The sequence below is a fragment of the Variovorax boronicumulans genome, assembly GCF_029892485.1.
In the GTDB taxonomy this organism is placed as follows: Bacteria; Pseudomonadota; Gammaproteobacteria; order Burkholderiales; family Burkholderiaceae_C; genus Variovorax; species Variovorax boronicumulans_B.
Genome location: NZ_JARXVG010000001.1, coordinates 335782 through 561180, shown reverse-complemented (window position 1 = coordinate 561180; position 225399 = coordinate 335782). Strand labels below are relative to the sequence as shown.

The window sequence follows — 225399 nt, the reverse complement described above, 5'->3', positions numbered from 1 at the left end:
GTCGGCACGCTGGACCTCGGGCAGGCGCTCGCGGGCCATGAGCTCAAATTCGCGCCCGGCCTGCTGGCGCGCGCGAACGGCGGCGTGCTGTACGTGGACGAGATCAACCTGCTGCCCGATGCGCTGATCGATTCGCTGCTCGATGCGGCGGCCAGCGGCGTCAACGTGGTCGAGCGCGACGGCATTTCGCACCGGCATGCGGCGCGCTTCGTGCTGGTCGGCACCATGAACCCGGAAGAGGGCACGCTGCGCCCGCAGCTGCTCGACCGCTTCGGCCTGTGCGTGCAGCTGCGCAACATCGAGGATGCGGCCGAGCGGCAGGCCATCGTGCGGGCGCGGCTCGCATTCGACGTCGATCCGCAGGGCTTTCGCGCGAAGCATGCGCAGGCCGAAGCCGAACTCGCATCGGCGCTCGTCGCAGCCCGCGCCCTCGTGGCGGACGCATCGGCGCTGCCATACGGCGACGACGTGCATGAAACCGTCAGCGCGCTGTGCATCGCATCGCAGGTCGACGGGCTGCGCGCCGACCTCGTGATGCTGCGCTCGGCACGCGCGCTCGCGGCCTGGGACGGTGCGGCGGCGATCACCGCCGACCATGTGCAGCGCGTGGCCGAGGCCGTGCTGCTGCACCGTCGCAAGCCGCATGCCGAAGGTGCGGCCCCTGCGCAGGCGCCCGCGCAGCAGAACGCCGGCGGTCGGTCTGGCGCGAACGACGCAGGCCAGGGCAACGCAGCCGATGGGGACTGGGGCGCCATGCCACCCGAGCCCGTCGGCATCGAGCGCGTGAAGCCGCTGCGCCCGCTGATCCCTGCCCAGACCGCACCGCAGGCCACCCCAAAAAAAGCCTGAGCCTCCGGGACGCCGAACCCACTGGCGCACGCCAGGGCGACTGGAGGCAGGGCCGACAAAGGGACGCATGGCACGGCGCCGCATCGCCGGGCGCCGCACTCGACTGGCCGCGCACCTTCGCGGCCCGCGGTGCCGACACGCTGCGCACCGAACACCTGCGCCGCCGTCCGTTGCAGGCACGCAGCGGCGCGCTGCATTGCTTTCTGCTCGATTGCTCCGCCTCGATGCGCAACGACGGCAACCTCGCGCTCGCCAAGGGCCTGCTGCTGTCGCTGATGGAAGAGGCCTACCAGCGGCGCGACCATGTGGCGCTGCTGTGCTTTGCCGGCGAGGTGGTCGAGCTGCGCCTGCCGCCGCGCCGTGCCAGCGCGTGGAACGACGACTGGATCGCACCCATCGCGGCCGGTGGCGGCACGCCGCTCTCGCTCGGGGTGCAGCGCGCCGACCAGCTGCTGGCCCGCAGCGCGGCGCATCGGCGCTGGCTGTGGCTGCTCACCGATGGCCGCAGCAGCGAAAGCCCCGCACGGCCAGAGGCCGCCGACATCGCCTGCGTGGTCGATTTCGAGGCGGCGCGTGTGCCGCTGCATCGCGCGCAGCAACTGGCCCAACGCTGGCAGGCGCGCTACCTTGCCGCCGAGCGAACTGCGTGAATCACAGGGATCGACGGTCGGGACCCGGCCCATCATCAGGACGGCATAGGGCCAAGCGCATTCCCTGGGGCAAGTTCGGGTAACTTCGCGGCATGCGCCTCAACCCCTCTTTCCTCGCTCTTGCATGGGCCCTGGCCATGCCCGCCTTCGCACAGACGGCGGAACCGCAGCCGACGGGTGCCGCCGATTGCAAGGCGCAGGAGGCGGTGCTCGAACGCGACATGGCGCTCGCCCGTTCCCGCGGCCAGATGCTGCGCCGCCGGCAGCTCGGCGAGGAACTGGATGCGCTCCTGGCACGCTGCAAGTCGCTCACCCCCGCGCAGGGCCGCGAAGCGCGCATCGAGAAGCTGCAGCAGGAAATCCGCACGCTCCGCGCCGAACTCGAACGGGCCGAGGAGCAGTTGCGCAGCCTGAAGAGCGGGTCGCCCTGAGAGGGCTCCAGGAAGCTTCAGCTCACCACGGTAGGTCGCCGAACGGCGACGCAGGGGCGGGCGAAACGTCTTTTTCCGCCGTGCTGTCCACCGGCGCGAGCATGGTCCCCCGGCAGTTCGGCGAGCCGCAATGGCAGGGGTACTTCGACGGCGGCGAGCCGTCGTCGGCGGTCAGCGAATAGTCGATGAACAGCTCGTCGCCCGCGTCCACGGCCACGAGCGTCTGGAATTTCAGCACCAGCTCGCCGGCCTCGTCGTATTCCTCGACCGCCTCGCAATTCGGCTCGCAGGCGTGGTTCAGGTGCCGGGTGCCGTTGCCGCCCTTGGCGCCGTCGATGGTCTCGTGGTTCGACAGCGTGAACAGGTAGGTGAGCTGGTCGTCCCAGACCTTGGTGGCGATCTCCTGCTTCGTGTAGCGGCGGCCTTCGTAGAGGCCGAGAAAAGCCTGCGCGGGCAGGTCGCGGGTCGCGAAGGCGCCGAGCCCGTGCACGCCGCTCGGGCCGACGCGGATGAACGGGGTGGAGGAGGTGAACTGCTTGGGGCGGGATTTCATGGAGCGACGGTAGAGGCGGGTGGCATCGGGGGCGGGAACGGGGCGAAGGCAGGCCGCCTCAGCGCGGCGGATTCCCCAGCGAGACGAGGCAACTCACGATGGCATCGGCCGCCTCGTCCAGCCGCGGGCCCGGACGCATCATCAGGTCGAAGCGCGCCGAGGCGAAGCTGCAGACGCGGCCGCGCTGGATGGCGCTCATGGCCGACCAGCCGGGCCGCGCGGCCATGGCGGAGATTTCGCCGAGCGCCGAGACCATCAGCACGTCCGGATCGGCGCGCACCACGAACTCGGGGCTCATCTTGGGAAAGGGACCGAGCGTGCCCGGCACCGCATTGGCCAGCCCTAGGCGCGCGAGCGTCTCGCCGATGAAGGAGCTTTCGGTGGCCGCGGCCATGCCGCCATGCACCTCGAAATAGACGCGCCGCCCCTGCCAGCCCAGCGGCACGCGGGCGCGGGCCGCATTGAGCCGGGCGTCCAGCGTGCGCCAGACCGCCTCGCCCGCGCCGGGTTTGCCGGTGGCGCGCGCCACGGTTTCCATCACCCGCCGCATGTCGCCATGGGTCTTGGCATCGAGCGCCAGCACCTTGATGCCCAGGCGCTCCAGCGGTTCGGCCGCTCGGCTGCGCGGGCGCAGCAGCACCAGGTCGGGCCTGAGCGCGACGATGCGCTCGATGTTCGCGTCGTCGATGCCGCCGACCTGCGGCAGGCCCTTTACCCGCGCGGGCCAGTTGGCATGGCGGTCGATGCCCACCAGCCGGTCGCAGGCGTCGAGCGCGCAGACGGTTTCGGTGAGCGAGGGCATCAGCGAGACGATGCGCCTGGCCGGCGCCTGCAGTTCGAGCGTGGTGCCGCGGTCGTCTTCGAGGCGGATGCTGGCGGCATGCGCCGCAGAGCCGACACCCAGAGCCACGAAGGCCGCAGCCCTGGCGATCTGGCGGACGGTGGCGGCGGCGTTGAAAAGCGGCTGGCGCCGGGGCAGGGTGGTGGACGTCATCGGGCGGGGCGTTGCAGGCCCCGCTATTGTCGCGGCGTCTGCATGCGCACCAGCCGCGCCGCTTCTTCGGCGCGTGCGTCGTCCACCTCGCGCAGCACATTGCTCAGGTCGACCGGGCCGGTCTCGCGCACGAAGGTGCCGCTGAGTTCCGTCTCTGGCCGCAGCAGGCCGCGCTCGTAGAGCTGCCAGATCTCATCGCCGTAGTGCGTCTTGAGCAGTGCGGGTGCGAACTGGCCGAAGAAGTTGCGCAGGTTCTCCACGTCGCGCAGCAGCATGCGCTTGGCGTGGTTGTTGCCCGCGGCATCCACGGCCTGCGGCAGGTCGATGATGACCGGGCCGTCTTCGGCCAGCAGCACGTTGAACTCCGAGAGGTCGCCGTGCACCACGCCCGCGCACAGCATGCGCATCACTTCGCGCAGCAGGCTCGCGTGGTGGCGCAGCGCGTCCTCGGGCGAGAAGGCCACATCGTTCAGGCGCGGGGCGGCATCGCCGTTGGCGTCGGTCACCAGGTCCATCAGCAGCACGCCTTCGAGGAAGTTGTGCGGCGTGGGCACCCGCACGCCGGCCGCGGCCAGGCGGTAGAGCGCATCGACCTCGGCGCTCTGCCAGATGGCCTCGGTCACCTGGCGGCCGAACTTCGTGCCCTTGGCCATGGCACGGGCCTCGCGGGTGTTCTTGACGCGGCGATTCTCGGTGTAGTCGACGGCCTGGCGGAAGCTGCGCTTGTCGGCCTCCTTGTAGACCTTGGCGCAGCGCGTTTCCTCGCCGCAGCGCACGACGTAGACCATGGCTTCCTTGCCGCTCATCAGCTGGCGCACGACGGTGTCGATCAGGCCTTCGTCCACGAGGGTTTGCAGTCTCTGGGGTGTCTTCATGTGTGCGCCTCCCGCGAAGCCAGCCGGCGGGTCGAGAGGAAGGCCCTCAGGCTTTCCGTGCCGATCTGGTAGGCCCCATCATGCCTGTGCGGGGCAAAGCCCAGCCGGCGGTTGATGGCGAGCATGGGCGCATTGACCTCGGCGTTCTGCGTGACGGCCATCACCACCTCGGGGTGGCGCTCGCGCACCAGCTGCAGCATCACCGCCTTCACGCCCTTGGCCAGGCCCCTGCCACGCCAGCGGCGGGCCACGCCCGTGAGCCGCTGGAACATGCGGTCGGGGTAGAGCTGGTTCCAGCTCGCATCGCACACCGCGGCCACCTCGTCGCCGTCGAGCAGCAGCACCAGGAAGTGCTCGCCGCCGCGGCGGTCGATCTCGGCGTACCAGGCGCGGAAGTCCTCGAGCTCGAAGCGCATCGGCGCGCGTGCGAGGCCGGAGGTGGGCGCGTCTTCGAGCAGTTCCGAGAGCGGTGACATCAGCGTGGCGAGGCGCTCGAAGGGCACGCGGCCCGCGTGGATTTCCAGGCGCAGCCCGTGGCCGGGCGCGAGGGCTTCGGCGCGCCAGCGGGCGAGCGCGTCGTCGTCGAGGCCGGCGAAGGGCATGCGGTTCTCGATGCTGCGGTGCTTTTCGGTCGCACCGATGGCGGCAAGGAATGCGTGGCTCTCGGGGAGGTGAACGTTGAAGGTGGCGGTGGTCTTGCCTTGCGCGTCCATCCACGCCAGCAGTTCGCGCAACAGAAGGCTGCCGACGCCCTGCCGCCTGTGGGACTGCCGTACACCGCCCCAGACATTGGCGAATGGCGCGAAGGCGTCGTAGTCGGGCGTTCCTTCGCGGCGAACGCTCATGTTGAGCGAACCCGCGAGCGTGCCCTGCGTGTCCCGGACGAAGACGCGGTGCACGACATGCAGCGGTGTGTGCTGGCGCACGTTGTGCTCGGTGTGGGCGTCGTCCGGAAGCGGTTCGCCCGGAAGATCCTCCTCGTTGCGCAGGCGCCAATAGGCGAGGGCCTGCGCCCATTCTTCAGCGGACGCCCGCTCGGGATCGAAATAGGAAATCACGAACTGCCGCGCATCGGCGGCACGGGTTTCAAGCATGGTTGGCCTTGATTCGAAAAATGAACGGATCGCGCCCGGCACATGCGTGCCGGCGGTGGCGTTTGAATCGGGCGATTTGTCGCGGCGGAAGGCCGCGATGATCGAACTGGCGATGCCCTCAGGGGCAGGTGCTGCGCAAGGGATGCGTCAGCAGCAGTTCTTGGGCGACCCGACAACAAACCGTACGGGGGAGGGGGAATGAATAGCAGGCTCTTTCATCGCGCACCTCCGGTCTGTGTTGTGGATCGAGGCGTCGAATGTAGCGATGTTCGCGCGGCCTGGGAAGTGCAATGTCGCGCCATGTGCCTGCGGCAGAATCCAAAAACCAACAGACAGGGAGTGCCATGGATCCGAAGAAGATTTTCGAGGCGGCGCGCGAAGCCGATGTCCAGACGGTACGCGCGTGCATCGCGGCCGGGGCCGACATGGCTGCTGTGAACAAGCAGGGCTTCACCGCGCTGCAGTGCGCCGCGATGGGATCGAACCAGACCGAGGTTGCGCCGAACCTCGCCGTGCTGCGCCTGTTGCTCGAAGCCGGCAGCCCGCTCGAATACACCCGCACCGATGGCCGCACCGCGCTCTACCTCGCCGCCGAATTCGCGCCCACGACGGATGCGGTGCAACTGCTCCTGGATGCCGGCGCCAACGCCGACATCAGCGACGGGCATGGCAACCACATCACGGTGAACGCGATGATGGAAGAGGTGATCGCGCTGCTCGCGGGCGTCACCGGCAAGCCGATACCCGCGCCGCCTCCACCCGAACCCGATCCCGTGAAGATGACGACCGCGCAATGGCGCACCGTCAAGGCCAGGATCGACGAGGTCTTCGATGCGTTGACGAAGGCCGGGCTCGTCACGCTGCAGGATGCGGGGCAGACGCAGTCCGACGGTTTCTCCGACTGCTCCGAGGCCTTCCACGAGCGCGGCGGCGAAGCAGCCGGCGTGCACGGCTTCTGCTTCTACACGCGGCAGGACCTGAACCGCGCGAAGCGCAGCAGCCAGCTGTCGCTCGCGTTCTGGGGCGCGCCGGCAGGTGCGGATGCCGACATGCTGCGTGTCGGCGAACTCGTCGTCGATCACTTCCGCAAGGCGGGCTTCGAGGTGCGATGGAACGGCGCGGCATCGATGCGGCCGGAGGTCAATCTGCGGCAGCCGAGTTCGCAGGCGGCGCCACCCGGCCAGCCGGCGCCTTCCGCCGCCCCCGTTGAACAAGCCGCTGGCGGACAGGCATCGCAATCGAGCTTTCTCTATTTCACGGGCCAGGGCTCCGACAAGGTCTACCAGGTCCACCTGCGCCCGAAGGACGACGGCTGGGTGGTCGACTACGGCAATGGACGTCGCGGCGGCACGCTCGCCACCGGCACCAAGACCAGCAGCCCTGTCGCGTTCGAAGCGGCGCTGAAGATCTACGAAAAGGTCGTGAAGGAGAAGACCTCCAAGGGCTACACGCCGGACCAGTCGGGCGCGCTCTACACCTCGAGCGATCTCGCGGGCCGCATCAGCGGCGAGTTGCCGCAGCTACCCACGCTGATCCTCGAAGAGCAGGTGGCGCGCTACTTCGACGACGCGGGCTGGGGCCTGCAGGAAAAAGCCGATGGCGAGAACCGCATCCTGCTGATCGAGGGCGAGACCGTGCGCGGTACCAATCGCCGCGGACTTTTTGTCGACATTCCGCAAGCCTGGGTCGGCGAGGCGGGAGCGACCGCGGGGCGCACCGTCATCGCGGGCGAGCATGTCGGCGATGTCTTCAAGGCCTTCGACCTGCTGGCGCTCGATGGCCAGGATCTGCGCAGTGCCGCCTTCATCGATCGCTTCGGCCACCTGCAGAAGATGGCCGGGCGCCTTCCCTGGATGGTGGTGCTCGATCTCGAAACCACCGCCGAGGGCAAGCGCCGCCGCGCCGCGCAACTGCTGGCCGCGCACGGCGAAGGCTATGTGCTCAAGGCGCTCGCCGCACCGTTCGCGGCGGGGCGCAGCACCACGAGCCTGAAGTTCAAGTTCAACCAGAGCGCGACCTGCGAGGTGATCCGCGTCAACGCGCAGCGCTCGGTGGCCGTGGGCCTGCGCGACGAGACGGGCGCGATGGTCGACATGGGCAACGTGACGGTGCCGCCCAACGAGGCGCTGCCGCCAGTGGGCGCGCTGGTCGAGGTGCGCTATCTCTACCGCTATGCGGGCGGCAAGTTCGAGCAGCCGGTCTACAAGGGCCAGCGGATGGACATGACATCCGACGATGCCGTGCTTTCGCAGGTCACGCGGATCAAGGAGCGTGGTGCGCCGATGGATGGCGAAGCTCCCTGAAGCCTTCGCTATGCGGCGATGGCCGCGGAAGAGACTATTTCGCAGGCGAGAAAGAGGTGGGCGCCAGGAACGAGTTGTCCATCTTCGCAACGATCGGTCCGGCTGCCTCGCTCGCCTTTCTGACCTCGACCCATTCGGGATCGACGACAAACTTGCCCCACTTGGCCTCACGGTCGGCCAGGCTCTCCCAGACCAGCATGTAGGTAAGCGCGTTGCTGTCAGGTCCGATTGCGGTCGTCCAATATCCGAGCTGACGAATTTCCAGCCGGTTCCAGATGCCCACCGTGTGATCCCGAAATCTGGCAAGAACGTCGGGCAGCCGGCCAGGCATTGCGGTATAGACGCGTAGTTCGTAGATCATTGACATCAGTCCTGAAAAAGTTGTTGCGAGTTGACGGGGTGGTGGGCATGAAAGCCTGGCTCACATTGTGCTGCCGGAGGTCCGCCCGGAAGGCGCCGGCCCGCATTGGCTGTACGTTTTTCTCCAAAGCCGTCATTCCGAAACGTATGGATGCGGCTTGAGCCAGAGCCAGACCGCCACGCCCGCGGCCAGCCACAGCACCACGATCAGGAATGCCCCGGCGCGACTGCTTGGCTTCGAGCCGTTGGTCTGCATCCACTCTTCTGCCTGGCTGCGGCATTCCGCGAGGACGTCGGGCGGCAGCAGCCTGAGGGTCAACCAGATCAGGGCGGGAAGCAGCAGAACATCATCGACGTAGCCCAGCACCGGAATGAAGTCGGGGATCAGGTCAATGGGGCTGAGCGCATAGGCCACCACGAAAATACCCAACGCCTTCGCGTACCAGGGCGTCCGAGGATTTTTTCCTGCAAACCAGAGCGTCACGCCGTCGCGTTTGACCCGCTTTGCCCAGGTCTTCAAGTTGTCGCTGATTCTCATGGGTGCAGCATGCCGCATGCCGCAAGCTGCAAGCTGCAAGCTGCAAGCTGCAAGCTGCAAGCTGCAAGCTGCAAGCTGCGGATACCTTGGACGCAACTCGGGATTGTGGAGATCAGGCTTTCCGCCTTGGCCTCAGCCCGGCCGCGTTGCCGAGGCGAGCAGGAGTTCGTTGGGCCCCAGCCAGCCCTGGTCGCCGCGAAATGGCTCCAACGCCTCCTCCATTTCTCGCCAGGCCGACTCCCTGGCCTTTGCATCCAAGGGCGCGAGGACTTCCATGATCGGTGAACCCGAACTTCGAACGAAGGCGACGTAGGCCGCGGCATCGGGGAGTTCGAAAGGCGCCGCAAGCGTTTCCGCTGTGACCTCGACATAGCCGGCCGCCATCAAAAGACTCGCAAGCCTGCCCGGTGCCGCAAGGCTGAACAGACCGCCCTCGGCATAGGGCGAGACGCTACCAGTCAACCCCCGGTGCTTGCGTGCCACCTTCATCATGGTCGTGATGCAAGGGTTGTTCGCGGGGTCGCCGAACACCAGCGCCACGAAGCGGCCGCCCGGCCGCAGGACCTTGAATGCCGCGGCCAGCGCATTGGCCGGGTTCATGCAGAACATGAGGCCGAGCCTGCACGTCACCGCATCGAAAGGCGCCTCGGCATGAACCGGCTGCTCCGCGTCTGCGACGGCGAAGCGCACATTGGCGAGGCCAGCCGCTTCGATGCGCCCACGCGCGAAGTCCAGGATCTTCGGTGAGATGTCGGTTGCCAACACCTCGCCCGTCGGCCCGACGGCCAGCGCGATGTCCTTCGTCTGGTCGCCCGCACCCGCAGCCAGATCGAGTACGCGTGCACCCGGCTTCAGCCGCGCCTCGGACAGCATCGCTGCGGTTGCGCGCCGCAACCACGCACGGACGATCGGCGTGCTCGTGGCCCAGCCCTCGGCGGCCCGGTCCCAGGCCCTCGCAACCGCGTCCGTCATGCGTCCCCCCGGATGCCCGCGTCGACCAGCAGGGGCGCCCAGACCCGGCGGTCGTCCTCTATCTTCGCGGCCAGTTGTGCGGGCGAGCTTTGCGCCGCCATCATGGCCGCATCCTCGAACCGGCGTGCCAGTCCGGCGCGCGCCACGGCGTTGCCCAGCGCCTCCGACGCCTGCTCCGCGATACGTGCCGGCGTGCCAGCCGGTGCGAAAAAGGCGAACCACTCGCGCATCACCGATCGCGCGTGGCCCTGTTCGGCGAGCGTGGGCACTGCCGGTGAGAACCGGCTGCGCTCACGTCCCGAGGTGCCGAGCAACCGCAGGCGACCGCTGGCGACTTGCGGCAGCAGCAGGCCTTCCGGGAGCACGAGCACGGCAACCTGCCCGCCAAGGAGCGCCGCCATGGCGGGCGGGCCGCCCGGATAGGGAACATGGCGCCAGTCCAGCCCGGCCTGGCCGAACAGCATGACCTCGAGAATGTGCGGCAGGGTGCCCGTGCCCGGCGAGGCTGCGTTGGCTTCGGCGGGATGGCGCCGCATCCACTCGACCAGCATCCGGGTGTCGGCGACCTCCGCGGGCACAGCCTTGCCCACGGCCACGCCCAGATTCATCTCCGCCGCGAGCGACACGGGCACGAGGTCCCGCGCAGGGTCGTAGCCCAGCTTTCCGTACAACGCAGGGTAGAGGCTGGCGATCGCGCCCTGGCCCAGCAGCCAGGTCGAGCCATCGGCCGGCGCCGACTTCAGCGCCTGGACCGCGATCTGGCCTGCCGCACCGGGCCGGTTGTCGACGACGACCTCCTGTGCGAAGACACCGGCAAGTGCCTCGCCGAAGGTGCGCGCAACGATGTCCGGCACGCTGCCTGCCGGACCGGTACACAGGATGCGAAGGCGTTCCTGCTTCGCCGAGGACGCCGTTTGCCCGAAGGAGCCGGAGTTGCAGACGGCCGCAGCCGCTGCGGCGGCACCGGCAATCAGCACGCGGCGCCGCGGCATGCGGCCATTCGTGAATGAGCTTGTCGTCATGGGCGGCCTCGGAATGATGTGGCAACGCCAGCGTAGGCCGGCGTTCCATGGGCCACAAGGCGCGGACTTGCAGAACGGGGCCGCAATAGTGCATAACGGGCGATGCTCGACTGGAACGACCTGAAGTACTTCGTGGCTGTGGCGCGGCACGGCAGCACCCTGGCCGCGGGCCGGGCCCTGGAGGTCGATCAGTCGACGGTGCAGCGACGGCTGACCGCGCTGGAGCGGCACATCGGCCGCGCGCTGGTCCAGCGCCATACCACCGGATACAGGCTCACCGACTTCGGCACCGAGGTACTGGAAGCCGCGCGTGAGGTCGAGCGGGCCGTGGGCGAATTCGAACAGGTGCTGGCCGCCTCGAAGCGCAATGCGGCCGGTGTGATCCGGCTCACCTGCCCGGAGCCGCTCGTGAGTCGGTTGACGCGTTCCGGGCTGCTGGATCGCTTCCATGCGCTGCACCCCGCGCTGCATGTGGAATTCGTGATGAGCGACAAGTACGTCGACCTGCGCACTGGCGAGGCCGACGTCGCGCTGCGTTCAGGCGACACCGACGATGCCGTGCTGGTCGGTCGCAAGGTCGGCGACTCGCTGTGGGCCGTCTATGCGAGCCGCGACTATGTGGCGCGCCACGGCAAGCCTTCATCCATCGAGGAGATCCAGGCACACCCGCTGGCGGGGTTTGAGGAGAGCATGGCGGGCCATCGCGCAAGCCAGTGGCTGCGCGAGGTGGCGCCGGACGCGAACATCGTGGCCCGCAGCGGCAGCGTGCTCGGTCTCCTGCTGTCGGTGAAGGCCGGTGTGGGCATCGGGCCGCTGCCGACAGCGCTTGGGGATTCGGAGGCGGAGCTGGTCCGGGTTCTCGGTCCGATCCCGGCGCTGTCGCGGGACTGGCGGCTCCTCGCGATGCCCGAGATTCGGAAGACGGCCCGCGTCAGCGCATTCTTCGACTTCATTGCAACGGAGATCGAGGCGCTCAAACCGATCATCACTGGCTAAGCACTCCGAGCGCGTCGCTCTTCAACAGGGCGCATCACGGATGGGGCGCTGTCTCGACCGTTTGCTTCTCGCCGGCTTCATTCGCAGGGTTGAAAGCGCTTGCACTCCGCGACGGTGTGGATCGACGTCAAGGTGTTCTCGCCATCGATGTGTTTGGAGGTGAACTTCACCAACGAACCATCAGGGATATCGGCCAGCAGCGAGCGGTCGGGCAGCCTGAATGTCTGCGTTGCGAAGGGAATCTTGGACCTGGGGAGCAGCTTCAAGCGCACATAGAGCTTGCCGCCGGGTTCTTCGTACGAGGACGTCAGACGAGCGCGAGTGAATACCGGGGTCGGCTCGCTGGCTTGCGCAGCGGCGCCGCTCATGACGACGGTGCTCATCATTGCCACGATGGTTCTGCTCAAGGCGCTCGACATCTTTTCTCCTCCAGATATTGGCGGCCCGACCGGTCGTGTTCGGCATTGCCTCTGACCGTCCGGAGTTGGTCGCATTCTGTCTGTCAAATGATAGGCTGCATACGTTCGCCCAGTTCGCGTTTACTGGCAGCGCGGGGCGTACGCATCAAGGACAGGTCAATGAGTAAGGACAGCCGCATCATCGTTTCGCTCGACTTCCCTAACGCCGCATTGGCGGCGGACCTCGTGAAGCAGCTGGGCGCAGCTACTACGTTCTACAAGGTAGGCCTGCAGCTGCTGACGGCGGCAGGACCTTCGGTCGTCCGCGAGCTCGTGGATGCAGGGAAAAGTGTTTTCCTGGACCTCAAGCTGCTGGAAATCCCAAGCTCGGTGGCGGGCGCGGTCACCGCAGCCGGACATCTGGGTGCTTCGATGGTGACTGTGCACGCCTCGGGCGGTTCCGCCGTGCTTTGCTCGGCAGTTCAGGCCGCGAGCCGGTTCCCTCAACTGAAGGTTCTTACGCTCACCGTGATCACCAGCATGAGTGACCAGGATCTGGAAGAAGTAGGCGTCGCCTCGACGGTTCCAGAGCAGGTCGCGCGACTGGGCCGCCTTGCGACCGCGGCCGGTTGCCATGGCGTTGTAGCGTCGCCATTGGAAGCGAGGCTGCTTCGCGAGGTCCTGCCGCCCGGTGCCCTTGTCGTGACGCCAGGCATACAGTTCTCAGGCGATGAACAGAATGACCACGCGCGAGTTGCGACTCCCACGCAGGCAATCGGGGCCGGCGCAACGCACGTGGTCATCGGCCGCCCTGTATCGCGTGCCTTGGATCCCGCAGCCGTGTTCGCGGCCGTGCGCGCTGAACTGGTTGCCGCCCTCCAGCAACGCTGAAGTGGACAGGCTGTTGAGACCGGCACTTCGCCGGAATCGAGGCCGGCCGACAGCCAACTTTTGGCGAGCTGTCGCAAGGCGAAAAGGGTCATGGTGCTTGCCTGGTTCGGCATCCCCGCACTTCAGCGCACGCCCATCGCCCCACGCAGCTTCACCGCAAGCTGCTGCGCCTGCGCAGCCGACCCGATGTTGGTGAACCCCATCAGCAGCCCTTCGTCGCCGAAGCCCGCCGTGCCGCGCGCCGAAAGCGGCTGGCAGTTCAGGCCGGCGAGTTGCGCGCGGCGGGCCAGTTCGGTGTCGCTCTCGCGGCATTTGTCGAAGCGCGCGATCAGGTGCATGCCGCCGCTCTTGAGGTCGATGCGCACTTCGTCGCCAAAGGCCTTCAGCAGCGCGGCCGCGAGCATGCCGCGCCGCCGCGCATAGAGCAGCCGCATCTTCTTCAAGTGGCGCGAGAAGTGGCCGCCCCGCATGAAGTCGGCGACCACCGCCTGCGTGATCTGCGGGCTGCCGTTGGAGCGCGTCAGCGCCGCCTCGCCGAAGGCGGCGCACACCGACTCGGGCGCCACCACGTAGCCCAGCGCCAGCCCCGGATACAGCACCTTCGAGAAGCTGCCCGCGTACAGCACGCGGTCGTGTCCGTCCAGGCTCTTGAGCGCGGGCAGCGGCGGGCCGGCATAACGGTATTCGCCGTCGTAGTCGTCCTCGACGATCCACGCCTTGGACTGCGAGGCCCATTCGAGCAATTGAAGCCTGCGCGCGAGCGACATCGAGACGCCGAGCGGCGCCTGGTGCGACGGCGTGACGACGGCCATGCGCGCATGCGCCGCCTTGCGCATGCCGCGGGCCACGACCATGCCTTCCTCGTCCACCGGCACGGGCACCGTGCGCTGGCCTGTGCTGCGCAGCACGTCCTGCGTGGGCTGATAGCCGGGGTCTTCCACCCACACGGCGTCGCCCTTGTCGAGCAGCGTGTGCGCGATGAGCGCGAGCGATGCGCGATACCCGCCCGTCACGAAGACCTGCGACGGGTGGCACGACACCCCGCGCGACACCAGCAGGTACGCCGCGATGGCCGCGCGCAACGGTGCGTAGCCCGAGGGGTTGCCGTAGAACATGTCCGCCGCGGTGGTCGCCCGGGCGCGGCGTGCGGTCAGGCGCGCCCAGAGCTTGCGCGGAAAGGCGTCGAGCGCGGGAATGCCCAGTTGCAGCGGTGGCGGGGGCTCGGCATCGGCGAGGGCTTCGCGGTCGGCGTGCGGTTCGGCCCGACGGCGCTCGCGCCGCGCCGACCGGTGTGCCGGCAGGGAAGGCGAGACCACGGTGCCCGCCTGTCCCTGCGACGAAAAATAGCCTTCGCCGACGAGCAGGTTGTAGGCCGTCTCGATGGTGCCGCGCGAGACGCCCAGTTCGCTCGCGAGGTCGCGCGCCGACGCGACGCGGTCGCCCGGGTGGAGCACGCCTTGCTCGATGGCCGTCCTGAAGCGCGCGTAGATCTGCCGGTACAGCGGCATCGGCGTGGCGCGGTCGATCTGCAGCAGGGCCGCGGAGGAATTCTTCTCTTTTGTCATGGTCTTGTCGTTTTGGCGAATCTTGCCTCTTTTCGATGGGACATCGGAAACCTAGCATGGCCCCATCGAACAGCCAGCAAGAAGGACATGCGATGAGCGAGAAGATATTCGTGGCGGGTGCGGCCGGTGCCATCGGCACCGCGCTGGTTCCGCTGTTGACCGAGGCAGGCTACGAGGTGTACGGCAGCACCCGCCGCACCGACCGTGCGCGAGCGCTCGAGGCCCAGGGCGTGACGCCGGTCGTCGTCGATGTGTTCGACGCGGCGGCGCTTCGCGCGGCGCTGGTCCGCATAGCGCCCGGCATCGTGGTTCACCAGCTCACCGACTTGCCGCTCGACCTCGATCCGAAGCGGATGCCCGAGGCCTCGCATCGCAACGCCCGCGTGCGCACCGAAGGCACGCGCAACCTCGTGGCCGCGGCGCTGGCCGCCGGCAGCCGCCGGTTGGTGGCACAGAGCATTGCCTGGGCCTATGCGCCGAGGCCCACGCCCCATGTGGAAGACCATCCGCTCGACCTGGAAGCCGAAGGCATTCGCCGCGTCAGCGTCGATGGCGTGGCGGCGCTGGAGCGCAGTGTGCTCGGCGCTGCGGGCATCCAGGGCACGGTGCTGCGCTACGGGCAGATCTACGGGCCGGGCACGTCGACGGCCGTACCCAAGGGGGCGAGTCCGGTCCACGTGGAGGCCGCGGCCTGGGCGGCGGTGATGGCGCTGCGGCATGCGCAGGGCGGCGTCTTCAACATCGCCGAAGACAACCCCGAAGTCAGCAGCGAGAAGGCCAAGCGCGAGCTGGGCTGGCATGCATCGCTGCGGCTGCCCAAGGGCCTGGTGTCATGAGGGCGGCGCGACCTCATCGCCATCAGGTGGGCGCCGGTGTTGCAGCGCTGTCCCTGGTGCTGGCGGCCGGCTGGGCGCTGATACCGCACGGCAGCAAGCGGGAGGCCGTGCAGTGGCTCGACGACGTGTGCAGCAGTGTGAGCCGGCCGATGTTCTCGTCCGCGCCGACGCCCGCAGCATCGAACGAGGCGGCACGGCCCGCAACTTCGTCCAAGGTGATCTCGTGCGAAGCGCTGCCGCATGTGCCCGGCAACTCGGTGACCACGGTCATCGTCGACTTCCCGCCGCTCGCCTATTCGCCGGCGCACCGGCACCCGGGCTCGGTGACCGCGATCATTCTCGAAGGCACGATCCGCTCGCAGTTGGGCGGCGGGCCGGTCGGCACCTACAAGACCGGCGAGACCTTCTTCGAGCCGCCGGGCACGCTGCATGTCTTTGCGGAGAACCCCGACCCGGTGCGGCCGGCGAAGCTGGTGGCGGTGTTCGTGGCGGACGAGAACTGCGGGCCGCTGCTGCTGCCGCCGTGAGCTTTGGCTCAAGGCCCATGCCGCGATCGCATCGCTGGCACTCTGACCTGGGGGCTGAGCGCCCCCCAGAGGGCATGGATTGTTTCCCAATGGTGAACACCGTGGTTCCTTTTGCCAAGGGTTTTTACCTAGATGGCGGCGCACAATTCATCCCATGGACCGGCCGGACAACACGAACAGCTGATCCAGGTGAACAGGCCCCGAGCGAGGTGGCCGCCCCCCGGAGGGACGGTGACCCACCCAAGACCGGTTCGAAATCAACCAAGCAAGAACTTGAACTGAACTGAAGGAAATCCAAATGAACGCCTCGAAGATCCTCTCCGCCGTTGCTGTTGCCCTGATGGCCGTTGCCGGCGCCGCCCACGCCGAAACCTATGAAGGCGTGCATCAACTGACCTCAGCCGCCAGCCGCGCCGACGTCGCCAGCCAGGCCGTGGTTGCCGCGCACAGCGCCAACCCGTACGCCACCGGTGCCAATGCAGGCCCCGCACAAGTGTTCGTTTCGTCGACGAGCCGCGCTGCCGTCCGTGCCGAAGCCGCTGTCGCTGCACGCAGCGAGAACCCGTATGCCGAAGGCGCCTCGTCGCGTGTCGCCCCGGTCCTGGCCAGCGGTGTGGACCGCGCCACGGTGCGTGCCGCAGCCCGCGCTGCCGCTCGCGGCGACGCACTGCCGCTGTAAGCAAGGCTTGCGCCTCGCCCTGACCGGCGGGCAGACGTCAAAAAGCCGGGCCCTGCGAAAGCGGGGCCCGGCTTTTTGCTGGGTGCGGGCTATGGCGAGCTTCGCGACCCCTTGCATAGTGTGAACAGGCCCTAGACGGCGCGCTCTTCGATCGGTCCCACGCGGTCCGGATAGAAGGCCACGTGGTCCTTGATCTGCGAGACCGAATCGTAGGGCGCCTCGTAGGTCCACACCGCATTCACCGAGCGCTCGCCGCCCGCGGGAATGCTGTAGTAGTTGGCTTCACCCTTGTAGGGGCAGTAGGTCGCATGCTGCGTGCGCTCCAGCAGCGACATCTTCACATCCTTGCGCGGGATGTAGTGCACCGTTCCGAAGTGCGACTCGCGCAGCGTCAGTGCTTCGCGCGTGTCGGCGATCACGCAGCCATCGACCGACACCACCACGCGGAGCGGGTTGCGTGCGATGTTGATTGCATGGTCAGGGCCCGGGATCTTGATGGTGCGTTCTTGCGTGGCGAACATGGGCATGCTCCTTCGGTCAGGTCGGGGTGACTGCAAGAAATCGGCGGACGGGCATCTTGCTCTCATGTCGTGACGGTTTGAAGCCCCCTGAAAATCTGCCCATTCCCGGAGTGGTTAAAGGCCCCTGCCTTGCCGTCGGAACGAATACCGAAGTTCCAAATTCGCGGCCTTGGCTGGTCTTTCAGCATCAGGCTTCGGTGAGCCGGAGGCCCAACGAACCCGCAATGACCAGCACGATGCAACCCAGCCGCGCCGCCGAGAGCGCCTCGCCGAAGCACAGCACGCCCATCAGCACCACGCCGACCGAGCCGATGCCGGTCCAGATCGCGTAGGCCGGGCCCAGCGGCAGGAAGCGAAGCGCCTTGGCCAGCAGGAAGATGCTGACGAGCGCCGTCAGCACGCCGAGCATCGAGGGCACGAGCCGCGTCCAGTCGTTCGATTGCTTGAGCGCCGCGGCCATCGCGATCTCGACGAGGCCCGCGGCCAGAAGAAAAATCCATCCCATGAAAGACTCCTTGTTGTGTGGAGGGAAAGGGCGAGACCCGATACTTCCCGCCTGCCCGCCGATCAACAAGTACGCACCTTCCGGTAACCATGGGAATCGAAAAGCCGCCGTCGACAACCCCCGTGCCTGTGGCACGCGAGGCCGAGGCACCGGCCGACGTGTGGAACGCCGGCTGCCCTTCGCGCCGCGTGCTCGAACTCGTCGCCAACAAGTGGGCGCTGCTGGTCATTCCATTGCTGCGCGGCAGGCCGCGGCGCAACAACGAACTGCTGCGCCAGGTCGGCGGCATCTCGCAGAAGATGCTCACGCAGACCCTGCGCGACCTGGAGCTCAACGGGCTCGTGCTGCGCGACGACCGCCAGACGGTGCCGCCGCACGTGGAGTACCGGCTCAGCGCGCTCGGCCTGTCGCTGAGCAAGACGCTGCTCGCGGTGGACCGCTGGGCCGAGTCGAACCATGCGGAGATCGACAGGGCGCAGCGGGAGGCGAGGGCGCGCCTCTAGCTGATGCTGTCCGGCCTCAGAACGGCGAATCGGGGAAGTAGTACTTCGCCGCGTTCTCCTTGGTCACCAGCACCGAAGGAATGATCGTCGTCGCCGGCATCGCGCCGCCTTCCACGCGCGCCTTCGCCGTGAGGTTCATTGCGTCGGCGATCATGCTCGGCGCGTAGGTCACGTCGGCCGAGACGATCTTGTCGCCGTCCATCACCTTCTTGATGTAGCCCTTGGCGCCGGCGCCGCCCACCACCAGCTTCACATCGTCGCGCTTGGCCTGCTCGATGGCCTTCTGCACGCCCACGGCCATGTCGTCGTCCGAGGCCCACACCGCATCGATCTGCTTGAAGCGCGTGAGGTAGTCCTGCATGACCTTGAACGCGTCGTCGCGGTTCCAGTTGCCGTGCTTGGCATCGAGCACCTTGATGCCGGGGTTGGCCTTCATCACTTCGTTGAAGGCATCGACGCGCTGGTTGTCGATGACGGTCGGAATGCCGCGCAGGATGACGACGTTGCCCTTGCCGCCCATCGTCTTGGCCATGTACTCGCCCGCCACCTTGCCGAAGCCCGGGTTGTCGCCGGCCACGTAGGCGCTCTGTGCGCTCGGGTCGGTGAGGCCCCGGTCGACCACGGTGACGAACACGCCCTTGGCCTTGACCTGCGCCACCGGCTTGGTCAGCGGCGCCGACTCGAAGGGCAGGATGACCAGCGTGTCGATCTTGTTGACCGTCTGCAGGTCCTGCACCTGGTTGGCCTGCTCGGTGGCCGAGCCCGCGGTCTTCACGAAGACCTTGATGCCGGGGTACTGCTTCTCCAGTTCGGCCTTGGTGCGGTTGGCCCAGTAGACGACGCCGCCGGTCCAGCCGTGCGTGGCGGCGGGTACCGAGACGCCCATCACCGTGGCCTTGTTCTGGGCCAGTGCGGGCATGCTCGCAAGCGCACATGCGGCCAGTGCGATGCCGGTAAAGATTCTTCTGCTTGTCATGGTCTCTGTCTCCTTCGTTGTAAAGCTCGTTGGGTTATTTCGCCGTGGTCGTCTCAAGGCCCAGCATCCGGCGAAGCTGCTGGGTATCGGTCTCGGCGCCCGCGAAGTCGTCGAAGGCTTTCTCGGTCGTGCGGATGATGTGGCGGCGGATGAATTCCGCGCCCTCGGCCGCGCCGTCCTCGGGATGCTTCAGGCAGCACTCCCACTCGAGCACGGCCCAACTGTCGTAGTTGTATTGCGCCATCTTCGAGAAGATGGCGCCGAAGTCGATCTGCCCGTCGCCCAGCGACCGGAAGCGCCCCGCGCGATTCACCCACGGCTGGAAGCCCGAGTACACGCCCTGGCGGCCCGTGGGGCGGAACTCCGCATCCTTGATGTGCAGCGCCTTGATGCGCGAGTGGTAGATGTCGATGAACTCGAGGTAGTCGAGCTGCTGCAGCAGGAAGTGCGACGGGTCGTAGTTGATGCAGCAGCGCGGATGGTTGTTCACGCGCTCGAGCAGCATCTCGAAGGTCACGCCGTCGAACAGGTCCTCGCCCGGATGCAGCTCGAAGCAGACGTTGCAGTCGGCGTCTTCGAAGGCATCGAAGATCGGGCGCCAGCGCTTGGCGAGTTCGTCGAACGCGGCTTCGATCAATCCAGCGGGACGTGGCGGCCACGGATAGAGGTACGGCCACGCCAGCGCCCCCGGAAAACTCACGTTGCTCTTGAGGCCCAGGTGGCGCGAGGCCTTGGCCGAGAACAGCATCTGCTCCACCGCCCACGCCTGCCGCGCCACCGGGTTGCGCCGCAAGGCCTCGGGCGCGAAGCCGTCGAAGGCCTCGTCGTAGGCCGGATGCACCGCCACGAGCTGGCCCTGCAGGTGCGTGCCGAGCTCGGTGATCTCCACGCCGTTCTCCCGCGCCACGCCGGCCACTTCGTCGCAGTAGGTCTTGGATTCGGCGGCCTTCTTCAGGTCGAAGATGCGCGCGTCCCACGAGGGGATCTGCACTCCCTTGAAGCCGAGCCCGCCGGCCCAGCGGGTGATCGCGTCCCATGAGTCGAAGGGCGCGGTGTCGCTGGCGAACTGCGCGAGATAGATGCCCGGGCCCTTGATGTTGCTTGCCATGTGCCGACGCTCCTGCAAAAAGTTCAGGGAAAGAAGGGCAGCACCGCCGCATTCACGGCAGGTTGTCCTTCAGGTAGATGTCGATGCGGATGCGCTCCTGGTCCGGGTGCACCGGCTCGCGCGTGAGCCGGGAAAGGGCCAGGCGCAGCGCGGAGCGAACCTCGTGGCCCGCGTCCTGGTTGATGACCGCGGCCATCGTGCCGTCGAGCAGGTCGGCGCGGGAGGCCGGCGTGAGCTCATGGCCCACGAAGACGGTCTTTCCCGCGCGGCCGCGCGCCTTGAGCGTGGCCGAGATGCCCGGGTTTCCCGCGCCCACGCTGTAGATCGCCACCAGCTTCGGGTGCGCGGCCAGGAGGCGCGCCGAGAGCTGCCGTGTCAGCTTGGGGTCGTCCTTGCCCTCCATCGGCGGCAGTACCTTCAGGCCCGGGTATTCCGCCGCCATCACCTGGCTGAAGCCCAGGCTGCGCTCGGCATGGTCGCGCAGCGAGAGGCTGCCCACGATCACGCCGACCTCGCCCTTCGCCCCGCCGCAGAAGCGGCCCACCAGCGTGCCCGCGGTGCGGCCGGCCGCCATGTTGTCGATGCCCACGAAATGCTGGCGTCGCGACTTGGGCACATCCGACACCAGCGTGATGACCCCGATGCCATCGCCCACCAGCTTGTCGATGGCCGACTGCACCAGCGGATGGTCGAGCGCCATCACCACTGCCGTATCGCATTTGCCGCGCAGCGAGAGGATGCGGCGCGCCAGGCGCTGCGGCTCGAAGACGTCGACCTGGTGCGTCTGCGCAGTCACGCGGTGGTCTTCCATCCAGCCGTCGCTGCCGGCGATCTGCTCGCGCAGCATCTCCACGAAGATGTTGGTGCCCGAGGGCAGCAGGAAGCTCACGCGGTGCGGATGCGGCCGCGCGAGCCGGGCAGCCGCGGGGTCAGGCCGGTAGTTCAGCCGCGCGACGGCTTCGTTCACCTGCGCGATGGAGCGCGCATGCACGCCGGCGCGCTTGTTGAGCACCCGGTCCACGGTGGCCAGGCTGACGTCGGCTTCCCGTGCCACGTCGCTGAGGGTGGCCCGTCCGTTTTGCAGGGGATTTCGCTGGCGGCTGGAGGGCATGGTGCGGATTTTGAGGTACGTACCTCATTTTGACGTGGGGGGAAACCCGGCAGGGGATTTCGGCGTGTGCCTGGCTCCTTTTCCCGGCAGGGGAGGTGCAGGGCGGGAAGCCTTTTTTGACGATACTTCGGTCGTCACACCCAGATCCAGGAAAAAAACCATGGCCGATTATCCCCACGACATCTACACGGAACCCGAACCCGATCCGTACACGCTGGCCAACCTCGGCCCGCTCACCGGCCTCGCCGGCATCTGGGCCAGTTCGTCAGGCCACGACGTGGCGCCGGGGGCGGAGGGCGACGAGTTGGAGGCTTATGTCGAGCACGCGGAGTTCCAGCCCATCGACGCGCAGACCAACGGGCCGCAGATCCTGTACGGGCTGCGTTACCACGTGCGCATCGTCAAGCCCGACGACGTCGAGAGCTTTCACGACCAGGTCGGCTACTGGCTCTGGGAGCCCGCCACCGGCACGGTGATCCAGACGCTGACGATTCCCCGCGGGCAGGCCGTGATGGCCATGGGGCACGCGGCACCCGATGCGAAATCGTTCAAGCTCGAGGCGGTGCGCGGCGCGGCGACCAACGGCATCCTGTCGAACCCGTTCCTGGAGCATGCGTTCAAGACGCTGCGCTACGACATCTCCGTGACGATTCACGACAACGCCAGCTGGTCGTACGAGCAGGTCACGCTGCTCGATGTGCTCGGCAAGCCCGAGCCGTTCCGACACACCGACCGCAACACGCTGCACAAGATCGGCGAGCCCACTCCCAACCCGACCGCGCGCGCCGCGCTGGCCCAGGCACTGGCCGCATCCACGGCCGCATGAAACTTCGCCGGGCGCCGCCCGGTGGCGCCGAATTCCAATAACCTCCGGGCATGGACCTGAAGCAACTGGAGTACTTCATTCGCGTGGCCGAGCTCGGCAGCTTCACCCGTGCATCGATCGTGATCGACATTGCCCAGCCGGCACTGAGCCGCCAGGTGCGCCGGCTGGAGGTCGAATTGCGGCAGAACCTGCTGGTGCGCAACGGGCGCGGCGTGGTGGTCACCGATGCGGGCAAGCGCCTGCTGGAGCACGGCCGCGGCATCCTGCACCAGGTCGAACGCGCAACGGAAGACATGAACCGTTCGCGCGAGGCGCTGGCCGGCCGTGTCGCCGTGGGCCTGCCGCCCAGTGTGGCCGGCGTGCTCACCGTGCCGCTGGTGCGTGCCGCGCGCGAGCGCCTGCCGGAGGCGGCGCTCTCCATTACCGAGAACCTTTCAACCGCGATGCAGGAGTCGATCGTCACCGGCCGGCTCGATGTGGCGCTGCTCTACAACCCGCAGCCGTCGTCCGACGTGGACAGCGAAACGGTGCTGGAGGAAGACCTGTTCCTGGTCAGCGCCGCCAAGGGCACCGGCCCCACGCGCCGCGGTGCGCCGTTGCCGCTGCGCCAGCTGGCAGACCAGCCGCTGGTGATTCCCACCCGGCCCAACGCGATCCGCATGCTGGTGGAGGCCGAACTGGCCGCCATCGGCCGGCGCCCGCAGATCGCGCTGGAGATCGACGGCGTGCCCGCCATCCTGGCGCTGGTGGCCGACGGCGCGGGCCATGCCGTGCTGTCGCGCAACGCGGTCGCCAACGCGGGCCGGCTGCAGCGCTATGCCATCCGCCCCATCGTGGAGCCCAGCCTGCGTACGCGGCTGGCGCTGGCCGCGAGTTCGCAGCGCCCGGTCACGCGCACGCAGCGCGCCATGGGCGAGTTGCTGCGGGAGCTCGTGCAGCAGCACCTGGCCGGGCGCGCCGAAGCTCAGAAGCGGTGACGCATGCCGACGCCCAGACTGCCCCGGCCGTCGAAGCCCGTCAGCTTGTCGCGCATGTAGACGGCGTAGAGGTCGGTGCGCTTCGAGAGAAAGTGGTCATAGCCCACCGACCACGTCGTGCGATGCGTTTCGGTGGCGGGCTGCACCTTGCGGTCTGTGCGCGCGACCGATGCGAGAAAGCGGCCCGCACCCACCGGAACGGCCGCGCCCAGTTGCGCCGTGTCGGCCGTGGTGCGGATGTCGGGCGTGCGGGTGCGCTGCAACTGGCCGTAGAGCTGCACCACCTTGAAGTCGTAGGAGGCGCCGACGAGCGCAGCCTCCTGCCGCTGGATGGTCGTGGTGAAGCCCGGCCCCGTCTGCGCCTGCTGCACTGAAACGACCGCGGCAAACGGGCCCGCCGCGTAGTTGAGCGTGAGGTTCAGGTTGTGCACGCCGCTGCGGTTCGTCACCTCGCCCATGCTGTAGAGCACGCTGGCGCGCAGGCCGGCGAAGGTCGGCGAGGTGTACTGCAGCGCGTTGCTCCATACGCTGTCGCCGAGCACCGCGCGGTTGTACGTCGGCTGCCATGTGTGCAGCATGACGGGCGAGAACTGCAGCGAGGTGCCGAACGGGTTGAACGCGCCGCTGGCCACGAACATCGGATTGGTCTGCCGCCCCAGCGCCACCTGGCCGAAGCCGCCCGCGAGCCCGACCCATGCATTGCGCGAGAAGTACGGATCGGTGCTGTTGCGCCCGAAGGTGCCGCTGTCGACCTGGAAGAAGCTCTCCAGCGCGAACTGCGCCTGCAGCCCGTCGCCCAGGCTCTCGGCGCCACGGATGCCCCAGAACGACGTGGTCATGCCGCCGCTGTTGAGCACCTTGGTGCGGCCGGGGTCGTCGCTGCGTTTCATCGAGCCGGCGAAGGCGTCGATCAGGCCGTAGACCTGCGCGCTCGCTGCGGGCGCATCGGCTTGCGCCCACGCGGCGTGTGCCGCGCTGCAGAGGGCGAGGGTGGGTAGCAGTCGTTTCATGGGTTGTCTCCTCGTCGGTTGTTCTTTGAAAGCAAAGGGCGCGGGCGCACCGCGCCGCACGCCATGGCGCTGCCACGGCGGGGGGCTGTATCGGTGGAGGAGCGCGGCGGCGCTCAGTCGTACCAGTAGAGGCGCGTCGGGTTGTCGACCAGCAGCTTCTGCAACTGCACTGCGTCGTCGGCGAACAGCGGCAGCAGGTCGACCAGTTTTCCGTCGTCGGGCATCTCGCGCACGTTGGGATGCGGCCAGTCGGTGCCCCACAGCACGCGGTCGGGGGCGGCGGCGATCAGCTGGCGCGCGAAGGGCACGGCATCCGCATATGGCTGGCCTTGCGTGGAGAGCGTGTGCGAAATGCGCTCCGCACCGCTCACCTTGACCCATGCGCGCTCGTCGCGCATCAGGTCCAGCATCATGGCGCAGGCCTGCTGGCCGAGACCGTGCTCGACCATCGTGCGGCCCATGTGGTCGATGACGAAGGGCACGGGCAGCGTGTCCAGGAACGCGCGGTAGGTGACGAGGTCTTCCGCATCCAGGTGCAGCACCAGGTGCCAGCCCAGCGGCTCGATGCGTTCGGCCATGCGCAGCACCGTCGGCAGGTCGGGCGCGCCGCCCAGGTGCTGCACGAAGTTGAAGCGCACCGAGCGCACGCCGGCCTTGTGCAGCGCGGCCAGTTCGGCATCGCTCACGCCCGCGCCCACCATCGCGACGCCGCGGTAAGCGTCGGGCGATTGCGCGATGGCGTCGAGCATCGCGCGGTTGTCGTGGCCGTGCACGCTGGCCTGCACCAGCACGACGCGCTCGATGCCCAGCAGTTCATGCAGCGCGCGCAGCCTGGCGGCGGGCGCATCGGGCGGCGTGTAGCGGCGGTTGTCCGAATACGGAAACACGTCGCCGGGGCCGAACACATGGCAATGCGCGTCGCATGCGCCGGCGGGCAGGCGGAACACAGGCGCGCTCGGGCGGGGGTGGGGAGGGGCGATGGTTTTCATGGCGAGGTTCACTGCTTGGGGATGCCTGCGCGCTGGATCACGGCCGACCAGCGCTTGATTTCGCTCTCGAGCAGCCGCCCCTGTTCCTGCGGCGTGCTGCCGCGTGGCTCCACGCCCAGGTTCTGCAGCCGCTTCTTCACTTCGGGCGAGGCCAGTGCGGCCAGCGCTTCGGTGTTCAGCCGCGCAATCACCTCGGCGGGCGTGCCCGCAGGCGCGGCCAGCGCGTTCCACGAGGCGACCTGGAAACCGGGCGTGCCGCTCTCCGCGACGGTCGGCACATCGGGCAGCCCGATCGCGCGCTTTTCGCCCATCACGGCCAGCGCGCGCAGCGCCTTGCCTTCGATCTGCGAGAGCACGGGCGGAAGAATTTCCACCGCCACATCGACCTGGTTGCCGCGCAGCGCGGTCACCACTGCCGGTGTGCCGTTGAAGGGCACGACCTGTGCATCGATGCCGAGCGATGTCTTGAGGAGTTCACCCGCCAGGTGCTGCGTGCTGCCGACGTTGATGGTGCCGATGTTCAGCTTGCCCGGGTTCGCCTTGGCGTGGGCCACCAGCTCCGCCAGCGTCTTGAAGTTGCCGTTGCCCGGCGCGAGGATCGCCATGTCGAAGTAGCCGAGCATCGAGATCGGCGCAAAGTCCTTCACCGTGTCGTAGGGCAGCGACTTGAACAGGCCCACGCTCACCGCGTTGGCGTTGGACATCAGGAGCAGCGTGTGCCCATCGGCCGGCGCCTTGGCCACGGTGTCCGATGCCACCACGCCGCCCGCGCCGGGCTTGTTGTCGACCACGATGCTCTGGCCCATCGACTCCGACATCTTCTGCGCCACGCTGCGCGCGACCAGGTCGGCCACGCCGCCCGCGCCGAAAGGCACGACCAGGCGGATGGGGCGGGAAGACAGCGGGCGGGGCGGTGCGGCAAAGGCGCTGCGGCTGGCAGCAAGGGTCAGCATCAGGCCGACGAAGCTGCGGCGGGAATGTCTCATGTGTCTCCTGGGAGGTGGTGTGCGGTCTGGTGCCGCGATGCCCGCACTATTCCCGCTGCGCCGCCGCGCAGCAATATCGTGTTCGCACTGGGAGATATAGCGCGCCGGCATGGCACGCCGCGCCCGCCGCAGATTCAGTCCAGCTGCAGCGACCCCAGCCGCGCGACCACCAGGTCGTGCAGCGTCTGCGCCGCCACCGACAGGCTGCCCTCGCGCCGCTGCACCAGGTACAGCGTGCGCGTGAGCGCCGGCAGGGGCAGCGGCCGCGTCACCAGCGTCTCGCGACGGAAGTGAAAGAGCGTGAGCGCCGGCACCACGCTGATGCCGAGCCCCGCCTCCACGAGGCCCATCACCGTGGCCAGGTGCTCCACCTCGAACACCGCATTCAGCCGCAGCGGATGCAGCGCCACGTCGAGCGCCTGCCGCACGCTGCTGTTGCGCGCCATCTGGATGAAGGGCCAGGGCGCGATCTTCTTGACGGTGAGCCGCGCCTCGTGCGCGAGCGGATGGTCGGCGCGGCACACCAGGTGAAAGCGGTCGGTGCAGAGCTCGCGCGCGCGCAGGTCGCTGTCGGCCGCCGCGCCCGAAGCCGCGAGCGCGAAGTCGGCCTGGCCGCTGCGCACCAGCGCCACGCAGGCGTCCGACAGCGCATCGTCCAGGTCGATGCGGATGCCGGGCCATGCCTGCATGAACTCCGCGAACACCGCGGGCAGCCAGCCCGCGGCGAGTGAGGGCAGGGCGGCGATGCGCACCCGGCCCTTGCGGCGCTCCACATGGTCGGCCAGGTCGCCCATCGCGCTGCCCATGTCGTCGAGCAGGCGCCGCGCCGAGCCTTCGAAGAGCCGGCCCTCGGGCGTGAGCTGCACGCTGCGCGTGTCGCGGTCGAACAGGCGCGTGCCGATGGCGTCTTCGAGCGTGCGGATCAGCGCGCTGAACGCGGGCTGCGAGAGATGGCTGGTCTGCGCCGCCCGCGTGAAGTTGCGGTGCTCGGCCAGTGCGAGAAAGGCGCGCAGCTGCCGCGTGGAGAGGTCGGGCGTCTTCTTCATGTCTCCGCGCATCCTTGTTATTTGAAATGCAGATCAATTGATCCGGATTTTCGATTTTACGGATCGCAGCCATTTGCCTACATTGGCCTTCGATGAATGCCCAATCACTGCCCCCTTTGCTGATCGGCTGCGCGGCTGGTTTCTCCGGCGACCGCACCGATGCGGCGGGGCCGGTGATCGAGACGCTGATCGCGCGGCTTGCCGATGGGCCCGCCGGGCAGCGCGCCTTTCTGATCTTCGAGACGCTGGCCGAGCGCACGCTGGCACTCGCCCAGCTTCGTCGCCGTGACAACCCCGAGGCTGGCTACGAGCCGCTGCTCGATGCCATGCTGCGACCGGTGCTCGCGCGTTGCCTTGCACATGGCATACGCATCGTGAGCAACTTCGGCGCAGCCAACCCGCGTGCCGCGGCGCGCCATATCGCCCGCATGGCGCGCGAGCTGGGTGCGGATGCGCCACGCATCGCGGTGGTGGAGGGCGATGACCTCTCGGGCGAAGAGCACCGCGCGCTGTTGAAAGACGCCCTCGGCGCGCAGGTCGAAGGCTTGCGCGTTGTCAGCGCCAATGCGTACATCGGCGCGGAGCCCATCGCCGCCGCGCTTGATGCGGGCGCGCAGATCGTCGTGTGCGGCCGCGTGGCCGACCCGTCGCTCACGGTCGGTCCGGCCATGTCGGATTTCGGCTGGCGCGCCGACGATTGGCACCGCCTCGGCCGTGCCACCATGGCGGGCCACCTGCTCGAATGCGGCGCGCAGGTCTGCGGCGGCTACTTCGCCGACCCCGGCTACAAGGACGTGCCCGGCCTCGAAGCAGTCGGCTTTCCGATTGCCGAGATCGACGCCGATGGCCACTGCACCATCGGCAAGGCCGACAACACCGGCGGCCTCGTGAGCGAAGCCACGGTGAAGGAACAACTGCTGTACGAAGTGCACGACCCGAGCGCCTACCTCACGCCCGACGTGGTCGCCGACATCGCGGATGCCGAGGTGCACGCGCTGCCCGGCAAGGACCGCGTCGAACTCTCCGGTGTGCGCGGCCACGCACGGCCGAGCCACTACAAGGTCAACGTCTGCCACGAAGGCGGCTGGCTGGCCGAGGGCGAAATCTCCTACGCAGGGCCACGCGCCGAAGCCCGCGCCCGGCTTGCGGCGGACGTGCTGCGCAAGCGGCTCGACGGCCTCGCATTGCGCGTCGACCTGATCGGCGCGCTGAGCATCCTCGGCGACGACGCCGGCCGCGCATTGGCAGACACGCCCGATACGGGCCTGCGCGACGTGCGCCTGCGCGTCGCGGCCACGCACGAAGACCGCGCACAGGCCGAACGCCTGGCACGCGAAGTGATGGCGCTCTACACCTGCGGCCCCGCGGGCGGCGGCGGGGTGCGCACGGCGCTCACGCCTCGCCTCAACACGCTCTCATGCCTGCTGCCGCGCGAATCGGTGCCTGTGCGCTTCGAATTGATGAATGCGGAGGACCTGGTATGAGCGGCGTGTTGGTATTGGCTCCTTCTCCCGCTTGCGGGAGAAGGCGGGGGATGAGAGAGCATGCACAGGCCCCGGCAGTCACCCTCACCCCAACCCTCTCCCGCAAGCGGGAGAGGGAGCAAGGCCGCGTATGAACGACCTGACGCCAGGGCTCGATCCGCTCATCGAAGTCCCTCTTTACCGCGCCGCCCACGGCCGCACCGGCGACAAGGGCGACCGTTCCAACATCAGCGTCATCGCCTGGCGCGCCGAGTTCTATCCGCTGCTGCTCGAGCAGCTCACGCCCGAGCGCGTGGCCGCGCAGTTCCGCCACCGCGCGCCATCGAACGTGCAGCGCTTCGTGCTGCCCAAACTGCATGCGATGAATTTCGTGCTCGATGCGGTGCTCGACGGTGGCGTGAACGATGCGCTGAACCTCGATGCGCATGGCAAGGCGCTCTCGTTCCTGCTGCTCGACATGCCGATCCAGATACCGCGCGCGCTTGAACCGTTGCTTGCAGGGCCATAGCGGCGCCGCTCCACTTTTCCTACTCATCCATCCGGAGACAAAACAATGAAACGATTTCCTCTAGTCGCAGCGACCGCGGCACTCGCGCTGGCCCCGCTGCTGGGCCACGCGCAGGCCTTCCCCGAAAAGTCGATCACCTTCGTCGTGCCCTTCGCGGCCGGCACCGCCACCGACCAGATCGCGCGCGCGCTCGGCAACAGCATCACGGCGGAAACAAAGCAGGCCGTCATCATCGACAACAAGGCCGGCGCGAGCGGCTTCATCGCCTCGCAGAACGTGGCCAAGGCACCGGCCGATGGCTACACCGTGCTCATCACCACCAACACCACGCACGCGGCCAACGAGCACCTGTTCAAGAAGCTGCCCTACGACCCGGTGAAAGACTTCGCGCCCATCGCCGCGCTCGGCAAGGGCGGGCAGATCATGGTGGTGAACCCGTCGTTCCCTGCGAAGACCGTGGCCGAGTTCGTTGCGCTTGCGAAGAAGGAGCCGGGCAAGTACAGCTTCGGAAGCGGCAGCTCGTCGAGCCGCATGGCGGGTGAGCTGCTGCAGCAGATGGCCGACATCAAGCTGCTGCATGTGCCCTACAAGAGCAACACGCTGGCCGTGACCGACCTGCTCGGCGGGCAGATCCACATGATGATCACCGACACCGCCACGGGCTTGCCGCAAGTGAAGGGCGGCAAGCTGCGCGCGCTGGGCATGTCCAGCGCCAGCCGCTCGCCGCTCGCACCCGACGTGCCCACCATTTCCGAGGCCGGCGTGAAGGGCTACGAGATGGGCTACTGGTTCGCCGCTTATGCCCCCGCGAAGACGCCGCCCGCCGTCGTCAAGCGCCTGAACGAGCTGCTCGTGAAGGCCGCGAAGAGCGAGTCGGCGAAGACCGGCTTCTACGAACCCACCGGCACCGAGGTGTTCACCACCTCGCCCGAGGAACTGGCCAGGTTCCAAGCCGGCGAATCGCAGAAGTGGGGCCGCATCGTGAAGGCGGCCGGCATCGAAGCCGAGTGACCTGCGCGCCGTAGCGGAGATCGGCGCCGCGCGAATACAGGACACCACAAAGGAGACAAACCATGAAACGCTGGAGCCTTGCGGCTGCCACGGTGGCTTCGGCCGCCCTTTTTCTGAGTGCCTGCAGCGGTAGCGGCGGTGGAGGTGGGGGCTTCGTGCTGCCGCCCGTCGCCGGCACGCCGCCACCAACCACGCAACCCCCGGCCGCCACCGCGCCGAAATTCAAGCTCGCCATCGCCAAGACCGAGGACGTGCCCGGCACCTTCGGCACCGCGGGCACCTACGAGAAGATCAGCGGCACCTTCACCGGCGAGGTCGACCCGAAGGACGCGCGCAACGCGATCATTCAAGACCTGCAGCTCGCACCGCTCAACGCCAACGGCAAGGTCGAGTACAGCTCGGACTTCGTGCTCTTCAAGCCCAAGGACATGAGCAAGGCCAGCGGCGTGCTGCGCTACGACGCGCCGAACCGCGGCAACATCGTGAACCTCGATCCGTACTTCGCCTCGCGCGGCTACGTGTTCCTCACGGCCGCATGGCAGGGCGACGTGCCCGCGGCCGCCGGCAAGCTCACGCTGAATGTGCCGGTCGCGAAGAATGCCGATGGCAGCAGCATCACCGGCACCTACCGCGCCGAACTGCTGCCCACCACCGCGACGAACGATTCGCTGCCGCTGCCCGGCGGCCCGTTCAACGCCGCGATGCAGGCCTACGCGACCGCGAGCCTGGACAACACAAGGCCCGGCTACGTGCTCACGCGCCGCATCAACGAAGGCGATGCGCGCCAGCTCATTCCCGCGAGCGAGTGGAAGTTCGCAAAATGCGGCGCAGGTACGCCGTTCCCCGGCACACCCGACGAGACCAACGTGTGCCTCAAGGACAAATGGGACCCGGCCTACATGTACGAGCTGGTCTACATCGCGAAGGACCCGAAGGTCATGGGCCTCGGCCTTGCCGCGCTGCGCGACATGATCACTTTCTTCCATCGTGACGCGAGCGATGCGGCAGGCACGGCCAACCCCGTAGCCGCGGCCATCAGGAACACCATCGCATCGGGCGTCTCGCAATGCGGCAACTTCATGAAGACCTTCGTGCACCTGGGCTTCAACGAGGACCGGGCGGGCCAGAAGGTGTTCGACGGCGTGTTCGCGCAGATCGCCGCGCGGCAGACCAACATCAACATGCGCTTCTCCATTCCCGGTGGCGGCGGCGGCGTGCGCACTGACCACACGGCCTTCGGCCAGGCCGGCACGCGCGGCCTCTCGAAGGACTATGTGGACGACGTGGCCCAGCGCCGCGGCGGCATCCTCTCGCGCTGCGAGGCGAGCGGCACCTGCCCCAAGCTCTTCATCGGCTTCAGCGGCACGGAGTTCTATGTGCTGCAGGGCTCGCCGCTGCTCACCGATGCATGGGGCACCACCGACCTCGTGCAGCCGGCCAATGCGCGCATCTACTACTACGCGAGCACGCACCACTTGTTGGGCCTTGCATCGTTGCCGGGCGCGAGCGCCGGCGCGCTCTACACGACCAATGCGAACACCAGCGTCATACCCGTCGTGCGCGCCCTGTACCAGAACCTCGAGGACTGGGTCGTGAAGGGAACGACGCCACCCGACAGCCAGGTGCCCAGGCTCGCCGACGCCACGCTGGTGCGCCCGCCGCAGGTCAAGTTCCCGGCCATTCCGGGTGCGAACTACACGGGCCTGGTCAACACCTACTCGCTGCTCGACTGGGGCCCCGGCTACCGCCCGCAGGACGAGACCGGCATCGCCACCCAGGTGCCGCCTGCGTACCTGGGCCGCGACTACGCGATCCTCGTGCCGCAGGTGGATGCGGACGGCAACGACATCGCCGGCATCCGCAGCCTCGACGTGGCCGTGCCCGTGGGCACCAACACCGGCTGGAACTACACGAACAAGCCGGCCACCATCGACCAGGCGGGGCTCTTCGGTTCGTATTTCCCGTTCGTGAAGACGGTCGCGCTGCGCGCCGGCACGACCGACCCAAGGCTCTCTCTGCAGGAGCGCTACACCGACCAGGCCGGCTACGTCGCAGCCGTGACCAGCGCGGCCAACGACCTGGTGGCCAAGCGCTTCATGCTGCGCGTCGATGCCGATGCGGCCATTGCGAACGCATCGGCCAACCCCGTGCTGCCCTGATCGTCAATCGGCCACGTGCGCCGCGAACCCGGTGCGGCCCGGCGCCACGTCGGGCCGCAGGGTGAGGGCGGGGATCTCGTAGTCGCCCGCGTTCTGCGGCCGGAACGCGATCGGCGCTGTCGTCCACAGCGCATCGAGCCGGTCGCCGAGTTCCACGGTGATGCGCGCGTAGGCGGCATCGTCGACCTTGCCCGTGCGGTAGACCACGAAGGGCGGCAGCACATCGAAGCCCGGGTAGTAGAGGATGCCGTGGTGAATGGGGAACAGCAGCTCGTCCATCGGCCCGTTGATGCCGCGCGGGCTGTAGTGCGGCGCCCAGCCGCCGGTGGTGAGCACCAGCATTGCGCGCTTGCCTGCCATCACGCCCTGGCCGAAGCGGTCGCCCCAGTGCGTGTCGGAGTGCTCGCCCACGCCGTAGGCAAATCCGTAGGCATACACCCGCTCGACCCAGCCCTTGAGGATGGCGGGCATCGAATACCACCAGAGCGGAAACTGGAAGATCACCGCATCGGCCCACAACAGCTTGGCCTGCTCGCCCGCGATGTCGTCGGGCTGCGTGCCGGCCTCGAAGGCGCGCTGCGAATCGAGCACCGGATCGAAGTGCGCGCCGGGCTCGAGGTGGCTGAAGTCGGCCGCATCGAGCGGCGCCTTCCATTGCATCGCGTAGAGATCGGACACGCGCACTTCGTGCCCCGATTGCGTGAGGCGCTCCACCATGAAGTTTTTCAGCGAGCCGTTGAGCGAGCGGGCTTCGGGATGGGCGTGGACGAGGAGGACTTTCACTTGGAATCAACCTGTGGAATGAAGAACATGCACGCAGGTTAGGAGCGGTGGCGATATATTGGAAATGAATAGTTCGAATTCCAGCCATTGCCATGAACAATTTCAGCCGTCTCGATCTCAACCTGCTCGTCACGCTCGACGTGCTGCTCACGGAGCGCAACGTCACCCGGGCCGCCGAGCGGCTGAACCTTTCGCAGCCCTCGGTGAGCGTGCAGCTCGCCAAGCTGCGCGAGGCCTTCGCCGACCCGCTGCTGGTGCCCGCGCAACGCGGCATGCGGCCGACCGCGCGCGCCGAGGAACTGCGTGAGCCGCTGCGCGAAGCGCTGGAGTCATTGGGCCGCGCGGTGGCGCCGACCAAGCCCTTCGATCCCGCAGAGGCCACCACCACCTGGCGCGTGGCCGCAGCCGACTATGCCGAGTCGGCCATCCTGCTGCCTGGGCTGGCCGGCTTGCGCATGGCGGCGCCGAACACGCGGCTGGCCGTGGTGGAGGCGGTGCCGTCGCGCATGGCGCGGCAGCTGGAGCATGGCGAGATCGATCTGTTCTTTCACACGAGCGTGGGGGCTCCGCCTGGATTGCATCGGCGGGTGCTGTTCAACGAGCGCTATGTGCTGGCGGGGAGGGCGGGGCATCCGCGGCTGAAGCGGCGGCCGACGCTCGCGCAGTTCTGTGCGCTGGAGCATGTGGTGGTGTCGCCAGCCGGTGGCGGGTTCACCGGGCCGACGGACGAGGCGCTGGCGCAGATGGGCTTGTCGCGGCGCGTGGCGCTGTCGGTGCCGCACTTTCTTTTCATGATGTCGGTGCTGGCCGAGACCGACATGGTGGCGATGCTGCCCGAGCGGCTCGCGCGTGGCGCACCGGGGCTACGCGTGGTGGAGGCGCCGCTGGAAGTGCCGGGGTATGAGATGGCGATGCTGTGGCATGAGCGGCGGCATCGGGATGCGGGGCATCGGTGGGTGAGGGAGTGGATTGCGGGGAGTGTGGAGGGTTGAGGTGATTTCGATCCGCTGTGGAGACAGCTCTTGAGCGAATACCGCAACGAACAGGAGGCTGAGCTTTTTCACTGGTGTGCCCCTATGGGATCCAGTGCGGACTTCCACGCATAAGATGCGAGGATCGGGGGCCAAGCCTCGGAGTGTCATTCATGCCAAGCGAACTCACGCCAGTAAAGCCGGTTGCTCTCCCCACGCAGTCTGCCGTCGCTACCATTTATGAATCAATGAACCTCGCAGACGCATTTGCGGTTCAGCTTCCCTTTGGCACCTCAAGCGATCCGGATGTCCTGTGGCGGTTTCTCATTGCGCAGCAGCCATCCTGGATCGGATGGCTCACCAACATCCGGGATGCAATCGTTGCATCCTTTGGTCTGAAGACCGCCAAGCACCTCGCGACGCTCTCCAGCGAAGCCGACGCCGACCGCATTGGTATCTTCAAGGTCTACGCCAGAAGCGCAACCGAGATCGTCCTGGGCGAGGACGACAAGCATCTTGATTTCAGACTGTCGGTACTCCACACGCCCGACTTGTCTCCAACACTCGGTGGACAACTGACTGTCTCAACCGTCGTCCACTGCCACAACCTCCTGGGCCGAGCCTACATATCGGTCATCGCTCCTTTTCATCGCCAGGTTGTGAAAGCCAGTCTTCGTCGCGCCGCACACATCGGTTGGCCCAAGGCAGCCGCAAGATAGAGGCGTGGACGAACCCGGCGGGCCGCTCAGGCGGCCACAGTGACCCCATGGCGCTCAAGAACAGCCAGCAGTGCCGGCACATCAGGCGGCCCCGCTGGAACCTCATGATCGACAGCCGTGAACATCTGGGCAGCCAACGCGCCTTCCCCGGTGATCTCCAGCATCCGCCCACCACCTTTGCCGTATTGAAATCCGTGCACCGTTCCGCGCGGCACGTGCACAAGCGTTCCAGGATGACAAGCGTGGACGCGCCCGTCGCAGTGAAAGTCGATCTCGCCGTCGAGGACGTAGAAGGATTCGTCCCAATCGTGGCTGTGCGGCGGCGGACCGGTTCCCTCGTCACCTTGTTGAAAGGTGATCCCATAGCTCTGGGTTGCCGCATTCGACGCCAGGACGGTGACTTGCGTGCCAAGCACATTCAGAGGAACTTCGCGCTGATCGCGCGTGAGGACAAAGTACGGAATCGTCATGTTCCATCCTCCAGGTCGGGAGTGCGATTTTGCGCGCCGCACGAAGGGCGCACAAGCCATCGCCGAAGCGCTTTCACCATCTCCGCCGCAATCCAGATCATGTTCTCCGGACACGTCGATACGGAGTCTTCGGAATGATCCGATGCCTTCTGCTTCCTCGCGAATTTGAGATCACGAGACGCACAACCCTCACTCCCAACGCTTCTGCGTCGCGATGATGCCCAGCGGATATCCGCGGCGCCCCGGCGATTGGCGCAAGACGATCCGGCTGGCGAAGCGCTCGATGCCAATCTCGTTTTCGAGCATCTTTTCCATCAGCGCCTGAAAGTAGCCAACGCCCGGCGCCACGATCTTCAGCAAGTAGTCGTAGCCGCCGCTGACGTTGTAGCACTCGACGATCTCCTCGTACTTCGCGGCGGCTTCCTCGAACCTGCGGAAATCATGTGGGCGGTGGCTGCTGATGGTGACCTCCGAGAAAACGATGACGTGGTCCCCCAGCTTTTCCAGCGCGACGTCGGCGCCGTAGCCGCGGATCAGCCCGGTCTCCTGCAGGCGCTTGGTGCGCAGCAGGCACGGGCTGGGGCTCAGGCCCACCGATTCGGCCAGGTCGACGTTCGAGCAACGTCCCTCGCGCTGGAGATGCACAAGGATCTTGAGGTCGAACCGGTCGAACGAAACTGCTGATCTCATCGCGCCATCGTCCGTTCAAGTGGATTCCTGCGGGGTGTGCTGCGCCTCGGAGAGCGATGCGTCTAACGCCTCGATCACCATGCCGGCCTGCTCCGCCGACAGCACCAGCGGCGGACGGATCTTGAGCACGTTGTGCCCCTGGGCGCAGGCGCTGAGGAGCACGCCCTTGTCGCGCATCAGGTTGACCACCCGGCTGGTCAGGCCGCGGTCCGGCGCGCGTGTCGCGCGGTTCGATACGAGCTCGACCCCGACGAAGAGACCCGCCCCCCGCACGTCGCCGATGGCCTCATGCCTTGCAGCGAGCCCGGCGATGCCGTCGCGCAGCAACTTGCCGACCTGGGCGGCGTGCGGCAGAAGCCGCTCCCGCTCGACGGTCTCCAACACTGCCAGTGCGGCTGCGCACGAGACCGTGTTGCCGGCGAAGGTGTTGAAGTAGCGCGAGTGCTTGCCGAATTCCGCCAGCGCGTCGGCGGTCGCAAGAAGGCCCGCGATCGGCTGGCCGTTGCCCATCGGCTTGCCGAGGGTGACGATGTCGGGGACCAGGCCATGGCGCTGAAAGCCCCACATGTGCTCACCCGTGCGGCCGAATCCGGGCTGCACCTCGTCGGCGATGAAGAGGCCGCCAGCGCGCTTGATCGCCTCGACCGCTCCCTTCAGGAAACCTGCTGGCTCGGGCAGGATGCCGTCGCTGGTGAAAAGCGAATCGACGATCAGGGCTGCCGGCTTGATGCCGTGCCGCTGCAGGTCGGCGATCGCCGCCTCCACGTCGCGCGTGAAGCGATCTCCAAGGTCGGCGCCTTCCGCGTGGTACTGGCGCGGCGCCGGCACCAGGCGAACGTGCGGACCGAGGGCGACCGTCACTCCGAGCGATGGCGAGAACTGCGACACCGCATCGGTGATGCCGTGGTAGGCCGTGTCGGTGACGATCACCCCCGTGCCGCCCGTGCGCACCTTGGCGATGCGGTAGGCCAGGTCGTTGGCCTCGCTGCCGGTGCAGGTGAGCATCAGGTGGGCGAGGTCCGTTCCGGGCACGCTCGCGATCAGGCGCTCGGCCAGTTCGAGGATGGTGTCGTGCAGGTAGCGCGTGTTGGTCGCGAGCGTCTGCACCTGGCGGCAGATCGCCTCGGTCACCGCGGGATGGCAGTGGCCGAGCGAGGTGACGTTGTTGTAGACATCGAGATAGCGGCGGCCTTCCGGGTCCATCAGCCAGACGCCGTCGCCGCGCACGATGTGCAGCGGGTGTTCGTACATCAGCCGGTAGGCCGGGCCGAGCAGCGCATTGCGCCGCTCGATCATCGCCTCGGTGGCGGGCCCGACGTTGGCGCGGCCGGGAATGTAGGCGTTGACCATGTTGAAGTCGGCGGTGGTTTTCATGAAGAGGCTCCGGTTCGTGTGGGGGTCAGCAGGCGGTCGCGCGCTTCGTGGCGGGAGAGGTCTGCCATCTGCGACAGCCCCTCCCAGGCCGCGGGGTTGTGCCGCAGGATGTAGGCGCGGTTGTCGGGATAGCGCAGGGCGCGCCACTCCGAAATCAACGCGGTGATGAGATGGCGCGTCGCCATGAGGTCGGCCACGACGTCCTGCTCCGGCGCGGTCAGCGGCAGAGCGGACTGGTAGGCGCCGACGAACTGCGCCGGCCCTTCGAACGGGTCCGCGCTGCCGGTCATGTGGAAGGCTGCGGCCGTCGCCACCTCGCCGACCAGTGGCGCATGGAGCATGTCGCCGAAATCGATGATGCCGGTGATGCGCACCGGGTCATTGGGCGCGACCAGCACGTTGTAGAGGTGGTAGTCGTTGTGGATCACCTGCGCCCTCACCGACGCGAGGCGAGGCAGCACATGCTCGGTGAAGCGCGCCATGAACGACCGGGCCAGCGCACGCCGCGGTCCTTCGGCCAGGCTGTCGAGTTGCGTGGTCAGCCGGTGCGCTGCCGACACGTTCCACAGCAGGTCGTGCGTGGCCGCGGGATGCGTGAAGTCCCGCAGGGCAAGGTTCAGTTCGGCCAGGCTTCTGCCCATCGAGATGCGCTGGGCGGCGGTGCGTGGTGTCTCCCGGATCTGGATGCCCTCCAGGTAGGTGAGCATGCGCACGGTGGTGGGGGTGCCGTCGGCGAGCGCCACGGTGCCGCGCGCACGCCCGTCGAGCATTCGCACGACGCGGGGGACCGGCTGGCCGGGCGAGGTGCGGGCAATGTGCTCGATGGCGGCGATCTGGAAATCGACCAGGGACACCGGCTCCGACGGGTTGCTGATCTTGAACACGTAGCGCGTGCCGTCGGCGGATTCCAGCGCGCAGTTCTGGTCGCGCTCGCCGGCCAGCGCCTTCACGCCGACCTCCATGCCGTAGAGGCGCGCCACCAGCGCCTGCACCTCGGCCGGCGCCAGGTCGGGCACGGCGGTGCCCAGTTCGGCGGCCTCGTCCGGGCGTCCTTCGGGCATCGCTCCCTGGCGGCCAGGGGAGGAGTCGAGGCTGGCCATCAGAGTCCGAGCAGGGCGGGGAGCTGGCGAACGTCTGTCAGGCGGTTCACGCCGTATTCGGTCGACGTGGGTTCGTGGCCCCGGTCGATGAAGGCCTTGGCCATGAAGCCGAGATCGGACGCCGTCATCAGGTCGTACCGGAAGCTCGAGGAGACGTGCATCATCCGGTCGGGCCCGCACCCCAGCCGGTCGAACATGTGCTCGAAGGCCTGCATGCGCGGCTTGTAGGCGCGCGCTTCCTCGGCGGTGTAGACCGCGTGGAAAGGCGCCTTGAGGTGCGCGACGCTGTGGGGAATGAGGTCGACCATCGAGTTAGACAGGATCACCAGCGGCACGTGCGGCGCAATCGCTTCGAGCACTTCGACCACATTCGGATGCGGCTGCCAGTTCGGCACGGCGTCGTACAGGGAGACTGCATCCGATGCCAGGCATTCGATGCCGTGGGCCTTGCAGGTGCGCTGGATGGCGTTTTCCACCACGTCGAAAAAAGGCTTCCAGTCGCCCAGCACCTCATCGAGGCGGTAGGCCTTGAAACTGTCCAGGAACGCCGGCATCCGGTCGGCTGGAACGCGGTCCTTGAACAAGACCTTTGCCGTCGGGCCCATCTCGAAGTTGATGAGCGTGCCATAGCAATCGAAGCTGATGAATTTGGGTTTGAAGATCATCGGTAGACCTGCTGCGTTGAGAGGAAACAAGTCTAGGTTTGCCCCCTCTGCAGGAGATGCCATATCGCTGTGGATACCGAGCAGTTTCTTGGTCAATCCGAAGGGCGCGCGACATTTTTGGCGGCGCAGTTCGGGGAGTGGATCGCGCCTGGCGCGCAGTCGCGTCGTCCACCCACCGGTTTCAGGCCAGCTTGTCCTTGAGCCGGTAATAGGCTCCTACCAGGGGCAGGAACCACGGCGGTCCCACATGCCCCGGGATCGCGGGCCAATCGAAGTCTTTCCATGGATTGAGTTCGGCGCGCCCGTCCATGACTTCCGCCATGATCGTCCCCATCAGGGTCGACATCTGGGTGCCGTGGCCGCTGTAGCCCATCGAGTAGTAGATGCCATTGCGCTCGCCGGCGCGCGGCAGGCGGTCGCGGGTCATGTCGACCATGCCGCCCCAGCAATAGTCGATGCGCGCTTGGCGAAGCTCGGGAAAGACGTCGTGCAATGCCGCGCGCAAGATCGCGCCGCTCTTCTCGTCGGAGTTCGGGTTGGAAACGGCGAAGCGGGCGCGTCCGCCGAAGAGCAGCCGGTTGTCCGGCGTCGTGCGGAAGTAGTTGACCAGGTTCTTCGTATCGACGGCCATCCGGCGCCGCGGCAACAGCCGGTCGAGCGTCTCTGTCGGCAGTGGCTCGGTAACGATCAGGAAAGCGCCGACCGGCACGATGCGGCGTCGAATCCAGCCCAGCGGCCCCGTCTGCGAGGTTCCACTCGCCAGCAGAACCTGCGAGGCGTTGAGCCGACCCTTCGGCGTTTCGATCTGGTGCCCTCCGCCGGGGACGGGTCGCAGGGCTGTCATCGGCGCATGTTCGTGAATCTCCACGCCACGCCGCGCCGCCGCTTCCGCCAGGCCGCGCACGAAGCGCCCGACATGCATGCCGGCGCCCTTGCGGTAGATCAGCCCGCCGTAGAAGCGGTCCGATCCGACCTCGCGGGCGAGGTCTGCACGGCTCACCATCTCGGTGTCGGGGTCGACATTGGCTGCCAGCAGTTCCTGGCTGCGCGCGAGCTTGTCGTAGTGCTCGGGCTTGGCCGCGAGCTTGATCTTGCCAACGCGCGCGAAGCTGCAGTCGATCTTCTCTTCCGCGACCAGGCGCTCGACCGTATCGACGCCGGTATCGAAGGCTCGATAGAGCCGGTCGGCGGCTTCCTTGCCGAGCTTGGCCGACATCGTGCCGTAGTCCTGGGCAAAGCCGTTGTTGCACATGCCGCCGTTGCGACCGGAGGCGGCGTGCCCGACGGTCTCGGCTTCCAGGAGCAGCACGCGTGCTCCCTTCTTGGCAAGCGCCAGCGCAGCCGAACAGCCGGTCAGGCCGCCGCCGATCACCGCCACGTCGCAGTTGCCCTGCACGGGTCCTGCAGCGGCACTGCGGAAGGGTTCGGAGGTGTCTAGCCAGTACGAAGTCAGCTTCATGGCGGGGTATCCCACGTCTTCGAGCGCAGCATCGCGATGTCTCCTAGTTGAACGATTGGTTGGCCAGCGCGAACATGCGTGCCGGCCCCGCCGGAGGAATGTGCGGCCCCTTGACCATGGTGGTGGCGTCACCAGCCTGGCGCAGGCCGATGCTTTCCAGCCAGTCCCCGAGCTGCGAGGTGGCGGCGGTGTCGACGCGGACGAAAACCTGGCCGAGCCGTGCGAGCGCGGCTTCGATCAAGGCGCGCGCATCGGCCGCACTTTCGGCGACCACGGGACCGATGACGTGCCCGCGGCCGAAGGGGCGTGAAATGGCATAGCCGCGCGTCTCGCCGTCGCGCACGAGCACGTGACCGTCACCTGCCTGGATGAGGCGATCCAGCATCTGTCGCCTGGCCCAGCCAGTGGCCTGCCGGTCGAGACGCGAGACCTCCTCGATATCCAATGGCGCCATCGCCCTGACAAGGCTGGCCGGCGGCGCCTGGTGGTGCCCGCAGGGAACGCCTTGATGCTGATGGACGGCACCGATGCGGACAAAGCCGCGCCTCTCATAGAGCGCCAGGCCTTCGGCCGTCGAGTTCAGCGTGATGGTCCGCGGGTGCGCCGCTGCCAACAGCGCATCCATCAGCCGGGCCCCGTGACCACGGCCTTGGGCAGCCTTGGCCACGATGATCATCCCGGCTGAAGCATGGGCCTCGCCATATGCCCACCAGGCTGCGGTCGCGATCACTGTGCCGGCGCCGTTGCGGAGCACGAAACCCTGGCCGAGCTCGAGCGCGAAGGCCCAGTCCCCGAGCCGGTAGGGCCAGGACATCTCCTGCGAAAGCTGGAGGGCGCCTTCCAGGTGTTCCACGGCAAACGGGACCAGCGCCACCTCATCGTCGTTGTCGCCGGGCCGGGTTGTCATGGCGGTCATGATTCGCGCGCCATGATGGCGTTCAAGGGCGTGATGTTCCGCTCCATTCGCTCGGTGTCGATTCGGTCCTAGAAATCCGCGACCTTGCCCCAGGCTGTACCGCTGAACCGCTCCGGCCGATAAGGTGCCGGGTCCACGATCGGTTCGGCACCGCTGGCAATGTCCGCGATCAGGTGGCCGGCGCCAGGGCCGATGCCGAAGCCGTGCCCCGAAAACCCCGCGGCCAGAATGAAGCCAGGCACACCCGGCACCTCGCCGATGCCGGGAACCCCGTCCGGCGTGCTGTCGATGTAGCCAGCCCAGGCGTGCGTGATCCTTGCATCGCGAAGTTGGGGCAGCAGTTCGATGGCGCGGCGTTGGGTGTCCCTGATCGCGGTCATGTCGGGCTTGGGATCGAGGATGCGCACCCGCTCCATCGGCGTGGGCGCATCGAGCCGCCATCTCGACAGCGTTTCATGGCCGCCCCGGATGCCTTCCAGGCCACCCGGGCGAAGGTTGCGCCAGCGCTTGGCGAACATCGGCACGAACTGCGGAGCGAAGCGCATGAACTGGCCTGTCAGGTCCACGCGTGCGCGGCCGCTGATGGCCAGCGCGTAGCGTCCGTCGCTGCGGCGCGTTACGGAGACGCCCGCGCTGACCACAGCGTCCGGCAAGCGCTGTTCCACAGCGGACACGCTCAGGATGGATTGCCGCACCGAAGCCTGCGGAAAACGGATGCCCAGCTGGCGGCAGAACGAGGAGGCCCAGGCGCCGCCGGCCATCACGGCCGTCCGGGTCTTGATGACCCCGGCTTCCGTGATCACGCCGCTGACCCGTCCGCCTTCCGTCTCGATGCCGCGCGCCGCGCAATTCTGGTGGACGCTGCCACCCAGCTTGATGAGCGCCGCCGCCACGGCCGGTGCCGCCTTGCCGGGATCGGCGGTGCCGTCGCTGGGCGAGAAGACCCCGCCTTTCCAGGCGCGGCCGGTGGCCTGCCCGCGCTCGGCGGCCTCGCGGCCACTCAGCATGTGGGTCGTCACGCCTGCGCTTTTCGCAAACTCGCGCCAGCTCGCCCAGCGGGAGATTTCGGCCTCGTCGTTGCTGAGGTACAGCAGCCCGCAGCGATGGAATCCGGTGTCTTCGCCGCTCTCGGCGGCAAAGCGTTCCCAGAGATCGAGGCTCTTGCTCGCCAGCGGCAGTTCGCGCGCATCGCGGTTCTGCTGCCGGCACCAGCCCCAGTTGCGGCTCGATTGCTCGGCGCCGATCCTTCCCTTCTCGACCAAGGCGACCGAGACGCCGCGCCTGGCCAGGTAGTAGGCGGTAAAGACACCGATGATGCCGCCGCCGATCACGACGACATCGGCGGAGGCCGGCAGCTCGGAGGAAGTGTGGATGTGGTTCAGCGGTGGGGACATGACGCAGCTCGCTCGACAGCTCAGGCCTGGACGCTCTGGACCACGTAGAACTTCGCCACGCGATCGTTGCTTTCCCAACCGATCGGTGCACCCTGCGGCACGAAGAGCGCATCGCCCGTGCCCGCCGACAGCACGCTGCCGTCCGGGGCGGCGAACCGCACGCTGCCGGCCAGCAGATGCATGAACTCGTTCACGCGATGCGGGCGAACGATGCGGTGGTAGGGCGTCGAGTCCCACGCGCCGGCACTGTACTGCGCGCCGTCGTCGACGAAGACGTTGTCGCTGCGGCATTCCGGCGAGGGGCCCAGCAGCACGTCCGCGGGCAACGTGGCGGAGGGCTTGAAGTTGGCGTCGGCGTGCAGGGGAAAGAGGCCGAGCCGCGTCGGTTTTTCGCAGGCGGCCGCGCAGAACACGAAACGCACGCGGGATGCGGCCTCGATATGAAGCGAGGTACCGCATCCGATGACGACGCCCGCCTGGGGGCCGACCACCAGCGGGGCCGCCCCGGCCGCCGTCAGCGTCAGCTCTCCTTCGACCACGACGATGGTTTCGATGTGGGGATAGCTCGCGACGTCGAGCTCGCCGATGAAGCTGGTCCGGCCCGCGCTCATCGCGCCCGGTCCTTCCCACGCGATCTCGCGATGCCGTGCAAAAGGATCGTCCTTGCCGAACGGCGCCCTGCGGAAGGCGGTTGAAACGGATGCGCCGTCGGCGCGATGCAGTACCAGGGCCATGGTCATTGATTGCTCCTGCGCGATGCGCAATGTCTTCACTGAAAGCTGTCGGTCAGTCACTCGGTACCGGGGGACGGGGCGTCCTGGAAGCCAAGAATGGCCTTGGTTTCCAGGTACTCCTCCAGACCTTCCGTTCCGTATTCGCGGCCGTTTCCCGAACGCTTGTAGCCGCCGAAGGGGGCGTGCGGATTCCAGGCCGGATAGTTGATGTGCACCTGCCCGGAGCGGATGCGCGCAGCGACCGCACGCGCCGCGCCAAGGTCGGTCCCCTGCACATGGGCGCCCAGGCCGTAGACGGTGTCATTGGCGATCTCCACGGCCTCGTCCACGCTGTCGTACGGAATGATCGCGAGCACCGGGCCGAAGATCTCTTCCTGCGCGATCTGCATTCGGGAGTGCACCTCGGTGAAGATGGTCGGACGGCAATAGAAACCGCGGTCCAAGGCTTCCGGCCGCCCGGGCCCGCCGCAAATGAGCCGTGCGCCTTCGGCGATGCCGATGCCGATCATTTCCTGCACCCGGTTGAACTGCGCACGGTTCGCCACCGGGCCGTGCGTCGTCTGCTGCGAACGCGGATCGCCCACGGCGATGCCGGATGCCGCTTCGAGCGCAATCCGTTCGACCTCTTGGAGGCGCGCGCGCGGCACGATCATGCGCGTCGGCGCGCTGCAGGATTGGCCGACGTTGCGGAAGCCGGCCGCCACGCCGGGCGGCACGGCGCGCAGCAGGTCCGCGTCCGGCAGGATCACGTTCGGCGACTTCCCTCCAAGCTCCTGGGCCACGCGCTTGACCGTCGGGGCCGCCGCCTGGGCAACCAGCACGCCGGCCCGGGTCGATCCGGTGATCGAGATCATGTCCACGTCGGGATGCTCCGCCAACGCGGCGCCGACCTCCGGCCCACTGCCGTTCACCAGGTTGAACACACCCGGCGGCGTGCCGGCGTCGTGCATCACCTCGGCAAAGAGCAGGGCGCTCAGGGGCGACAGCTCGCTGGGCTTCAGGACGACCGTGCATCCCGCGGCGAGGGCGGGACCGACCTTGGCGGTGATCTGGTAGAGCGGCCAGTTCCACGGCGTGATGAGGCCGCACACGCCGATGGCCTCGCGCATCAGGGCCATGTCGCCCCGGTGGGTGACGAACGCATAACCGCGCGCGTTGTCCCGGGCCACGCGGATGTGCGCCGCCGCGGACGGCACCTGCGTGCTGCGCGCAAAGCCGATGGCAGCGCCCATCTCCAGCGAGATCGCCTGCGCGAACAGTTCGGCACGCTCCAGGATCAGGGCGTGGATGCGATCCAGAAGCAGGGCCCTGTTCTCGGCGGAACTCGCGGACCAGGCTGCGAAGGCTCGCCGCGCGGCAGCCACGGCTTTGTCGACGTCTCCTGCACTGCCCAGCGCGATCTCGGCGACGGGCTCTTCGGTCGATGGGTCGACGACGGCGCTGCGGGCTTGCGTGTCGGACACGACCCACTCGCCGTCGACAAACATGCGGTCCAGGCGGCCAGCGCGCCTGAGGTGCTCGACGATCGAGGTGTTCATGGCGCCGGCCTTTCGGGGGCGGCGGCCGGGTTGTACTTTGCCGTTCTTGAAGGCGTGGCCACGGATGCTGGTAATGCGGAAGGGTGCGTCATGACGGATGGAGGTCGGGCCTTTCGATGTCCAAAAGTCTAGGCCGCGTGCCTCTCTCGCCGGTGCTGCAATGAGGGTCTTGTACGAAGCAGGCTGCGGTTATGCGGGTTGCTACAGCAGATCGTGCCGATGCGCATCGGCGGGTGCTGTGAGGGCTTTGTGCCTGCTGGACGGGGCAGGGCGTCCACGGCTCAAGCGCTGGCCGATGCTTTGCGCGGTTCTGCGCACTGGAGCATGTGGTGTTGTCGACGAGCAGTGGCAGCTTCACGGGGCCGGCATATGAGGCGCTGGCGCAGCGTTCAACGTCGATTTCGGACTGGCTGCGGTCCTTCGGTCACGAAGCTTGGCCGTTCTACCCGGGCCCATACCGGCTGTACGCCCGCGCTTCAATTCGGTTGGCAACGCCAACCTTCCGGATCAAGTCCCCACGTCAACACACGGCCATCTATCGCCTACTTCTTGCGCCCCTGCTTGACGAACCCCTCGTGATCGACATCCGTGACCCTTTCGCCGGCCGAGCACTCGCTGCTGAACGTGACCTTCTGCGAATCGCCGTAGTAGGTGGCGTACAGGTGCCACAGCTGGCCGTCCAGGCCGAAGGTCACGTGCAGCTGGTAGTTGGAGACCGAACGCCTGGTGGCTGTGCCCGTTTTCTCGATCCACTGATGCAGGCCCTTGACGATGATCACGTCGCGCACGCTCGAACTCACATAGTCGCCCAGCCTGCTGGTCCCGGGGTAGCAGTTCTGCGCGCCGGGGCGCGCGAGCAGCTCCTTCATCTTGGCTTCGTTGTTGTAGACGTCGATCAACAACCTGTCGTAGCTGTCACCGGGGTTCAGCCCCAGCAGGGCCGTGTCGTTCCAGGCCTTGTGATTGGTGTACTTGCGGTACAGCGGGTTCGTCCCGTTGTGAAAAGACACGGTCATCGCGGCGCTCCAATGAAGCCGAAAGTGGGGATTCTTATCGCGTTCCTTTCGCGGTTGAAGTCGTCCGAACGGCCTATATCCGCAGCAGGACGACGCCCGGTCCGGACCCGGCATTGACCCTCGTGGCAGGATTCGGCCCCGAAGCAATCGCGGCGCGGGCCGGTTGCAGCCAACACCAACGAGAAACCAGTCATGCACGAAATCATCTGCCCGCACTGCGGCAAGGCATTCAAGATCGACGAGGCCGGGTACGCGGACATCCTCAAGCAGGTCCGCGACAGCGATTTCGACAAGCAGCTGCATGAGCGGCTCGAGCTGGCCGAGCGGGACAAGCGCAATGCCGTCGAACTCGCCCAGGCCAGGGCGGCCGCCGAGTTGCAGACGGCCGCCGCAGCAAAGGACGCCGAGATCCAGCAGCTGAAGGCCAGCCTCGATGCCGGCGAAGTTGCGCGAAGGCTCGCGGTGAGCGAGGCCCTGAGCGCGGTCGAAAAGGAACGTGACGCGCTCGCCAGCGAACTCGAGCAGGCCAGGCACGACAAGTGGGCCGCCGCCGAGCTGGCCCAAGCGAAGCACGCCAGCGAACTGGAGCGGGGCGCCGCCGCCAAGGACGCGGAGATCCAGGCCCTGAAAGCCAAGCTCGACGCCATCGAGGTGGCGCAGCGCCTCGCGGTCACCGAGGCGGTGAGTGCGGTCGAGAAGGAGCGCGACGAACTCAGGAGCGGCCTCGGCCGGGCCGAGCTCGAAAAGCAACTCGCCGAGAAGTCGCTCAAGGACAAGTACGAGACGCAGATCAAGGACCGCGACGACGCCATCGAGCGCCTTCGCGACATGAAGGCTCGCCTGTCCACCAAGATGGTGGGCGAGACGCTCGAGCAGCACTGCGAGACCGAGTTCAACCGCATCCGCGCGATGGCGTTTCCGAGGGCGTATTTCGAGAAGGACAACGACGCGCGCAGCGGCAGCAAGGGCGACTACGTCTTTCGCGACGCGGACGAGGCGGGCACCGAGATCGTCTCGATCATGTTCGAGATGAAGAACGAGAGCGATCGCACCGCCACGAAGAACAGGAACGAAGACTTCCTGAGAGAGCTCGACAAGGACCGCATCGAGAAGGGCTGCGAATACGCGGTGCTGGTCTCCCTGCTGGAGCCCGACAGCGAGCTCTACAACACCGGCATCGTCGATGTGTTCCATCGCTATCCAAAGATGTACGTCGTGCGGCCGCAGTTCTTTCTTCCGATCATCACGCTGCTGCGCAATGCGGCAATGAACTCGCTCAAGTACAAGTCGGAGCTTGCACTCTTCAAGGCGCAGAACATCGACGTCACGAACTTCGAGAACGAGCTCGAGACGTTCAAGAACGCCTTCGCGAAGAACTACGACCTGGCCTCCAGGCGCTTCCAGACGGCCATCGATGAAATCGACAAGTCGATCGACCATCTGCAGAAGACCAAGGAGGCGCTGCTCGGCACGGACCGGAACCTGCGCCTTGCGAACGACAAGGCGCAGGACGTGACGATCAAGAAGTTGACGCGGGGCAACCCGACGATGGCGGCCAAGTTCGCGGAACTCAAGAAAGATGGCCCGCCCGAGGCGGAATAAGAGGCGCGGCTTGGTGAGGCCGGGGGCGCCTACGCCTCTGCAATGTCCTCGTGGATGCAGAGGTAGTTGCCTTCGGTGTCCTTGAACCAGGCCGCCTTCTCCGAGCCGAGCACGCAGACGTGGTCGACGGTTTTCAGCTCGGGGTAGTCGTAGTTCTCGAACACCACGCCGGCGCGCTTCAGGTCCTGGACGCTGGCAGCGATGTCATCGACCTGGAAGCTGATCGCCGTGTGGTCGGCCTTGGTGCCCTCGGGTTTGGGAAACAGCGACAGCGTGCTGCCCCCCACCGAATAGACGAACTTTCCGTCGGGCCGCAGGCCGCCGGGTTTCAAGCCCAGGCAGCCCTCGTAGAAAGCCCGCGCACGGTCCATGCCCTTGACCGGAAGCATGGTGGTGACTGACGAGTCGGACAGCATGGGAAGTCCTTTCGCAGAAGTCTGCACAGCGGTTCGGCCCAGCGGTTGCCGCCTGGCCAGCATCACCTTGGCTGGCCGACCGACAACCAGCTTACGCCGACGACTGCCGCGATGCCAGAGGACAATCGACGAAGTTCCATCCCGAAACACCGCCACCACCATGCCCCGCCTCGACGACCCCCTCCACGACGCCGAAATCGGCTCCCGCGACAGCACGCTCGACACCACCCGCATCGACGACGTGCGCATCGGCGCCGTTCGCCCGCTCATCACCCCCGCGCTGCTGCAGGAGCGCGTGCCCGTGCGCGACAACACGCTGGCGCTGGTCGAAGGCAGCCGCGCGGCCATTGCCAACGTGCTGCATGGCCGCGACGACCGGCTGGTGGTCGTGGTCGGCCCATGCTCCATCCATGACCACGACCAGGCCATCGAATACGCACAGCGCCTGAAGAAGGTCGCCGATTCGCTGCAGGACGACCTGGTGATCGTGATGCGCGCGTACTTCGAGAAGCCGCGCACGACAGTGGGCTGGAAGGGCTACATCAACGACCCGCACCTGGACGGCAGCTTCGCGATCAACGAAGGGCTGGAGCGCGCGCGGCGCCTGCTTCTGGAGCTGACCACGCTGGGCCTGCCGACCGGCACCGAGTTTCTCGACCTGCTGAGCCCGCAGTTCATCGCCGACCTGATCGCCTGGGGCGCCATTGGCGCGCGCACCACCGAGAGCCAGAGCCATCGGCAGCTGGCATCGGGCCTGAGCTGCCCGGTCGGCTTCAAGAACGGCACGGACGGCAGCGTGAAGGTGGCGGCCGACGCCATCCTCGCGGCCCGCGCGCCGCATGCCTTCATGGGCATGACCAAGATGGGCATGGCGGCGATCTTCGAGACCCGCGGCAACGACGACTGCCACGTGATCCTGCGCGGCGGCAAGGCGCCCAACTATTCGGCCGCGGATGTGGAGTCCAGCTGCCAGGCGCTGCTGGCGAACGGCCTGCGGCCGCAGGTGATGATCGATGTCTCGCACGGCAACAGCAGCAAGCAGCACCAGCGGCAGATCGTGGTCGCCGAAGACGTGGCGGCGCAGATCGCGGCCGGCGAGCGGCGCATCACGGGCCTGATGATCGAGAGCCATCTCGAGGAAGGCCGGCAGGACCTCAAGCCTGGCATCGCGCTGAAGCACGGCGTGTCGATCACCGACGCCTGCATCGGCTTTGCGCAGACGGTGCCGGTGCTGGAGGGGCTGGCCTCGGCGGTGAAGGTGCGGCGGCGACTGGCGAAGGCGTGAGTCTTTGGCGCCCGGGTGAGGCGCAACGGCTCAGGCCGCCGAATCCTTCTCGGGCAGCAACGCCTCCAGCACGAAGCGCGCGGGGCCGCTGGCGCTCCGGTCGCTGACCGCGAGACCCAGCTGCCGCCACAGCGCCGGGCTGAGCGGGCGCACGGCGATGCGGGGATCGCGCGCGTGCTGCTCGTGCGATTCCTCCGGCAGCAAGGCCGCGCCGTAGCCGGCTGCCACCAGCGTCCTGATCGCATCGTTGTAGTTGAGTTCGATGCGCGGCCGGCAATGCACGCCAGCGGCAGAGAACCATTCCGCGGTCAGCCGGTAAAGGCCTGTGGAGGCGTCGTTCATGATCAGCGGCCGCTCGGCCAGCCACTGCGGAGTCAGCCGCCTGGGAGCTTTCCAGGTGGCCGGCAAGAAGGCGACGACAGCCTCGCGCCTGAGGGGCGTGACATGAACGCCGCGCGCAGGCGCCTGCGGCAGCGCCACGACCGCCAGGTCGAGGCTGCCTGCGGCGAGCCGGGCCATGCTGTCGTTGGAGGTCAGCACCTGCACGTTCACGTCGATGCCGGGATGGTCGCGGGCAAGGCGTTCGAGCGCGGGCGGCAGCAGGTGCGCGATGGCGCCCGTCGAGGCACCCACCCGCACGCGGCCGGTCTGGCCGGCGAGCTGGCGCCGTACGTCTTCCACCGCGTCGTCCGCGTCTGCGAGCAGCCTGCGGGCACGCGCGATGAAGCGCTCGCCCAGGGCGGTCGCTTGCGCGGGCCCGCGCCCGCGAACGAGCAACTGGCCACCCAGGCGCGACTCCAGTTCCGCGATCTGCACGGTGACGGTGGGGGCCGCCAGGTGAAGGGCGCGCGCGGCATTGGCCAGCGACCCGAGGTCGGCGATGGCGACGAGGGTGCGCAGATGGTCGAGGCTCAGTTCACGCATTCCGCTAATTTAACTTTTCTTAATCTGGGGTTCCATATATTTAGCTGGAGCCATCGAGGCTGCGTCCCTACGATCGCGCTCCATGGACCTCAACATCTTCATCGACGGCGACCAGGGCACCACCGGCCTTGACCTGCAGAACCGCCTCCGGGGCGGTGAATTTCGCATCCGCACCTTGCCGGCAAACCTTCGCAAGGATGCGGCTGCCCGCAGGGCGGCTCTCAACGAAAGCGACATCGCCATCCTTTGCCTGCCCGATGCCGCGGCGCGCGATGCGGTGGCGATGATCGAGAACCCTGCCGTGCGTGTCATCGATGCCAGCTCGGCGCACCGCACCAGCCCGGGCTGGGTCTACGGCCTGCCGGAGCTCGACGCGGGGCAGGGCGAACGCATCGCCTCGGCGCAGCGGGTCACGAACCCGGGTTGCTATCCCACGGGTGCGGTGGCCCTGCTGCGGCCGTTGACGGATGCGGGCCTGTTGCCTGCCGACTGTCCGCTGGTCATCCATGCCGTCTCGGGTTATTCGGGCCAGGGGAGGGCGGGGGCGGAAGCGCACGAGGCCGGGGCAGGGGCTGGCGCGCATTCGCTGAAGGTCTATGGCCTTGCACTCGAGCACAAGCACGTGCCGGAAATCGAGGCCTATGCCGGCCTGACGCAGCGGCCGATCTTCGTGCCGGCCTATGGCAGCTACCGGCAGGGCATCGTGCTCACCATCGGACTGCATGCGCGGATGCTTGCCGCCGATGCCTCCGGCGTGCGCATCCACGAATGCCTCAGCGAGCGATACCGCGATGCGGCGCATGTGCGGGTGATGCCCATGTCCTCCGATGCGCCGGTGACCGAACTGGACCCGCAGATCCACAACGGCTCCAACGACATGAGCCTGGCCGTCGCATGGAATGAACGCACGGGCCAGATCGTCTTGAGCGCGGTGCTCGACAACCTGGGCAAGGGCGCCGCGGGCGCAGCGGTGCAGAACCTGCGCCTGATGACGGGGGCTTGACCGCCTCAAAGCTCCCTGCAATAGCAACTGACCGGCGCGCAAGCCAGTTGCGCCGCCAGCGCATCCCAGGCCCCCGAGGCCACCGCACCCGCGATATGGGCCTGATGGTGGCTCTTCGATTCCCACGACTCGACCAGCGTGAACACGCAAGCGTTGTCGCTGCGCCCGAACAGCTGCACGCCCCGGCAGCCGTCCGCCGACGGCAGCGACTGCCTGACCTGGTTCATGAGTTCGGCGAACGCCGCGGCGCCCTCGGGCTTGGCTTCGAAAGTGATGATGACGTTGATGGGGTCCATGGAAATTCGCAGTTGCTTGAAAGGAAAAAGGAAGCAGGCAGCTTAGCCAGCGGCCTTTCCCGCGCCAAGGCGCGAAGCTGCGAAGAAATTGACCATGGCTGCGAAAGAACAAAGAAGCAGCCGCGCCGCAATCAACTCGACTGCACGCGCCGCACGTACTCAGCGGGCGTTGTCTCGAAGCGCCTGCGGAACGCGCGGTTGAAATGCGCCGCGCTCTCGAACCCCACCCGTGCCGCCGCATCGCCGGGGCGCAGCCCCGCTCCCAGCATCAGCACGCGCGCCTCTTCCAGGCGCAGGTCGCGAATGCAGCGCATCGGCGTGACCCCGGCCACTTCGCGAAAACTGTGCGCGAAGTGCGATGGGCTCATGTGGACGTGGCCGGCAATCTCGGCCACCGACAGCGGCCGGCCCAGATGGCGGCGCATGAAGGCGATGGCCGCCTGTATGCGCGCGCCGGACTTGGTGACGGCGCCCGCGCTGCGGATGGCGGCCGCGGCCTCCGAGCGCAGCAGCCGCAGCACGATCTCTTCGACCGCGAGCGGCGCCAGCGTGCGGCGGTCCACCGGGTCATCGGCCGCCAGCAGCAGGCGGGCGAAGGCTTCGACCACTTCCGGCCCCACCGCGGCCGTGAAGTTCTCGGTCACGCGGGTGGGCTCGGCCAGCGTGCCGCTTTCCGCCAGCGCGACGAAAGACTTGACCAGCACCTCGGGCGGCAGGTCGAGATGAATGGCGAGGTAGGGCGCTTCGGCGCTCGCCCCGACCACCGTGCCAAGGCACGCGACCTCGGCCCCGAGCACCAGGCATTGGGTGGCGCCGTAGTCGAGCGATCGACGCTCGCCCGCGAGCAGCGCCGTCTTGCGGCCCTGCAACACCACCACCACGCCCGGCGTGAGGCGCTGTGTTTTTTCATAGCGCACGGGGCACGAGAACCGGTAGCAGCGCAAGCCCGGATACAGCGAATCGGTACGGCCGTCCACAGGGGTGCGCGCCGCGACCAGGTCGCGCAGGCGAGCCCAGGGGGCGGGGATGACTTCGGGGTGGGTGTCGGCAACGGGTGACGCTGGCATCGGCTTTGCTTCGGAAGAAAGCGAAACGGGCAGGGTATCAGCCTCGATCCGGGCCACTGGCGGCGCCGGGTCCCAAGGCAGCATGGGCGTTCCGCTGACTGTGTTCAATTGTGAACTGGGACACATTCGCGAATCGAAAGTGAATGCAGGGACCTACCGTTATCCGTAGTATCAATTTGTTCACAAGCCGAGTCGCCAACTGCTCCCGAGAAGCAGCGGCGAGGGGCGGCGCTGAACACCCATGAATTTCAAAGACCCGTCAAACCCGCGTTTCAGCGCGGGATGGAGATCTGTTGCCGCGACGAACCGGCGCTGTCTCCGAGTCGGCAAAAATTCTTTCACCGAGGATGCGATGTCCGCTGTCTTGCAAATTACTGGCATGCCCTTCCTGTCGAGCGGGTCGGCTGCGCCGGTGTTCAAAGCGCCGAAGGCGCGGCCTGCGGTGCCTGCGCGCAGGGCCTGTGCGTTCGTCTTCATCGCCAATCTGCCGCACTTGGTCGAAGCCTATGGGCTGGACTTCGCGATAAGCGTGAGTTGCGAGGTCAAGCGCCGGCTTTGCGCGAGCTTCCTGACCTCGGTCCAGGCCGATCTCGCGTGCCTGCGCGACGACTGCTTTCTGCTGTGGAGCAACGATGCCTTTGCGAACAGCGAGCCGCGTCCACAGCAGCCGGCCAGCGCAGAACTGGAGATGCTGCTCGCCATCGTCGGCGGCGAGCCGATCCATGCGCTGGGAATGACGGCCATGGCGCAACTGCATGCAGACTGGATCGAGATGCGCCCACCGGAGCAGTTGGGCGCCTCGGAGATCGAGCTCACGCTGTGGACCGCCCAGCCTTTTCCCGATTCGCAAGAGAACTACACCGACGGATGGCGACAGTTCTACCGCGCCGACATGGACGTGGCGGTGCGCGTCAGCGAAGCCTTGCAAGCCGAGCGCCTCGATCTCGCATGGCGACCCGTGGTCGATGCCTACGCCCTGGAGACGACCTTCTATCGCCAGGCTCATCCGCGCTTCGCGCCGCGCCCCGGACAACCAGCGTCGCTCGCGCCGGAGGTGTTCATGCCCTGCCTGCAGCGCCTCGGCCTCGTCCGCGTGTTCGACCGGCTTGCGGTGCGCTTGGTGCTCGACGCGTTGCGGCGCCAGCCTTCGGCGCGCATGGCGGTGAGCGTCTTTGCGCAGAGCGCGCGAATCGACCACTGGTGGGCGTCCCTGCTGTCGGCCCTGCAGTCCGAGCCGTCGCTTGCAGCCCGCCTGATCGTCGAAATCTCCGATGGCATGGAATTCTCGAACCTGGAGTCGGTTCGCGACTTCTGCATCCGGCTCCGGTCGCTGGGCTGCCGCATCGCCATCAAGGGCTTCGGCGCCGGAACCGGCAACCTGACCGCCATGCAAGCCTGCCGCCCCGACATCGTCAAGCTCGAAGCAGCGTTTCTGCGCCGGGCGCGTGAGAGCGATTTCGGCCGCGAATGCCTGCGCGGCATGCTCGCGCTCTGTGCGCACCTGGCATCGCACGTCGTGGTCGACGGTGTCGAGAGGGAAGAAGACATGCATGTCGCATCGGAGGCCGGCGCCCAATGGCTGCAGGGCTACTACCTGCGCGATGCCGAAGAAGCCTTTCTGCCGGCTTCGCGGACCCAACCCCTGCAGAGGAGCCTCGCATGAACATGCCGCTGGAATTGCACCTGAGCCTGGTCCGGCTGAGTGCCGAGCTCGACAGTCTGCAGCGGGCCGTTCAGGAGGTGCTGAGCTGCGGCGAATCGTTCGCGGTTCATGTCGACCCCAACGACCGCGTGACCAAGGCGCAGTACCTCATGCTCGAGGCTGCGATCCGTCCCGTTGCAGCGGCGGGCGTACCGAGGTCCAGGCAGCACGCCGAGGCAGGATGACAGGTCGATGAAGTTCGACCGTCGGCGCGGGATTCGGGCATGCCGCGAATCCGGCAAATGACTCGGATCCATCTTCAGCCATGTATCTGCATCCCCTTTTTCAGAAGGTCAGCACGGCGGAGCGAAAGACCCTGATTCAGTGCAGCGAGCTTCGCTCCTATCGGCGCAACGAGCTGGTGCTCCAGGCGGACGAGTGGACCGACCGCATCTACTGCGTGACCAGCGGCTTGCTGCGGGTCGTGGTGCGCGGCAGCACCCAGAGCGACCACGTCACGACAGACTTCATCCGGCGAGGCGATTTCTTTCACGGCCCTTCGCTCAACCAGGACCGCTACCAGGCCGTGCCCACGCTCATTGCGGCACTGCCCTCGTCGGTGTACCTGGTGCCGGTGTCGGCCGTGCGCGAGCTCTTCGCAAAGAACCCGGAGGTGGCGCTGGGGTTGCTCGAACTCGCGATGAAGCGCATGGAAATGTTGCGCGTCCAGCTGCGGCGCATTTCTTCGCTGTCGGCGGAAGGGCTGGTCAGCCGCGTGCTCTATGAACTGACCCAGCTGGCGCCCGCGGGATCGGGTGGCTACGACAAGCGCATCACCCAGGCGGTGATCGCTTCGTATTCGGGGCTCTCGCGGGAGGTGGTCAACAAGACGATGCGCGACATGGAAAACCGCGGCCTCGTCTGGCGGGACGACCATGGGATTCATGTGCATCCCAATTTCGCGTCGACGGACTTTGGGGGACTGCTGTCGGTGGAGGAAAGCTGAATTTTCAGATGAACCCTCGGGCGGACGCTTTCAACGTCGCGGCCGCGCGGGTCGAGCAATCGAGCTTGAGGAACACGCGCTCCACATGCGTTCGCCCGGGACAATGTCCTTTGCCGCGTTTTTTGCGGTGGTCTGGAGAGACGGAGTCGCATCGTGAACGAAGAAGAAATCAAGATTAAGTACATCCTGCCGTGGCTCGAGGATGCGGGCGTTGGTGTAGACGAACTTCAGTTCGAACGAACGTTCTCCGTTCGGGTTGGGAAGCAGGTGTTCCAAACACCGAGGTCAAAAGAGACGGTCACTGGGCGACTCGACATCCTCGTACGTCGCAACGAGAAAAACCTGTTCATTGTCGAAACGAAGGCCGGCCACCTTGCTTTAACGGATGACGATAGGGATCAGGCCATCTCGTATGCGCGGCTGGTCCAGCCTCTTGCTCCATACGCGCTCGTAACAAATGGGAGTGATTTCAAACTCTATGACTCTTTGACAAAGAAGGAAATAGAGCCGTCGACTATTAAGATTCGAGGGTTTGAGGCCGTTTTACCTAATGAAGATATCGAGGAAGCACAGAGGGTTTTTTTAAAACTAAATTCGGCCAACCTTACCATGTTTTGTCAGGGTCAAGTGGCCAGTGAAACTCTGTTGATTAAGGGTAATGTTGCCAGCGGGAAAAAATATGTCCCGGAATTGCATGTATCCAGGGCAAATATTTTAGAGGAGGTCGAAAATTTCTACAAAAGCACGCTTCCCGGATTGATGCTGCTTGGTGAGTCTGGCCTTGGGAAGACGTGCGAACTCTGTTCAATTGTTGATTCCTTGCTTGCAAATGAGAGGCCTGTTTTATTTTTTAATGGATTTTCGCTGGATGGCGATGTTCTAGGGGCGGTTGCACGAGAGTTTTCATGGACTTTCAATGGAGGCGATTCTCCTATTCAAGTGATAAAGCGAATTGAGGCATGTCTCGCAGAGGTTCCGCTAACCATAGTTATCGATGCAATCGATGAATGGCGGCTTGAATCCAAGGTAAATCATCTTGCTGCAGTATTAAAGGCTATCCAGCATCGAAAAATAAAGTTGATCGTTAGCTGCAAAACTTCCGCAGCGAATGCTTTTCTTTTTCAACGGGGGAACCGAACGGCAATTAGTTTTCTCACAAAGCCTCTGAATATCATTGCATTTTCTCCGCCCGAATTTTTTAATGCTCTTGAAAATTATAGAGAGACTTACAAATTTTTTGGCGGCTTTGAAGATGCGGTGCTCGATCAGGCTAGAAACAATCCGTTTTTGCTCAGAGTGCTGTTCGATGTTGCGCAAGACTCCGGAGTCGAATATCTGTCATTCGATTCCGCAGAGTTTTTTTCGGCATATTACAAACGCTCTATCGAAAAAACAGTTGACGCACAGCAGGCAGAAAATACGTTAAAAAATTTGGCTCGTCTTTTGTATGAAGGCGATAAAGAATGGATTTTTGAAGATGAAGTTCGTTCTGCTTTAAATTTGCGGGTGAATGAGAGATTAATGGATGAACTGTTTGAGTATGGCGTACTTTTGAGAAGCTTCGAGGATTCAGGGGAATCGGCAATAAGTTTCTATTTTCAACAATTCAGAGATTACATTGTTGGCTTCAAAGCGATTCAGTTTGACAAGATGGATGAAACATCTTTGATGGCTGAATTGAGGGCGACCTCTTTTCCCGGCACCAGGGGGGCGTCCCTCACTCTTTATTACCGCTTGGCCACAACGGATCGCAAGCGGATATTTGACTCAAAACTGCGAGCTAAAGCCTTGAAGTATCTTGAGCACTATGTCTCTTTAAAAGATGAGAATTTTCCTGCTCTTGAGGAGAAATTGCCGCCTTATGAAAACGGGCGCATCGGGTTTATTGGTGAATTGATGCTTGCTAATTTGCAAAGTGGGTTGTATGGGTTTCGCCTTTTAGGAAGGGGCGATGAGGAAATTTATTTCATGCCAGTAGAAGAGGTTGCAGAGAAATCAAATATTAAATCGCTGGCCGGTGCAGGGATTATGCATTCCGTTGGTTATGGTTTGAATGTTTTGGATAATTTTGATATGGAGGGTGCGATTAAAAAGGACGAGCTAATAAGTCCGATTCGTGAACTCATAAAAGATGGGCGACTCAATGAAACTGAGAATTTTGAGTTGAATTGTGAAAAGATTGTCCAGGCGATTTATGAAAATAAAAAACTATTTAAACCATTGTTCGGCACGGATGGAAGATCGATAAACTACCCGCTTCAATTTGATTCTGTGCTGGCGTGTATCGCGAGAGAAGAGCTTACTCGGTCATTTAAAGATGATCTTGTGAAGCAGAAGCGTAAAGTGGGTGAAATTCGGGAATTTATAGATGCAGATGTGGTAACTTTTTCCTACATATTAAGCGCGTCGGATATTGAAGCCATTGCTAGAAGAGTCGATGAGGCGCTGCAAAAAAATGAAATGCCGCCGATACGATCTCGCTACATTGAGTTGGAGCAACTAAAAGCTATCATTTTAGAATCTACAGTTGCGCTCCGCAAAACGTGCTCTCGTATTGAAGCCGATCCACCTACAATAGCGGCCAATCAACTTGTTGAAAAGCGGGCCCCGATTGTTTTAAGTGAGTGGAAAGAGGTTTTAGTGGGTATGTATACTTCCTTTCTTTACAACTACCGGGCGCTCGTAGAGAAAAATTTCCCCACGTTGAGGTCGAATTTCAAACTTTATTCTGAAGGTCCTGTAGCTTTATTTTTGGTAGTTGAAGGGAGGTTTGGTTTTGAGCAGGACTATGGCTCAATGGGGCTCAATGTTTATTTTTCGCGCTCAAAAACTGGATCTGATTCGGTCAGGATCGTAGAGAAAGTCGTGCAGAGCAACGCTAAAAATGGGGTGAACTTTGTAGTTGATGGCGTAGAGCATGAAGGTTTTCATTGGAATAGGACAAGTGTGTGGCATGTTTTTCATTCCGCGCCTCGAGCGTCCAGCTCTAGTTTTCGAGGAATGAGCTTGAGGGGGCTTGTGTATTCGAAGATTTGGGATGAATTGCCGGCGGTTGAAGCGGCGTTTTGCGCATAGCTATCTGTTATGGCGTTGCGCTGTTGGTTGGGCCACTGGCTATGCGAGCACATCGTCTTGTTCGCAGCGGCCCGTTCGTTGGTGCTCCGGCAGGCAAAGCATGCCCACATCAATCAGGTCTGCCGAGCCCGCTCTTTCAAACACCGCTGATGCAACTCCCCCACCTCATCCACCAGATCCGCAATCAGCCAGATGACGTTATCCAAATGCTTCGGCCCCGCGCCATCGAACCAGTCGATGCCATCGCCATAGCAGCACCACAGCAGCGACTTCAACTGCGCCAGCTTGTTCTCAAGAAGGTCCGCCGCGCTGGGCTCGTCCGTGTTCGTGGTCGAGTTGCCGCGGGATGCGGGCGTGGGACGCCCGGCCATAATTCGTTCAGCCATTTGTTGTGCTTTCCTTCAAAGTAGTGCACGTCATGTGGTCAGACGGTCGGGGTGTGTCAGCACCCCGGCCGTCGCCTTTTGTGCCTCGCGTTTTCCACCGAATGCACATGGCACCGATAGCCGCCGCGAGGCGAAGCGGTTCATCCATTCATCAAAGCGTGTTGGTTGTGTGTGATGCCTTCCTTGCCCACTACAGTGGGTCGTCGAGCGACAGGGGCATCCACTTTAGAGAGAGGCAGCGCGGGCAGGGAAGCTGAATGCGCTAGTAAGTCTCGGATCGCTCGTGTTTCGCTCCACCGCTGCAAATTGCCGATGCTTGTGAGGTGAGGGCGCACAGATTTCTGCATCACGTGCCGCAGGCAGAATCACCCGGTTTTTTCGTCGCTCAGCTTCAAGCTTGAGCGGCCGAATCGAATGCAGACACAACCCGGGAGCCAGCAACATGCGACACCACTTCGGCGACTTTCTCGATCGCGATGGAAGCTACTGGACCATCGTTCCCAACAGGGAGCGCTACGCCCATCGCATCGACGACGTGCCCGAGGCAAGCGCGGACATCATCATCACGACGATAGGAAAGGAAGACGAGAACTGGGCCCGCGTTCTTGCGTTCCCGAACCTGGTCGAGCTGACGCTGCACGAGCCCACGACGGAGCAGCTGACCGCCATCGGCGCGATGCAATCGATCAAGCGCTTGCGCATCACCCATGCGAGGCCGCAGACGCTCGACTTCATCCGCCCGATGCGTGGGGTGGAAGAGCTCGTGCTGGAGTACGTCTCCGGATTCAGCGACTTGTCGCCGTTGGGCGCGCTGCCAAACCTTCGGGCCCTGCACATGGAAAACCTGCGCCGGGTGTCGAGCTTCAGCGGCCTCGCAGGCGCGGCAAGCCTCAAGTACCTGGCGATCTATGGCACGACGGATTGGGAGCAGCCGATCGACGACTTCGAGTTTCTTTGCGGGCTGCCGCAGCTGGAGGTGTTTGCGCTGTGGCAGGCCAAATGCCGGGCGCCGTATCCGGCCATGCTCCCTGCGATTCACCTGCGTCGGCTCAAGAAGCTGCGCATCCACCGGAGCTATCTCGCCACGGACGAGTTCGCGTTGCTGGAGGAGGCGCTGAGCGGCGTCGAAGGCGCGGCTTGGGGGCCATTCGAAACGGTGGCGCGTTCGCAGATTCCGCTCCCGGCCGACGATGCGCGCGCCGGTCTTTCAGATGACGTGATCCGCGCGAATCATCCGGAGGTTTCCTTGCACTACAACGGGCAGCGCTTCATTGGCGACCCCGCTTCGCAATGGTTCGAGTTCACGGGGCGGGCCGCCGGAAGAGTGAAGTGCAGCAGCCCCGCTGCGGAAGCCAAGTGCCTGCAGAAGTCGCAGCTGTACGACGGCATGAAGCAGCGGGCGAGGGCGCTTGTCGAGCGGGAGCGCGCTGCGTAGCTGCTGCGTTGCTTGAAAGATGGCGTCGGCAATGTGCCTTGCAATGACGTGAAATGGGATGGCGTATCCATCCATCCCTCCCTTCACTCAAGCAAGGAGCAGTGCCATGTCTTTCAAGATTCTCTGCTGCGACGGCGGCGGCATTCGCGGCGTCATCACTGCGCTGCTGATCCAGGACCTGGACCGAAGCTTCGGCATCGTCAAGAACGCAGACGGTTTCGCCGGCACGTCCACCGGTGGCCTGATCTCGCTGGGCCTGGTGAGCAACGTGGGCATCGACGCCATCGTCGATCTCTACGAGAACGAGGGGGACAAGATCTTCGAGCCCAACGGCTGGCTGCTCGACGCACAGGCCAGGCAACAAGACCGGGCACCGGCGCAGTCGGCGGCAGAGCTGGTGGGCAGCGGTCCTGGCATGTTCAGCTGCCAGTACGTCAACACGGGCTTGAAGGCCGTCGCGCAGCAGCTGGTGGGAAACGGTGCGATGTCCTCGGCGAGCCGCTTCGTGGCCGTCAACTCCGCGCGGCTCTGGGATGCGGGCGACAACAGCTGGGCGCCGTGCACCATCTCCAACGGCCCGACCAACACCTATCGCGACATCGGCATGGTGGACGCGGCGCTCGCCACCTCGGCCGCGCCGACTTACTTTCCGCCGTACCAGGTGGGCGACTTCGGCTACTTCGCCGACGGCGGCACCTTCGCCAACAACCCTTCGATGACGGCGATCGTCGAAGCGATCTACCAGGGCTATGCCCCCGCCACATCGGACATCGTGATGCTGTCGCTGGGCACCGGCGCCAATCCGGTGGGCGTGCCGCCGAGCGCCGTGCCCAATCCGCTGTCTTGGGGCGTCACGCATTGGCTGTGGCCGTTCAGCAATGGCGCGGTGCCGGCGACGGCGCTGCTCAACCTCACCATGGACGCCACCGCGGAGCTGGCGGCGATCCAGGCCCGGCAGCTGCTCGGCAACAACTACATGCGCGGCAACGTGCCGCTGAGCCAGCCGTTCGCCTTGGACGACTACGGGAACGTGGGTGAGTTGGTGACCGCAACGCAGGGCTACATCGCGAACTCGCCCGAGTGGGCGGCGGTGCGCAGCTGGGTGGCGCAGAACTGGGCGTAGGCATTGCGGTCGCTGCATGGTGGCCGGTCCGGATTGCCGCTTGCACCACGGTGCGGTAGCCTCCCCGCTCCAATACTGCCAGGAGTGTCCCGATGTCCAGTCGCTTGCTTCTTTCCACTGGCGCCGCCGTCGCAGCCGCCGCACTGATCATCGGTTGCGGTGCGATGGGTTCATCGGGCGGCAACCCGATGAGCTTCTTCATCACCAGCGCCAACCCCGGCAAGGGCGGTGACCTCGGCAGCCTGGCCGGCGCCGACCGCTTCTGCCAGTCGCTGGCCACGAGCGCGGGGGCGGGCAACAAGACATGGCGCGCTTACCTGAGCACCACGGCCGCGAACGGACAGCCGGCCGTCAACGCGCGTGACCGCATCGGCAGCGGCCCGTGGACCAACGCCAAGGGCGTGGTCGTCGCCACCAGCGTGGCCGACCTGCACAGCGCCAACGCCAAGGTCGGCAAGGACACCTCGCTGACCGAGAAGGGCGAGGTCGTCTCCGGCTTCGGCGATCCGGTCAATCGCCACGACATCCTCACCGGCTCGCGCCCCGACGGCACCCTGGCCGTGCCCGACGCCGGCAAGGACACGACGTGCGGCAACTGGACCAAGGGCGACGGCGGCTCCGCCATCGTGGGCCACCACGACCACAAGGGCACCAATCCCGATCCGGTCGCCAATGCTTCTTGGAACTCCTCGCATGGGACGCGGGGTTGCAGCGTCGATCAGCTGAAGATGAGCGGGAGCGCGGGGTTGATGTACTGTTTTGCGGCGAACTGACGTTGGCGAAGCCCCGTGGCCAGGGGCGGCCACGGCCGGCCGTTCATGCTGCGAGGAAGACTTCCAATCAAATGCCCAACGTTCAGATGCGCCAATTGGCATCGAAGGCTTGACCGTTTGACAGTCGCTTGCTGAGCCTCAGCTGCCATGAAATATTTACGCCACTTTTTTGTTCTTTTCGCCGCGGTCGCGTGCACCCACATTGGCGCTCAAACAACGGGTGTCGCATCGCATGGATCCATTTCTGAATCCAATGCCGCCGTGTTCAAAGCTTGCGCCGTCGCTGCTACAGCGAATGGCGCGTGCCCGCTCGATGCGGTCTTTGGGCTCTTCAAGCTCGCGCCCAACAACGACGTGCTGGGCTTCAAGGTTTCGAAGACCGTGCCACGGGCGATCAACCAAAACTACGGTTGGATCCTGAAGCTCAACCAGAAGTCTGGCAAGGTCCGCGTTCTCGAACGTGTGACATTGCCGGAAACACCGAAGACGTGGGGCAGCGGTGGCCAGCCTTACGGTACGTCAGCGGATCGCAAGACTATTTCGCTGGACGTGACCCTGACCATCCATGACGGCACCATATCGAAGTCTTGGGACGTGGCCGATGGCGATCCTGCCGGCCACTACCTCATCAGCGCCTACGTCGCGGACTCCGATCCGGTGCAGTTCGAGTTTGATGTCATCGATCCAAAATGACCAACTTTTCTCCCCCAGATAAATGGCGGCCCGGCCGGTCGCGTCTGCATGCCTCTCTCAGCGTCCCGGAGCGGCACCGCCTTGCAGAGGCCCCTCGATCACGAAGGCGTGCAGCCCGGCCATCCTGCCCTCGCGGAAGCGCCAGACATCGCAGTACGCATGACGCGTGTCCTTGCCCGCTTCGTCTTTCAGCGTGATCTCGCCTAGTGCCGTGACGATGTCTCCCTCGGCGATCAGGTGATGGACTTCGAACCTGGGCGGCTCGGTGTAGGCAGTCGCCATCCACTCGCGAACGGCTTGCTTGCCGCTGAGCGTTCGGTCGCCGACGAAGGTCCATTCCGTGTCCTCGGTGCAGAGCGCGAGGAACCCTTCGTAGTCACCTTTCTCGATGGCCGCGTTGGCTTTCTCCAGAATCGCTTTGTTTGTTGTTGCTGACATGCGGAAATCTCCTGTATGGACTGGCTCGTGCAGGTGATCGCGTGATTCAGCACGCGATGCACCGGCGCCTCGCAAACGAGTAAACGTCCTCCGGCCTCACGCCTTTGTCAGCCGCCGCCGCGTCCTGCCCGCAGCGTCGGTGCCTCGACCAACCAACTGCCCACGGCATAGACCGTCCGTCGAATGCACAACGGTCCGTGCTCGTCCTAGCATCCCGGGCGTCGCCGCTCCTTTCGACACCTCCGATGAAACAGCTCGCCTTCCTCGCTGCAACGGCCGCACTTTGCGTTGCCGCTTTTGCCGCCGCCGCACCCGAGAAAGACCACCCCCTCGTCGGCCGCTACGAAGGCGCGGTGCTCGACGGCACCAAGGTCACGGCCTACGACGAGGTCGGCCTCATCAAGGAGCCGTTCCAGAACTGGGGTGGCGGCAAACCCGACCTGCTGAAGCTCGAGGGCAAGGTCTCGATCTATCACTACAAGCTGCCCGCCGGCCGTTCGCTGCTCGAAGTGCAGCGCAACTACGAAGCCAGCCTCAAGGCCAAGGGCTTCGACGTGCTTTTCACCTGCGGCACCGCCAATGCCTCTTGCTACCAGAAGCGCCCCAACAGCGTGGACACCAACACGCCCTACGACTTCGCGCTAGCGCTCGACGACCCGGAATGGCCGAGGCTAGGCAGCCGCGCCGATTACGTGCGCAACTACTTTTCGGTGAGCGGCCGTTATCTGCTCGCGAAGAAGACCGGCCCCACCGGCACCGTGTACGCCAGCATCGCGCTGGCCGAGCACAACGCCGACGTCGGCAACCATGCCTTCGTGCGCGTGGTGGAAGCCAAGGCGATGGAGGGCGACAAGATCGTGTTCGTCGATGCCTCGGCCATGCAGAAGAGCCTGGCCGAGACGGGGCGCATCAACCTCTACGGCATCCTGTTCGACCTGGACAAGGACGTGATCCGCCCCGAGTCGCAGCCCACGCTGGATGAGATGACCAAGCTCATGCGCAACAACCCGCCGCTCAAGCTCTCGGTGGTGGGCCACACCGATGCGCAAGGGGAGGCGAAGCACAACGACGACTTGTCCAAGCGCCGCGCGGTCGCGGTGATCGGCGTGCTGGTGAAGGCGGGTGTGGACCCGCGCCGCTTCACCACGCGCGGCGCGGGTGCGGCCGAGCCGGTGGCGCCGAACGACAACGAGGCGGGGCGTGCGAGAAACCGGCGGGTGGAATTGATTCGGCTCTGAGCCCGAGGGGAGGGCGGCGCCGTCAGATGATCGGCACGCTCGTCTCCTTCAGCACCCGCAGCACAAAGTGCGATTTGCTGTGGCGGATGCCGGGGATCTTGTAGAGCTTTTCGCGCAGCAGCCGCTCGTAGTCGCGCGTGTCGCGCACGGCAATGCGGATGTAGTAGTCGTAGTCGCCCGACACCAGGTACGCCTCCTGGATCTCCGGAATGGTCGCGAGCACGCGGCCGAAGTCGTAGAGCGTCTCGTCGGTGTGGCTCTCGAGCGTGACCTGCACGATCACCGAGTCGTGATAGCCGAGCTTGGCCGGATCGACGTCGACCGTGTAGCGCTTGATGACGCCTTGCGCCTCCAGCTTCTTGATGCGCGTCCAGCAACTGGTGGGCGACAGGCCGACCTCGTTGCCGATTTCCTGCAGGGTCTTGCGCGAGTCGAGCAGCAGCACGCGGAGAATGGCCATATCGATCTTGTCGAAAGATCCTTCTTCAGAAGATGCTGTTTTCCGATTGGTTTTCATAAATGGAAGCCAAAGAGCCAAAAGAAAGAAGCAAATTCTGCCTCAGGAGCGGAAGAATTGACGGCATGCGATTGCTCGACCTTCCCCTCACGTCTTCCTTGTCCCTTCACCCCGAGGCCGCACCCCGTGTGCGCAACGGTGCGGAGGCCCTGCTCGATACGCTGGTCGAGTGCGGTGTCGACACCATCTTCGGCTACCCCGGCGGCGCGGCGCTGCCGCTGTACGACGCGCTGCACGGCGAGCCGCGGCTGCGCCATGTGCTGGTGCGCCACGAGCAGGCCGCGGTGCATGCGGCCGAGGGCTATGCGCGCAGCACGGGGCGCGTGGGCGTGGTGCTGGTCACCTCGGGGCCGGGGGTGGGCAACACCATCACGGGCCTCCTCGATGCGATGAGCGATTCGGTGCCGGTGCTGTGCATCAGCGGGCAGGTGGCCACGGCGGTCATCGGCACGCAGGCCTTCCAGGAGAGCGATGCGCTGGGCATGTCGCGCTCGGTGACCAAGTGGAACCAGCAGGTGCGCGCGGCGGACGATGTGCCGTCGCTGGTGCGGCGCGCGCTGGAGATCGCATCGTCGGGCCGGCCGGGGCCGGTGCTGCTCGATGTGCCGAAGGACATCCAGCTGATGCGCCTGGGTCATGGCGCAGCCCCCGCGCCGCTGCGCCCGTTGCGCGCAAGCAGGGCGGCGCTGCCGCCGAAGGCGATGCTGCAGCGCGCGGCCGACTTGCTCTCGACCGCGCGGCGCCCGGTGCTCTATGGCGGCGGCGGGCTCATCAACTCCGGCCCTGCGGCCTGCGAGGCTTTCACCCAATTGGTGAACCGCCTGCATGCGCCCTGCACGTTGACGCTGATGGGGCTGGGCGCCTTTCCCGCGTCCGACCCGAAGTTCATCGGCATGCTCGGCATGCACGGCAACCTGGAAGCGAACCTCGCGATGCACGAGGCCGACCTGGTGGTGTGCGTCGGCGCGCGCTTCGACGACCGCGTGACCGGCAAGCTCGACGAGTTCTGCCCGCATGCGCGGAAGATCCACATCGACATCGACCCGACGAGCATCAACAAGGTCGTGCAGGTCGATGTGCCGATGGTGGGCGACTGCGCGGCGATCCTTGCCGCGGTGCTGGCGCTGCTGCCCGCCGAGGGCTTTGCGCCGGAGCGGCTTGCGCCGTGGTGGGAGCGCATCGAGCGCTGGCGCGCCGAGGAGTGCCTGCGCTTCGAGCCGCGTGCGGAAGCGATCCTTCCGCAGCAGTTGATGACGACGCTGCAGCAGGCCATCGGCCGCAGCGGGCGCGATGCGATCGTCTCGACCGACGTGGGCCAGCACCAGATGTGGGCCGCCCAGTACCTGCGCTTCGACAGCCCGCGCCATTGGCTCACCTCGGGCGGGGCCGGGACGATGGGTTACGGTTTGCCGGCCGCCATCGGCGCGCAGATCGGCCATCCCGATGCGCTGTGCGTGTGCGTGAGCGGCGATGCGTCGGTGCTCATGAACATCCAGGAGCTGTCGACCGCGGTGCAGCACCGCACGGCGGTGAAGCTGGTGCTGTGCAACAACGGCTACATGGGCATGGTGCGGCAGTGGCAGGAGCTGAACCACGGCAACCGCCTGAGCCACAGCTGGAACGAGGCGCTGCCGGATTTCGTGGCGCTGGCGAAGGCCTTCGGTTGGGGGGCGCGCCGCGTGTCGGACCCGGCGGAGCTCGAAGCCGCGCTGGCCGAGTGCCTCGCGAGCGAGGGGCCGTTCTTTCTCGACGTGCAGGTCGCGGCGCAGGAGAACTGCTTTCCGATGATGCCGTCGGGGCACGGGCATCACCGGGTGATGCTGGCGAAGGACAGGTGGTACGAGGAGGCGTGATGCCCGGCTTTTCTCCCTCCCCTTCCGGGGGAGGGCAGGGGTGGGGGCAAGCGGCGTTCGATAAAGCGCTGCGATGAAGCGAGCGCTGTCGTGCCCCCATCCCAGCCTTCCCCCGGGAGGGGAAGGAGCAAGAGAAGGAGCCAACGCTACACACTCTGCAGCCGCACATCGTTCGCAGGAATGGCATTGAGCTCCGCCCAATCGGCTCGATCAGGTTCTGACGAACACCAGCAGGTCTGCGTTGAACTCGTCCTTGCACCGCCGCAGCGGGTATCAGGAGTGCCCGTCCACCCGCATCTGAAAGAGGAAGTACGGCGGAATGCAGGCGCCGCGCCCTTCGGGCTGGCCCTCGGCCTGCGCGCAGATGTAGTCGTCGCGGCAGGGCTGTTGCGCCGAGCAGCTGCGCAGGTTGCCGGGGCGCGTGTGCTTGGCGAGGCATTCGCCGAAGGGCTTGTTCGCGGCCAGGCACTGGTTGAAGTCGCTGAGGATCGCGATGCCGCCGCAGGTGCCGTTCCTGTCGAGCGGATCGCAAGGGCCCGAGCACATGCCGCCCGGGAAGCCGACCGAGGTTTTCTCGCACACGGAGAACACGCCTTCGCAGGCGACGCGCGGCAGCTTTTCGGCGCGGTCCAGCCACGGGTTGGCGGCCTGCGTGATGCGGGTGGGCTCGCAGCTTGCGCCGACCGCAGCCTTCTCGGGTGCGGTGTTTGCGCTGTCCGGTTCGGCGAGCGGCCGGAACGGGTCGGGCCGTGCGGTGGTCAGCGCCGTCTGCACGTAGTTGCTGCGGCGTGCCAGCTCGTCCTGCAGATGCGGTGAGTGAGGCAGTGCGAGCGCATTGCCCGTCGTGAAGGTGCGCGATGCGCCGCGCCGGTCGACGCCGAGCAGATGAAAGCCCGCGACCGCGCGGCTCTGGTGGCAGCCGGTGCAGCTGAGGTCATCGAGGCGGCGCAGCACGGCCTGCGGCGACTGCAGCGTGCGGCTGCCGGGCACGGGCTGCCAGTCGCCGGGCGAGAAGACTTGCGCGAAGGGCCGGTTCGCGAGGCGCGCAAGGCCGCGCGGTGCGACCGAGATCGATTCGGTCGCGAGAAATTTCTCGGGGATCTGCACGGTCGCTTCGTCCAGCGCGCGCAGGTTGGCGGGCTGCTGCAGCCATTGCTGCAGCTCCTTGCGCAGCGGCGGGTTGGCCTTGAGGCGCGCGACATCGGGCGTGTTCTCGAGCGGTGCCACGTCGAACCGCTTCGTGCCGGCGTTCCAGCGGAAGGCGCGCAGCATGTATTCGGCATGGCCGCCGAGATCGGGCCGCACCGCGGAGGGCCAGCGCACGCTCTGCAGGTTGGTGGTGACCTGCGCGATGCGCGCGGGTGCAAGCCGCTGCGGCGCGAGCGGGCCTTCGGGCGAAACCAGCCAGCGGCCGAGCGCCTCGTCCTGCATCGATGGCTGCGGCGGCTGCCAGCGCCGCGCGGTGCTGGCGCAGCTGCCGTCCGCATCGGGCGCATCGCCGCGCAGTTCCACGTTGATGGTCATCGGCAGCCGCGACTGCATTGCGGCGGTGCGGTACGCGAGCCGGTACACCAGCCGCGTCTCGCCGCATGCGCCGTTCTGGAAGGGCCGGCGGTCCATGCGGTTGGCCACGCCGACCAGTTCGAAGAACGCATCGGGGCTCGCGAGCCAGCGCGCATCGAACAGCCGGTGCGGATAGCGCGAGATGCCCACGCCGGCCTGCTTGTCGCCGCGCTGGATGCGCGCGAGGCTGTCGCCGATCGGCGTGGCGATGGACTGCCAGGCCGGCCAGCGCATCAAGGCCTGGTTGGTCGCGGTGCCGTCGGGTGAAGCAGCTGCGTTGCCGATCCAGTGGGAGAAGCCGGCGCCGGACTTCTCGGCGGCCTGCAGGGCAACTGGCGAGGTGACGAGGAGCACCGGATCGGCCGCCTGCGCCATGGGCGCGGCGAGGGTCAATGCAAGCGCGAGTGCGAGGGGCGGGCAGTGTTTGGCGAGCGGCACGCGGCCGATTGTGTCAGCGCCGGGGCGTGATGTTCAGCCCTGCGCAGAAGTCATAGAACGCCTCCAGCTGCAGCGACTTGTCGAACACCGCATCAACGCCCGCCGACAGCGCGCCTTCGCGCACTTCGGAGGTCGCGTAGTTCATGAGCACCACCGTGCGCTGCGCTGGAGCCTTGTGCTCCTTCAGGTACTGCGCCACGGTGAGTCCGTTGCCCTTGGCAAGAAACATGTCGATGACCGCCGCATCCCACTCGTCCGGATTGGCTTTCAGCCAGTCGATGGCTTCGTCGGAGGTCGTGGCGGTGCCGATGACATCGCATTCGGAAAATGCCTGCAACCCGTCGGTCAGCGTCGTTGCGATCAGAGGGTTGTCTTCTATGAGATAGATGCGGGTCATCGTTATATGGGGAGAGAACGGTCCTTCGGCTTGTCTCGGCCGAGGGGGTCATTGTCAGGGTGGGCTCCGTGTGTCGAGTCGGACAACGCCGCCATCTGTCGTACATCCCTGCGGATGAAGGGGTGCGGATGCTGCAGCGCGGCGGGATGTCTGGAAAAATGTCACGCAAATGACCAATGACCCGCCAAACAAGCTTCGCGTGCTGCTCGTGGAGGACGATGCCGACACGCTCGCCACAACCCTGAAACTGCTCGAGGCCCTGGGGCACTGGGCCACGGGCGTGAAAAGCGCCGAGGCCGCGATCTCGCGCTTCTTCGAGGGCGCCTTCGATGTGGTGATGGTGGACATCGGCCTGCCCGCGTTGTCGGGGCTCGACCTGGCCGAGCGGCTGCTGCGCGACTACCGCGTGCCGGTGATCTTCGTGACCGGACAGGCGCAGCCCGCGAAGGAGCTGGCGGGGACCACCTGGCTGCGCAAGCCGTACACGGTCGAACAGCTGACCGAGGCGCTGGAACAGGTCGCGTGAGAAAATCGCGGCCTTCTGCGCCCGATGTCCGGGCCGATGCCGACAACAGGATCCCGCGTTTTGGAAGAGAAGGTCATCTCCGTTGCACCCATGATGGACTGGACGGACCGTCATTGCAGGTACCTGCACCGCCTGTTGTCGCGCCACGCGCTGCTCTATACCGAGATGGTGACGACAGGCGCACTGGTGCATGGCGACGTGCCCCGTCACCTTCGATTCAACGCTGAAGAACATCCCGTGGCGCTGCAGCTGGGCGGCAGCGAGCCGGCCGACCTGGCGCACTGCGCGAAGCTCGGCGAGGAATGGGGCTACGACGAGATCAACCTGAACTGCGGCTGCCCGAGCGAGCGCGTGCAGCGCGGCGCCTTCGGCGCGTGCCTCATGAACGAGCCGCAACTGGTGGCCGACTGCGTGAAGGCAATGGTCGACGTGGTGAGCGTGCCCGTCACGGTGAAGCACCGCATCGGCATCGACAAGATCGAGAGCTACGAGTTCGTGCGCGACTTTGTCGGCAAGGTGAGCGAAGCGGGCTGCGGCACCTTCATCGTCCATGCGCGCAATGCCTGGCTGCAGGGCTTGAGCCCGAAGCAGAACCGCGAGATTCCGCCGCTGCGCTACGCACTCGTGCATCGGCTGAAGCACGACTTTCCGGCGCTCAGGTTTTCGATCAACGGGGGCATCTCCGTCAACGAACAGGTGCACGAACACCTGCGGCTGCTCGATGGCGTGATGGTCGGGCGGGAGGCGTATCACAACCCCTGGTGGCTTGCCGAGTGGGACGCCGAGTTCTTCGGCGCGGCGCCGCAGCCGTTGACGCGCGAAGAGGTGGAGTCGCTGATGTGCGACTACATGGTTCGCGAGGCGGCCGAGCACGGCACGCAGTGGTCGTCGATCGCGCGCCACATGCTGGGCCTGCGCAACGGCCTGCCCGGCGCGCGCCGCTGGCGGCAGGTCTGGAGCGACCATCGCCTGAAGACGCGCCCGCCGCACGAGGTGATGGCGCTGGCGCACGAGCCGGTCGCGCAGGCCGCCTGAAGGGGCGGCCGTACGGCCGTCTTCCTGTTCCCCGTGTTCTCGAGATCGATTCCGAATCACGAGATTCGGCGCGTTGTGACGCCGAAAAAAAGCCCTTTTCAGCCTCCAGATCGGCGTGTTTCACCCTCTTTTAATAGAACACAGTTCCGAAACAATGGCGCAACAAGTGTGGCTTGTCTGCCTGTTTTTGCTCAAGAATAAAGAGGTCAGGGAAACAAAAAAGGTTCTTCATGAGCGAAGCTGTTGGCAGCAAAGAAGAAGTAAGCGCGCTGGCACGCGGCTTGGCGTTACTCAAGACCATCGGAATGGCGCCCGCGCCGATGGGAAACCGTGATCTGGCCGACGCGACCGGCATTCCCAAAGCCACCGTCTCGCGGCTGACCGCCACGCTGGTGGGCGCCGGCTACCTGCGTCAGTCGCGGGACAGCGAGCGCTTCAGCCTGGGCCCGGCGCTGCTGGACATGAGCAGCCGGTACCTGCGGCATTTCGATCTGCGCGCGGTGGCGCGGCCCCATCTGACGGAGCTGTCCGAATTCGCAGGTGCCAGCATCCACATGGGCGTGCGCGACGAGCTCGACATGCTCGTCATCGATTCGCTGCGGCCCCGTTCTGCGCTCATCAGTTCGCGCATCGAGGTCGGGGCGCGGCTTTCGATTGCCACCTCTGCCGCCGGCCGCGCCTACCTGGCGGCGCTGCCCGAGGCCGAGCGGGAGGTGCTGCTGGAGCAGATCCGCATCGAAACGGGCGAGAACTGGTCCTCAATGGAACCGCGCCTGGCGGCGGGCATCGACGAATACGAACGCCTTGGCTTTTGCACTTCCTTCGGAGAGTGGCATCCCCACATCCATGCCCTCGGCTTCGCGCTGCAGGGGCCGCGCGGCGAGCGCTACGGCCTGAGTTGCGGCGGCCCGGCCTACCTGCTGCCCAAGGACGTCATGCTGGAGCGCGTGGCGCCGCGGATGCTGGAAGTCGCTCAGCGGATCTCCAAGGAAGCCGGCACGGTCGACGCAGACTGATCTGATCGCTGCGGACGAACTCAATTCGCAGCTTCCAGGCCATTCCTGAAGTGCTCGCGCATGCGCGCCATCGCGGCCGTGGCATCGCGCGACTCGATCGCCGCCATCACCGAGCGGTGCTCGGCCAGCGACTCGGCAATCCGCCCCGCCTTGAGCAGCGAGTTGTGCCGGTTGAGCTTCATCACCTTGCGCAGGTCGGCCACCATCTGGTCGCGCCACTTGTTGTTGGCAATGGCCAGCAACTGCATGTGGAAGCGCTCGTTCACTGCGAAGAAATGTTCCCGGTCTTCCTTGCCCGGTGCGGCGGCGGCTTCGAGTTCGGCGTGCAGCTTCTTCAGCTCCGCGCGTTCGGACTCGGTGGCGCGTTCGGCCACCACGCCGGCGGCATCGCTCTCCAGCAGGGAGAGCAGGTGGTAGACGTCCGCCAGGTCCTGCTCCGACACCTCGGTCACATAGGCGCCGCGCCGCACCTTCATCGTCACCAGGCCTTCGGCGGCCAGCACTTTCAGGGCTTCGCGCAGCGGGGTGCGGCTGATGCCGTATTCCTCGGCGAGCTTGAGCTCGTCGATCCAGCTGCCGGGCTCCAGCTCGCGGCGGAAGATCCGCTGGCGCAGCAGCTCGGCCACCTCTTCATAGAGGGCGCGCGGGGTAAGGGTGACAGCGGACATGGGCAGGAATGTACCGCAAAAAGAGGGTTTGAATTAATAATTACGGATCGGTTAGACTCGCGGCCGGCTTGCAAATCCCTGCGAGCGAATTTGCGAATTCCCTGTAATCCCCTGCACGACAACTGCAAAGCGGCGCCCTCCATGAGCAGCACACCCGAACCCACCTTCAAGCCCGCCGACCTCGGCGCCTGGGCCAAGTCCGCGGCCAAGTCCGCGCCGGGCGGCGACGTGAACGCGCTGAACTGGATCACGCCCGACGGCATCACCGTCAAGCCGCTCTACACCGCCGCCGACCTGCAGGGCCTGAAGTACACCGACACGCTGCCCGGCTTCGAGCCCTACCTGCGCGGCCCGCAGGCCACCATGTACGCGGTGCGCCCGTGGACGATCCGCCAGTACGCCGGCTTCTCCACCGCCGAGGAATCGAACGCCTTCTACCGCAAGGCATTGGCCGCCGGCGGCCAGGGCGTGAGCGTGGCCTTCGACCTCGCCACCCACCGCGGTTACGACAGCGACCATCCGCGCGTGACCGGCGACGTCGGCAAGGCCGGCGTGGCGATCGATTCGGTGGAGGACATGAAGATCCTGTTCGACCAGATCCCGCTGGACAAGGTCTCCGTGTCGATGACGATGAACGGCGCCGTGCTGCCGGTGCTCGCGGGCTACGTGGTTGCGGCCGAAGAGCAGGGCGTGGCGAAGGACCAGTTGAGCGGGACCATCCAGAACGACATCCTCAAGGAGTTCATGGTCCGCAACACCTACATCTTTCCGCCCGGGCCGAGCATGCGGATCATCGGCGACATCATCGAGTACACGGCGCAGCACATGCCCAAGTTCAACTCGATCTCGATCAGCGGCTATCACATGCAGGAAGCCGGCGCCAACCAGGCGCTGGAACTTGCGTTCACGCTGGCCGACGGCAAGGAATACGTGAAGACGGCGCTGGCCAAGGGGCTCGACGTAGACGGCTTCGCCGGGCGCCTGAGCTTCTTCTGGGCCATCGGCATGAACTTCTATCTCGAGGTGGCCAAGATGCGGGCGGCGCGCCTCCTGTGGTGCCGGATCATGAAGGAGTTCGAGCCCAAGAACCCCAAGAGCCTGATGCTGCGCACGCACTGCCAGACTTCGGGCTGGTCGCTCACCGAGCAGGACCCGTACAACAACATCGTGCGCACCACCATCGAGGCGATGGCCGCGGTGTTCGGCGGCACGCAGAGCCTGCACACCAACGCGCTGGACGAAGCGATTGCGCTGCCCACCGAGTTCAGCTCGCGCATCGCGCGCAACACGCAGCTCATCATTCAGGAAGAGACCCACATCACCAGCGTGGTCGACCCCTGGGCCGGCAGCTACATGATGGAGAAGCTCACGCAGGACATGGCCGACGCGGCCTGGGCCATCATCGAAGAAGTCGAGGCGATGGGCGGCATGACCAAGGCGGTCGACAGCGGCTGGGCCAAGCTCAAGATCGAAGCGGCCGCCGCCGAGAAGCAGGCGCGCATCGACTCGGGCAAGGACGTGATCGTGGGCGTCAACAAGTACAAGCTCAAGAACGAAGACGCAATCGACAGCCTCTCCATCGACAACGTGATGGTGCGCGACCAGCAGGTGGCACGGCTGCAGAAGATCCGCGCCTCGCGCGACACCGCCAAGGTGCAGGCCGCGCTCGATGCATTGACCGAAGCCGCCGAGAACGGCACCGGCAACCTGCTCGCGCTGAGCATCGATGCGGTGCGCCTGCGTGCCACGGTGGGCGAGATTTCGGACGCGCTCGAAAAATCATTCGGCCGCCATCGGGCCGACACGCAAAAGGTGACCGGTGTGTATGCAGCTGCCTATGACTCCGCCGAGGGCTGGGAAGCCCTCAAGACCGAAATCAACGCCTTCGCCGAAGAGCAAGGGCGCCGTCCGCGCGTGATGATTTCCAAGCTGGGCCAGGACGGGCACGACCGCGGCGCCAAGGTGGTGGCCACGGCGTTTGCGGACCTGGGCTTCGACGTGGACATGGGGCCGCTGTTCCAGACCCCCGAAGAGTGCGCGCGGCAAGCCATCGAAAACGACGTGCATGCCGTCGGCGTGAGCACCCTCGCAGCCGGCCACAAGACGCTTGTGCCCGCCATCATCAACGAGCTCAAGAAGCAGGGCGCGGACGACATCATCGTGTTCGTCGGCGGCGTGATCCCGCGGCAGGACTACGACTTTCTCTACGAAGCCGGCGTCAAGGGCATCTACGGACCGGGCACTCCGATCCCGGCCAGCGCCAAGGACGTGCTGGAGCAGATCCGCGCGGCGGTTGCTGCCTGACCGGGACGCCAGACGTGGGCGATCTCTTGTCGCGGCTGTCGCTGCAGCCCGTGGATTCCAGCGATTTCGAAGACATGCTGGCTGTGCGCATCGATGCGATGCGCCCGAGCCTGGAGCGTGTCGGGCGCTTCGATGCCGCGCGTGCGCGCGAAAGGCTGAACGCCGGGTTCGTCGTGCCGTTCATGCACCACATCGTGCTCGATGGCGAGCAGCGCGTGGGCTTCGTCACGCTCAAGCCCGAGGGCGCGTATGCGCTGCGGCTCGATCACCTGTACCTGCGCACCGGTTTCCAAGGGAGCGGCATCGGCGAATGGGTGTTGCGCTGGGCCAAGGCCGAGGCGCGCGAGAAGAAGCTCGACATCAAGCTCACCGCGCTCGTACAGAGCGATGCCAATCGCTTCTACCTTCGGCATGGCTTTGTGCTCGAAGGCGAGGAGGGCGTGGACCTGCACTACCGCTGGCGCGTGACGGCCGAGGAGGCCGCGTGCTGAACACGGTGCATGCGCTGGAAAGCGCGGTCACCGCTTCGCCGGGCATGGCGCAGCGTCGAGCCATCGCCAAGGCCATCACGCTGCTCGAATCCACGCGGGCTGACCATCGCACCCAGGCCGACGAACTGCTCACCGCGCTGCTGCCGCGCACCGGCAACTCCTTTCGCCTCGGCATCTCGGGTGTGCCCGGTGTTGGCAAATCGACCTTCATCGAGACGCTCGGCCTCTTGCTGATCGACAAGGGACATCGCGTCGCGGTGCTCACCATCGATCCGTCGTCCACCGTCTCCGGCGGCTCCATCCTCGGCGACAAGACGCGCATGGAAAAGCTCTCGGTGCACGAGCGCGCCTACATCCGCCCGAGCCCTTCGAGCGGCACGCTGGGCGGCGTCGCCGAGAAGACGCGCGAGGCGATGCTGGTGTGCGAGGCCGCCGGCTACGACGTCGTGATCGTGGAGACCGTGGGCGTGGGCCAAAGCGAAACGGCGGTGGCCGGCATGACCGACATGTTCGTGCTGATGCAACTGCCCAACGCCGGCGACGACCTGCAGGCGATCAAGAAGGGCGTGATGGAACTGGCCGACCTCGTCGTCATCAACAAGGCGGACATCGACAAGGATGCCGCCACGCGCGCACAGGCCCAGATCACTTCCGCGCTGCGCCTCTTCGGCCACCAAGGCAACCCGGACCACGCGCATGCGGTGCACGACGCGCACAGCGGTGCGGAAGTGCGCTTCTGGCTGCCCAGGGTTCTGCAGCTGAGCGCGCTCGCGGGCACGGGCGTCGATGCTTTCTGGGACGCCGTCACGCAGTTCAGGCGGTTGCAGACCGCCAACGGCAAGCTCGCCGGCCGGCGCGAGAAGCAGGCCACCGCGTGGATGTGGGAACGCATCGACGCCGGCCTGAAGCAGGCCTTCAGGCACCACCCGCAGGTGCGCGAATTGCTGCCCCAACTCACCCAGCAGGTCGCGCAGGGTGCGCTGCCTGCATCGACCGCGGCGCGTCAGTTGCTCGCGGCGGCGGCCATCACGGCCAGGCCATGACGCCACACGAATTTCAGGACCACAGCTTCGGAACCACACCATGCAAGAACTGATTGAACAACTCGAACAGCGCCGCGCCAAGGCGCGCCTCGGCGGCGGGCAGAAACGCATCGACGCGCAGCATGCCAAGGGCAAGCTCACGGCGCGCGAGCGCATCGAGCTGCTGCTCGACGACAACACCTTCGAAGAGTGGGACATGTTCGTGGAGCACCGCTCGGTCGACTTCGGCATGGCCGAGCAGAAGATCCCCGGCGACGGCGTGGTCACCGGCTACGGAATGATCAACGGCCGCCTGGTGTTCGTGTTCAGCCAGGACTTCACCGTCTTCGGCGGCGCGCTCAGCGAGGCGCACGCCGAGAAGATCTGCAAGGTGATGGACCAGGCCATGAAGGTCGGCGCACCGGTCATCGGCCTGAACGATTCGGGCGGCGCCCGCATCCAGGAAGGCGTGGCCTCGCTCGGCGGCTATGCCGACGTGTTCCAGCGCAACGTGATGGCTTCCGGCGTCGTGCCGCAGATCAGCATGGTGATGGGCCCCTGCGCGGGCGGCGCCGTGTATTCGCCCGCCATGACCGACTTCATCTTCATGGTGAAGGACTCCAGCTACATGTTCGTCACCGGTCCCGACGTGGTGAAAACCGTGACGCACGAAACCGTGACGGCGGAAGAACTCGGCGGCGCCATCACCCACACCACGCGCAGCGGCGTGGCCGACATGGCGTTCGAGAACGACGTCGAAGCGCTGATGATGCTGCGCCGCCTGTACAACTACCTGCCGCTCAACAACCGCGAGAAGCCGCCGGTGCGCCTGGGCAACAACGGCCAGGGCGATCCGGCCGACCGGCCCGACTACTCGCTGGACACGCTGGTGCCCGACAACCCGAACAAGCCCTACGACATCAAGGAACTGATCCTCAAGGTGGTCGATGACGGCGACTTCTTCGAACTGCAGCCCGACTACGCCAAGAACATCGTGATCGGCTTCGCGCGCATGGAAGGCCAGACGGTCGGCATCGTGGCCAACCAGCCGCTGGTGCTGGCGGGGTGCCTGGACATCAAGAGCAGCATCAAGGCCGCACGCTTCGTGCGCTTTTGCGATGCGTTCAACATCCCGGTCATCACCTTTGTCGACGTGCCCGGCTTCATGCCCGGCACGGGTCAGGAGTACGGCGGCATCATCAAGCACGGTGCCAAGCTGCTTTACGCGTACGCGGAATGCACGGTGCCGAAGATCACCGTCATCACGCGCAAGGCCTACGGCGGTGCTTACGACGTGATGGCGTCCAAGCACCTGCGCGGCGACGTCAACCTCGCCTGGCCGCGCGCCGAGATCGCGGTGATGGGCGCGAAGGGCGCGGTGGAAATCATCTTCCGCGAAGACAAGAACGACCCCGAGAAGCTGGCCGCCCGCGAGGCCGAATACAAGGCGCGATTTGCGAACCCCTATGTGGCGAGCGCCCGCGGCTACATCGACGACGTGATCCTGCCGCACGAGACGCGCAAGCGCATCTGCCGCTCGCTGGTGATGCTGCGCGAGAAGAAGCTCGAGAACCCGTGGCGAAAGCACGGGAACATTCCGCTCTGACACCCGTATGCGCAGCCATTACCCGCAATTCCGCGAAGGCGCGGAGCCCGGACTGGTGCCCAAGCTCGGCGGGCTGCCCTGGGGCCTGCCCGCGCGCCTGTGGCCGGTGTGCCGCGAATGCCATCGCGCCATGAGCCATCTCGCGCAACTGCCGGCCGATGGCGAGGCGGTACCGCTCGGCGGCGGCGAGGTGCTTTTTCTCTTCAAGTGCGAGTGGGACAGCATCTGCAGCTTCTGGGAGCACGATGGCGGGGCCAATGCCGCGTTCGTCGTGCAGCGCGACCAGTTGACCGATGCACCGACTGCGCCGCCTCCAGATGCGGCCGATGGCGAGCCTGCATTGCTGCGCGAGATTGCGATCACCGGCTGGCGCGCCGATGACGATGGCGCTCCGCCGGAACTGGAGGAGGCTTTCTACGACTACCAGGCCCATTCCGAACTGCCCGAGCAAATCGCCTATCCCCACGACTGGGCCAGCGCATGGCGCACGAAGAGCGGCGGCGTGCCGTACTGGACGGCCAACGGCGCGCAGCAGATGCCAGCGGGGCGCCTGTTCCTGCAGATCGACAACTGGGTCGACCTGGCCGATGGCGGCACTGCCGAAGTGGCGAACTTCTGCTCCGACGGCACGGCCTACGTGTTCGTCGATCGCTCGCAACCGCAGCCGGTGTATTCGATGTTCATCAACCGCTAGGGCGGCTAACAAGAAAACGGATTCAGCATGTTCAAGAAAATCCTGATCGCCAACCGCGGCGAAATCGCCTGCCGCGTGATCCAGACCGCGAAAAAAATGGGCATCCTCACCGTCGCCGTCTACTCCGACGCCGACAAGGAAGCCCGCCACGTCGAACTGGCCGACGAGGCCGTGCACATCGGCGCCGCGCCCAGCCGCGAGAGCTACCTGCAGGCCGACCGCATCATCGCGGCCTGCAAGCAGACGGGCGCCGAGGCGGTGCATCCGGGCTACGGCTTCCTCTCGGAGAACGAAGCCTTCGCGCGCAAGGTCGAGGAAGAGGGCATTGCCTTCATCGGGCCGAAGCACTATTCGATCGCGGCGATGGGCGACAAGATCGCCTCGAAGAAGCTCGCCAACGAAGCCAAGGTCAACACCATTCCGGGCTGGAACGACGCCATCGAGACGGCCGAGCGCGCCGTCGAGATCGCCAAGGACATCGGCTACCCCGTGATGATCAAGGCCTCGGCCGGCGGCGGCGGCAAGGGCCTGCGCGTGGCCTTCAACGACAAGGAGGCTTTCGAAGGCTTTACCTCGTGCCGCAACGAGGCGCGCAACAGCTTCGGCGACGACCGCGTGTTCATCGAGAAGTTCGTCGAGGAGCCGCGCCACATCGAGATCCAGGTGCTGGGCGATTCGCATGGCAACGTGATCTACCTGAACGAGCGCGAATGCTCGATTCAGCGGCGCCACCAGAAGGTGATTGAAGAGGCGCCGTCGCCCTTCATCAGCGACGAGACGCGCAAGGCCATGGGCGCGCAGGCGGTGCAACTGGCCAAGGCCGTGAACTACCAGAGCGCGGGAACGGTGGAGTTCGTGGTCGGCAAGGACCAGAGCTTCTATTTCCTCGAGATGAACACGCGGCTGCAGGTGGAGCACCCGGTGACGGAGTGCATCACCGGTCTGGACCTCGTGGAGTTGATGATTCGCGTCGCGGCTGGCGAGAAGCTGCCGCTTACGCAAGAAGAGGTCAAGCGCGACGGCTGGGCCATCGAGTGCCGCATCAACGCCGAAGACCCGTTCCGCAATTTCCTGCCTTCGACCGGCCGCCTCGTGAAGTTCCACCCGCCCGGCGAGACCATGTTCGCGAGCGACACGGAACACCTGCAAGGCGTGCGCGTCGACACCGGCGTGTACGACGGCGGCGAGATCCCGATGTACTACGACTCGATGATTGCCAAGCTCATCGTGCACGGCAAGGACCGGCAGCATGCGATCGCCCGCATGCGCGAGGCGCTCAACGGCTTCGTGATCCGCGGCATCAGCAGCAACATCCCGTTCCAGGCGGCGCTGCTCGCGCATCCGAAGTTCGTGGCGGGCGATTTCAACACCGGCTTCATCGCCGAGCACTACGGCAAGGGCTTCCATGCGGAAGACGTGCCGCACACCGATCCGTCGTTCCTCGTTGCGCTCGCGGCCTATGTGCACCGCCGCTATCGCGCGCGGGCCTCGGGTATCAGCGGACAGCTCGAAGGCCACGGCGTGAAGGTGGGCGAGCAGTTCGTGGTGGTGGAGCTGGGGCCGGAGGGCAAGCATGTGCACCATCCCGTGTCGGTCACCGACTTTCACGGCAAGACCGGCGCGAGCGCGGTGGCCGTGGGCGGCAAGAGCTACAAGATCGACAGCAGCTTCGCGCTCGGTGCGATCCGCGTGAAGGGCATGGTCAACGACAAGCCCTTCACCGCGCAGGTCGAACGCGGCGCGGGCAAGAACCCGTTGGCGCTGCGCGTGTCGCACGACGGCACGCAGATCGAGGCCATGGTGCTGTCGCCGCTCGGCGCGCGCCTGCTCGAACTGATGCCCTACAAGGCCCCGCCGGACCTGAGCAAGTTCCTGATGTCGCCGATGCCGGGCCTGCTGGTCGAGGTGTCGGTGCAACCGGGGCAGCAGGTGCGCGCCGGCGAGAAGCTGGCCGTGATCGAGGCCATGAAGATGGAAAACGTGCTGTTCGCTGCGCAAGACGGCGTGGTGGGCAAGGTGTCTGCGGGCAAGGGCGAATCACTCGCCGTCGATCAAATCATTCTGGAGTTCAACTGATGGGTGCCAACGACTTGCAACAAACGATCACGCTGCACCGGCCTACCAAGGTTGAGACCCCACCAGGCCCATGGACGGTCGAGGCGATCCAGGCGCTGCTCGACAAGCCGCTGATGGACCTGCTGTTCGAGGCGCAGACCGTGCACCGCCAGCATTTCCCTGAAGGCGACATCGAGCTCGCGACGCTGCTCTCGGTCAAGACCGGTGGCTGCCCCGAGAACTGCGGCTATTGCCCGCAGTCGGCCGAGTTCGACACCGGCGTGAAGGCGCAGAAGCTCATGGAGGTCGACGAAGTGCTGCGCGCCGCGCAGGCCGCCAAGGATGCGGGCGCCACGCGCTTCTGCATGGGCGCTGCATGGCGCGCGCCGAAGGACCGTGACGTCGAGAAGGTGGCTGTGCTGATCGAGGCCGTGAAGGGCCTCGGCATGCAGACCTGCGCCACGCTCGGCATGCTGGAGCCGCACCACGCGCACCAGTTGAAGGCCGCGGGCCTCGACTACTACAACCACAACCTCGACACCGCGCCCGAGTACTACACCGACATCGTCGACACGCGCAGCTACCAGGACCGGCTCGACACGCTGGCCCATGTGCGCAGCGCCGGCATCAGCGTGTGCTGCGGCGGCATCGTCGGCATGGGCGAGCAGCCGGTGCACCGCGCGGGACTGATCGCGCAGTTGGCCAACCTGAACCCCTACCCGGAGTCGGTGCCGATCAACAGCCTGGTGCGCGTGCCGGGCACGCCGCTGGCCGATTCGGAGCCGGTCGATCCCTTCGACTTCGTGCGCATCATTGCGGTCTCTCGCATCACGATGCCGACGGCGCGCGTGCGGCTGTCGGCGGGGCGCCAGCAGATGGGCGATGCGGTGCAGGCGCTGTGCTTCATGGCCGGTGCGAATTCGATCTTCTATGGCGACAAGCTGCTGGTTACCGGCAACCCCGATGTGGATGCGGACGTGCAACTGCTGCGCAAGCTGGGCCTGCGGTCGCGCCGCACCACGGCGGCTGAAGAAGCCGGGGCTTGCGCATGACGGCCACGCCGCGTCCCTTCAAGGTGCTGGGCATCCAGCAGATCGCCATCGGCGGCCTCGACAAGATGCGACTGCAGAAACTGTGGGTCGACATGCTGGGGCTCGAAGTCACCGGCACCTTCAAGAGCGAGCGCGAGAACGTCGACGAGGACATCTGTTCGATGGGCAGCGGGCCGTTCAAGGTCGAGGTCGACCTGATGCAGCCGCTGGACCCCGAGAAGAAACCGGCGGTGCACACCACGCCACTCAACCACGTGGGGCTGTGGATCGATGACTTGCCCCGTGCCGTCGAATGGCTCACCGCGCAGGGCGTGCGCTTTGCGCCGGGCGGCATCCGCCAGGGCGCGGCGGGGTTCGACATCTGCTTCCTGCATCCGAAGGCGAACGAGGAATTCCCGATCGCGGGCGAGGGCGTGCTGATCGAGATGGTGCAGGCGCCGCCGGAGGTGGTGACGGCCTTCAACGCGCTCGCTTCAGGCTCAGCTACGCGTTAAGCACCTTCCGGATCGGCGGCCGCACGTCCGAGCGGTGCGGCGGCAGCATCGGCTGGTGCTCGCGCGCCGGGTTCAGGATGATCGACGTCGCGGTCTCGGTGAGGATGCAGAACTTGGTGACCACCGCGTCGAGGTGGCTCACGTCGATCACCGCGATCTCGAGAATCCAGCTGTCCTCGCCGGTCACGTTGTAGGCATTCACGCATTCGGGCGTGTCCTGCACCAGCTTCACGACCAGGTCGTAGTCGGCGCGGCCGACGCGGATGATCGCGCGGATGCCGTAGCCCAGCTTGCCGAGGTTGACGGTGGCGCGGTACCCGCTGATCACGCCCGCGGCCTCCAGCTTCTTCACGCGCTCGGTCACGGCCGGCTGGCTCAGGTGCACGCGGCGGCCGAGTTCTGCCATGGTGAGGCGCGCATCGCTCTGCAGCTCGGCGAGGATGCGGGTGTCGTGCGCGTCCAGTGCGGGGTTCAAGGTGAAGTCCATGGAACTCCTTTAAATCGACGGTGATGGGTCGGCAGAACCGTGAAATATCCATGGTTCCCGGAAGGCGGCTTTCATACCATGGGCGGCGCTTCGATACCAACAAAACAATCACCTCGATATGCCGACCCTCGCTTCTCCCGCCCAAGCCGCGCCCGGTCCCGCACGGCCCGCGCTGTCGCCTTTGCTGTGGCTTTGCCTCGCCGCCACCTGGGTGGTCTGGGGCTCGACCTATCTGGCGATCAAGTACGCGCTGATCAGCTTTCCGCCGTTCCTGCAGATGGGCTCGCGCTTTCTGTTCGCGGGGCTGGTGCTCGCGGCCTGGATGCGCTGGCGCGGCGCTCCATGGCCTTCGATGGCGCAGTGGCGCAATGCGCTGGTCGTGGGCGCGCTGATGCTCGGCGGCGGCATGGGTGGCACGGCGCATGCCGAGGTGTCCATCGGCTCGGGGCTGGTGGTGGCCTTCATCGCGGTGGTGCCGCTGCTGATCGCGTTGCTGAATCTCATCTGGGGCATCAAGCCGACGCGCATGGAGGCCGCAGGCATCGCGCTCGGGCTCATCGGCGTGCTGATGCTGACGCAGGGGAGTGGCTTCCAGTCGTCGCCCGCGGGGTTGGTGGCGATTTCCATTGCCTGCATCTGCTGGTCGATGGGCAGCGTGCTGAGCCAGCGCAGCCTGCCGCTGGCGCCCGGCGCGATGGGCTTTGCGAGCGAAATGATCTGCGGCGGCGTGGTGCTGCTGGTGCTGGCGGCCATCTCGCGCGAAAGCCTGGTCTGGCCGCCGGAGCCCGAGGCCGTCTGGGCCTGGCTGTACCTGGTGGTGTTCGGCTCGCTGATCGCGTTCAACGCCTACATGGTGCTGCTCGCGAAGGCGCCGGCTGCGCTGGCGGCGAGCTACACCTTCGTGAACCCGGTGATCGCGATGCTGTTGGGCGTGTGGATCGCCAACGAGACGGTCACGCGCTTCGAGTGGTATGCGGTGGCCGTCGTGCTGGCGGGGGTGCTGTTGCTGCTCTTCAAGCGTTCGAAGAAGAGCTGAACGCCTTCATCAGGTACCCGGACGGCGCCAGAACGCCAGCGTGGCCGCCAGCAGCCACATGCCGGCCGCGCAACTGCGGTTCAGCACCTTGAGGCCGCGGCGCGAGAGCCAGCGCACGGCCTGCGTGCCGGCGGCCGCATAGGCCAGCATCACGCAGGTGTCGAGCACCACGAAGATCGCGCCGAGCAGCAGGTACTGCGGGCCTTGCGGCTGGGTGATGTCGATGAACTGCGGCAGGAAGGCCGCGAAGAACAGCACCGTCTTCGGGTTCGACAGTGCCACGAGCAGGCTGCGCATCAGTGCGACGCGGCCATGCGGGCGGACCTCGACGGCGGACTTGGCCAGCGCCGTGCCCAGGTCGGTCGCCTCGCTGCGCCAGAGCTTGATGCCGAGCCAGACGAGGTAGGCGACGCCCGCCACGCGGATCGCGTTGAAGAGCACTTCCGATGCCGCGAGCAACGAACCCAACCCGAGCGCGACGACCGCGATCAACGTGATGCTGCCGAGCGACGCACCGGCAATGCCCCAACTCGCGCGCCGCATGCCGCCATCGATGCCGTTGGACAGCGCCAGCAGCATCGTGGGGCCGGGAATCACGGCGAGGGCGAGCGAGGCGACGACGTAGATCAGCAGGGTGTCGAGTGTCATGGCTTGGGGGTGGCGGTTTTTGCGCGTTGTTCGGCGGCGGCGCGCGCGCGCGCCAGGGCGGCTTCGACGATGGAGCGCTTGCGCGTGTCGGCGGCTTGCGGTTCGGCGACGGCGGGGGCCGGTTCGGCCTCGCGCTTTGCGGCGTCGCGGTGCAGGCCGTGGAGCTTGTAGCGTTGCAACGCGGCTTCGGCCTGTGCCTGCGACCACGCCTGCCAGCCGCTGCGGCCCGGTGTTTCGACTTCGAGCGAAATGCAATCGACGGGGCAGACCGGAATGCAGAGTTCGCATCCTGTGCAGTGCGCCTCGATCACCGTGTGCATGCGCTTGTTGATGCCGACGATCGCATCGGTCGGGCAGGCATCGAGGCAGAGCGTGCAGCCGATGCACCAGGCCTCGTCGATGACGGCCATGGCGCGCGGGCCTTCGGTGCCGAATTGCGGATCGAGCGGCAGTGCAGGGCGGCCGGTGAGCAGCGCGAGGCGGTCGATGCCTTCCGCGCCGCCCGGCGGGCATTGGTTGATGCCTGCTTCGCCATCGGCCACGGCTTGCGCGTAGCCGGCGCAATCGGGGTAGCCGCACCGTGTGCACTGCGTTTGCGGCAGTGCGTCGTTGATGCGTGCGGCCAGCCCGTTCACTTCTGGTGACGCGCGCCTCAGCGCGCAGCGCTGGCGCGGGGCTTCTTGGCAGCGGCCGCGGGTTTCTTGGCGGGGGCGGCCACAACAGCCTTCTTCGCGGCCGGTGACTTCCTGGCCGCTGCGGTCGCCACCTTCTGGCCCGGCTTGACCCGGTCTTCGGCGGCGAGGCTTTCGCGCGCACCGGCACGGCTTTGCGGCTGGTCGTTCGCGGCGATGAATTTCACCAGCTTCGGGTAGACCAGGTCGCGCCAGCGGCGGCCGCTGAAGATGCCGTAGTGGCCCGCGCCCTTAACTTCGTAGTGCTCGCGCTTCGAGTCGGCAACGCCGGTGCACAGGCTGTGCGCGGCTTCGGTCTGGCCCGAGCCGGAGATGTCGTCCAGCTCGCCTTCGACGGTCAGCAGGGCGGCCGTGCGGATGTCCTGCGGACGCACGCGCTCGATCTGGCCTTCGGGGTTCTTCACGTCCCAGGTGCCGTTCACGAGTTCGAACTGCTGGAACACGGTGCGGATGGTGTCGAGGTAGTAATCGGCGTCCATGTCGAGCACGGCGTTGTACTCGTCGTAGAACTTGCGATGGGCCTCGGCGCTGGCGTCGTCGCCCTTGATCAGGTCCTTGAAGTAGTCGTAGTGGCTCGAGGCATGGCGGTCGGGGTTCATCGCGACGAAGCCGGTGTGCTGCAGGAAGCCCGGGTACACGCGGCGGCCTTCACCCGGAAAGCCCTGCGGCACGCGGTAGATCACGTTGTTCTCGAACCATTCGTAGCTCTTGTTCATCGCGAGGTTGTTGACCGCGGTGGGCGACTTGCGGGCGTCGATCGGGCCGCCCATCATCGTCAGCGTGAGCGGCAGGGGCTCCTTGCGGCTCGCCATGAGCGACACGGCAGCCAGCACCGGCACGGTGGGCTGGCACACGCTCACCACGTGGCAGTTGCCGTACTCGGCCTGCAGGCGGCGGATGAACTCCTGCACGTAGTTGATGTAGTCGTCGAGGTGGAATTCGCCTTCGGACATCGGCACGAGGCGTGCGTTTTTCCAGTCGGTGATGTAGACCTTGTGGTCCTGCAGCATGGTGCGCACGGTGTCGCGCAGCAGCGTGGCGTAGTGGCCCGACAGCGGCGCCACGATCAGCACCACGGGCTGGCTCTTGAGCGTCTTGAGGATGTGCGGCTCGTCGGTGAAGCGCTTGAAGCGGCGCAGTTCGCAGAAGGGCTTGTCGAGCTCGACGGCTTCCTGGATGACGACTTCTTCGCCATCGACCTTCACGGACTTGATGTTGAACTCTGGCTTTTCGTAGTCCTTGCCCAGCCGGTAGAGCAGGTCGTAGCCTGCGGCCATGCGCTGGGCCATGGGGAGCTGGCCCCACACGGCGCCTGGACCGTAGAGCTTGGAGGCCGCCTGCGCGAAGTCCGAGAACGGCTCCATCAGGGAACGCTGGGCTTCGTAGAGTTGATAGAGCATCGCTGGTCTTGGAGTGGAATGTTGCGGTGCAATATATCAGTGCATTTGCTGACGCGCAGGGGGCCTAACCCCTACACCCGCCCCGCAGCCAGGGTCGGATCTCTTCAAAGCGTGAAGGAATCGCCGCAGGGCGGATTCCCTCACACCTTGCTGTCACCTAGATGACTTTGGCGATCGACGCACAGACGTAGTCGATGTTCTTGCTGTTGAGCGCGGCCACGCACATGCGACCGGTGTCGGTGCCGTACACGCCGAATTCATTGCGCAGGCGCACCATCTGGTCCTTGCTGAGGCCCGAGTAGCTGAACATGCCGATCTGCGTGGTGATGAAGCTCATGTCTTCCTTCACGCCGGCAGCCTTCAGGCCGTCGACCAGCTTCTGGCGCATGGCCTTGATGCGCACGCGCATCTCGCCGAGTTCCTTTTCCCAGAGGGCGCGCAGCTCGGCGTTGCCAAGCACCGCGGCCACTACGGCGCCGCCATGGATCGGCGGGTTGCTGTAGTTGGTGCGGATGGCGATCTTGAGTTGCGACAGCACGCGGCCGGCTTCTTCCTTGTTCTCGCACAGCACCGAAAGGGCGCCGACACGCTCGCCGTACAGGCTGAAGCTCTTGGAGAACGAGGTCGAGACGAAGAAGGTCAGGCCCGCTTCGACGAACTTGGCGACGGCTGCGCCGTCTTCCTTCAGGCCGTAGCCGAAGCCCTGGTAGGCCATGTCGAGGAAGGGCACGAGGCCCTTGGCCTTGACCGTGGCGACGACCTGGTCCCACTGGGCCGCGGTGATGTCGTAGCCGGTCGGGTTGTGGCAGCAGGCGTGCAGCACGACGACGGTGCCCGCGGGCGCTGCGTCGAGCGCGGCCAGCATGCCGTCGAAGTTGATGCCGCGCTTGGCGGCGTCGTAGTAGGGGTAGCTTTCGACTTCGAAGCCCGCGTTCGTGAACAGGGCGCGGTGGTTTTCCCAGCTCGGGTCGCTGATCAGCACCTTGGCCTTGGGGTTGAGCTTCTTCAGGAAGTCGGCGCCGACCTTCAGGCCGCCGGTACCGCCGATGGCCTGGATCGTGGCCACGCGGCCGGAGGTGACGGGTTCGCTGTCGGCACCGAAGACCAGCGTCTTCACGGCGTTGTCGTACGCCACGATGCCGTCGATGGGGAGATAACCGCGCGCAGTGGGCGCTTTCATCATGTTCTGCTCGGCGGCCTGCACGCACTGGAGCAGCGGCAGCTTGCCGTTGTCGTCGTAATAGACGCCGACGCCGAGATTGACCTTGTTGGGGTTGGTATCGGCTGCAAATTGCTCGTTGAGGCCGAGGATCGGGTCGCGCGGTGCCATTTCGACCGCGGTGAACATAGACATGGAAAGGTCCTTTGGGATGAAAGCTTCGCTGGCAACCGGACTTGCGCTACGCTTTCCGGTTGCCTTGAATTTTACCGGCGCCATCGCCACCTGTCGGGAACAGCCATGCCAGAGAACACCGAAGCCATAGCAGACCTGAAGAAACTGGATCCGATCGGTCCTGCCAAGCAGGGCGAATTCATCAAGTACCCCGACTCCCCGTTCGAGCTTTTCCAGCCGTATCCGCCGGCCGGCGACCAGCCGAAGGCGATCGACGGGCTGGTCGAGGGCGTGATCGATGGCGAGGTGTTCCAGACGCTGCTGGGCGTGACGGGCTCGGGCAAGACCTTCACCATGGCCAACGTGATCGCCCGGCTGGGCCGACCGGCCATCGTGTTCGCGCCCAACAAGACGCTGGCGGCACAGCTCTACAGCGAGTTCCGGGAGTTCTTTCCGAAGAACGCGGTCGAGTACTTCGTGAGCTACTACGACTACTACCAGCCCGAGGCCTACGTGCCGCAGCGCGATTTGTTCATCGAGAAAGATTCCTCGATCAACGAGCACATCGAGCAGATGCGCCTGTCGGCCACCAAGAGCGTGCTGGAGCGCCGCGACACGGTCATCGTGGCCACGGTGAGCGCCATCTACGGCATCGGCACGCCCGAGGACTACACGCAGATGCGTTTCATCATGCGGGTGGGCGACAAGATCGGGCAGCGCGACGTGATCAGCCGGCTGATCCGCATGCAGTACACGCGCAACGAACAGGATTTTTCGCGCGGCACGTTCCGTGTGCGGGGCGACACGATCGACGTGTTCCCGGCGGAGCACAGCGAGCTCGCGATCCGCATCGAGCTGTTCGACGACGAGATCGAGACGCTGCAGCTGTTCGACCCGCTCACCGGCCGAATTCGCCAGAAGATTCCGCGCTTCACGGTGTATCCGTCGAGCCACTACGTGACGCCGCGTGACAAGGTGCTGGGCGCGGTCGAGACCATCAAGATCGAGCTGGCCGAGCGGCTCAAGGAATTCGTGGGGCAAGGCAAGCTTGTGGAGGCGCAGCGCCTGGAGCAGCGCACCCGCTTCGACCTCGAGATGCTCGCCGAGATCGGCCACTGCAAGGGCATCGAGAACTACTCGCGTCATCTTTCGGGCGCTGCCCCGGGCGACCCGCCGGCCACGCTGACGGACTACCTGCCGAAGGACGCGCTGATGTTCCTCGACGAGAGCCACCAGATGATCGGCCAGCTCAACGCCATGTACAGCGGCGACCGGGCGCGCAAGACCACTCTGGTCGAGTACGGCTTTCGGCTGCCTTCGGCGATGGACAACAGGCCGCTCAAGTTCGAGGAATTCGAAAAGCGCATGCGGCAGGCGATCTTTGTTTCGGCGACGCCGGCGCAGTACGAAAAGGATCACTCGGGCAACGTCGTCGAGCAGCTGGTGCGCCCGACTGGCCTGATCGACCCCGAGGTCGAGGTGCGTCCCGCCACGCACCAGGTGGACGACGTGCTGGGCGAGATCCGCATCCGCGTCGACAAGAACGAGCGCGTGCTGATCACCACCCTGACCAAGCGCATGGCAGAGCAACTGACCGATTACCTCGGCGACAACGGCGTGAAGGTGCGGTACCTGCACAGCGACGTGGACACGGTCGAGCGGGTGGAGATCCTGCGTGACCTGCGCCTGGGCGCCTTCGACGTGCTGGTGGGCATCAACCTGCTGCGCGAGGGGCTGGACATTCCGGAGGTGTCGCTGGTGGCGATCCTCGATGCGGACAAGGAAGGCTTTTTGCGCGCGGAGCGCTCGCTGATCCAGACCATCGGCCGGGCGGCGCGGAATCTGAACGGCAAGGCCATCCTTTATGCCGACCGGATGACCGAGTCGATGAAGAAGGCCATCGGCGAGACCGAGCGCCGGCGCACCAAGCAGATCGCTCACAACCTGGCCAACGGCATCACCCCGCGCAGCATCGTCAAGCAGGTGCGCGACCTGATCGACGGCGTCTACAGCGAGAAGACCGGCAAGGAAATGGCAAAGCTCGACCTGGAGCGCGCCAAGGTCGAGGACATGAGCGAGAAGGACATCGCCCGGGAAATCAAGCGGCTGGAGAAGCTCATGCTGGAGCACGCCCGGAACCTCGAATTCGAGAAGGCAGCGCGGGTGCGGGACCAGTTGGCGCTGCTTCGGGAGCAGGCATTCGGGGCGTCCGGTGGCGACAACATCGTCATCTTGCCGTCTTAGGCCGGAAGTCCGCGTTCTTCAAGGGGTTGGCGCAGGGGTTTACCCCAGCAGAGTTGAGGGCCTTCTGCTATACTTGACCGAAATACTCAACAACAAAAAAAGAACTTCGCGATGAAGGACCGACTCCTACCGGCTGGTTCACCAGCGTCAGGGGTCGGGCAGGGCGGAGACGAAGTCACCGCGGTCCAGGACCACGGTGTCATTTCAACGGTAAGCACTTGAAGGAGCTTGCGATGCGTCTCACTACCAAAGGCCGTTTTGCGGTCACCGCCATGATCGATCTGGCCCTGCGCCAGAACACCGGTCCGGTTACCTTGGCTGCAATCAGTCAGCGGCAGCAGATTTCGTTGTCGTACCTCGAACAGCTGTTCGGCAAGCTGCGCCGTCACGAATTGGTCGAGTCGACCCGTGGCCCCGGCGGCGGTTACAGCCTTGGCCGCAAGGCCGCAGACATCACCGTGGCCGACATCATTGTTTCCGTCGATGAGCCCATCGACGCCACGCAATGCGGCGGCAAGGAAAACTGCCTGGGCGAAGCTGGCCGTTGCATGACCCATGAACTCTGGGCCTCGCTGAACCAGCGCATGGTCGAGTTTCTCGATTCCGTCACCCTGCAGAAGCTGGTCGACGACCAGATCGCCAAGGGCGTGCAGATCGAGAACAAGCCGGTCGTCAAGCGCGCGATCTCGGCCCAGCCGGTGGTCAAGCCGATTCGCGTGAATGCGCCGAATTCGGTGTTCGCCCTCGGCAACGTCTTCGCCAAGTCCTGAGTCGTGAGCAGCGCCTGAGAGCGCTGCCGCAAGAAGCCCAGATCAAAGAACAACCCCCACGCCAGCCCGAGCCAGCCATGGACGTCACTCCTCATTTCCCGATCTATCTCGATTACGGCGCGACCACGCCGGTCGACCCGCGTGTGGTCGATGCCATGATCCCCTGGTTGCGCGAGCACTTCGGCAACCCGGCGTCGCGCAGCCACGCATGGGGCTGGGAGGCGGAAGAGGCGGTCGAGAAGGCGCGCGGCCAGGTGGCTGACCTGATCAATGCCGACCCCCGCGAGATCGTCTGGACCTCGGGTGCCACCGAGTCCATCAACCTCGCGGTCAAGGGTGCGGCCCAGTTCTACAAGGGCAAGGGCAAGCACCTGATCACGCTGAAGACCGAGCACAAGGCCGTGCTCGACACCATGCGTGAGCTTGAGCGCCAAGGCTTCGAAGTCACCTACCTCGACGTCGAGGAAAACGGCCTCGTCGATCTCGAGAAATTCAAGGCGGCGATCCGCCCCGACACCATCCTGGCCAGCGTGCTGTTCGTGAACAACGAAATCGGCGTGATCCAGGACGTGGTCGCGCTGGGCAATGCCTGCCGCGAAAAGGGCGTGATCTTCCACGTCGATTCGGCCCAGGCCACCGGCAAGGTCGAGATCGACATCACGAAGCTGCCCATCGACTTGATGAGCCTCGCCTCGCACAAGACCTACGGCCCCAAGGGCATCGGCGCCCTGTATGTGCGTCGCAAGCCGCGCATTCGCCTCGAAGCGCAAATGCACGGCGGCGGTCACGAGCGCGGCATGCGTTCGGGCACGCTGCCCACGCACCAGATCGTCGGCATGGGCGAGGCCTATCGCATCGCCAAGCTTGAGATGAAGGACGACATCGCCCATGCGCGCCGCCTGCAGCAGCGCCTGCTCGATGGCCTCAAGGATGTCGAACAGGTCTTCATCAACGGCGACCTCGAGCGCCGCGTGCCGCACAACCTGAACATGAGCTTCAACTACGTCGAAGGCGAGTCGCTGATCATGGGCATCAAGGGCCTGGCGGTGTCGTCGGGTTCGGCCTGCACCTCCGCCAGTCTGGAGCCCAGCTACGTGCTGCGCGCTCTGGGCCGCAGCGACGAGCTGGCCCACAGCAGCCTTCGCATGACCATCGGCCGTTTCACGACCGAAGAAGAAATCGACTACGCCATTTCGACCATCAAGCACAACGTCGCCAAGCTGCGCGAGCTGAGCCCCTTGTGGGAGATGTTCCAGGACGGCGTCGACATCAGCACGATCCAGTGGTCGGCCCACTGACCCAGGCCCGCCCAAGGCTCCACGATTGAACAAAGTTTGAGAGGCACACCATGGCATATTCTTCCAAGGTCATCGACCACTACGAAAACCCCCGCAACGTCGGCTCCTTCGAAAAGGGCGACGACTCGGTAGGCACCGGCATGGTCGGCGCACCGGCCTGCGGCGACGTGATGAAGCTGCAGATCAAGGTCAACCCGGAAACCGGCGTGATCGAAGACGCGCGCTTCAAGACCTACGGCTGCGGCTCGGCCATCGCGTCGTCGTCGCTCGTGACCGAATGGGTCAAGGGCAAGACGCTCGACGAAGCGGCTGCGCTCAAGAACGCGCAGATCGCCGAAGAACTGGCCCTGCCGCCGGTCAAGATCCACTGCTCGATCCTCGCGGAAGACGCCATCAAGGCCGCCGTGAACGACTACAAGGCCAAGCACGGCGCCAAGACGGCCGAGTCGACCGCCGAAGCTGTTCATTGAGATGGCCGTCACGCTGACCGAAGCTGCTGCGCGCCACGTCACCCGTTACCTCGGCAAACGAGGCAAGGGCGTGGGCGTGCGGCTGGGCGTGAAGACCACCGGCTGCTCGGGCCTGGCCTACAAGCTCGAGTACGTGGATGAGTTCACGCCTGAAGACGTGGTGTTCGAAGACCACGGCGTGAAGGTGCTGGTCGACCCGAAGAGCCTGGCCTACATCGACGGCACGCAGCTCGACTTCGTGCGCGAAGGCCTGAACGAAGGCTTCAAGTTCATCAATCCGAACGAGCGTGATCGCTGCGGTTGCGGAGAGAGTTTTCGCATCTGATGCGTCGTCGCTGATTGCGACCACAGCCGCCACCATGTCATGTGCTGGCGGTTTTTTCTTGCCATGAACCTGAACGACACCGACTTCCAACTGTTCGCCGTCCCGGCCACTTTCGCGCAGGACCGCGCTGCGTTGGACGCGCGCTGGAAAGAGCTGCAGCGCGAGGCCCACCCCGACCGGTTCGCCGCGCAGGGCGCCGCCGCGCAGCGCGTGGCCATGCAGTGGTCGGTGCGCATCAATGAGGCCTACCAACGGCTCAAGGACCCTATCCGTCGCGCGAGCTACATCTGCGAACTGCACGACGCGCCGCTGGAGGCCGAGAACAACACCACGATGCCATCCGATTTTCTGATGCAGCAGATGGAATGGCGCGAGGCGCTCGACGACGCCGGCGACATCGCTGCGGTCGAGAAGCTGCAGGCCGAGGTCGATGCCGGCCGTGCGCGCGCACTGTCGTCGCTCGACTGGCTGATCGACGAAAAGGGCGACTACCCCGCCGCCGCGCAGCAGGTGAGAGCCCTCATGTTCATTGAGCGCTTCGGCCACGACGTCGAAGCCAAATTCGATCAGTTGGGACAATAAGCCCTTATGGCTCTTCTTCAGATTTCCGAACCCGGCCAGGCGCCCGACCCGCATCAGCGCCGCATTGCCGTGGGCATCGACCTCGGCACCACGCATTCGCTGGTAGCCGCGGTGCGCAACGGCGTGGCCGAGTGCCTGCCCGACGATCAGGGCCGTGTGCTGCTGCCCTCGGCCGTGCGCTACCTCGAGGGCGACCGCCGGCAGATCGGCTTCGAGGCGCTCTCCGCGCGCGCGCAGGATCCGGCCAACACCATCACCTCGGTCAAGCGGCTCATGGGCCGAGGCCTTGCCGACATCGCGAACCGCGAAGCCATGTCCTACCGCATCGGCGGCGACGACGGCGGCATGGTGAAGGTGCAGACCTCGGTGGGCGAGAAGTCGCCCGTCGAGATCAGTGCGGAGATCCTGGCCACGCTGCGCTTCCGCGCCGAAGACACCTTCGACGACGAGCTCTACGGCGCCGTCATCACCGTGCCGGCCTACTTCGATGAAGGCCAGCGCCAGGCCACCAAGGACGCCGCGCAACTGGCCGGCCTCAATGTGCTGCGCCTGATCAGCGAGCCCACGGCCGCGGCCATTGCCTATGGCCTGGACAACGCCAGCGAAGGCGTCTACGCGGTCTATGACCTCGGCGGCGGCACCTTCGATATCTCGATCCTGCGGCTGACCCAGGGCGTGTTCGAGGTCATCGCGACCGGCGGTGATTCGGCGCTCGGTGGTGACGACTACGACCACGCGCTCGCCGATTTCGTGCTTGAGCAAACCGGCTTGAAGGTCGGCAACGACAGCGACAAGGCCTCGGTGCTTGTGGCAGCGCGTGCAGCGAAAGAAGCACTGACCGATTCGGACGCCGTTGAATTCAAGGCCGATGTGGCCGGTGGTGCCGTCCGGTTCGAATTGACGCGCGCGCATTTCGACGCAGCGACAAGAGCGCTCACGGACAAGACCATCGCCGCCGTCCGCAAGGCGCTGCGCGACGCGAAGCTCAAGGCCGATGACCTGCAGGGCATCGTGCTTGTCGGCGGCTCCACCCGTATGCCGCAGATCCGCGAGGCCGTGGCCGCGTTCTTCGGCCGCGAGCCGCTGGTCAACCTGAATCCCGACGAAGTCGTCGCGCTCGGTGCCGCGATCCAGGCCAATCAGCTGGCCGGCAACAACGGCGCGGGCGATCTCTTGCTGCTCGATGTGATCCCGCTCTCGCTCGGCATTGAAACGATGGGCGGCCTGGTCGAGCGCATCGTGCCGCGCAACCAGACCATCCCGACCGCGATGGCGCAGGACTTCACGACTTATCAAGACGGCCAGACCGCTCTCGCGCTGCACGTGGTGCAAGGCGAGCGCGACCTCGTGTCCGACTGCCGCAGCCTCGCGCGCTTCACGCTGCGCGGCATCCCGCCCATGGCGGCCGGTGCGGCGCGCATCCGTGTCACCTTCACCGTCGATGCCGACGGCTTGCTGAGCGTGAGCGCGAAGGAGCAGGGCAGCGGTGTCGAGGCCAGCGTCGCGGTAAAGCCTTCCTACGGGCTGTCGGATGACCAGATCGCGACCATGCTGCAGGAGAGCTTCTCGACCGCGCAGCAGGACATTCAGGCCCGCGCACTCGTCGAGGCGCGGGTCGATGCCGAGCGCATGCTGCTCGCCACGCAAAGCGCCCTCGATGCCGACGGCGACCTGCTGAACGAAGACGAGCGCACCGTCATCGACGCGTCGATGGCAAAGCTGCGCGAAGCCGCCAAAGGCAGCAACGAGGCAGCGGCCATCGAGGCCGCCACCAAGACGCTGGCCAACGACACCGAAGCCTTTGCCGCCCAGCGCATGAACGCGGGCATTGCGCGCGCCCTTGCCGGCCGCAAGCTCGAATCCCTCTAGAACAACAACATGCCCACGATCAAGATCTATCCGCATCCCGAGTACTGCCCGCAAGGCGCCGAGATCACCGCGCCCGCCGGCACCTCGATCTGCGAGGCGCTGCTCGACAACCACATCAACATCGAGCATGCCTGCGAGATGAGCTGCGCCTGCACCACCTGCCACGTGATCGTGCGCGAAGGGTTCAATTCGCTCAACGAAGCGGAAGAGGGCGAAGAAGACCTGCTCGACCGCGCCTGGGGCCTGGAGCCGCAATCGCGCCTGAGTTGCCAATCGATCCTGGCGCAGGAGAATGTGACGATCGAGATTCCGAAGTATTCGATCAACCACGCCAAGGAAAACCACTGATGAGCGCAGCGCCGGGCCGCCCCAAGCAAGCTCGCACCCCCTTGGGGGGCGGCGAGGACACGAAGTGCCGAGACTGGGGGCATACATGAGTCGCCAGATCGTCCTCGATACCGAAACCACCGGTCTCTCTGCGGAGAACGGCGACCGCATCATCGAGCTCGGCTGCGTGGAGTTGTTCGCACGCAAGCTCACCGGCAACGACCTGCACATCTATTTCAACCCCGAGCGCGAGAGCCATGAAGACGCGCTAAAGGTGCACGGCCTGACGACCGACTTCCTGCGCGACAAACCGAAGTTCGCCACGCTGGCCAACGACATCATCGAGTACCTGCGCGGGGCCGAGCTGATCATTCACAACGCGGCCTTCGACGTCGGCTTCCTCAACAAGGAATTCGAGCGCGCCGGCCTGCCGCCGCTGCGCAGCTTCGTCGGCGAAGTGACCGACACGCTGGCCATGGCGAAGCTGGTCTACCCGGGCAAGCGCAATTCGCTCGACGCGTTGTGCGACCGCTTCGGCGTCGACCGATCGAACCGCAGCTTCCACGGCGCCAAGCTCGACGCGCAGTTGTTGGCCGATGTCTACATCAATCTCACCCGCGGCCAGGACGCGCTGTTGATCGACGTGGCTTCGAACGAACCGGCACAGGGCATTACCGTGGTGGCGGCCGACCTGAGCCAGTTCGAACTGCCGGTGATCATGGCGGGCGAGCAGGAACTGGCTGCGCACGAAGTGGTGTTGTCGCAGCTCGACAAATCCAGCGGCGGACGCACGCTGTTTCGCCAAAACAGCGGAAATGCTGTGGCATAATCGAAGGCTTCGCGCAACGCGATTAATTCCACGGCACAGCACTCGCTGTGCCACGGGCGGTTAGCTCAGGGGTAGAGCACAGCATTCACACTGCTGGGGTCGGAGGTTCGAAACCTCCACCGCCCACCACAATTCCACGAAACGGCACCTGAGGGTGCCGTTTTCGTTGGTGCAGACTGTTCAGCGGAAAGGCACGCTGCGGTACGGGCTGCGGGCATCGCTCAACAGCAGGCGGTTCGTGCGCAACAGGTGCTCTTCGCGCGCATCCGAATACCGCCATATCAAACCGCCGGCGATGTACGCGGCACTCACTTGCGACCAGTCGGCATAGGCCTCGCGCACCTGCGAGGTCAATGCGCCCGCGAAGCCCGCGAATTCCTCGCGTTCGATGAAGCCCAACTGCACCGCCCATCGCGACAGGCTGGCCAATCGCACGGCATCCCAGGCGACCAGGTTGGTGATTTGCGGCGGTGAAACCTTGAAGTGCTTGCGCAAGGCGTTGACCCAGCTTTGGCTGCCCGACATCAGTTGGGTCAGGTCCGGCATCGACCGCTCGGTTTCAGATGCCAGTGCGCGATAGTCCAGGCTCTTGCGCGCCTTGATCTGGAAGAACGCGGGAAACCACGCATCCATGACCAGCCGCAGCACGGCCGGCGTGCTCTGGGTTGCCGCGTCGATGGCGGCAATGGCCTGCCATGTGGACAGGTAAGTCGAACGCTGGCCTTCCTCCGCGAGCCAGCGGGCCATCTCCTCGAAACTCTCCCGGTCGTGCACGTTCCAGACTTCTGCGATGCCCTCGCGCAGCGTCTCGTCGTCCTTGCCGGTGAGCACGGCGTTCACATGATCGCCATTGAAGGCGGACAGCGGTGCACTCAGCGTGACCAGCCATTGCTCCTCTGCTGTGCACGTCTGTGCGGTAGCGAAATGAAGCTTGTCGTTGTCGAGCAGCGCATGCCCGATCGTGTCCCTGATGCCCATTGATTCCCTCCAGTTTTTGAAACCTGTCCGCGTCCGGATCGGATGCCCGGCGTCCGATCCGGATCTTAAACAGCGGCTCGCGGATTCGATCTTCTTCTTGAGGCGGAGCGCGAACTGTCGGCTCTCGCTGACGCAAAGTGCGGTTGCATGCTTGCCAGCCCTTTGCGGCAACGTCTTACAAGAAAGCAAAGGAGACGACCATGGCCACTCATCCCGATCTTCCGACCCCCGTCACCCCGGACTTGCCCGTGGAGCCCGACGAAGGGCCGAGCACGCCGCCCAGCGAGCCCACGGACCCGGAGCCACCACCCACCATGTCGTGAGTACGCCGCGCGGGCCGCGCTAAGCTCGCGCCATGGACGAACTCGATTGCGCCGTCATCGGCGGCGGTGTGGTGGGACTGGCAGTGGCGCGCGCCTTGGCGCTCGCGGGCCGGGAGGTGTTGGTGCTCGAGGCCGAAGGTGCCATTGGCACCGGCACCAGTTCGCGCAACAGCGAAGTCATTCACGCCGGCATCTACTACCCGCAGGGCTCGCTCAAGGCGCGTCTGTGTGTCGAAGGCCGGCACGCGCTCTACGCGTATGCGACGGAGCGCGGTGTCCCGCACCAGCGCTGCGGCAAGCTGATCGTGGCGACGTCTGCCGAGCAGGTGGGCCAGCTCGAAGCGATCCGCGCGAAGGCCGCGGCCAATGGTGTAGCCGACCTCGTGCAGATCACCGCAGCGCAAGCCCGCCAGATGGAGCCGCAACTGCATTGCACGGCGGCGTTGCATTCGCCCAGCACCGGCATCGTCGACAGCCACGCGCTCATGCTGAGCCTGCTCGGCGACCTGGAAAACGCGGGCGGCATGCTGGCACTGAAGTCGCCCATCACGCGCGCCGAATGTGGCGGCAGCGGCACCGTCCTGATCGCCGAGGACGGAACGGCGCTGCGCTGCCGCAGCGTCGTCAACGCGGCGGGCCTCGGCGCACCGGCGCTGGCCCGGCGGTTCGAGGGTTTGCCAGCCTCGGCGATTCCGAAAGAGCACTTCGCCAAGGGCAACTACTTCACCCTCTCGGGCCGTGCGCCCTTCAGCCGGCTGATCTACCCTGTGCCCGAGCCCGGGGGCTTGGGCGTGCACCTGACGCTCGACTTGGGCGGGCAGGCCAAGTTCGGGCCCGACGTGCAATGGGTCGACTCGGCCGACGACCTCGTGGTGGACCCTGCCCGCGGCAACAACTTCTACGCCGAGGTGCGCAAGTACTGGCCCGCGCTGCCCGATGGCGGATTGATCCCGGGCTACGCCGGCATGCGGCCCAAGATATCGGGCCCGGGCGAGCCGGCGGCCGACTTCATGATCGAAGGGCCCGCTTCGCATGGCGTGCCGGGGCTGGTCAACCTGTTCGGCATCGAATCGCCCGGGCTCACCAGCAGCCTTGCGATCGGCGCCCACGTGGCCCGGCTGCTGGCCGATGCCTGAGCCACTTCATCAAGTGCACAAGTCTGCACATCTGCCACGCATGAGGGGCTTTCGAGCCTGTAACATGACACCACGCCATTTGCTGGCGTGAAGCCGCCGGCGCGGTGCCGGTGTCATCACGGAGGAAAGTTTCCAATGAGTGCATCCAACAATCTTGAAGCAGCGGCTGAAGACATCGCAAGCGACGTGCGCGGCGTGCTGGCCAGCAAGGACCTGGATTCGGTTCCCCACATCAAGGCGCTGCGCCAGCGCATCGACACCAAGCTCGCCATCGCGCGCGAGCTCGCCGCCGAGAAGAGCAAGCTCGCCGCCAAGAAGGCGCGCGAGGCGGCCTCCGCCACCAACGCCTACGCCCACGACGAACCTTGGCAGATCGCAGGCGCCGCACTGGCCGTCGGCGTGCTGGTGGGTCTGTTGCTTGGCCGCCGCTGATCGCGCTGACCCAAGCGCGCACTGCCGGACCGTTTGCTGCCGCCCACTGAGCGGGGCAGGAGCCTGCTCATGAGGCTGCTCTCCCTGTTCGGGCTGAGTGGCCGCATCCGCCAGCTGCGCATCGTCGCCGCAGAAGGCGCACTGGCGGCGGAAGACCGGGTGCAGTTGCTGCGCATGGCCTGGGAGGACGAGAAGCAGCGCCTGAAGCTGATGCTCATCCTCGTGGTGGCCGTGCTCGGACTGACCACCGTCACCGTGGCCCTGCTGTCGATGGCAGTGGTGGTGCATTTCTGGGAAACGCCGTACCGCATCACGGCTGCGTGGTCGGTGGCCGGCGTGTGGATCGTGCTCTGGCTGGGCGCTGCCGCCGGTCTCCTGCTGACCCTGCGCAACGCCTCCAACAGCTTCATTCCGGCACGTCAGGAGTTCGAGCGCGACTGGGCCTGGGTCCAAGACAGCTTCGGACTCGGCAAGGACCCGGAAGACCAGGAAGCGCCACGTCCTCCGCGGCCTGCCACGCGCGAAGAGCTGCTCGCGCGCATGGAGCGTCAGCGCGAGCGCATCGCGACCCTGCAAGGCGGTCGCGAAACGCAGCCGGCGGACGCCACCGAGCGCGAAGCGCCTCCGCCCAACGAAACGGCCTCTGCTGCCGCACTGCGAATTGCGCGGGCGCATCCGGTGGCTGCCGGCGTCGTCGTCGCGGCCGCCGTGGTGGTGATTCGCCCCAAGCGCCTGCTGCGCTGGGCAGCCGTCATTGCGCCCATCCTCTGGCGCATGCGCTGAGAGAAAGAAAAAGGCCTCAGGCCTTGCTGCGATCGCGCAGCAGCGCCTGGGCCGCTTCGCGGACCAGCGCCGGGCCGCGATAGATCAGTCCGGTGTAGATCTGCACCACGTCCGCGCCCGCTGCGATCTTGGCCTTGGCATCGGCCGCGCTCAGGACGCCGCCCACGCCGATGATCGGGAAGTCCTTTCCCAGCACCGCGCGCAGCTGCGCTATCACGCGGTTGCTTGCCTCGCGCACCGGCGCGCCTGACAGCCCGCCGGCTTCAGCGGCATGCGGCAGCCCGGCCACCGCATCGCGTGCCAGCGTGGTGTTGGTCGCGATCACGCCGTCCATCCGGTGGCGCTGCAGCGTGGCGGCGATGACCGCCACCTGGGCCTCATCGAGATCGGGTGCGATCTTCACGAACAGCGGCGAGCGCTTGCCGTGGCGCGTGGCCAATGCCTCGCGCCGCTCGGCCACTGCGCCGAGCAGCGCGTCGAGCGCCTCGTCGCTCTGAAGCGAGCGAAGGTTGGCCGTGTTGGGGCTCGAGATGTTGATCGTCACGTAGTCGGCATGCGAGTACACGCCGTCGAGGCAGGCGAGGTAGTCGTCCACCGCACGCTCGATAGGCGTCGCCGCGTTCTTGCCGATGTTCAGGCCGAGCAACATCGGCGTCTTGCCGCCGCTGTTCTTGCGAAAGCGCGCGTTCTGCACGTTGGCCAGGAAGGCGTCGAGTCCTTCGTTGTTGAAGCCGAGCCGGTTGATCAGCGCATCGCGCTGTGGCAGGCGGAACATGCGCGGCTTGGGGTTGCCCGGCTGCGCCTTCGGCGTCACCGTGCCGACCTCGACGAAGCCGAAACCCATGGCTGCAAAGGCGTCGATGCAGCGGGCGTTCTTGTCGAGCCCGGCGGCCAGGCCCACGCGATTCGGAAAGGTCAGCCCGGCCAGCGTGACGGGGTCGTCCACGCGCGGTGCCGAATAGGCGCAGGCCAGCGGCGTGTTCTGCGTGCGCGCGAGGCCGTCGAGGGTGATTTCATGGGCGTGCTCGGGGTCGAATCCGAACAGGAAAGGGCGGGCGAGGCCATAGAGCGAAGAGGGCAGCAGCAGGGGCATCGGATAATTCTCGACTTCAATGAGCCAAGGATTCTCCGCGATGACCGCACCCGCCTCCCCATCTTCCGCTCCCGCAGCGCTTTCCCAGGACGAACTCAAGGCCCAGGTCGGCCGTGCCGCACTGGCCTACGTGGTAAAGGGCGAGATCGTCGGCGTCGGCACCGGTTCGACGGTCAACAAGTTCATCGACGCGCTGGCGACGATCAAGGACGAGATCAAGGGTGCCGTCTCCAGCTCGGTCGCCTCGACCGAACGCCTGCGCGCGTTGGGCATCCCGGTGTTCGACAGCAACGAGGTGGAGGAGCTGGCGGTCTACATCGACGGCGCCGATGAAATCGATCACAACGGCTTCATGGTGAAGGGCGGCGGCGCGGCGCTCACGCGCGAAAAGATCGTCGCGGCGCAGTCGAAGCGCTTCGTGTGCATCGCCGACGCCTCCAAGCTGGTCGAGACGCTCGGCGCCTTCCCGCTGCCGGTGGAGGTGATCCCGATGGCTGCACAGCGTGTGATGCGCCAGTTCGCGGCCATGGGGGGCATCGCGCAGGTGCGCGAGAAAGACGGCCTGCCGCTGGTCACCGACAACGGCCAGCACATCGTCGACGTGACGGGCCTGAAGATCGCCGATCCGCTCGCGTTCGAATCCGAAGTGAGCCAGTGGCCCGGCGTGGTGACGGTCGGCGTCTTTGCCCACCAGAAGGCCGATGTGTGCCTGCTGGGCACCGCGACGGGCGTCAATACGATGCAGTTCGCCTGAGGCGGCGAACCGCCCAGGTCAGAACTTGATGCCTGCCGGATTGCCCGCACCCGGATCGCTCGGTGCGGCGGGCGGTGGCGGGGGTGGCGCGGCGGGTGCAGCAGCGCGGGACGCGGGCGCCGCCTGTTGCGCGGCGATCAGGGGCCGTGCCGGTCCATTGCGGTAGCCGGCGGGAAGGCTGTTGCTCTTGGGATAACCGGCCGCGTCGAGGTATTGCGACCACTCGTTGTCCGCGTAACCCTTGAGCTGCTGCGTACCGATGGTGAGCAGCGGCAGCGAGCTCTGGCTGCTCAGGCGCTGCAGCGCCTCGATCTCCTCATTGCTCTTGACCGTGCGCTCGTCGAACGGAATACCGCGCGTGGTGAGCAGCGTGCGTGCGGCGCTGCAGGGCGCGCAGTCTTCGCTGGTGTAGAGCGTCACGGGATAGCGTTGCGCCACCTGCCGCAGTTCATAGGGCAGCCCCGCCGTGCTGGCCGGCGTGGCGGCGCTTTGCGGGCCCGCTGCCGGCTCCGTGCTGGCGGCGGGCGCGCGGTCCGAGAAGGTGACCTTGCCGTTCTTGTCGACGTTGCGATAGATCGGCTGGGCCATCGCGCCCGCTGCGACGAGCAGCAGTGCGAGGCCGGTCAGGCGATGCGACAGGGATTTGTAAGACGTCAGATACATGTCCCGAGTATCGCAAGCTTCAGCGCCGCATCAAGCGGGCTGGGCCTCGGCCATGCCCTGATGTCGCAGCAATGCATCAAGCTGGGGCTCGCGGCCGCGGAAAGCCTTGAACGAATCCATGGCGCTGCGGCTGCCGCCGGCCTCCAGGATGGCCTGGCGGTATTTGCGGCCGGTCTCGATGTTCGGCTCGCCGTCGGCGCCCACGGTTTCCTCGAAGGCCGCATAGGCGTCGGCGCTCAGCACCTCGGCCCACTTGTAGCTGTAGTAGCCGGCTGCGTAGCCGCCCGAGAAGATGTGGCTGAAGGTGTTCGGCGTGCGGCTGAATGGCGGCGAGGGCATCACGGCCACTTCGCTGCGCACCTTGCCGAGCAGTGCCATCACCTCGCCCGGCTTTGCGGCGGCCGCGTGGTATTCGGTGTGCAGCAGCATGTCGAACAGCGAGAACTCGATCTGGCGCAGCGTCTGCAGCCCGCTCTGGAAGTTCTTGGCGGCGGCCATCTTGTCGAAGAGCGCGCGCGGCAGGGGCTCGCCGGTGTCGACGTGGGCCGTCATGTGGCTGAGCACGTCCCACTCCCAGCAGAAGTTCTCCATGAACTGGCTCGGCAACTCGACAGCGTCCCACTCCACGCCGCTGATGCCCGAGACATCGCGCTCGTTCACCTGCGTGAGCATGTGGTGCAGGCCGTGGCCGAATTCGTGGAAGAGGGTGGTCACGTCGTCGTGCGTGAGGAGCGGCGGCTTGCCGTCGACGCCGCTCGCGAAGTTGCAGACCAACTGCGCCACGGGCGTTTGCAGCACACCGTTGTCGGGGCGCAGCCAGCGGGCGCGCACATCGTCCATCCAGGCGCCGCCGCGCTTGGCGGCGCGGGCGGAGGGGTCAAGGTAGAACTGGCCGACCTTCTGGCCGGCGCGCTCGATGCGGTAGAAGTCGACGCTCGGGTGCCAGGTCGGCGCGCTGTCGCGGCGGATGGACACTTCGAAAAGCGTCTCGACGATCTTGAACAGCCCGGCCATCACCTTCGGCGCGGGGAAGTACTGCTTCACCTCCTGCTCGCTGAAGGCATAGCGCGCTTCCTTGAGCTTTTCGCCGATGTAGCTCCAGTCCCAGGGCTGCGGATCGGTGATGCTCAATTGCTCGGCAGCGAAGACGCGCAGGTCGGCGAGATCGCGTTCGCCATAGGGCTTGGCCTTGGTCGCGAGATCGCGCAGGAACTTGACGACCTGCTCGGGCGATTCGGCCATCTTCGGCACCACCGAGAGTTCGCCGAAATTCTTGTAGCCCAGGAGCTTGGCCTCTTCTTCGCGCAGCGCGAGGATCTCGGTGATCAGCGCGGTGTTGTCGAAGGCCGCATCGCCGAATTCGCTGGCGCGCGTGACGTAGGCGCGGTAGAGCGTTTCGCGCAGTGCGCTGCTCTTGGCGAACTGCATCACCGGCAGGTAGCAGGGCATCTTGAGCGTGAGCTTGTAGCCGTCCTTGCCTTCGGCCTCGGCGGCGGAGCGCGCGGCGCTCACCACGTCCTCGGGCACTCCGTCTAGCTCACCGAGCTTGGCGTAGTAGGCGAAGGCGTCGGTGGCGTCGAGTGCGTTCTCGCTGAACTTCTGGCTCAGTTCGGCCTGGCGTTCCTGGATGTCGGCGAAGCGCTTCTTGGCATCGCCCTGCAGCTCGGCGCCACCGAGCACGAAGTTGCGTACGGCATTGCGATGCGCCTGGCGCTGCTCGCTATTGAGCGTGGCGACGTTGATGGCCTTGTACTTCGCGTAGAGCCGTTCGTCGGAGCCCAGGCGGGTCCAGAAGGCGGTGACGCGCGGCATGGCCTCGTTGTAGGCCGCGCGCAGCTCGGGCGTGTCGGCCACGGCGTTCAGGTGGCCGACGGCGTTCCATGCACGGCCGAAGCGCTCCGACGCGACTTCGAGCACCTTGGAGATTTCGTTCCAATCGGCAGGAAATTCCGGTGCCGTGGCGGCTTGCAGCGCGGTTTCGGCTTCAGCGAGCAGCACATCGACGGCGGGCGCCACGTGCTCGGGCTTGATGCGGTCGAACAGCGGGAGGTCGGTGAAGTCGAGGAGGGGGTTGTTCGTGATGGCCATGTGAATCACTTGGCGGCGCGTTCGGCCGCTTCAAGGGTGTTGATCAAGAGCATGGCGCGGGTCATGGGGCCGACGCCGCCGGGCACGGGGGTGATCCAGCCGGCCACTTCCTTCACGCCATCGAAATCGACGTCGCCGGCGAGCTTGCCGTCCGCCTTGCGGTTCATGCCCACGTCGATGACGACCGCGCCGGGCTTCACCATGTCGGCGGTCAGCAGGTTGAGCTTGCCGACAGCAGCGACGATCACGTCGGCCTGCCGCGTGATCGCGCCCAGGTCTTGCGTCGCGCTGTGGCAGATGGTCACGGTGGCGCTCTTGGCCAGCAGCATCATGGCCATCGGCTTGCCGACGATGTTGCTGCGGCCGATGACCACCGCATGCTTGCCGCGCAGGTCGTAGCCGATGGCTTCGAGCATCTTCATGCAGCCGTGCGGCGTGCAGGGCCAGAAGCCGGGGGCGCCGGTCATCAGCGCGCCGGCGCTGGCGACGTGGAAGCCGTCCACGTCCTTGGCGGGCGAGATGGTCTCGATGACCTTCTGGCTGTCCATGTGCCTGGGCAATGGCAGTTGGACCAGGATGCCGTGCACCTTCGGGTCGTCATTGAGTGCGCGGATGCGGGCCAGCAGGTCGGCTTCGCTCAGGTCGGCGGGGTAGGTCTCCAGCGTGGCTTCGAGGCCGGTCTGCGTGCTGTCGTTGACCTTGTGCTTCGTGTAGACCTGGCTGGCCGGGTCTTCGCCCACGAGGATGATGGAAAGAGCCGGGTTCACGCCACGGGCCTTGAGTGCGGCGGTGCGGCCTGCGACTTCGGCGCGGATGGTTTTGGCGAGGGCGTTGCCGTCGATCAGTTGGGCGGTCATCGGTTTCGATTTTCCAAGTAAAAACGCCCGCTTGCGCAGGCGTGGGGGATATGCATCGCTATAGCGAAGATAGCTTCTAGGCCTTGGCCGCGGGGGCCGCCTGCCCGAGTGCGATCTTCAGCAGATCGGCCACCGTGTTGGCGTTGAGCTTTTCCATGATGTTGGCGCGGTGCGCCTCCACCGTCTTGATGCTGATGCCCAGGTCGTCGGCGATCTGCTTGTTCAGGCGGCCGGCGACGATGCGCTCGAGCACCTGCGCCTCGCGGCCGGTGAGCTTGGACAGCAGCGCGTCGCGGCTGGCCGACTGCTGGTGCTGCGTAAAGGCGCCGCGCGCATGTTCGAGCATGCGCTCGACCAGCGTGACGAGCTCTTCGTCGTTGAAGGGCTTCTGGATGAAATCCATCGCGCCCTTCTTCATGCTGTCGACCGCCATCGGCACGTCGCCGTGGCCGGTGATGACCACGATCGGCAACGGAGAGCGCCGCTCGATCAGTCGATCCTGCAATTCGAGGCCGGTCATGCCGGCCATGCGGATGTCGACGATCAAACAGGCGACTTCGCGCGGGTCGTATCGAGAGAGAAAGGATTCGGCGGAATCGAAACAGCGGACTCTGTAGTCCTTGCCTTCGAGCAGCCATTGCAGCGAATCGCGTACGGCTTCGTCATCGTCGACGACGTAGACCGTGCCCTTCTTCGGAATCAAACTCATGCAGGTACCTTTGCCTCGTCGCTAGCTACGGAACTGATAGCGTCCAACACCGGAATCCAGAAGGAAAAACGGCATCCGATCACATCCGGCCCATTGTAGATGTTCTCCGCCTGCATCCGGCCGCGGTGCGACTCGACGATGGTGCGGCACAGATTGAGCCCGATGCCCATGCCTTCGGGCTTGGTCGAGAAGAAGGCTTCGTAGAGCCGGTCCATCACCTCGGGCGAGAGGCCCTTGCCCGTGTCCTGCACCGAGAACTCGATGGCGTTCTGTCCCTCGATGGTCTTGGGCAGCACGCGCAACTCGACGCTGCGGCGCGCGAGCGGCCGGTCGGCGAGGTCGATGGATTCGGCCGCATTCTTCAGGAGGTTGACCATCACCTGCTCGATCAGGATCGGGTCGACCCGCACCACCGGCAGCCGCGCGGCCACGTAGTGGTTCAGGCGCACGTTGCGGCGGCGCAGCTCGATGCCCGCGAGTTCGACGGCTTCGCTCACCATGGTCGCCACGTCGGCGGGCGTGCGGTTGGGCTCGCTGCGCTTCACGAAGGAGCGGATGCGCTGGATGATCTGGCCCGCGCGCTGCGCCTGCTTCGAGGTCTTCTCCAGCGCCGCGAGCAGCGCCTCGGTGTCGATCGTCTGGCCCTTGATGCGCGACATCATCCCGTTGCAGTAGTTGGTGATGGCAGTGAGCGGCTGGTTGAGTTCATGCGCCACGCTGGAGGCCATTTCACCCATTGTGATGAGGCGGCTCGCAGCCTGTGCCTTGTCGGCTTGCGCGGCAGCTTGCTCCTCGGCATCGCGGCGCGGTGTGATGTCGGTCGCGATCACGAGCTGCGCAAGGCGGCCGTCGACCCAAGTCAGGTAGCGCGAGCGCACTTCGAGCCATTTGCCGAGGTGGGGCACGAAGATTTCGTTGTTCGCGGCTTGCGCTGCGGTGAGCGTGTCGATCGGCAGACCAGCGTACGGGTCGACGTCGTCCAGGCCTTCGTCATGTGCGTTCGACGCCGGCACGCCGGCCTGCGCCACCATGCCCAGATGGCCCACGGTGTCGGAGCCGAACCAGAGGCGGTACAGCTTGTTCGCGAACAGCAGTTCCTCGCTGCCGATGGGCGCGACCGACACCGCGGCGTCGAGCGCTTCGAGCACCGTGGTGAAGCGCTCGTAAGACGCCGACAGCTGCTCGCGGATGCGTGTGGGCTCGGTGATGTCTGTCATCGACGTCATCCAGCCGGTCTGGTGGCCGCGCGCGTCGATCAGCGGAGAGACGTAGAGCCGGGCGTTGAACACGCTGCCGTTCTTGCGCTTCACGCGCACCTGGAAGCCGCCGGGCAGGGCGCGGCCGTGCAGTTCTTCTTCCAGCCGCTCGTTCATCACTTCGCGGTCGGATTCGAGCCAGTAGGGAAAGGGCGGCGACTGGCCGACAAGTTCGGCTTCGCTCCAGCCGGTCATCGCGCAGAACGCGGCGTTCACATAGGTGATGCGGCCTTGGAGGTCGAGCACGCGCATGCCGGTCAGCATGGAGTTTTCCATCGCGCGGCGGAAGTTGGTTTCGGCCACCAGCCGCTGCTGCGCCTGCAGGCGCCGGCGCGTGTGGCGCCAGGTGCCGATCAGCATCCAGCTGGTCAGCACGCTGAGTGCGCAGACCAGCCAGAAGAGTCCGTTGCCCACCACGCCTTGCGAGGTGCGATAGGCCTGCGCGCGCAGGATCAGCGCATTGCCGACGGGCGACACGGGCACTTCGTATTCGTTGGTGCGCTCCGACCATGGCAGCAGCCGCGTGCCGCTGTCCTTCAGGCTGGTCGTGTTGCCGGCGATGACGTTGCCCTTGGCGTCGAGCAGCGAGACCGCGTAGCGCGCCTGCACCTCGGAGGGCATGCCGTAGCGCAGCAGCCCGTCGACCGAGAACTCGCCGAGCACGACGCCCGCGAACAGGCCCTGGTCGAAAAGAGGGATGTGCAGCTGCAGCATCGCTGCCGGGTCGCCGCCGGCCACGGGCTGCGAATACACCGGCTGGCGCAACTCGCGCGCCAGGGCGTAGTTGCTCTCGATGTCGCCGGGTCGAAGTACGTCGCCGATCAGGTGTTGCTGCGCGGGATGCACGCTGGGCGCCGCATAGCCGGCCTTGAAGCGGCGGCGATCGTCGATCCAGGTGATGGTCTGCAGCTCGGGGAACTGGCTCACGAGCGATTCGGCACGGCTGGTGAATTCGGTGGGATCGATCTCGCGGTTGGACGCATCGCGCGCAATGCGCATCAGCTGTTCCTGGCGCTCCAGCAGCCGGAGGCGCATGCGCTGCTGGGCGTATTCGACATCGCGGCGTACCGACTCCTGCTCGCGCTCGACCTCCTCGGTGCGCAGGTACCAGAAGGCCGAAACGATCGCGGCAAGAAACAGCAGCACCGCCGCCATCGGCGCCAGCATGGCCACCGCGTCCTGCAGCACGGGCGTTTGCCGGCGCCACCAGGTGCGCCACCAGGAGAGCGGCGAGGCGTTCACGGCACTGCGGGCAACCGCCAGCGGAGAGGAGAAAGGCATCGCGCGAGTTTAGGGGATGGCCCTCGGGAAACGACCGAAGAGCGTCAGTGCCATTGATCCCGTTGCGGTCGGGCGTGCCAGTGGAAATTCACAAAATATCACATTAAGAAATCAACAAGCGCCATTTGAAATTGCCAACTTTCTATGCGAAACTCGCCCGCGTTTATTGCAGAGCGCACTAAATTACAGCCACAGCCCTAAAAGGAGAGACAAGCATGTCGGCAAATCCCGAGAACCTGTTCGGCTCGGCCGCAAACGATGCGGACGCCCAGGAGACCCGTGAATGGATGGATGCACTGTCCTCCGTCATCCAGAGCGAGGGTCCCGAGCGGGCCCACTTTCTTCTCGAGCAACTGCTCGAACATGCCCGGCAGCACAGCATCGACAAGCCGTTCTCTGCCAACACCGCCTACGTCAACACCATCGAGCCCGATCAGGAAGAGCGTTGCCCCGGCAACCTCGAGATCGAGGAGCGCCTGCGCGCCTACATGCGGTGGAACGCCATGGCGATGGTGGTCAAGGCCAATCGCCACCATCCCCCTGAAGGCGGCGACCTCGGCGGCCACATCGGCTCCTTCGCCTCGCTGGCGAACATGTTCGGCGCCGGCTTCAACCACTTCTGGCATGCCGAGAGCGAGAACCACGGCGGCGACTGCCTCTACATCCAGGGCCACGTGTCCCCCGGCATCTATGCCCGCGCGTACCTCGAAGGCCGCCTGACCGAAGAGCAACTGCTCAACTTCCGCCAGGAAGTGGACGGCAAGGGCCTCTCCAGCTACCCGCATCCGAAGCTGATGCCCCAGTTCTGGCAGTTCCCCACGGTGTCGATGGGCCTCGGCCCGCTGATGGCGATCTACCAGGCGCGCTTTCTCAAGTACCTGCATGCCCGCGGCATCGCCAACACCGAGAACCGCAAGGTCTGGGTGTTCTGCGGCGACGGCGAAATGGACGAAGTCGAATCGATGGGCGCCATCGGTCTCGCGGCGCGCGAAGGCCTCGACAACCTCGTCTTCGTCATCAACTGCAACCTGCAGCGCCTGGACGGCCCGGTGCGCGGCAACGGCAAGATCATCCAGGAGTTGGAAGGCGAATTCCGCGGCTCGGGCTGGAACGTCATCAAGCTGATCTGGGGCAGCGGCTGGGACCAGCTGATCGCACGCGACAAGGAAGGGGCCCTGCGCAAGATCATGATGGAGACGAACGACGGCGATTACCAGTCGTTCAAGGCCAACGACGGCGCCTACGTGCGCAAGCACTTCTTCGGCCGCGATCCGCGCACGCTGGAGATGGTCGCCAAGATGAGCGACGACGACATCTGGCAGCTGCGCCGCGGCGGCCACGATTCGCAAAAGGTCTATGCAGCCTTCGACGCGGCCGTCAAGCACAAGGGCCAGCCCACGGTGCTCCTGATCAAGACGGTCAAGGGCTTCGGCATGGGCAAGATCGGCGAGGGCAAGAACAACGTCCACCAGACCAAGAAGCTGAGCGACGAAGACATCATGGCCTTCCGCGACCGCTTCAATATCCCGATCCCGGACAGCCAGATCGCCGACCTGCCGTTCTACAAGCCGGCCGACGACACGCCTGAAATGAAGTACCTGCACGAGCGCCGCAAGGCCCTCGGCGGCTACCTGCCGCATCGCCGCACCAAGGCCGACGAGAGCTTCACGGTGCCCTCGCTGGACGTCTTCAAGTCGGTGATGGAGCCCACGGCCGAAGGCCGCGAGATCTCGACGACGCAGGCCTACGTGCGCTTCCTCACGCAGCTCCTGCGCGACAAGGCGCTCGGCCCGCGCGTGGTGCCCATCCTGGTGGACGAGGCCCGCACCTTCGGCATGGAAGGGTTGTTCCGCCAGATCGGCATCTACAACCCCGCAGGCCAGCAGTACACCCCGGTCGACAAGGACCAGGTCATGTACTACAAGGAAGACAAGGCCGGCCAGATCCTGCAGGAAGGCATCAACGAGGCCGGCGGCATGTCCAGCTGGATCGCCGCGGCCACCTCGTACAGCACGAACAACCGCATCATGGTGCCGTTCTACGTGTACTACTCGATGTTCGGCTTCCAGCGCATCGGCGACCTGGCCTGGGCGGCCGGCGACATGCAGGCGCGCGGCTTCCTGCTGGGCGGCACCTCGGGGCGCACCACGCTGAATGGCGAAGGCCTGCAGCACGAAGACGGTCACAGCCACATCCTGGCCAACACCATCCCGAACTGCGTGAGCTACGACCCGACCTTCGCGCACGAAGTGGGCGTGATCCTGCACCATGGCTTGAAGCGCATGGTCGAGAAGCAGGACAACGTCTACTACTACCTGACGCTGCTCAACGAGAACTACGCGATGCCTGGCCTCCAGCCCGGTACGGAAGAGCAGATCATCAAGGGCATGTACCTGTCCAAGCAGGGCCCGGTGGTCAAGGCGGCCAAGGGCAGCAAGGAAGCGCCGACCGTGCAACTGCTGGGCAGCGGCACCATCCTGCGCGAGAGCTTCGCGGCACAGGAGCTGCTCGAGAAGGACTGGGGCGTGTCGGCTTCCGTGTGGAGCTGCCCGAGCTTCAACGAGCTCACCCGCGACGGCCAGGACGCCGACCGCTGGAACCTGCTGCACCCGGACCAGACCCCGCGCGTGCCCTTCGTGGCCGAGCAACTGGCGCCCACGACCGGCCCGGTGGTGGCATCGACCGACTACATGAAGGCCTATGCGGAACAGATCCGCCCCTTCCTCCCGAAGGGCCGCACCTACAAGGTGCTGGGCACCGACGGTTTCGGCCGCAGCGACTTCCGCAACAAGCTGCGCGAACACTTCGAGATCAATCGTCACTACATCGTGGTGGCCGCGCTCAAGGCGCTGAGCGAAGATGGCACAGTGCCGGTGGCCAAGGTGGTGGAAGCGATCAAGAAGTACGGCATCAATGTCGACAAGGTCAACCCGCTTTACGCTTGAACATCAACAACCAACGAACGAACGGCGCCTCGCGGCGGGAGACAACGATATGGCAGCAGTGGAAGTGAAGGTGCCGGACATCGGCGATTTCGATGAAGTCGCGGTGATCGAGGTGCTGGTGAAGGTGGGCGACACGGTCAAGGCCGAGCAGTCGCTCATCACGGTGGAGTCGGACAAGGCGTCGATGGAGATTCCTTCGTCGACGGCCGGTGTGGTCAAGGAAATCAAGGTCGAGGTCGGTGGCAAGGTGAAAGAGGGCTCGGTGGTGCTCGTGCTGGAGGCCGAAGGTGCCGCTGCGGCGCCCACGCCTGCAGCGGCCCCGGCCCCTGCGGCTGCCGCTCCGGCACCCGCAGCAGCGGCGCCTGCACCGGTTGCTGCAGCCCCTGCAGCGGCCTCCGGCCCGGTCGAGGTCAAGGTGCCGGACATCGGCGACTTCAAGGACGTCGCGGTCATCGAGCTGCTGGTCAAGCCCGGCGACACGATCGCGGCCGACCAGTCGCTGATCACGGTCGAATCGGACAAGGCCTCGATGGAGATTCCATCGTCGGGTGCAGGCGTGCTGAAGGAACTCAAGGTCAAGGTCGGCGACACGGTCAACATCGGTGACCTGATCGCGATCCTGGAAGGCTCGGCGGGCGCCGCGGCACCTGCGCCTGCGCAAGCTGCTTCAGCCGCCCCGGCCGCAGCAACTGCCAGCGCACCCGCACCGGCCGCTGCTTCGCCGGCCCCGGCTGCAAGCCCGGCAGCCGCCGCTGCACCGCACGACCCCACCACGGCGCCCAGCGCCAACCTGCCGCACGCCTCGCCCTCGGTGCGCAAGTTCGCCCGCGAACTCGGCGTGCCGCTCGAAGAGGTCAAGGGTTCCGGTCCCAAGGGCCGCATCACGCAGGAAGACGTCCAGGGCTTCACCAAGGCCGTGATGAGCGGCCAGGCCAGCACCAAGGCCTCGGCGGCCAAGGCACCGGCCGGTGGCGGCAGCGCAGATGGCGCGGCGCTCGGTCTCATTCCGTGGCCCAAGGTCGACTTCACCAAGTTCGGTGCGGTCGAGCGCAAGGACCTCTCGCGCATCAAGAAGCTCAGCGGCGCGAACCTGCACCGCAACTGGGTGATGATTCCGCACGTCACCAACAACGACGAAGCCGACATCACCGAGCTCGAAGCCTTCCGCGTGTCCACCAACAAGGAGAACGAGAAGTCGGGCGTGAAGGTCACGATGCTGGCCTTCGTGATCAAGGCGGTGGTTGCGGCGCTGAAGAAATTCCCCGACTTCAACGCCAGCCTGGACGGCGACCAGCTCGTCTACAAGCAGTACTTCAACATCGGCTTCGCGGCGGACACGCCCAACGGGCTCGTGGTGCCGGTGCTCAAAGATGCCGACAAGAAGGGCATCCTGCAGATCAGCGCCGAGATGGGCGAGCTCGCCAAGAAGGCGCGCGACGGCAAGCTCGGCTCGGCCGACATGCAGGGCGGCTGCATGTCGATCAGCTCGCTGGGCGGCATCGGCGGCACGCACTTCACGCCCATCATCAACGCCCCCGAAGTGGCCATCCTCGGCCTCTCCAAGGGCCAGATGAAGCCGGTGTGGGACGGCAAGCAGTTCGTGCCGCGCCTGACGCTGCCGCTGTCGCTGTCGTACGACCACCGCGTGATCGATGGTGCCCTGGCTGCGCGCTTCAACGCCTACCTTGGGCAAGTGCTCGCGGACTACCGTCGAATCCTGCTATGACCACGGTAGTGGCCGTCCGCAAAGGCGGCCAGGTCACGATGGCAGCCGATTCTCTGGTGACCTTCGGCGACACGCGCCTGTCGCACAAGGCCGAAGCGAACCAGAAGATCTTTACCGTCGAGGACGCGGCGGGCACCAGCCTGTTCGCCATGGCCGGCGCCGCGGCGCACTTCCTGGTGCTGCAGCACGCGCTGGCCGCACAGGAGCGCGAGAAGCTCCTGTTCGGCAGCAAGCACGAGATCTTCCGCACCTTCACGATGCTGCATCCGGTGCTCAAGGACTCGTTCTTCATGCAGACCAAGGAAGACGACCACGAGCCCTACGAGTCGAGCCAGTTCACGATGCTGATGGCCAACCAGAGCGGCATCTACGGCATCTACAGCTACCGCGAGGTGTTCGAGTTCAAGCAGTTCTGGGCCATCGGCTCGGGGCGCAGCTTTGCGCTGGGCGCCATGCATGCGGCCTATGACATCAAGTCGCGCACCTCGCGCGACGTGGCGGAGGCGGGGATCGCCGCCGCCTGCGAATTCGATCGCAATTCGGCCCCACCGGTCGACGTTCTCACACTCAAACTGAAAGTGTCCAAATGAGCGAACAACAAATCAAGGTGCCCGACATCGGCGACTTCGACGAAGTCGCGGTGATCGAGGTGCTGGTCAATGTCGGAGACACCGTCAAGGCCGAGCAGTCGCTGATCACGGTCGAATCGGACAAGGCTTCGATGGAAATTCCGTCGTCCGCCGCCGGTGTGGTGAAGGCCATCGCCGTGAAGGTGGGTGACAAGGTCAAGGAAGGCTCGGTCGTGCTGACGCTGGAGGTGGAGGGTGCAGCGGCTGCTGCTCCGGCTCCCGCCGCGCCAGCGCCTGCTGCTGCGGCTCCTGCGCCCAAGGCTGCGGCCCCCGCTCCGGCGCCCGTCGCTTCCACCTACGGCGGCAAGGTCGATGTCGAGTGCGATGTCGTCGTGCTCGGTGCCGGCCCTGGTGGCTATTCGGCCGCCTTCCGCGCGGCCGACCTGGGCCTGAAGGTCGTGCTGATCGAGCGTTACGCCACCCTCGGCGGCGTGTGCCTGAACGTCGGCTGCATCCCCTCGAAGGCGCTGCTGCACGTGGCTTCGGTGATGGACGAGGTCAAGCACTTCGCCGACCTCGGCGTGAGCTTCGCCGCGCCCACTGTCGACCGCGCCAAGCTACTCGACCACAAGAACAAGGTGGTGGGCAAGCTCACCGGCGGCCTCACGGCCATGGCCAAGATGCGCAAGGTGACGGTGCTGCGCGGCGTCGGCAACTTCATCGACCCGTACCACCTGGAGGTCGAAGAGACCTCCGGCACCAGCTGGGACACCACCGGCAAGAAGCAGACCGTCAAGTTCCGCAACGCGATCATTGCGGCGGGCTCGCAGTCGGTCAGCCTGCCGTTCATGCCCAAGGGCGATCCGCGCATCGTGGATTCCACCGGCGCGCTCGAGATGGGCACCGACCCCAAGCGCATGCTCGTGCTGGGCGGCGGCATCATCGGCCTCGAAATGGGCACGGTGTATTCGACGCTCGGGGCGCGCCTGGACGTGGTCGAAATGCTCGACGGACTGATGCAGGGCGCCGACCGCGACCTGGTGAAGGTCTGGCAGAAGATGAACGCGCCGCGCTTCGACAACATCATGTTGAAGACCAAGACGGTGGGCGCCGAAGCCACGAAGGAGGGCATCAAGGTCACCTTCGAGGGCGAGAACGCGCCGAAGGAACCGCAGGTGTACGACCTGGTGCTGCAGGCCGTGGGCCGCAGCCCCAACGGCAAGAAGATCGGTGCCGAGAAGGCCGGCGTCACGGTAAGCGACCGCGGCTTCATTCCGGTCGACATCCAGATGCGCACGAACGTGCCCCACATCTTCGCCATCGGCGACATCGTGGGCCAGCCCATGCTGGCGCACAAGGCGGTGCATGAGGCCCACGTGGCAGCCGAGGTGATCGCCGGCGAGCAGAAGGGCGACAAGGAGCTCTCCAGCGCCGCCTTCAACGCCCGCGTGATCCCCAGCGTGGCCTACACCGACCCCGAGGTGGCGTGGGTGGGCCTCACGGAAGACCAGGCCAAGGCCGAAGGCATCAAGGTCAAGAAGGGCCACTTCCCGTGGACCGCTTCGGGCCGCGCCATCGCCAACGGCCGCGACGAAGGCTTCACCAAGCTGCTGTTCGATGCCGAGACGCACCGCATCCTGGGTGGTGGCATCGTCGGCACGCATGCGGGCGACATGATCGGTGAGATCGCGCTGGCCATCGAGATGGGCGCGGACGAGATCGACATCGGCAAGACGATCCACCCGCACCCGACGCTGGGCGAGAGCATCGGCATGGCGGCGGAAGTGGCGCACGGTACGTGTACCGACCTGCCGCCGGCGAAGAAGGCGGCCTGATCAAGACGCCGGGGCGCAATCGAGCGCCCACAAAAAATCCCGCCGAGGCGGGATTTTTTTCGTCTGATCCTGGTGGATCGGAAGGAGGGTCAGTCGTCCCCGGTGCGGGCGTTGGCCGCGGCGGCCTTGATCTCTTCGGTCGGTACTGCGCCGCCGAGCACGCGGCGGGCGCCGTCGAAGCGGCGCTGCCAGTAGCTGCCGTTCATGTCTTCGACACGAACCTGGGCACCGGAGCGGGGGGAATGGATGAACTTGCCTTCGCCGACATAGATGCCGACATGGCTGAAGGCGCGGCGCATGGTGTTGAAGAACACGAGGTCGCCGGGCTTGAGCTGGCTGCGGTCGATTTTCTCGGTGGCGGCGGCTTGCTCTTCGGCGCGGCGCGGGAGCATGTGGCCGACGGTCTGGTTGTACATCGCGCGGACGAAGCCGCTGCAATCGAAACCGGACTCTGCCGTGTTGCCGCCGCGGCGGTAAGGAACTCCGAGGAAGCCGATGGCGGTGACCACCAGATCGGACGTTCGTTCGGTGACTGTCTGACGGACCTGCTTGAGCTGGCTGATCAGACCCTTGTCTGCAAGCAAGCCAGCCAGTTCGTCATCGGGTCGATCCACTTGGGGGGCTGCATGAACAGCGACGGCAAAAAGGAGGGACGCGGGTAGGACGAAAAAACGCATGGCGCGTAGGATATTGATGACGCGCGGTTATGTCAATTTAATCCGGATTGGCGAATGTGGCTGCAAATCATTGATTTGCTTGAAGTTTTTCGATTCGGCCGAAGAAAAAATGTAACGGTCGATCTTTATGGGCCATAAGCGGTTCGATTCGAATGGGCCTTCGCTGCCAAGGTGAACTGGCAAACATTCTGGATCCGGGCGTCATTTATCACCAAGATTGCGCCAACTCTCCGGAAAAGACATGAACTTGCAGATTCGAGCGATCTTTCGCCTAGCCTGCCGCGCCGCGGCTGCCGCTGGTTTGGGATTTTGTGGCTTCGCGATGGCACAGGCCCGTTCCGAAATCCTGGCGTCAGGCCTCGAAAACCCTTGGGGCGTCGCCTTCCTGCCGGGCAGCCGCTACCTGGTCACGGAACGGCCGGGGCGCCTGCGGTTGATCGGCGCGGATGGCAAGGCCGGCGCGCCCATCGCAGGACTGCCGCCCATCGCGGCGGGAGGCCAGGGCGGTTTGCTCGACGTGCTGGCCGATTCGGGCTTCGAAAAGAACCGCACGCTGTACTTCTGTTTCTCCGAGCCCGAGGCTGCGGGTTCCGCCAACAGCACAGCGCTGGCGAGCGCGCAGTTGTCTGCCGATGGCGCACGGCTGGAGAACCTGAAGATCATCTTCAGCCAGAAACCCAAGGTGGCAAGCCGTGCGCATTTCGGCTGCCGCATCGTCGAGGCGCGCGACGGCACGCTGTTCCTCACGCTGGGCGACCGCTTCAGCCGCAAGGAAGACGCGCAGAAGCTCGACAACCACCTGGGCAAGGTGGTGCGTATTCACAAGGACGGCTCGGTGCCTAAGGACAACCCCTTCGTCGGCAAGGCCGGCGCGCTGCCCGAGATCTGGAGCTACGGCCATCGCAACGGCCAGGGCGCAGCGCTCGCGCCCGACGGCCGCGTCTGGATGACCGAGCACGGCCCGCAGGGCGGCGACGAAATCAACATTCCGCAGGCCGGCCGCAACTACGGCTGGCCGGTGATCACCTATGGCGAGAACTACGGCGGCGGCAAGATCGGCGACGGCATCACCGCCAAGGACGGCATGGAGCAGCCGCTGCATTACTGGGTGCCGTCGATCGCGACATCCGGCATGGCGTTCCTGACGAGCGACCGCTATGGGGCCGGCTGGAAGGGCAACCTGTTCGTCGGCTCGTTGAAGTTCGGCTATCTGGACCGCATTGAACTGAAGGACGGCAAGGTAATTGCCGAGCACAAGCTGCTGGCCGACGCCAAGGCGCGCATCCGCGACGTGAAGCAGGGGCCGGACGGCTTGCTCTACGTGCTCACCGACGAGGCCGACGGCAAGCTGCTGCGCCTGCGTCCCAACTGAGGCGGTGCTTCAGCCGGGACAGCCCGGCAGCGGCAGGGTGGGCAGCATGCGGCGCCAGAGCCTTCTCCATTCGGGCCAGTCGTGGCCGCCTTCGGTCGTGAAGACGCGGTCTGCGGGCAGCGCGGCGGCCAGCAATCGGTGGCTGAACGCGAAGCGGTCGTCGACGGCATAGCCCAGGTAGAGCGGCGGCCTCGCGCCGAAGGTGGCGGTGGTGCCGGCATAGCCCCGCAGCCATTGCCAGAGTTGCGTTTCGTTCGGTGCGCGCGGGTCGCTGCCCGGCGGATCGCTCAACGGCCCGGTCCAGCGGGCGACGCCGCCCGCGTTGGCGATGTCGGTGCTGAGACCGCGCTCGCCCAAGTAGGGAGCGAGCGTGACGAGGCCCGCGAGTTCGCCGGGGTGCGTCTGCGCATAGAGCAACCCGCCGAAACCGCCGACCGAGATGCCGACGATCCAGATCGACTTGTAGCCCTGGCTGCGCGCCGGGGCCATCACGTCCTGGCTCAGGCGGTCGAGGATGGTCTTGTTGTTGTAGTAGCCGAGGTGCGCGTCGACCCGCATCACGTCCACAGCGAGCCTGTTGTCGTTCAGTGCTTCGACGAAGCCTTCGCGCACGAACTCGTCGGGGTGCGAGTAGGCGCCGGGCAGCATCACGATCAGCGTGTCGGCGTTCGGTGTGCAGGCGCTCTTTTCTAGCGTGGTGTCGAGCGGCACTTTGGCCGTGCGCAGGCCGCCGCAGCCGGTGACCAGCAGCGCTGCGCAAAGACCCAGAGCCGTTGTCGAGAAGGTTCGCATCTGGGTGAGTCTAGGGCTGACCATCACCGGGTGTCCGCGACACCGCAGGCGAACTCAACCATCTGCTCGCGCAAATGACTTTCCCGGCCGGGGTCCAACCCGGCCGTTTTCGGTGGTACGGTTCAGCCCACTCAACCGATACCTGAAAGACCCCGTTCATGCTGCTCGACGCCTCGCTCTCCCAACTCGTTCTCGTCGACTACCAGGCGCGACTGATGCCGGCGATCTTCGAGAGCGAATCGGTCGCGCAGAACGCGGTCCGGCTGGGCAAGATGGCGCGGCTGTTCCAGGTGCCGGTGTGGGGGACCGAGCACAACCCTTCGAGCCTGGGTGAGAACATGCCTGACATCCGCGCGCTGTGCCAGCGTACCTTGTCGAAGATGCATTTCAGCGGCGTGGAGGAGGGGCTGGGCGAATGGCTGCGCGTACCAGCCAAGGCCGTGCCCCAGGGCAATGCCCGCAGCCTGCCCAAGCATTTGCAGAAGCCCGCCGCCGCGGCCGAGGAGCGCAACACCATCGTGATCGCCGGCTGCGAAGCCCATGTCTGCCTGCTGCAGACGGCGCTCGATCTGCTGGAAGACGAGTTCGAGGTCTGGGTGGTCACCGACGCCTGCGGTTCGCGCACCGAGCGCAACCGGGATGCCGCCTTCGACCGCCTGGCCGGCGCCGGCGCCGAGCTCGTGACGACCGAGATGGTCGGCTTCGAGTGGCTGCGCACCGCGGAGCACCCCGCATTTCCTGAATTGCTCGCGCTGGTCCGATAACCGGGTCGTGGCCATCCGGGCAGGGCTCGGGTCGATGGTTCCAGCCGTCAGCCTGTTTCGAGCTCGGTGCAGCAGATCAAACAGTTACTTTCTTCGCCCTGAATGAGGGAGAGCGGGCCTTGCGAAGCCACGCCGAACCGTCATATGGTTGACGTGGCACAATGCCAAGGTACTCAGGCCCTTCCCCAGCCACAGTCGCATCCGCCAACCGGTCCAGCCGTGTCGCGGAAGGTTTCTTAACCAGCTAGTGCTTCCTTCAGGGAAGCGAAGGTCAGCGGATCATGAGCGATTCTTCTACGCCCTCGGCGTACACCGCCTATCAAGGCAACACCTACCTCTTCGGCGGCAATGCGCCCTATGTCGAAGAGATGTACGAAAACTACCTCTCCAACCCCGGCAGCGTTCCCGACAACTGGCGTTCGTACTTCGACGCCCTGCAGAACGTTCCCGCGGCCGACGGCACCAACACCCGCGACGTCCCGCACCTGCCGGTCATCAATGCGTTCGCCGAGCGCGCCAAGCAGGGCACGACCAAAGTCGTGCAAGCCAGCGGCGCCGACTCCGAACTCGGCCGCAAGCGCACCGCCGTCCAGCAGCTGATCGCCGCCTACCGCAATGTCGGCGCACGCTGGGCAGACCTCGATCCCCTCAAGCGCGCCGAGCGCCCGGCCATTCCGGAACTCGAGCCCTCGTTCTACGGCTTCACCGATGCCGACCTCGAGACGGTGTTCAACACCAGCAACACCTTCTTCGGCAAGGAGACCATGTCGCTGCGCGACCTGCTCAATGCCTTGCGCGAAACGTACTGCGGCACCATGGGCGCCGAGTACATGTACACCACCGACCAGAACCACAAGCGCTGGTGGCAGCAGCGGCTCGAAAGCGCCCGCACCAACCCGAAGCTGAGCGCCGAGCAGAAGAAGCATGTGCTGAATCGCCTGACCGCGGCCGAAGGCCTCGAGCGTTTCCTGCACACCAAATACGTCGGCCAGAAGCGCTTCTCGCTCGAAGGCGGCGAAAGCTTCATCGTCTCGATGGACGAACTGATCACCCAGGCCGGCGTCAAGGGCGTGCAGGAAATCGTGATCGGCATGGCCCACCGCGGCCGCCTGAACGTGCTGGTCAATTCGCTCGGCAAGATGCCCGCCGACCTGTTCGCCGAGTTCGACCACACCGCCCCCGAAGAGCTGCCCAGCGGCGACGTGAAGTACCACCAGGGCTTCAGCTCGGACGTGACCACCCCCGGCGGCCCCGTGCACCTGAGCCTCGCGTTCAACCCTTCGCACCTTGAAATCGTGAACCCCGTGGTCGAAGGCTCGGTGCGCGCCCGCATGGACCGCCGCGCCGACCCGCTGGGCAAGCAGGTGCTTCCCGTGATCGTCCACGGCGACGCCGCCTTCGCAGGCCAGGGCGTCGTGATGGAAACGCTGGCGCTGGCCGAAACCCGTGGCTACTCCACCGGCGGCACGGTGCACATCGTCATCAACAACCAGATCGGCTTCACCACCAGCGACCCGCGCGACAGCCGCTCGACGCTGTATTGCACCGACATCGTCAAGATGGTCGATGCGCCGGTGCTGCACGTGAACGGCGACGACCCCGAAGCCGTGGTGCTCGCCACCCAGCTCGCGCTGGACTTCCGCATGGAATTCCAGAAGGACGTGGTCGTGGACATCATCTGCTTCCGGAAGCTGGGCCACAACGAGCAGGACACCCCCTCGCTCACCCAGCCGCTCATGTACAAGAAGATCGCCCAGCACCCCGGCACGCGCAAGCTGTACGCCGACAAGCTGGCCGCTCAAGGCCTGGGCGACACGCTCGGCGACGACATGGTCAAGGCGCAGCGCGCGGCTTTCGACGAAGGCAAGAACACCGTGGACCCGGTGCTCACCAACTTCAAGAGCAAGTACGCCGTCGACTGGAGCCCGTACCTCAACAAGAAGTGGACCGACGCCGGCGACACCGCCATCCCGTCGTCCGAGTGGAAGCGCCTGGCCGAGAAGATCACCACGGTGCCGGCCGGCTTCACGGTGCACCCGCTCGTGAAGAAGGTGCTGGACGACCGCGCCGCCATGGGCCGCGGCGACGTGAACGTCGACTGGGGCATGGGCGAGCACATGGCCTTCGCCTCTCTGGTGGCCAGCGGCTACCCGGTGCGCCTGTCGGGCGAAGACTCGGGCCGCGGCACGTTCACGCACCGCCATGCCGTGCTGCACGACCAGAACCGCGAGAAATTCGACGAAGGCACCTACACGCCGCTGCAGAACGTGGCTGAAAACCAGGCACCGTTCGTCGTCATCGACTCGATCCTGTCGGAAGAGGCCGTGCTCGCGTTCGAATACGGCTACGCCTCGAACGACCCGAACACGCTCGTCATCTGGGAAGCCCAGTTCGGCGACTTCGTGAACGGCGCGCAGGTGGTGATCGACCAGTTCATCGCCTCGGGCGAAGTGAAGTGGGGCCGCGTGAACGGCCTGACCATGATGCTGCCGCACGGCTACGAAGGCCAGGGCCCCGAGCACAGCTCGGCACGCCTGGAGCGCTTCATGCAGCTGAGCGCCGACACCAACATGCAGGTGGTGCAGCCCACCACGGCCAGCCAGATCTTCCACGTGCTGCGCCGCCAGATGGTGCGCAACCTGCGCAAGCCCTTGATCATCATGACGCCCAAGTCGCTGCTGCGGAACAAGGACGCGACCTCGCCGCTGTCCGAGTTCACCAAGGGCAGCTTCCAGACCGTCATTCCCGACAGCAAGGGCCTGAAGGCCGAGAAGGTCAAGCGCCTGATCGCCTGCTCGGGCAAGGTCTACTACGACCTGGCCAAGAAGCGCGAGGAGCAGGGCAACGACGACGTGGCGATCATCCGCGTCGAGCAGCTCTACCCGTTCCCGCACAAGGCCTTTGCCGCGGAAATCAAGAAGTACCCGAACCTCGTGGACGTGGTGTGGTGCCAGGACGAGCCGCAGAACCAGGGCGCCTGGTTCTTCGTGCAGCACTACATCCACGAAAACATGCAGGACGGCCAGAAGCTGGGCTACTCCGGCCGTGCCGCTTCGGCATCGCCGGCGGTCGGGTACTCGCACCTGCACCAGGAACAGCAGAAGGCGCTCGTCGATGGCGCATTTGGCAAGCTCAAGGGCTTCGTGCTGACCAAGTAATACAAGCCTCTTTTCACACGAACACCCTCAAGAAAAACACGGAGCAATCTCCAAATGTCTATCGTAGAAGTCAAAGTCCCCCAGCTTTCCGAATCCGTGGCCGAAGCCACCATGCTCACCTGGAAGAAGAAGGCCGGCGAAGCCGTCGCCATCGATGAAATCCTGATCGAGATCGAGACCGACAAGGTCGTGCTGGAAGTGCCCGCGCCCTCGGCCGGCGTGCTTGCCGAAATCGTGCAGCCCGATGGCGCGACCGTGGTGGCCGACCAGCTGATCGCCAGGATCGACACCGAAGGCAAGGCCAGCGCCGCTGCCCCGGCTGCAGCACCCGCAGCCGCTCCGGCACCTGCCGCTACTGCTCCGGCAGCCGCTGCAGCCGCCACCGGCGGTTCGAAGTCCGACGTTGCTATGCCCGCCGCCGCCAAGCTGCTGGCTGACAACAACCTCAAGACCGGCGACGTTGCCGGCACCGGCAAGGACGGCCGCGTCACCAAGGGCGATGTGCTCGGCGCCGTGACTTCGGGCGCCAAGCCCGCGGCTGCCGCCATTCCCGCACCGGCTGCCAAGCCCGCGCTGCCGCAGGTCGCTGCACCGGTCGGTTCGTCCGACCTGGGCGAGCGTCCGGAACAGCGCGTGCCGATGAGCCGCCTGCGCGCCCGCATCGCCGAGCGCCTGATCCAGTCGCAGTCGACCAACGCGATCCTGACGACCTTCAACGAAGTGAACATGGCGCCCGTCATGGAACTGCGCAAGCGCTTCCAGGACAGCTTCACCAAGGAACACGGCGTGAAGCTCGGCTTCATGTCCTTCTTCGTGAAGGCTGCGGTGCATGCGCTCAAGAAGTACCCGGTGATCAACGCCTCGGTCGACGGCAACGACATCCTGTACCACGGCTACTTCGACATCGGCATCGCCGTCGGTTCGCCGCGCGGCCTGGTCGTGCCCATCCTGCGCAACGCCGACCAGATGAGCTTTGCCGACATCGAGAAGAAGATCGCCGAGTACGGCAAGAAGGCACAGGACGGCAAGCTGGGCATCGAAGAGATGACCGGCGGCACCTTCTCCATCTCGAACGGCGGCACCTTCGGCTCGATGCTCTCGACGCCAATCATCAACCCGCCCCAGTCGGCGATCCTCGGCGTGCATGCCACCAAGGACCGCGCCGTGGTGGAGAACGGCCAGATCGTCATCCGCCCGATGAACTACCTGGCCATGAGCTACGACCACCGCATCATCGACGGCCGCGAAGCTGTGCTGGGCCTGGTCGCGATGAAGGAAGCGCTGGAAGATCCGTCGCGTCTGTTGTTCGATATCTGATCCACCCCCAGTCTTCGCGCACTTCGTGTCGCTTCGCCAACCCCCTCAAGGGGGCAACACCTGCGGCCCGGCAAAGCCGGTTCCGCGGTGTTCGCGAAGGAAGCCTGATCCACGCTGCGCGATGGACAACTGAAACGGAAACCCTATGAGCAAACAATTCGACGTCATCGTCATCGGCGGCGGCCCCGGCGGCTACATCGCCGCGATCCGTGCGGCGCAACTGGGCTTCATCGTGGCCTGCATCGACGAGTGGAAGAACGCCAAGGGCGGCCCCGCGCTCGGCGGTACCTGCACCAACGTCGGCTGCATTCCCTCGAAGGCGCTGCTGCAATCGTCGGAGCACTTCGAGCACGCCGGCCACGGCTTTGCGGACCACGGTATCAAGGTGTCGGGCCTCGCGCTCGACATCGACAAGATGCTGGCCCGCAAGGAGCAGGTCGTGAAGCAGAACAACGACGGCATCACCTACCTGTTCAAGAAGAACAAGATCACCTCGTTCCACGGCCGTGGCTCGTTCGTGAAGGCCGCTGAAGGCGGCTACGAGATCAAGGTGGCGGGCGCCGCCGAAGAATCCATCATCGGCAAGCACATCATCGTGGCCACGGGCTCCAATGCCCGCGCGCTGCCGGGTGCGGCCTTCGACGAAGAAAACATTTTGTCGAACGACGGCGCGCTGCGCATCGGCGCCGTGCCGAAGAAGCTCGCGCTGATCGGCTCGGGCGTGATCGGTCTCGAAATGGGTTCGGTGTGGCGCCGCCTCGGCGCCGAAGTGACGGTGCTCGAAGCGCTGCCCACGTTCCTGGGCGCGGTGGACGAGCAGATCGCCAAGGAAGCCAAGAAGGCCTTCGACAAGCAGGGCCTGAAGATCGAGCTGGGCGTGAAGGTCGGCGAGATCAAGTCGGGCAAGAAGGGCGTCTCGATCGCCTGGACCAACGCCAAGGGCGAAGCCCAGGTGCTGGACGTCGACAAGCTGATCGTGTCGATCGGCCGCGTGCCCAACACCATCGGCCTGGCGGCCGATGCCGTGGGCCTGGCGCTCGACGAGCGCGGTGCCATCAACGTGGACGGCGACTGCAAGACCAACCTGCCCAACGTGTGGGCCATCGGCGACGTGGTGCGCGGCCCGATGCTGGCGCACAAGGCCGAGGAAGAGGGCGTTGCCGTGGCCGAGCGCATTGCCGGCCAGCACGGTCACGTCAACTTCAACACGATCCCGTGGGTGATCTACACGCACCCCGAGATCGCGTGGGTCGGCCAGACTGAGCAGCAGCTCAAGGCCGAAGGTCGCGCCTACAAGGCCGGCAGCTTCCCGTTCCTGGCGAACGGCCGCGCACGCGCGCTGGGCGACACGACCGGCATGGTCAAGTTCCTGGCCGATGCAACGACCGACGAGATCCTGGGCGTGCACATGGTGGGCCCGCAGGTCAGCGAGCTGATCTCCGAAGCGGTGGTGGCGATGGAGTTCAAGGCGAGCGCCGAAGACATTGCGCGCATCTGCCATGCACACCCGTCGCTGTCGGAAGCCACGAAGGAGGCTGCCCTGGCGGTGGACAAGCGCACGCTCAACTTCTAAGGATGTTCGCCCCCCGGCTTGCCGCTTCGCGGACTTCGCCACCCCCCGTGGGGGAGGCTCGGTCGCCTTGGGGCGGCCCGACGGCGACCTAAGGTCTATCTTGAGCGTCAAAGAGGCTTACGAAAAGGAACTCGCCGTGCGCGGGTTCCACAGCGATCCCGCGCAACTGCACGCCGTGGAGGCGCTGGATCGCTGTGCGAACGAATGGGCCGAGTACAAGGCCCAGCGTTCCAATGCGCTGAAGAAGTTCATCAACCGGCCCGAGCTGCCGCGCGGCGTCTACATGTACGGTGGCGTCGGGCGGGGCAAGAGCTTCCTGATGGACCTGTTCTTCAACGCGGTGCCGCTGCGCCGCAAGACGCGGCTGCATTTCCACGAATTCATGCGTGAGGTGCACCGCGAGCTGCGCGAACTGCAGGGCACGGTCAACCCGCTCGACGAGCTGGGGCTGCGCATCTCCAAGCGCTACAAGCTGATCTGCTTCGACGAGTTCCATGTGGCGGACATCACCGACGCGATGATTCTTCATCGGCTGCTGGTGTCGCTGTTCGAGAACGGCGTGGGCTTCGTCACCACCTCCAATTTCAAGCCCGACGACCTGTATCCCGGCGGGCTGCACCGCGACCGCATCCTGCCCGCGATCGCGCTGCTCAACGAGAAGCTCGAGGTGCTGAGCGTGGACAACGGCACCGACTATCGACGCCGCACGCTCGAGCAGTTGCGCATGTACCTCACGCCGAACGATGCGGCGGCCGAGAAGGAAATGCGCAAGGCCTTCGACAAGCTGGCCGAGACGGCCGACGAAAACCCGGTGCTGCACATCGAGTCGCGCGAGATCCGCGCGCGGCGCAAGGCCGGCGGCGTGGTCTGGTTCGACTTCAAGACGCTGTGTGGCGGGCCGCGCTCGCAGAACGACTACCTCGAAATCGCCAGCCAGTTCCACACCGTGCTCTTGTCAGACGTGCCGCACATGCCGGTGCGCATGGCCTCGGAAGCACGCCGTTTCACCTGGCTGGTCGACGTCTTGTACGACCGGCGCGTGAAGCTCATCATGTCGGCAGAGGTTCCGCCCGAGGCGTTGTACACCGAAGGTCCGCTGGCGCACGAGTTTCCGCGCACAGTCTCCCGGCTCACCGAAATGCAGTCGAGCGAGTTCCTCTCCCTGGAACGCCGCATCGTCGATACCCGACTTACATGAAAAAAATCGCCCTTGCCCTGCTGATGACCTTCGCCAGCCTGCCGCTCTGGGCGCAGTCGAACGCCGCGGCCGGCAGCGCGAATTTCGAGGCCGAACGCAGCCGGCTGTCCGCGGAGCGCGAGACGATCGAGGCGCGCTTCCTGCAGGAGCGGACGGCTTGCTACAAGAAATTCGCGGTCGAGGACTGCCTGCGCGAAAGCCGCGGCCGGCGGCGCGACGAGCTCGCCAGCATCAAGCGCCAGGAAACCGCGATCAACGACATCGAGCGTCAGCGCGCCGGTGCCGCGGAGTTGCAGAAGCTCGACCAGAAGGCTGCGACCCCGCGTCCGGCGGACACCCAGGAAAAACGCGACCAGTCGGCCAAGGATCAGAAGGACCGCGAGCAGCGCGCGACGGACCATGCCGCCAGCCGGGCCGCCACAGCCGCCGAGGCTGCCGCGCGCCAGAAACAGTTCGACGACAAGCAGAAGGCGCACGCCGAAGCGCAGGCCAAGGCTGCACAGCGCAGCGCCGAGGCACCCGCCGAGGCCGAGCGCTTTGCGGAGAAGCAGCGCAAGGCGGAAGAGCACCGGGCGAGCCGCGAGCGGCAGAACGCCAACCGCACCAAGCCGCGTGGCGCACCGCTGCCGCCGGCCGCGCCCGCCTCATCGCCGGCGCGTTGAGCAGGTCCCGCCGATCAGGCTGTTGCCGTTTCGGTGGCCGTTGCCGGCAGCGAATCGAGCTTCAGCACAGCGATCGAGATGTTGTCGCCCGTGCCGCGTGCCCTGCGGCGGGCTTCGCCCACCAGGATCTCCACCGCATCGCGCGGCGGTTGCGCATACAGCACGCTTGCCAGCTCTGCGGGGCTGAAGTAATGCCAGAGCCCGTCGCTGCACGCCATCAGCAGGTCGCCCGGCTCCATCTTCGGGATGTAGTGCGGCGCGATGGGCGGTGGCGTCGTGGCCATGCCCAGGCAGCCGAGCAGGATGTTTCCCTGCGGATGCACGTTGGCCTCGGCCTCGCTGATCTGGCCCCGGTCGACCAGCGCCTGCACGTACGAATGGTCGCGCGTGCGTTTGATCAATTGCCCGTCGTGGAAGTGATAGATGCGGGAGTCGCCCGCATGGATCCAGGCGCAGTCGCCCTTGGGATTCATGAGGAACGCCGCCAGCGTGCTGTGCGGCTCCTGCTCGCTCGAGATCGCCGTGAGCTTGATGACCGTGTGTGCGTCGTCGAGCAACTGGCGCAGGACGGCCTCGGGGTCGTCGCGCTCCGGGTGGTAGCGGGTGAAGAGCTGGCGCGCCGTCATCAGCACCTGGTCGGATGCCTTGCGGCCGCCGCTGCGTCCGCCCATGCCATCGGCGATGACGCCCAGGACACAGCCCGGCGTGCGCGGATGGCTCATCATCAGCACCTGGTCCTGCTGATAGGGGCGGTCTCCCTTGTGGAGTCCGGTGGCGGCGGCAAGTCGAAAGCCTTGGGTCATGAGCACATGTGCGCCAAAGGCGCGCTTCCTGTCTTCTCGTAAATTCGTATCAGGACGTATTATCGAATGAACATGCGCCGCGCAAACCCTGCGTTCGCACACCCACCGTTGGACTCCAATCTTCACTCCCTTTCCCGTCAGCTGATCGAACTGCGCATCGAGCATGCCGATCTCGACGCCACCATCGACCGACTGGCCGAAGCCTCGCCGCAAGACGAGCTCCTGCTGCGACGCCTGAAGAAGCGCCGCCTCGCGCTGCGCGACCAGATCACGCGCGTGGAGAACATGCTCGATCCGAGAGAGCCCGCGTGAGCGACACGCTCGAGGACAAGGTGCGCGATGCGTTCGCGCAGGGCGGGGTGCTCTCGCACGCCGCCGATCAATTTCGCGAACGCACGGGCCAGACCGACATGGCGATGGCGGTGGCCCGCACCATCGACCAGGGCGGCGTGCTGGTGGTCGAGGCCGGCACCGGCGTCGGCAAGACTTTCTCGTACCTCGTGCCGGCGCTGTTGAGCGGCGAACGCGTGCTGCTGTCGACGGCCACCAAGACGCTCCAGGACCAGCTGTTCGGCCGTGACCTGCCGCGGCTGGTCGAGGCCTTCGGCTTGCCGGTGCGCACGGCGCTGCTCAAGGGACGCGGCAGCTACCTCTGCCTGCACCGGCTAGACACGGCGCGCCACGACGCCTCGCTGCCCGAGCGCGGCAGCCTGCGCACGCTCGCCAAGATCGAGCAATGGTCCAAGGCCACGCGCACCGGCGACCTGGCCGAGCTGCCCGGACTCGACGAGCGCTCGCCGCTGATTCCGCTGATCACCTCCACGCGCGAGAACTGCCTGGGCGCGCAGTGCCCGGAGTTCAAGTCCTGCCATGTCAACCTGGCGCGGCGCGAGGCGCTGGCGGCCGACATCGTGGTGATCAACCATCACCTGTTCTTCGCCGATCTCGCGGTGCGCGAGACCGGCATGGCCGAACTGCTGCCGACCGTGAGCGTGGTGGTGTTCGACGAAGCGCACCAGCTCAACGAGACCGGCGTGCAATTCCTGGGCGCACAACTCGGCAGCGGCCAGGCGCTCGATTTCGCACGCGACATGCTGGGCGCGGGCTTGCAGCACGCACGCGGGCTGGTCGATTGGCAGCAACTGGTGGCGGCGGTCGAGCGGGCCGCGCGCGAGTTGCGGCTCGTGGTCGGCAAGCAATGGCCCGGTGCCAAGCTGCGCTGGCTGGGGGCGTCTCCGGAGGGCGTCGATCCGGGCGCCTGGCAGAGATCGCTCGAAGACCTGCAGCATTCGTTCGAACTCGCGGCCGAGGGGCTCGATACCGTGAGCGAAATTTCTCCCGACTTCGTGCGCCTGCACGAGCGGGCGCAGCAACTGGCCAAACGCGCGGCGCGCTTCGCGCTGCCGTGCGCGGTCGATTCGGTGCGCTGGGTGGACGTGGGCTCGCAGCTGCGGCTGATCGAATCGCCGCTCGACATCGCCGAGGCGATGCGCAAGCGCGTGCTCAAGATCAGCGAGCCGGACGACGAGGACGACAGCGACACCGATGCCTACGGCGAGCGCCCCGCGGCGCAGGAGCGCGAACACGACCGCCGCGCCTGGGTCTTCACCTCCGCCACGCTGGGCGACGAGCCGACGCTGCGCTGGTTCACCGAGCCGTGCGGCCTGGGCGATGCCGAGGTGCTGCGCGTGCAGAGTCCGTTCGACTACGCATCGCAGGCGGCGCTCTACGTGCCGCGCGTCTTTCCCAAACCCAACGATGCCTCGCACAGCGCGAAGGTCGCGCAACTGGCCGCACGCGGCGCCACCGAACTCGGCGGGCGCACGTTGGTGCTGACGACCACGCTGCGCGCACTGCGCACCATCGGCGATGCGATGAAGCAGCAGTTCGAATTGCTCGACGCGGCGGTACGTCCCGAGGTGCTGGTCCAGGGCGAGCTGCCCAAGCGCGTGCTCATGGAGCGATTCCGCGAGGGCGCGAGCGAAGGGCGTGCCGGCTGCGTGCTGGTGGCGTCGGCGTCGTTCTGGGAAGGATTCGACGCGCCGGGCGACGTCTTGCAGCTGGTGGTGATCGACAAGCTGCCGTTTCCGCCGCCCAACGATCCCTTGGTCGAGGCCCGGTCGCAGCGGCTGGAGGCGCAAGGGCGCAGTTCGTTCAGCGACTATTCGCTGCCCGAGGCTGCCGTGGCGCTCAAGCAGGGGGCGGGGCGCCTGATTCGCCGCGAGACCGACAGCGGCGTGCTGGCAATCTGCGACACCCGGCTGGTGGCAATGGGCTATGGCCGCCGGTTGCTGGCGGCGCTGCCACCGATGCGGCGGCTGGAAACCGAGGCGGATTTCGAGAGCGCTATCGGCGCCCTCAGGAATCCCGGCTAGCCGGCGCTGATTACCAGACCTTCCACCAAGGGTCGTTGTTGCCCTTGAAGCCGTTCGCCAGGTAGGTGCTCTGCGGATAGTTGGTGGTCAGCACGCGCTGTGCATCGTCGCGCAGGTCTTTCATGCCGAGGGCGTCGTACGACTTCACCATGATGTACAGGGCTTCTTCGAGCGCCGGCACTTCGCGGTAGTCGGACAGCGCGATCTGCGCCCGGTTGATGGCCGCCAGATAAGCGCCGCGCGTGTAGTAGTAGCGCGCCACGTGAACTTCATACTGCGCGAGCGAGTTCACGATGTAGTTCATGCGCTGGCGAGCGTCTGGCGTATAGCGCGAATCGGGGAAGCGCGTGACCAGGTCGCGGAACGACTCGAACGATTCCTTGGCGGCCTTCTGGTCGCGCTCGGACAGGTCTTGCCGTGTCAGGAAGGCGAACATGCCCAGATCGTCGTTGAAGTTGATCACGCCCTTCAGGTAGAGCGCGTAATCGAGCGCCGGGCTGGCCGGGTGCAGCTTCATGAAGCGATCGATGGTGGCGATGGCGTTGGCCTTTTCGCCGGCCTTGTACTGGGCGTAGGCCTTTTCCAGTTGGGCCTGCTGCGCGAGCGGGGTGCCGGCGGCGCGGCCTTCGAGCTTTTCGTACAGGGGCACGGCCTTGTCGTAGGCGCCCGAGCTGGACTCTTCCTTGGCTTCCGAGTAAATGCGGTTGGGGCTCCAGCCGGCGGTCTTGTCTTCCTTGGTGGAGGAGCAGCCGGTAGCGAGCAGGGCCGCCGCGCTGAGCGCGATCCAGGCGGGGACCGATAATTTGGCGCGAAACATCACATACGGCTTTCGTGAAACAGTTGACTTCAATTATATCGACCGACCCTTTGGCCGATCCCCCGGAAACCATGGAGCTCGAGGAGGGAGCCGATCCGGTCGAGCCGAGCGAGCTGCGCCCCTTTGCGGTCAGCCAGGCGCTGCATGGCCAGCGGCTCGACCGGGCGCTGGCCGCCCTGGTGCCCGAATTCTCCAGAAGTTACCTGCAGCAGTTGATCGAGGCCGGTGCCGTCGAGTTCCAGGGGCGCACGCTCACCAAGGCCTCGGCCACCGTGCGTGCGGGGCAGGCGGGGCATATCGAACTGCGCCCAACGCCCCAGAGCCAGGCCTTCCGGCCCGAGGCGATGGACATCGTCACCGTGTTCGAGGACGAGCACCTGCGCATCATCGACAAGCCGGCCGGCCTGGTCGTGCATCCGGCCCCCGGCCACTGGAGCGGCACGCTCCTGAACGGGCTGCTGGCACTGGACCCCAAAGCCGTGCTGATGCCCCGCGCGGGCATCGTGCACCGGCTCGACCGCGACACCAGCGGGCTGATGGTCGTCGCGCGCACCCGGGCCGCGATGGATGCGATGGTGGCGCTGATCGCGGCGCGCGAGGTCAAGCGGCAGTACCTGGCGATCGGGCACAAGCCATGGGTGGGCGCCGCGGCCCGCCAGGTCGACGCGCCGATCGGCCGCGATCCGCGCAACCGGCTGCGCATGGCCGTGGTCGACCTGGAGCGCCACCCGGGCAAGACGGCCCGCACGCTGATCGAGCGGCTCGACAGCCATTCGGAAGGCTGCGTGGTGCGCTGCACGCTCGAAACCGGACGCACCCACCAGATTCGCGTGCACATGGCGTCAATCGGCCATCCGCTGGTCGGCGATGCGCTCTATGGCGGCGCTCCGGCCGTGGGCCTGGCGCGCCAGGGGCTCCATGCGTTCCGGCTCGCGTTCGTGCACCCCGTCACGCAGGCGGCAATGGAGTTCCGCTCGCCGCTGCCGCCGGACCTTGCCCAGGCCTTGCAGTCCTGGGGGCTGGACTACAATCGCGCCTGACGGCCCGAGGGCCGCGCCGGCCCCCCGAGCCGGCCCTGCGTTGCACTCGCCGCGTGCCGGCAACGCCTACTCCTTTCATCCTTGTGAGCCAGCGTCTACCAGGCGCCTTTTCCCGGATAACGCGAACCATGAATACGGCGGATGCCAAGCGCATTCTCGAAACCGCCTTGATCTGTTCGAGCCAGCCGCTGCCGGTGCGCGATCTGCGCGTGCTGTTCGACGACGAACTGGGCGTGGACACCATCAAGGTGCTTTTGCTTGAACTGCAGGAAGACTGGGCGCAACGCGGCCTGGAGCTCGTGAGCGTCGGCAGCGGCTGGCGTTTCCAGAGCCGGCCCGAGATGCGCGACCACCTCGATCGCCTGCACCCCGAAAAACCGCCGCGCTACACACGCGCCGCGCTCGAGACGCTCGCCATCATTGCCTACCGCCAGCCCGCCACGCGTGGCGACATGGAAGACATCCGCGGCGTCACGATCAACTCGCTGATCCTGAAGCAGCTCGAGGACCGCGGCTGGGTCGAGGTGATCGGCCATCGCGAAACCGTCGGCCGCCCCGCGCTCTATGCGACCACCCGCCAGTTCCTCGACGACCTCGGCCTTGCTTCGCTCGACCAGTTGCCGCTGATCGAAACCCCCGCGCAGCAGGCTGCGCTGGTCGATGCGCTGGAGCAGGCTTCCGGCAACCAGCCCGGCTTGCCCATCGACGTGGTGGCCGAGTCCGACGCCGATGCGTCGGCCACTGGCGATGCGGATGTGGCGCCAGGAGAAGTGCTGCTGCCAGCCGAAGCCCCTCCCGAAGCGGTGGAAGCCGCCGCCGCACAGGTCGCCGAGGATGCCGCGTCCGTCGATGTGGACGAAGCGGATGAAGCACCGCTCTCCGCCGCTGACGGCACCGAGCCTCCCGCCGACATCGAACCCATCCCCGCCACCGATTCCGACCCCGATGCCGCGTCCCAGGACGAGGTCGACCCCCACGCAGTTCCTCCGGAAAAACCCCATGAGCCCATCTGACATCGACGACGCGGGAATCCTGCCGGTCGCGCCTGAATCCGAGAAGAAAGAGGCGCCAGTGCCCGAACAGGCCGCGGATGCTGCGATCGATCCCGCGGCGCCAGCCGATGGCGAAGCGCCCAAGAAGCGGCGCCCGCGCAAGAAGAAGGTGGTCGAGTCGGCTGCCGACGAGGCACCGGCGGCCCGGCAGGACGAGCCTGCAGCGCCCGCGGTCGAATCGCCAGCCGTCGCTGCCGCACCCGAAGAGGCCGCCCCGGCCCAGGCCGCCCGCCAGGAGCGGGCGACGGAAGAGGCTCTCCGCGATGATCAGCGCGACCAGGGCGACGACGAGGAAGAAGACGAAGAGCCCGACGAGGAAGAAGACGACCTCGACCGCGCCCGCCGCGCCGCCGAGCGCGAACAGCGCAACGCGCCGCCGACCGAGCCGATCCGTTTCGTGGACGTCATTTCAGGCCAGTTCGATGCCGACGAGGAAAGCCCCGAGGTGCCGCCGCTCAAGCGCGTGCTGCTGCCCGAAGCCGATTCGCCCAAGCTGCACAAGGTGCTGGCGCAAGCTGGCCTGGGTTCGCGGCTCGAGATGGAGTCCCTGATCCTGCAGGGGCGAATCTCGGTCAACAACGAGCCGGCGCACATCGGCCAGCGCATCCAGTACGGCGATCAGGTCAAGATCAACGGCAAGCCGATCCGTTACCGCATTGCGCCGCCGCCGCCGCGCGTGATCGCGTACCACAAGCCCGTCGGCGAAGTGGTCACGCATGACGACCCGCAGAACCGGCCCACCGTGTTCCGCAAGCTCCCGCGCCTGCAGCAGGGCAAGTGGCAATCCGTCGGCCGGCTCGACCTGAACACCGAAGGCCTGCTGCTGTTCAGCAGCTCCGGCGACCTCGCCAACCAGTTGATGCATCCGCGATTCGGCCTGGAGCGCGAGTACGCGGTGCGCGTGCTGGGCGCCCTCAGCGCCGAAGAGAAGCAGAAGCTGCTCGACGGCGTTCGTCTCGAAGATGGCATGGCCCAGTTCGGCACCATCGAAGAGGGCGGCGGGGAGGGTTCCAACTGCTGGTATCGCGTGACCATTTCCGAAGGCCGCAACCGCGAAGTGCGCCGGCTGTTCGAGTCGGTGGGCCATGCGGTCAGCCGGCTGATCCGCATCCGCTATGGCGCGATGGTGCTGCCGCGCGGCCTGAAGCGCGGCGCCTGGATGGAGTTGGACGAGCGCGACATCCGCGCGCTGTTCCAGGCATCGGGCGGTGCGGCTGCGCGCCCCGCGGCGCCCCAGCAACGTGGCCCCGGCGGCCCCGAGGGCGGCGGCCGCAACGGGCGCAACAAGAAGCGCCGCGGCAACCGCAATGGCGGTGGTCAGGGGCAAGGCCAGCAGCCGCGCGAAATGCGCGACGAAGGGCGCGAGGCACCTATTCCGAATCCGTTGGGCGACGGTCGCCCGCCGCGCGGCGATCGCGGTCCACGTACCAACCGCGGGGGAGGCAATGGCGGCCCGCCGCAAGGGCAGCAGCGCCGCGGCAATGCTGGCGGCAACAACCGCCAGGGGCAGGGCGGCGGCAATCGCCCGCAGGGCGACGATCGCCAGCCGAGCGGTGCCAACCAACCCGATCCGATGAAGACCTCGCTGGGCTACATCGGCGCTGACAGCTTCTCGCGCCAGCGCAAGGAGCAACGCGGGGGCCCGGGGGGGCGCCGAGGCGGAGGCGGTGGTGCGGCGGGCGGGGGTGGCTACGGCGGCCCGGCCGGTTCGCGCCGCCGCGGGCGCTGAAAGCCGGCGTCACCGCGCGGCTTTCGCGGGGTTTTCACCAATCCCGGAGGCCGCGCCGGTTAAAATCAGAGGCTTTGTCGACCGGTGACGAAACAAACTCGTCGCAGTTGTGACAAAACACTTCAAAATCAAAGCTGCAGGAAGCATTTCAATAATGGCTATCGAACGTACCCTCTCCATCATCAAGCCCGACGCAGTCGCCAAGAACGTCATCGGCAAGATCGTCTCCCGCTTCGAAGCTGCCGGCCTCAAGATCGTCGCTGCCAAGCTGGTGCATCTGTCGCGCAACGAAGCCGAACAGTTCTACTCGGTCCACAAGGAGCGTCCCTTCTTCAAGGACCTGGTCGAGTTCATGATCTCTGGCCCCGTGTTCGTGCAAGTGCTCGAAGGCGAGAACGCCATCGCCAAGAACCGTGACCTGATGGGCGCCACCGACCCCAAGAAGGCAGCCGCCGGCACCATCCGCGCCGACTTCGCCGACAGCATCGACGCCAACGCCGTGCACGGTTCGGACGCCCCTGAAACCGCAGCGAACGAAGTCTCGTTCTTCTTCGCCGGCCTCAACGTCTACGCACGCTGAAGCCGTCTGCCGACTGATTCCATGACCACGGCCAACCTGCTCGACTTCGATCTCGAGGGTTTGGCTGCGTTCTGCGAAAAACTCGGCGAGAAGCGTTTTCGCGCCACGCAGCTGTTCCGCTGGATCCACCAGCGTGGCGCCAGCGACTTCACCCAGATGACCGATCTGGCCAAGTCGCTGCGCGAGAAACTCGCGACCACCGCGCGCGTGGAGGCCTTGCCGGTCCTCACGCAGCACGAATCCAAGGACGGCACGATCAAGTGGCTGTTCGACGTCGGCGGCGGCGATGCCGTCGAAGCCGTATTCATTCCCGAGGACGACCGCGGCACGCTGTGCGTGTCGTCCCAGGCCGGCTGTGCGGTCGGTTGCCGCTTTTGCTCGACCGGGCATCAGGGCTTCAGCCGCAATCTCAGTACGGGCGAAATCACCGCCCAGCTGTGGTTTGCCGAACATTTCCTGCGCAAGCACCTCAAGCGCGGCGATCGCGTCATCTCCAACGTGGTGATGATGGGCATGGGCGAGCCGCTGCAGAACTACACCGCGCTGGTGCCCGCGTTGCGCACCATGCTCGACGACAACGCCTACGGGTTGTCGCGCCGACGGGTCACCGTGTCGACCTCCGGCGTCGTGCCGATGATCGACCGCCTGGGCACAGACTGCGCGGTGGCGATGGCCGTTTCGCTGCACGCGCCCAACGATGCGCTGCGCGACGACCTCGTGCCGCTCAATCGCAAGTACCCGATTGCCGAACTGCTCGAGGCCTGCAAGCGTTACCTCGAACACGCGCCGCGCGACTTCATCACCTTCGAGTACTGCATGCTCGACGGCGTGAACGACCAGCCCGAGCACGCGCGCCAGCTGATCGAACTCGTGCGCAGCCACAACGTGTCGTGCAAGTTCAACCTGATTCCGTTCAACCCGTTTCCCGCCTCGGGCCTGCTGCGTTCGCCGCAGCCGCGCGTGCTGGCGTTCGCCAGGACGCTGGGCGAAGCGGGCCTCGTGACCACCGTGCGCAAGACGCGCGGCGACGACATCGACGCGGCCTGCGGACAGCTCGCCGGCGACGTCAAGGACCGCACCCGCGCCGCCGAGCGCATGGCCCTGCGCCGTGCGACCGAACGTCCCGTCGTCTTGCACCCGATGCGCAAGAACCCTACCGTCCCCCAGGAGCATTGAAGCAATGAGCCAGGCCTTTCCGATGACCACCGCGAGCACGCAGCGCCTGCTGGCTGCCAGCCTTGCCGGTGTCGCCGTGGCGTTTCTGCTCGTGGGCTGCGTGAACACGCGGACCACCACCACCACCCTTGCCGACACCAGTTCGGGCAAGGGCAACGAGATCGTCACGGAGTCCGACGAGACCAACCGCCAGCGCCGCGCGCGCCTGCGCATGGAGCTGGCCTCCGGTTATTTCGAGCACGGCCAGACCACCGTCGCGCTCGACGAGATCAAGCAGGCCCTCGTGGCCGATCCCAACTACGCCGACGCCTACAACCTGCGCGGGCTCGTCTACATGCGGCTCGAGGATGCGGGCCTTGCCGAAGACAGCTTCCGCCGCGCGATCGCGATCAATCCGCGCGATCCCAATGTTCGCCACAACTACGGCTGGCTGCTGTGCCAGCAGAACCGCTTTGGCGACGCGGCGCAGCAGTTCACCGAGGCGCTCGCCGTGCCCGGCTACAACGACCGCGCCAAGACGCTCATGACGCAGGGCGTCTGCGAGCTCAAGGCCGGGCTGCGTCCGCAGGCGGAGCGCAGCCTGATGCAGGCCTATGAAATCGACGCCGGCAACCCGGTGGTCGGCTTCAACCTGGCGTCGGTGCTGGCGCAGCGCGAGGAGTGGCAGCGCGCCCAGTTCTACATTCGCCGCGTCAACAACAGCCCCTCGGCCAGCGCCGAGACGCTCTGGCTCGGCATCAAGATCGAACGCAAGCTCAACAACCGCGAGGCCATCGCGCAGTTGGGAGGCCAACTGCAACGCCGCTTCCCCCAATCGCGGGAGGCATCAGCGTACGAGCGCGGGAATTTCAATGACTGAACGGGTTTCGGAGTTCGGAACCTCCGCGGCACTGCCGCTCGAGGAAAGCGACATCGCGCACAAGACCGCTGGCGACCTGCTGCGCGAGGCGCGCGAGGCGCACGGACTTCACATCGACATGGTGGCGGCTGCGCTCAAGGTGCCGCCGCAGAAGCTCATGGCGCTCGAGGCGGACGACATCGCTTCGCTGCCTGACCCGGTCTTTGCGCGCGCACTGGCCAGCAGCGTCTGCCGGGCCTTGCGCATCGACCCGGCGCCGGTGCTCGCCAAGCTGCCGAACACCAGGCAGGCGGGTCTTGCGGTGGCCGACCGGACCCTCAAGACCAACATCGTGTCCGGCACGCCGCGCTGGAACGGCGGGCGCTCCAGCGTGCTGCCGTCGCGGGCGCTGCTGGCGGTGGTCGTGCTTCTGTTGATCGGTGCGGGCGCGCTGTTCTGGCTGCCGCAGTCGGTTTTCGACCAGCTAGGCGCCTCGGTGTCCCGCCTGACCTCGCGCGGCGAACCCGACGCGGCGTCGACGGGCGAAGCATCCGCAAGCGGATCGGCCGCGGGCACGCCCGGTGCGCCGGGCGTTGTGGCCGAGAACGTTCCGGTGCAGGCCGTTGCCCCCACCGGGCCGGCTGGCAACGCAACTGCCGCGGGTGCTGCTCCGGCAGCCGCCGCGCCTGCCGCGGCATCTCCCGTGGCCGCCGCAAACAGCAGCCAGCAACTTGTTTTCGTGGCGCGCGAAGAGTGCTGGATCACCGTGACCGAAGCCGGCGGCAAACAACTGCTGCGCCGCAGCGTGAAGGCCGGCGAAACCGTCGGGCTGTCCGGCACGCTGCCGCTGTCCGTGGTGGTGGGCCGTGCGTCGGCTGTCGATGTGCAGGTGAGCGGGAAGCCCTACGATCTGAAGCCGGTCACCCGTGGCGGTGGCGTGGCGCGCTTCGAGGTGAAATCGTGACCGACTGCACCCCTCAACCCATCGCATCGGCAGCGCCCAAGGCGCGCCGCTCGCGCCAGGCCAGCGTGACCTGGGGCCCGCGTGTCGTCACGGTGGGCGGCGATGCGCCGGTGCGAGTGCAGTCGATGACGAACACCGACACCGTTGACGCCATCGGCACCGCGATCCAGGTCAAGGAACTCGCCATTGCGGGCTCCGAAATGGTCCGCATCACGGTCAACACGCCTGAGGCCGCAGCACAGGTGCCCTACATCCGCGAGCAGCTCGACCGCATGGGCATCGACGTGCCGCTGATCGGCGATTTCCACTACAACGGCCACCGCCTGCTCACCGACTATCCGGCGTGCGCCGAGGCGCTGAGCAAGTACCGCATCAACCCCGGCAACGTGGGCAAGGGCGACAAGAAGGACAAGCAGTTCGGCCAGATGATCGACGCCGCGATGCGCTGGAACAAGCCGGTGCGCATCGGCGTGAACTGGGGCAGCCTCGACCAGGAACTGCTCGCCAGCCTGATGGACACGAACAGCCAGCGCGCCGAGCCCTGGGATGCCAAGCAGGTGATGTACGAGGCGCTGATCACCTCGGCCATCGAATCCGCCAAGCTCGCCGAATCGATGGGCATGGCCGGCAACCAGGTCATCCTGTCGTGCAAGGTGAGTGGCGTGCAGGACCTGATCTCGGTGTACCGCGAACTTGCCAGGCGCTGCGAGTACCCGTTGCACCTGGGCCTGACCGAAGCCGGCATGGGCACCAAGGGCACGGTGGCGTCGGCCACGGCGCTGTCGATCCTGCTGCAGGAGGGCATCGGCGACACCATTCGCGTGTCGCTCACGCCGCAGCCGGGGGAGTCGCGCACGCAGGAAGTGCTGATCGCCAACGAAATCCTCCAGGCCCTGGGCCTGCGCGTGTTCGTGCCGAGCGTCACCGCCTGTCCGGGGTGCGGCCGCACCACGAGCACCACCTTCCAGGAACTGGCCAAGCAGATCGACGACTACCTGCGCCTGCAGATGCCGGTCTGGCGCAAGAAATACCCGGGCGTCGAAACGTTGAAGGTGGCCGTCATGGGCTGCATCGTCAACGGCCCCGGCGAGAGCAAGCACGCCGACATCGGCATCAGCCTGCCCGGCACCGGCGAGGCGCCTGCCGCACCGGTCTTCATCGACGGCGAAAAGGCCCTCACGCTGCGCGGCGACAATATCGCCAACGAGTTCCACCAGCTCGTCGAAACCTACATCGAAAAGCGCTTCGGCGGCGAACACGCCGTCGCTGCCTGACACCTCCGCAGACTCATGGCTGAAAAATTGAATGCCGTCAAAGGCATGAACGACATATTGCCGCCCGAATCGGCGCGCTGGGAGTGGCTTGAGGCCACCGTGCGCGACCTGATGGGGCGCTATGCGTACCGCAACGTCCGCACGCCGATCCTGGAGCGGACGGCGCTCTTCGTTCGTGGCATTGGCGAGGTGACCGATATCGTCGAGAAGGAGATGTACTCCTTCGAGGATCGCGCCGACAAGAACGGCAAGTTCGAGCACTTGACGATGCGGCCCGAAAACACGGCGGGCCTCGTGCGCGCAGTGATCGAGCACAACATGCTGTACGAAGGGCCCAAGCGGCTTTGGTACACCGGCCCGATGTTCCGCCGCGAGAACGTGCAGCGCGGACGGTTCCGCCAGTTTCATCAGATCGGCGCCGAGGCGCTGGGCTTTGCCGGTCCGGATGTCGATGCAGAACTGATCCTGCTGGCCAATGCACTTTGGAAACAGATCGGCCTGACCGATGTGCGACTGGAGCTCAATAGTCTGGGGCAGTCCGCCGAGCGTGCACAGCACCGTGCCCAGCTCATCGCTCACTTCGAAAAGCACGCGGACAAGCTCGATGAGGACGGCAAGCGCCGCTTGCACAGCAATCCGCTGCGCATCCTGGACACGAAAAACCCGGCGATGAAGGAAGTCGTTGAATCGGCCCCGAAGCTGATCGACTTTCTTGGCGCCGAATCGCTCGCTCACTTCGAAGGGTTGCAGGCCATCCTCAAGGCCAACAACATTGCCTTCACGATCAATCCACGTCTCGTGCGCGGGCTGGACTACTACAACCTCAGCGTCTTCGAATTCGTGACGGATCGTCTTGGCGCCCAGGGCACGGTATGCGCCGGTGGCCGCTACGACGACTTGATTGCACAGATCGGCGGCAAGCCGGCTCCGGCGGTGGGTTGGGCGATGGGTGTTGAGCGTGTGCTCGATCTGCTGAAGGAGCAGGGCGCCGGTGTTTCCGCTCCCGCACCCAATGCCTACGCCGTGGTGCCCGATGCCGCCTCGATGCCTGTCGTGCTGCGCACGCTGCAACAGTTGCGCGAGGCCGGTGTCAGCGTGCAGATGCATGCGGCCACTGCCGACGGCCTCAGTGGCGTCAAGGCGCAAATGAAAAAAGCCGACGCCAGCGGCGCGGCCTACGCCCTGATCTTCGGCGCCGATGAACTTGCACGCGGCGAAGTGACTCTCAAGGCGCTGCGCGACGGCAGCGGCGCGCAAACCGCCCGGCCTCTCGCCGAAGTGGCCACCTGGGCCGCCACCCTACAATCCCCGGCTCCCAACACCTGATAGCGCATGGCAACCCATCTCGACCTCGAAGAACAGGAACAGCTCGACCAGCTCAAGCATTTCTGGAACACCTACGGCACCCTGATCACCTGGGTCGTGCTGCTTGTCGCTGGCGCCTTCGTGGCCTGGAACGGCTGGCAGTACTTCCAGCGCAACAAGGCAGCCCAGGCCGCGGCACTCTACGACGAGGTCGAGCGCAGCACGCAGTCCGGCGACGTCGAGCGCATCCAGCGCGTGCTGGGCGACATGAAGGAACGCTTCGCCGGCACCGCTTACGCGCAGCAGGCGGGCCTCCTGGCCGCCAAGGCGCTGTACGAAAAGGGCAAGGCCGAGGAATCGCGTGCCGCGCTGGGCTGGGTGGCGCAGAGCGCCATCGATCCGGGCTACCAGGCCATCGCCAAGCTGCGGCTCGCAGCCGAACTGCTCGACGGCAAGTCGTACGACGAAGCCTTGAAGCAACTCGACGGCAAGGTGCCCGATGAATTCGAACCGCTGGTGGCCGACCGCAAGGGCGATATCTACATGGCGCAGGGCAAGCGCAGCGAGGCGCAGGCGGAGTACCGCAAGGCTTGGACAGGCCTGGGCGCGAGCTCCGACTACCGCCGCCTGGTGGAGATCAAGCTGAACGCGGTCGGTGTCGACCCGAAGAGCCTGGCGCCCACCATCACCGTGACCCCCGCAGCCCCCAAAACTTCCTGATCGCATCATGAATTTCAAGCGTCTCATGCCTGAATCGGCCGCTCTGCGTGCGGGTTCCGCTCTTGTCCTGGTCGCGCTCCTGGCCGCCTGCTCGGGCACCAGCAAGCCGAAGCCGGCCGAGCTGCCCGCCAATCCCGCCACGCTCGGCGTGCGCCAGGCCTGGACCGTGAAGATTCCGGACGTGAGCTTCCCGCTCACTACCGACGTCAGCGGCGACATCGTGACCGTGGCCGGCAGCGACGGCACCATCGTGGCCATCGACGCCCGTGCAGGCCGCGAAACCTGGCGCGCGAACGCTGGCGCCACGCTCGCGGCGGGCGTCGGCAGTGACGGCACCATGGCCGCGGTAGTCACCACCAACAACGAGCTTGTCGCGGTCGAGAACGGCAAGGTCCTGTGGAAGCAGAAGCTGTCGGCCCAGGCCTTCACGGCACCGCTGGTCGCAGGCCGCCGCGTGTTCGTGCAGACCGCCGACCGCAGCATCAGCGCATGGGACGGCCAGAGCGGCCGCCGCCTCTGGCTGCAACAGCGCCCGAGCGAAAACCTCGTGCTGCGCAAGTCGGGCGTGCTGATCGCCGTGGGCGACACGCTGGTCGCGGGTGTTGGCGGCCGGCTGGTCGGCATCAACCCGGCCAACGGCACCTCGCGCTGGGAATCGCCCATTGCTGCGCCACGCGGCACCAACGACGTGGAGCGCCTGGTCGACCTGACCGGCAGCGTGAGCCGTTACGGCGACAGCGTTTGCGCGCGGGCCTACTACGCCAGCGTCGGCTGCGTCGAGACCCAGCGTGGCACGCTGGTCTGGAGCAAGCCGGCTTCCGGCGCGGACGGCGTCAGCGGCGACGAAGCTTTCGTCTATGGCACCGAATCCGACGGCAGCGTCACGGCCTGGCGCCGCGGCGACGGCGAGCGCGCCTGGCAATCGACCCGTTTCAAGAACCGTGTGCTGACCTCGCCGCTCGCGGTGGGCCGCTCGCTGATCATCGGCGAGGACACCGGGTCCCTGCATTTCGTTTCGCGCACGGACGGCGCGCTGCTCAATCGCGTCACGCCCGATGGCTCCGCCATCACCGTTGCGCCGGTCCTGGCCGGCAACACGGTCGTGGTCGTGACTGCCAAGGGTGGCGTGTTTGGTTTTCGTCCTGAATAACTTCTTTCTCCAATTGCAAGGCCCGACCATGAAAACCGCGCCATCGAAAGGCCGGCCATGAAGCCGGTCGTGGCCCTGGTCGGCCGTCCCAACGTCGGGAAGTCGACGCTCTTCAATCGCCTGACCCAGACGCGCGACGCCATCGTCGCCGACTTCGCCGGCCTCACGCGCGACCGCCATTACGGCAACGGCCGCCTGGGCAAGCACGAGTTCATCGTGATCGACACCGGCGGCTTCGAGCCCGATGCCGGCAGCGGCATCTACAAGGAAATGGCCAAGCAGACGCGTCAGGCCGTGGCCGAGGCCGACGTGGTGATCTTTGTTGTCGATGCCCGCGAAGGCCTCTCGGCGCAGGACCACGATATCGCCAACGAACTGCGCCGGCTGGGCAAGCCCTGCGTGCTGGCGGCCAACAAGGCCGAAGGCATGCACGACGGCACCAAGCTGGTCGACTTCTACGAACTGGGTTTCGGCGACGTGCATGGCGTGTCCGCGGCGCACGGGCAGGGCATGCGCGACCTGGTCGAACTCGCCCTCGAGCCGCTGAACCTGCCGGACCCCGATGACGAGACGGACGAAGACGACGTCAACAAGCCGATCAAGCTGGCGGTGGCCGGCCGGCCCAACGTCGGCAAATCCACGCTGATCAACACCTGGCTCGGCGAAGAGCGCCTGGTGGCCTTCGACATGCCCGGCACCACGCGCGACGCCATCTCGGTGCCGTTCGAGCGCAACGGCCAGCGCTTCGAACTGATCGACACCGCGGGCCTCCGCCGCAAGGGCAAGGTGTTCGAGGCGATCGAGAAGTTCTCGGTGGTCAAGACGCTGCAGGCCATCGAGTCGGCCAACGTCGTGCTGCTGCTGCTCGATGCCACGCAGGGCGTGACCGACCAGGATGCGCACATTGCCGGCTACATCCTCGAGAGCGGCCGCGCGGTGGTGATTGCCATCAACAAATGGGACGCGGTCGACAGCTACCAGCGCGAGCAGATCCAGCGGCAGATCGAAACCCGGTTGCCGTTTCTGAAGTTCGCGTCGCTGCATTTCATCTCGGCCATCAAGCGACAGGGGCTCGGTCCGGTGTGGCAGGCCATTGCGCAAGCCCACAAGTCGGCCACCCGCAAGATGTCGACGCCGGTGCTGACCCGGCTGCTGCTGGAGGCGGTGCAATTCCAGGCGCCTCAGCGCGGTGGCATGTTCCGGCCCAAGCTGCGCTATGCGCACCAGGGCGGCATGAATCCGCCGGTGATCATCATTCACGGCAATTCGCTGGAGCACGTGACTGACGCCTACAAGCGATTTCTGGAAGGGCGCTTCCGCAAGGAATTCGATCTCGTGGGCACGCCCTTGCGGATCCAGTTCAAAAGCTCGCAGAATCCATTTGCGGACAAGGACAGCTGAGGGGCGCTTGCCCGCCGATGACGGCCGATGAGTTGCAGCAGGAGTGGAAGTTCCGGCTTTTGAGAGACGTTATTTTCTCAAGGCTTTTGGCCACTATTGCTGCAGCGCAGAAACCCTGTGTTAAGGTCATCTCTCCAACAACTACTCTTGAACACGGAGAATATCGTGAGCAATAAAGGGCAACTTCTGCAAGACCCGTTTCTGAACACCTTGCGTCGCGAGCATGTGCCGGTCTCCATTTATTTGGTGAACGGCATCAAGCTGCAAGGCCAGATCGAGTCTTTTGACCAATACGTCGTGTTGCTCCGCAACACAGTGACGCAAATGGTCTACAAGCACGCCATTTCCACCATCGTGCCGGGTCGTGCCGTCAACTTCTCGGCTGCCGAGAACGACGACGCCGCAGCCTGATCGCGCGGAGCGCGGCGGAGTCCCCTCCGTCGCGCTTTTCCATTTTCTGATTCCGCTTGTCTGAACTGATCCACCGCCAGGAAGGCGCCGCCGTTCTCGTCGGCGTCGACTTTGGGCTGCCCCATTTCGACAGCGAACTCGAGGAACTCGGCCTGCTCGCGCAGACTGCGGGCCTCACGCCTGTCGCCCGACTCACCTGCAAACGCAAGGCGCCCGATGCGGCGCTGTTCGTGGGCAGCGGCAAGGCCGACGAGATCAAGGAACTCGCCGCCATGCACCAGGCGAGCGAGGTCATCTTCGACCAGTCCCTGAGCCCGGCGCAGCAGCGCAACCTCGAACGCCAGCTCGACATCGCGGTCTACGACCGCACCTTCCTCATTCTCGAAATCTTCGCCCAGCGTGCGCGCTCGCACGAAGGCAAGTTGCAAGTAGAGCTGGCGCGCCTGCAGTACCTCAGTACGCGGCTGGTCCGCCGCTGGTCCCACCTGGAGCGCCAGACCGGCGGCGCGGGTGTGCGCGGCGGTCCGGGCGAGAAGCAGATCGAACTTGACCGCCGGATGATCGGCGAGTCGATCAAGCGCACGCGTGAGCGCCTGGCCAAGGTGCAAAAGCAGCGCGGCACGCAGCGCCGGCAGCGGGAGCGCCGCGAGACCTTCAACATTTCGCTCGTGGGCTACACCAACGCGGGCAAGTCGTCGCTGTTCAATGCGCTGGTCAAGGCGCGCGCCTATGCGGCCGACCAGCTCTTCGCCACGCTGGACACCACCACCCGCAATCTCTACCTAGGCGACGCGAAGCGCCAGGTGTCGATTTCCGACACCGTCGGATTCATCCGCGACCTGCCGCACGGCCTGGTCGACGCGTTCAAGGCCACGCTGCAGGAGGCGGTCGATGCCGATCTGCTGCTGCACGTGATCGACGCCTCCAATCCCCATTACCCCGAGCAGATGGCCGAGGTGCAGACCGTCCTGCGCGAGATCGGCGCGGACGCCGTCCCGCAACTGTTGGTATTCAACAAGCTCGATGCCCTTGAAAGTGCGCAACGTCCCCTGCAACTGCAGGACGAGATGGAAATCGATGGCGTCCAAGTCCCCCGCATCTTCCTCAGCGCCAAAAGCGGGGAGGGCGTGCCGCTCTTGCGCGCCGAGTTGGCGCGGCAATCGGGCTCCGTAGCCGATACGATGACCCCTGCGGACGACACTGAATTGCACGATGCCGCCCTTTGATTGGGCACAATCCCGCCACTGACAAGAGAACGAAGCGAATGAATGCAAAGCCAGCGTGGAGAGGGTTTCTGGGCATGTTCAACCTGAACGATGGCCGATGGGGTCGCGGCGACGAGCCGACGCCCTCCAACGGCGACCGCCCAGCCGGCAACCGGCCCCCCGATGCCGATCCTCCGGGCGCACCGACGCCCCCGCCTTCGGGCAACAACAATAACAACGGCAACCGCCCCCGCGGCCAAGGTCCCAACCAGGGCCCGCCCGACCTCGATGAACTCTGGCGCGACCTCAATCGCAAGCTCGGCGGTTTCTTCGGCGGCGGCAAGGGCGGCGGCAACCGCCCCAATGGCAGCAATGGCGGCGGTGGCGGAAACGGCTATAGACCCGATATGAAAAACGCAGGATTCGGCCTCGGCCTGGTGGCTGCCGTGGCGGTCCTGATCTGGCTCGGCACCGGCTTCTTCATCGTGAACGAAGGCCAGCAGGCCGTGGTCACGCAGTTCGGCCGCTACAAGTCGACGGTGAACGCCGGCTTCAACTGGCGTCTGCCGTATCCCATCCAGCGCCACGAAGTGGTGGTGACCACGCAGATCCGTTCGACGGACGTGGGCCGCGACGCCATCGTGCGTTCCACGGGGCTGCGCGAATCGGCCATGCTGACTGAAGACGAGAACATCGTCGAAATCAAGTTCGCCGTGCAGTACCGCCTGAGCAATGCACAGGCTTGGCTCTACGAGAGCAAGTCGCCGGCCGAAACCATCGTGCAGGTGGCCGAGAGCTCCGTGCGCGAAGTGGTCGGCAAGATGAAGATGGATGCGGCACTTGCCGAAGAGCGCGACCAGATTGCCCCGCGCGTTCGCGCGCTGATGCAGACCATCCTGGATCGCTACAAGATCGGCGTCGAAGTCGTCGGCATCAACCTGCAGCAGGGTGGTGTGCGTCCTCCCGAGCAGGTGCAGGCGGCGTTCGACGACGTGCTCAAGGCCGGCCAGGAACGCGAGCGTGCCAAGAACGATGCGCAGGCCTACGCCAACAACGTGGTGCCGCTCGCCACCGGTACGTCTTCGCGCCTCAAGGAAGAATCCGAAGCCTACAAGGCGCGCATCGTGGCCCAGGCACAAGGCGATGCCGGCCGCTTCAGCGCGGTGCTGGCCGAGTACCAGAAGGCGCCGCAGGTCACCCGCGACCGCATGTACACCGACGCCATGCAGCAGATCTACGCCAGCACCACCAAGGTCCTGGTCGACACCAAGGCAGGCTCCAACCTGCTGTACCTGCCGCTCGACAAGATCATGCAGCTGGGCGGCAACAATGCAGCCGCCACACCCGTCGATGCTGCCAGCCCGAGCGTGGCCGGCACCGCACCGGCCCAGTCGTCGGTGATTCCGGTGGCTCCGCCCACGGGCGAGACCCGTGCTCGCGACGGTCGTTCGCGTGAACGCGACGTGCGCTGAAAAGGCCAAGAAGAACATGAACAGAATCGGATTCATCGCCTCGTCGATCCTCGTCTTGCTCGTGCTGCTGAGCTCGACCCTCTTCGTGGTCGACCAGCGCCAGTTCGGCGTGGTCTACGCTCTTGGCCAGATCAAGAGCGTCATCACCGAACCCGGCCTCAATTTCAAGCTGCCGCCGCCGTTCCAGAACGTGTCGTACATCGACAAGCGCCTCCTGACGCTGTCGAGCATCGACACCGAACCCATGCTCACGGCTGAGAAGCAGCGCGTGGTGATCGACTGGTATGTGCGCTGGCGCATCAGCGATCCGCAAGCCTATATCCGCAACGTCGGCCTCGACGAAAACGCGGGTGCCATGCAGCTCAACCGCGTGGTGCGCAATGCGTTCCAGGAGAACATCAACAAGCGCACGGTGCGCGACCTGATCTCGCTGCGCCGCGAGGCCTTGATGGCCGACGTTCAGCGCGAAGTGCTGGGCGTGGTGAAGGGCGCCAAGCCCTGGGGTGTGGACGTGGTCGACGTGCGGATCACCCGTGTGGACTATGTGGAAGCGATCACCGAATCGGTTTACCGCCGGATGGAAGCCGAGCGCAAGCGCGTGGCCAACGAGCTGCGTTCGACCGGTACGGCGGAAGGCGAAAAGATCCGCGCCGATGCTGATCGTCAGCGCGAAGTGATCGTGGCGAACGCCTACCGCGACGCGCAGAAGATCAAGGGTGAGGGCGATGCCCAGGCCGCTGCCGCTTACAGCGAAGCCTTCGGCCGCGACCCGCAGTTTGCCCAGTTCTATCGCAGCCTCGAGGCCTACAAGCAGAGCTTCAACAAGAAGAGCGACGTGATGGTGGTCGACCCCTCGTCCGACTTCTTCCGCGCCATGCAGGGCTCCGGCTCGGCGGGCACCGCCCCGCGCCGCTGATCCGCTCCAGGGCTTCGTGAGCGCCGAGACCTTCTGGAGTGCGTTGGCGCTCGTCCTGGTGATCGAGGGCATCCTGCCCTTCGTGTCGCCGGGAGGGTGGCGGCGCGGCTTCGGGCAGTTGATGCAGCTGCGCGACGGCCAGCTGCGTTTCTTCGGTCTTTGCAGCATCCTGCTGGGCTTGGTATTGCTCTGGATTCTGGCCTGAGGCTCGCCACCCATTGAATGCCTACGCGGGACTCGGGCGCGGTCCCGGTAGAATCCCGGTTTAACCACGCCCCCGATCCCCATGTCCGCCTGGGTCCTCCCGGATCACATTGCCGATGTGCTGCCTTCCGAGGCGCGCCACATCGAAGAACTTCGACGCCAGCTGCTCGATACCGCCCGTGGCTATGGCTACGAGTTGGTGATGCCGCCGCTGCTCGAGCACCTCGAGTCGCTGCTTTCGGGCACCGGCGAGGCGCTCGACCTCCAAACCTTCAAGCTTGTCGACCAGCTCTCCGGCCGCAGCATGGGCCTTCGTGCCGACACCACCCCCCAGGTGGCGCGCATCGATGCCCACCTGCTGAACCGCGATGGCGTGGCGCGTCTCTGCTATTGCGGCCCGGTGCTCCATACCCGGCCCGACCGCCCGCACGCGACGCGCGAGCCGCTGCAGTTCGGCGCCGAGATCTACGGCCACGCCGGTCTCGAAGCCGACACCGAAATCCTGCTGCTGGCCCTCGACTGCCTCGATGCCGCGGGCCTGCGCGACGGTGTGATCGTCGACCTGGCCGATGCCCGCATCGTGCGCGCGCTGTTTGCCGGCGTGCCGGTCGATGCCGCCGCGCTCGCCCGCGTGCATGCCGCGCTGGCCGCCAAGGATGCAAGCGAGCTGCACGGGCTCACCAAGGATTTCCCGGCCGCTTCGCGCGACGGGCTGCGCGCGCTGGTCCAACTCTACGGCGACGTCGCGGTGCTCGACGAGGCCGCCAAGGCGCTGAAGGGCACGCCGGCCGTGGCTGCCGCGCTGGCCGACCTGAAGCAGCTCGCTGCCGGGCTGAACGGCACGGCAGGGCGCCAGATCAGTTTCGACCTGGCCGACCTGCGCGGCTACGCCTACTACAGCGGCATGCGCTTCGGCATCTACGTGCCGGGCGCCGCCGATTCGCTGGTACGCGGCGGCCGCTACGACGAGGTGGGTGCCGTGTTCGGCCGCAACCGCCCGGCCGTCGGCTTCAGCCTGGACGTGCGCGAACTGGTCGGCGTGCTGCCGGCGCGCCCGCTGCGTGCCGCCATCCGCGCGCCCTGGAGCGATGCGGCGGGCCTGCGCCAGGCCATCGCCCAACTGCGCAAGGCCGGTGAAACGGTTGTCTGTGTGCTGCCGGGACACGGCAGCGAAATCGATGAATTCCATTGCGACCGCGAGCTTATCGAGCAGGCGGGTCAATGGAATGTCCGAGCGATCTGAATTTTTAAGCAATGGAACGAGCATGAGCGTAACCACCGGAAGAAACGTGGTCGTCGTCGGTACCCAGTGGGGCGATGAAGGCAAGGGCAAGCTGGTCGACTGGCTGACGGAGAGCGCCCAGGGCGTGGTCCGCTTCCAGGGCGGCCACAACGCGGGCCACACGCTGGTCATCAACGGCGTGAAGACGGCGTTGCACCTGATCCCGAGCGGCATCATGCGGCCCGGCGTCAAGTGCTACATCGGCAACGGCGTGGTGCTGTCGGCCGCCAAGCTCTTCGAGGAAATCGAAGGCCTGGAGAAAGCCGGCGTCGAAGTTCGCTCGCGCCTGCGTATCAGCGAGGCCTGCCCGCTGATCCTGCCGTTCCACGCCGCGCTGGACATCGCGCGCGAGACCTACCGCGAAAAGGGCGGCGTCGAGAAGATCGGCACCACCGGCCGCGGCATCGGCCCGGCCTACGAAGACAAGATCGCCCGCCGCGCGCTGCGTGTGCAGGACCTGAAGCACCCCGAGCGCTTCGCCACCAAGCTGCGCGTGCTGCTCGACCTGCACAACCATGTGCTCACGCAGGTGCTGGGCGCACCGGCCATCGATTTCGACACCGTGTTCGACGAAGCCATGCGCCACGCCGTGCTGCTCAAGCCGATGATGGCCGACGTGTCGCGCGAGCTGAACGACGCCCACAGGGCCGGCGCCAACCTGCTGTTCGAAGGCGCCCAGGGCACGCTGCTCGACGTCGATCATGGTACCTACCCGTATGTCACCTCCAGCAACTGCGTGGCCGGCAACGCCGCCGCCGGTTCGGGCGTGGGCCCGGGCATGCTGCACTACATCCTGGGCATCACGAAGGCCTACTGCACGCGCGTCGGCGGCGGTCCGTTCCCGACCGAACTCGACTGGGCCACGCCCGGCACCCCCGGCTATCACATGAGCACCGTGGGCGCCGAAAAGGGCGTGACTACCGGCCGCAGCCGGCGCTGCGGCTGGTTCGACGCCGCGCTGCTCAAGCGATCGGCGCAGGTCAACGGCCTGTCAGGCCTGTGCATCACCAAGCTCGACGTGCTGGACGGCCTCGAGAAGCTCGAGCTGTGCACCGGCTACGAACTCGACGGCGAAACCACCGACATCCTGCCGATGGGCGCCGACGAAATCGAGCGCTGCACGCCGATCTACGAAACCCTCGAAGGCTGGACCGAGAGCACCGTGGGCGTCACGCAATACGACAAGCTGCCGGTCAATGCCCGTCTCTATCTGCAGCGCATCGAGCAGATCACCGGTGTGCCGATCCACATGGTTTCCACGAGCCCGGATCGCGATCACACGATCATGATGCGTCACCCCTACCTCGCAGACTGAACAGGAACGAACAGACCATGTTGACCGAAGACGGCAAGCATCTCTACGTCAGCTACGACGAGTACCACAACCTGATCGAGAAGCTCGCGATCAAGGTGCACCAGTCGGGCTGGGAGTTCGACACCATCCTGTGTCTCGCGCGCGGCGGCATGCGCCCGGGCGACGTGCTCTCGCGCATCTTCGACAAGCCGCTGGCGATCATGTCGACCAGCTCCTACCGCGCCGACGCCGGCACGGTGCAGGGCCACCTGGACATCGCCCGCTTCATCACCACGCCCAAGGGCGAGATCGCCGGCAAGGTGCTGCTGGTGGACGACCTGGCCGACTCGGGCCACACGCTGCACGCCGTGATGGACATGCTGCGCAACAACTACAAGCCCATCACCGAACTGCGCAGCGCGGTGATCTGGACCAAGGCGCTGTCGACCTTCACGCCCGACTATTCGGTCGAGTACCTGGCGACCAACCCTTGGATCCACCAGCCCTTCGAGGGCTACGACTCGCTCGGCGCCGAGAAGCTGCTCGAGAAGTGGTCGGTCTGATCAAGCCTTGATCAGGTCTGGCACGACCCGTCGCCGGAAGTGAGCATCGCGGTGTAGCGCCGCTGCATCTCTTCCGGCGTCAATTTTTCAATGCTGTGGCCCACGTTCCAGCGGTGGCCGAAGGGATCGCGAAAGACCCCGGAGCGCTCGCCATAGAACTGGTCCTGCGGCGCCATGTCCAGCGTCGCGCCGGCCGCCACGGCCCGCGCCACCACCGCATCGGCATCGTCCACATGCAGGTGCAGCGTCACCGCGCTGCCGCCCAGGGTCTTGGCGCTGCGGATGTTGAACTCGGCGAACTCGTCCGAAATCATCAGGATCGCGCCGTTGTGGAAGTCCAGTTCCGCGTGGCCGATGCGCCCGCTGGGCTCGGTGAGGCGGAAGATCTCCTTCACCTCGAACACCTCGCAATAGAAGTCGATGGCTGCGCCGGCATCGTCGACGCAGAGGTATGGGAACAGTTCGTGGATCGCCATGATGGATTGCCTTTCGAGAGGGGGGAAGCAGTTGTCGTGGCGCCGATTCTGGAGTGCCGCGCCCCTAGCGTCTTGAACGAATTTGACCTGTTGCCGTGCCCACCGGCACATGCCGCGGCGATGTGGCCCCGGTCCGCCGCCACGCCTGCGGCGACATGCCCGCCAGCGCAGAGAACTCGCGGCTCAGGTGCGCCTGGTCGCTGTAGCCGGCGGTGAGCGCGATCTCGGCCCAGCTTTGCGCCGGGTCGGCCGCCAGCGCCAGCGCGCGGTCGAAACGCATCACGCGTGCGTACTCCTTGGGGCTGAGGCCGATGGCGCCGCGAAAGAGCGCGATGAAGCGGCGATGGCTGTAGCCGCTGTGGGTCACCAGCCCGGCGATCGAGGGGTTCTCGTGGGCCAGCGGTCCGAGCGTCGCGGCGATGGCCGGATGCAGGCCACGCAGGCCGGCGCTCAGCGAGTCGATGACGCGCTGGGCGAGCAGGGCTTCGAAGACTGCCAGCTGTCGTTCGAGGTCAACCGCTGCATGGACCTGCTCGAGCGCGGCATCGGTCTGCCGCACGCCCCACAGCGCATCGAGCGGCGTGTGCTGGCTGGCCAGTGCGTCCTCGGGCGCGCCGAGCAGGGCGCGGGCGGCACCGGGCTGCAGCTGTGCGCCGACAGAGCGCGTGGCCACCGACACATCGCGCATGTAGGAGGCGGCACGCGCGCCGCCGACGATCGCGTAGCCGCAGGTCTGGCCGCGCGTGTCGTCGGGGCCGCCGAACAGCTTCAGCGGCGGGCCCGACAAGCGGAACACCAGGTGCATGCCGCCCGTGGGCTGCACATGCTCGCGCGCACCCGGCCGATCGGTCGGCGCGCCATCGGGCGACGAAGCCCACAGCAGCTTGATGAACGGCTGCAAGTGAGGAGGAGGGGGCCGCGTCAGCTGCATGCTGCGAGACCGGACTGGAACAGGCTGTAGCCCATCGGCGCATTGTGCGATGGGGCCGCCCCGCATGCCAGTCGCGCTAGCATCGGCACATGAGCAAGCCTTCGACGACCCTGATTCACCATCCCTACACCCCGCCCGCCAACTTCGCCGCGCCGCAGCCCGGCGTGTTCAAGGCATCGACCGTCTTCTTCGCCGACGTGGCCGCCATGCGCGCGCGCGACTGGAAGACCAAGGCCGGCTACACCTACGGCCTGCACGGCACGCCGACCACGTTCACGCTCGAGGAGCGCCTGGCCACGCTCGAAGGCGGCACCGAGTGCCTGCTGGTGCCCAGCGGCCTGGCGGCCATCTCGCTGGTTTCGTTCGCGTTCCTCAAGACCGGCGACGAGGTGCTGATTCCCGACAACGCCTACGGCCCCAACAAGGCGCTGGCCACCGGCGAGCTCGCCAACTTCGGCATCACCCACCGCCTGTACGACGCGATGAACCCGGCCGACCTGGAGGCCAAGATTTCGCATCGCACGCGGTTGGTGTGGTTGGAAGCTGCGGGCTCGGTCACGATGGAGTTTCCGAACCTGCCCGCGCTCGTGGACATCTGCCGCGCGCGCGGCGTGGTGACGGCGCTGGACAACACCTGGGGCGCGGGCCTGGCCTTCGCGCCCTTCGATTTCAACGGCACGGGGCAGGGCGTCGACATCTCGGTGCATGCGCTCACCAAATACCCGAGCGGCGGCGGCGACGTGCTGGCGGGCAGCGTGGTCACCAACGACGAACGGCTGCACCGCGCGCTCAAGCTCGCGCACATGCGCATCGGTTTCGGCATCGGCGTGGGCGACGTGGAGACACTGCTGCGCTCGCTGCCGAGCATCGGCCTGCGCTATGCGGCGCACGACCGCGCAGCCCGCGAACTGGCCGGCTGGCTCAACGGCTGCGAGGAAATCGCGCAGGTGCTGCATCCGGCGCTGGAAGACTCGCCCGGCCACGCCAACTGGCGCGCGCTGTGCGGCGCCACCGACCTGGCCGCGGGCCTGTTCTCCGTGGTGTTCGACGAGCGCTACAGCACCGAGCAGGTCGACCGTTTCTGCGACAGCCTGAAGCTCTTCCGCCTCGGCTATTCGTGGGGCGGGCCGATCAGCCTGGTGGTGCCGTACGACATCGGCCTGATGCGCGATGCGAGCATCGCGCGCTGGCCCTACAAAGGCACGCTGGTGCGCTTCTCGGTCGGGCTGGAAGACGTCGACGACCTGCGCGCCGACCTGCAGCAGGCGCTGGTGCGGATGTAGGGCGCGGTGCGCTGGGGTGGTTCATCCACCAGCGCTACCCCGGTTTGCAAGCTTTGTTCGAGTTCGAAACGCCGCCCGGCGCAGCGCCTTGAGACTGCACCGTTATCGCTTACAGTAGGCCACGCACAGTCACGGTGACTGTCTCGCCTCAAGGAGAAGCAGTGGCAACACCAAATTACGGCTACGAGAAGCGCCAGAAAGAACTGGCCAAGAAGAAGAAAAAGGAAGAAAAGCTCCGCGAGAAGCAATATCGCAAGCTCAGCCCGAGCAGCGACGGACTGGCTCCCGGAGACCCGGAAACCGATGTGGCATCGCTCGAACGCGATCCTCCCACGGTGCCCGAGTTGCCCACCAAGAACGGTTGATCCGCTCCTGGCATCCCCATCAAGAAGCCGCCGCAGGCCTGCGCCTGCGGCGGCTTTTTCTTTGCGCGTGGCGTGCGCTACGCGCTCTGTCTGGGCAGCAGCTTGCGCAGTTCGGGCCAGACGTTGTCGAGCAGTTGCGGCTGGGCCGCGGCCGTCGGGTGGATGCGGTCGGCCTGGAACAGCGAGATCGCATCGGGCGCATCGGCCACGCCCTTGAGCAGGAAGGGCACGAGCGCCGACTTGGTCGCGCTCGCCACTTTGGAGAACACCGCCTCGAAGCGCCGCGTGTAGTCGCCACCGTAGTTCGGCGGCACCTGGATGCCGACGATCAGCACCTTCGCGCCCGCAGCCTGCGCAGCCTTGGTGATCTGCAGCAGGTTGCTTTCGGTGTCCGGGAGCGGCAGGCCGCGCAGCGCGTCGTTGGCGCCGAGTTCCACCACCACGTGGCTGGGCTTGTGCTGCCCGAGCAGGGCGGGAAAGCGGGCGCGTCCGCCGGAGCTGGTGTCGCCGCTGATGCTGGCGTTGACCACCGTGGCCGCGATCTTCTGCTGGGCAAGCCTTTTTTCCAGCAAGGGTACCCAGCCTTCGCCGCGCTTCAAGCCGTACTCTGCGCTCAGCGAATCGCCCAGCACCAGGATGACCGGCTTGCCGGCCGCGCTGGTGGCCTGGGCCTGCGCCGCGGCCGTCCATGTCCCCGCGCTGCCCGCACTGCCTAGTGCGGCGGTGGTCAAGATAAAGTCACGTCGATTCAAACCAAAGCCTTTCCATGTCCCAACCCCCGTCTGATGCCATTGTCGCCGTCGAGCATGTCTTCAAGTCCGTCACCGATTCGGCCGGCACGCTGGACATTCTGCAGGACATCGATTTCACCCTCGGCGCGCGGGAAACTGCCGCCATCGTCGGCGCCTCGGGCTCCGGCAAGAGCACCTTGCTCTCGATCATCGCGGGGCTCGATACGCCCACGCGCGGCACGGTCAAGCTCGCGGGCGACGACATCTTCGCCATCGACGAGGACGAACGCGCCGCATTGCGCGCACAGCGCGTGGGCTTCGTGTTCCAGAGCTTCCAGCTGCTGGGCAACCTGAGCGCACTTGAAAACGTGATGCTGCCGCTGGAACTGGCCAACCGCAAGGACGCACGCAAGGCCGCCACCGAGATGCTCGGCCGCGTCGGCCTCGGGCAGCGCCTGGGCCACTACCCCAAGGTGCTCTCTGGCGGCGAGCAGCAGCGCGTGGCACTGGCCCGTGCCTTCGTCGTGCAGCCGGCCCTTCTCCTGGCCGACGAGCCCACCGGCAGCCTCGACTTCGCGACCGGCGAGCAGGTGATGAAGCTGATGTTCGACCTGAACCGCGAACTCGGCACGACGCTGGTGCTGGTCACCCACGACCGCGGCATTGCATCGCGTTGCGAGCGCCGCATCACCATCGAGGCCGGGCGCGTGTCGCTCAACGAGAAGACGCCTGTGTCCACGGTCGAGCAGGCGGCCTGAACGCCGAAGACGCAGCGAAGAGACAAGCAACAAACAACAACCCGAGGAGAGGTCCATGGACAAGCTTCCACCCGAAGCCATCGCGGCACTGCAGCGCGGCAGCCTGATCGAGGCCATCAAGATCGTGCGCGACAAGACCGGCCTGGACCTCAAGTCGGCCAAGGAGGCCGTCGAGCGCCACGCCAATGGCCAGGGAGCGCCGGCGGATTGGCAGGAGGGCGACTGGGGCCGCGGCGAACCCGAGGGCGCGGGCATGCAGGGCAACGGTCCCGCGGCGGTGCCCTCTGCCGCGCTCATGGCCCTGGCGAAGGGCAACAAGGTCGAGGCCGTCCGCCTCACACGCGAAGCCACGGGCCTGGGGCTGGCCGAGGCCAAGCGCCTGGTCGAGAACCACCAGAACCCGGCGGCTGGCGATTTCGGGCACTTGCCCTCGAACATGCCCACGAACCCGATGGCCGAACCGGGGCGTGTGCCGCAGGGCGGCTTCAAGTGGCTGCCCATCGTCATCGTCGTGCTGGTCGTGGTGCTGGCCTGGCTGTATTTCACGAAGGGCGCCTGACGCGATGATCGTTCCCCAGTTCTGGGCCGAGGGCCGCATCCAGGAACGCATTGCCGGCAAGCAGATCACCGTGCGGCGCTACGGCTGGTCCGACGACAGCCCGCTGGCCGCGCAGGCGCACGCCGACCAACGCACCCGCGAGGCCTTCGACCGCATCGTGAGCGGCGAACAACTCGAGCGCCGCGAGCGCAAGCTGGCCTACAACGGCGCCGACGGCGTGCCGATCCGCGAGGAAATCGTCGAGCGGCAGGGCGAGAGCGTCATCACCCGCAACGGCTACGGCGCGCGCTGCCTCAACACGCCCGACGTGCTGTTCGTCGACATCGATTTCGACGAGCCCCTTCGCACCAGCGTGTTCGGCTTTGCATTGGTGCCGGCGCTCATCGCAGGCATCGTCGGCGGCTGGACGGCCAAGACCTGGCTGGGCGGGCTGATCGCCGCCATCGTGGTCTTCGTCGTCGCCTACCGCATCGGCCTGGCCAGGAAGCGCGGAGAGGCCAGCACGAACCCCGCGCCCGAGAAGCGCGCGGCCGAGCGCATCGGGCGCTTCCTGCACCAGCATCCCGATTGGCACCTGCGGGTCTACCGCACGCCCGCCGGATTCCGGGTGCTCGCGATGCACGACGTCTTCAGCCCGGCCGACATGTCCGTGGCCGACTGCTTCCAGGCCCTGGGCGTGGACAAGGTCTATGCACGCATGTGCCGCAACCAGAACTGCTTTCGCGCTCGCCTGAGTGCCAAGCCCTGGCGCATCGGCATCGGCGAGCACATCCGGCCGCAGCCGGGCGTCTGGCCTGTCTCGCCCGAGAAGCTGCCTGCACGCGACGCCTGGATCGCGCAGTACGAAAAGGCCGCCGAAGGCCACGCGGCCTGCCAGTACCTGGAGAGCGTCGGCAACACCGCGCGGGTGCATCCGAACGCGCAGGCGGTGCAGGAGCTGCACGACGAGCGCACGCGTGCGCTAAGTGGCCTGCCGATCGCCTGAGGGACGGAGCCTCGGGGTAGGGATAATCGGGGGATGTCTTCCCCCAAAGTGATCTTCGGCTTCCATGCCGTGGGCGTGCGAATCAAGACCGCGCCGAAATCGGTGCTCGAGGTTCTGTTCGACGCCAGCCGGCGCGATGCGCGCATGAAACAGTTCATCGCGCGCGCGCAGGAAGCCGGCGTGCGGCTGGTCGAGGCCGACAGCCTGCGCATCGCCAAGCTCAGCGGCAGCCACGGCCATCAGGGCGTGGCGGCGCGGGTCGAGCCCACCGCGCAAATCCATTCGCTCGACGAACTGCTCGAAGGCCTCGAAGAGGCCGGCACCGTGCCGCTGCTGCTGGTGCTCGACGGCGTGACCGACCCGCACAACCTGGGCGCCTGCCTGCGCGTGGCAGACGGTGCCGGCGCCCATGCGGTGATCGCGCCCAAGGACCATGCGGCCGGCATCAATGCCACCGTGGCCAAGGTGGCGAGCGGCGCGGCCGAGACGGTGCCGTATTTCATGGTGACCAATCTGGCGCGCACGCTCAACGAGCTCAAGGAACGCAGTATCTGGTGCGTGGGCACCAGCGACGATGCGCCGGGCACGATCTATCAAAGCGACCTGAAACGCCCACTGGCGCTGGTGCTGGGCGCCGAAGGCGAGGGCATGCGCCAGCTGACCCGCAAGACCTGCGACGAACTCGTGAGCATTCCGATGGCCGGCGCGGTCGAGAGCCTGAACGTCTCGGTGGCCAGCGGCGTGTGCCTCTACGAGGCGATGCGCCAGCGCAGCGCCTGATCGGCCCCTAGTTTTTCGGCAGCGGCCCACCCTTGCGGTGGAAGTAGATCAACTCGGCCATGCGCCGCATCTGCGGCGTGCCTAGCAGGTGGTTGAACATCCAGTCGCTCTGGAAGTGGTCGAAAGCCCAGCGCAAAGAGCGCTTGAGCAGGAAGCGCGGATAGCTGCGCACGAACCACGTGGCCGGGTCGCCCACCTCGCCGCGCACGAAGCGCGCCACCGCCTCGCCGGCGCGTTCGCCATGCTGCAGCGCGGTGTGGATGCCGCCAGCCGTGACCGGCGACACCATGCCGGCCGCGTCGCCCACCAACAGCGCCCGTTCGCGCGCCACCACCGGGAGCACACCGCCGCAGGGGATCATTCCGGCGCGCACGGCCACCGGGGGCGCATCGCCCGGCGTCACCACCGATTCGATCTTCTTGAGCAAGGGGGCAAGCCGCAGCGCGTTCGCGTCGTCCTGGCCCATGCGGCGTGCCAGGCCGATCTGGCTCACACCCACGCCGTCGAGCGCCCAGCCGATGTAGCCGGGTGCGAGCTTGCGATCGATGAAGCAATGCAACAGGTCCGGGGCCATGCGCGCACCCTGGTATTCGTGCTCGACGCCATAGAGAAAGCGCGTATTGCGCGAGAGGCCCAGCGCCTTGGCCACGCGTGAATGCGGGCCGTCGGCACCGACGATGTAGGTGGCGGTGATGCAGGGGCCGTGCATCACCGGTACCTCCCAGCGGCCGTCCATCCACAGCGCCTGTTCGAACAGCGTGCCGAGCCGCACGTCGACGCCCGAGGCGCGGGCGGAGTCCACCATCCAGTCGAGCAGCGCGGGCGCATCGGTGGCCCAGAACCAGTAGCCGGGCGCATGCAGGTCGACGTGCCGCATGTTCGGCGCATAGAGCCGCACGCCCTCGATGCGCCGGACCAGCGCCGGCGGCACTTCCGCCAGCCAGGGAACGCTGTCGACCGCGTCCTTCACGATGATGCCGGTCGTGTGGAGCTTGGCGCCGGCGCTGGTCTTCTTCTCCAGCACCATCACGCTGAGTCCGGCGAGCGCTGCGGCGCGTGCGCACGCAAGGCCGGCGAAGCTCGCGCCGACGACGAGCAGGTCCACCTTGATGTTCTGCAAGCCGCTGCTCGCGGCGGTTGGCGCGGGGCAGGGCGCCGTCGATGAAGTGGGAAGCGGGGAAAAGAGACTGGAAGAGGTGTGCATGGAAAGCCAACTGAAGCAACGCGCACCACGGTGTGTGGTGCGCGAGCGAAGTTAGCTATGCCATGTGCGCACGGCGTGAAGGCCGTGTGAACTCTCCGGGGTCAAAAGCTCAGGACGGGTCCTTGCTGCGCGTACGGGCCACCGCACTGAAGATGCCGATGCCCAGCAGGATCAATGCGCCGATGCCGATGTAGAGCGTCGGGACGCCCGCCACCGAAGCACCCCAGGCGATACCGCCCAGGAAGATCAGGAAGCCGATCATATAAAGCGCAAAAGACATGGTGTCCTCCGATAACTGAGATGCATGGAGTATCCAGAGGTCCTGTCTGCTTCGAACCGGCCACGACCGCCTCTGCGTGTGGGAGGGTGCCTACCGTTTGTCCTGCTGCTGCAAGGGCAGCACCTCCCTTGCCCGACTGCTGCCTGGCGTTCACTCGATGGCCGCATACCGATCTGCTTCAAACAACTATGGCGGCAATGCTGCTGGCCCAGCAGCAATCCACCCGCAGCTTGCTGCCAACCCAGCATCTGCTGGCATTGCCATTTTTCTCTAACTCGTTGATCTGTAAGGAAAAGGGCAGTGGCACGCCATTCGCTTATATCCAACATGCCGCGAATGGATCGCAGCTTCCAAACAAAGGTCATATCAACATGAGTCGCAAACTGAAAGTCGTTGCCGTCTCCGGCAGCCTGCAACGTCCCTCGCGCACGCTGGTGCTGGTCGATCAACTGCTGGCCGCGCTCGGCAACGAAGTCGCCATCGATGCGCGCGTGATCTCGCTCGGCGAGATCGGTCCGCAGTTCGCCGGGGTGCTCTATCGCAACCAGCTACCCGCGGTGGTCGAAGAAAGCATCGCGGCCATCGAGTCCGCCGACCTGCTGCTGGTGGCGAGCCCGGTGTATCGCGGCTCGTACACGGGGCTCTTCAAGCACCTGTTCGACTTCGTGCATCACGAAGCGCTGACCGACAAGCCCGTGCTGCTCGCGGCCACCGGCGGCAGCGACCGCCATGCGCTGGTCATCGACCACCAGCTGCGCCCGCTCTTCAGCTTCTTCCAGGCGCGCACGCTGCCCATCGGCGTCTACGCGGTCGAGAAGGATTTCGAGGGCTACGAGATCGCCAACCCGGCGCTCCGCGAACGCATCGCACTGGCCGTGGCGCGCGCGGTGCCGCAACTGCGCGATGCCGCGCCCGCCGCTGCACCCGCCATCCGCAAGCCCGCGCCCGTGGCGCTGGCTGCCTGAAGCAAACCCGAATCCGTTCACTGAGGACCCTTGCCATGAGCCAATCGCCTTCCACCGCCGCCCCCGTCAAGTTCGCCTACTGGGTGCCCAACGTCAGCGGCGGACTCGTGGTCAGCACCATCGAGCAGCGCACCGACTGGAGCCTCGAATACAACCAGCGCCTGGCGCTCGCGGCCGAGAAGGCCGGCTTCGAATACGCGCTGAGCCAGATCCGCTTCACCGCGGGCTATGGCGCGGAGTACCAGCACGAGTCGGTGTCCTTCAGCCAGGCGCTGCTGCATGCGACCACCAAGCTCAAGGTGCTGGCCGCGATCCTGCCCGGCCCGTGGAACCCCGCGGTGGTGGCCAAGCAGATCGCCACCATCGACCACATCTCCAATGGCCGCATCGGCATCAACGTGGTGAGCGGCTGGTTCAAGGGCGAGTTCCAGGCCATCGGCGAGCCGTGGCTGGAGCATGACGAGCGCTATCGCCGCTCCAACGAATTCATCCGCGCGCTCAAGGGCATCTGGACGCAGGACAACTTCACCTTCAAGGGCGACTTCTACCGCTTCACCGACTACACGCTGAGCCCGAAGCCGGTGCAGAAGCCGCACCCCGAGATCTTCCAGGGCGGCAGCTCGCGCGCCGCACGCGACAACGCGGCCAGCGTGTCGGACTGGTACTTCACCAACGGCAACACGCCCGAGGGCCTGAAGGCGCAGATCGACGACATCCAGGCCAAGGCCGCGGAGAACGGCCACACGGTGCGCATCGGCGTGAATGCGTTCGTGATCGCCCGCGACACCGAGGAAGAGGCCAAGGCGGTGCTCGCCGACATCATCAAGCACGCCCACGTCGAGGCGGTGCATGCCTTCGGCGACGCGGCCAAGCAGGCCGGCAAGTCGTCGCCCGAAGGCGAGGGCAACTGGGCGAAGTCGACCTTCGAGGACCTCGTGCAATACAACGACGGCTTCCGCACCAACCTCATCGGCACGCCGCAGCAGATTGCCGAACGCATCGTGGCGCTCAAGGCCATCGGCGTCGACCTGATCCTCACCGGCTTCCTGCACTTCATCGAAGAGGTGGAGTACTTCGGCGAGAAGGTGCTGCCGCTGGTGCGCAAGCTCGAAGCCGAGCAGGGCGCGATTGCCGGCAAGCAGAGCAAGCCGGCGCTGGAAGCCGTCGCGTGAGTCTTGCGATGCCCGATCTTTTCTTCGAGGCGGGTCCGGTCTCGCTCGGTGCCGACCCGGTGGCCTTCGTGCCGGCGGGACGCGCGGCACCGGCCGGGAAAGACACGGGCACCTCGGCCGTGCTGCGGCTGGAAGGCATCGACCTCAGCTTCGGCGGCGTCAACGCGCTGTCGGGCGTGGACCTGTCGATCGCCAAGGGAGAGATTCGCGCCGTCATCGGCCCGAACGGCGCCGGCAAGAGTTCGCTGGTCAATGTCATCAGCGGGCTTTACCGGCCCGACCGTGGGCGCGTGTGGATCGGCGGGCGCAGCTTCGGCCATGTGCCGACGGCGCGGCTGGCCCGGCTGGGCATCGCGCGCACCTTCCAGAACCTCGCGCTCTTCAAGGGCCTGAGCGTGCGCGACAACGTCGTGCTCGGCCGCGTCGATGCGGCGCGCTCCACTTTCATCGAGCAGCTCATCGGCCTCGGCCGCGCGCGACGTGAACGCGAGGACGCGCGGGCACGGGCCGACGCGATCATCGGTTTTCTCGGCCTCCGCGCCGTGAGCGAGCGGCCGGCCGGCACGCTGGCCTACGGCCTGCAGAAGCGCGTGGAGCTCGCGCGTGCGCTGGTCGCCGCGCCGCAACTGCTGCTGCTCGACGAACCGATGGCCGGCATGACGGTCACCGAGAAAAGCGAGCTGGTGCATTTCGTGCGCGCCGCGCGCGACGAGTTCGGCACCACCATCCTCTTGATCGAACACGACATCGGCGTGGTGCTGGGCCTGTCGGACCGCGTGGCCGTGCTCGACTACGGCCGCAAGATCGCAGACGGCACGCCGGCCGAGGTGCGCAGCGATCCGGCGGTGATCGATGCCTACCTGGGCGTGGCCCACGAGGAGCAGGGCACATGAGCGTTCGCTCTTACTCCCTCTCCCTTTGGGGAGAGGGTTGGGATGAGGGCAGGGGCCTTTGCAAGCACGCCGCCTTTGCCGTCGCCGTCGACCCTCACCCCAGCCCTCTCCCCAAGGGGAGAGGGAGCAACAGCCGCGCCCCGAGCGGTCATCCGAGAGCAGAGGTCAACCAATGACCGGCGCCGACCTCAGCTTCTTCGCCGAAGTGCTCATCGGCGGCCTGCTCTCTGGCGTGATGTATTCGCTCGTGGCCATCGGCTTCGTGCTGATCTACAAGACATCGGGCGTGCTCAATTTCGCGCAGGGCGCGCAGCTGCTGTTTGCCGCGCTCACCTTCGTGAGCCTGGTGGAGCGCGGCGTGCCTTTTGTACTGGCGCTCGTGCTGACCTTCGCGCTCATGGTGCTGCTGGGCCTGGCCATCGAGCGCACCGTGCTGCGGCCGCTGGTGAACCAGCCGCCGATCACGCTGTTCATGGCGACGCTGGGCCTCTCGTACGTGATCGAAGGCGTGGCGCAGCTCGTGTGGGGCACGCAGGTGCATGCGCTGGAGCTCGGCATCGCGGACGAGCCGCTGCAGATCCTCGGCATCATGGTCTCGACCTTCGACCTGTTCGCCGCCGCGACGGCCGGCGTGATGGTCGCGCTGCTCTCGGCCTTCTTCCGCTACACCCGCGTGGGCCTCGCGTTCCGCGCGGTCGCGGACGACACCTATGCAGCGATTGCAGTGGGCCTTCGCCTGCCGCGCATCTGGGCCACGGTGTGGGCCGCGGCCGGCGTCATCGCGCTCGTGGCAGGGCTGCTGTGGGGCGCACGGCTGGGGGTGCAGTTCTCGCTCTCGCTGGTGGTGCTGAAGGCGCTGCCGGTGCTGGTGCTCGGCGGCTTCGATTCGATCCTTGGCGCCATCGTCGGCGGGCTGGTGATCGGCGCGCTCGAGAAGCTGGCCGAGGTGTACATCGGGCCTTTCGTGGGCGGCGGCATCGAGAGCTGGTTCGCGTATGTGGCAGCGCTGGCCTTTCTGTTGATCCGGCCGAGCGGGTTGTTCGGGCAGAAGCTCGTCGAGAGGGCCTGAGCGATGAGTACTGTCGCTTTGCCTCGGACCTTGCCGGCGTGGACCTGGCCGCTTGCCGTGCTGGTCATCGCCTTCGGCGTCATGCCGTTCGTTGCGTCCGGCTATGTGTTCGATGCGCTGCTGATTCCGTTCCTCGCGCTGTCGCTCGCGGCAGTGGGGCTCAACCTGCTGACGGGATACGCAGGTCAACTCTCGCTGGGCACCGCAGCTTTCATGGCAGTGGGCGCCTTCGCCGCCTACAACTTCAACCTGCGCGTGGAAGGACTTCCGCTGCTCGTGAGCATCGGTCTCGCGGGCCTCGCCGCCACGGCCGTCGGCCTGGTGTTCGGCCTGCCGAGCCTGCGGCTGCGCGGCTTCTACCTCGCGGTGTCGACGCTGGCGGCGCAGTTCTTCGTGCAATGGGCACTCACCAAGTTCAGCTGGTTCAGCAACGACAACGCCTCGGGCGTGATCGATGCGCCCGCGCTGGAAGTGGCCGGCATCGTGTTCGACACGCCCGTGGGCCGCTATCTCTTTTCGCTGGTGATAGTGACGGTGCTCACGCTGCTCGCATGGCGCCTCGTGCGTACACAGACGGGCCATCACTTCATCGCCGTGCGCGACAACGAACTGGCCGCGCGCGTCATCGGCGTGCCGGTGCTGCGCACCAAGCTGCTGGCGTTCGCGGTGTCGTCGTTCATCGTCGGTGTGGCCGGTGTGCTGTGGGGCTTCGTGTACCTGCGCACCGTGGAGCCCGCGGGCTTCAACCTCGACCGCTCGTTCCAGATTCTGTTCATCGTGATCATCGGCGGGCTCGCGACGATCCGCGGGGCCTTCTTCGGTGCGGCGCTGATCGTGGTGTTTCCGCTGCTGCTTTCGCGCGTGGGCAGCTTTCTCTTCGGCGGCTCGTTCGATTCGGGCGTGCTCGACATGAGCCAGCGCATCGTGCTGGGCGCGCTGATCATTTTCTTTCTCGCCGTGGAGCCGCAGGGGCTGGTCGCCCTGTGGGACCGCGCGCGCAAGCGGCTGGCGCCAGCCTGAGCGCACACCTTTCCTTTTTCCTTCGCATCCCAAGAGCCTTCATCACCATGTCCTTCCTCAAGCACCTGAAAACCGCGGCGCTGGCCGCCACCCTGTCCGTGGCTGGCCTGCAGTTCGCGCATGCCGATGCCAACGAGCAGTTCTTCCCGCTGCAGAGCTACCGCGTCGGTCCCTACGCGGCCGGCGGCACGGGCTTCTTCGGCGGCTTCATCGATTACCTGAACCTGGTCAACACGCGCGACGGCGGCGTGGGCGGCGTCAAGCTGACCTGGGAAGAGGGCGAGACGCAGTACGAAGTGGAGCGCGGCGTGGAGGTGTACGAACGTCTCAAGCAGCGCCCGGGTATCGCCACCTGGAACCCCCTGTCGGTCGGCATCGCCTACGCCCTCATCGACCGCGTGACGGCCGACAAGGTGCCGCTGCTCACCATCAACCACGGCCGCACCGACACCACCGACGGCCGCGTGTTCAAGTACATCTTTCCGCTGCTGCTCAATCCGTACAGCGAGACCTCGGGCATCGTGAACTACATCGCGGGCAAGGAGGGCGGCACCGACAAGCTCAAGGGCAAGAAGATCGTGGTGCTGTACCACGGCTCGCCCTACGGCAAGGAGACCATCCCGGTCTACGAGCTGCTCGCCAAGAAGTACGGCTTCACGCTGCAGCAGATCGAGGTGCCGCACCCGGGCAACGAGCAGCAGTCGCAGTGGCTCACCATCCGCCGCGTGAAGCCCGACTACGTGGTGCTGCGCGGCTGGGGCGTGATGAACCCGGTGGCGCTCAAGACGGCGCAGAAGACGGGCTTCCCGGTCGACCACATCGTGGGCAACGTGTGGTCCAACTCCGAGGAAGACGTGATTCCCGCGGGCGATGCGGCCAAGGGCTACGTGGCCATCACCACGGTGGCGGCCGGCGCGCAGTACCCGGTGCTGCAGGACATCACCAAGATCGTCTACGGCGCGGGCAAGGGCAACCTGCAGGACACCAAGCGCATCGGCAGCGTCTATCACAACCTGGGCGTGCTCAACGGCATCCTGAATGTGGAAGCCATCCGCATCGCGCAAGCAAAGTTCGGCAAGCGCACGCTCACCGGCGACGAGATCCGCTGGGGCCTGGAGAACCTGAAGATCGACGAGGCGCGCGCCGCCGCGCTCGGCGCCAAGGGCCTGTTCCATTCGATCAACGTGACCTGGGACAACCACGAAGGCGACGGCCGCGTGGCCTTCCAGCAGTGGGATGGCAGCAAGTGGAACGTGGTGTCCGACTGGATCGCGCCCGACTGGAAGCTGCTGCGCCCGATCATCGAGAAGTCTTCGCTCGCCTATGCGAAAGAGAAGAACGTCAAGGTGCGCAAGAGCATCGACGACTGAGCCGAGCCGACTGCAATGACAACGCCCTTGTTGCGCATCGAGGCCGTCGAGGCGGCGTACCAGCGCTCGATCGTCGCGCTGCACGGCGTGAGCCTGGAGGTGCGCGCGGGCGAAATCCACGCGCTGCTCGGCGCCAACGGTGCGGGCAAGTCGACCACGCTCAAGACCGTGTCGAACCTGCTGCCGGCCGAACGCGGGCAAGTGACGGCCGGGCGCATCGTCTTCGATGGACGGGATACGGGCCGCATCAGTCCGGCCGATCTCGTGCGGCTCGGCCTGGTGCAGGTGCTGGAGGGGCGCCACTGCTTCCGCTCGCTGACGGTGGAAGAGAACCTGCTGACCGGCGCGCTCGGGCGCAGCGCGCGGCGCGCGGAAACCGCCGAAGACCTCGCGCGTGTCTACGCCATCTTTCCGAAGCTCAAGGACCGGCGAAAGACCCTGGCCGGCCTGAGCTCCGGCGGCGAGCAGCAGATGACGGCGATCGGCCGCGCACTGATGTCGCGGCCCCGGCTGCTGGTGCTCGACGAACCCTCGATGGGCCTCGCGCCGCTGGTGGTGCGCGACATCTTCGAGCAGCTGCGGCGGCTCAACCGCGACGAGGGCCTGTCGATCCTCGTGGCCGAGCAGAACTCCACCGTGGCACTGCAGTACGCCGACCGCGCGACCGTGCTCGATGCCGGCATCGCGGTATTGAGCGGCGACGCACAGGCGCTGCGCCAGCGTGCCGACATCCAGTCTTTCTATTTCGGCGAAGGTGTTGCCGCTGCCGACGCTGATGCCCGCTCGAAGCGGTAGAACAGATTGGGTTCCGACAGCAGATAGAGCTTGCCGTCGGGTCCCACGGCCAGCCCCTCGGGTTGCGGCACCTTGCGCTGCAGGCCATTGAACCCGCGCCACAGCGGCAGCATGCTGACCGGGCGCCCGTCCGGCGCGTACTCCGCGATCAGGGCCGACTCGTCGCTGAGCAGCAGCAGATGCCCGGTCTGCTCATGCAGCGTGACCGATGAAAGGTCGCTCATGAACAGCGAGCCCGCGCGCGAGGACTTCCATTCGCTGATGTCGATGTTGAAGCCGGTGGAAGGCGTGGCCGGGTCCAGCCCGGTGATCACCAGCACGCGCATCGGCAGCTTCTCGCGCACCACGTACAGGCGCTTGTGCACGCCGTCCCAGGACACGCCCTCGAAGCTGCTGTTGTGCAGCTTGTCGATGCCGATGCCCAGGCTCGGGCGGCCGGCCACCGACACCCGCTGCGTATCGCGGCCGATCTGCACCCAGTACATGCGGTGGCTGTCCTCGTCCGAGATCACGTAGCTGTCGCCCTGCACGTAGGTGATGCCCTCGGGGTCCTTCACGCCGTCGAGCGCGACGACGCGCAGCAGCCGGCCCTCGGTGGTGAGCTCCGCGATCTGCGGCGGGCGGTTTATGACGGTGAAGAGGGTGCCGGTTTCCGTGTTGAAGGTCAGCCCCGAGGCATTGCGCGTCAGCCCCTGGATCGGTACGCCTTCGACAGCCACCCGGTAGCCCGGCAGCCACAGCGAGTTTCCTGCCCATTGCGATGCACCCAGCGTCGTGCTCAGCCAGTAATAGCCGAACGCCAGGACCTTGAAATACCAGATGAAGAGAATGCCGAGGCCCAGGACGATGGCATAGAGGAGGGCTTTGCGGGGACTCGGGCGGCTCATGCGGCCCGAGTCTAGGGGGCTTCGAAAGCGGCGGGATGCCAGTTGCTCGACGGCTGCGTCGGCGGCCCGGGCCTTCGCAGCGGGCTGCCTTACTTGACGGTGGCTGGTGCCGCCGAAGTGCCGACGACGCCGGCAACGTTGGGTGCCAGCGTGCCCTTGACCGTGTCGGGGAAGCTGTACATGCCGCCGGAAGCAGGATCGACGATCAGCATGCCCAGCAGGCCTGCTATCCATCTCGCAACAGATGCCTCAGGATTTTTACGCCTTTCGTCTGATTTTCGAGAATGAGTGAGCGTGGCAACTGAAGCCTCGAGCCGAGGCCCGCGCCCTCTCGGTGGATGCGCGCGCGGCGTGGTTACGGACTCGGCTCACCCAGATAGCCGCGCAGCCCCGCGAGGTCGAGCACCTCGACACCGCCGTGCTCCACCCGCAGCAACCCCGCGCGTTCGAGTTCGTGCAATGCCCGGTTGGCGCGCTGGCGCGACACGGCGGACAGAAGCCCGATCTCGTCCTGGCTCAGGCGCACGAAGCTGCTGGTCTGCGGATAGAGCACCGGGTCGAACAGGCTGGCGATGCAGCGTGCGACACGCGCGTCCGGGCCCAGCAAGCGATCGAACTCCATGAGCCCGATAAAGAGGCTCAGGCGCGCATTGATGTGGGACAGCAGAAACCGGTTGAATTCGATGTTCGTCGAGAGCAGCCGCTCGAAGGTGTGGCGCGGCACGCAGGCCATGCGTGTGGGCCGCATGGCCACGCCGTCGTAGCGCCACGGGCCGGGCTTGAGCAGCGAGCCTTCGCCGGCCCAGCCGCCGGTGGTCACGCCGGTGAAGGTGGAGACCCGGCCATCGGCCAGCGAGACCGACATCTTCACCAAGCCCTCGATGACGCCGAGCCAGAGATCGGCAGGTTCGCCGCGGCGCAGCACGAAACCGCCGGCCTGCACCTCGCGCTCATGCGAGTCGCGCACCACGCGGTCGAGCTCCTCGGCGGTTAGGGTCCGTGCCCACAGGCTCTCGCGGAGCATGGTCTCCATGGCCTTCGACATACGTGCTTGCCTCGTTCGCTTGTTGTTGTGGACTCGCTCCTCCACGCCTCGTAAGTAATGTCTTCGAAACGACATTTTTGTCGCGGCGATCATGACATATTGACTCCTGTTCGCCACAACCAGAAGACAGGAGACAAGGATGGAACATCCCGAATCCGGCGCGGTCCCCACGCATGCGCCGCAACAAGACGAACCACCCGGCATGCGCCGGCGCAACCTGTTGGGATACGCGGCATCCGCGCCCCTGGTTTCAGCCGCTGCGGGGCTCGGCGGGCTCGCGGCTCCGGCGTCGGCCGAAGCCGCGATCCTGCCGATGACACCGCCCGACACCACCGACCTGATCGACATCGGCGACGCGGTGACGGTGACGGCGTTGCCGACGATGCCGCTGGTCAAGGTGACCAACATCGCCAACGGCCGTGTGCGACTCGAACTGCCGCGGCTGGAGTCGGGCCAGGGCATCGCCACCGCCGCCGCGATGATGCTGGCCGACAAGCTGCGGCTGCCGCTGAGCGCGATCGAGGTCGGCTCCGCGGACGCCAGCCCCGAGCTGGTCTTCAACCAGCTCACCGGCGGCTCCTCGAGCGTGCGGTCGCTGCATGCGGGCATGCCACTGCTCGGCGGCCTGGGCGGGTTGCTTTCGGGCAGCGCGAATGCGGTGGTCGGCCAGCGCACGACGCGGCTCGATGCGCTGGACATCGTGACCGGGCGCAAGAAGTTCTCGATGGACCAGGCCGTGCCCGACGCGAAGCCGACCATGGTGTGCCGCCCGCCCACCATCAACGGCAAGTTCGTGCGCATCAACAACCTGAACACGGTGACGGCGATGCCGGGCGTGCTCGGCATTGCGCCGATTCCCGCCACCAACGGCATCGTGCCCACGCCGCCCGGCGTGGCGGTGATGGCCGAGACCTTCGGGCAGGCCTGGGCCGCGGTGAATGCGCTCGACGTCACCTGGACGGCCGGGCCGATCGCGGGCGAGTCCAACGCCAGCATCCAGCAGAAGTTGAAGGGTGCGCTGCTGCCGTTCCTGCTGCCGCCGCTGGGCGCGCTCACGGTCGAGGGCGAGTTCGAGTTCGCGGCGGTCTCGCACTGTCCGATGGAAACCGAATGCGCCATTGCCGATGTGCGTGCCGACCGGGCCGAGATCTGGTCGGGCCTGCAGAGCCCGATCGTCACGCAGCAGGCCATTGCCATCGAGTTGGGCCTGCCGCTGGACAAGGTGAAGGTGCATGCGGTGCCCTCGGGCGGCTCGTTCGGACGGCGGCTCTTCTGGGACGCGACGCTGCAGGCGGTGCAGGCCGCCAAGGCGCTGGGCCGCCCTTGCAAGCTGATGTACCACCGCACCGACGACATGCGCCACGGCCGCGTGCGCCCGCCGATGTTCCACCGGGCGCGCGCCACGATGTTGCTGGGCCAGGTCATCGCCTTCGAGCAGCGCATTGCCGGGGTGCGGCTCGATACGCGCCATGGCTTCGGCGAGATGCTGGGCGCCGCGGCCATCGCGCTGCCCAACGGCTTTCCGCAGACGGTGGGCAACTTCGCGATCGAGCAGGTCATGTTCAAGACCATGGTCACCTCGCCGTACAACTTCGGCGTCACCACCAAGCTCCTGACGCCGGTGGCGATCGACATGAACACCTGCTCGTACCGCTCGGTGCACATCCAGCCCTCGCGGCTGGTGGAGGAGATCCTGGTGGACGACATGGCCCGGGCGCTGCGCAAGGACCCGGTCGCCTTCCGCCTGGAGTACCTGCGGCTGCCGCGCGCACGCGCGGTGCTCAAGGCGGCGGCCGAGGCGGCAGGGTGGGGCAAGGCGATGCCGGCCGGCTTTGCACAGGGCGTGGGGGTGCACCAGGAGTCGAAGTCGTTCACCGCCTGCATCGTCGAGATCGATGCGCGGGTGCCGACCGACGTGAAGGTGGTGCGCGCCACCATCGTGATCGACGTCGGCACGCCCATCAATCCCTCGGGCATCGAGGCGCAGATGCAGGGTGGGCTGTGCGAGTCGATCTCCATCGTGCTCACGGCGGGGCTGCACATCCAGAACGGCCTGCCGCTGGAAGGCAGCTATTCGCAGTACCACTTCGCGCGCATGAAGAGCTACCCGAAGGACGTGAAGGTCATCATCATGCCGGCCAGCACCGGCGAAGCCATCGGCGGGTTGGGCGAGGTGGGCCTGTCGGCCAGCTCTGGCGCGATCGCCAACGCCTACGCCCGCGCCACCGGCCGCAAGCCGCGCAGCTTTCCGCTGAATTTCCCGGTCGATTTCACCCCCATCCCCCCGGGCAAGCTGCCCACGCCGGTCGTCGTGCCGGTCCCTGTCTGAGGAGCCCGCCATGCCCGTGCAATCTTTCAAGGTGAACGGCGGCAACGTCGACGTCGAGGCGCCCGACGACATGGCGCTGCTCTGGGTGCTGCGCGACAAGCTCGGCATCACCGGGCCGAAGTACGGCTGCGGCATCAACGTGTGCAAGGCCTGCACCTGCCATGTGGACGGCAAGGCGGTCACGGCATGCTCGACCCGTGTGGCCGACGTGCGCGGCCGGCAGGTGACGACCATCGAGGGCTTGGCCAACGGCAACGTGCTGCATCCGGTGCAGCAGGCCTGGATGAACCTGGACGTGCCGCAGTGCGGCTTCTGCCAGCCGGGGCAGATCATGGCGGCGGTCGATCTGCTGCGGCGAACCCGCAACCCGACCGATGCCGACATCGATGCCATCGAGAACGTGTGCCGCTGCGGCACCTACGGGCGCATCCGGGAGGCGATCAAGGCGGCGGCCGCGATGATGGGATAGCGCAGCGGGCGAGGCCCGTCACGCGGATGTGCAGGCTGGGAGACATAATTGTTAACTAATGCACACATCTCCCGCCGCCTTCGACCGCCACACCGGGCTGGGCCGCTGGATTGCAGCGTTGGGCCTGGCGCTGGCGGTGGGCGCGGTGCAGCTTGTGCATGCGGCAGCCGAAGCGCCGCAGGGTGACGGTGCAGCCCACATCACCCGTGCCGAATTGCTCTCCATCCCCGGCACGGGTTATTCCGCGCCGCCGCAGCTGCTCGAAGATGCCGCGCTGCCGAGCGATGGATGGAAGGAAGTCGACCTCCCGCACACGGCCGCGCGCGAACTGGTGCCCACGCCGATGGGCGGCGTGCAGACCCTCACCGACTGGTACCGCATCGACCTGTCCGGGCTGGCGCCGTCGGTACAGCCGCGCTTTCTCTACCTGCCGCGCTGGAAGACGCTGGGCCAGATCGCGGTGTACGGCGACGGCGTGCTGCTCTATCAATCGCATGGCAGTCCGATCCACAACGGCTACAACCATCCGCTGCTGCTGCCGTTGAATGCCACGGCCGGCACGCCGTCCCCGGCTTCCGTGCTGATTCGCGTCGACCGCCTGCGCAGCAGCGGGAGCGGCTTCTCGACCGTGTGGGTGGGCGACCAGGCCTCTCTGAACTGGCGCTACCAGATTCGCCAGCTGCTGCAGGTGCAGGTGCCGGCCATGGGCAGCGCGGCGTTCCTGGCGGTGGGCGCCTTCGCCTTCGCGGTGTACCTGGGGAAGCGGCGTGAGTCGCTCTATCTGCTGTTCTTCGCCATCTCGGCATTGGCGTTCCTGCGCACGCTTCACTACTACGTCGGCGGCAACTACTTCCCGGTCTCCGACGAGTTGTTCGAGTGGATGGCGGTGTCCTCGCTGATCTGGCTGATCATCGCCATCCACCTGTTCCTGCAACGCCTGCACCAGCAGCCCTCGGTCTGGCTGACCCGTCTGTCGGTGGCGCTGGCCGCGGCTGGCAGCATCGCCACGCTGCCGCACCTGTCGCCGTCCATCGCAAGCCTCTACCTGGTCACGCCGCTGCTCAACCTGATGGTGCTGCCGGTCGCGGTGCTGATCTTCGCGGTGAACCTGCGCAAGGCATTGCGCGCCAAGCTGCCGGAGGGGCGGCTGGTGGCGGGCTGGACCGTTTTTGCGCTCACCTTCACCTCGTACGACGGGCTGCTGCAGAACAACCTGGTGAGCCCCGAGAGCGTGTACGCCTCGCCCTACGCGATCATCAGCCTGTTCTTCGTCTTCTCGTACATCATGTTCCAGCGCTACACGGGCGCGTTTGCCGAGGTGGCGCGGCTGAACAAGGGCCTGGCGCAGCGTCTGCAGGTGCGCGAAGCCGAGCTGGAGCAAAGCTACCAGCGGCTGCGCGTGATCGAGAACCAGCAGATGCTCGATGCCGAGCGCCGGCGCCTGATGCAGGACATGCACGACGGGCTGGGCTCCTCCCTGATCAGCGCGATCCGTTCGGTGGAGCGGGGCGCCATGAGCGACGCCGAGATCTCCGACGTGCTCAAGGGCTGCATGGACGACCTGAAGCTGGCCATCGATTCCATGGAGAGCGTGGACGCCGACCTCTTGCTGCTGCTCGCCACCCTGCGTTTTCGCCTGGCGCCGCGCATCGAAAGCGCCGGCGTGGCGCTGCGCTGGGAGGTGCAGCCCGTGCCCGCGCTGCCATGGCTGGACCCGGGCAGCGCGCTGCACATCCTGCGGATCATGCAGGAGTGCATCGCCAACGTGCTGCGCCACACGCGGGCCACCACCATCTGCTTTCGCACCGCGACGGCGGGCGAGGGCGTCTCCGTGGTGATCGAGGACAACGGCGCCGGCTTCGCCGTGCAGGAGGCCCTGCAGCGAAGCGGCAGGGGGCTGCGCAACCAGCAGCAGCGCGCAACGGCGATCGGCGGCACGGTGAGATGGGAGTCCGGCAGCGGCGGAACGCGCTTCACGCTCTGGCTGCCGCTGGAGCGCAAGGCCGAGGGCGACAAGGCTGCGCGGCCTTCCTGAGCCAGGGCCGGGCGGTTACTTGGGGCTCGGCGAAGGTTGGGACAGCACCCAGCCTGCCAGCACCCGCGCGTCGGCCTCCGACACCAGGCTCTGCCGCGGCATGATGACGCGGCCCCATGTGCCTACGCTGCCGTTGCGGATCTTCTCCGCCAGACGCGGCGGTGCCTCCGGATCGTTGCGGTAGCGCTCCGCGATCTGCGCGAAACCCGGACCGACCTGCTTGTGGACCAGCCCGTGGCAGGCCATGCAGCCGTTTTTCCTGAGCAGGTCCACCGGCGCGGTCTGCGCGGTGGCGATGGATGCACTGTTGAAAAGCAACAGCAGGACGGCGATCGGGAGCTTCATGCGCGGGGGGCTGTAGGTACTTTGATTTGCGATCCGCCGAGAGCGGCAACGCATGGTCGCATGCCGCCGCATCGGTCGTCGTGCATTCGCGACAAGTCGATTCAAGAGTAACTATATGTATGGTTAAATCCCCGGAACTACCGCGAAGAGGACGAGGGAAACCCCATGAAGCTGTTGCTGAGCATTGCGTTCGCCGCTGTGGCCCTGATGGGCTGCACCGCCAGGGCGCCGCTGGTGCCGACCGAGCCCGGCACGGGTTCCGGACTCACCTACGTCCCGATGGTCGCCATGGAAGGCGTGGACAAGGTGCGTTACGACAACGACGTGCAGGCCTGCCGCACGGCAGCCACCCGCATCACGGCGCGCAGCGAGACCGGCGACGCAATGTGGCTGGCGCTGGGCCTCGGCCTGATCACGGTGCACGGCCAGGGCATCGTGGCTGCCGCGTCGTACACCGGCATCAGCGCGGCGGTCATCGACTGGAACGGCCGCCCGACCTCGGAACTCATCGCCGAGCATCAGGAGATCGCCATCGTCCACTGCATGGCCAAGCGCGGCTACCGCAACCTCGATCCGGACGTGCGCGACACCTTCTACGGTCACACCTTCGACCCGGTCGTCGCCGCCAAGCCGCGCCGCACCGGCATCGACACCTACAACGTCGAAACGCTCGCCAAGGCCGGTCGCTGCAACGTGCAGCCGCGCGCCGAACTCACGGCCAAGGGCCCGGGCTTCGAGTCGTACAACGTGCCTTGCGAAAACGGCGGCACCTGGGCGGTGCGCTGCGAGTTCGGCAAGTGCCGCGTGCTGGCGCAGGCGCCGGTCCGCCGCTCCTGAGTTTCTTCAGGCCAAAAAGAAGCCGGCTTTCATGCCGGCTTCTTTTTTGAGGGCTTCAGCGCCAGACGTAATGCCCCGGCACCCGGCGGCCGTGTTCGCGGTGCGCCGGCACCCAGACCTTGTGCTTGCGGTGATGCGGCGCCGCATGCGGGCGGTCGTAGCCCGGGCCGTGGCGGGGCGCCGGTTGTGCGAGGGCTGCGCTCGAGAGCACACAGGCGGCGAGAACGAAGAGTATCTTTTTCATGTTGGAGTCCTTCGGGTTGACGTGGTGCACCTGGAGCAGGTACGACATGAACCTTAGTTTGCGGCGGCGCACGGCCTCGTAGGCCGGTGAGCACTTTACAAACAGGACGTTGCAGTGGCGCGACGCCCCTGCAACCAACAGCACCGGCCTACTTGACGATCATTCCCTTGAGCGCCGGGTCCGGCGCCGGCGCCTTGAGCTTCATCTGCCGCAGCGTCTTCATCAGCAACTGCGCAATCATCAGATTGCGGTGCCGCTTGCTGTTTGCCGGTATGACGTACCAAGGTGCATGCTCGGTCGAGGTGGCGGCGAGCGCGTTTTCATAAGCGCGCTGGTAGGCGCTCCACTTGGTGCGCACTTCGAGATCGCCCATGCTGAACTTCCACTGCTTGCCGGGCGTGTCGATGCGGGCCTGCAGGCGCTCGCGCTGCTCGTCCTTGTCGATGTGCAGCATGCATTTCACGATGACCGTGCCGGTCTCGACCAGCAGCCGCTCGAAGTCGTTGATCTGCGCGTAGCGCTGCTTTGCCTGGGCCTTGTCGATCCAGCCTTCGACCACCGGCACCAGCACGTCTTCGTAGTGGCTGCGGTTCCACACCGCGATCTCGCCGTTGCGCGGCACGACGGCGTGGCAGCGCCAGAGGTAGTCGCGCGCCCTTTCTTCTTCGGTCGGGGCCTTGAAGGCTGCCACGCGCACGCCCAGCGGGGAGGTGCGCGAGAACACCCAGCGCACCGTGCCGTCCTTGCCGCTGGTGTCCATGCCCTGCAGCACCAGCAGCACCTTGCGCCGGCCTTCGGCGTGCAGCAGGTTCTGCAGGTCGTCGAGCTCGAGGGCCATCGCGTCCACCTCTTCGCGCTGCGCCGCTTCGTCGCCCTCGCAGAAGGCGGTGTCGCCGGGATCGATCTGCGAGAGCTTGAACTTGCTGCCGACGCGGTATTTCTTGAAGCTGGCCATGGACCGGAACCCCTTGAAGAACGAAAGCCGACAGCGTACGCGATCAGCGCTCGGTGTCTTCCGGGTTGATCGAGGCGCTCCAGCGGTTGTCCCATTCGGCGTGGCGCACCGCGCCGTCGAGATCGCGCCGGTCGCGCTTGGTAGGGCGGCCCTGTTCGATGGCCAGGGCCGGCTCGCTGCCCATGCGGCGCTGTTCGCGCAGCGCGGCCTGCGCGGCGATGCTCTCGGCGGTTTCTTCGTAGAGCAGCTGGGCGACCGGCGCCGGCCCGCGCTGGCCGCTGATGCCGCGCACCGTCACGGTCCGCGTCTGCACGCCCAGGCGCATCGTCACGGTGTCGCCGGGCTTCACCTCGCGCGAGGCCTTGGCGACGTCGCCGTTCACCTGCACCCGGTTCTTGCCGATTTCCTCCGCGGCCAGCGAACGCGTCTTGAAGAAGCGTGCGGCCCAGAGCCATTTGTCGATGCGCAGACGTTCCGGAGATTCCATAGATCAGGAATTGTGCCGCCAGAGCGGCAGGTGCACGACAGCGTCCAGCCCGATGACCCTGGCGGTGTTGTCCTGCGCGGTGCGGTTCTCGAGGTCGATGCGCCCGTCCAGCGCCAGCACGATCTCGCGGCAGATCGCCAGCCCCAGCCCCGAGCCGCTCGACGTGCTGCCGGCGGAGAAGGGCGCGAACAGCCGCTGCCTCAGTTCGGGCGATATGCCGGGCCCTTCGTCGCGCACGGTGAGCACCGCGTGGTCGCCCGCGGCGCGCACGCTCACCGAGAGCGCGGCGCCCTGCGGGCTCTGCTTGATCGCGTTGTGCAGCAGGTTGCGCGTGAGCTCCTGCAGCATCCACTGGTGCGCGCGCACGGCCACCGGCTCGTCGATGGCCAGCTCGAAATCGAGCGCCTTGTCGGCCACCAGCGGCGACAGGTCGAGCGCGATATTGCGCACCACTTCGCCCAGGTCCAGCGTCACCGACTCGGGCTGCTGGCGCAGTTGCTCCACCTTCGCGAGCGAGAGCATCTGATTGGCCAGCATCGTGGCGCGCTCCACCGTCTGGCTGATCTCGCCGAAGGCCTGCTCGGGCGCCACGTCGCCGCGGCGCGCCGACTGCACCTGCGCCTTGAGCACCGCGAGCGGCGTGCGCAGCTGGTGGGCGCTGTCGCGCACGAAGCGCTTCTGGTGGTCCAGCAGCCGCTGCAGCCGGCCCATCACCTCGGTGGTGGCGTCGATCAGCGGCAGCAGTTCGCGCGGCGCATCGGGTGCATCGATGGGCGAGAGATCGTCCGCTGGTCGCCGCTCGATCGCTTCACCCAGTTCGCGCACCGGGCGCGTGGCGCGATGCACCACGAACACCGTGACCCCGGCGATCACGGCCATCAGCAGCAACTGGCGCCAGAGCGTGTCGAGCAGCAGCTTGCGCACCAGCGTCTCGCGCAGCTCGAGCGTCTCGGCCACCTGCACCACCGCCATGCCGCGGCCGCGCGCGCTGGCCACCGGCTGCAGCAGCACTGCGACGCGAACGGGCTGGCCCCGGAACTGCGCATCGTAGAAATCGACCAGCGCCGCGTAGGCGCTGCGGTCCGGGATGCGGCCGCGCCAGAACGGCAATTCGGCAAAGCCCGAGACCATCTCGCCGTCGAGCGCGGAGACCCGGTAGAACAGCCGGCTGCGGTTGTCGGCCTCGAAGGCTTCGAGCGCGGAGTAGGGCACCACGGCGCGCAACAGCGCGTGATCGTCGTAGCCCTCTACGTCGAGCTGCTCGCCGATGGTCTTGGCCGAGGCGAGCAGCGTGCGGTCGTAGGCGGTGGTCGCGGCCGCGAGGCTCTGGCGGTACAGGCTCACGCTGTTGATCACGATGAACACCGCCACCGGCGCGAGGATGCCGATCAGCAGCCGCGCGCGCAGCGAGGAGACCTTCTTCATGCAGCCTTCATGACGTTTCCGGACGCAGCAGGTAGCCCAGGCCGCGCATCGTCATCAGCACCGCGCCCGTGCCCACGAGCTTCTTGCGCAGGCGATACACCACCACCTCGATGGCCTCGTACTGCACGTCGGCCTCGCCCGGGAACACCAGCTCGAACAGGCGCTCCTTGGTGACCGCATGGCCCGGCTTCATCATCAGCGCCTTCATCAGCGCGAGCTCGCGCGGCGTGAGCTCGAGCAGGTCGGCGCGGTTGTAGATGGCGCCGTTGTCGGGCTCGAAGCGCAGGCCGCCGATCTCCTGCGGATTGAGCGCGGTCTCGAGGCCCGCGCTCTGGCTGCGCCGGCGCAACGCGCGGATGCGGGCCTCGAGCTCGTCGAGGTCGAAGGGCTTGGGCAGGTAGTCGTCGGCGCCGGCATTGAGGCCCACGATGCGGTCGCCAACGGTGCCGCGGGCGGTCAGCAGCAGCACCGGTGTGCGCAGCCCTTCAGCGCGCGCCTGGGCCAGCACCTGCAGGCCGTCGAGGTTGGGCAGGCTCAGGTCGAGCGCGACCACGTCGGGCTCGATGGCGCGCCACTGCGCCACCGCCTCGGCCCCGTCGCCGCACACGCGCACGTCGATCCGGCGCCGGCCGAGCGTGCGCTGCAGGGTGATTTGCATCGAGGGATCGTCTTCGACCAGCAGCAGCTTCATACGGGGGAGGGCTGAATGGGTACTTTGGTGTTTTCCCCAGTCTGGCGGACAGCCAACTGACAGCGGGGCGGCGCATGATAGCGGCTCAGGCCCCAGTCAGGTTCCTGCCAATTTCCTTTCAGCCCCTGGAGACAACCACAATGCGTCGCGATACCTTTTTGAAGTCCCTGGCCGCACTGGCCGCCGCTGGAGCGCTGCCGCTCTCGGCGCGTGCCGCAGCCAACGTCAAGATGATGATCCCCGCCAACCCGGGCGGCGGCTGGGACACCACCGGCCGCGCGTTGGGCAAGGCCCTGAGCGACGCCAAGGTGGCCGACACCGTCACCTACGACAACAAGGGCGGCGCCGCCGGCGCACTGGGCCTGGCCCAGTTCGTCAACGGCTCCAAGGCCGACCCGAATGCGCTGATGGTCATGGGCTCGGTCATGCTGGGCGGCATCATCACCGGCAAGCCGCCGGTCAAGCTCGAGCAGGCCACGCCCATCGCGCGCCTGACCACCGAATACAACGTGTTCGTGCTGCCGTCCAACTCGCCGTTCAAGACCATGAAGGACGTGGTCGAGCAGCTCAAGAAGGACCCGGGCAGCGTCAAGTGGGGCGGCGGTTCGCGCGGCTCCACAGAGCACATCGCCGCGGCCATGATCGCGCAGAAGGTCGGCGCCGATCCTTCCAAGATCAACTACGTGGCCTTCCGCGGAGGCGGCGAAGCCACCGCGGCCATCCTGGGCGGCAACGTCACCATCGGCGGCAGCGGCTACAGCGAATTCGCCGAATACATCGCCGCCGGCAAGATGAAGGCCATTGCCGTCACCTCGGCCCAGCGCCTGCCGGGCATCAACGTGCCGACGCTGAAGGAGCAGGGCATCGACGTGGAAATCGGCAACTGGCGCGGCGTGTACGGCGCCCCCGGCATCTCGGCCGAGCAACGCAAGGCGCTGACCGACATGGTGCTGGCTGCGCTCAAGAGCCCGTCGTGGGCCGAGTCGCTCAAGAAGAACGAGTGGACGGCGGCCGTGCTGTCGGGCGATGCGTTCGCCAAGTTCGTCGATGACGACTTCGCCAGCCTCAGGGCCATCATGACCAAGTCCGGCATGGTCTGAGGGCGCACAGCGCGCCAACTGCCTGCCTTCTCGCATGCCGAATGGCACGCTGTCCTCGCAAGAGACGACAGCGTGCCGTTTTCAAATCCAGCACCACATTCCGGGCGCAAAAATGACAACTCCAGAACCCTCGGTCTCGCCGCCAGATACAGCGGCCCAAGCAGCGGCGGTTTGGCCGCAAACCCTCGTAGGCGCAGGCGTCCTGCTGACCGGCCTCGCGCTGGCCTTCGGCGCCATCGGCATTTCTTCCGAAGCCGGCTACGGCGGCGTCGGCCCCAACTTCCTGCCCTGGATGGTGTCCGTGGTGCTCGTGCTCTGCGGCGCCTGGATCCTCTGGGAAGCGCGCACCGGCGGCTTTCGCGAACTCGATCCGCCCACGGGCGCCGACCGCGCCTACTGGCCCGGTTTCGTCTGGGTCTCGGCGGGCTTGCTGCTCAACGCGGCGCTCATCACCACCCTGGGCTTCATCCTCAGTTGCACGCTGTGCTACCTGCTGGCCGTGCAGGGCCTGCGCCGCGCGAGCGGGCAGGCCGGCGTGAATTCGCCGCGCACCTTCGCCATCGACTTCGTCACCGGCGCGCTCATTGCCGCCCCGGTGTTCTGGATGTTCACGCAGTTCCTGGCCATCAGCCTGCCGGGCCTCACAACGACCGGGTGGCTCTGACATGGAGATCTTCAACGCACTCATGGCGGGTTTCGCCACGGCGATCACCCCGATCAATCTGCTCTGGTGCCTGGTCGGCTGTGCCCTGGGCACGGCCGTGGGCGTGCTGCCCGGCATCGGCCCGGCGGTGGCGGTGGCCATGCTGCTGCCGATCACCGGCAAGGTCGACATCACGGCCTCGATGATCTTCTTCTCGGGCATCTACTACGGCGCCATGTACGGCGGCTCGACCACGTCCATCCTGCTCAACACGCCCGGCGAAACCGCCAGCATGGTGACCGCGATGGAGGGCAACAAGATGGCCAAGAGCGGCCGGGCGGGCGCGGCGCTTGCCACCGCGGCCATCGGCTCCTTCGTGGCCGGCACCATCGCCACCGTCATCGTCACGCTATTCGCGCCCTTCGTGGCCGAGTTCGCGGTCAAGCTCGGGCCGCCCGAGTATTTCCTCTTGATGCTGCTGGCCTTCACCACGGTGAGCGCGGTGCTCGGCAAGAGCACGCTGCGCGGCATGACGGCGCTGTTCGTGGGTCTTGCGGCCGGCTGCGTGGGCCTGGACCAGATCTCCGGCCAGGGCCGCTACACCGGCGGCGTGCCCGAGCTGCTGGACGGCATCGAGATCGTGCTGGTCGCGGTCGGCCTGTTCGCCGTGGCCGAGGTGCTCTATGCGGTGCTCTACGAAGGCAAGGTCACCGAGGGCCAGAACAAGCTCAGCCGCGTGCACATGACCAAGCGCGACTGGAAGCGTTCGATCCCTGCGTGGCTGCGCGGCACCGCCATCGGCACGCCCTTCGGCTGCATCCCGGCCGGCGGCACCGAGATCCCGACCTTCCTGAGCTACGCGATGGAAAAGAAGCTCGCCAAGGACAAGGACGCCAAGGCCGAGTTCGGCACCACCGGCGCCATCGAAGGCGTGGCCGGCCCCGAGGCCGCCAACAACGCCACGGTGACGGCCGCGCTGATTCCGCTGCTCACGCTCGGCATCCCGACCTCGAACACCACCGCCATCCTGCTGGGCGCGTTCCAGAACTACGGCATCCAGCCGGGCCCGCAGCTCTTCACCACGTCGGCCGCGCTGGTGTGGGCGCTGATCGCCTCGCTCTACATCGGCAACGTGATGCTGCTGGTGCTGAACCTGCCGATGGTGGGCCTGTGGGTCAAGCTGTTGAAGATCCCCAAGCCGCAGCTCTATGCCGGCATCCTGATCTTTGCGACGGTCGGTGCCTACGGCATGCGCCAGAGCGCGTTCGACCTGTTCCTGCTCTACGCCATCGGCCTGCTCGGTGTGGTGATGCGGCGCTTCGATTTCCCGACGGCCCCCGTGGTGGTCGGCATGATCCTCGGGCCTCTGGCCGAGGCGCAGCTTCGCAATGCCATGTCCATCGGCGAGGGCAGCGCGGTGGTGTTCTTCCAGCGCCCGATGTCGATCACGCTGGTGATCATCGTGGTGGCCGTGCTGGTGCTGCCGCGCCTGGCCAAGCGCATGAGCGAGCGCAAGTTGAAGCGGCTGGCGCAGCTGGACGCCTGACGCGCTTTCGCTTTCTTCGTCATCTTTCCCGAAATGCCGCGGCGCCCAGGCCCCGCGGCATTTTTCTTTCCGGCCGCCTGCGAGGCAGGGCCGGACAGGCCACCGTTGGCGCACCACGGTGACCGTTCGCGCCATGTCCGATGCATTTCGTCGCAAGCCGGATGCGCCGCGCCGCATGCGTTCCTAGAGTCCCGCACCAGAAGACGCCGTTGTCTTCACCGGCCGGAACACCACCAAAGGAACTCACCATGGAACGCCGTCATTTCGCCCGCTCGATCCTTGCTGCCGTGGGTGCCGTCGCACTCGGTGCCAACGCCGTGGAAACAGGCCCGCAGGCATCCGCGGGCGAGTCGCCCGCAGCTGCCGCCCCCGGCCTGAAGCCTTTTCTCTTCGAGAAGGACGAGACCTTCTGGTACGAGACCCTGCGCTCCTTCGGCCACATCGCCTACGGCGGCGCTGATTTCGGCGAGGTGGTGATGACCGCCCAGCGCATCCGCGGCGGCGACTACGACAGCTGGCACGACGAATGGTGCCTCACCGCCGACCGTGTGGCCGCGGAGGCGCAGCAAAGCCTGGCCGCCGGTCACCACGTCAGCGCACGCGATGCGTTCTTCCGCGCTTCCAACTACTACCGCAGCGCGGAGTTCTTCCTGCACGGCAACCCGGCCGACCCGCGCATCAACGCAGCCTACGACCGCAGCGTCGAGTGCTTCCGCGCGGCCGTGCGGCTCGCCGACGGCGCGATCGAGCCGGTGCGCATCCGCTACGAGGGCACGAGCCTGCCGGGCTATTTCTATCGCGCCGCCGGCAAGGGCGCAAAGCGTCGCCCGACCGTGGTCATGCACAACGGCTTCGACGGCTCGGTCGAAGAGATGCACTACGTCGCCGCCGCCGCGCTGGCCGAGCGCGGCTACAACGTGCTGAGCTTCGACGGCCCCGGCCAGCCGGCCCTATGCACCGCGAAGGCCTGGTGCTGCGCCCCGACTGGGAGCGGGTGGTCGGGCCGGTGCTCGACCATGTGCTCGTGCGGCCCGATGTCGATGCGCAGCGCGTTGCGCTGCTGGGCAACAGCCTGGGCGGCGTGCTGGCGCCGCGCGCGGCGGCGTTCGAGCCGCGCATTCGCGCACTGATTGCGCTGGACGGCATCTACGACATGGGCGTGAAGACGCTTCCCATGTTCGGCGGCCAGCGCGAGGTGGCCCGCCGCGTGCTCACGGCGCCTTCAGCGCCGGACATCGACAAGGCGCTCGCGCAGATGGCCGCACACGACGCGCAGGCGCGCTGGGCCTTCGGCCATGGCGCCTGGGTCACCGGCAAGGGCACGGCGCGCGGTTATCTCTCGACGCTGCTGGACTACCACGTGGCCGACGGCGTGGCCGAGCGCATCCAGTGCCCGACGCTGGTGTGCGCTGCCGCCAACGACATGTTCTTCAAGGGCCAGCCCGAGATGCTGTATGCGCACCTGACATGCCCGAAGACCTTTCTCGCACTCGACGACACGCTGGGTGCCGGTGCGCATTGCCATGCGGGGGCGCAGCGCCTGGCGATGGCCCGCATCGGCGACTGGCTCGATACGACTTTTGCTGTTTGAGGTATTGCTCCCTCTCCCGCTTGCGGGAGAGGGCGGGGTGAGGGCTGCGGCATTCACTCGGGCGCCGCGCCTTGTCGTAGGCACACACCCTCACCCTAACCCTCTCCCGCAAGCGGGAGAGGGGACAACACAAAGTCAGGACGCGGGCCGCGGCGTCTCGACCAGGTCGTCGTCGATGTGCGGATCGGCCGGCTGCCCGCGCAGCCTGCGCACGGTGCGCTTGATCCAGTGCTCGATGTCGTCCACGTAGGTGAACACCGCGGGCACCACCAGCAGGCTCAGCACGGTCGAGGTGATCAGCCCGCCGATCACCGCCATCGCCATCGGCGAGCGGAAGCTGGAGTCGGCGGCGCCGAAGCCCACGGCGATCGGCAGCATGCCGGCGCCCATGGCGAGCGTGGTCATGATGATGGGCCGCGCCCGCTTGTGGCAGGCATCGCGCAGCGCGTCCCAGCGGCTCATGCCGTGGTCGCGGCGCGCCACGATGGCGTACTCGACCAGAAGAATCGAGTTCTTCGTTGCGATGCCCATGAGCATGATGAGCCCGATCAGCGACGGCATCGAGAGCGCCTTCTGCCCGATCAAGAGGCCCACAAAGGCGCCGCCGAGCGCGAGCGGCAGCGCGCACAGGATGGTCACCGGGTGCAGGAAGTCCTTGAACAGCAGCACCAGCACGATGTAGATGCACAGCACGCCGGTCAGCATCGCGAGGCCGAAGCTTGCGAAGAGCTCGGTCATGACTTCGGCGTCGCCCACCTCGGTCACGCGCACGCCGGGCGGCAGTTGCTGGATCGAGGGGAGGTTCATCACCGCGGTCTTCGCATCGCCCAGGCCCACGCTGGAGAGTTCGATCTCGAAGTTGACGTTGCGCGAGCGGTCGTAGCGGTCGATCACGGCCGGGCCGCCTTCCATGGTGAGCGAGGCCACCTGGTTCAGCATGACGGGGCCGCGCGCACCGGGCACCGAGAGGCGCCCGAGCAGATCGAGGTCCTTGCGCGCCGAGTCTTCCAGCTTCACCACGATCGGCACCTGCCGCTGCGCGAGGTTGAGCTTGGCGAGCGACTGGTCGTAGTCGCCCAGCGTGGCCACGCGCAGCGTCTCGGCAATGGCGGCACTGGTCACGCCCAGGTCTGCAGCGCGCGCGAAGTCGGGGCGCACGGCGATCTCGGGGCGGATCAGGCTCGCGGTGGAGGTGATGTTGCCCAGGCCCGCGATGGTGCGCAGGTCCTTCTCGACCGCGCTGGCGGCGGTTGCCAATGCCACGGGGTCTTCGCCGGTGAGCGCCAGGATGTACTTCTCGCCCGAGCCGCCCAGGCCCACGGTGCTGCGCACGCCGGGCAGGGTTTCGAGGGCGGTGCGGATCTGGTTCTCGATCACCTGCTTTCTCGGCCGGTCGCCGCGCGGGTCCAGCTTGATGGTGAGCGTGGCCTTGCGCGTCTCGGGCGTGCCGAAGCTGGCGAAGGGGTCGCCGCCCGCGCTGCCGCCGGCCACCGTGGTGTAGACGCTCTTGACGTGCGCGATCTTCATCACGCGGTTGCGCGTTTCCTCCGCGGCCGCGGTGGTCTGCGCGAGCGTGGAGCCGGGCGCGAGCGAGAGGTACACCTGCGTCTGCGAGTTGTCGTCCGCCGGAATGAAGCCGGTCTTGAGCAGCGGGATCATCGCCAGCGAACCGAAGAAGAAGAGGGTGGCCATCACCATCGTCTTGAAGCGGTTGTGCGTGCTCCATTCCACGGCGCGCATGTACCAGCGCAGCCAGCCGGGCTCTTTTTCTTCGCCGACGATGGGCTTGAGGATGTAGGCCGCCATCATCGGCGTGAGCACCCGCGCGACCACCAGCGATGCGAACACCGCGAGCGAGGCCGTCCAGCCGAACTGCTTGAAGAACTTGCCGGCCACGCCGCTCATGAAGGCCGTGGGCAGGAACACCGCGATCAGCGTGAAGGTGGTGGCGATCACGGCCAGGCCGATTTCGTCGGCGGCCTCCATCGCCGCCTGGAACGGCGTCTTGCCCATGCGCAAGTGCCGCACGATGTTCTCGACCTCCACGATCGCATCGTCCACCAGTATCCCGACCACCAGCGAGAGCGCGAGCAGCGAAATGACGTTGACCGAGAAGCCCAGCAGGTACATGCCGATGAAGGCCGGAATCACCGACATCGGCAGCGCCACGGCCGAGACGAAGGTCGCGCGCCAGTCGCGCAGGAACAGCCACACCACGATCACCGCGAGGATGGCGCCTTCGTACAGCAGGTGCAGCGAGCCGTTGTATTCCTCTTCCACCGGGTCGACGAAGTTGAAGGCTTCGGTCAGCTCGATGTCGGGGCGTTGCGCGCGCATGTCGGCCAGCGCCTTCTGCACCGCATGGCCCACTTCCACTTCACTCGCGCCGCGGCTGCGGGCCACTTCGAAGCCCACCACCGGCTTGCCGTTGAGGAGGGCGCCCGAGCGCGGCTCGGCGATGGTGTCGCTGATGCGCGCCACCTGGTCCAGTCGCACGCGGCGGCCGTCGGACAGCACGATCTGGATGTCGGCCAACTGGTCGGCCGACTGCACCGTGGCGAGCGTGCGCACCGGCTGCTCGCTACCGCCCAGGTCGAAACGGCCACCGGCGCTTTCCACCTGCACCTGGCGCAGCTGGCGCGAGATGTCGCCGGCCGAGGCGCCCAGCGCCTGCAGCTTGCTCGGGTCCAGGTCGATGTGCACCTGGCGCGTGACGCCGCCCACGCGGTTCACCGCGCCCACGCCGGGCAGCGCGAGCAGCTTCTTGGTGATGTCGTTGTCCACGTACCAGCTGAGCGCCTCGGCGTCCATCTGCGACGAGGCGATGGTGAAGGCCAGCACCGGCTGGCCCGCGAGGTCGAGCTTGGTGACCACCGGGTCGCGCACGTCGGCCGGCAAGTCGGCGCGCACGCGCTGCACCGCGGAGCGCACGTCGTCCACGGCTTCCTGCACGGGCTTCTCGAGGCGGAACTCGACGATCAGCGTGGCGGCGCCGTCCTGCACCTTGGTGGTGATGTGCTTCAAGCCCTGCACGGTGGCGATGGAGTTCTCGAGCTTGCGCGCGACGTCGGTTTCCAGCTGCGAAGGCGCGGCACCGGGCAGCAACGCCGAGACCGTGACGGTCGGCAGGTCGATGTCCGGAAAGTTCTGCACCTTCATCGCGTTGAACGACAGCAGCCCACCGAAGGTGAGCAGCACGAACAGCATCACCGCCGGAATCGGGTTGCGTATGGACCAGGCGGAAACGTTCATGGGCGTGTCCTTGTTTGTCTTACTTGGCAACCGCGGCGGAGGCCGCGGATTTCGCCGGCTGGGCCGCTGCAGCCGGTGGCGTTGCCGCCACCACGCGCACCAGGTCGCCGTCGTTCAGGAAGCCCGCGCCCTGCACGACGACCTGTGCGCCTTCGGGCAGCGCGCTGGTGATCTCGATGCGGTCGTCCAGGCGGCGGCCGGTCTGCACCTTGCGCTGCACGACGCGGTTGTCGGGCTGCAGCACGAACACGTTGTTGAAGCCGTCGCGCGGAACGATCGAGGCCTGCGGCACCGTGGGCGCCGAACTGCGGCCGAGTTCGAAGTCGCCGCGCGCGAACATTCCGGCCTTCACGCCCGTGTTCTGCAGCACCGTGGGCAGGTCGACGTAGACCAGCGCCGCGCGCGTCTGCGGATCGACCGTCGGCGCAATGCTGCGCACCTTGCCGCGCACCTGCGCACCGCTGGCGCTGACCACGAAGGCGGGCGTTCCGACCGCGATGCGGGCGAGTTCGGCCGAGGTGACTTCGGCGCGCCATTCGAGGCGGCCCTGGCGGATCAGGCGGAACAGCTCGGTGCCGGCCGAGACCACGCTGCCCACCGTGGCGGTGCGCGCGGAGATCACGCCGTCGTCCGGCGCCAGCACCTGCGTGTTGCGTCCGCGCACCTGCTGCGCGGCCAGCACGGCCTCGGCGGCCTCGACGCGCGCCTTGGCGGTCTGCTCGGTGGTCTGGTACTGGTTGATCTGCTGCTGGCTGAGGGCGCCAGTGGCCTGCAGCGTGCGGGCGCGCGCGGCGTTGCCGGCGGCGTCGGCCGCGGTGGCGCGGGCTTCGGCCAGCGAGGCGCGCGACTGCGCGATGTCGGCCTGCACCGTCTCGGGCGAGAAGACCGCGAGCACCTGGCCCTTTTTGACCACGTCGCCCACGTTCACGCGCACCTCGGCGAGTCTCAGGCCGTTGGACTCGGAGCCGACCACGGCCTCCTGCCAGGCGGCGACGTTGCCGTTGGCCGAGAGCGTGACGGTCAGCTCGGTGGCTTCGGGCTTGGCGACGGTGACGGTGAGCGCGGGCTTGGGCGCCGGCGCGCCGTCCTTGGCCTTCGCGGCTGCCGCCGCCTGCTCGGCAGGCGTGCCCGAGGGCTTGCGCACGAGCCACACGGCCGCAACGGCGACGATGACGAGCGCCAGCAGCGCGATGACGAGGGTGGAACGCTTCATTGTTTTCATGGTGACGTCGCAACCGTAGAGGTCGAGGAAGAGGTCATTGACGAGGACGCTGACGATTCAGGCCGGTTCCAGCCGCCGCCCATCGAGCGGTACAGCGACACCCAGGCTTCGGCGCGTTCGCGCTGCAGCGTGACGCGCGCGGTCTGCGCGGTGAACAGGGTGCGGCGCGAATCCTCCAGCTCGAACAGGCTGGCGAGGCCGCTGCTGTAGCGCGCCTGCGTGGCGTCGAAGGAGGCCTGGTAGTTCTTCACCGCGCTGTCGGCGTCGGTGGTGCGGGCGTCGGTCGCGTCGAGGTTGACCAGCGCTTCCTCGACCTCGCGCACCGCCTGCCGTACGTTCGCGCGGTAGAGCGACACGGCCTCGGTGTAGCGCGCCTTGGCCGCATCGGTGTTGGCCTTGCGGGCGCCGCCATCGAGCAGCGGCACGGTGAGCGACACCGGCCCGACCGTCCAGGTGTCCAGCGACTCGCGAAAGCCGCTGGTGCGGATCTGCATGCGGCCGATGGAGCCCGAGAGCGTGAGCTTGGGATAGCGCTCGGCCTCGGCCGAGCCCACGTCGGCGCTGGCCGATGCCACGGCGAGTTCGGCCGCATACACGTCGGGCCGTTGCGACAGCGCCGCTGCCGGCACGCTCTCGATGCTGCCCATCACCATCAGCGCGCGCTGCGTGTGCGAGACGGCGAGCTTCTGCGCAAGCGTGGGTTCGTCGATGCCGCTGAGCGCCACCAGCGCCTTGCGCTGCACCGCGCACTGGGCGCGCTGCTGCGTGAGGCGGCCCGAGGCGTCGGAGGCGCTGGCGCGGGCGAGGGCCGCATCGGCCGGCGCGGTGAAGCCTGCACCCGCCGAGAGGTCGGTGAGGCGCGAGGTTTCGCTGCGCGACTTGGCGTCGGACTCGGACACGCGCAACTGCTGCCGGCAGGCGCGCTCGGCGAAATAGGCGTTGGCGGTTTCGGCCGCGACGGCCACGCGTGCGTCGTGCCACTTGGCGGTGGCGCTGTCGAGCTTCTGCTGGGCCGAATCGCGGTCGGCGCGCAGGCGGCCGAAGAGATCGATCTCCCACTTCGATTGAATGCCGGCCTGCAGCGTGGTGAGCGGTGCGGCGGCGGCGGCACTGCTGCTGCTGCTGCTCGACGACGAGCCCGTGCCACCCCCGCTGAAGGAAGAGCCCGAGACGCCGCGGCTCGCCGACACCGTACCGTCCAGGCTGGGCAGCAGCGCCGCGCCGGCCTGCACGCGCGTGGAACGCGCCTCGGCCACGCGCGCCGCGGCGCTCGCAAGGTTGGGGCTGGCGGCTTCGGCCGCGGCGATGAGTTCGACCAGCAGCGGGTCGTCGAGCTGGCGCCACCAGTCGGCCAGCGATGCGAGCGAGCCGCCGTGGGGCAAGGGCGCATTCCATTGCGCGGGAAACGGCGCCTGGACCGTGGCCGGCGGGCGCGTCAGGCCGCAGCCCGCGAGGCCCAGGCCCAGCGGGAGGCAGAGGGTGGCGATCAGTCGGAGTCGTCTCATGGCTTCTTTCTCGCGGCGCGCGCGGGCGCGGTTTTCTCGTCGTCGGCCAGGGCCTCGCGGCGCGCGGCTTCGGCCTGCACGAGCGCCATGGCGTAAACGGTGAGGCGGGCGGCCCAGGTGTCGATGCTGCGCGGCGTGCGCAGCAGCGAGGGGCGCACGGCCTCGATGAAATCCTGGTTCACGTAGAGCTGCATCGACAGCCCCGTGATCGCGAAGGTCAGGCGGTGGATGTCGTCGTCGGCGCGCTCCAGCTTCAGGTGGCGGCACAGCACCTCGGCAATGGCCCGGTGCGGGCCCTTGATGTCGCGCTCGATCTCCTTGGCCCACTGGCTCGTGGGCTCCAGCATCTCGCGCATGTGCAGCTGGATGCATTGCCGCACGATCTCGCCCTGCTTGAGCGGCTCGATCACCGAGGTGAAGCAGGTGCGCAGCGCCTCTTCGAGCGTGAGGTCGGGCGTGTGGAACAGCGCCACCAGGTCGTCGGAGTCGCCGCCCATCGGCTCGGTGAAACAGGCGCCGTACAGGCCGTTCTTGTCGCTGAAGTAGTAGCTGATGGCCGAGATGTTGACCCCGGCTTCGCGGGCGATCTCGCGCGTGGAGGTCTTGGCGAACCCCTTCTGCGCAAAGAGCCGCAGCGCGGTGTGCAGGAGGCGATGGCGTGCCTCGGCGCCGTCGGCGCGCGGCGCTCGGCGCGGCGTGGCAGTGATGGGGTCCCTCGCGTTCATGCCCGGCATTAGACCATGCGGGAAATCAAACGATTGATTTACTTAAGCATTACTGAAGGCTTTTGTCTTCGACCGGATCGAGGGCATTTCCGGTGCGCCACCGAGGTCCGGTTGGCCGCGGTTCGCTGCACAGTACGATCCGCCCATGCCCGCCGCACCAGCCGCTCCTTTCGCCTTGCCCCCTGCATTGCCCCTCGATGCCGAGGGCATCCTCGCGCTCGCCGCGCGCTCGATGTTCCATTTGTTCTCCAGCATCAGCCAGGGCATGTTCCTGGTGGACAGCAGCGGACGCATCGTGTGGGTCAACGAGGGCTACCGGCGCTTTTTGCCGGCACTGGGCTTCTCCTCCATCGACCAGTTCCAGGGCCACATGGTCGAGGACGTGATCCCCAACACGCAGATGCGGCGCGTGCTCGAGACCGGCGAGCCGATCCTGGTGGACCTGTTGACCAACAAGGCGGGCACCTTCGTGGTCAGCCGCATTCCGCTGCGCGCGGAGAGCGATGGCCCCGAGGGCGGCGCGGGCGACGTGATCGGTGCCATCGGCATCGTGCTGTTCGACCAGCCCGAGACCACGCTGCAGCCGCTCATCAGCAAGTTCGCGCTGCTGCAGCGCGACCTCGACGATGCGCGGCGAGAGCTTGCGAGCCAGCGCAACAACCCGCTGTACCAGCATGCGCCCGACGGTCAGCGACGCTCCAAATACACCTTCGCGAGCTTCATCGGCAGCAGTCCGGCTGCGGTCGAGGTGAAGCGCCATGCGCGCCGCGCGGCGCAGTCGACCAGCCCGGTGCTGCTGCTGGGCGAAACGGGCACCGGCAAGGAACTGCTCGCGCATGCGATCCATGCGTCGTCAGCGCGCGCCAAGGGCATGTTCGTCAGCGTCAACATCGCGGCCGTGCCCGACACGCTGCTCGAAGCCGAGTTCTTCGGCTTCGCGCCCGGCGCCTTCACCGGCGCCGACAGGCGAGGGCGCGAAGGCAAGTTCAAGCTGGCCGACGGCGGCAGCCTCTTCCTCGACGAAATCGGCGACATGCCGCTCGGCCTGCAGGCCAAGCTGCTGCGCGCATTGCAGGAGGGCGAGATCGAACCGCTCGGCTCCAACAAGCTCGTGCCCTTCGATGCGCGCGTGATCGCCGCCACCTCGCGCGACCTGCCCGAACTGGTGCGCCGCGGCCTGTTTCGCGAAGACCTCTATTACCGCCTCAACGTGCTGCCGCTGCGCGTGCCGCCGCTGCGCGAACGGCGCAGCGACATCCCCGCGCTCGTCGAGGCGCTCGGCGAAGACATGGCGCTGCGCAGTGGCGAGGCGCCGCCCGAACTCACGCCCGATGCGCTCGCGCTGCTCGCGGGCCAGCACTGGCGCGGCAACATCCGCGAATTGCGCAACGTGCTGGAGCAGGTGACCATGCGCAGCGATTCGCAGCGCATCGATGCCGTGCAGCTCGAACGCATCCTGCGGGAAGCCGGGCTGGATCAGATCGAGCTGCCCGATCTGTCGCACGTGGGCGGCGATGAAGAAGCGGCGCTGCTGCGGCCGCTGGCGCAGCAGGTGGCCGAACTGGAGCAGAGGGCGATTGCCGCCGCAATGGCATCGACGGGCGGCAACAAGCTTGCGACGTCTCGGCTGCTGGGCATTTCGCGCGCCACCTTGTACGAGCGCATGACGAATCAGGGGCGGTCATGAGCGTCCAAGCCCTGCGCTCCACCTTCGGCCCCAACTGCCACTGGTGCGGCCTTCCCGTGGATTTCGATGAGCCGCACGGCCGGCCCGAATCCGCGACCATCGAACACCTGATCGACTCCACCCTGGGCGGCGTGCGCACGCAGAAGCATCGCCGCCTTGCCCACGCGATCTGCAACCACACGCGCAATGAATTCCGGATGCAGGCCGAACGCGAATTCCAGCGCTGGATCGCAGAGCGCAAAGCTCTTGGTAAACCCTGACTGATAAAAAGACAGTTGCCTGAAATAAATACACAACAAGTGTTCTGAAATCAGGCGCCAAGGGCTTCTTCCCAATGAAGAAACCTTTGTTATCAATGGTTTGGATGCGTGGCACGAACTGTGCAATATTCAGCCATCACTATCAGGAGACATAAAGATGATCCGTCGCCACCTCGTCGCGCTGGCCGCGCTTTCCGCCTGCGCCGCCGCCGCCCCCGCCTGGGCCCAGTCCAACGAAATCCGCATTGCCCACATCTACAGCAAGACCGGTCCGCTGGAGGCCTACGGCAAGCAGACCCAGACCGGTTTCACGATGGGCCTGGACTACGCCACCGGCGGCACGATGATGGTCAACGGCAAGAAGCTCGTGGTCATCGAGAAGGACGACCAGGGCAAGCCCGACCTGGGCAAGTCGCTGCTGGCGGCCGCGTATTCGGACGACAAGGCCGCGCTGGCCGTCGGCCCGACCGCCTCGGGCGTGGCGCTGGCGATGCTGCCGGTGGCCGAGGAATACAAGAAGATCCTGCTGGTCGAGCCGGCAGTGGCCGACTCGATCACCGGCGACAAGTGGAACAAGTACATCTTCCGCACCGGCCGCAACTCGAGCCAGGACGCGATCTCCAATGCAGTGGCTGTCGACAAGGCTGGCGTGACCGTTGCCACGCTCGCGCAGGACAACGCCTTCGGCCGCGACGGCGTGAAGGCCTTCGGCTCGGCGCTCAAGAAGGCCAAGCTCGTGCACGAGGAGTACCTGCCGCCCGCGACCACCGACTTCACCGCCGGTGCGCAGCGCCTGATCGACAAGCTGAAGGACCAGCCGGGCCGCAAGATCATCTGGATCGTCTGGGCCGGCGCGGGCAACCCGTTCAAGATCGTCGACCTCGACCTGAAGCGCTACAACATCGAGATCGCCACCGGCGGCAACATCCTGCCGGCGATGGCTGCGTACAAGGCGCTGCCGGGCATGGAGGGCGCGGCGTACTACTACTTCGGCATCCCGAAGAACCCGGTGAACGAGGCGCTGGTCTCGGCGCACTACAAGCAGTTCAAGTCCCCGCCGGACTTCTTCACGGCCGGCGGTTTCTCGGCCGCGATGGCGGTGGTGACGGCGCTCAAGAAAACCAATGGCGACACCAACACCAACAAGCTCATCAGCACCATGGAAGGCATGAGCTTCGACACGCCCAAGGGCAAGATGACCTTCCGCAAGGAAGACCACCAGGCGATGCAGTCGATGTACCACTTCAAGATCAAGGTCGACCCGGCGTTCGCCTGGGGCGTGCCGGAATTGGTCCACGAGATCAAGCCCGAAGAGATGGACATTCCGATCAAGAACAAGCGCTGATCGACACGGCGCCGATCACGCCCCTGATCCCATGACTCCGTGCGGCGCGCAAGCAAGCGCCGCTCCCATTTCGCCCCGGATGGCCGCCGGGCGAAGCGCCAGCCTGCGTCCGCGCACGCTGTCGTGTTTCCACGGCCGATTCGTCAGTCTGCAAGCAAGCGTTCGATACCCACAACATTAGGAGACAGCGATGCAAGCGATGAGAAGGAACTGGAAGGGACTGGCCGCGGCTGCGGCAATGACGGTGGCGGCGCATGCCGCGATGGCGGCGGTGCCGCTGCCCGCGCTCAACGCCAACCCGGCGGAGGTGAGCGTGTCGGGCCTCTCGGCCGGCGGCTTCATGGCGGTGCAACTGCACGTGGCCTACTCGGCCACCTTCAAACGCGGCGCGGGCGTGGTTGCCGGCGGCCCGTACTACTGCGCCGAAGGCTCGGTGCTCAATGCCACGGGGCGCTGCATGACCCACAGCACCAGCATCCCGGTGTCCACGCTCGTAAGCACCACCAACAGCTGGGCGGCGAGCGGCGCGATCGACCCGGTGTCGAACATGACCGGCTCGAAGGTCTACCTGTTCTCCGGCACCTCGGACAACACCGTCAAGCAGGCGGTGATGAACGACCTGAAGACCTACTACCAGAGCTTCGTGCCGGTCGCCAACACGGTCTACAAGAACAACCTGGGCGCCGGCCACGCGATGGTCACCGACGACTACGGCGGCGCCTGCGGCACCACCGCCTCGCCCTACATCAACAACTGCGGCTTCGACCTCGCGGGCGAGATCCTCACGCACCTGTACGGCCCGCTGAATCCGCGCAACAACGGCACGCTGGGCGGCACCTTCACCGAGTTCAACCAGTCGGAGTTCATCACCGGCCACGGCGCAGCCGCCACCGGATGGATCTACGTGCCGCAGGCCTGCACCACCGCCTCGTGCCGCGTGCACCTGGTGCTGCACGGCTGCAAGCAGAACTACACCGACGTGAGCGACCAGTACGTCAAGAAGACCGGGTACAACCGCTGGGCCGACACCAACAACATCGTGCTGATCTACCCGCAGACCAGCACCGCGGCCACCAACAGCTGCTGGGACTGGTGGGGCTACGACAACGCGAACTACGCGAAGAAGTCGGGCCCGCAGATGGCGGCGATGAAGGCCATGGTCGACCGCGTGACCGGCTCGGGCGGTGGCTCGTCGCTGCCGGCGCCTACCGGCGTGGGCACTTCGGGCGCAACCGCCAGCAGCATGGTGATCGGCTGGGCGGGCGTCTCGGGTGCCACGGGCTACAACGTGTACCGCGGCGGCAGCAAGGTCAACGCCGCGCCTGTGGCCGGCACCAACTACACCGACACGGGCCTCGCCGCATCCACCACCTACAGCTGGACCGTGGCGGCGCTGGACGCGAGCAACGCGCAGGGCGCGATGTCGACGGCGGCCACCGGCACCACCACCTCGGGCGGCACTGGCGGCACCTGCTACACCGCGAGCAACTACACCCACACGATGGCCGGGCGTGCCTACGCGCTGTATGGCCTGACCTATGCCTACGGCTCGGGGCAGTCGATGGGTCTTTGGAACATCTACGTGACGACCACGCTGAAGCAGACCGGCCCGGGCTACTACGTGGTCGGCACCTGTTGAGCGGCACTTTTTTCTTTTTTCGCAATGACCAACGATGCTTGAGACCCGAGAACTGACCATCCGCTTCGGAGGTCACGTGGCCGTCAACAGCGTGAGCTGCGCTTTCGCGCCGGGCACGCTGACGGCCATCGTCGGCCCCAACGGGGCGGGCAAGACCACCTACTTCAACCTGATCTCGGGCCAGCTCAAGGCGAGCGCCGGCACGGTGTCGCTCGACGGGCAATCGCTCTCGGGCATGTCGCCGTCCGCGCGCACGCATGCGGGGCTGGGGCGGGCCTTCCAGCTCACCAACCTGTTTCCCAACCTCACGGTGCTGGAGAACGTGCGGCTGGCGGTGCAGGCCACGCGCGAGGGCGCGCACCGGCGGGGCCTGAACCTCTGGAGCATCTGGAGCGATCACAAGGCGCTGACCGAGCGCGCGGACCAGATCCTCGCGGACGTGGCGCTGAAGTCGCGCGAGCACGCCACGGTCGCGAGCCTGCCGCACGGCGACCAGCGCAAGCTGGAGGTGGCGTTGCTCATGGCGCTGGAGCCCAAGGTCTTCATGTTCGACGAACCCACGGCCGGCATGAACGCGGCCGAGGCGCCGGTCATCCTCGACCTGATCCGCAAGCTCAAGCAGGACAAGACCAAGACCATCCTGCTGGTCGAGCACAAGATGGACGTGGTGCGCGAACTCGCGGACCGGATCATCGTGCTGCACAACGGCACGCTGGTGGCCGATGGCGAGCCGGCGGAGGTGATTGCCTCGCCGGTGGTGCAGGAGGCCTATTTGGGCATTGCGAAGGAGGTGGCCGCATGAAGACGACCCCGATGAATTTCTCCCTCCCCTCCCGGGGGAGGGCAGGGGTGGGGGCTCGCGGCCTTCACCTCGCCGCAGCCTTGCAAGCGCCGCTTGCCCCCATCCCAGCCTTCCCCCGGAAGGGGAAGGAGCAAAGCCGATGACTGCTCTGAATCTTCTGACCCTCGAAGGCGTGCAGACGCACATCGGGGCGTATCACATCCTCCACGGCGTGGACCTCGCCGTGCCCCGCGGCCAGCTCACCATGCTGCTGGGCCGCAACGGCGCGGGCAAGACGACCACGCTGCGAACCATCATGGGCCTGTGGCATGCATCGAAAGGCAGGGTGCGCTTCGGCGACAAGGACATCACCGCGATGCAGACGCCGCAGATCGCGGGCCTGGGCATCGCCTACGTGCCCGAGAACATGGGCATCTTCTCCGACCTCACGGTCAAGGAGAACATGCTGCTCGCCGCACGCGGCGCGAAGAATGCCGGACAGATCGACGACACGCGCCTGAAGTGGATCTTCAAGCTCTTCCCCGCGGTCGAGAAGTTCTGGAACCACCCGGCGGGCAAGCTCTCGGGCGGGCAGAAGCAGATGCTCGCCGTCTCGCGCGCCATCGTCGAGCCGCGCGAGCTGCTGCTGATCGACGAGCCCAGCAAGGGCCTCGCGCCCGTGATGATCAACAACATGATCGACGCCTTCGCCGAACTCAAGCGCAGCGGCGTGACGATCCTGCTGGTGGAGCAGAACATCAACTTCGCGCAGCGCCTGGGCGACAACGTCGCGGTGATGGACAACGGCCGCGTGGTGCACAGCGGCTCGATGGCGGCGTTTTCTGCCGATGCGCAATTGCAGCAATCGCTGCTTGGACTGGCTCTATGAACTACTCGACGTTTTTCTCCCTCCCCTTCCGGGGGAGGGTCGGGGTGGGGGCTCGCGGCCTTCGAACCACAGCAACCTTGCAAGCGCCGCTTGCCCCCATCCCAGCCTTCCCCCGGAAGGGGAAGGAGCCAAAGCAAGAGGGCGCGCGCTCATGACCAAGATCGACTTCGACTGGAAGCCGCTGCTTCTCGCTCCCGTCCTCGCACTCGTCGCGCTGCCACTCACCGGCTCCTTCTCGACCTGGCTCACGCTCACGGTCGCGGGCCTGGCGATGGGCATGATCATCTTCATCATCGCCTCGGGCCTCACGCTGGTGTTCGGCCTTATGGACGTGCTGAACTTCGGCCATGGCGTGTTCATCGCGCTCGGCGCCTTCGTGGCGAGCAGCGTGCTCGGCCTCATGGGCGACTGGACCGGCTCGCAGGAACTGTGGCGCAACCTCGTCGCGGTGTTCCCCGCGATGCTGGTCGCGATGGCGGTGGCCGGTGCCGTGGGCTTCGCCTTCGAGCGCTTCATCGTGCGGCCGGTGTACGGCCAGCACCTCAAGCAGATCCTCATCACCATGGGCGGCATGATCATCGGCGAGGAGCTCATCAAGGTGATCTGGGGCCCGGCGCAGGTGCCGCTGCCGTTGCCCGAGGCGCTGCGCGGCTCGCTGCTGATAGGCGATGCGGCCATCAGCAAGTACCGGCTGCTCGCGGTGGCCGTGGGCGTGGTGGTGTTCGGCGTTCTCGCATGGACGCTCGGCCGCACGAAGATCGGCCTCCTGATCCGCGCCGGCGTGCAGGACCGCGAGATGGTCGAGTCGCTCGGCTACCGCATCGGCCGGCTCTTCGTTGGCGTGTTCGTGGTGGGCAGCGCGCTCGCGGGCCTGGGCGGGGTGATGTGGGGCCTCTTTCAGCAGAACCTGGTGCCGCAGATGGGCGCGCAGGTCAATGTGCTGATCTTCATCGTGATCATCATCGGCGGGCTGGGCTCGACGGGCGGGGCGCTCATCGGCGCGCTGCTCGTGGGCCTCATGACCAACTACATCGGCTTCCTGCTGCCCACGCTCACGCAGTTCGCGAGCATCTTCCTGATGGTGGCGGTGCTGCTGTGGCGTCCCCAAGGCGTGTACCCCGTGGCGAACCGTTGAGAAAGAAGACGCCATGTTCCTGAAACGACTTCTCTCCAACGACATGCCGCGCAGCCGCTTGCTGGCGTTGCTGCTCGTGGCGCTGTTCCTCGCACTGGCCTTCGCGCCGTTCATCTTCCCGGGCGTGAAGGCGCTCAGCGTCGCGGCCAAGATCCTGGTGTTCGTGGTGCTGGTCGCGAGCTTCGATCTGCTGCTGGGCTACACCGGCATCGTGAGTTTTGCGCACACGATGTTCTTCGGCATCGGTGCCTATGGCATCGCGATTTCCGCTTCGCGGCTCGGGCCCAACTGGGGCGCGGTGCTCGTGGGGCTGGGCGCATCGCTGGCGATCTCGCTGGTGCTCTCGTTCGCCATCGGCTTGTTCTCGCTGCGGGTGCGCGCGATCTTCTTCGCGATGATCACGCTGGCCGTGGCCTCGGCGTTCCAGACGCTGGCCTCGCAGCTGTCGGACTTCACCGGCGGCGAAGACGGTCTGACCTTCAAGCTGCCCGAGCTGATCTCGCCGAGCTTCGAATTCTCCGAAGAGCCTTTCCTCGGCGTCTCGCTCGATGGCCGGCTGCTCTGCTACTACCTGCTGTTCGTCGCCGCCGTGGTGCTGGTGCTCGCGCTGCTGCGCATCGTGAACTCGCCCTTCGGCCGCGTGCTGCAGGCGATCCGCGAGAACGAGTTCCGCGCCGAGGCCATCGGCTACCGCGTGGTGGTGTACCGCACGACGGCCGCCGTGCTGTCGGCGTTGTTCGCCACGCTGGCCGGCGCCATGCTCGCGATCTGGCTGCGCTACAACGGACCCGACACCTCGCTGAGCTTCGAGATCATGATCGACGTGCTCCTGATCGTGGTGATCGGCGGCATGGGCACCATCTACGGCGCGGCCATCGGCGCGGTGCTGTTCGTGGTGGCGCAAAGCTATCTGCAAGACCTGCTGCGACTGGGCAGCGAGGCCGCGAGCGGCCTGCCGTGGCTCGCGGCGCTGCTGTCGCCCGACCGTTGGCTGCTGTGGCTGGGCGTGCTGTTCGTGCTCTCGGTGTATTACTTTCCGACCGGCATCGTCGGCAAGCTGCGGGCGAGGGCGGCGCGATGAGCGACAACAACTTCATGACGCCGCTGTCGCGCTACGCGCAGCTCGCGGGCCGCGAAATCCACTGGCTCGAATGGGGCGCGCCCGATGCGCCGGTGGTCATTGCGTGGCACGGCCTTGCGCGCACCAGCCGCGACATGGACGAACTCGCGCAGCACTTCGCAGCGCGCGGCTTTCGCGTGATCTGCCCCGATACCATCGGCCGCGGCCTCAGCCAATGGAGCCCGCTGCCCGACGAGGAATACCAGCTCTCTTTTTACGCAAAGCTTGCGAACGCGCTGTGCGACGAGCTGCGCCTGGGCCGTGTGCATTGGGTCGGCACCTCGATGGGCGGCGCCATCGGCACGGTCTGCGCGTCGGGCCTGTTCGAGCCGCGCATGAAGGCGCGCATCGCCAGCCTCACGCTCAACGACAACGCGCCGCAGCTTGCGCAGGCCGCCATCGAGCGCATCCGCGCCTATGCGGGCCAGCCGCCATCGTTCGATACGGTGGCGGAGCTGGAGGTGTTCTTCCGCACCGTCTACAAGCCCTACGGCTGGCTCAGCGATGCGCAGTGGCGCCGCCTGACCGAAAGCTCCACCCGCCGCTTGCCCGACGGCCGGGTGACGCCGCACTACGACCCGGCGATGGTCCAGCAGTTCAGCGCGCACGACAACGACTACCTGATCTGGCCGCACTACGACCTGATCGACGTGCCAGTGCTGTGCCTGCGCGGTGCCGACTCAGACCTGGTGCTGCCCGAGGCGGTGGAGGAGATGCGGCGCCGGGGCCCGGGGGCGGCCGGGATGCTGCAGGTCATCGAAATCCAGGGGTGCGGTCACGCGCCCGCGCTGAACGTGCCTGAACAACTGGAGCCCATCGAAGGGTTTATTCGGGCGGCCGGTCGTTGAATGGGCGGCGGCAGCACAATCGCCGCCGACCTCAACCACAACAAGGCTCACCTCACCATGTCGCTCTCGCTGTACGACCTGTCCGTCCCGGTCTTCACCCGCGGACTCGGCCAACTGATTCACCTGTTCGACAAGAGCCTGGCCCACGCCAAGGCCAACGGCATCGACACCGCCACGCTGGTCGATGCACGGCTCGCGCCCGACATGCTCACGCTGGTGGGCCAAGTCCAGCGCGCAAGCGATGCATCCAAGCTCGGCGTGGCGCGCATCGCGGGCATCACGGCGCCCAGCTTTCCCGATGAAGAAAAGACGTGGGACGACCTGCTTGCCCGCATTGCCAAGACGCAGGACTTCCTGGCGACCGTGGACCGCGCGCTGATCGACGGCCAGGAAGAACGTCCCGTGACCATCAAGTCGCGCGAAGGCGAGGTGACCTTCCCCGCGCAGCGCTACCTGCTGCAGTTCGCGCTGCCCAATTTCTTCTTCCACGTGACCACGGCCTACGGCGTGCTGCGCCACAGCGGCATGCCGATCGGCAAGCTGGACTACCTCGGCAAATACTGAGCACCAGCTATCGCGTCGGCCACCCCGCGAGATTGCGTTCGGCGATGCCCGCGAGCGCGGTGATCCACGCGGGGCTGTCGTTCAGGCAGGGGATGTAGCTGAAGGCCTGGCCGCCCGCATGCAGGAAGGCTTCGCGGCCTTCCATGGCGATTTCCTCCAGCGTCTCGAGGCAGTCGGCCGGGAAGCCCGGGCACACAACGTCCACGCGCTTGATGCCGCTCGCGCCGAGCTCGCGCAGCGTCGGCTCGGTGTAGGGCTCGAGCCACTTGGCGCGGCCGAAGCGCGACTGGAAAGTGACGCGGTGCTGCGCCGCCGAAAGGCCGAGCCGCGCCGCGAGCAGGCGCGCGGTTTCGAGGCACTGCGCCTGGTATGGATCGCCGAGCGCGATGTTGCGCGCCGGGATGCCGTGAAAGCTCATTAGCAGCACCTCGCCGCGGCCTTCAGTTTTCCAGTGGCGCTCGATGCCTTGCGCGAGCGCATCGATGTAGCCGGGGTCGCGGTGGTACTCGTTGACGAAGCGGAATTCGGGAATGCGCCGCTGCTTGCGGCTCCAGTCATTCACCGCATCGATCACGCTGGCCGTGGTGGTGGCCGAGTACTGCGGATAAGCCTGCAGCACCAGCACCCGCGTGACGCCTTCGGCCTGCAGTGCATCGAGGCGCGAGGCAATCGATGGGTTGGCATAACGCATCGCGTCGCGCACGGTGACGCGGTGGCCGCGTTCGCCGAGCCAGCCGGCCAGGAGCGTCGCCTGCTTCTGCGTCCACACCTTGAGCGGCGAGCCTTCGGCCATCCAGATGCTCGCGTACTTGGCGGCTGACTTGGCAGGCCGCACGCGCAGGATGATGCCGTGCAGGATCAGCGCCCAGATCACCTTGGGAATCTCGACGACGCGCGGGTCGCCCAGGAAATCGGCGAGATAGGGGCGAACGGCGGCGGCGGTGGCGGCATCGGGGGAGCCCAGGTTGCACCACAGCACGGCGGTGCGGTCATTGGGCGAGCTGTAGCTCATCGTGGAATGGGGCATGCGATATTCTCAGGCATGACCTCCGCCCCCACAGCGCCTGCGAACGCCGCGCCGCTCGACGTCCAACGCATTTCCGCGATCTCGCTCGACCTCGACGACACCCTCTGGCCCATCTGGCCGACCATCGAACGCGCCGAGGCCGTGCTGCAGGAATGGCTGTTGCGCGAGGCGCCCAAGACGGCCTCGTTGCTGCTCACGCCCGGCATCCTGCGCGAGCTGCGCGAAGCCACCGAGAAGGAGCGCTCGGACCTCGCGCACGACTTGAGCGCGCTGCGCCGCGAGTCGATCCGCACCGCGCTGAAGCGCTCCGGCGAAGACCCGGCACTGGCCGATCCCGCCTTCGACGCCTTCTTCGCCGAACGCCAGCGCGTGACGCTTTATGACGATGCGCTGCCCGCGCTCAAGTGGCTCAGCGAGCGCTATCCGCTGGTCGCCGTGTCGAACGGCAATGCCGACATCCACCAGACCGGCGTGGGCCGGTGGTTCCGCACCGCTTTCAATGCACGCGCCTTCGGCAGCGGCAAGCCGCATGCGCCGATCTTCCGCGCCGCCGCGGCCTCGGTCGGCCTCTTGCCCAAGGACGTGCTGCACGTGGGCGATGACGCCGAGCTCGACGTGGTCGGTGCGCTCAACGCCGGCATGCAGGCCGCATGGCTGGTGCGCGATGAGCGCCCCTGGGTGCATGGCGCGCGGCCGCAGCTGATCGTGCCGAACCTGCACGCGCTGTGCGTGGCGCTCGGCGCCTGAGCCTTATTCGAAGACCGGGCGGAAGAAGCTGCGCTCGTAGCTGAGGAAGCAGCGCGTGTCCTGCGCGTACTTGAAGGCGGCCTGGCATTCGGGGTCTTGCATCGAATCGGCGCGGTACTTTTCGTAGGCGGCCAGGCTCGGAAAACTGAACATCGCCAGCGCGACATCGTTCGCGCCTTCCGACGGCAGGAAGTAGCCGTGGTGCTTGCCGCCGAACTTCTCGACCAGCGGAATCCAGAGCTTGCCGTAGTGCTCGAATTCCTTGAGCTTGTAGGCATCGACGATGTAGCGCAGGTAGCAGGTGACCATGTCTTTGTTCCGGAGGTGAGGGGTAATCGGGCCTGCCCCGGCGGGCAGCAGGCCGTCGGACTATAGTTTCCCGCGACCCCGTCTCATCCCTTGTCCACCTTTCGCGCAGGAACTCCGAAAGTGCACCTCTCCAACTGGCTCATCTTCTGCGGCGTGACGCTGCTTGTCGCCTTCACCCCCGGTCCGGCCGTGCTGCTCGCGGTGTCGAACTCGATCTCCGTGGGCCCGCGACGCGCGATGATCAGTTCACTCGGCAATGCGGTGGGCCTGTTCATGGTGTCGGCGGCCGCGATGGCGGGTCTGGGCGTGGTACTGACGACCTCGGCCTCCGCGTTCATGGTGCTGAAGGTGGCGGGCGCGGCGTACCTGATCTATCTGGGCGTCAAGCAGTGGCGCAACCGGGCCAGCGTGTTCTCCGACCTGGCCGCGCCCGGAACGCCGGCCGCACCGCGCGCCGCGTGGCGGCTCTTCGGCAACGGCGTGACGGTCGCGCTCACCAACCCCAAGGGCATCCTGTTTTTCTCGGCGCTGTTCCCGCAGTTCTTGACGCACGACGCGCCGATCCTCGGACAGTTCGCGGTGCTCACGGCCACCTTCGCCGCGGGCTCGGTGCTGTCGCATGCGTTCTATGTGCTGCTCGCGCGGATGCTGAAGAAGCAGCTGTCCGATCCGCGCCGGTCGAAGCTTTTCAACCGCGTGTCCGGCGGCGCCTTCGTGCTGCTGGGTTTGAGCTTGCTGCGCCTGCCCAACAAGGCGGCCTGATCAATCAGTCCAGCGCGAATTGCTCGCGCAACGCGGCGCAGAAGTCCGCGGTGCCGCTGAGTGAGAAGGTGATGGTGGTGAAGCGCGTGTCCTCGCGCGTTTCCTGCAGGTCACAGTCCCAGATCGCGCCTTCATCCAGCGCGCCGCGCGCATTCGGAAAGGTGGCTTCCGCCCAGGCGAGTACCTGTTCGATCTCGGCATGCACCTCGGGCGTCTTTTCCGGCGAAGTCGAAGCCATGGCATCGAAGGTGCCGTGGCCTTCGGTGTCTTCGCTGTAGTCGAAGTCGAGGTAGCGCAGTTCTGTCATGTCGTGGTCGATGCTCTGGCGGCTGCCAGTCCGCTGAGCACTGCGCCTTCGAGCGTCGCGGGGTAGGGGCCTTCGGTGTAGTCGCCGCAGGCCTGCAGGCCGGGCGCGATGCGCATCGGCGGCCGTGCGAGCGCGGGCGTGCAGGCGAAGGTGGCGCGCTTCTCGACGACGGTCTGAATGATCTCCAGCGAGGTCTGGCCCAACTGCGTCGCGGCTTGCGCGATCACTTGCTGTTCCAGCACTTCGCGCGATGCTTCGTTGGCACTGATGACCAGCGCGAGCACGCCTTCAGGACCGCCGAGCTGGGCGCGGTCGAACACGAACTGTGCGGGCGCCGTGGCCGGATCGCTGCGCAATGCCAGCATCGGTTCCGCCAGCTTCGAGGCGCCGCGCACATAGACCGTGGCGATGGCTTCGAAGCGCAATGCCTCGGTGGTCTCGCACCAGCGATCGGCCGGCAAGCCCGATGCACGAACGAGCCGCGCGGCATCCCAGGGTGCGCAGGCCAGGATGACTTGGTCGAAGGTTTCGTCGTCGACGCGCCACTGCCCGGCTTCAGGTGCGATGGCTCGCACGCGCGTGCCGATGCGCAGCGTCGCATCGTGCTTCGTCAGCCATGCCATCGCGGCATCCGGGAACAGTGCGCCGAGGTCCACACGCGGCAGCAGCAGGTCCGCGCCACCGCTGCCGCTGAAGAGCGCGTCGTGCAGCACGCGCAGGAACACTTCGCCGCTTGACTGGAGCACCGGCGTGTTGAGCGCCGAGACGCACAGCGGCTCGATCAGCTCCTGCATCACGCGCGGCGTGAGGCCGGTGCAGAGGGCAGCCACCGTGGTGTCGGGCGCGCAGCGGAATCCGCCTAGGCGCCATCCGATGGCGGTGCGCAGCAGCGAGGACTTGTCGCGCCACGTCCAGCCGCGCGCCGTGAAGATGCCCGCCAGCAGATCGAATGGCGCGGGAAGCTGCGGCAGCTTGAGCCCGCCGCCATCTGCGAATCGCAATGAAAGCGGCGTGCGATGCAGCGCTTTCTCGACATCGACGCCGACTTCGCCCATCAGCTTCAGCGTGGCCGTGTAGGCGCCGATGAGGATGTGCTGCCCGTTGTCCAGCGCCATCCCGTGCATGTGGTCGACGCGTCGCGCGCGCCCGCCCGGCATGTGCGCGGCCTCGAACAGCGTGACCGCATGGCCGAGCCGCGTGGCCTCGACCGCACAGGCGAGGCCGGCCCAGCCGGCGCCGATGACGGCTGTCTTCAAATCCGCCCCAGGGCCTGGACTTTCCACGCGAGCCAGAATTTGCGCACCGGCGTCAGGCTTACCCGCTGGTTCAGCACCTGGAAGTCGTCGCGCTCGATCTCGCGCAGCAGCGTGCGGTAGATGCTGGCCATCATCAGGCCGGGCTTCTGCGTGCGACGGTCGGCCACCGGCAGCAGGGCGAGCGCTTCGTCGTAGGCGGCATGCGCGCGCTGCGCCTGGAATTTCATGACCGCCACGAAGCGGTCCGAGTGCACGCGGTTGAGGATCTCGTGCGCCTTCACGTCGAACTGCTGCAGCTCGTTGACCGGCAGGTAGATGCGGCCGCGCAAGGCGTCTTCGCCCACGTCGCGCAGGATGTTCGTGAGCTGCAGCGCCAGCCCGAGCTTGTGGGCATAGGCGGTGGTCTGCGGATCGGTCTGGCCGAAGATGCGCGCCGCGACTTCGCCCACCACGCCGGCCACGAGGTGGCAGTAGCGCGCGAGGCCGGGGAAGTCGAGGTAGCGGGTCTGGTCCAGGTCCATCTGGCAGCCGTCGATCACTTCGAGCAACTGGCGCGCCTCGATGCCATAGGCCGCGGCGTGCGGCATCAGCGCCAGCATCACCGGATGCCGCGGCGTGCCCGCGAAGGCCTGGGCGACTTCGGTGCGCCACCAGGCGAGCTTGGTGGCGGCCACGCCGGGGTCGGTGACCTCATCGACCACATCGTCGACCTCGCGGCAGAAGGCATAGAAGGCCGTGATCGCGGCGCGGCGCGGCTTGGGCAGGAACAGGAAGGCGTAATAGAAACTGCTGCCCGAGGCGGCGGCCTTGTCTTGCACGTATTGCTCGGGATTCATCGGGGAGGCGCTGCTTTCATGGGGCGCCATTGTCTCCGCATCCGCAGCGTCTTCCAGAGCAGGACGGGCGCATCGGCCTTGCCGATGATGGGGCGCTGGGAGAAGGTGTCGAAGCCCAGGTCGGTGATCTTGTCGAGGATGCGCAGGCCTCCTTGCACGACCAGGCGCAGCTCCCAGCCCGCGCGGCCCGGCAGGCGATGCACCAGCGGCGCGCCTTCCTCCATGAGTTCGCGGGCCCAGAAGGACACGACCGAAACCAGGTTGATGGCTTCCTGCGGCGGTGGCGCGGCCGACAACGGCTCGAACACCTTGAAGTGCTCGCGCGTGAGCCCGCGCCGGGCGCAGTCGGTCAGCGGGAAATAGAAGCGGCCGCGCGGCAGGTCCACGCTGGGGTCTTGCCAGAAGTTGATGAGCTGCAGCGCGCTGCAGATGGCGTCGCTCTGCGCCAGGGCTTGGGCGTCGTGCACGCCGTAGAGGTGCAGCAGCAGCCGCCCGACCGGGTTGGCCGAGCGGCGGCAGTAGTCGAGCAGCTCGGCCCGGTCGGCGTAGGTGCCGTGGTCGCGGGTCTTCTCGATGTCCTGCGTGAAGGCGCTCAGCAGGTCGGCCAGCAGGTCTTCGGGCAGGCCGTACTGCGCGATGCTGTGGGCCAGCGGGCCGAACACATGCGGCCAGCGCGACGTGGCGAGCGCCTTGCCCTGTGCCGCGGCGGCGAGTTCGTCGCGGTAGGCGCGCAACTCGGCCAGGCGCTGGTCGGGCGACGCATCGCCTTCATCGGCAATGTCGTCGGCGGTGCGCGCAAAGTGGTAGATCGCGGCAATCGGCGCACGCAGGTGCGGCGGGCAGAGCCATGACGCGACCGGGAAGTTTTCGTAATGTGCCGGCGGCGCGGCTTGGTGGGGAGTGGCGGACACGCCACGATTGTCCGCGACGCGATGTCCCCGGCACTATGCTCGGTGCGTTGCCACTTTGAACAGCTCGCCCATGAACGCACCGGCCCCGGCCTCCACGGCCCAGATTCCAGCGCAAGGCGGAGCAGGGCATCCGGCGGGGCCCGGATTGATGATCGCGGCGCTGGGCGTCGTCTTCGGCGACATCGGCACCTCGCCGCTCTATGCCTTCAAGGAGACGATGAACCCGGAGCACGGCGTGCCGTTCACGCCCGATGCGGTGCTGGGGCTGCTCTCGCTGATCTTCTGGGGCCTGATGTTCGTGGTGACGCTGAAGTACGTGGTGTTCGTGCTGCGCGCCGACCATGACGGCGAGGGCGGCATCCTCGCGCTGCAGGCGCTCGCACGCAGCGCGGTCGCCGGGCCGAAGACCAAACCCTGGGTGTGGAACGTGATCGGCCTGCTGGGCCTGGTGGGCGCGGCCATGTTCTATGGCGACAGCCTGATCACGCCGGCGATCTCGGTGCTCTCGGCGGTCGAGGGTCTGGAGGTGCAGGCGCCGGTGCTGCAACGGGCGGTGATCCCGATCACGATCGTCATCCTGGTGGCGCTCTTCATGGTGCAGAAGAAGGGCACCGGTGTGGTCGGCAAGATCTTCGGGCCGGTGATGCTGCTGTGGTTCATCGTGCTGGCCGCGGCGGGGCTCTGGCAGGTGTTGCAGCAGCCGCAGGTGCTGGCGGCGCTCGATCCGCGCCGTGCCTTGGGCTTTCTCGTCGAGCACCGGGCGCAGTCGCTCGCGGTGCTCGGTGCGGTGTTCCTGGCGTTCACCGGCGGCGAGGCGCTCTATGCGGACATGGGGCATTTCGGCGCCAGGCCGATCCGACTCGCATGGATCTTCATCGCGCTGCCGGGGCTGGTGCTCAACTACTTCGGGCAGGGCGCGCTGGTGCTGGCGAACCCCGCGGCCATCGACAACCCGTTCTTCCGCCTCTTTCCCTCGTGGGGCGTGCTGCCCATGGTGGTGCTGGCCGCGATGGCCACGGTGATCGCCTCGCAGGCCGTGATCTCCGGCGCCTTCTCGCTCACCGCGCACGCGATGCGCATGGGCTACCTGCCGCGCATGCGGGTTGTGCAGACCTCGGGCTCGGCCATCGGGCAGATCTACGTGCCGGCCGTGAACTGGCTGCTGATGGTGGGCGTGCTGCTGCTGGTGCTGGGCTTTCGCAGCTCGGGCGCGCTGTCGGCGGCGTACGGCATCGCGGTGTCGATCACGATGGTGACGACCACGCTGCTCGCGGGCATCGTCGCCTGGGGCCTGTGGAAGTGGAACAAGGTGGCGGTGGTGGTGGGCGTGGTGGCCTTCGCGGTGGTCGACCTGACCTTCGTGCTCGCCAACAGCCTGAAGGTGGCCGACGGCGGCTGGCTCACGCTGGCGGTGGCGGCCGTGGTGATGGTGATCTTCACCACCTGGGCCAAGGGCCGGCGGCTGGGGCTGGAGGCGGCAGCGGCCGAAAGCCTGCCGCTTCGGCCCTTCATCGAATCGCTGGCGCAGCACATGCCGCATCGGGTCAGCGGCACTGCGGTGTTCCTGAACCCCGATGCCACGGCCGTGCCGCATGCGCTGCTGCACAACCTCAAGCACAACCAGGTGCTGCACGAGCAGGTGATCGTGATGCGCGTGCTGCCCTGCGACACGCCGCGTGTCGATGCCCGCATCCGCATCGAGGCAGAGCAGCTGATGGAGGGCATCTGGGTGGTCACCGCCCGCCACGGCTTCATGGAGCGGCCCGACGTGCCCGAATTCATCCGCATCCTGGCCTACCAGAAGACGCTGGCGATCGATTCGATGAAGACCTCGTACTTCGTCTCCCGCGCCTCGGTGGGCGAGGAGAACCTGCCAGGCATGAACCCGGTGCGCCGGGTGCTATTCGGCTGGCTGCAGCGCAATGCGGGGCGGGCTTCGGACTACTTCGAACTGCCGGACAACCGGCTGGTGGAGATGGGTCAGCGGACCTGAAGGGCTGCTGGCGGGCTGTCAACTGACCCGCGGGTCATTGACAGTATTTAACGTTTACCCTAGATTACTAACCGGTGGGTCATTAAAGGCCCGGTTTGTACTTTCTTGGGTGTCTCATGACCGCCTCTGCCGTTTTCCCCCCTGTGCGCAGCGCCTTGTGGCTGCTGATTCCGTCCCTGTTCCTGGCCGGCTGTTCGCCGAAACCAGCGGCCGAGGAGCCCGTGCGAGCGGTGAAGCTGGTGACCGTCGGCACCAGCGACTTCGACGCCCAGCCCGAGTTCTCGGCCCAGGTCCAGGCCCGCGTCGAATCGCGCGTGGGCTTCCGGGTGGCGGGCAAGATCACCCGGCGCCAGGCCGAGCTCGGACAGCACGTGCAGGCCGGCCAGGTGCTGGCCCAGCTCGATCCGCAGGACTACAAGCTCGCCGCCGACGCCGCCCGCGCCCAACAGGCCGCTGCGCTCACCAACCGTGACCTGGCGGCCGCCGACCTGAAGCGCTACCGCGAACTGCGCGAGCAGAACTTCATCAGCGGCGCCGAGCTGGAGCGCCGCGAAACCACCTGGAAGGCCGCCCAGGCGCAGCTCGAACAGGCGCAGGCCCAGTTCTCCTCGCAGGGCAACCAGGCCAACTACACGACGCTCGTTGCCGATGTGGCCGGCGTCATCACCGCCATCGAGGCCGAGCCGGGCCAGGTGGTGCAGGCCGGCACGCCGGTCGTGCGCATTGCACAGGACGGCGCGCGCGACGTGGTGTTCGCGGTGCCCGAAGACCGCGCCCAGGCGATCAAGCCCGGCTCGCCGGTCACGGTGCGTGGCTGGTCCGGCGGCAATGAATTGCAGGGGCAGGTGCGCGAAGTGGCGGCCAGTGCCGACGCCGTCACCAGAACGTATTCGGTCAAGGTCGCCATCGATGCGGCCACCTCGCCCCCGCTGGGCGCCACCGTCTACGCGCGCCCGCAGGCGCTGGCCCATGCCAGCACCGCCGTGATGAAGCTGCCGACCAGCGCGCTGCGCCAGGAAGGCAAAGGCTCAGCGGTGTGGGTGCTCGACAAGTCGACGATGACGGTGCGTTCGCAGACCGTGCAGGTGGCAACGGCCGACGGCAACGAAGCCGTGATCGGTGCCGGCCTCTCGCCAGGAATGATGGTGGTCGCCGCCGGCGTGCACGTGCTCTCGCCGGGCCAGAAGGTCACCATCTACCAGTCCAAGGAGGCGGCCGCGGCCGCCGCCAATGCGAAGGATGTCGTGCAGGCCGTCGAGCCTGTCGCCGCAAACAAGAAGGAGATCGCTGCAGGTGCCGCCAAATGACGGAAGGCGCAGCGAACCCTACCGACAAGCCCGCCGGCTTCAATCTCTCCAAATGGGCGCTGGACCACGCGCCGCTCACGCGCTACCTGATGGTGGTGCTGATGGTGCTGGGCGCCTTCGCCTACTTCCAGCTCGGGCAGGACGAAGACCCGCCGTTCACCTTCCGCGCGATGGTGGTGCGCACCTACTGGCCCGGCGCCACCGCGCAGCAGGTGGCCGAGCAGGTCACCGACAAGCTGGAGCGCACGCTGCAGGAAGCGCCGTACGCCGACAAGATCCGCAGCTACTCGAAGCCAGGCGAGTCGCAGATCATTTTCCAGATCAAGGATTCCTCGAAGGCCGCCGACGTGGCCAACGTCTGGTACACGGTGCGCAAGAAGATCGGCGACATGCGCAACACGCTGCCGCCCGGCGTGCAGGGGCCGTTCTTCAATGACGATTTCGGCGATGTCTATGGTGTGATCTACGCGCTGGAAAGCGAAGGCTTCAGCTACGCCGAACTCAAGACGCTGGCCGACGAAACCCGCCAGCAGTTGCTGCGCGTGAAAGATGTGGCCAAGGTGGACCAATTCGGCGTGCAGGACGAGAAGGTCTATGTCGAAATTTCGCAGAAGCGCCTGGCGCAACTGGGGCTCGACTTCAACGCGGTGCTCGCGCAGCTCGGCTCGCAGAACGCGGTGGAGAGCGCCGGCACGATCCAGTCGCCGCTCGATGTGGTGCAGGTGCGCGTGGCGGGCCAGTTCACCAGCGTCGACCAACTGCGCGAGATGCCGATCCGCGGCACCTCGGGCAACCAGCTGAAGCTGGGCGACATCGCCGAGATCCGCCGCGGCTACATCGATCCGCCGGCCGTCAAGGTGCACCACCAGGGCAAGGAGGTGATTGCGCTGGGCGTCTCCATGGCCAAGGGCGGCGACATCATCGCGCTCGGCAAGGCGCTGAAAGTGGCGACGGCGCAGATCGACCAGCGCCTGCCCATCGGCGTGAAGCTCGCGCAGGTGCAGGACCAGCCGGTGTCGGTGGCCAGCTCGGTGAACGAATTCGTCGGCGTGCTGATCGAGGCCGTGGCCATCGTGCTGGCCGTGAGCATCATCGCGCTCGGCCTGCACAAGGGCGGGCGCTTCGGCTGGTACATCGACGTGCGGCCGGGGCTGGTGGTGGCGATCACCATTCCGCTGGTGCTGGCGGTGACTTTCCTCGCGATGAACTACTTCGGCATCGGGCTGCACAAGATATCGCTGGGGTCGCTGATCATCGCGCTGGGCCTGCTGGTGGACGACGCGATCATCGCGGTCGAGATGATGGTGCGGAAGATGGAGGAGGGCTACGACAAGGTCCGCGCCGCCACCTTCGCCTACGACGTGACGGCCAAGCCGATGCTCACGGGCACGCTCATCACGGCGGCGGGCTTCCTGCCGATCGGCATCGCGAAGTCGGTGACGGGCGAATACACGTTCGCGATCTTCGCGGTGACTGTGATCGCGCTGGTGCTGTCGTGGATCGTCTCGGTGTACTTCGTGCCCTACCTGGGCACGTTGCTGCTCAAGGTGAAGCCGCACGACCCCGATGCGCCGCCGCACGAGCTGTTCGACACGCCCTTCTACAACGGCTTTCGCCATGCGGTGGACTGGTGCGTGCAGCACCGCTGGCTGACCATCGGCGCGACGGTGCTGGTGTTCGCGCTCGGCATCTTCGGCATGGGCAAGGTGCAGCAGCAGTTCTTCCCCGATTCGAGCCGGCCCGAGATCATGGTGGACATCTGGTTCCCCGAAGGCACCTCGTTCGCGGCCAACGAAGAGGTCGCCAAGCGCGTCGAGCAGCGCGTGATGAAGGAAGAGGGCGTCAAGACCGTGAACACCTGGGTCGGCTCGGGCGTGCCGCGCTTCTACCTGCCGCTGGACCAGGTGTTCCCGCAGACCAACGTGTCGCAGCTCATCGTGCTCGCCAAGGACCTGAAGGTGCGCGAGCGCCTGCGGTTGCGGCTGCCCGCGCTGCTGGCCGAGGAATTCCCCGAGGTGCGCGGCCGCGTCAAGCTGCTGCCCAACGGGCCGCCCGTGCCGTACCCGGTGCAGTTCCGCGTGATAGGCACCGAGCCCGAGCAGTTGCGCGCGCACGCCGACGAGGTGAAGGCGGTGCTGCGCGAGAACGCCAACATGCGCGGCGTGAACGACAACTGGAACGAGTCGGTGAAGGTGATCCGCCTGGAGATCGACCAGGCCAAGGCGCGCGCGCTCGGCGTGACGAGCCAGGCCATCGCGCAGGCCTCGCGCACGATGTTCAGCGGCACCAACGTGGGCCAGTACCGCGAGAACGACTTGCTGATCGACATCGTGCTGCGCCAGTCGCCCGATGAACGCGAGGCCATCTCGGACATCGCCAACGCCTACATCCCGACGACCTCGGGCCGCTCGATCCCGCTCACGCAGATCGCCCGGCCGGTATTCACCTGGGAGCCCGGCGTGATGTGGCGCGAGAACCGCGACTACGCGATCACCGTGCAGGGCGACGTGAGCGAAGGCCTGCAGGGCGCGACCGTGACCGAGCAACTGCTGCCCAAGCTGCGCGAACTCGAAGCCGGCTGGCGCGCGGCCGGGCAGGGCGCCTACCGCATCGAAGTGGCGGGTGCTGTCGAGGAAAGCAGCAAGGGCTCGGCCTCCATCGTGGCGGGCGTGCCGATCATGCTGTTCCTGGTGTTCACGCTGCTGATGCTGCAACTGCACAGCTTCAGTCGGTCGTTGCTGGTGTTCATCACCGGGCCGATGGGCATTGCGGGCGTTGCCGGCGCGCTGCTGGTGCTGAACCGGCCGTTCGGCTTCGTGGCGCTGCTGGGCGTGATCGCGCTGATGGGCATGATCCAGCGCAATGCGGTGATCCTGATCGACCAGATCGAGAGCGACCGGGCGGCCGGCGTGCCGGCCTGGGACGCGATCGTCGAGTCGGCGGTGCGGCGCCTGCGCCCCATCGTGCTGACAGCCGCGGCGGCGGTGCTGGCGATGATTCCGCTCTCGCGCAGCGTGTTCTGGGGGCCGATGGCCGTGGCCATCATGGGCGGGCTGATCGTGGCCACCGTATTGACCCTTCTGGCACTGCCGGCAATGTACGCCGCTGCATTCCGCGTCAAGCGGGCGCCGAAAGAGGCCCTGATTAGCGTTTAAAATGCGCGGTTGACCGATTTCAGGCGGGCGGTCTTTGGGCTGCGGGTATCCGGTATCGGGTGTTCGTGGCACCAGGGCCGTCCGCCTTTGCATTCACCTGAAAAATTGGCATAGCGCGGGTGGCGAAATTGGTAGACGCACCAGGTTTAGGTCCTGACGTTCGCAAGAACGTGCCGGTTCGAGTCCGGCCCCGCGCACCAGCCACACCCCTCACAAGGAAGACACCATGACCGTGACCGTTGAAACTCTCGAGAAGCTCGAACGCAAGATCACGCTGACCCTGCCGGTCGGCACCATCCAGTCCGAAGTCGATTCGCGCCTCAAGAAGCTCGCGCGCACCGTCAAGATGGACGGCTTTCGTCCCGGCAAGGTGCCGATGAACGTCGTGGCCCAGCGCTATGGCTACTCGGTGCACTACGAAGTCATGAACGACAAGGTCGGCGAAGCGTTCTCGCAAGCAGCCAACGAAGCCAAGCTGCGCGTGGCCGGCCAGCCCCGCATTACCGAGAAGGAAGAGTCGCCCGAGGGCGAACTGGCCTTCGACGCGGTGTTCGAAGTGTTCCCCGAAGTCAAGATCAACGACCTGTCCGGCGCTGAAGTCGAGAAACTCTCGGCCGAAGTGGGCGACGACGCGATCGACAAGACGCTCGACATCCTGCGCAAGCAACGCCGCACCTTCGCCCAGCGCGCGCAAGACGCCGTGGCGCAAGACGACGACCGCGTGACTGTTGATTTCGAAGGCAAGATCGACGGCGAGCCCTTCCAGGGCGGCAAGGCCGAAGACTTCCAGTTCGTGGTCGGCGAAGGCCAGATGCTCAAGGAATTCGAAGACGCCGTGCGCGGCATGAAGTCCGGCGACAGCCGCACGTTCCCGCTGTCGTTCCCGGCCGACTACCACGGCAAGGACGTGGCCGGCAAGCAAGCCGACTTCCTGGTCACCGTGAAGAAGATCGAAGCCTCGCACCTGCCCGAAGTCAACGAACAGCTCGCCAAGTCGCTCGGCATTGCCGAAGCCACCGTCGAAGGCCTGCGCGCCGACATCAAGCGCAACCTCGAGCGCGAAGTGAAGTTCCGCCTGCTGGCCCGCAACAAGAACGCCGTGATGGACGCGCTGGTTGCCAACGCCGAACTCGACCTGCCGAACGCCAGCGTGCAATCGGAAGTCAGCCGCATGATCGAAGGCGCCCGCGCCGAGCTCAAGCAGCGCGGCATCAAGGACGCCGACAAGGCACCGATCCCCGACGAAGTGTTCCGTCCGCAAGCCGAGCGCCGCGTGCGCCTGGGCCTGGTGGTCGCCGAACTGGTGCGCGCCAACAACCTGCAGGCCAAGCCCGAGCAGATCAAGGCGCACATCGACGAACTGGCCGCCAGCTACGAAAAGCCAGCCGACGTGGTGCGCTGGTACTTCAGCGACAACAACCGCCTGGCGGAAGTCGAAGCCGTCGTCATCGAGAACAACGTGACCGATTTCGTGCTCGCCAAGGCCAAGGTCAACGAGAAGTCGGTGTCGTTCGACGAACTGATGGCGCAGCAGCAAGGCTGATCCTGCTGCTGCCCGCAACGCCAAATGGGGCTTGTGCTTTGCGGCACGAGCCCCATTTCATTCAGGCTTACAGTTCATACACAGCGAACGATTCCATCTTCCCGGAGAGCTACTTCATGATCGCAAACGAAATTCAAGGCCTCGGCATGATCCCGATGGTCGTCGAGCAATCGGGCCGCGGCGAGCGGTCCTACGACATCTACTCGCGTCTTCTCAAGGAACGCATCATCTTCCTGGTGGGCGAGGTCAACGACCAGACCGCCAACCTGGTAGTGGCGCAGTTGCTGTTCCTCGAGAGCGAGAACCCGGAGAAGGACATCTCGTTCTACATCAACTCCCCGGGCGGCAGCGTCAGCGCCGGCATGGCGATCTACGACACCATGCAGTTCATCAAGCCCGATGTGTCGACCATGTGCCTGGGCTTCGCGGCCAGCATGGGCGCCTTCCTGCTGGCGGCCGGCGAGAAGGGCAAGCGTTTCTCGCTGCCCAACTCGAAGATCATGATCCACCAGGTGCTCGGCGGCGCACGCGGCCAGGCGACCGACATCGAGATCCATGCGCGCGACATCCTGCGCACCAAGGACCAGATGAACCGGATCCTTGCCGAACGTACCGGCCAGCCGCTGGAAAAAGTCAAAAGCGACACCGAACGCGACTACTTCCTGACGGCCGATGAGGCCAAGGATTACGGTCTGGTCGACCAGGTCGTTGCCAAGCGCGGTTAAAACTGCCGGGCGCCCTGTGGCGCAAAAGGCAAAAAACGGCGTTTTCCACACGGGAAACGCCGTTTTTGTTTAGTTATCATTGTCCATACCCTGTCACGAGGCACCTGTCCATGGCCGAAAAAAAAGGCTCTTCCAGCGAAAAAACGCTTTATTGCTCGTTCTGCGGCAAGAGCCAGCATGAGGTCAAGAAGCTGATCGCGGGCCCTTCGGTCTTCATCTGCGACGAGTGCATCGACCTCTGCAACGAAATCATCCGTGACGAACTGCCGGCCGGTGAAGAAGCGCGCGAAGCGCGCAGCGACCTGCCCACGCCGCTGGAGATCAAGACCAACCTCGACAACTACGTGATCGGCCAGGAGCCGGCCAAGCGCATGCTGTCGGTGGCCGTCTACAACCACTACAAGCGCCTTCGCCACAAGGAAAAGGCCAAGGGCGACGACGTCGAGCTCAGCAAGAGCAACATCCTGTTGATCGGCCCCACAGGCTCGGGCAAGACGCTGCTGGCGCAAACGCTTGCGCGCATGCTCGACGTGCCGTTCGTGATGGCCGACGCCACCACACTGACCGAAGCGGGCTACGTGGGCGAAGACGTCGAGAACATCATCCAGAAGCTGCTGCAGAGCTGCAACTACGAAGTCGAGCGCGCCCAGCGCGGCATCGTCTACATCGACGAAATCGACAAGATCTCGCGCAAGTCCGACAACCCCTCGATCACGCGCGACGTGTCGGGCGAGGGCGTGCAGCAGGCCTTGCTCAAGCTCATCGAAGGCACCATGGCCAGCGTGCCGCCCCAAGGCGGGCGCAAGCATCCGAACCAGGACTTCCTGCAGATCGACACGACCAACATCCTGTTCATCTGCGGTGGCGCGTTCGCGGGCCTGGAGAAGGTCATCGAAAACCGCACCGAGGCCTCGGGCATCGGCTTCGGCGCCAAGGTCAAGAGCAAGGCCCAGCGCAGCATCACCGAGGTGTTCCGCGAAGTCGAGCCTGAAGACCTGATCAAGTTCGGTCTGATCCCCGAACTCGTGGGCCGCATGCCCGTGGTCGCATCGCTCGCGGAACTCAGCGAGGACGCGCTGGTCCAGATCCTGACCGAACCGAAGAATGCGGTGGTCAAGCAATTCACCAAGCTGCTGCAGATGGAGGGCGTGGACCTCGAAATCCGCCCCGCCGCGCTCAAGGCGATCGCTCGTAAGGCCCTGGCCCGCAAGACCGGTGCACGCGGCCTGCGCTCGATCCTTGAACAGTCGCTGATCGACATCATGTTCGAATTGCCGAATGCGACCAATGTCGACAAGGTGGTGGTCGAGGAATCGACCATCGACGAAAACAAGCCACCGCTGCTCGTGTACCGCGAAGCGGCGAAAAAGGCCTAAAGCCAAAGACGCGAAGGATCTGCATGTCTGGCCACACCCCCCTGCCTCCCGAAGCCCTCGACCTGCCGCTGCTCCCGCTGCGCGACGTCGTGGTGTTTCCCCACATGGTGATCCCGCTCTTCGTGGGACGCCCCAAGAGCATCAAGGCGCTCGAACTGGCCATGGAGGCCGAGCGCCGCATCATGCTGGTGGCCCAGAAGGCCGCCGCCAAGGACGAGCCTTCGGTCGAAGACATGTTCGAGGTCGGCTGCGTCTCGACCATCCTGCAGATGCTCAAGCTGCCCGACGGCACGGTGAAGGTGCTGGTCGAAGGCCAGCAGCGCGCACGCGTGAACCGCATCGATGACGGCGAAACCCATTTCACCGCCAACGTGACGCCCGTCGAGGCGACCGAAGGCGGCGAGAAGGGCACCGAGGTCGAGGCCCTGCGCCGCGCCGTGATGCAGCAGTTCGACCAGTACGTCAAGCTGAACAAGAAGATCCCGCCCGAAATCCTGACTTCGATCTCGAGCATCGACGATGCCGGCCGCCTGGCCGACACCATCGCCGCCCACCTGCCGCTGAAACTGGACAACAAGCAGGCCGTGCTCGACCTGGACGACGTCAAGGCGCGCCTGGAAAACCTGTTCGGCCAACTCGAGCGCGAGGTCGACATCCTGAACGTCGACAAGAAGATCCGCGGCCGCGTGAAGCGCCAGATGGAGAAGAACCAGCGCGACTTCTATCTCAACGAGCAGGTCAAGGCCATCCAGAAGGAGCTCGGCGAAGGCGAAGAGGGCGCGGACATCGAGGAGATCGAGAAGAAGATCAAGCTCGCCAAGATGTCCAAGGAAGGCCTGAAGAAAGCCGAAGGCGAACTCAAGAAGCTCAAGCTGATGTCGCCCATGTCGGCCGAGGCGACGGTGGTGCGCAACTACATCGACGTGCTCATCGGCCTGCCGTGGAGCAAGAAGACCAAGATCAAGCACGACCTGGCCAATGCCGAGGCTGTGCTCAATGCCGACCACTACGGCCTCGAGAAGGTCAAGGACCGCATCCTTGAATATCTCGCGGTGCAGCAACGCGTCGACAAGGTGAAGGCACCCATCCTGTGCCTCGTGGGCCCACCGGGCGTCGGCAAGACCTCGCTGGGGCAGTCGATCGCCAAGGCGACCGGCCGCAAGTACACCCGCATGGCGCTCGGCGGCATGCGCGACGAAGCCGAGATCCGCGGCCACCGCCGCACCTACATCGGCGCGCTGCCGGGCAAGGTGCTGCAGGGGCTGAGCAAGATCGGCACGCGCAATCCGCTGTTCCTGCTCGACGAAATCGACAAGCTGGGCACCGACTTCCGCGGCGATCCGTCGAGCGCGCTGCTCGAAGTGCTCGACCCCGAGCAGAACCACACCTTCGGCGACCACTACGTGGAAGTCGACTTCGACCTGAGCGACGTGATGTTCGTCGCCACCTCGAACTCGATGAACATTCCGCCGGCGCTGCTGGACCGCATGGAAGTCATCCGCCTCTCGGGCTATACCGAGGACGAGAAGACCAACATTGCGCTCAAGTACCTGCTGCCCAAGCAGATGACGAACAACGGCGTGAAGGAAGAGGAACTGCTGGTCACCGAAGAGGCGGTGCGCGACATCGTGCGCTACTACACGCGTGAAGCCGGCGTGCGTTCGCTCGAGCGCGAGCTCTCCAAGATCTGCCGCAAGGTGGTGAAGGGCCTGCTGCTCAAGCAACTGAAGCCGAAGGTCACGGTCGACGGTGCCAATCTCAACGAGTTCCTGGGCGTGCGCAAGTACAGCTTCGGCCTTGCGGAAAAGCAGAACCAGGTCGGCCAGGTGGTCGGCCTCGCATGGACCGAAGTCGGCGGCGACCTGCTGACGATCGAGGCGGTCACCATGCCCGGCAAGGGCGTGATCAGCCGCACCGGATCGCTGGGCGACGTGATGAAGGAATCGGTCGAGGCCGCACGCACCGTGGTGCGCAGCCGCTCGCGCCGCCTGGGCATCAAGGACGAGATGTTCGAGAAGCGCGACATCCACATCCACGTGCCCGACGGTGCAACGCCCAAGGACGGCCCGAGCGCGGGCGCTGCGATGACGACTGCCTTCGTGTCGGCGCTCACTGGCATTCCGGTGCGCGGCGATGTGGCGATGACGGGCGAGATCACGCTGCGGGGCGAGGTCACGGCCATCGGCGGCCTGAAGGAAAAGCTGCTTGCCGCGCTGCGCGGCGGCATCAAGACCGTGCTGATCCCCGAAGAGAACGCCAAGGACCTGCAGGACATCCCCGAGAACGTGAAGAACGGCCTGGAGATCGTGCCCGTGAAGTGGATCGACAAGGTGCTGGAAATCGCGCTTGAGAAGATGCCCGAGCCGCTGTCGGACGAGGAGGTTGCCGCCTCTGCGGCTGCCGTGGCCGAGCTGGCCAAGCAGCGCGCTGGCGCGCCGGCCCCCGAGGGGCCGGTCAAACATTGATCGTGCGAACTTGCCGAGCCCCGAAAAATTGGTATATAATTCGAGGCTCGAAACGCGGGAATAGCTCAGTTGGTAGAGCGCAACCTTGCCAAGGTTGAGGTCGAGAGTTCGAGACTCTTTTCCCGCTCCAGTTTTGAAAAAGGGAAGCAAATGCTTCCCTTTTTTTCGCAAGTTCGTTTTCGTTTTTCTGCGTGGCGCGATAGCAAAGCGGTTATGCAACGGATTGCAAATCCGTCTAGCCCGGTTCGACTCCGGGTCGCGCCTCCACCCTCTCGTTAGACTCGATTCGACCCGACAAACAAGCCCCGCCAACCATCGTTGCCGGGGCTTGTTTCGTTTGGGTTATCGTCGATGTCCAACCTGACGCCCGGATGGTGAAATTGGTAGACACATCGGACTTAAAATCCGCCGCTTCCTTGATCGGGGCATACGGGTTCGACCCCCGTTCCGGGTACCACACTAAAAAAGGAGCATTCGATGCCTCGCTACAACGCTCCATTTGAAATCCATGTGCATGGCGACGTGCCATTGCGTCCGGACGTGAATTTCGAGCAGATCCAGGAAGCGCTCAAACCGCTCTGGAAATATGCAGGCGCCAAGTCGCTCGCCGATGGCGCCACCAGCACCTACGAGGAAGAGCCCGGCATCCGCTTCGAGCAGAAGGACCACACGCTGCAGATCTGCTGGACCGTGCCCGGCGACGAAGACTTCCGCCAGGCGCTCGACGAAATGTGCATGGCCCTGAACGAGCTGTCCGACCGCGGCGCCGCCATCGAGGTCACCTTCTACGACACCGACTTCGACGAGGAGGAGGGCGACCCCGACGAAGAATCGCGCGACGACTTCCTGATGCTGTTCGTCGGCCCGAACCCGGCCGCGATCATGCAGGTGCAACGCGATCTGCTGGTGGAAGACGTCGTCAACCTCATGGAGCGCCACTTCGACGGCGCCGAACTGGGCGGCGTGGTCGCAGAGATCGATCGCCTCTTCAGCGACCGTTTCGATGCGCTCGTCAACTCGCTCGAAATCGGCAAGCGCCCACGCGGCACGGGTGGTCCCGGCAGCGGCGGAAGCGGCGGCGGCCACGGCGGCGGTCGCCGTCCGCGCCACCTGCACTGACCCACACTCGCCCGATCCAAGGCCGCATGGCCCTGTTTCCTGCCTCTGCGCTGCGCCCCGGCGTGCGCAAGCGCGAGGTGTTCGGCTGGGCGATGTACGACTTCGCCAACTCGGGCTACACGACGGTCGTCATCACGGCGGTCTTCGCCGCCTACTTCGTGGGTGGCATCGCGAAGGGCGCGCCTTGGGCAGCCTTCGCCTGGACCGCAGCACTCAGCATCTCCTACGCCATCGTGATGCTCACGATGCCCGCCATCGGCGCCTGGGCCGACCTGCGCGGCGCCAAGAAGCGCGTGCTGGTCATCGCCACCACGGGCTGCGTGCTGGCCACGGCCGCACTGGCGCTCACACCGCGCTTTGCGGGCGCCTCGGGCGGCATTGCGCTGGCCATGGCGCTGGTGATCGTCTCCAACGCCTTCTATTCCTACGGCGAGTCCCTCACGGGCGCCTTCCTGCCCGAGCTGGCAACGCCCGAAGGCATGGGCAAGGTGAGCGGATGGGGCTGGAGCTTCGGTTACGTCGGCGGCATGCTCACACTCGGCATCTGCCTGGCCTACGTGCTGTGGTCGCAGTCGAAGGGGCTGCCGGCTTCGCATTTCGTGCCGGTCACGATGCTGATCACGGCCGCCATCTATGGCGCCGCGGCCTGCGCCACCTTCGTGCTGCTACCCGAACGGGCACAGCCCAAAACCACTGGCGGCGAACTCGGCGCATGGCAGCAATTGCGCGCCACCTACCGGCAGGCGCGCGCCTACCGCGACTTCATGTGGCTGCTGGTCTGCACCGTCTGCTACCAGGGCGGCGTGGCGGTCGCCATCACGCTCGCGGCGATCTATGCCGAGCAGGTGATCGGCTTCGTGGCGAGCGAGACCATGGTGCTGATCTTCGTGCTCAACGTCGCCGCCGCCATCGGCGCTTTCTCGTTCGGCTACATCCAGGATCGCATCGGCCACAAGGTGTCGCTGGCGGTCACGCTGGTGGCATGGATCGCGGTTTGCGTGATCGCGGCCGTGGTGACCACCAAGGGCGGCTTCTGGTGGGCCGCCGCGATCGCAGGGCTTGCGATGGGCTCCAGCCAGTCCGCCGGGCGCGCGATGACGGGCTATCTCGCGCCGCCCCGGCAGCTGGCGGAGTTCTTCGGGCTCTGGACCTTCGCGACCCGGCTGGCCAGCATCATCGGCCCGCTGAGCTTCGGCGCGATCACCTGGGCCACGGGTGGCAACCAGCGCATCGCGATCCTCTCGACCGCGGTGCTGTTCGTGGGCGGCTTGCTGTTGCTGCTGCCGATCGACATGCGGCGCGGCCGCGAGGCCGCATTGCGCAGTTCGTAGATCAGGGCACCTTGTCGCCGAACAGGCTGCTGTTGGTCAGCGGCCAATCCACTGCCGGTGCATAGCGCACGGTCCGGCCGCCGTTCAGCTCCCCGTCACGGCGATTGCTGCAGCAGCGACTTCGGCACCTTGAACCGCTCGCCGTCGTAGCGCAGCGTCACGGTGTTGAACCTGGCGGGCAGCGCCTTCTCGACGCAGCCCTGGTCCTCCTGCTCCTGCGCGCGGCTCTGCACGAGCGTGCGCGACAGCTGCAGGTCGGCAAAGCCGTTGCTGGTCGCCTTGCCGACCGACAGCATGGTGCGCAGCTTCTCGAAGTGGCCGGTGCAGGTCGAATCCCAGCCGCCGTTGTCGTGGTCGAGTTCGATCTCCTGCAGCACCTCGCGCAGCTTGCTGCCGTGCTGCACGTAGAGGCGCACCGTCTCGCTGGCCAGCGGGCTCGACGGCGCGCTGCTGCCGCGGTAGCGCACGCGCAAGCCGAAGGCGCGTGCATCGGAGGCGAGCACGTAGCGCGAGGTGTCGATGCGGATGTCCTGGATCGCGGTGGTGGCGTCCTCGTCGAGCGCCTCGGGCTGGAAGAGGCGGCCGATGACGGTGTCGCGCTCGGTGTTGCCGTTGTCGGGCCGCTGGATCAGCAGCACCTCCAGGTCGAAGACCTTGGCGCCCTTGTCGGTGGTTTCGCGTGGCATCGGCAGCACCACGATGCTGCGGCCTGGGAACGCCGGCCACACCTTGCAGGCTGCGAGCCGTTCGTCGAGCGGGCGCTTGGGGTAGAGCTTGGCGTGCATGCGCTCGGCCAGGCCGCTCTCGCAGGCGGCGTGGCTGAGGCCTGCGGCAGAGAGGGACAGCAGGAGCAGGGCGTGGCGCAACAAAAGGCGCATGACAGGGCGCATGACGGCAGGTGGATTCAGGCGGAGGCCGCCGTTGTGCCTTGTGGCGAAATTTGCAGCCAGCGTGCGGCGGCCGCTTCGAGCGCGGACCGGTCGCCGCTGCTCTGGAGGATCAGGCCGCCTTCGCCGCCCGAGAGCCGGCCGGCAGCGGCCAGCACGCGCCGGGTCTGCTGCGCGACCGGCGCGCCGGTGTCGATGAAGCGCAGCGTGGGCGGCGCATGGCGCTGCAGCTGGTTTTTCACGAGCGGGTAGTGCGTGCAGCCGAGCACGACGGTATCGACTTCTCCGGTTGCATCGCCGAAGGGACCGGCCTCGGCCATGTAGCGCGCGCACAGTGCGGAGATCGCCTGGGTGTCGAAGCCTTCGATGGCCTTCACGAGCCCGTCGCACGGCACGGCACGAATGCTGGCGGTCCCCGCGAACGAATCGCGCAGGCCTGCGTACTTGGCGCTGGCCAGCGTCCCGCGCGTGGCCATCACCGAGATGTGGCCCGTGCGGCTCGTCGCCACCGCGGGCTTGAGCGCCGGCTCCAGTCCCACGATGGGCAGCGCCGGATGCTCCGCCCGCAGCAGGTGGATCGCCGCCGTCGTGGCCGTGTTGCAGGCCACGACCAGTGCCTTGATGCCGTGCCCGGCAATCAGCTGTTCGGTCACCTTGCGCGAACGCTCGATCACATAGGCATCGCCGCGCTCGCCATACGGCGCGAACGCCGTGTCGGCGAAATACACGAAGCGTTCGTGCGGCAGCTCGGCGCGCAGCGCGGCGAGCACGCTGAGCCCGCCCACGCCGCTGTCGAACACGCCGATCGGTTTCAAGGCCTCAGGCCTCTTCCATCATGATGGTCTTGAACTCGCCGCTGGCAATGCGCTTCTGCCACTCGGCCGGGCCGGTGATGTGCGCGCTGGTGCCGCCCGCATCGACCGCCACCGTCACCGGCATGTCGATCACGTCGAATTCATAGATCGCTTCCATGCCCAGGTCCGCGAAGCCCACGACCTTGGCGGTCTTGATGGCCTTGCTCACCAGGTAGGCGGCGCCGCCCACGGCCATGAGGTAGGCGCTCTTGTGCTTCTTGATCGCCTCGATGGCGACCGGGCCGCGCTCGGCCTTGCCGATCATCGCGATCAGGCCGGTCTGGGCCAGCATCATTTCGGTGAAGCCGTCCATGCGCGTGGCGGTGGTCGGACCGGCGGGGCCCACGGCTTCGTCGCCGACCGGATCGACCGGGCCGACGTAGTAGATGACGCGGTTGGTGAAATCGACCGGCAGCTTCTCGCCCTTGGCCAGCATGTCCTGGATGCGCTTGTGCGCGGCGTCGCGGCCGGTGAGCATCTTGCCGTTGAGCAGCAGCGTGTCGCCGGGCTTCCAGCTCGCCACTTCGGCGGGCGTGAGCTTGTCGAGATCGACGCGCTTGCTCTTCTTTTCATCGGGCGCCCAGTTGACGTTGGGCCAGAGGTCGAGCGAAGGCGGGTCGAGGTACACCGCGCCGCTGCCGTCCATCACGAAGTGCGCATGGCGGGTGGCGGCGCAGTTGGGGATCATCGCCACGGGCTTGCTGGCCGCGTGCGTGGGGTACATCTTGATCTTGATGTCCAGCACGGTGGCCAGGCCGCCCAGGCCCTGCGCGCCGATGCCCAGCGCATTGACCTTCTCGTACAGCTCGATGCGCAGCGCCTCGACCTTGCTGAGCTCGGCGCCCGAAGCCTTCTTGGCCTGCAGCTCGTGCATGTCCAGGTCGTCCATCAGGCTTTCCTTGGCCATGAGCGCGGCCTTCTCGGCGGTGCCGCCGATGCCGATGCCCAGCATGCCCGGCGGGCACCAGCCGGCGCCCATGGTGGGCACGGTCTTCAGGACCCAGTCGACCACGCTGTCGCCGGGGTTCAGCATGACCAGCTTGCTCTTGTTCTCGCTGCCGCCGCCCTTGGCCGCGACCGTCACTTCGAGGGTGTTGCCCGGAACGATCTCGGTGAAGATCACCGCGGGCGTGTTGTCCTTGGTGTTCTTGCGGTCGAACTGCGGATCGGCCACGACCGAGGCGCGCAGCGTGTTGTCGGGGTGGTTGTAGCCGC

Annotated in this window: 217 protein-coding genes and 5 tRNA genes (2 of these 222 cut by a window edge); 138 read left to right on the top strand and 84 right to left on the bottom strand. The window is 66.3% G+C overall.

All coding sequences use genetic code 11. The annotated features are described in order from the left end of the window. The 3 genes from M2282_RS02710 to M2282_RS02700 form a co-directional block, all read left to right on the top strand. Positions 1 to 849, top strand: partial view of an ATP-binding protein gene (locus M2282_RS02710; RefSeq protein WP_280807242.1) — the 3' portion only. Its footprint begins 228 nt before the window's first position; only the last 849 of its 1077 coding nucleotides appear in the window; the start codon falls outside the window, past its left edge; the stop codon is at positions 847 to 849. A gap of 170 nt (positions 850 to 1019) precedes the next feature. Further along, positions 1020 to 1499, top strand: a complete 480-nt coding sequence (locus M2282_RS02705) for a vWA domain-containing protein (protein WP_280807241.1) — start codon at positions 1020 to 1022, stop codon at positions 1497 to 1499. A gap of 92 nt (positions 1500 to 1591) precedes the next feature. After that, a complete protein-coding gene (locus M2282_RS02700; RefSeq protein WP_280807240.1) occupies positions 1592 to 1930 on the top strand; it encodes a DUF1090 family protein in 339 nt (112 codons plus the stop codon). A 22-nt stretch (positions 1931 to 1952) separates the two neighbouring features. Here the strand turns inward: M2282_RS02700 and M2282_RS02695 are convergent, their stop codons facing one another. From M2282_RS02695 to M2282_RS02680, 4 genes are read right to left on the bottom strand one after another with little or no spacing between them, the layout of a single operon-like run. Beyond that, positions 1953 to 2483 (bottom strand): SET domain-containing protein, encoded by a 531-nt coding sequence (locus M2282_RS02695; protein WP_280807239.1) that lies wholly within the window; start codon positions 2481 to 2483, stop codon positions 1953 to 1955. 58 nt (positions 2484 to 2541) lie between these two features. Continuing rightward, a complete protein-coding gene (locus M2282_RS02690) occupies positions 2542 to 3477 on the bottom strand; it encodes an ABC transporter substrate-binding protein (protein ID WP_280807238.1) in 936 nt (311 codons plus the stop codon). Positions 3478 to 3500: 23 nt separating this feature from the next. Beyond that, entirely contained in the window at positions 3501 to 4352 is an 852-nt protein-coding gene (locus tag M2282_RS02685) for a PA4780 family RIO1-like protein kinase (protein WP_280807237.1), read from the bottom strand. Then, complete coding sequence (locus M2282_RS02680; RefSeq protein ID WP_280807236.1) at positions 4349 to 5446, bottom strand: GNAT family N-acetyltransferase; 1098 nt, start codon at positions 5444 to 5446, stop codon at positions 4349 to 4351. Before M2282_RS02680 ends, M2282_RS02685 begins: the two co-directional genes overlap by 4 nt. Before the next feature lie 344 nt (positions 5447 to 5790). Between M2282_RS02680 and M2282_RS02675 the strand changes: the two genes are divergently transcribed. After that, positions 5791 to 7749, top strand: a complete 1959-nt coding sequence (locus M2282_RS02675; protein ID WP_280807235.1) for a DUF6891 domain-containing protein — start codon at positions 5791 to 5793, stop codon at positions 7747 to 7749. Positions 7750 to 7783: 34 nt separating this feature from the next. Here the strand turns inward: M2282_RS02675 and M2282_RS02670 are convergent, their stop codons facing one another. The 4 genes from M2282_RS02670 to M2282_RS02655 form a co-directional block, all read right to left on the bottom strand. Beyond that, on the bottom strand, positions 7784 to 8110 hold the full coding sequence (locus M2282_RS02670; RefSeq protein ID WP_280807234.1) for an NIPSNAP family protein: 327 nt from the start codon (positions 8108 to 8110) through the stop codon (positions 7784 to 7786). A 132-nt stretch (positions 8111 to 8242) separates the two neighbouring features. Next, positions 8243 to 8647 (bottom strand): YkvA family protein, encoded by a 405-nt coding sequence (locus M2282_RS02665; protein WP_280807233.1) that lies wholly within the window; start codon positions 8645 to 8647, stop codon positions 8243 to 8245. Positions 8648 to 8779: 132 nt separating this feature from the next. Beyond that, a complete protein-coding gene (locus M2282_RS02660) occupies positions 8780 to 9619 on the bottom strand; it encodes a class I SAM-dependent methyltransferase (protein WP_280807232.1) in 840 nt (279 codons plus the stop codon). Beyond that, on the bottom strand, positions 9616 to 10641 hold the full coding sequence (locus M2282_RS02655) for a tripartite tricarboxylate transporter substrate-binding protein (RefSeq protein ID WP_280807231.1): 1026 nt from the start codon (positions 10639 to 10641) through the stop codon (positions 9616 to 9618). The genes M2282_RS02660 and M2282_RS02655 overlap by 4 nt, the downstream gene beginning before the upstream one ends. Positions 10642 to 10743: 102 nt before the next feature. Between M2282_RS02655 and M2282_RS02650 the strand changes: the two genes are divergently transcribed. After that, complete coding sequence (locus tag M2282_RS02650) at positions 10744 to 11637, top strand: LysR family transcriptional regulator (protein WP_280807230.1); 894 nt, start codon at positions 10744 to 10746, stop codon at positions 11635 to 11637. A gap of 77 nt (positions 11638 to 11714) precedes the next feature. On the opposite strand, the gene M2282_RS02645 is transcribed toward M2282_RS02650, so the two are convergent. Further along, positions 11715 to 12044: a hypothetical protein gene (locus M2282_RS02645; RefSeq protein WP_280807229.1), complete on the bottom strand. Its 330-nt coding sequence runs from the start codon at positions 12042 to 12044 to the stop codon at positions 11715 to 11717. Positions 12045 to 12215: 171 nt separating this feature from the next. On the opposite strand from M2282_RS02645, the gene pyrF reads away from it, so the two are divergent. Beyond that, positions 12216 to 12926, top strand: a complete 711-nt coding sequence (pyrF, locus tag M2282_RS02640) for an orotidine-5'-phosphate decarboxylase (RefSeq protein ID WP_280807228.1) — start codon at positions 12216 to 12218, stop codon at positions 12924 to 12926. Between the two features lie 122 nt (positions 12927 to 13048). Here the strand turns inward: pyrF and M2282_RS02635 are convergent, their stop codons facing one another. Beyond that, entirely contained in the window at positions 13049 to 14491 is a 1443-nt protein-coding gene (locus M2282_RS02635; protein ID WP_280807227.1) for a PLP-dependent aminotransferase family protein, read from the bottom strand. 92 nt (positions 14492 to 14583) lie between these two features. Here M2282_RS02635 and M2282_RS02630 point away from each other — a divergent pair, with 92 nt between their 5' ends. The 3 genes from M2282_RS02630 (at position 14584) to M2282_RS02620 (ending at position 16533) form a co-directional block, all read left to right on the top strand. Continuing rightward, a complete protein-coding gene (locus M2282_RS02630; RefSeq protein WP_280807226.1) occupies positions 14584 to 15327 on the top strand; it encodes an NAD-dependent epimerase/dehydratase family protein in 744 nt (247 codons plus the stop codon). Further along, entirely contained in the window at positions 15324 to 15854 is a 531-nt protein-coding gene (locus tag M2282_RS02625; RefSeq protein ID WP_280807225.1) for a cupin domain-containing protein, read from the top strand. Before M2282_RS02630 ends, M2282_RS02625 begins: the two co-directional genes overlap by 4 nt. A gap of 298 nt (positions 15855 to 16152) precedes the next feature. Next, positions 16153 to 16533: a helicase SNF2 gene (locus M2282_RS02620; protein WP_280807224.1), complete on the top strand. Its 381-nt coding sequence runs from the start codon at positions 16153 to 16155 to the stop codon at positions 16531 to 16533. Between the two features lie 131 nt (positions 16534 to 16664). On the opposite strand, the gene M2282_RS02615 is transcribed toward M2282_RS02620, so the two are convergent. Further along, the gene (locus M2282_RS02615; RefSeq protein WP_280807223.1) at positions 16665 to 17054 is read right to left on the bottom strand and encodes a DUF427 domain-containing protein; all 390 of its coding nucleotides are present in this window, start codon (positions 17052 to 17054) and stop codon (positions 16665 to 16667) included. A 187-nt stretch (positions 17055 to 17241) separates the two neighbouring features. Next, positions 17242 to 17559, bottom strand: coding sequence for a DMT family transporter (locus tag M2282_RS02610; protein ID WP_280807222.1), 318 nt, complete (start codon positions 17557 to 17559; stop codon positions 17242 to 17244). 89 nt (positions 17560 to 17648) lie between these two features. Between M2282_RS02610 and M2282_RS02605 the strand changes: the two genes are divergently transcribed. Further along, positions 17649 to 18062, top strand: coding sequence for a winged helix-turn-helix transcriptional regulator (locus M2282_RS02605; protein WP_280807221.1), 414 nt, complete (start codon positions 17649 to 17651; stop codon positions 18060 to 18062). A 16-nt stretch (positions 18063 to 18078) separates the two neighbouring features. Here M2282_RS02605 and M2282_RS02600 read toward each other — a convergent pair whose 3' ends face one another. Genes M2282_RS02600 through M2282_RS02590 form a run of 3 tightly spaced genes read right to left on the bottom strand, consistent with a single transcriptional unit; the run spans position 18079 to position 21257 of the window. After that, the gene (locus M2282_RS02600) at positions 18079 to 19038 is read right to left on the bottom strand and encodes an ABC transporter substrate-binding protein (RefSeq protein ID WP_280807220.1); all 960 of its coding nucleotides are present in this window, start codon (positions 19036 to 19038) and stop codon (positions 18079 to 18081) included. A 34-nt stretch (positions 19039 to 19072) separates the two neighbouring features. Beyond that, positions 19073 to 20146, bottom strand: coding sequence for a sugar phosphate isomerase/epimerase family protein (locus tag M2282_RS02595; RefSeq protein WP_280807219.1), 1074 nt, complete (start codon positions 20144 to 20146; stop codon positions 19073 to 19075). 52 nt (positions 20147 to 20198) lie between these two features. Continuing rightward, positions 20199 to 21257 (bottom strand): LacI family DNA-binding transcriptional regulator, encoded by a 1059-nt coding sequence (locus M2282_RS02590; protein WP_280807218.1) that lies wholly within the window; start codon positions 21255 to 21257, stop codon positions 20199 to 20201. A 160-nt stretch (positions 21258 to 21417) separates the two neighbouring features. On the opposite strand from M2282_RS02590, the gene M2282_RS02585 reads away from it, so the two are divergent. Both M2282_RS02585 and M2282_RS02580 read left to right on the top strand, forming a co-directional pair. Then, complete coding sequence (locus tag M2282_RS02585; protein WP_280807217.1) at positions 21418 to 22083, top strand: FABP family protein; 666 nt, start codon at positions 21418 to 21420, stop codon at positions 22081 to 22083. Positions 22084 to 22133: 50 nt separating this feature from the next. Then, the gene (locus tag M2282_RS02580; protein WP_280807216.1) at positions 22134 to 23060 is read left to right on the top strand and encodes a LysR substrate-binding domain-containing protein; all 927 of its coding nucleotides are present in this window, start codon (positions 22134 to 22136) and stop codon (positions 23058 to 23060) included. On the opposite strand, the gene M2282_RS02575 is transcribed toward M2282_RS02580, so the two are convergent. The 4 genes from M2282_RS02575 to M2282_RS02560 form a co-directional block, all read right to left on the bottom strand. Then, positions 23048 to 24070 carry a porin gene (locus tag M2282_RS02575; protein WP_280807215.1) on the bottom strand — a complete coding sequence of 341 codons (1023 nt, stop codon included), beginning with the start codon at positions 24068 to 24070 and terminating at the stop codon, positions 23048 to 23050. The genes M2282_RS02580 and M2282_RS02575 overlap by 13 nt on opposite strands. 113 nt (positions 24071 to 24183) lie before the next feature. Further along, a complete protein-coding gene (locus M2282_RS02570; protein ID WP_280807214.1) occupies positions 24184 to 25059 on the bottom strand; it encodes an amidohydrolase family protein in 876 nt (291 codons plus the stop codon). Positions 25060 to 25067: 8 nt separating this feature from the next. Beyond that, positions 25068 to 26045: a Bug family tripartite tricarboxylate transporter substrate binding protein gene (locus M2282_RS02565; RefSeq protein WP_432422859.1), complete on the bottom strand. Its 978-nt coding sequence runs from the start codon at positions 26043 to 26045 to the stop codon at positions 25068 to 25070. 134 nt (positions 26046 to 26179) lie between these two features. After that, on the bottom strand, positions 26180 to 27091 hold the full coding sequence (locus M2282_RS02560; RefSeq protein ID WP_280807213.1) for a LysR family transcriptional regulator: 912 nt from the start codon (positions 27089 to 27091) through the stop codon (positions 26180 to 26182). A gap of 92 nt (positions 27092 to 27183) precedes the next feature. Here M2282_RS02560 and M2282_RS02555 point away from each other — a divergent pair, with 92 nt between their 5' ends. From M2282_RS02555 to M2282_RS02540, 4 genes are all read left to right on the top strand, one after another. After that, entirely contained in the window at positions 27184 to 28575 is a 1392-nt protein-coding gene (locus M2282_RS02555; protein ID WP_280807212.1) for an acyclic terpene utilization AtuA family protein, read from the top strand. Between the two features lie 130 nt (positions 28576 to 28705). Further along, positions 28706 to 29083: an AtuA-related protein gene (locus M2282_RS02550; RefSeq protein WP_280807211.1), complete on the top strand. Its 378-nt coding sequence runs from the start codon at positions 28706 to 28708 to the stop codon at positions 29081 to 29083. A gap of 45 nt (positions 29084 to 29128) precedes the next feature. Next, positions 29129 to 30094 carry a Bug family tripartite tricarboxylate transporter substrate binding protein gene (locus M2282_RS02545; protein WP_280807210.1) on the top strand — a complete coding sequence of 322 codons (966 nt, stop codon included), beginning with the start codon at positions 29129 to 29131 and terminating at the stop codon, positions 30092 to 30094. Positions 30095 to 30156: 62 nt separating this feature from the next. Continuing rightward, a complete protein-coding gene (locus tag M2282_RS02540) occupies positions 30157 to 32253 on the top strand; it encodes an alpha/beta hydrolase domain-containing protein (RefSeq protein ID WP_280807209.1) in 2097 nt (698 codons plus the stop codon). Positions 32254 to 32256: 3 nt separating this feature from the next. Here the strand turns inward: M2282_RS02540 and M2282_RS02535 are convergent, their stop codons facing one another. Beyond that, entirely contained in the window at positions 32257 to 33036 is a 780-nt protein-coding gene (locus M2282_RS02535) for an NAD(P)H-dependent oxidoreductase (protein WP_280807208.1), read from the bottom strand. Between the two features lie 92 nt (positions 33037 to 33128). On the opposite strand from M2282_RS02535, the gene M2282_RS02530 reads away from it, so the two are divergent. Next, positions 33129 to 34028 carry a LysR family transcriptional regulator gene (locus M2282_RS02530; RefSeq protein WP_280807207.1) on the top strand — a complete coding sequence of 300 codons (900 nt, stop codon included), beginning with the start codon at positions 33129 to 33131 and terminating at the stop codon, positions 34026 to 34028. A gap of 152 nt (positions 34029 to 34180) precedes the next feature. Beyond that, entirely contained in the window at positions 34181 to 34726 is a 546-nt protein-coding gene (locus M2282_RS02525) for a DUF2867 domain-containing protein (RefSeq protein ID WP_280807206.1), read from the top strand. 26 nt (positions 34727 to 34752) lie between these two features. On the opposite strand, the gene M2282_RS02520 is transcribed toward M2282_RS02525, so the two are convergent. From M2282_RS02520 to M2282_RS02470, 11 genes are all read right to left on the bottom strand, one after another. Further along, the gene (locus tag M2282_RS02520) at positions 34753 to 35196 is read right to left on the bottom strand and encodes a cupin domain-containing protein (protein ID WP_280807205.1); all 444 of its coding nucleotides are present in this window, start codon (positions 35194 to 35196) and stop codon (positions 34753 to 34755) included. Positions 35197 to 35385: 189 nt separating this feature from the next. Continuing rightward, positions 35386 to 35886 carry an Lrp/AsnC family transcriptional regulator gene (locus M2282_RS02515; RefSeq protein ID WP_280807204.1) on the bottom strand — a complete coding sequence of 167 codons (501 nt, stop codon included), beginning with the start codon at positions 35884 to 35886 and terminating at the stop codon, positions 35386 to 35388. Between the two features lie 15 nt (positions 35887 to 35901). Then, complete coding sequence (locus M2282_RS02510; protein WP_280807203.1) at positions 35902 to 37260, bottom strand: aspartate aminotransferase family protein; 1359 nt, start codon at positions 37258 to 37260, stop codon at positions 35902 to 35904. Then, the gene (locus tag M2282_RS02505) at positions 37257 to 38321 is read right to left on the bottom strand and encodes a phosphotransferase (protein WP_280807202.1); all 1065 of its coding nucleotides are present in this window, start codon (positions 38319 to 38321) and stop codon (positions 37257 to 37259) included. Before M2282_RS02505 ends, M2282_RS02510 begins: the two co-directional genes overlap by 4 nt. A 38-nt stretch (positions 38322 to 38359) precedes the next feature. Beyond that, a complete protein-coding gene (locus M2282_RS02500; RefSeq protein WP_280807708.1) occupies positions 38360 to 39025 on the bottom strand; it encodes a haloacid dehalogenase type II in 666 nt (221 codons plus the stop codon). A 181-nt stretch (positions 39026 to 39206) separates the two neighbouring features. Further along, positions 39207 to 40484, bottom strand: a complete 1278-nt coding sequence (locus M2282_RS02495) for an NAD(P)/FAD-dependent oxidoreductase (RefSeq protein ID WP_280807201.1) — start codon at positions 40482 to 40484, stop codon at positions 39207 to 39209. 43 nt (positions 40485 to 40527) lie between these two features. Then, complete coding sequence (locus M2282_RS02490; RefSeq protein ID WP_280807200.1) at positions 40528 to 41400, bottom strand: GNAT family N-acetyltransferase; 873 nt, start codon at positions 41398 to 41400, stop codon at positions 40528 to 40530. Positions 41401 to 41468: 68 nt separating this feature from the next. Continuing rightward, positions 41469 to 42794, bottom strand: a complete 1326-nt coding sequence (locus tag M2282_RS02485) for an NAD(P)/FAD-dependent oxidoreductase (RefSeq protein ID WP_280807199.1) — start codon at positions 42792 to 42794, stop codon at positions 41469 to 41471. 20 nt (positions 42795 to 42814) lie between these two features. Then, positions 42815 to 43534 carry a cupin domain-containing protein gene (locus tag M2282_RS02480; protein WP_280807198.1) on the bottom strand — a complete coding sequence of 240 codons (720 nt, stop codon included), beginning with the start codon at positions 43532 to 43534 and terminating at the stop codon, positions 42815 to 42817. Positions 43535 to 43584: 50 nt separating this feature from the next. Then, positions 43585 to 45066, bottom strand: a complete 1482-nt coding sequence (locus M2282_RS02475; protein ID WP_280807197.1) for an aldehyde dehydrogenase family protein — start codon at positions 45064 to 45066, stop codon at positions 43585 to 43587. Positions 45067 to 45608: 542 nt separating this feature from the next. Then, positions 45609 to 46082, bottom strand: a complete 474-nt coding sequence (locus M2282_RS02470) for a hypothetical protein (protein WP_280807196.1) — start codon at positions 46080 to 46082, stop codon at positions 45609 to 45611. Between the two features lie 192 nt (positions 46083 to 46274). Here M2282_RS02470 and M2282_RS02465 point away from each other — a divergent pair, with 192 nt between their 5' ends. After that, positions 46275 to 47684 (top strand): DUF2130 domain-containing protein, encoded by a 1410-nt coding sequence (locus tag M2282_RS02465; RefSeq protein ID WP_280807195.1) that lies wholly within the window; start codon positions 46275 to 46277, stop codon positions 47682 to 47684. 29 nt (positions 47685 to 47713) lie between these two features. Here M2282_RS02465 and M2282_RS02460 read toward each other — a convergent pair whose 3' ends face one another. Then, positions 47714 to 48100, bottom strand: a complete 387-nt coding sequence (locus M2282_RS02460) for a VOC family protein (RefSeq protein WP_280807194.1) — start codon at positions 48098 to 48100, stop codon at positions 47714 to 47716. A gap of 160 nt (positions 48101 to 48260) precedes the next feature. Between M2282_RS02460 and M2282_RS02455 the strand changes: the two genes are divergently transcribed. After that, entirely contained in the window at positions 48261 to 49385 is a 1125-nt protein-coding gene (locus tag M2282_RS02455; protein WP_280807193.1) for a 3-deoxy-7-phosphoheptulonate synthase, read from the top strand. A 30-nt stretch (positions 49386 to 49415) separates the two neighbouring features. Here M2282_RS02455 and M2282_RS02450 read toward each other — a convergent pair whose 3' ends face one another. Next, entirely contained in the window at positions 49416 to 50309 is an 894-nt protein-coding gene (locus M2282_RS02450) for a LysR family transcriptional regulator (RefSeq protein ID WP_280807192.1), read from the bottom strand. A gap of 82 nt (positions 50310 to 50391) precedes the next feature. Between M2282_RS02450 and argC the strand changes: the two genes are divergently transcribed. After that, positions 50392 to 51312: an N-acetyl-gamma-glutamyl-phosphate reductase gene (gene argC, locus M2282_RS02445; protein ID WP_280807191.1), complete on the top strand. Its 921-nt coding sequence runs from the start codon at positions 50392 to 50394 to the stop codon at positions 51310 to 51312. A gap of 5 nt (positions 51313 to 51317) precedes the next feature. Here argC and M2282_RS02440 read toward each other — a convergent pair whose 3' ends face one another. Together M2282_RS02440 and M2282_RS02435 are read right to left on the bottom strand one after the other, a co-directional pair. Continuing rightward, entirely contained in the window at positions 51318 to 51608 is a 291-nt protein-coding gene (locus M2282_RS02440; RefSeq protein ID WP_280807190.1) for a putative quinol monooxygenase, read from the bottom strand. A 131-nt stretch (positions 51609 to 51739) separates the two neighbouring features. Continuing rightward, complete coding sequence (locus tag M2282_RS02435; protein WP_280807189.1) at positions 51740 to 52675, bottom strand: AraC family transcriptional regulator; 936 nt, start codon at positions 52673 to 52675, stop codon at positions 51740 to 51742. 379 nt (positions 52676 to 53054) lie between these two features. On the opposite strand from M2282_RS02435, the gene M2282_RS02430 reads away from it, so the two are divergent. The 4 genes from M2282_RS02430 (at position 53055) to M2282_RS02415 (ending at position 58398) form a co-directional block, all read left to right on the top strand. Then, positions 53055 to 54338: an EAL domain-containing protein gene (locus M2282_RS02430; protein WP_280807188.1), complete on the top strand. Its 1284-nt coding sequence runs from the start codon at positions 53055 to 53057 to the stop codon at positions 54336 to 54338. Beyond that, positions 54335 to 54562, top strand: a complete 228-nt coding sequence (locus M2282_RS02425; protein WP_280807187.1) for a hypothetical protein — start codon at positions 54335 to 54337, stop codon at positions 54560 to 54562. The genes M2282_RS02430 and M2282_RS02425 overlap by 4 nt, the downstream gene beginning before the upstream one ends. An 80-nt stretch (positions 54563 to 54642) precedes the next feature. Then, positions 54643 to 55323 carry a Crp/Fnr family transcriptional regulator gene (locus M2282_RS02420; protein WP_280807186.1) on the top strand — a complete coding sequence of 227 codons (681 nt, stop codon included), beginning with the start codon at positions 54643 to 54645 and terminating at the stop codon, positions 55321 to 55323. A gap of 153 nt (positions 55324 to 55476) precedes the next feature. Beyond that, positions 55477 to 58398 (top strand): type I restriction enzyme HsdR N-terminal domain-containing protein, encoded by a 2922-nt coding sequence (locus M2282_RS02415; protein ID WP_280807185.1) that lies wholly within the window; start codon positions 55477 to 55479, stop codon positions 58396 to 58398. Positions 58399 to 58511: 113 nt separating this feature from the next. On the opposite strand, the gene M2282_RS02410 is transcribed toward M2282_RS02415, so the two are convergent. Further along, entirely contained in the window at positions 58512 to 58784 is a 273-nt protein-coding gene (locus M2282_RS02410) for a hypothetical protein (protein WP_280807184.1), read from the bottom strand. Between the two features lie 397 nt (positions 58785 to 59181). Between M2282_RS02410 and M2282_RS02405 the strand changes: the two genes are divergently transcribed. The 4 genes from M2282_RS02405 to M2282_RS02390 all read left to right on the top strand — a co-directional run bounded on the left by M2282_RS02405 (position 59182) and on the right by M2282_RS02390 (position 62808). Beyond that, on the top strand, positions 59182 to 60219 hold the full coding sequence (locus M2282_RS02405) for a hypothetical protein (RefSeq protein WP_280807183.1): 1038 nt from the start codon (positions 59182 to 59184) through the stop codon (positions 60217 to 60219). A gap of 106 nt (positions 60220 to 60325) precedes the next feature. Then, positions 60326 to 61342 (top strand): patatin-like phospholipase family protein, encoded by a 1017-nt coding sequence (locus tag M2282_RS02400; protein WP_280807182.1) that lies wholly within the window; start codon positions 60326 to 60328, stop codon positions 61340 to 61342. A gap of 92 nt (positions 61343 to 61434) precedes the next feature. Further along, the gene (locus tag M2282_RS02395; protein WP_280807181.1) at positions 61435 to 62115 is read left to right on the top strand and encodes a hypothetical protein; all 681 of its coding nucleotides are present in this window, start codon (positions 61435 to 61437) and stop codon (positions 62113 to 62115) included. Between the two features lie 147 nt (positions 62116 to 62262). Then, positions 62263 to 62808, top strand: coding sequence for a hypothetical protein (locus M2282_RS02390; protein WP_280807180.1), 546 nt, complete (start codon positions 62263 to 62265; stop codon positions 62806 to 62808). Between the two features lie 57 nt (positions 62809 to 62865). Here M2282_RS02390 and M2282_RS02385 read toward each other — a convergent pair whose 3' ends face one another. After that, on the bottom strand, positions 62866 to 63246 hold the full coding sequence (locus tag M2282_RS02385; protein ID WP_280807179.1) for a nuclear transport factor 2 family protein: 381 nt from the start codon (positions 63244 to 63246) through the stop codon (positions 62866 to 62868). Positions 63247 to 63491: 245 nt separating this feature from the next. On the opposite strand from M2282_RS02385, the gene M2282_RS02380 reads away from it, so the two are divergent. Beyond that, positions 63492 to 64484 carry an OmpA family protein gene (locus tag M2282_RS02380; protein ID WP_280807178.1) on the top strand — a complete coding sequence of 331 codons (993 nt, stop codon included), beginning with the start codon at positions 63492 to 63494 and terminating at the stop codon, positions 64482 to 64484. A 22-nt stretch (positions 64485 to 64506) separates the two neighbouring features. On the opposite strand, the gene M2282_RS02375 is transcribed toward M2282_RS02380, so the two are convergent. Further along, positions 64507 to 65001: an Lrp/AsnC family transcriptional regulator gene (locus M2282_RS02375; RefSeq protein ID WP_280807177.1), complete on the bottom strand. Its 495-nt coding sequence runs from the start codon at positions 64999 to 65001 to the stop codon at positions 64507 to 64509. Between the two features lie 65 nt (positions 65002 to 65066). Here M2282_RS02375 and ilvB point away from each other — a divergent pair, with 65 nt between their 5' ends. Further along, on the top strand, positions 65067 to 66854 hold the full coding sequence (gene ilvB, locus M2282_RS02370; RefSeq protein WP_280807176.1) for a biosynthetic-type acetolactate synthase large subunit: 1788 nt from the start codon (positions 65067 to 65069) through the stop codon (positions 66852 to 66854). 273 nt (positions 66855 to 67127) lie between these two features. Here the strand turns inward: ilvB and M2282_RS02365 are convergent, their stop codons facing one another. Then, a complete protein-coding gene (locus M2282_RS02365; protein WP_280807175.1) occupies positions 67128 to 68855 on the bottom strand; it encodes a hypothetical protein in 1728 nt (575 codons plus the stop codon). 13 nt (positions 68856 to 68868) lie between these two features. Then, the gene (locus M2282_RS02360; protein ID WP_280807174.1) at positions 68869 to 69252 is read right to left on the bottom strand and encodes a response regulator; all 384 of its coding nucleotides are present in this window, start codon (positions 69250 to 69252) and stop codon (positions 68869 to 68871) included. A gap of 169 nt (positions 69253 to 69421) precedes the next feature. Between M2282_RS02360 and M2282_RS02355 the strand changes: the two genes are divergently transcribed. From M2282_RS02355 to M2282_RS02345, 3 genes are all read left to right on the top strand, one after another. Continuing rightward, positions 69422 to 69778: a response regulator gene (locus M2282_RS02355; protein ID WP_280807173.1), complete on the top strand. Its 357-nt coding sequence runs from the start codon at positions 69422 to 69424 to the stop codon at positions 69776 to 69778. A 36-nt stretch (positions 69779 to 69814) separates the two neighbouring features. Next, positions 69815 to 70813, top strand: a complete 999-nt coding sequence (gene dusA / locus M2282_RS02350) for a tRNA dihydrouridine(20/20a) synthase DusA (protein WP_280807172.1) — start codon at positions 69815 to 69817, stop codon at positions 70811 to 70813. A 230-nt stretch (positions 70814 to 71043) separates the two neighbouring features. Continuing rightward, complete coding sequence (locus M2282_RS02345) at positions 71044 to 71829, top strand: IclR family transcriptional regulator (RefSeq protein WP_280807171.1); 786 nt, start codon at positions 71044 to 71046, stop codon at positions 71827 to 71829. A 20-nt stretch (positions 71830 to 71849) separates the two neighbouring features. Here the strand turns inward: M2282_RS02345 and M2282_RS02340 are convergent, their stop codons facing one another. After that, on the bottom strand, positions 71850 to 72497 hold the full coding sequence (locus M2282_RS02340; protein ID WP_280807170.1) for a GntR family transcriptional regulator: 648 nt from the start codon (positions 72495 to 72497) through the stop codon (positions 71850 to 71852). 141 nt (positions 72498 to 72638) lie between these two features. On the opposite strand from M2282_RS02340, the gene scpA reads away from it, so the two are divergent. Genes scpA through M2282_RS02300 form a run of 8 tightly spaced genes read left to right on the top strand, consistent with a single transcriptional unit; the run spans position 72639 to position 82215 of the window. Continuing rightward, positions 72639 to 74801: a methylmalonyl-CoA mutase gene (gene scpA, locus M2282_RS02335; RefSeq protein ID WP_280807169.1), complete on the top strand. Its 2163-nt coding sequence runs from the start codon at positions 72639 to 72641 to the stop codon at positions 74799 to 74801. 14 nt (positions 74802 to 74815) lie between these two features. Continuing rightward, positions 74816 to 75292, top strand: coding sequence for a GNAT family N-acetyltransferase (locus tag M2282_RS02330; protein WP_280807168.1), 477 nt, complete (start codon positions 74816 to 74818; stop codon positions 75290 to 75292). Positions 75293 to 75336: 44 nt separating this feature from the next. Beyond that, positions 75337 to 76335 carry a methylmalonyl Co-A mutase-associated GTPase MeaB gene (gene meaB / locus M2282_RS02325; protein WP_280807707.1) on the top strand — a complete coding sequence of 333 codons (999 nt, stop codon included), beginning with the start codon at positions 75337 to 75339 and terminating at the stop codon, positions 76333 to 76335. Positions 76336 to 76375: 40 nt separating this feature from the next. After that, positions 76376 to 77920 (top strand): acyl-CoA carboxylase subunit beta, encoded by a 1545-nt coding sequence (locus tag M2282_RS02320; protein WP_042577190.1) that lies wholly within the window; start codon positions 76376 to 76378, stop codon positions 77918 to 77920. A gap of 7 nt (positions 77921 to 77927) precedes the next feature. Then, on the top strand, positions 77928 to 78614 hold the full coding sequence (locus M2282_RS02315; RefSeq protein ID WP_280807167.1) for a hypothetical protein: 687 nt from the start codon (positions 77928 to 77930) through the stop codon (positions 78612 to 78614). 27 nt (positions 78615 to 78641) lie between these two features. Beyond that, complete coding sequence (gene accC, locus M2282_RS02310; protein WP_280807166.1) at positions 78642 to 80690, top strand: acetyl-CoA carboxylase biotin carboxylase subunit; 2049 nt, start codon at positions 78642 to 78644, stop codon at positions 80688 to 80690. Further along, positions 80690 to 81721, top strand: coding sequence for a biotin synthase BioB (bioB, locus tag M2282_RS02305; RefSeq protein ID WP_280807165.1), 1032 nt, complete (start codon positions 80690 to 80692; stop codon positions 81719 to 81721). The genes accC and bioB overlap by 1 nt, the downstream gene beginning before the upstream one ends. Then, positions 81718 to 82215, top strand: a complete 498-nt coding sequence (locus M2282_RS02300) for a VOC family protein (RefSeq protein ID WP_280807164.1) — start codon at positions 81718 to 81720, stop codon at positions 82213 to 82215. The genes bioB and M2282_RS02300 overlap by 4 nt, the downstream gene beginning before the upstream one ends. On the opposite strand, the gene M2282_RS02295 is transcribed toward M2282_RS02300, so the two are convergent. Further along, positions 82205 to 82702, bottom strand: a complete 498-nt coding sequence (locus M2282_RS02295; protein WP_280807163.1) for an Lrp/AsnC family transcriptional regulator — start codon at positions 82700 to 82702, stop codon at positions 82205 to 82207. The two genes, M2282_RS02300 and M2282_RS02295, sit on opposite strands and share 11 nt — an antisense overlap. 118 nt (positions 82703 to 82820) lie before the next feature. Here M2282_RS02295 and yedA point away from each other — a divergent pair, with 118 nt between their 5' ends. After that, entirely contained in the window at positions 82821 to 83738 is a 918-nt protein-coding gene (gene yedA, locus M2282_RS02290; protein ID WP_280807162.1) for a drug/metabolite exporter YedA, read from the top strand. Positions 83739 to 83747: 9 nt separating this feature from the next. On the opposite strand, the gene M2282_RS02285 is transcribed toward yedA, so the two are convergent. The 4 genes from M2282_RS02285 to M2282_RS02270 form a co-directional block, all read right to left on the bottom strand. Beyond that, entirely contained in the window at positions 83748 to 84386 is a 639-nt protein-coding gene (locus M2282_RS02285) for a LysE family translocator (RefSeq protein ID WP_280807161.1), read from the bottom strand. After that, the gene (locus tag M2282_RS02280) at positions 84383 to 85021 is read right to left on the bottom strand and encodes an RnfABCDGE type electron transport complex subunit B (protein WP_280807160.1); all 639 of its coding nucleotides are present in this window, start codon (positions 85019 to 85021) and stop codon (positions 84383 to 84385) included. Before M2282_RS02280 ends, M2282_RS02285 begins: the two co-directional genes overlap by 4 nt. A gap of 17 nt (positions 85022 to 85038) precedes the next feature. Next, positions 85039 to 86478: a polyhydroxyalkanoate depolymerase gene (locus tag M2282_RS02275; protein WP_280807159.1), complete on the bottom strand. Its 1440-nt coding sequence runs from the start codon at positions 86476 to 86478 to the stop codon at positions 85039 to 85041. A gap of 157 nt (positions 86479 to 86635) precedes the next feature. Then, complete coding sequence (locus M2282_RS02270) at positions 86636 to 87832, bottom strand: amino acid aminotransferase (RefSeq protein WP_280807158.1); 1197 nt, start codon at positions 87830 to 87832, stop codon at positions 86636 to 86638. A 105-nt stretch (positions 87833 to 87937) separates the two neighbouring features. Here M2282_RS02270 and uvrB point away from each other — a divergent pair, with 105 nt between their 5' ends. From uvrB to M2282_RS02220, 10 genes are all read left to right on the top strand, one after another. Further along, positions 87938 to 90055, top strand: coding sequence for an excinuclease ABC subunit UvrB (gene uvrB / locus M2282_RS02265; RefSeq protein ID WP_280807157.1), 2118 nt, complete (start codon positions 87938 to 87940; stop codon positions 90053 to 90055). 233 nt (positions 90056 to 90288) lie between these two features. Then, the gene (iscR, locus tag M2282_RS02260) at positions 90289 to 90825 is read left to right on the top strand and encodes a Fe-S cluster assembly transcriptional regulator IscR (RefSeq protein ID WP_093237517.1); all 537 of its coding nucleotides are present in this window, start codon (positions 90289 to 90291) and stop codon (positions 90823 to 90825) included. A 77-nt stretch (positions 90826 to 90902) separates the two neighbouring features. Next, positions 90903 to 92123: an IscS subfamily cysteine desulfurase gene (locus tag M2282_RS02255; protein ID WP_280807156.1), complete on the top strand. Its 1221-nt coding sequence runs from the start codon at positions 90903 to 90905 to the stop codon at positions 92121 to 92123. A 50-nt stretch (positions 92124 to 92173) separates the two neighbouring features. Further along, positions 92174 to 92593 (top strand): Fe-S cluster assembly scaffold IscU, encoded by a 420-nt coding sequence (iscU, locus tag M2282_RS02250; RefSeq protein ID WP_280807155.1) that lies wholly within the window; start codon positions 92174 to 92176, stop codon positions 92591 to 92593. Position 92594: 1 nt separating this feature from the next. Then, positions 92595 to 92918: an iron-sulfur cluster assembly protein IscA gene (iscA, locus tag M2282_RS02245; RefSeq protein ID WP_007828190.1), complete on the top strand. Its 324-nt coding sequence runs from the start codon at positions 92595 to 92597 to the stop codon at positions 92916 to 92918. Positions 92919 to 92981: 63 nt separating this feature from the next. Next, the gene (hscB, locus tag M2282_RS02240; protein WP_280807154.1) at positions 92982 to 93500 is read left to right on the top strand and encodes a Fe-S protein assembly co-chaperone HscB; all 519 of its coding nucleotides are present in this window, start codon (positions 92982 to 92984) and stop codon (positions 93498 to 93500) included. Between the two features lie 6 nt (positions 93501 to 93506). Then, complete coding sequence (gene hscA, locus M2282_RS02235; protein WP_280807153.1) at positions 93507 to 95369, top strand: Fe-S protein assembly chaperone HscA; 1863 nt, start codon at positions 93507 to 93509, stop codon at positions 95367 to 95369. Positions 95370 to 95378: 9 nt separating this feature from the next. Beyond that, complete coding sequence (gene fdx / locus M2282_RS02230; protein ID WP_013542153.1) at positions 95379 to 95717, top strand: ISC system 2Fe-2S type ferredoxin; 339 nt, start codon at positions 95379 to 95381, stop codon at positions 95715 to 95717. Positions 95718 to 95802: 85 nt separating this feature from the next. Beyond that, a complete protein-coding gene (gene dnaQ, locus M2282_RS02225; RefSeq protein ID WP_280807152.1) occupies positions 95803 to 96525 on the top strand; it encodes a DNA polymerase III subunit epsilon in 723 nt (240 codons plus the stop codon). A gap of 54 nt (positions 96526 to 96579) precedes the next feature. After that, positions 96580 to 96654: transfer RNA gene (locus tag M2282_RS02220), tRNA-Val, on the top strand. 51 nt (positions 96655 to 96705) lie between these two features. Here M2282_RS02220 and M2282_RS02215 read toward each other — a convergent pair. After that, positions 96706 to 97503, bottom strand: coding sequence for a DUF1266 domain-containing protein (locus M2282_RS02215; RefSeq protein ID WP_280807151.1), 798 nt, complete (start codon positions 97501 to 97503; stop codon positions 96706 to 96708). 200 nt (positions 97504 to 97703) lie between these two features. On the opposite strand from M2282_RS02215, the gene M2282_RS02210 reads away from it, so the two are divergent. The 4 genes from M2282_RS02210 to M2282_RS02195 all read left to right on the top strand — a co-directional run bounded on the left by M2282_RS02210 (position 97704) and on the right by M2282_RS02195 (position 100177). Next, the gene (locus M2282_RS02210; protein WP_280807150.1) at positions 97704 to 97826 is read left to right on the top strand and encodes a stereocilin; all 123 of its coding nucleotides are present in this window, start codon (positions 97704 to 97706) and stop codon (positions 97824 to 97826) included. A gap of 32 nt (positions 97827 to 97858) precedes the next feature. Next, positions 97859 to 98962: an NAD(P)/FAD-dependent oxidoreductase gene (locus M2282_RS02205; protein WP_280807149.1), complete on the top strand. Its 1104-nt coding sequence runs from the start codon at positions 97859 to 97861 to the stop codon at positions 98960 to 98962. Between the two features lie 135 nt (positions 98963 to 99097). Then, positions 99098 to 99394 (top strand): glycine zipper domain-containing protein, encoded by a 297-nt coding sequence (locus M2282_RS02200; protein WP_093431838.1) that lies wholly within the window; start codon positions 99098 to 99100, stop codon positions 99392 to 99394. Positions 99395 to 99463: 69 nt separating this feature from the next. After that, positions 99464 to 100177, top strand: a complete 714-nt coding sequence (locus M2282_RS02195) for a phage holin family protein (protein ID WP_280807148.1) — start codon at positions 99464 to 99466, stop codon at positions 100175 to 100177. A gap of 16 nt (positions 100178 to 100193) precedes the next feature. Here the strand turns inward: M2282_RS02195 and M2282_RS02190 are convergent, their stop codons facing one another. Then, entirely contained in the window at positions 100194 to 101270 is a 1077-nt protein-coding gene (locus tag M2282_RS02190) for a quinone-dependent dihydroorotate dehydrogenase (RefSeq protein ID WP_280807147.1), read from the bottom strand. 40 nt (positions 101271 to 101310) lie between these two features. Here M2282_RS02190 and rpiA point away from each other — a divergent pair, with 40 nt between their 5' ends. Next, the gene (gene rpiA, locus M2282_RS02185) at positions 101311 to 102024 is read left to right on the top strand and encodes a ribose-5-phosphate isomerase RpiA (RefSeq protein ID WP_280807146.1); all 714 of its coding nucleotides are present in this window, start codon (positions 101311 to 101313) and stop codon (positions 102022 to 102024) included. A gap of 18 nt (positions 102025 to 102042) precedes the next feature. Here rpiA and M2282_RS02180 read toward each other — a convergent pair whose 3' ends face one another. From M2282_RS02180 to M2282_RS02160, 5 genes are all read right to left on the bottom strand, one after another. Continuing rightward, positions 102043 to 102687 carry a glutaredoxin family protein gene (locus M2282_RS02180; RefSeq protein ID WP_280807145.1) on the bottom strand — a complete coding sequence of 215 codons (645 nt, stop codon included), beginning with the start codon at positions 102685 to 102687 and terminating at the stop codon, positions 102043 to 102045. A gap of 30 nt (positions 102688 to 102717) precedes the next feature. After that, positions 102718 to 104775, bottom strand: a complete 2058-nt coding sequence (locus tag M2282_RS02175) for a M3 family metallopeptidase (RefSeq protein WP_280807144.1) — start codon at positions 104773 to 104775, stop codon at positions 102718 to 102720. A 5-nt stretch (positions 104776 to 104780) separates the two neighbouring features. Continuing rightward, positions 104781 to 105632 (bottom strand): bifunctional methylenetetrahydrofolate dehydrogenase/methenyltetrahydrofolate cyclohydrolase FolD, encoded by an 852-nt coding sequence (gene folD, locus M2282_RS02170; protein WP_280807143.1) that lies wholly within the window; start codon positions 105630 to 105632, stop codon positions 104781 to 104783. Between the two features lie 76 nt (positions 105633 to 105708). Further along, positions 105709 to 106341, bottom strand: coding sequence for a response regulator transcription factor (locus M2282_RS02165; protein WP_012747279.1), 633 nt, complete (start codon positions 106339 to 106341; stop codon positions 105709 to 105711). Further along, on the bottom strand, positions 106338 to 108878 hold the full coding sequence (locus tag M2282_RS02160) for a PAS domain-containing sensor histidine kinase (RefSeq protein ID WP_280807142.1): 2541 nt from the start codon (positions 108876 to 108878) through the stop codon (positions 106338 to 106340). Before M2282_RS02160 ends, M2282_RS02165 begins: the two co-directional genes overlap by 4 nt. A 215-nt stretch (positions 108879 to 109093) precedes the next feature. Here M2282_RS02160 and aceE point away from each other — a divergent pair, with 215 nt between their 5' ends. The 4 genes from aceE to lpdA (M2282_RS02140) are packed head-to-tail and all read left to right on the top strand — an operon-like array spanning position 109094 to position 115953. After that, complete coding sequence (gene aceE, locus M2282_RS02155) at positions 109094 to 111823, top strand: pyruvate dehydrogenase (acetyl-transferring), homodimeric type (RefSeq protein ID WP_280807141.1); 2730 nt, start codon at positions 109094 to 109096, stop codon at positions 111821 to 111823. 49 nt (positions 111824 to 111872) lie between these two features. After that, positions 111873 to 113549 carry a dihydrolipoyllysine-residue acetyltransferase gene (gene aceF, locus M2282_RS02150; protein WP_280807140.1) on the top strand — a complete coding sequence of 559 codons (1677 nt, stop codon included), beginning with the start codon at positions 111873 to 111875 and terminating at the stop codon, positions 113547 to 113549. Beyond that, on the top strand, positions 113546 to 114139 hold the full coding sequence (locus M2282_RS02145) for an MFS transporter (RefSeq protein WP_280807139.1): 594 nt from the start codon (positions 113546 to 113548) through the stop codon (positions 114137 to 114139). Before aceF ends, M2282_RS02145 begins: the two co-directional genes overlap by 4 nt. Beyond that, on the top strand, positions 114136 to 115953 hold the full coding sequence (gene lpdA, locus M2282_RS02140; protein WP_280807138.1) for a dihydrolipoyl dehydrogenase: 1818 nt from the start codon (positions 114136 to 114138) through the stop codon (positions 115951 to 115953). Before M2282_RS02145 ends, lpdA (M2282_RS02140) begins: the two co-directional genes overlap by 4 nt. Before the next feature lie 89 nt (positions 115954 to 116042). Here the strand turns inward: lpdA (M2282_RS02140) and M2282_RS02135 are convergent, their stop codons facing one another. Beyond that, complete coding sequence (locus M2282_RS02135; protein ID WP_280807137.1) at positions 116043 to 116630, bottom strand: C40 family peptidase; 588 nt, start codon at positions 116628 to 116630, stop codon at positions 116043 to 116045. A gap of 241 nt (positions 116631 to 116871) precedes the next feature. Between M2282_RS02135 and M2282_RS02130 the strand changes: the two genes are divergently transcribed. Continuing rightward, positions 116872 to 118002: a PQQ-dependent sugar dehydrogenase gene (locus M2282_RS02130; protein WP_432422858.1), complete on the top strand. Its 1131-nt coding sequence runs from the start codon at positions 116872 to 116874 to the stop codon at positions 118000 to 118002. Between the two features lie 9 nt (positions 118003 to 118011). Here the strand turns inward: M2282_RS02130 and M2282_RS02125 are convergent, their stop codons facing one another. Beyond that, the gene (locus tag M2282_RS02125) at positions 118012 to 118794 is read right to left on the bottom strand and encodes an alpha/beta hydrolase (RefSeq protein WP_280807135.1); all 783 of its coding nucleotides are present in this window, start codon (positions 118792 to 118794) and stop codon (positions 118012 to 118014) included. 158 nt (positions 118795 to 118952) lie between these two features. On the opposite strand from M2282_RS02125, the gene M2282_RS02120 reads away from it, so the two are divergent. The 6 genes from M2282_RS02120 (at position 118953) to M2282_RS02095 (ending at position 127466) form a co-directional block, all read left to right on the top strand. Then, complete coding sequence (locus M2282_RS02120; RefSeq protein WP_280807134.1) at positions 118953 to 119558, top strand: isochorismatase family protein; 606 nt, start codon at positions 118953 to 118955, stop codon at positions 119556 to 119558. 281 nt (positions 119559 to 119839) lie between these two features. Then, positions 119840 to 122716 carry a 2-oxoglutarate dehydrogenase E1 component gene (locus M2282_RS02115; RefSeq protein ID WP_280807133.1) on the top strand — a complete coding sequence of 959 codons (2877 nt, stop codon included), beginning with the start codon at positions 119840 to 119842 and terminating at the stop codon, positions 122714 to 122716. Between the two features lie 54 nt (positions 122717 to 122770). Continuing rightward, complete coding sequence (gene odhB, locus M2282_RS02110; RefSeq protein ID WP_280807132.1) at positions 122771 to 124033, top strand: 2-oxoglutarate dehydrogenase complex dihydrolipoyllysine-residue succinyltransferase; 1263 nt, start codon at positions 122771 to 122773, stop codon at positions 124031 to 124033. Between the two features lie 145 nt (positions 124034 to 124178). Beyond that, positions 124179 to 125606: a dihydrolipoyl dehydrogenase gene (gene lpdA / locus M2282_RS02105; protein WP_280807131.1), complete on the top strand. Its 1428-nt coding sequence runs from the start codon at positions 124179 to 124181 to the stop codon at positions 125604 to 125606. A gap of 100 nt (positions 125607 to 125706) precedes the next feature. Then, positions 125707 to 126804 carry a cell division protein ZapE gene (gene zapE, locus M2282_RS02100; RefSeq protein WP_280807130.1) on the top strand — a complete coding sequence of 366 codons (1098 nt, stop codon included), beginning with the start codon at positions 125707 to 125709 and terminating at the stop codon, positions 126802 to 126804. Beyond that, on the top strand, positions 126801 to 127466 hold the full coding sequence (locus M2282_RS02095) for a hypothetical protein (RefSeq protein WP_280807129.1): 666 nt from the start codon (positions 126801 to 126803) through the stop codon (positions 127464 to 127466). The genes zapE and M2282_RS02095 overlap by 4 nt, the downstream gene beginning before the upstream one ends. Before the next feature lie 14 nt (positions 127467 to 127480). On the opposite strand, the gene M2282_RS02090 is transcribed toward M2282_RS02095, so the two are convergent. Beyond that, positions 127481 to 128269 (bottom strand): PP2C family protein-serine/threonine phosphatase, encoded by a 789-nt coding sequence (locus M2282_RS02090; protein ID WP_280807128.1) that lies wholly within the window; start codon positions 128267 to 128269, stop codon positions 127481 to 127483. 108 nt (positions 128270 to 128377) lie between these two features. On the opposite strand from M2282_RS02090, the gene M2282_RS02085 reads away from it, so the two are divergent. Together M2282_RS02085 and M2282_RS02080 are read left to right on the top strand one after the other, a co-directional pair. Next, entirely contained in the window at positions 128378 to 128581 is a 204-nt protein-coding gene (locus M2282_RS02085; RefSeq protein ID WP_041943815.1) for a YdcH family protein, read from the top strand. After that, a complete protein-coding gene (locus M2282_RS02080) occupies positions 128578 to 130644 on the top strand; it encodes an ATP-dependent DNA helicase (protein ID WP_280807127.1) in 2067 nt (688 codons plus the stop codon). The genes M2282_RS02085 and M2282_RS02080 overlap by 4 nt, the downstream gene beginning before the upstream one ends. Positions 130645 to 130654: 10 nt before the next feature. On the opposite strand, the gene M2282_RS02075 is transcribed toward M2282_RS02080, so the two are convergent. Next, complete coding sequence (locus M2282_RS02075; protein ID WP_280807126.1) at positions 130655 to 131461, bottom strand: outer membrane protein assembly factor BamD; 807 nt, start codon at positions 131459 to 131461, stop codon at positions 130655 to 130657. A 71-nt stretch (positions 131462 to 131532) separates the two neighbouring features. Here M2282_RS02075 and M2282_RS02070 point away from each other — a divergent pair, with 71 nt between their 5' ends. The 20 genes from M2282_RS02070 (at position 131533) to M2282_RS01975 (ending at position 152037) form a co-directional block, all read left to right on the top strand. Then, positions 131533 to 132501 (top strand): RluA family pseudouridine synthase, encoded by a 969-nt coding sequence (locus tag M2282_RS02070; protein WP_280807706.1) that lies wholly within the window; start codon positions 131533 to 131535, stop codon positions 132499 to 132501. A 128-nt stretch (positions 132502 to 132629) separates the two neighbouring features. After that, entirely contained in the window at positions 132630 to 133514 is an 885-nt protein-coding gene (scpB, locus tag M2282_RS02065; protein WP_280807125.1) for an SMC-Scp complex subunit ScpB, read from the top strand. Further along, positions 133501 to 135282, top strand: a complete 1782-nt coding sequence (locus M2282_RS02060; protein ID WP_280807124.1) for a pseudouridine synthase — start codon at positions 133501 to 133503, stop codon at positions 135280 to 135282. Before scpB ends, M2282_RS02060 begins: the two co-directional genes overlap by 14 nt. Before the next feature lie 154 nt (positions 135283 to 135436). Further along, positions 135437 to 135862, top strand: coding sequence for a nucleoside-diphosphate kinase (ndk, locus tag M2282_RS02055; RefSeq protein ID WP_013542117.1), 426 nt, complete (start codon positions 135437 to 135439; stop codon positions 135860 to 135862). A 21-nt stretch (positions 135863 to 135883) separates the two neighbouring features. Beyond that, positions 135884 to 137038 carry a 23S rRNA (adenine(2503)-C(2))-methyltransferase RlmN gene (gene rlmN / locus M2282_RS02050; protein ID WP_280807123.1) on the top strand — a complete coding sequence of 385 codons (1155 nt, stop codon included), beginning with the start codon at positions 135884 to 135886 and terminating at the stop codon, positions 137036 to 137038. Positions 137039 to 137042: 4 nt separating this feature from the next. Then, positions 137043 to 137897 (top strand): type IV pilus biogenesis/stability protein PilW, encoded by an 855-nt coding sequence (pilW, locus tag M2282_RS02045; RefSeq protein WP_280807122.1) that lies wholly within the window; start codon positions 137043 to 137045, stop codon positions 137895 to 137897. Continuing rightward, positions 137890 to 138840 carry a helix-turn-helix domain-containing protein gene (locus M2282_RS02040; RefSeq protein WP_280807121.1) on the top strand — a complete coding sequence of 317 codons (951 nt, stop codon included), beginning with the start codon at positions 137890 to 137892 and terminating at the stop codon, positions 138838 to 138840. Before pilW ends, M2282_RS02040 begins: the two co-directional genes overlap by 8 nt. After that, entirely contained in the window at positions 138837 to 140114 is a 1278-nt protein-coding gene (ispG, locus tag M2282_RS02035; protein ID WP_280807120.1) for a flavodoxin-dependent (E)-4-hydroxy-3-methylbut-2-enyl-diphosphate synthase, read from the top strand. Before M2282_RS02040 ends, ispG begins: the two co-directional genes overlap by 4 nt. 15 nt (positions 140115 to 140129) lie before the next feature. Further along, positions 140130 to 141440, top strand: coding sequence for a histidine--tRNA ligase (gene hisS, locus M2282_RS02030; protein WP_280807119.1), 1311 nt, complete (start codon positions 140130 to 140132; stop codon positions 141438 to 141440). 6 nt (positions 141441 to 141446) lie between these two features. Beyond that, a complete protein-coding gene (locus M2282_RS02025) occupies positions 141447 to 142139 on the top strand; it encodes a YfgM family protein (protein WP_280807118.1) in 693 nt (230 codons plus the stop codon). A gap of 7 nt (positions 142140 to 142146) precedes the next feature. Next, on the top strand, positions 142147 to 143289 hold the full coding sequence (gene bamB / locus M2282_RS02020; protein ID WP_280807117.1) for an outer membrane protein assembly factor BamB: 1143 nt from the start codon (positions 142147 to 142149) through the stop codon (positions 143287 to 143289). Positions 143290 to 143346: 57 nt separating this feature from the next. Beyond that, entirely contained in the window at positions 143347 to 144690 is a 1344-nt protein-coding gene (gene der, locus M2282_RS02015; protein ID WP_280807116.1) for a ribosome biogenesis GTPase Der, read from the top strand. A gap of 165 nt (positions 144691 to 144855) precedes the next feature. Continuing rightward, positions 144856 to 145101, top strand: a complete 246-nt coding sequence (hfq, locus tag M2282_RS02010; protein WP_012747311.1) for an RNA chaperone Hfq — start codon at positions 144856 to 144858, stop codon at positions 145099 to 145101. Between the two features lie 56 nt (positions 145102 to 145157). Then, complete coding sequence (hflX, locus tag M2282_RS02005; RefSeq protein WP_280807115.1) at positions 145158 to 146327, top strand: GTPase HflX; 1170 nt, start codon at positions 145158 to 145160, stop codon at positions 146325 to 146327. Positions 146328 to 146401: 74 nt separating this feature from the next. Next, on the top strand, positions 146402 to 147778 hold the full coding sequence (gene hflK, locus M2282_RS02000; RefSeq protein WP_348541724.1) for an FtsH protease activity modulator HflK: 1377 nt from the start codon (positions 146402 to 146404) through the stop codon (positions 147776 to 147778). 16 nt (positions 147779 to 147794) lie between these two features. Next, positions 147795 to 148694, top strand: coding sequence for a protease modulator HflC (gene hflC / locus M2282_RS01995; RefSeq protein ID WP_280807113.1), 900 nt, complete (start codon positions 147795 to 147797; stop codon positions 148692 to 148694). A gap of 16 nt (positions 148695 to 148710) precedes the next feature. After that, positions 148711 to 148899 (top strand): DUF2065 domain-containing protein, encoded by a 189-nt coding sequence (locus M2282_RS01990; protein WP_280807112.1) that lies wholly within the window; start codon positions 148711 to 148713, stop codon positions 148897 to 148899. Between the two features lie 81 nt (positions 148900 to 148980). After that, on the top strand, positions 148981 to 150141 hold the full coding sequence (locus M2282_RS01985; RefSeq protein WP_280807111.1) for an ATP phosphoribosyltransferase regulatory subunit: 1161 nt from the start codon (positions 148981 to 148983) through the stop codon (positions 150139 to 150141). Between the two features lie 22 nt (positions 150142 to 150163). After that, positions 150164 to 151495, top strand: coding sequence for an adenylosuccinate synthase (locus M2282_RS01980; RefSeq protein WP_280807110.1), 1332 nt, complete (start codon positions 150164 to 150166; stop codon positions 151493 to 151495). A 17-nt stretch (positions 151496 to 151512) separates the two neighbouring features. Further along, the gene (locus M2282_RS01975; RefSeq protein ID WP_013542102.1) at positions 151513 to 152037 is read left to right on the top strand and encodes a phosphoribosyltransferase; all 525 of its coding nucleotides are present in this window, start codon (positions 151513 to 151515) and stop codon (positions 152035 to 152037) included. Positions 152038 to 152048: 11 nt separating this feature from the next. Here M2282_RS01975 and M2282_RS01970 read toward each other — a convergent pair whose 3' ends face one another. After that, positions 152049 to 152513: a VOC family protein gene (locus tag M2282_RS01970; protein WP_280807109.1), complete on the bottom strand. Its 465-nt coding sequence runs from the start codon at positions 152511 to 152513 to the stop codon at positions 152049 to 152051. 64 nt (positions 152514 to 152577) lie between these two features. After that, positions 152578 to 153444 carry a helix-turn-helix domain-containing protein gene (locus M2282_RS01965; protein ID WP_348541717.1) on the bottom strand — a complete coding sequence of 289 codons (867 nt, stop codon included), beginning with the start codon at positions 153442 to 153444 and terminating at the stop codon, positions 152578 to 152580. Positions 153445 to 153533: 89 nt separating this feature from the next. On the opposite strand from M2282_RS01965, the gene M2282_RS01960 reads away from it, so the two are divergent. Both M2282_RS01960 and M2282_RS01955 read left to right on the top strand, forming a co-directional pair. Then, positions 153534 to 154727: a PLP-dependent transferase gene (locus M2282_RS01960; protein ID WP_280807107.1), complete on the top strand. Its 1194-nt coding sequence runs from the start codon at positions 153534 to 153536 to the stop codon at positions 154725 to 154727. Positions 154728 to 154888: 161 nt separating this feature from the next. After that, positions 154889 to 155092: a hypothetical protein gene (locus tag M2282_RS01955; RefSeq protein WP_013542096.1), complete on the top strand. Its 204-nt coding sequence runs from the start codon at positions 154889 to 154891 to the stop codon at positions 155090 to 155092. Positions 155093 to 155169: 77 nt separating this feature from the next. On the opposite strand, the gene M2282_RS01950 is transcribed toward M2282_RS01955, so the two are convergent. Beyond that, positions 155170 to 155823, bottom strand: coding sequence for an arylesterase (locus M2282_RS01950; protein ID WP_280807106.1), 654 nt, complete (start codon positions 155821 to 155823; stop codon positions 155170 to 155172). 35 nt (positions 155824 to 155858) lie between these two features. Here M2282_RS01950 and M2282_RS01945 point away from each other — a divergent pair, with 35 nt between their 5' ends. Genes M2282_RS01945 through rlmB form a run of 4 tightly spaced genes read left to right on the top strand, consistent with a single transcriptional unit; the run spans position 155859 to position 158905 of the window. Then, positions 155859 to 156581: an ABC transporter ATP-binding protein gene (locus M2282_RS01945; RefSeq protein WP_280807105.1), complete on the top strand. Its 723-nt coding sequence runs from the start codon at positions 155859 to 155861 to the stop codon at positions 156579 to 156581. A gap of 55 nt (positions 156582 to 156636) precedes the next feature. Then, entirely contained in the window at positions 156637 to 157140 is a 504-nt protein-coding gene (locus tag M2282_RS01940; RefSeq protein WP_280807104.1) for a ribosomal protein L7/L12, read from the top strand. Positions 157141 to 157144: 4 nt separating this feature from the next. Then, the gene (locus M2282_RS01935; RefSeq protein WP_280807103.1) at positions 157145 to 158125 is read left to right on the top strand and encodes a hypothetical protein; all 981 of its coding nucleotides are present in this window, start codon (positions 157145 to 157147) and stop codon (positions 158123 to 158125) included. Between the two features lie 33 nt (positions 158126 to 158158). Next, positions 158159 to 158905, top strand: a complete 747-nt coding sequence (rlmB, locus tag M2282_RS01930; RefSeq protein WP_257860403.1) for a 23S rRNA (guanosine(2251)-2'-O)-methyltransferase RlmB — start codon at positions 158159 to 158161, stop codon at positions 158903 to 158905. A 7-nt stretch (positions 158906 to 158912) separates the two neighbouring features. Here the strand turns inward: rlmB and M2282_RS01925 are convergent, their stop codons facing one another. After that, entirely contained in the window at positions 158913 to 160025 is a 1113-nt protein-coding gene (locus tag M2282_RS01925) for an NAD(P)/FAD-dependent oxidoreductase (RefSeq protein ID WP_348541716.1), read from the bottom strand. Positions 160026 to 160218: 193 nt separating this feature from the next. Further along, positions 160219 to 160389: a hypothetical protein gene (locus M2282_RS01920; protein WP_280807101.1), complete on the bottom strand. Its 171-nt coding sequence runs from the start codon at positions 160387 to 160389 to the stop codon at positions 160219 to 160221. Between the two features lie 371 nt (positions 160390 to 160760). Here M2282_RS01920 and msuE point away from each other — a divergent pair, with 371 nt between their 5' ends. From msuE to M2282_RS01885, 7 genes are all read left to right on the top strand, one after another. Then, positions 160761 to 161354 carry an FMN reductase gene (gene msuE, locus M2282_RS01915; RefSeq protein WP_280807100.1) on the top strand — a complete coding sequence of 198 codons (594 nt, stop codon included), beginning with the start codon at positions 160761 to 160763 and terminating at the stop codon, positions 161352 to 161354. A 35-nt stretch (positions 161355 to 161389) separates the two neighbouring features. Continuing rightward, entirely contained in the window at positions 161390 to 162526 is a 1137-nt protein-coding gene (gene sfnG, locus M2282_RS01910) for a dimethylsulfone monooxygenase SfnG (protein ID WP_280807099.1), read from the top strand. Between the two features lie 8 nt (positions 162527 to 162534). Next, on the top strand, positions 162535 to 163419 hold the full coding sequence (locus M2282_RS01905) for an ABC transporter ATP-binding protein (RefSeq protein WP_432422864.1): 885 nt from the start codon (positions 162535 to 162537) through the stop codon (positions 163417 to 163419). 172 nt (positions 163420 to 163591) lie between these two features. Next, on the top strand, positions 163592 to 164488 hold the full coding sequence (locus tag M2282_RS01900; RefSeq protein WP_280807097.1) for a branched-chain amino acid ABC transporter permease: 897 nt from the start codon (positions 163592 to 163594) through the stop codon (positions 164486 to 164488). A gap of 3 nt (positions 164489 to 164491) precedes the next feature. Further along, positions 164492 to 165508, top strand: a complete 1017-nt coding sequence (locus tag M2282_RS01895) for a branched-chain amino acid ABC transporter permease (RefSeq protein WP_280807096.1) — start codon at positions 164492 to 164494, stop codon at positions 165506 to 165508. Between the two features lie 47 nt (positions 165509 to 165555). Then, on the top strand, positions 165556 to 166878 hold the full coding sequence (locus M2282_RS01890) for an ABC transporter substrate-binding protein (protein WP_280807095.1): 1323 nt from the start codon (positions 165556 to 165558) through the stop codon (positions 166876 to 166878). 15 nt (positions 166879 to 166893) lie between these two features. Next, positions 166894 to 167673, top strand: coding sequence for an ABC transporter ATP-binding protein (locus M2282_RS01885; protein ID WP_280807094.1), 780 nt, complete (start codon positions 166894 to 166896; stop codon positions 167671 to 167673). Here the strand turns inward: M2282_RS01885 and M2282_RS01880 are convergent. The 3 genes from M2282_RS01880 to M2282_RS01870 form a co-directional block, all read right to left on the bottom strand. Beyond that, positions 167619 to 168560 carry an SdiA-regulated domain-containing protein gene (locus M2282_RS01880; protein WP_280807093.1) on the bottom strand — a complete coding sequence of 314 codons (942 nt, stop codon included), beginning with the start codon at positions 168558 to 168560 and terminating at the stop codon, positions 167619 to 167621. The two genes, M2282_RS01885 and M2282_RS01880, sit on opposite strands and share 55 nt — an antisense overlap. An 89-nt stretch (positions 168561 to 168649) precedes the next feature. Further along, positions 168650 to 168772, bottom strand: a complete 123-nt coding sequence (locus M2282_RS01875; protein ID WP_280807092.1) for a hypothetical protein — start codon at positions 168770 to 168772, stop codon at positions 168650 to 168652. Positions 168773 to 168915: 143 nt separating this feature from the next. Further along, positions 168916 to 169593, bottom strand: a complete 678-nt coding sequence (locus tag M2282_RS01870; protein WP_280807091.1) for a Crp/Fnr family transcriptional regulator — start codon at positions 169591 to 169593, stop codon at positions 168916 to 168918. A 151-nt stretch (positions 169594 to 169744) separates the two neighbouring features. Here M2282_RS01870 and M2282_RS01865 point away from each other — a divergent pair, with 151 nt between their 5' ends. Genes M2282_RS01865 through M2282_RS01855 form a run of 3 tightly spaced genes read left to right on the top strand, consistent with a single transcriptional unit; the run spans position 169745 to position 174438 of the window. Continuing rightward, positions 169745 to 171934 (top strand): xanthine dehydrogenase family protein molybdopterin-binding subunit, encoded by a 2190-nt coding sequence (locus M2282_RS01865; protein WP_280807090.1) that lies wholly within the window; start codon positions 169745 to 169747, stop codon positions 171932 to 171934. Between the two features lie 10 nt (positions 171935 to 171944). Further along, positions 171945 to 172403: a (2Fe-2S)-binding protein gene (locus M2282_RS01860; RefSeq protein WP_042580097.1), complete on the top strand. Its 459-nt coding sequence runs from the start codon at positions 171945 to 171947 to the stop codon at positions 172401 to 172403. 58 nt (positions 172404 to 172461) lie between these two features. Beyond that, positions 172462 to 174438, top strand: a complete 1977-nt coding sequence (locus M2282_RS01855) for a sensor histidine kinase (protein ID WP_280807088.1) — start codon at positions 172462 to 172464, stop codon at positions 174436 to 174438. A 15-nt stretch (positions 174439 to 174453) separates the two neighbouring features. Here the strand turns inward: M2282_RS01855 and M2282_RS01850 are convergent, their stop codons facing one another. After that, on the bottom strand, positions 174454 to 174783 hold the full coding sequence (locus M2282_RS01850; protein ID WP_280807087.1) for a c-type cytochrome: 330 nt from the start codon (positions 174781 to 174783) through the stop codon (positions 174454 to 174456). Positions 174784 to 174948: 165 nt separating this feature from the next. Between M2282_RS01850 and M2282_RS01845 the strand changes: the two genes are divergently transcribed. Then, positions 174949 to 175620 (top strand): hypothetical protein, encoded by a 672-nt coding sequence (locus M2282_RS01845; RefSeq protein WP_280807086.1) that lies wholly within the window; start codon positions 174949 to 174951, stop codon positions 175618 to 175620. A 55-nt stretch (positions 175621 to 175675) separates the two neighbouring features. Here the strand turns inward: M2282_RS01845 and M2282_RS01840 are convergent, their stop codons facing one another. The 5 genes from M2282_RS01840 to M2282_RS01820 all read right to left on the bottom strand — a co-directional run bounded on the left by M2282_RS01840 (position 175676) and on the right by M2282_RS01820 (position 179422). Further along, positions 175676 to 175912 carry a hypothetical protein gene (locus M2282_RS01840; RefSeq protein ID WP_280807085.1) on the bottom strand — a complete coding sequence of 79 codons (237 nt, stop codon included), beginning with the start codon at positions 175910 to 175912 and terminating at the stop codon, positions 175676 to 175678. Positions 175913 to 176012: 100 nt separating this feature from the next. After that, entirely contained in the window at positions 176013 to 176819 is an 807-nt protein-coding gene (locus M2282_RS01835; protein WP_280807084.1) for a PPK2 family polyphosphate kinase, read from the bottom strand. Positions 176820 to 176862: 43 nt separating this feature from the next. Further along, on the bottom strand, positions 176863 to 177306 hold the full coding sequence (locus tag M2282_RS01830; RefSeq protein ID WP_280807083.1) for an RNA-binding S4 domain-containing protein: 444 nt from the start codon (positions 177304 to 177306) through the stop codon (positions 176863 to 176865). A 3-nt stretch (positions 177307 to 177309) separates the two neighbouring features. Next, complete coding sequence (locus tag M2282_RS01825) at positions 177310 to 178731, bottom strand: sensor histidine kinase (RefSeq protein ID WP_280807082.1); 1422 nt, start codon at positions 178729 to 178731, stop codon at positions 177310 to 177312. 7 nt (positions 178732 to 178738) lie between these two features. Then, positions 178739 to 179422: a response regulator transcription factor gene (locus M2282_RS01820; RefSeq protein WP_280807081.1), complete on the bottom strand. Its 684-nt coding sequence runs from the start codon at positions 179420 to 179422 to the stop codon at positions 178739 to 178741. Between the two features lie 140 nt (positions 179423 to 179562). On the opposite strand from M2282_RS01820, the gene M2282_RS01815 reads away from it, so the two are divergent. The 5 genes from M2282_RS01815 (at position 179563) to M2282_RS01795 (ending at position 184302) form a co-directional block, all read left to right on the top strand. Continuing rightward, positions 179563 to 180522, top strand: coding sequence for a tripartite tricarboxylate transporter substrate binding protein (locus M2282_RS01815; RefSeq protein WP_280807080.1), 960 nt, complete (start codon positions 179563 to 179565; stop codon positions 180520 to 180522). Positions 180523 to 180634: 112 nt separating this feature from the next. Then, entirely contained in the window at positions 180635 to 181186 is a 552-nt protein-coding gene (locus tag M2282_RS01810; protein ID WP_280807079.1) for a tripartite tricarboxylate transporter TctB family protein, read from the top strand. Position 181187: 1 nt separating this feature from the next. Further along, entirely contained in the window at positions 181188 to 182711 is a 1524-nt protein-coding gene (locus M2282_RS01805) for a tripartite tricarboxylate transporter permease (RefSeq protein WP_280807078.1), read from the top strand. Between the two features lie 248 nt (positions 182712 to 182959). Then, positions 182960 to 183841 carry an alpha/beta hydrolase family protein gene (locus M2282_RS01800; protein ID WP_280807077.1) on the top strand — a complete coding sequence of 294 codons (882 nt, stop codon included), beginning with the start codon at positions 182960 to 182962 and terminating at the stop codon, positions 183839 to 183841. Beyond that, a complete protein-coding gene (locus tag M2282_RS01795; protein ID WP_280807076.1) occupies positions 183736 to 184302 on the top strand; it encodes an alpha/beta hydrolase family protein in 567 nt (188 codons plus the stop codon). The genes M2282_RS01800 and M2282_RS01795 overlap by 106 nt, the downstream gene beginning before the upstream one ends. 135 nt (positions 184303 to 184437) lie before the next feature. Here M2282_RS01795 and M2282_RS01790 read toward each other — a convergent pair whose 3' ends face one another. The 4 genes from M2282_RS01790 to M2282_RS01775 are packed head-to-tail and all read right to left on the bottom strand — an operon-like array spanning position 184438 to position 191015. Beyond that, positions 184438 to 187554 carry an efflux RND transporter permease subunit gene (locus M2282_RS01790; RefSeq protein WP_280807075.1) on the bottom strand — a complete coding sequence of 1039 codons (3117 nt, stop codon included), beginning with the start codon at positions 187552 to 187554 and terminating at the stop codon, positions 184438 to 184440. 19 nt (positions 187555 to 187573) lie between these two features. Then, positions 187574 to 188776: an efflux RND transporter periplasmic adaptor subunit gene (locus tag M2282_RS01785; protein ID WP_280807074.1), complete on the bottom strand. Its 1203-nt coding sequence runs from the start codon at positions 188774 to 188776 to the stop codon at positions 187574 to 187576. Beyond that, complete coding sequence (locus M2282_RS01780) at positions 188773 to 190281, bottom strand: efflux transporter outer membrane subunit (RefSeq protein WP_280807073.1); 1509 nt, start codon at positions 190279 to 190281, stop codon at positions 188773 to 188775. The genes M2282_RS01785 and M2282_RS01780 overlap by 4 nt, the downstream gene beginning before the upstream one ends. Next, positions 190278 to 191015, bottom strand: a complete 738-nt coding sequence (locus tag M2282_RS01775) for a TetR/AcrR family transcriptional regulator (RefSeq protein WP_280807072.1) — start codon at positions 191013 to 191015, stop codon at positions 190278 to 190280. Before M2282_RS01775 ends, M2282_RS01780 begins: the two co-directional genes overlap by 4 nt. A 136-nt stretch (positions 191016 to 191151) precedes the next feature. Here M2282_RS01775 and M2282_RS01770 point away from each other — a divergent pair, with 136 nt between their 5' ends. From M2282_RS01770 to M2282_RS01725, 10 genes are all read left to right on the top strand, one after another. Continuing rightward, positions 191152 to 192693, top strand: coding sequence for a sigma-54 interaction domain-containing protein (locus M2282_RS01770; protein ID WP_280807071.1), 1542 nt, complete (start codon positions 191152 to 191154; stop codon positions 192691 to 192693). Then, the gene (locus M2282_RS01765) at positions 192690 to 192953 is read left to right on the top strand and encodes a hypothetical protein (protein ID WP_280807070.1); all 264 of its coding nucleotides are present in this window, start codon (positions 192690 to 192692) and stop codon (positions 192951 to 192953) included. Before M2282_RS01770 ends, M2282_RS01765 begins: the two co-directional genes overlap by 4 nt. A gap of 157 nt (positions 192954 to 193110) precedes the next feature. Continuing rightward, complete coding sequence (locus M2282_RS01760) at positions 193111 to 194298, top strand: substrate-binding domain-containing protein (protein WP_280807069.1); 1188 nt, start codon at positions 193111 to 193113, stop codon at positions 194296 to 194298. A gap of 190 nt (positions 194299 to 194488) precedes the next feature. Continuing rightward, the gene (locus M2282_RS01755; RefSeq protein ID WP_280807068.1) at positions 194489 to 195937 is read left to right on the top strand and encodes an extracellular catalytic domain type 2 short-chain-length polyhydroxyalkanoate depolymerase; all 1449 of its coding nucleotides are present in this window, start codon (positions 194489 to 194491) and stop codon (positions 195935 to 195937) included. A gap of 34 nt (positions 195938 to 195971) precedes the next feature. Next, positions 195972 to 196739, top strand: coding sequence for an ABC transporter ATP-binding protein (locus tag M2282_RS01750; RefSeq protein WP_280807067.1), 768 nt, complete (start codon positions 195972 to 195974; stop codon positions 196737 to 196739). A gap of 139 nt (positions 196740 to 196878) precedes the next feature. Further along, on the top strand, positions 196879 to 197607 hold the full coding sequence (locus M2282_RS01745; RefSeq protein WP_280807066.1) for an ABC transporter ATP-binding protein: 729 nt from the start codon (positions 196879 to 196881) through the stop codon (positions 197605 to 197607). A 151-nt stretch (positions 197608 to 197758) separates the two neighbouring features. Continuing rightward, positions 197759 to 198742, top strand: a complete 984-nt coding sequence (locus M2282_RS01740) for a branched-chain amino acid ABC transporter permease (protein WP_280807065.1) — start codon at positions 197759 to 197761, stop codon at positions 198740 to 198742. 13 nt (positions 198743 to 198755) lie between these two features. Further along, a complete protein-coding gene (locus tag M2282_RS01735; RefSeq protein ID WP_013541851.1) occupies positions 198756 to 199823 on the top strand; it encodes a branched-chain amino acid ABC transporter permease in 1068 nt (355 codons plus the stop codon). 14 nt (positions 199824 to 199837) lie between these two features. Further along, a complete protein-coding gene (locus M2282_RS01730; RefSeq protein ID WP_280807705.1) occupies positions 199838 to 200710 on the top strand; it encodes an alpha/beta fold hydrolase in 873 nt (290 codons plus the stop codon). Between the two features lie 57 nt (positions 200711 to 200767). Beyond that, positions 200768 to 201274, top strand: a complete 507-nt coding sequence (locus tag M2282_RS01725; RefSeq protein WP_280807064.1) for a DUF1993 domain-containing protein — start codon at positions 200768 to 200770, stop codon at positions 201272 to 201274. 7 nt (positions 201275 to 201281) lie between these two features. Here the strand turns inward: M2282_RS01725 and hemH are convergent, their stop codons facing one another. After that, positions 201282 to 202301, bottom strand: a complete 1020-nt coding sequence (gene hemH, locus M2282_RS01720; RefSeq protein WP_280807063.1) for a ferrochelatase — start codon at positions 202299 to 202301, stop codon at positions 201282 to 201284. 15 nt (positions 202302 to 202316) lie between these two features. On the opposite strand from hemH, the gene M2282_RS01715 reads away from it, so the two are divergent. Beyond that, positions 202317 to 203048, top strand: coding sequence for an HAD family hydrolase (locus tag M2282_RS01715; protein WP_013541846.1), 732 nt, complete (start codon positions 202317 to 202319; stop codon positions 203046 to 203048). 3 nt (positions 203049 to 203051) lie between these two features. On the opposite strand, the gene M2282_RS01710 is transcribed toward M2282_RS01715, so the two are convergent. Next, on the bottom strand, positions 203052 to 203357 hold the full coding sequence (locus M2282_RS01710; RefSeq protein ID WP_206178920.1) for an NIPSNAP family protein: 306 nt from the start codon (positions 203355 to 203357) through the stop codon (positions 203052 to 203054). 120 nt (positions 203358 to 203477) lie between these two features. On the opposite strand from M2282_RS01710, the gene M2282_RS01705 reads away from it, so the two are divergent. Beyond that, positions 203478 to 204119, top strand: coding sequence for a LysE family translocator (locus M2282_RS01705; protein ID WP_280807062.1), 642 nt, complete (start codon positions 203478 to 203480; stop codon positions 204117 to 204119). Between the two features lie 4 nt (positions 204120 to 204123). On the opposite strand, the gene M2282_RS01700 is transcribed toward M2282_RS01705, so the two are convergent. Genes M2282_RS01700 through hpnC form a run of 4 tightly spaced genes read right to left on the bottom strand, consistent with a single transcriptional unit; the run spans position 204124 to position 207429 of the window. Continuing rightward, entirely contained in the window at positions 204124 to 204426 is a 303-nt protein-coding gene (locus M2282_RS01700; protein WP_280807061.1) for a hypothetical protein, read from the bottom strand. Continuing rightward, positions 204423 to 205682, bottom strand: coding sequence for a hydroxysqualene dehydroxylase HpnE (gene hpnE / locus M2282_RS01695; RefSeq protein WP_280807060.1), 1260 nt, complete (start codon positions 205680 to 205682; stop codon positions 204423 to 204425). Before hpnE ends, M2282_RS01700 begins: the two co-directional genes overlap by 4 nt. After that, complete coding sequence (gene hpnD, locus M2282_RS01690; RefSeq protein ID WP_280807059.1) at positions 205679 to 206518, bottom strand: presqualene diphosphate synthase HpnD; 840 nt, start codon at positions 206516 to 206518, stop codon at positions 205679 to 205681. Before hpnD ends, hpnE begins: the two co-directional genes overlap by 4 nt. After that, positions 206515 to 207429 carry a squalene synthase HpnC gene (gene hpnC / locus M2282_RS01685; RefSeq protein ID WP_280807058.1) on the bottom strand — a complete coding sequence of 305 codons (915 nt, stop codon included), beginning with the start codon at positions 207427 to 207429 and terminating at the stop codon, positions 206515 to 206517. The genes hpnD and hpnC overlap by 4 nt, the downstream gene beginning before the upstream one ends. Positions 207430 to 207577: 148 nt before the next feature. Here hpnC and M2282_RS01680 point away from each other — a divergent pair, with 148 nt between their 5' ends. The 13 genes from M2282_RS01680 (at position 207578) to M2282_RS01620 (ending at position 222443) form a co-directional block, all read left to right on the top strand. Then, positions 207578 to 209422 (top strand): potassium transporter Kup, encoded by a 1845-nt coding sequence (locus M2282_RS01680; RefSeq protein ID WP_280807704.1) that lies wholly within the window; start codon positions 207578 to 207580, stop codon positions 209420 to 209422. 116 nt (positions 209423 to 209538) lie between these two features. Continuing rightward, a complete protein-coding gene (locus M2282_RS01675; protein ID WP_280807057.1) occupies positions 209539 to 210729 on the top strand; it encodes an efflux RND transporter periplasmic adaptor subunit in 1191 nt (396 codons plus the stop codon). Continuing rightward, entirely contained in the window at positions 210726 to 213884 is a 3159-nt protein-coding gene (locus M2282_RS01670) for an efflux RND transporter permease subunit (protein WP_280807056.1), read from the top strand. Before M2282_RS01675 ends, M2282_RS01670 begins: the two co-directional genes overlap by 4 nt. A 113-nt stretch (positions 213885 to 213997) precedes the next feature. Beyond that, a tRNA-Leu gene (locus M2282_RS01665) sits at positions 213998 to 214084 on the top strand. A 26-nt stretch (positions 214085 to 214110) separates the two neighbouring features. After that, a complete protein-coding gene (gene tig / locus M2282_RS01660; protein ID WP_280807055.1) occupies positions 214111 to 215427 on the top strand; it encodes a trigger factor in 1317 nt (438 codons plus the stop codon). 116 nt (positions 215428 to 215543) lie between these two features. Next, positions 215544 to 216152, top strand: coding sequence for an ATP-dependent Clp endopeptidase proteolytic subunit ClpP (gene clpP / locus M2282_RS01655; RefSeq protein WP_093433240.1), 609 nt, complete (start codon positions 215544 to 215546; stop codon positions 216150 to 216152). Between the two features lie 110 nt (positions 216153 to 216262). After that, positions 216263 to 217528: an ATP-dependent Clp protease ATP-binding subunit ClpX gene (clpX, locus tag M2282_RS01650; RefSeq protein ID WP_280807054.1), complete on the top strand. Its 1266-nt coding sequence runs from the start codon at positions 216263 to 216265 to the stop codon at positions 217526 to 217528. A gap of 23 nt (positions 217529 to 217551) precedes the next feature. Continuing rightward, complete coding sequence (gene lon / locus M2282_RS01645) at positions 217552 to 219993, top strand: endopeptidase La (RefSeq protein ID WP_280807053.1); 2442 nt, start codon at positions 217552 to 217554, stop codon at positions 219991 to 219993. Positions 219994 to 220047: 54 nt separating this feature from the next. Then, a tRNA-Gly gene (locus M2282_RS01640) sits at positions 220048 to 220123 on the top strand. A gap of 63 nt (positions 220124 to 220186) precedes the next feature. Then, positions 220187 to 220260, top strand: a tRNA-Cys gene (locus M2282_RS01635). Positions 220261 to 220358: 98 nt separating this feature from the next. Beyond that, positions 220359 to 220450 (top strand) — tRNA-Leu (locus tag M2282_RS01630). A 20-nt stretch (positions 220451 to 220470) separates the two neighbouring features. Further along, positions 220471 to 221112 (top strand): DUF6806 family protein, encoded by a 642-nt coding sequence (locus tag M2282_RS01625; protein ID WP_198787476.1) that lies wholly within the window; start codon positions 220471 to 220473, stop codon positions 221110 to 221112. A 26-nt stretch (positions 221113 to 221138) separates the two neighbouring features. After that, a complete protein-coding gene (locus M2282_RS01620) occupies positions 221139 to 222443 on the top strand; it encodes an MFS transporter (RefSeq protein ID WP_280807052.1) in 1305 nt (434 codons plus the stop codon). A gap of 95 nt (positions 222444 to 222538) precedes the next feature. Here M2282_RS01620 and M2282_RS01615 read toward each other — a convergent pair whose 3' ends face one another. The 3 genes in view from M2282_RS01615 to M2282_RS01605 are tightly spaced (at most 26 nt apart) and all read right to left on the bottom strand, a layout consistent with a single transcriptional unit that may run on beyond the window. Further along, the gene (locus M2282_RS01615; protein WP_280807051.1) at positions 222539 to 223321 is read right to left on the bottom strand and encodes a hypothetical protein; all 783 of its coding nucleotides are present in this window, start codon (positions 223319 to 223321) and stop codon (positions 222539 to 222541) included. A gap of 26 nt (positions 223322 to 223347) precedes the next feature. Continuing rightward, positions 223348 to 224145, bottom strand: a complete 798-nt coding sequence (murI, locus tag M2282_RS01610; protein WP_280807050.1) for a glutamate racemase — start codon at positions 224143 to 224145, stop codon at positions 223348 to 223350. Positions 224146 to 224149: 4 nt separating this feature from the next. Beyond that, positions 224150 to 225399: the 3' portion of a fumarate hydratase gene (locus tag M2282_RS01605; protein ID WP_280807049.1), read on the bottom strand. 304 nt of this gene lie beyond the right edge of the window; the window shows 1250 of its 1554 coding nt (coding positions 305-1554); the start codon falls outside the window, past its right edge — the gene reads right to left on this strand; its stop codon occupies positions 224150 to 224152.

Coding starts and splice junctions, on each gene's coding strand:
- M2282_RS02700 (WP_280807240.1), top strand. CDS start 1,592: ATGCGCCTCAACCCCTCTTTCCTCGCTCTTGCATGGGCCCTGGCCATG.
- M2282_RS02695 (WP_280807239.1), bottom strand. CDS start 2,483: ATGAAATCCCGCCCCAAGCAGTTCACCTCCTCCACCCCGTTCATCCGC.
- M2282_RS02690 (WP_280807238.1), bottom strand. CDS start 3,477: ATGACGTCCACCACCCTGCCCCGGCGCCAGCCGCTTTTCAACGCCGCC.
- M2282_RS02685 (WP_280807237.1), bottom strand. CDS start 4,352: ATGAAGACACCCCAGAGACTGCAAACCCTCGTGGACGAAGGCCTGATC.
- M2282_RS02680 (WP_280807236.1), bottom strand. CDS start 5,446: ATGCTTGAAACCCGTGCCGCCGATGCGCGGCAGTTCGTGATTTCCTAT.
- M2282_RS02675 (WP_280807235.1), top strand. CDS start 5,791: ATGGATCCGAAGAAGATTTTCGAGGCGGCGCGCGAAGCCGATGTCCAG.
- M2282_RS02670 (WP_280807234.1), bottom strand. CDS start 8,110: ATGATCTACGAACTACGCGTCTATACCGCAATGCCTGGCCGGCTGCCC.
- M2282_RS02665 (WP_280807233.1), bottom strand. CDS start 8,647: ATGAGAATCAGCGACAACTTGAAGACCTGGGCAAAGCGGGTCAAACGC.
- M2282_RS02660 (WP_280807232.1), bottom strand. CDS start 9,619: ATGACGGACGCGGTTGCGAGGGCCTGGGACCGGGCCGCCGAGGGCTGG.
- M2282_RS02655 (WP_280807231.1), bottom strand. CDS start 10,641: ATGACGACAAGCTCATTCACGAATGGCCGCATGCCGCGGCGCCGCGTG.
- M2282_RS02650 (WP_280807230.1), top strand. CDS start 10,744: ATGCTCGACTGGAACGACCTGAAGTACTTCGTGGCTGTGGCGCGGCAC.
- pyrF (WP_280807228.1), top strand. CDS start 12,216: ATGAGTAAGGACAGCCGCATCATCGTTTCGCTCGACTTCCCTAACGCC.
- M2282_RS02635 (WP_280807227.1), bottom strand. CDS start 14,491: ATGACAAAAGAGAAGAATTCCTCCGCGGCCCTGCTGCAGATCGACCGC.
- M2282_RS02630 (WP_280807226.1), top strand. CDS start 14,584: ATGAGCGAGAAGATATTCGTGGCGGGTGCGGCCGGTGCCATCGGCACC.
- M2282_RS02625 (WP_280807225.1), top strand. CDS start 15,324: ATGAGGGCGGCGCGACCTCATCGCCATCAGGTGGGCGCCGGTGTTGCA.
- M2282_RS02620 (WP_280807224.1), top strand. CDS start 16,153: ATGAACGCCTCGAAGATCCTCTCCGCCGTTGCTGTTGCCCTGATGGCC.
- M2282_RS02615 (WP_280807223.1), bottom strand. CDS start 17,054: ATGTTCGCCACGCAAGAACGCACCATCAAGATCCCGGGCCCTGACCAT.
- M2282_RS02610 (WP_280807222.1), bottom strand. CDS start 17,559: ATGGGATGGATTTTTCTTCTGGCCGCGGGCCTCGTCGAGATCGCGATG.
- M2282_RS02605 (WP_280807221.1), top strand. CDS start 17,649: ATGGGAATCGAAAAGCCGCCGTCGACAACCCCCGTGCCTGTGGCACGC.
- M2282_RS02600 (WP_280807220.1), bottom strand. CDS start 19,038: ATGACAAGCAGAAGAATCTTTACCGGCATCGCACTGGCCGCATGTGCG.
- M2282_RS02595 (WP_280807219.1), bottom strand. CDS start 20,146: ATGGCAAGCAACATCAAGGGCCCGGGCATCTATCTCGCGCAGTTCGCC.
- M2282_RS02590 (WP_280807218.1), bottom strand. CDS start 21,257: ATGCCCTCCAGCCGCCAGCGAAATCCCCTGCAAAACGGACGGGCCACC.
- M2282_RS02585 (WP_280807217.1), top strand. CDS start 21,418: ATGGCCGATTATCCCCACGACATCTACACGGAACCCGAACCCGATCCG.
- M2282_RS02580 (WP_280807216.1), top strand. CDS start 22,134: ATGGACCTGAAGCAACTGGAGTACTTCATTCGCGTGGCCGAGCTCGGC.
- M2282_RS02575 (WP_280807215.1), bottom strand. CDS start 24,070: ATGAAACGACTGCTACCCACCCTCGCCCTCTGCAGCGCGGCACACGCC.
- M2282_RS02570 (WP_280807214.1), bottom strand. CDS start 25,059: ATGAAAACCATCGCCCCTCCCCACCCCCGCCCGAGCGCGCCTGTGTTC.
- M2282_RS02565 (WP_432422859.1), bottom strand. CDS start 26,045: ATGAGACATTCCCGCCGCAGCTTCGTCGGCCTGATGCTGACCCTTGCT.
- M2282_RS02560 (WP_280807213.1), bottom strand. CDS start 27,091: ATGAAGAAGACGCCCGACCTCTCCACGCGGCAGCTGCGCGCCTTTCTC.
- M2282_RS02555 (WP_280807212.1), top strand. CDS start 27,184: ATGAATGCCCAATCACTGCCCCCTTTGCTGATCGGCTGCGCGGCTGGT.
- M2282_RS02550 (WP_280807211.1), top strand. CDS start 28,706: ATGAACGACCTGACGCCAGGGCTCGATCCGCTCATCGAAGTCCCTCTT.
- M2282_RS02545 (WP_280807210.1), top strand. CDS start 29,129: ATGAAACGATTTCCTCTAGTCGCAGCGACCGCGGCACTCGCGCTGGCC.
- M2282_RS02540 (WP_280807209.1), top strand. CDS start 30,157: ATGAAACGCTGGAGCCTTGCGGCTGCCACGGTGGCTTCGGCCGCCCTT.
- M2282_RS02530 (WP_280807207.1), top strand. CDS start 33,129: ATGAACAATTTCAGCCGTCTCGATCTCAACCTGCTCGTCACGCTCGAC.
- M2282_RS02525 (WP_280807206.1), top strand. CDS start 34,181: ATGCCAAGCGAACTCACGCCAGTAAAGCCGGTTGCTCTCCCCACGCAG.
- M2282_RS02520 (WP_280807205.1), bottom strand. CDS start 35,196: ATGACGATTCCGTACTTTGTCCTCACGCGCGATCAGCGCGAAGTTCCT.
- M2282_RS02515 (WP_280807204.1), bottom strand. CDS start 35,886: ATGAGATCAGCAGTTTCGTTCGACCGGTTCGACCTCAAGATCCTTGTG.
- M2282_RS02510 (WP_280807203.1), bottom strand. CDS start 37,260: ATGAAAACCACCGCCGACTTCAACATGGTCAACGCCTACATTCCCGGC.
- M2282_RS02505 (WP_280807202.1), bottom strand. CDS start 38,321: ATGCCCGAAGGACGCCCGGACGAGGCCGCCGAACTGGGCACCGCCGTG.
- M2282_RS02500 (WP_280807708.1), bottom strand. CDS start 39,025: ATGATCTTCAAACCCAAATTCATCAGCTTCGATTGCTATGGCACGCTC.
- M2282_RS02495 (WP_280807201.1), bottom strand. CDS start 40,484: ATGAAGCTGACTTCGTACTGGCTAGACACCTCCGAACCCTTCCGCAGT.
- M2282_RS02490 (WP_280807200.1), bottom strand. CDS start 41,400: ATGACCGCCATGACAACCCGGCCCGGCGACAACGACGATGAGGTGGCG.
- M2282_RS02485 (WP_280807199.1), bottom strand. CDS start 42,794: ATGTCCCCACCGCTGAACCACATCCACACTTCCTCCGAGCTGCCGGCC.
- M2282_RS02480 (WP_280807198.1), bottom strand. CDS start 43,534: ATGACCATGGCCCTGGTACTGCATCGCGCCGACGGCGCATCCGTTTCA.
- M2282_RS02475 (WP_280807197.1), bottom strand. CDS start 45,066: ATGAACACCTCGATCGTCGAGCACCTCAGGCGCGCTGGCCGCCTGGAC.
- M2282_RS02470 (WP_280807196.1), bottom strand. CDS start 46,082: ATGACCGTGTCTTTTCACAACGGGACGAACCCGCTGTACCGCAAGTAC.
- M2282_RS02465 (WP_280807195.1), top strand. CDS start 46,275: ATGCACGAAATCATCTGCCCGCACTGCGGCAAGGCATTCAAGATCGAC.
- M2282_RS02460 (WP_280807194.1), bottom strand. CDS start 48,100: ATGCTGTCCGACTCGTCAGTCACCACCATGCTTCCGGTCAAGGGCATG.
- M2282_RS02455 (WP_280807193.1), top strand. CDS start 48,261: ATGCCCCGCCTCGACGACCCCCTCCACGACGCCGAAATCGGCTCCCGC.
- M2282_RS02450 (WP_280807192.1), bottom strand. CDS start 50,309: ATGCGTGAACTGAGCCTCGACCATCTGCGCACCCTCGTCGCCATCGCC.
- argC (WP_280807191.1), top strand. CDS start 50,392: ATGGACCTCAACATCTTCATCGACGGCGACCAGGGCACCACCGGCCTT.
- M2282_RS02440 (WP_280807190.1), bottom strand. CDS start 51,608: ATGGACCCCATCAACGTCATCATCACTTTCGAAGCCAAGCCCGAGGGC.
- M2282_RS02435 (WP_280807189.1), bottom strand. CDS start 52,675: ATGCCAGCGTCACCCGTTGCCGACACCCACCCCGAAGTCATCCCCGCC.
- M2282_RS02430 (WP_280807188.1), top strand. CDS start 53,055: ATGCCCTTCCTGTCGAGCGGGTCGGCTGCGCCGGTGTTCAAAGCGCCG.
- M2282_RS02425 (WP_280807187.1), top strand. CDS start 54,335: ATGAACATGCCGCTGGAATTGCACCTGAGCCTGGTCCGGCTGAGTGCC.
- M2282_RS02420 (WP_280807186.1), top strand. CDS start 54,643: ATGTATCTGCATCCCCTTTTTCAGAAGGTCAGCACGGCGGAGCGAAAG.
- M2282_RS02410 (WP_280807184.1), bottom strand. CDS start 58,784: ATGGCTGAACGAATTATGGCCGGGCGTCCCACGCCCGCATCCCGCGGC.
- M2282_RS02400 (WP_280807182.1), top strand. CDS start 60,326: ATGTCTTTCAAGATTCTCTGCTGCGACGGCGGCGGCATTCGCGGCGTC.
- M2282_RS02395 (WP_280807181.1), top strand. CDS start 61,435: ATGTCCAGTCGCTTGCTTCTTTCCACTGGCGCCGCCGTCGCAGCCGCC.
- M2282_RS02390 (WP_280807180.1), top strand. CDS start 62,263: ATGAAATATTTACGCCACTTTTTTGTTCTTTTCGCCGCGGTCGCGTGC.
- M2282_RS02385 (WP_280807179.1), bottom strand. CDS start 63,246: ATGTCAGCAACAACAAACAAAGCGATTCTGGAGAAAGCCAACGCGGCC.
- M2282_RS02380 (WP_280807178.1), top strand. CDS start 63,492: ATGAAACAGCTCGCCTTCCTCGCTGCAACGGCCGCACTTTGCGTTGCC.
- M2282_RS02375 (WP_280807177.1), bottom strand. CDS start 65,001: ATGAAAACCAATCGGAAAACAGCATCTTCTGAAGAAGGATCTTTCGAC.
- ilvB (WP_280807176.1), top strand. CDS start 65,067: ATGCGATTGCTCGACCTTCCCCTCACGTCTTCCTTGTCCCTTCACCCC.
- M2282_RS02360 (WP_280807174.1), bottom strand. CDS start 69,252: ATGACCCGCATCTATCTCATAGAAGACAACCCTCTGATCGCAACGACG.
- M2282_RS02355 (WP_280807173.1), top strand. CDS start 69,422: ATGACCAATGACCCGCCAAACAAGCTTCGCGTGCTGCTCGTGGAGGAC.
- dusA (WP_280807172.1), top strand. CDS start 69,815: ATGCCGACAACAGGATCCCGCGTTTTGGAAGAGAAGGTCATCTCCGTT.
- M2282_RS02345 (WP_280807171.1), top strand. CDS start 71,044: ATGAGCGAAGCTGTTGGCAGCAAAGAAGAAGTAAGCGCGCTGGCACGC.
- M2282_RS02340 (WP_280807170.1), bottom strand. CDS start 72,497: ATGTCCGCTGTCACCCTTACCCCGCGCGCCCTCTATGAAGAGGTGGCC.
- scpA (WP_280807169.1), top strand. CDS start 72,639: ATGAGCAGCACACCCGAACCCACCTTCAAGCCCGCCGACCTCGGCGCC.
- meaB (WP_280807707.1), top strand. CDS start 75,337: ATGGCGCAGCGTCGAGCCATCGCCAAGGCCATCACGCTGCTCGAATCC.
- M2282_RS02320 (WP_042577190.1), top strand. CDS start 76,376: ATGCAAGAACTGATTGAACAACTCGAACAGCGCCGCGCCAAGGCGCGC.
- M2282_RS02315 (WP_280807167.1), top strand. CDS start 77,928: ATGCGCAGCCATTACCCGCAATTCCGCGAAGGCGCGGAGCCCGGACTG.
- accC (WP_280807166.1), top strand. CDS start 78,642: ATGTTCAAGAAAATCCTGATCGCCAACCGCGGCGAAATCGCCTGCCGC.
- bioB (WP_280807165.1), top strand. CDS start 80,690: ATGGGTGCCAACGACTTGCAACAAACGATCACGCTGCACCGGCCTACC.
- M2282_RS02300 (WP_280807164.1), top strand. CDS start 81,718: ATGACGGCCACGCCGCGTCCCTTCAAGGTGCTGGGCATCCAGCAGATC.
- M2282_RS02295 (WP_280807163.1), bottom strand. CDS start 82,702: ATGGACTTCACCTTGAACCCCGCACTGGACGCGCACGACACCCGCATC.
- yedA (WP_280807162.1), top strand. CDS start 82,821: ATGCCGACCCTCGCTTCTCCCGCCCAAGCCGCGCCCGGTCCCGCACGG.
- M2282_RS02285 (WP_280807161.1), bottom strand. CDS start 84,386: ATGACACTCGACACCCTGCTGATCTACGTCGTCGCCTCGCTCGCCCTC.
- M2282_RS02275 (WP_280807159.1), bottom strand. CDS start 86,478: ATGCTCTATCAACTCTACGAAGCCCAGCGTTCCCTGATGGAGCCGTTC.
- M2282_RS02270 (WP_280807158.1), bottom strand. CDS start 87,832: ATGTCTATGTTCACCGCGGTCGAAATGGCACCGCGCGACCCGATCCTC.
- uvrB (WP_280807157.1), top strand. CDS start 87,938: ATGCCAGAGAACACCGAAGCCATAGCAGACCTGAAGAAACTGGATCCG.
- iscR (WP_093237517.1), top strand. CDS start 90,289: ATGCGTCTCACTACCAAAGGCCGTTTTGCGGTCACCGCCATGATCGAT.
- M2282_RS02255 (WP_280807156.1), top strand. CDS start 90,903: ATGGACGTCACTCCTCATTTCCCGATCTATCTCGATTACGGCGCGACC.
- iscU (WP_280807155.1), top strand. CDS start 92,174: ATGGCATATTCTTCCAAGGTCATCGACCACTACGAAAACCCCCGCAAC.
- iscA (WP_007828190.1), top strand. CDS start 92,595: ATGGCCGTCACGCTGACCGAAGCTGCTGCGCGCCACGTCACCCGTTAC.
- hscB (WP_280807154.1), top strand. CDS start 92,982: ATGAACCTGAACGACACCGACTTCCAACTGTTCGCCGTCCCGGCCACT.
- hscA (WP_280807153.1), top strand. CDS start 93,507: ATGGCTCTTCTTCAGATTTCCGAACCCGGCCAGGCGCCCGACCCGCAT.
- fdx (WP_013542153.1), top strand. CDS start 95,379: ATGCCCACGATCAAGATCTATCCGCATCCCGAGTACTGCCCGCAAGGC.
- dnaQ (WP_280807152.1), top strand. CDS start 95,803: ATGAGTCGCCAGATCGTCCTCGATACCGAAACCACCGGTCTCTCTGCG.
- M2282_RS02215 (WP_280807151.1), bottom strand. CDS start 97,503: ATGGGCATCAGGGACACGATCGGGCATGCGCTGCTCGACAACGACAAG.
- M2282_RS02210 (WP_280807150.1), top strand. CDS start 97,704: ATGGCCACTCATCCCGATCTTCCGACCCCCGTCACCCCGGACTTGCCC.
- M2282_RS02205 (WP_280807149.1), top strand. CDS start 97,859: ATGGACGAACTCGATTGCGCCGTCATCGGCGGCGGTGTGGTGGGACTG.
- M2282_RS02200 (WP_093431838.1), top strand. CDS start 99,098: ATGAGTGCATCCAACAATCTTGAAGCAGCGGCTGAAGACATCGCAAGC.
- M2282_RS02195 (WP_280807148.1), top strand. CDS start 99,464: ATGAGGCTGCTCTCCCTGTTCGGGCTGAGTGGCCGCATCCGCCAGCTG.
- M2282_RS02190 (WP_280807147.1), bottom strand. CDS start 101,270: ATGCCCCTGCTGCTGCCCTCTTCGCTCTATGGCCTCGCCCGCCCTTTC.
- rpiA (WP_280807146.1), top strand. CDS start 101,311: ATGACCGCACCCGCCTCCCCATCTTCCGCTCCCGCAGCGCTTTCCCAG.
- M2282_RS02180 (WP_280807145.1), bottom strand. CDS start 102,687: ATGTATCTGACGTCTTACAAATCCCTGTCGCATCGCCTGACCGGCCTC.
- M2282_RS02175 (WP_280807144.1), bottom strand. CDS start 104,775: ATGGCCATCACGAACAACCCCCTCCTCGACTTCACCGACCTCCCGCTG.
- folD (WP_280807143.1), bottom strand. CDS start 105,632: ATGACCGCCCAACTGATCGACGGCAACGCCCTCGCCAAAACCATCCGC.
- M2282_RS02165 (WP_012747279.1), bottom strand. CDS start 106,341: ATGAGTTTGATTCCGAAGAAGGGCACGGTCTACGTCGTCGACGATGAC.
- M2282_RS02160 (WP_280807142.1), bottom strand. CDS start 108,878: ATGCCTTTCTCCTCTCCGCTGGCGGTTGCCCGCAGTGCCGTGAACGCC.
- aceE (WP_280807141.1), top strand. CDS start 109,094: ATGTCGGCAAATCCCGAGAACCTGTTCGGCTCGGCCGCAAACGATGCG.
- aceF (WP_280807140.1), top strand. CDS start 111,873: ATGGCAGCAGTGGAAGTGAAGGTGCCGGACATCGGCGATTTCGATGAA.
- M2282_RS02145 (WP_280807139.1), top strand. CDS start 113,546: ATGACCACGGTAGTGGCCGTCCGCAAAGGCGGCCAGGTCACGATGGCA.
- lpdA (WP_280807138.1), top strand. CDS start 114,136: ATGAGCGAACAACAAATCAAGGTGCCCGACATCGGCGACTTCGACGAA.
- M2282_RS02135 (WP_280807137.1), bottom strand. CDS start 116,630: ATGCGTTTTTTCGTCCTACCCGCGTCCCTCCTTTTTGCCGTCGCTGTT.
- M2282_RS02130 (WP_432422858.1), top strand. CDS start 116,872: ATGAACTTGCAGATTCGAGCGATCTTTCGCCTAGCCTGCCGCGCCGCG.
- M2282_RS02125 (WP_280807135.1), bottom strand. CDS start 118,794: ATGCGAACCTTCTCGACAACGGCTCTGGGTCTTTGCGCAGCGCTGCTG.
- M2282_RS02120 (WP_280807134.1), top strand. CDS start 118,953: ATGCTGCTCGACGCCTCGCTCTCCCAACTCGTTCTCGTCGACTACCAG.
- M2282_RS02115 (WP_280807133.1), top strand. CDS start 119,840: ATGAGCGATTCTTCTACGCCCTCGGCGTACACCGCCTATCAAGGCAAC.
- odhB (WP_280807132.1), top strand. CDS start 122,771: ATGTCTATCGTAGAAGTCAAAGTCCCCCAGCTTTCCGAATCCGTGGCC.
- lpdA (WP_280807131.1), top strand. CDS start 124,179: ATGAGCAAACAATTCGACGTCATCGTCATCGGCGGCGGCCCCGGCGGC.
- M2282_RS02095 (WP_280807129.1), top strand. CDS start 126,801: ATGAAAAAAATCGCCCTTGCCCTGCTGATGACCTTCGCCAGCCTGCCG.
- M2282_RS02090 (WP_280807128.1), bottom strand. CDS start 128,269: ATGACCCAAGGCTTTCGACTTGCCGCCGCCACCGGACTCCACAAGGGA.
- M2282_RS02075 (WP_280807126.1), bottom strand. CDS start 131,461: ATGTTTCGCGCCAAATTATCGGTCCCCGCCTGGATCGCGCTCAGCGCG.
- M2282_RS02070 (WP_280807706.1), top strand. CDS start 131,533: ATGGAGCTCGAGGAGGGAGCCGATCCGGTCGAGCCGAGCGAGCTGCGC.
- scpB (WP_280807125.1), top strand. CDS start 132,630: ATGAATACGGCGGATGCCAAGCGCATTCTCGAAACCGCCTTGATCTGT.
- M2282_RS02060 (WP_280807124.1), top strand. CDS start 133,501: ATGAGCCCATCTGACATCGACGACGCGGGAATCCTGCCGGTCGCGCCT.
- ndk (WP_013542117.1), top strand. CDS start 135,437: ATGGCTATCGAACGTACCCTCTCCATCATCAAGCCCGACGCAGTCGCC.
- rlmN (WP_280807123.1), top strand. CDS start 135,884: ATGACCACGGCCAACCTGCTCGACTTCGATCTCGAGGGTTTGGCTGCG.
- pilW (WP_280807122.1), top strand. CDS start 137,043: ATGAGCCAGGCCTTTCCGATGACCACCGCGAGCACGCAGCGCCTGCTG.
- M2282_RS02040 (WP_280807121.1), top strand. CDS start 137,890: ATGACTGAACGGGTTTCGGAGTTCGGAACCTCCGCGGCACTGCCGCTC.
- hisS (WP_280807119.1), top strand. CDS start 140,130: ATGGCTGAAAAATTGAATGCCGTCAAAGGCATGAACGACATATTGCCG.
- M2282_RS02025 (WP_280807118.1), top strand. CDS start 141,447: ATGGCAACCCATCTCGACCTCGAAGAACAGGAACAGCTCGACCAGCTC.
- bamB (WP_280807117.1), top strand. CDS start 142,147: ATGAATTTCAAGCGTCTCATGCCTGAATCGGCCGCTCTGCGTGCGGGT.
- der (WP_280807116.1), top strand. CDS start 143,347: ATGAAGCCGGTCGTGGCCCTGGTCGGCCGTCCCAACGTCGGGAAGTCG.
- hflK (WP_348541724.1), top strand. CDS start 146,402: ATGTTCAACCTGAACGATGGCCGATGGGGTCGCGGCGACGAGCCGACG.
- hflC (WP_280807113.1), top strand. CDS start 147,795: ATGAACAGAATCGGATTCATCGCCTCGTCGATCCTCGTCTTGCTCGTG.
- M2282_RS01985 (WP_280807111.1), top strand. CDS start 148,981: ATGTCCGCCTGGGTCCTCCCGGATCACATTGCCGATGTGCTGCCTTCC.
- M2282_RS01980 (WP_280807110.1), top strand. CDS start 150,164: ATGAGCGTAACCACCGGAAGAAACGTGGTCGTCGTCGGTACCCAGTGG.
- M2282_RS01975 (WP_013542102.1), top strand. CDS start 151,513: ATGTTGACCGAAGACGGCAAGCATCTCTACGTCAGCTACGACGAGTAC.
- M2282_RS01970 (WP_280807109.1), bottom strand. CDS start 152,513: ATGGCGATCCACGAACTGTTCCCATACCTCTGCGTCGACGATGCCGGC.
- M2282_RS01965 (WP_348541717.1), bottom strand. CDS start 153,444: ATGCAGCTGACGCGGCCCCCTCCTCCTCACTTGCAGCCGTTCATCAAG.
- M2282_RS01960 (WP_280807107.1), top strand. CDS start 153,534: ATGAGCAAGCCTTCGACGACCCTGATTCACCATCCCTACACCCCGCCC.
- M2282_RS01945 (WP_280807105.1), top strand. CDS start 155,859: ATGTCCCAACCCCCGTCTGATGCCATTGTCGCCGTCGAGCATGTCTTC.
- M2282_RS01940 (WP_280807104.1), top strand. CDS start 156,637: ATGGACAAGCTTCCACCCGAAGCCATCGCGGCACTGCAGCGCGGCAGC.
- M2282_RS01935 (WP_280807103.1), top strand. CDS start 157,145: ATGATCGTTCCCCAGTTCTGGGCCGAGGGCCGCATCCAGGAACGCATT.
- rlmB (WP_257860403.1), top strand. CDS start 158,159: ATGTCTTCCCCCAAAGTGATCTTCGGCTTCCATGCCGTGGGCGTGCGA.
- M2282_RS01920 (WP_280807101.1), bottom strand. CDS start 160,389: ATGTCTTTTGCGCTTTATATGATCGGCTTCCTGATCTTCCTGGGCGGT.
- msuE (WP_280807100.1), top strand. CDS start 160,761: ATGAGTCGCAAACTGAAAGTCGTTGCCGTCTCCGGCAGCCTGCAACGT.
- sfnG (WP_280807099.1), top strand. CDS start 161,390: ATGAGCCAATCGCCTTCCACCGCCGCCCCCGTCAAGTTCGCCTACTGG.
- M2282_RS01905 (WP_432422864.1), top strand. CDS start 162,535: ATGCCCGATCTTTTCTTCGAGGCGGGTCCGGTCTCGCTCGGTGCCGAC.
- M2282_RS01900 (WP_280807097.1), top strand. CDS start 163,592: ATGACCGGCGCCGACCTCAGCTTCTTCGCCGAAGTGCTCATCGGCGGC.
- M2282_RS01895 (WP_280807096.1), top strand. CDS start 164,492: ATGAGTACTGTCGCTTTGCCTCGGACCTTGCCGGCGTGGACCTGGCCG.
- M2282_RS01890 (WP_280807095.1), top strand. CDS start 165,556: ATGTCCTTCCTCAAGCACCTGAAAACCGCGGCGCTGGCCGCCACCCTG.
- M2282_RS01885 (WP_280807094.1), top strand. CDS start 166,894: ATGACAACGCCCTTGTTGCGCATCGAGGCCGTCGAGGCGGCGTACCAG.
- M2282_RS01880 (WP_280807093.1), bottom strand. CDS start 168,560: ATGAGCCGCCCGAGTCCCCGCAAAGCCCTCCTCTATGCCATCGTCCTG.
- M2282_RS01875 (WP_280807092.1), bottom strand. CDS start 168,772: ATGCTGATCGTCGATCCTGCTTCCGGCGGCATGTACAGCTTCCCCGAC.
- M2282_RS01870 (WP_280807091.1), bottom strand. CDS start 169,593: ATGGAGACCATGCTCCGCGAGAGCCTGTGGGCACGGACCCTAACCGCC.
- M2282_RS01865 (WP_280807090.1), top strand. CDS start 169,745: ATGGAACATCCCGAATCCGGCGCGGTCCCCACGCATGCGCCGCAACAA.
- M2282_RS01860 (WP_042580097.1), top strand. CDS start 171,945: ATGCCCGTGCAATCTTTCAAGGTGAACGGCGGCAACGTCGACGTCGAG.
- M2282_RS01855 (WP_280807088.1), top strand. CDS start 172,462: ATGCACACATCTCCCGCCGCCTTCGACCGCCACACCGGGCTGGGCCGC.
- M2282_RS01850 (WP_280807087.1), bottom strand. CDS start 174,783: ATGAAGCTCCCGATCGCCGTCCTGCTGTTGCTTTTCAACAGTGCATCC.
- M2282_RS01845 (WP_280807086.1), top strand. CDS start 174,949: ATGAAGCTGTTGCTGAGCATTGCGTTCGCCGCTGTGGCCCTGATGGGC.
- M2282_RS01840 (WP_280807085.1), bottom strand. CDS start 175,912: ATGTCGTACCTGCTCCAGGTGCACCACGTCAACCCGAAGGACTCCAAC.
- M2282_RS01835 (WP_280807084.1), bottom strand. CDS start 176,819: ATGGCCAGCTTCAAGAAATACCGCGTCGGCAGCAAGTTCAAGCTCTCG.
- M2282_RS01830 (WP_280807083.1), bottom strand. CDS start 177,306: ATGGAATCTCCGGAACGTCTGCGCATCGACAAATGGCTCTGGGCCGCA.
- M2282_RS01825 (WP_280807082.1), bottom strand. CDS start 178,731: ATGAAGAAGGTCTCCTCGCTGCGCGCGCGGCTGCTGATCGGCATCCTC.
- M2282_RS01820 (WP_280807081.1), bottom strand. CDS start 179,422: ATGAAGCTGCTGCTGGTCGAAGACGATCCCTCGATGCAAATCACCCTG.
- M2282_RS01815 (WP_280807080.1), top strand. CDS start 179,563: ATGCGTCGCGATACCTTTTTGAAGTCCCTGGCCGCACTGGCCGCCGCT.
- M2282_RS01810 (WP_280807079.1), top strand. CDS start 180,635: ATGACAACTCCAGAACCCTCGGTCTCGCCGCCAGATACAGCGGCCCAA.
- M2282_RS01805 (WP_280807078.1), top strand. CDS start 181,188: ATGGAGATCTTCAACGCACTCATGGCGGGTTTCGCCACGGCGATCACC.
- M2282_RS01800 (WP_280807077.1), top strand. CDS start 182,960: ATGGAACGCCGTCATTTCGCCCGCTCGATCCTTGCTGCCGTGGGTGCC.
- M2282_RS01790 (WP_280807075.1), bottom strand. CDS start 187,554: ATGAACGTTTCCGCCTGGTCCATACGCAACCCGATTCCGGCGGTGATG.
- M2282_RS01785 (WP_280807074.1), bottom strand. CDS start 188,776: ATGAAAACAATGAAGCGTTCCACCCTCGTCATCGCGCTGCTGGCGCTC.
- M2282_RS01780 (WP_280807073.1), bottom strand. CDS start 190,281: ATGAGACGACTCCGACTGATCGCCACCCTCTGCCTCCCGCTGGGCCTG.
- M2282_RS01775 (WP_280807072.1), bottom strand. CDS start 191,015: ATGCCGGGCATGAACGCGAGGGACCCCATCACTGCCACGCCGCGCCGA.
- M2282_RS01770 (WP_280807071.1), top strand. CDS start 191,152: ATGCCCGCCGCACCAGCCGCTCCTTTCGCCTTGCCCCCTGCATTGCCC.
- M2282_RS01765 (WP_280807070.1), top strand. CDS start 192,690: ATGAGCGTCCAAGCCCTGCGCTCCACCTTCGGCCCCAACTGCCACTGG.
- M2282_RS01760 (WP_280807069.1), top strand. CDS start 193,111: ATGATCCGTCGCCACCTCGTCGCGCTGGCCGCGCTTTCCGCCTGCGCC.
- M2282_RS01755 (WP_280807068.1), top strand. CDS start 194,489: ATGCAAGCGATGAGAAGGAACTGGAAGGGACTGGCCGCGGCTGCGGCA.
- M2282_RS01750 (WP_280807067.1), top strand. CDS start 195,972: ATGCTTGAGACCCGAGAACTGACCATCCGCTTCGGAGGTCACGTGGCC.
- M2282_RS01745 (WP_280807066.1), top strand. CDS start 196,879: ATGACTGCTCTGAATCTTCTGACCCTCGAAGGCGTGCAGACGCACATC.
- M2282_RS01740 (WP_280807065.1), top strand. CDS start 197,759: ATGACCAAGATCGACTTCGACTGGAAGCCGCTGCTTCTCGCTCCCGTC.
- M2282_RS01735 (WP_013541851.1), top strand. CDS start 198,756: ATGTTCCTGAAACGACTTCTCTCCAACGACATGCCGCGCAGCCGCTTG.
- M2282_RS01730 (WP_280807705.1), top strand. CDS start 199,838: ATGACGCCGCTGTCGCGCTACGCGCAGCTCGCGGGCCGCGAAATCCAC.
- M2282_RS01725 (WP_280807064.1), top strand. CDS start 200,768: ATGTCGCTCTCGCTGTACGACCTGTCCGTCCCGGTCTTCACCCGCGGA.
- hemH (WP_280807063.1), bottom strand. CDS start 202,301: ATGCCCCATTCCACGATGAGCTACAGCTCGCCCAATGACCGCACCGCC.
- M2282_RS01715 (WP_013541846.1), top strand. CDS start 202,317: ATGACCTCCGCCCCCACAGCGCCTGCGAACGCCGCGCCGCTCGACGTC.
- M2282_RS01710 (WP_206178920.1), bottom strand. CDS start 203,357: ATGGTCACCTGCTACCTGCGCTACATCGTCGATGCCTACAAGCTCAAG.
- M2282_RS01700 (WP_280807061.1), bottom strand. CDS start 204,426: ATGACAGAACTGCGCTACCTCGACTTCGACTACAGCGAAGACACCGAA.
- hpnD (WP_280807059.1), bottom strand. CDS start 206,518: ATGAATCCCGAGCAATACGTGCAAGACAAGGCCGCCGCCTCGGGCAGC.
- M2282_RS01680 (WP_280807704.1), top strand. CDS start 207,578: ATGATCGCGGCGCTGGGCGTCGTCTTCGGCGACATCGGCACCTCGCCG.
- M2282_RS01675 (WP_280807057.1), top strand. CDS start 209,539: ATGACCGCCTCTGCCGTTTTCCCCCCTGTGCGCAGCGCCTTGTGGCTG.
- M2282_RS01670 (WP_280807056.1), top strand. CDS start 210,726: ATGACGGAAGGCGCAGCGAACCCTACCGACAAGCCCGCCGGCTTCAAT.
- tig (WP_280807055.1), top strand. CDS start 214,111: ATGACCGTGACCGTTGAAACTCTCGAGAAGCTCGAACGCAAGATCACG.
- clpP (WP_093433240.1), top strand. CDS start 215,544: ATGATCGCAAACGAAATTCAAGGCCTCGGCATGATCCCGATGGTCGTC.
- clpX (WP_280807054.1), top strand. CDS start 216,263: ATGGCCGAAAAAAAAGGCTCTTCCAGCGAAAAAACGCTTTATTGCTCG.
- lon (WP_280807053.1), top strand. CDS start 217,552: ATGTCTGGCCACACCCCCCTGCCTCCCGAAGCCCTCGACCTGCCGCTG.
- M2282_RS01625 (WP_198787476.1), top strand. CDS start 220,471: ATGCCTCGCTACAACGCTCCATTTGAAATCCATGTGCATGGCGACGTG.
- M2282_RS01620 (WP_280807052.1), top strand. CDS start 221,139: ATGGCCCTGTTTCCTGCCTCTGCGCTGCGCCCCGGCGTGCGCAAGCGC.
- M2282_RS01615 (WP_280807051.1), bottom strand. CDS start 223,321: ATGCGCCTTTTGTTGCGCCACGCCCTGCTCCTGCTGTCCCTCTCTGCC.